Genomic DNA, 227,586 nt, shown 5'->3' with positions numbered 1-227,586 from the left:
TCGGAGGCAGACGGTCCGGCGCCCGACGGGACGAACCAGCCGAACGCCGCATCGGGCGGCGGGCGGCGACGGGGCAGGCGCTCGTCCACCGACGCGTTCCTGGATGGCGCCGGTGGCGACGGGGGCGCGAGCCCGGCAGACGCCACGGGTGCCGGTGCGCCGGAGCCGCCCACGGGGCGCCGCAGGGCGCGTCGTGGGGAAGCCGGTCCCGGTGCGGCTCCTGCGGCTCCTGCGTCTGCTGCGTCTGCACCTGTTCCTGTTCCTGTTCCTGCTCAGTCGTCGGCTCCTGCTCCGGGGGGCGCCGCGGGGACGGCTCAGGGTGCGGCCCGTACGGACGGGACGCACGCGGGCGCTTCCGGTGTGGGTCCTGCGGGAGCGGGCGCCGCGGGCGGACCGGCCGCAGGCCGTCCCGGCCCGGCGATTCCCGCGCAGGAGAACAGCGCCGGTGAGAGCGGGACGGGCCGCAGGCGCGGGCGGACGGAACCGGTGGACGGGGCCGCGGGCGCCGGCGGACTGCCGTCGGAGGGGTCCGTGGTGACCTCCGCCGAGAACGCCCGGGCGAGCGCGCCCGGTACGGGGCACGCACAGCGCGGGGCGACCGTACCGCCGCAGGGCGTACCGGCAGATGCGCCGGCGCCCTCCGGACGGCGTGCGCGGCGCCCCGAGGGCGTGCGCGAGATCGAGAACGCCCGCCCCGCCCTGGGACCCGCACCCGCCGCACCGCAGCCGGGGACCTCGGCACACGGTCAGCCGGGCCAGACACAGACACCGCCCCCCGGCCGCCGGGCACGCCGGGCTCTGGCAACCGCTTCAGCCGCGGCGGCGGAGGCCGAGCGCCCGCGTACGCCGTTCGCGCTTCCTCCCGCGGAAGCCGACCGCGTACAGGAACAGCCGCAAGCGGCGCCCGTGCCGGCCGACGGTTCGATGGGGCCGATCGGTTCGATGGGGCCGGGCGCTTCGGTGCCGGGCCGCCACGACTCCGTACGGACAGCCGGGCATTCCGGGACCGATCCGTTCGCGCCGCAGCACCATCCGGGGGCGAGCGAGGAGGTGGCGAAGGACGGCACGCTGTACGCGTCGCCCGAGGGCTGGCCCTCCGTCACCGAGCGGCCGGTCGCCGACAGGGGCGCGGGCCAGCCGCTGCCCGCCGAGGAGCCGGTCCCCGCCGACGGCACGCAGGGACGTGCCATAAGCGTGCGCACACTCGGCCAGGGCGTGCCGTTCGCCGAACAGATCGTTGCGCAGAACCAGCCGCACTCGCTGGGTTCCGGCCGGCGGCGCAAGCTCGCGGCCCCGCCGGAGGGCGAACGCCCCGAACCGGCCGCCCGGCCGCATCCGCAGACCACCGGGGAGCAGGGCGCACCGCAGCAGGGCGCACCGCAGCCGAATCACTCCCCGCAGGGGCACCAGCCGCAGGCTCGCCTCCCGCAGGGGCACGCGCCTCAGGGGGCGAACCAGCAGGCTCAGGCCCCCCAGCAGGCCCAGCAGGCTCAGGCCCCCCAGCTTCCCCAACAGGCGCAGAAGTCTCCGCAGTCGCTGCCCAAACAGCAGTCTCAGCAGCGTCTTTCGCCCCAGTCGGAGGGCCGTTCGTACGCCATAGGCGCCCCCGACGAGGGATCGGAAGGGCCCGAGCCGCTGGACGGCCCCGGTGGTGCCGTCGAGGTGTCCAACCGGCCTCAGCCGCAGCCCGTCGATGACGAGCTGCCTCCCGAGCCGCTCGACAACCCGCGCCGGCTGCTCGTCTGGCCCGCGCCCGACGTCTCCACCCAGCAGGCACTGAGCGACCGCGGTTACCGCCCGGTGATCGTGCACTCCCGGGAGGAGGTCGACGCCCAGATCGCCGCGTTCCCCGCAGCGCTCTTCGTCGACCCGCTGACCGGACCGATCACCCGTAAGGCGCTGCAGTCCCTGCGCCAGGCCGCGGTGGCGGCCGAGGTGCCCGTCCTCGTGACGGCGGGGCTCGGGCAGGCGACCCGGGAGACGGCCTACGGGGCCGATCCAGCCGTCCTGTTGAAGGCACTGGCCCCGCGCGACACCGAGCAGCACCCGTCGCGCGTCCTGCTGATCGAGCAGCACGAGGAGATCGCGCTCGCCCTGACGGAGACGCTGGAGCGGCGCGGTATGCAGGTGGCCCGGGCCGGTACGGACGCGGAGGCCGTCACCCTGGCCGCCCAGATGCGGCCGAACCTGGTGGTGATGGACCTGATGCAGGTGCGCCGCCGCCGGGCCGGGATCGTCGACTGGCTCCGCGCGAACGGACAGTTGAACCGCACCCCGCTGGTCGTCTACACGTCGGCCGGGATGGACGCGTCCGAACTGCCCGGACTCGCCTCGGGCGAGACCGTGCTGTTCCTGGCAGAACGCTCCACCAGCACCGAGGTCCAGGGCCGGATCGTCGACCTGCTGGCGAAGATCGGCACCAACTGAGACGGACGGAGCCGGTTCAGGCAGGGCCCCCGCCGGCCATGGACCGGGCCGGCCGGGGCAGAGGCAGGGGTCAGAGCTGGGTCGCGTCCAACTCGCCGTCCGCGTACTGCTTCCTGATCACCTTCTTGTCGAACTTCCCGACCGACGTCTTCGGCACGGACGGCACGATCGCCCACCGCTCCGGCAGCTGCCACTTGGCGACGGACTGGGCGAGGAAGGCCCTGAGCTCCTCGTACCCGACGCTCTCGCCCTCCTTCAGCACGACCGTCGCGAGTGGCCGTTCGCCCCACTTCTCGTCCGGTACGGCCACCACCGCGGCCTCGGCGACCGCAGGATGCGCCATGATCGCGTTCTCCAGGTCGACGCTCGAAATCCACTCTCCGCCGGACTTGATGACGTCCTTGGCGCGGTCGGTGAGCGTCAGGAAGCCGTCGGGGCTGATGACGCCGACATCGCCGGTCTTCAGCCAGCCGTCGGCGCTGAACTTGTCGGCGGGCCGGAAGTTCTCGCCGCCCGCGCCGCCGTAGTACGCACCGGCGATCCACGGCCCACGGACCTCCAGCTCGCCGGCCGACTCGCCGTCCCAGGGCAGGATGCCGCCGCCCGGTCCGGCCAGGCGTGCCTCGATGCCGACGGGAAAGCGGCCCTGCGTGACGCGGTAAGGCCACTCCTCCTCCGGGGTCAGCCCGGCGGGCGGGTTGGACGTCGTCCCCAGCGGCGAGGTCTCCGTCATGCCCCAGGCGTGGCAGAGCCGGACCCCCAGCTTGTCGTACGCCTCCATCAGCGCGGGCGGGCAGGCCGCGCCGCCGATGGTGACCCTCTTCATCGAGCTCAGGTCGCGTGGATGGGCGGTCACCTCGGCCAGCAGCCCCTGCCAGATGGTGGGCACGGCCGCGGCGTGCGTCGGCTTCTCCTGCTCGATCATCTCGGCGAGCGGCGCGGGCTGCAGGAAACGGTCGGGCATCAGCATGTTGATGCCCGACATGAAGGTCGCGTGCGGCAGACCCCAGGCGTTGACATGAAACTGCGGCACGACCACGAGCGTCGTGTCCTGGTCGGTGAGCCCCATCGACTGCGCCGAGTTGACCTGCATGGAGTGCAGGTAGATCGAGCGGTGCGAGTAGACGACGCCCTTGGGCTCGCCGGTGGTGCCCGAGGTGTAGCAGAGGGCGGCGGCCTGTCGTTCGTCGATCTCGGGCCAGTCGAATGTCGTGGGGCGGTCCGCGATCAGTTCCTCGTACTCGTGCACGGCCGCTGTGGCCCCGGCGAGCAGCGAGCGGTCGCCCGGGCCGCTCACCACCACGTGCTCGACGGTCGGCAGGTCCGGCAGCAGGGGCGCGAGGAGGGGCAGCAGTGAGCCGTTGACGATGATCACGCGGTCGGCCGCGTGGTTGACGATCCAGATCAGCTGCTCGGCGGGGAGCCGGATGTTGAGGGTGTGCAGAACGGCGCCCATGGACGGGACGGCGAAGTACGCCTCCACGTGCTCGGCGTTGTTCCACATCAACGTCCCCACCACACTTCCCTCGGTTACTCCGAGGTCGTCGCGCAGGGCGTTGGCGAGCTGGACCGCGCGGGTACCCGCCTCGCGGAAGGAACGGCGCTGCGGGTGCTGACTGTCGCCGGTCCAGGTGGTGATGTGAGAGTCCCCGTGCACCAGAGTCCCGTGCACCAGCATGCGGGTCACTGTCAGCGGTACGTCCTGCATCGTGCTCAGCACGGCGTCCTCCTGGTGGGGCAGCGTTGCCTACGCCTGAGTAATGTGCCGCAATTCTGCGCACATACCACTCGGTATGTCACTACCCGTCCTCAGGAAATCCGCTGACATGGGCCGGCTCAGCAGACGGAGTCAGCAGGCGGACTCAGCAGACGGGGGACAGCTCCGGGTCCTCGCGCAGCTTGCCGAGGGCTCGGGAGACCGCGCTCTTGACCGTACCGATCGAGACCCCGAGCACCTCGGCGGTCTGCTGCTCGCTGAGGTCCTCGTAGTAGCGGAGCACCAGCATGGCCCGCTGCCGGTCGGGGAGCTTCATCACCGCGTGCCACATCGCGTCACGCAGCGCCTGCTGCTCGGCGGCATCGGGCGCGGGCGCGGTCCCCGGCTCGGGCAGGTCGTCGCAGGCGAACTCGTCGACCTTGCGCTTGCGCCACTGCGACGTGCGGGTGTTCAGCAGCGCCCGCCGGACATAACCGTCCAGCGCGCGATGGTCCTCGATCCGCTCCCACGCGACATAGGTCTTGGTCAGCGCGGTCTGCAGCAGATCCTCGGCATCACTCGGATTGGCGGTCAGCGAACGGGCGGTACGCAGCAGAACGGGCCCCCGGGCGCGCATGTAGGTGGCGAACGACGAGTACGGCGTCGCCACCTTCGCTGCGCTGGTACAGACTGGCGTGGTCATAGCTCCACGCTAGGAGCCGAACCACCGTGAGCAGATCGCCCAGAGGTGCCGAAGGCGAATCCCCCTCAGGTTGTAGGAGGGGTGGTACCTCCACCTCCTGAAGGTGGAGGACGGGCTCCCCTCGTCGGGGTTCCGGTGCCGGACCGGGGGAGGATTCCGGGGAGGGCACCGGGTGAGGCACCGGGGAAAAGCAGTCCGGTCCGGCAGGTGCGCTAGTCGGCGATGCGGGCCACCGGGGCGTCGACCCGGTTCCGGTCGATGTTGAGTTCCTGGCCGCCGTGCTCCTCCGTCACATCACCCGCGTACTGGTGGATCCGCAGATGCGGCGACCAGTCCTGGCTCCGGAGGGACGACTCCCCGGTCACCGAGGGTTTGCCGTTCCAGCGGGCGAACCACATCACCGATGGCAGGTCCGACGTACCCGCCCTGCGCTCCGCCCCGAGCTGCGCCACCCCGGAGTCCGAGCTGCTGTAGAAGCCGGAGACGTAGCCGAGGCGGGCCACCTCGCGGTCCCAGGAGCGGATGTAGGAGAGGGTCGTGTCGGCGCAGTCGCCGTCGCTCTGGTCGTACGCCTCCATGTCCAGATAGAGCGGCGAGCCCTTCACCATGCCGAGCGCCCCGGCCCGCTCGACCGCGTCGTGTGCCTCGTCCGCTCCCTGGCCGGCCGGGTCGGAGCCGATCGTGACCTTCCGTTTGCCCTCGGCCGCCACACACGGCGACTGCGAGCCGACGTACACCGGAAGGACCTTCCAGCCCATCCCGTACACGCTCGACACCCAGCTCTTGCTGAGCTCGGGCTGGTTCGGACAGCCCCGGCCCCGGCCCCCGTAGTAGACGCCGATGCTCCGGTACGGGGACGACTTCCAGGCACGCATCGTGTCCAGGGACGGGGTGACGCAGGTGTCGAACCCATAGCCGTCGAACCGGTCGGTGTCGGCGGCGACAGCCGACGCCGGGGTCACGGCACCCCTCTCACCGGTCCGGGCACCGCTCTGGGCGCCGGCCCGGGTGCCGGTTGCCCGACCGGCCTGCGTGCCGGGTGGGGGAGCGGTGACGTCCGGTGCGGCGTCCGCGACCGGAGCCGCGAGCAGCAGGAGGGCGGCCGCGCCGAGAAGATGGGACAAGAACATCTTTTGTCGTTGCATAGGGCGCAGTGAACGGCCCGCCGGCCCGGACCGCCCAGGACCCACGCCGCAGTGTCAGCCGTCCGTGCCGAGGATGAGCCCGGATGTGGGTACGCCGGTACCCGCGGTGACGAGGGTCGTGGCCGCACCGGGTATCTGGTTCACCGAGGTGCCGCGCACCTGCCGTACGCCTTCCGCTATGCCGTTCATGCCGTGCAGATACGCCTCCCCCAACTGGCCGCCATGGGTGTTCAGCGGGAGCGCGTCCTCCGCGACGAAGGACGCCGCCTCGCCCGGGGAGCAGAAGCCGAACTCCTCCAGTTGCATCAGCACGAACGGAGTGAAGTGGTCGTAGAGGATGCCCACGTCGATGTCGGACGGCCGCAGACCGGACGTCTGCCAGAGCTGCCGGGCCACCACGTTCATCTCGGGCAGCCCGCTGAGATCGTCCCGGTAGAAACTGGTCATCTGCTCCTGTGCCCGGCCCGCCCCCTGCGCCGCAGCAACGATCACCGCCGGCGGACGGCGCAGATCACGGGCGCGCTCGGCGCTGGTGACGACGATCGCCTGTCCCCCATCGGTCTCCTGGCAGCAGTCGAGCAGCCGCAGCGGCTCCACGATCCACCGCGAGGCGGCGTGATCGGCGAGGGTGATCGGCTTCTCGTAGAAGTACGCCGCAGGGTTGCGCGCCGCATACCGGCGGTCGGTCACCGCGACATGACCGAACGCCTCCGACGAGAGGCCGTACGTGTGCAGATACCGCTGGGCGGCCATCGCCACCCAGGAGGCGGGCGTGAGCAGCCCGAACGGCAGTGCCCAGCCGAGCGCCGCCCCCTCGGCCGACGGCTCCCTGTGCTGGACCCCCGAGCCGAACCTCCGCCCGGAGCGCTCGTTGAATGCCCGGTAGCAGACGACCACGTCCGCCACTCCGGCAGCGACGGCGAGCGCGGCCTGCTGCACCGTGGCACAGGCGGCGCCGCCGCCATAGTGGATGCGGGAGAAGAAGGAGAGTTCCCCGATCCCGGCGGCCTGGGCGACCGTGATCTCGGGGCTGGTGTCCATGGTGAAGGTGACCAGACCGTCCACGTCGGCGGGGGTGAGACCCGCGTCGTCGAGGGCCGCATGGACCGCTTCCACGGCGAGTTTGAGCTCGCTGCGTCCGGAGTCCTTCGAGAACTCGGTCGCACCGATGCCGGCGATGGCGGCCTTCCCGCCGAGCGAGTCGGGCCTGCTCCTGCTCACGCGGCCACCCCGCTCCCGGAATCCGCACCGGAGCCGGTGGTGGGACCGGTGGTGAGGCCGGAGCCGGAGCTGGCGGTGGGGCCGGTACTCACGGCATCGCACCCATCCGCAGCCTCTTCCGCGCTCGTGCTCCCCTCCGCACCCGAAGCTGTGACGGTCACGCTGCCTGTGACATGGCGGCCCTTCCCGTTGGTGCCGACGATCCGAACCTCCGCTTCGTCCCCCTCCACCGCAGTGACCGTGCCCGTCAACACCATGGTGTCTCCCGGATAGTTGGGAGCCCCGAGCCGGATCGCGACCTTGCGCAGCTTGTATCCGGGGCCGAAATGGTCGGTGATGTATCTGCCGACCAGTCCGTTGGTCGTGAGGATGTTCATGAAGATGTCCGGGGAGCCCTTCTCCCTCGCGGCCTCGGCATCGTGGTGGACGTCCTGGTAGTCGCGGGAGGCGACCGCGCCCGCGACGATCAGCGTGCGGGTGATCGGGATCTCCAACGGCGCCAGTTCATCGCCGACTCTCATACCGGCTCCTCCATCTCTGCGGTTCCCGCGTCACCGTCCACCAGCAACGTGCCCAACTCGTCCAGCACTTCGCTGCCGCAGCCCAGATACGCGTCGAGCTGCCGCCCCCATAGGAAGTGCCGGTGCACCGGATGTTCGAGGTCGGATCCCAGCCCACCGTGCAGATGCTGGCCCGCGTGCACGACCCGCTTGCCCGCCTCCGACGCCCACCACGCCGCGTTGAGCGCATGGGTGGCGAACGGCAGTCCCTCGTCGTGCCGCCAGGCCGCCTCGTACGCCGTGACCCGTATCGCCTCGGTGTCCATGTACGCGTCCGCCGCCCGCAGCAGCACCCCCTGGTTGGTGGAGAGCGGCCGCCCGAACTGCTCCCGCTCCGAGGTGTACGAGACGGCCCGCGCGAGCGAACCCGCGCAGACACCAGCCTGGAGCCCCGCGAACGCGATCCGCGCCACGGCCAGCACCTGCTGATACGCGCCCGGACCGCCCAGCGCCTCGGCCGGCGTACCGGACAGGGTCAGCCGTCCTCCCGACCAGGGCGCGGTGCTCTCCACCCGGTCTGTCCGCGCGTCCGCCACCCGTACCAGCCAGAGCCCGAGATCCTGGTCGGCGACCAGGACCAGAGTGGCGTCCCGCAGCCACGGCACGAACGGCACGATCCCGCTCAGCCTGCCGTCCGCATCGGCCCGTACGCCTCCCCGTGCCGGGAACGCACCCGTCGCGACCGCCGTTCCCTCCCGCAGCCCGGGCAGCAGTCTCCCGCGCTGCTCGTCCGTGCCATGGGCGGTGACCGCCAGCAGCCCGTACACACAGGTCGCGGTGAAGGGGACCTGGGCCGTGGACCGGCCCTGCTCCTCCAGGAGCAGCACCAGGCCGAGCAACCCCGTCTCCTCGGCCGCGGCCACCAGCCCCGCCGCGCCCAGCGCCTTCCACAACTCGGCGTCCGTCCCGGTGCCGGCCGCTGTCAGCCGCTCGTGCGTGGCCAGGTCCGAGAAGATCCGTGCGGCCAGGTCCCGTGCGGCTTCCTGCTCCTCCGTCGGTGTGAAGTCCATGTCAGCCCCCGCCTCCCCTGAACACCGGCAGCTCCACGTCCTCCTCCACCCGCAGGAATTCAAGGCTCACGGGCAGACCGACCCGCACCTTGTCGTACGGCACTCCGATCACGTTGCTCACCATGCGCACCCCCTCGGCCAGCTCGATCAGGCCCACCGCATAGGGCGGATCGAAGGCCGGAAAGGCCGGATGGTGCATGACCACGTACGAGTAGACCGTCCCGGCCCCGCTCGCCGCGATCGTGTCCCACTGGGGCGACCCGCACGCGTTGCAGCCCGGCAGCCAGGGAAACCGCAGCGCCGAACAGGACGTGCACCGCTGGATCAGCAGCTGGTGGCGGGCCACTCCGTCCCAGAACCCGGCATTGTCCCGGTTGACCACCGGGCGCGGCCGCCTCGCCCCCGGCCGCCCCGCCCGCGCGCCCTTCGCCCCGCCCGTCGTCCCGCCCGGGGCCGCGCCGTCGGCCGTACGACCAGAATCAGAAGCGACCGTGCTGCGGGACCCGGTGGCAGCCGTGCCGCCGGACTCGGCGCCGACCTCAGCCGGTGTCCTCGCCCCCGCCGCAGGCGCGTACTTGAGGATCCGGAAGCGGTGCGTCCCCGCCAGCTGGCCCTCGCCCCGGACGTCCATCCGTGTGGTGACGAAATACCCGGTCCCCAACGCGGTCTTCTTGCGCTCGGAGACCGACTCGATCACCGCGTCGAAGGTGATCCGGTCGCCGGGCCGCAGATCCCGCAGATACTCCTGTTCGCAGTCGGTCGCCACGACCGCCGTGCAGCCCGCACCGTCCAGCAGGGCGAAGAGCTCGTCGTAGGCGGCGGTCCTGCCCGTATGCCCCGAGAGCCCTCCCATCGTCCACGCCTGGAGCATGGTGGGCGGCGCGACAGCCGGATAGGCCGGGCTCACGTCCCCCATCGCCTCGCACCAGTGCCTGATCATCGCCTCGTTGACCGTGTCCTTGCCCACTCCCGAGGTCGCGGCCGGTCGCCCCTCGTACGCCTTCAGCCGCTCGTACAGCCGATCCCTGCCGCTCGGCTCCGCACGGCTGACCGCCCCACCGCTGACCGCACCGGCGTTCACCACACCGCCGCTGACCGCACCGCCGTTCACCGTCCCGTCCCTCACCACCTCACCGCTCACCTCTTCCGGCTCCTCATCCCGAGTCGCATCGTCGCGACGATCTCCCGCTGCACCTCGCTCACCCCGCCCCCGAATGTGTTGATCTGCGCCGCCCGGTTCATCCGCTCCAGCTCCCCGTCCCCGAAAGCCCCCGGAGCCCCCGCCCGGATCAGCGCCGTCTCCCCCGCAATTTCCTGACACATTCGATACACCTCTACGGCGCTCTCGGTTCCCAGAAACTTGACCCCACTTGCGTCGCCCGGCGCGAGAGTCCCGGCTCCGACGTCCCCGACCAGCCGCCAGTTGAGCAATCTGACGGCCGCGAGCCGGGCGTGCACCTCCGCGAGCCGCGCCCTGATCCACGCGCGGTCGGCCGGTCGTACGCCGGTCTCCGGGTCGGGTGTGCGGGCGTACGCCAGGACCTCCGCATAGCAGTCCTCCGCCTGCATACCGATCGCGGCCAGCGCCACCCGCTCATGGTTGAGCTGGTTGGTGATCAGCTTCCAGCCCGCGTTCTCGGCGCCGACCAGGTTCCCCGCAGGCACCCGGATCCCGTCGTAGTACGTGGCGGTCGTGGTCTGGCCGCCCACCGTCTCGATCGGGGTCCACGAGAAGCCGGGGGCGTCCGTCGGCACCAGCACGATCGAAATACCGCGGTGCTTGGGCGCATCCGGATCAGTCCGGCAGGCGAGCCAGATCCAGTCGGCGTTCTGGGCGTTGGACGTGAAGACCTTCTGCCCGTCGATCACCCACGTGTCGCCGTCCCGCACCGCGCGCGTGCGCAGCGAGGCGAGATCAGTACCGGCCGACGGCTCGCTGTAGCCGATCGCGAAGACGACGTCGCCGGACAGAATGCGCGGCAGGAAGTAGTCCTTCTGCTCCGGCGTCCCGTACTTCATCAGCGTCGGGCCGACGGTGTTCAGCGTGACCATCGAGACGGGCACACCCGCGCGGTACGCCTCGTCGAAGAAGACGAACTGCTCATCGGGGCCGCGCCCCCTGCCTCCGTACTCGACGGGCCAGCCCAGCCCCAGCATCCCGTCGGCTCCGACGCGTCGCAGCAGCGCCCGCTGTTCCGCGGCGTGTGCGCCGGGGCCCGGAGGGGGGTCACCCCCGGCTCCCGGCCCTTGTCGCATCACTTCACTGAAATAGGCACGGAGTTCGGCACGGAGTTCCAACTGCCTCTCCGTCGGGGCGAGGTGCACGTCGGCGGCCTCCCTGGCATCCGGATCAGGGTTTCTGACTGTCCGTCAGATACAGGTCGGGTGTCAAGACCGGAGCCCGGCCCCAACTGCCGCAGCAGCACGCAGAAAACCGCCCGGGCGGCGATGCCTCAGCACCGTCGCCCGGACGTTCACTCACCCTGTGCAGTACGCGTGCGGTTCCCGCACGACCCCCACGATCCCGACCCCCATCGGGCCGGATGTCACCAGAGCCGCGTGAAGTTCACCGTGTAGTGGGCCTGGTCGATCGAGGTGAACGCCGAGCCGTTCACACTCGCCGTGCTGTTCTGGTTCGACGCGCCGGAGCCAGTGGCAACCTGCTGCGTGGTGGTCGAGTTGCCGTTGTTGTTGTGCCCGACGCCACTGCCGACGACCCCGGCAACACTGGCGTTGGATCCGCTGCCCGCGACAGCACCGTTGTCCGCGGTTGCCACACCTGTGAAGAGGGCCGCTGCCAGCGGCAGGGCGGCGACGGCGGCAAGGACGCGAACGGTACGGATGTGTGCCATGTCATTTCCTCCAGGAACCAGAAGTGCGGCTGTTTCCGGGGCAGTTGGCCGACCGCCCCGGCGAAGTGATTCACGACTGTCGCGAGATCAGAGTTGCCCACCAGACCCCCGCCGAACCAGCCTGGAAGCCCTGATTCCCTCGCAAGCGTGACGTTAAGTCGATAAACCCCCATCACGACACGAACCTGCGCAGCGACCGCTGCCCACCCGGAGAACCCGGGCGCCCCAGGAGGTGAAGCGTTCCTGCACTTCTTCCGGGCGGGGCGCGAAAGAGCTTTCCGCCCCACTTTCCCTATTCGAACACATGCACGATAATGAACACATGGCCGCCATCGACAGGCACGACGCCACCCTGGCCCTCGCCCACGCGCTCTCCGCCGCCGAGCTCGGGCTCCCCGTCATCCCCCTGTCCCGCACCAAGCTCCCGGCGATCCCCTCGCCGCATCACGGGGAAGCCGGCCCGGTCCGCTGTCGCGGCGCCTGTGGCCGTACGGGACACGGCGTCCACGACGCCACGGCCGACCCCGCAGCCGTGCGCGCGCTGTTCGCCGCCGCCCCCTGGGCCACCGGTTACGGCATCGCCTGCGGCCGGCCGCCGCACCATCTGATCGGCATCGACCTCGACACCAAGGCGGAGACCGACTCCACGGCCGCTCTGCAACGCCTCGCGCTCAAGCATCTGTTCACGATCCCGGAAACCGTCACCGTGCTCACCCCGAGCGGCGGCAGCCATCTCTGGCTGACCGGACCACCCGACAGGGTCGTCCCCAACTCGGTGAGCCGGCTCGCTCCCGGCATCGACATCCGGGGCGCCGGTGGTTATCTCGTGGGGCCCGGTTCACTCACGGCCCACGGTGTCTACCGCCTCGCTCCCGGCACGGCACATCTGACGCCCGCGCCCTGTCCTCGTGCTCTGCTCCGTCTGCTCACGCCTCCTGAGCGTTCCCCGTACTCCACCGGCCGGCCCGCTCAGGGCCATGGCCTGGTGCACTTCGTACTCGCCGCCCATGAGGGGCAGCGCAACACCCGTCTGTTCTGGGCCGCCTGCCGCGCCTACGAGAACGGTTTCGGCGACCAACTCGCCGACCGGCTCACCCGTGCGGCTGTCCGTACCGGACTCACCGAGCATGAAGCCCGTGCCACCATCGCCTCGGCAGCCCGCCTGACGATGCCCGCACCGCGATCGGTGCGGCCTGCTTGATCGGTGTGGCCTGCGCGACCTGCGTGGCCTGCTTGCTCCGTGCGGTCCTTGCGACCTGTGCGGTGCACGTGGTCTTTGCGGCCTGCATGGCCTGCGTGACTCATGCGGTGCCCGTGGTCCCTGCGGTCTGCATGGCCTGTGCGATCCATGCGGTCCGCGCGATCTGTGCGGCCTTCGAGTCGATCCGTGCGGTCCCGGGAGCCTGTGCGGCTGGTTCGGACCCACAGCATCGGTCGCACGATCAGGCCGGCTGAAGAACCGCTTCGCCGACCGCGGCGTCCGCGACCGCTTCATCCGACGAGGCGTCGGTGTCGAGCGGGAGGTGCCGCGTGCTGGGCGTGGACCCGTGTGCTTCGGCGCGGATGCGCTGCTTGATGGTCGGGGGCAGCGCACGGTCCTTGGGCAGCGCCCACCAGGCGACCTGCGCCGGTTCGACGGTGACCGGAGCCGATACCGGAGTCGATCCCGGGGTCGATGCCGGAGCCGGAGCCGGAGCCGGTGCCGCGGCATCCGGAGCCGTTCGCACGGCGGGAACGCCCGTCGTACGGACAGTGCGGCCCGTCAGGCCGGCGGGAACCGGGGCGGCGGCACCGGCGGGTACGGCAGCGGCGGCGCGAGTAGAAGTGGAGAATCCGAGCATCGCGACGAGCGCGAAGAACGCGGTGGTGAAGGCGGCCCACACCTTCTTGGCCTGGCTGGTCATGACGACCCCTCATTTCTGTGCTCTACCGCAGTTTTTACGGTGGGACGTTCTACGTACTTTTCACATCATGCGGATGGGGTCGGGACAGATAGGGATCAACGCACAGAAAGTGGTGTTCTTCCGATGAACACCACCCGGTTGGCCCCTCCCGGCTGGGCGGATTCCCGTTGACGGGTTCCGATGGGACGTCAGATGAGTGCGCGTCAGGTGAAGGAGCGTCATGTCCCAGGCAACGGATCCCGGCCCCAGGAGGCGCCGCCTGCGCCCCCGCAGGAAGGCCACCCGCGCGGTGCTCGCGGCCCTTCTGGTCTGCGTCGGAGCCCTCGGCTGGTCCGTCGGCGGGGCCCTGACCTACCCGGGCGACGACAGCACGGCTGCACGGCTCGCGGGCTGGGCCCGCGAGCACTCGCTGGGCGTCGTGGTCGACAAACTGGAGAACGTCAGGTACGACCTCGACCCACCGAAGGTCGGCGGCGCCCTGTCGGCCGACGCCCAGGCCCGTATGAACCAGACCGCCGCCGCCCAGGCGCCCCCGCACGGCACCCACCCCGAGGTACCGCTGCGCGCCCCGATGCACCCGCTCGTCTCACCGGCGCTCAAGGGCGAGGGCGTCTACCGCACGCTGGCCAGCGACAGCAAGGGACGGCCGATCGTGCAGGGGACATACGTGCGGCCCGACGCGGAGCACACGTCGTACGAATCGGCCGTGGCCTGGATCAGCACGAAGAACGCCCGCTTCCAGCTCCACCCGGGCGTGCGGGAACCCGGCGGCAGCTTCTCGGTCCCGCCGAACGTCCCCAAGGGGCAGCGCACCGGACTCGTCGCCACCTGGAACGGCGGCTTCAAGGTCTCCGACGGTGGCTCCAACGGCGGCTTCTACCTCAACGGCCGAACCGTGGGATCGCTCCGCGACGGCGCGGCCTCCGAGGTCTTCTACCGCGACGGCTCGATGAAGCTCGGCGTCTGGGGCCGCGACGTGCGGATGACACCGGACGTCGTCGGCGTACGCCAGTGCCTGGAGCTGATGGTCGACGGCGGGAAGGTCGTCCCGGACATCGACAACGACTCCAAGTGGGGCGCCACCGACCAGAGCAAAATGTTCGTGGAACGCTCGGGCGTGGGCGTCACCGCCAAGGGTGACGTGATCATGGTGGTCGGCCAGGCGCTCACGGCCCACACGCTCGCGGACCTGATGCAGCGCGCCGGAGCGGTACGCGCGATGCCGCTGGACATGAACCGGGCCTGGCCGTCCTTCATGAGCTACGACGGCAGGACCGACCCCGCCGACCCGAAGCCGACCAACATCCTGGACTTCGAGAACCCGCCGGACCGTTACTACAACCAGGCGACGCGGGACTTCGTGGCGGTGTACGCGCGCTGAAAGCGGAAGGGGCACTTCCCCATCGGAGGAACGGCGACGCGGAGAAACGGCGACGCGGAGACGCGGAGACGCCGAGATGCCCCTTCCGGTCAGCACCCGCGTGGCGCCCCTGTCCCGGCGTCCGGCCCTCTGCCCCGCGACACCGCTGTGGACTCCGTTCTTGTCCCGCTTGTTCCCCCTCGTGCCGCTACCCCGCCGCTTCCTCGTCCTTTCGCTCAACAGCCTCATCGGCCGCGCCACCGGGGACGGCACGCTGGACGGTGTCGTCCAGTACTTCATCCACCGCTCTCTGGGCGACGACGGATGGGGCGCTCCCCACACTTGCGGCGAAGGCGGCCCCGTCCCTTTCCGCCTTCTGCTCGGAGTTCTGGTTGGGGTCGGTGACGGTGACCCCGGCACTGTTGGTGTCGCCCGTCTCGCGGGTGCCCTTGAGATTCTCGCTGACGTGACCGAGTTCGTGGCCCATGAGCGACATGTTCCCCAGGGCCTCCGGAGGCAGGAAGATGTGAGTGCCGACCGTCATGGCCTGAGCCCCCATCGCCGTAGTGGCACGCTGAGCCACCGGGCCGTCGTGGAGGCGGGCGGAGGAGAGGTCGTTCTGGTAGAACGACTCCGCCTCCTTGCGCAGCGGTGCGGGCAGCGGACGACTCGTGGAGGACATGGCGGCATTGAGCAGGCCCAGTTGTTCAGCCGGCCCGGTGTCCTGCGTGCCTTCGTGACCGCAGCCGGCACCGTGAGCGTGCTGCTCCTCCTGAAGGGAGCGGGCGACGGCATGGCCGCTCGCGGACCGCTGCACCTGGGCCCCCTCCGGCTGATGAGCGCACCCGGGGCCGTGCTGGTGCCGATCCTCTGCCGCCGGGTGACCGGCCTGACGGAGCATCTGGACGACTGCAGCATTTCCGACCCTGCGCTGCAGGCCGAGGATCCCCGGAAGAGCCGGTCGGGCGGAAGCTGCACGCTCACGTTGGGACGTGGGGTTTTTCCCGGCTTTCCGGTCTGCTTCCCGGTTTGAGGCCATGTTCATTCCTTCAGGATCGAGGCAAGCCAACCAGCCTTCACTCTTACTCGGAGAACCGAGAAGATTCCAGGGACACAGGGGCAGACTCGGTGACCGAACGGACACAGAACATGCGGAACGCCTGCCGGGCCCGGTCGACGTCGGTACCGGCGGGCAGCGCCGGACCGGCAGCGCCAACGAGTAAGGCCCCCGACCGAGTTACCGGTCAGGGGCCTTCCGTACACCTGCAAGCGGTGGGTGTGGGATTTGAACCCACGGTGACTCTCGCCACGACGGTTTTCAAGACCGTTCCCTTAGGCCGCTCGGGCAACCCACCCCGCACCACCCCGCCGGGGTGGTGCGGGAACCAGACTAGCGCGTCAGCTGTCGCCCTTGCGCTGGCCCAGGGTGACCTCGACCGAGTGCTCCTTGCCGTCGCGCTTGTAGGTGAGCTGGACCTTGTCGCCCGGCTTGTGCGTCCAGATCGTGCCGATCAGGGTCGGGCCGCTGTCGATCGCCGTGCCGTCCAGCTTGGTGATCACATCGCCGGGCTTGAGGCCGGCCTTGGCCGCGGGGCCGTTGGGCGTGACCGAGTCCGTGCCGCTCGCACCCTGGTCGGAGATCTTGGCGCCGTTGCCCTGCTCGTCCATGGCGACCGTGGCACCGATCACCGGGTAGACCGGCTGGCCGGTCTTGATCAGCTGCTGGGCGACGTTCTTCGCCTGGCTGATCGGGATGGCGAAGCCCAGGCCGATCGAGCCCGCCTGCGAATCGCCGCCGCCGAGGCTGCCGCTGCTGGCCGACTGGATGGCCGAGTTGATGCCGATGACCGCACCGCGGTCGTCGAGCAGGGGGCCGCCCGAGTTGCCCGGGTTGATCGAGGCGTCGGTCTGCAGGGCGCTCATGTACGAGGCCTTGCTGCCCGAACCGTCACCCGAGGCGACCGGGCGGTTCTTCGCGCTGATGATGCCGGTCGTCACCGTGTTGGACAGACCGAACGGCGCACCGATCGCGATCGTCGAGTCGCCGACGGCCACCTGGTCGGAGTTGCCCAGCGCGAGCGGGGTCAGCCCGGAGGGAGCGTTCTTGAGCTTGACCACGGCCACGTCGTAGCCCTGCGCCCGGCCGACCACCTCGGCGTCGTACTTCTTGCCGTTGGAGAACGTCGCCGTCAGGGTGCCCCCGTCGGCCGCCTCCGCCACCACGTGGTTGTTGGTGAGGATGTGGCCCTGGGTGTCATAGATGAAGCCGGTGCCGGTGCCACCGTCGCCGTTGCCGCTCTTCGCCTCTATGGTCACCACACTCGGCAGCGCCTTGGCGGCGATCCCCGCCACGGTGTTCGGCGAGCGCTTGACCTCCTGCGCCTTGCCGGGAGCCGACACGGTCGTCGAGCCCGTGGCGTTGTCGCTGTGCTCGGCGGCGAAGTACCCGATGCCGCCACCGATACCGCCCGCGACCAGCGCCGCGACGACCACCGCGGCGATGAGACCGCCCGCGCGCTTCTTCGGCGCGGCGGGCGGAGCCGGTACGGGCGCACCCCATACGGGGCCGCCGCCGTTCCCGTATCCGCCGTTGCCGCCGCCCCCGTACGCCGGGAGGGACGGCGGCGGGGGCCAGCCGGCGTCCGCGGCCCGGACGGGTTCGGGCGTGCTGGTGGGCACCGGCCCGGGGAGCTGCGCAGTGGCTTCGGTGGCGGAAGCGGGCGTGCCCTCAGGAGCGGCAACCGGCACGGGAGGTGCGGACGGGGCGGGTGGTGCGGTCTCGGCCGCCGTGCCCTCGGTGCCCTCGTTCTCGGTGCTCACAGCTCTTTCTCCTCGGTTCCACGTCGTCTCGGTCAGAGTCCCGCTGTGCAAGTGTCTGCGGACAGCTTTTCCCACAGCACGTCGGGGCACTGTAAGCGGGAGCTGTGCATCTTCGTCTTCTCAGTGGGTTGTCCTACTGGGGTGTCCCCACTGAACTTCTCCCCGCCCCCTTCCCGCACATCCTTTATTTCGGATGAGAAGGATGAGAAGGGGTGAAGGGGTGAGACGCCTGCACCTTCACACACCTGCCCGTACCCTTCTGCGTTCGCCTACCCCGCAGCGGTGGCACCATGACGCGGTGACCCACGTACGACAGCACAGCATCCAGGTCGTCGCTCACCGAGGAGCGTCCGAGGACGCTCCCGAGCACACCCTCGCCGCGTACACGCGTGCCATCGAGGACGGCGCCGACGCCCTCGAATGCGATGTGCGGCTCACCGCGGACGGCCATCTCGTCTGTGTGCACGACCGCCGGGTGAACCGCACGTCCGACGGCCGCGGCGCGGTCTCCGCCCTGGAGCTGTCCGATCTCGCCGCCCTCGACTTCGGGTCCTGGCGGGACTGGAAGGACCCGGAGGAGTCCCCGGACTGGGACCGCGAGAGTACGTCCGTACTCACCCTGGACCGGCTCCTGGAGCTGGTCGCCGACTCGGGCCGCCGGGTGGAGCTGGCCATCGAGACCAAGCACCCCACCCGGTGGGCGGGCCAGGTCGAGGAGAAGCTGCTCGCGTCACTGGCCCGTTTCGGTCTGGACTCGCCGTCGCCGGGTGATTCGTCGCCCGTGCGGATCATGAGCTTCTCGGCCCGTTCGCTGCACCGGGTCGCCGCCGCCGCGCCCGCCATCCCCACCGTCTACCTGCTGCAGTTCCTCTCACCGCGGCTGCGTGACGGCCGGCTGCCCGCCGGCGCCGGGATCGCCGGCCCCGGCATGCGGATCGTGCGCAGCCACCCCGGCTACGTCGAAAGGCTGCACCGGGCCGGACACCAGGTGCATGTGTGGACGGTGAACGAGCCCGAGGACGTCGCGCTCTGCGCCGAACTGGGCGTGGACGCAATCATCACGAACCGTCCGAAACAGGTCCTGTCCCAACTGGGTCGCTCTTAGGGGCGATTAGTCCTCATTAGCCGCCTGTAGCTCATTAGTCGCTTTCAATCCGGTTCAATCCCGATTAATGCGGTCACAGGGAGTGCACCGGCGCGTTCGGTCCGTATTCGAGCACGTCGAGTGCGTCACCGGGCCCCCTTTGGCCGGTTTCCGGTCCAGTGCACCGGGGCATCCAATCGGTGGCGTGGGGGCAAAGGAGGTCTCGGGGGTGGCGTTGGTGGTGGCACAGGAAGTGCCCGCGTCGTCGAGCATGGCCGTACCCCATGGCCCTGCGGGCGTGGGGGAAGCGAGACACCGGATGCGCGATCAGCTGCGCAGGACCGGAGTGTCCGACTCGGTCGTCGACGACGCCGTACTGATCCTTTCCGAACTGCTCAGCAACGCCTGCCGGCACGGCAGGCCGCTGGGCCGGACAGAGATCGGCGACGGTGACGTTCGCGCCGCTTGGCACGTGGACAAGGCAGGCAGACTGACCGTGGAAGTGACGGACGGGGGCGGTCCGACCCGACCGGTTCCGGCCACTCCCTCGGTCACGGCACGGGGCGGCCGCGGACTCAACATCATCAGTGCGCTGGCCCAGGAGTGGGGCGTACGGGACGACGCGTCGGGCGAAGTGACCGTCTGGGTGCTCGTCACCGGGGCCCGTCGCGAGGACTTCACCGCGGGCGGACCCGCCGCCGGGCCGGACTTCCCGGCACCCGCCGTCGCCGCCGTCCCGGCGGTGTCGGCTGCCGCGGGCTTCGCGGAGTTCGCGGACGTCGCCGACTTCCCTGACGTCTCGGTCTCGGACGTCCTCGACTGAGTCGACTGCTCCGGTGCCGGACGGCTTCTGGCACCGGACGGGTGGGGAGCCGGGGGTCCGGTCTGCGTGAGCCCCCGCGCGAACGGGCGGACATCCCATAGGCTCGCGCCAGACACAGGACCAGCGCAGTCGGGAGAGAGCCGCACCATGGCGAAGAAGCGTCCTCAGACGAAGGCCCCTCACGGAACCAACGGGGCCCGCTCCGCAGGCGCCGCTGAGCACGTCCCCGTGGTCGGGGCCCGTGAGCCCTGCCCCTGCGGCTCCGGCCGCCGGTACAAGGCCTGCCACGGCCGGGCCGCCGCGCACGCGGTGGCCGAGCTGGTCCAGCGCCCCTTCGAGGGGCTGCCCGGTGAGGGCGACTGGGTCGCGCTGCGCGAGCTCGTACCGGCGGCGACCGGAGAACTCACCCTCAAGGGCGGGCTGCCCGATGGCGTGCCGTCCGTGACGCTCGCGACCGTACTGCCGATGGCCTGGCCCGCGCTGCGCCGTGATGACGGCTCCGTCCTGCTCGGCCTGCAGAACGACACCCCGTCCGGCGACCTCAGCCGCGACCTGGCCGACACCCTCCAGCGGGCGCTGGCCGCCGAGCCCGGCACCCCGGTCGCCGGCCGGCAGACCGCACCCGACGGGCCCCGGCTGCAGGACCTGTTGGACCCGGGCGCCCCCTTCGAGCCGGTGGTGCACCCCGGGTTCGAGTTCTGGGTGCCCGACTCGGAGAACGCCACCCCGGAGGTCACCGCCTCGCTGGAGCGCGCGAACGAGGCGGCCATCCCCACCGTGAAGCTCACCTCGGTGGACTCCGCGTACTGGTGCGAGACCCCCGACAAGAACCATCTGCGCTGGGTGATGCTCCACCCCGAGGAGCAGCTTCTGGACGCCCTGGCCCGGCTGCACGCCGCGGGCACCTCGTCGCTCGGCGTCGGCACCAGGCTGGTCGGGTCCTTCCGGGCGCACGGCCTCACGGTCCCGGTCTGGGACCTGCCGAGCGCGATGAACGCCGAGGAATGCGAGAAGCCCGCAGCCGAGTTCGCGGAGCGCCTCGCCGGGGCTCTGGCCGCCGGGACCCCGCTCACTCCGGAGGAGCGCCGTGCTCGCGGCGGTCTCACCAACCGCCAGGTGACGCTCAGCTGAGAGTGACGCCCCGGGTGGAACGGTAGGTGACTCCGGTCACAACTGCCCATACGCACGGGTAAGTCGCTGTCCGAATACATGAGATCGAATTTGCGAACCGCCGATCTCTTGTTACCGTTCTAGTAGCCCGGTCGTTGGTGCATCCCCCGTCGCCAACGGCCGGGTCCTTCCATGCCCGGGTTGTCAATGCCCGGCAGGGGGCGCGGAGTTGCTGCCGGAGCACAGCGGCAGCGCAGCGCCCCGGCGCCGTCCGCCCCACACCACGAGCCGCAGCCCCACACTCCGTGTGCGTCCCGCGCGCCGGTTCACGCGGGGCGCGAGCCCCTCCACGGAGCCGACCGCGTGACCCGGCACCACGGTCAGGCCGTCCGGCACCCTCACGGTGCGTACGTATCCGGGTGTACGCGTACGCGGCCCGAGCGCCCGGGTGTACGTGCACAGGGGCGCCCCCGTGCACTCCTCCGGGAGTTGTCCCGGGCGGTCAGTGCGCAGGGCACCCCGTCGTCAGTAGGCGAGCTTGCTGCCGCCGCCGGGAGCACCGGTGCTCGCCTCGACCAGCGCGTCCACCACCGTCTCGACATCCGGCAGCCAGGGCGCCGCCGCACCTCGGACGCCGCCGGAGCCTCCCGCGCCGGGCAGCTGCCGTGCTGCCGGGGAAGGGGCGGGAGCCCGCTCCCACCAGACAGGGCCCTTGCCGGTCTCGGAGGGCGGCAGCACCAGATAGCCGCCCTCGCCGTGGAACCGCAGCGAGCTGGGCACCCAGTCCTTGGCGTGCAGCAGTTCGCCCAGCCGTTCCAGCGAGTACGGGGCGACCAGCAGCGACCAGCGGGTGGGCGTCGCCACGACAGGCCCGATCCGCACACCCATCCGGTCGAGCGCCACCAGGGCGCGTGCGCCCGCGACGGCGGGCAGGCTGAGCGCGCACGGCGCACGGCCTCCCGTCGCCATGACCACCGGGGCTTCGGGGCGGCTCGTCCACCACCAGCGCACCATGCGCGCGTCCGTGGTCGCCGTGAGGAGTCCTGGGTCGAAGGGGTGCGCGCCGGGTACGGCGCACTCGGGGTCGGGGCAGCCGCAGCCGCACTCCCGGCCGGCGGAGGCGGTGTGCCCCACGCCGGGAACGACGGGCCACTGCCAGCCGGTTGCGCAGGTCAGCGCCGCATCGAGCTGGGCGTGCCTCCCGCTGCGCCGGAACCGGAGTCCACGTCGCCTTCCGAGGATCTCGCGCATGAGCGCTCGTTCCTTTCCGTTGAACGCCGAGGTCCGCATCGCGCCATGGATATGCCGCGTCGCTGTACGTACACGAACTCTTGGCCTGCGGTGTGGGTGACCGGCAGGGCGGAGCCTGGTCCGAGTTCATTGCTCAAGCATGGCCAGGAGTGGCGCGTGCGTGGCGCGTACTTGTCCCGTGCTGTCTGTGCTTGCTGTCCGTGCTGTGCGCTGTGCCGGTGAATCGCCGTGCCGCTGAACCGCTGTGCCACTGTGCCGCTTGCGCGAACCCTGCCATCAGGGGATGGGGCGTGACCCACAGCGGTATAGACGCCCAGGTCTGCCGCCAGGTTCCGGGGCCGTACCAACTGCCCCCGGTCATCACCGATTACGTACCCACCGCAGTCGGTGTGACGCTCTGCCGAACGACCTCAGTCGACATCAAATAGCCGCACAGGGGGGCACTTTCCGGCCAAGTTGGTTATCTACTGGAGGGAGACAGATATCCCTCGTGGACACCAGAAGCCCTCAGGGGACAATGCTGGACATCTCATCGCTTCTGCGTGTACATGTGGATTCATTGATAGCTACGCAGAATCACATGGGGGTTTGCGATGCTATTGAGCGAAACACACCAGTCAGAAAGCCGGCTGCCATGAGCGCACCTCACCTGCCGAAAGTGGCTGGAATCGACTCCACCGTTCCGGCCCCCGCGCACACTGCCGCACCACTCCCCGCCCCCGTACCGGCCCCCACCCCCGGCGCCCTGATCCAGGATCGGCTGGCCGGCTGGGTCTTCGACCTCACCACGCTGCACGAACTCACCGAACGGCTGGCGGCCACCAGCACCCTGGACGACGCGCTCCAGGAGTTCCTGCGGGCGGGCGCCTCCCTGGCCGGCGCCCGCCGCGGCCTGGTCGTGCTGGAACCCGCGAGCACTCCGGCGCCCGGTGGAGCGGCATACGGCCCCTGCCCCGCCCGCACCGTCGGACTCGGGCTCACCCACGCCGAACTCGGCCACATCGAAACGGTTCCGCGCAGCCTCACCGCGTACGGACGCATCCTCGAAACAGGCGGTACGGACGCGCCCCCCGGCGCACACTCCGGCGCGGAGAACAGCACGAAGAGCAGCACTGAGAACGGCACTGAGAGCGGCCTGGACGGCGATGGCGGCGCCGCACCCGCCGACGGCATCGCCACCCCCGACATCCTCGGCGACAAGCACCTCGACCCGCGCCACCGCGAGGTCGCCACCCGCGTCGGCTACGCGGCCAGCTACGCCGTCCCGCTCTCGGCCGCCACGGCCGGGCTGCTCGGCGCGGCCGTCTGGCTCTACGACGAACCCGCCGAACCCGTGGACCGCCACCGCCGTCTCATCGGCCTCTACACGCGGTACGCGAGCGAGCACCTGGCCCGTCTGGTCGAACTGACCCGCGCCCGAGCCCGGGTGACCACCCTCACCGACGAGCTGCTGCCCCGCCGGCTGCCCCGGATGCCCGGAGTCCGGCTCGCCGCCTGCCACCGCACCGGGCCGCTCGGCGGCGGCGACTGGTACGACGCACTCCCGCTGGCCGACGGCGCGCTCGGCCTCACCGTCGGATCGGTCACCGGCTCGGGCCCCGGTGCCACCGCCGCGATGGGACGGCTGCGGGCCGGGCTGCGGGCCTACGCCGTCATGGAGGGAGAGGACCCCGTCGCGGTCCTCTCCGACCTCGAACTGCTGCTGCGGCTCACCGAGCCCGCCCGCTCGGCGACCGCGCTCTTCGCCTACTGCGAACCGGCACGGCGCACGATCGTGCTGGCCGGTGCCGGTCACACCCCGCCGCTGATCACCGGCGACCGGCGCACCGAGTTCGTCGAGACCTCGCTGTCGGCCCCGCTGGGGATGCTCACCTGCTGGGAAGCGCCGAGCGTGGAGTTCTCGCCCGCACCAGGAGAGACGGTTCTGCTCTGCACCGACGGGCTGCTGCGCCGTACCGGGGACTCCACGGACCGGGCGTTCGCCCGGCTCCACTCGGCGGCGGCGAGCCTGCCCCGGGCGCTGCGTGACGACCCCGCGGCCATCGCCGACCACGTCCTGCGGACGATGCTGCCCGACGGCCTGGAGCAGCAGGAATGCGACGAGGACGTGGTGATCCTGGCGGCCCGTTTCGACTGAGTTCCGGCCAGGGACGAGGCAGCCCGGGTAAGAGGTCTTTCGGCACTGGGCCCCCTTCCGTACACCCGTACGATGGAGGGGGCCCAGTGTCGTATCAAGGAGACAGAAACGTGTCTGAGGAGCTCACCCCGGAGAACCCGGCGACCCCGGAATCCCTGGAGACCCCGGCGGCGGAGACCGTCAAGCCCCGGAAGAACGGCCTCTACCCGGCCGTGTCCGAAGAGCTCGCCGCGAACATGAAGTCCGGCTGGGCCGACACCGAGCTGCACGGCCTGGAGCCGATCGCCCAGGCCGCCCACACCGCCACCCGCCGCGCCGCGCTCTCCGCGCGCTTCCCCGGTGAGCGTCTGGTGGTCCCGGCGGGCCGCCTCAAGACCCGCTCCAACGACACCGAGTACGCCTTCCGTGCCGCGAGCGAGTACGCGTACCTCACCGGTGACCAGACGCAGGACGGCGTCCTGGTCCTCGAACCGGCCGCGGACGGCGGACACACCGCCACGATCTATCTGCTGCCCCGCTCCGACCGTGAGAACGGCGAGTTCTGGCTGAGCGGCCAGGGTGAGCTGTGGGTCGGCCGCAGGCACTCGCTCGCCGAGGCCGAGCAGCTGCTCGGGATTCCGGCGGAGGACGTCCGCGAGCTGCCCGACGCGCTGACCGCGGCCACCGGGCCGGTCCGCGCCGTCCGCGGGTACGACGCGGGCATCGAGTCCGCGCTGACCGACAAGACCACCGCTGAGCGCGACGAAGAGCTGCGGGTGTACCTCTCCGAGGCGCGCGCGGTGAAGGACGACTTCGAGATCGGTGAGCTGCAGAAGGCCGTCGACGCGACGGTGCACGGTTTCGAGGACGTCGTGAGGATCCTCGACAAGGCCGAGGCCACCTCCGAGCGCTACATCGAGGGCACCTTCTTCCTGCGCGCCCGCGTCGAGGGCAACGACATCGGATACGGCTCGATCTGCGCCGCCGGACCGCACGCGACCACCCTCCACTGGGTGCGCAACGACGGCGACGTCCGCTCCGGTGAGCTCCTGCTGCTCGACGCCGGCGTGGAGACGCACTCCCTCTACACGGCCGACGTGACGCGCACGCTCCCCATCGACGGCCGCTTCAACGCGCTGCAGCGCAAGATCTACGACGCGGTGTACGAGGCCCAGGAAGCCGGTATCGCGGCCGTCAAGCCGGGCGCCGCCTACCGCGACTTCCACGACGCCTCCCAGCGCGTACTCGCCGAGAAGCTCGTCGAGTGGGGCATCGTCGACGGGCCGGTGGAGCGGGTGCTCGAACTGGGCCTCCAGCGCCGCTGGACCCTGCACGGCACCGGTCACATGCTCGGGCTCGACGTCCACGACTGCGCGGCCGCGCGCACCGAGGCGTACGTCAACGGCACGCTGGAGCCCGGCATGTGCCTCACGGTCGAGCCCGGTCTGTACTTCCAGGCGGACGATCTGACGGTGCCCGAGGAGTACCGCGGCATCGGGGTCCGGATCGAGGACGACATCCTCGTCACCGCGGACGGCAACCGGAACCTGTCCGCGGGACTGCCGCGCCGGGCGGACGAGGTCGAGGCGTGGATGGCCTCGGTCAAGCAGGGCTGACTCCAGCAGAAGCGGGCCCGGTCGACTCGCACCGGCGGGGGCGGGGCGCGCCGCTCAGGGCAGGGCGGTCACGCGACGGCGGAATCCCGCGGTCACGACGCCCTGAGCAGCGCGTCCTCGCGCCATTTCAGGACCTTGTCGAAGCGCACCAGTGCGCCCCGGCCGGGCCTGTTGCGGAAATCGGCGTGGTCGGAGAGTTCCGCGATCAGCCCCAGGCCCCGGCCGCTCTCCGCACAGGTCGCGGCCGGCGCCGTCGGGTGCGCCAGTACGTTCTGCGGCGCGGTGCGGCACTTCTGCCGTACGGGAAAGCCCGGACCGGAGTCGGTGACCTCGATCCGGCAGCGTTCGCCGTCCAGGAACGCCGTCACCCGGTACCCCGGGGAAGTGGTGCCCGACCCTCCGGTTCCCCCGTGCTCTACCGCGTTCGCACAGGCTTCGCTGAGCGCGAGGGACAGATCGAAGGAGATGTCGGGGTCGACGCCCGCGGTCTCCATGGCATCGAGCAGGAGCCGACGGGCGAGCGGAACGCTCGCGGCTTCGCGCCGCAAATGCAGAGACCACCAGATGCTCATGCTCCAGCCTCCTGGCTGCGGCCCGACATTACGGTTACGTATTGCCGGGCTACGGGGAGCGTAAGCACGCACTTGACGTGATAACGCTCATTCGGCGGACGCGCGTACCCCGTGCGCAGGTGTATTGCGGGGCCCGGCACAGGCCCGGCGCACGGCGTATCGCAGGCCTGGCGGGCGCGTATCGCCGGTGTTCGCGGGCTTGTCGCAGGCGTTTCACGGAACCCCCTTCGGCGGGAGCCGGGAGCACCGGGACGGATGGTGACCTTCCGGACCTGCCGTATGCGGGCCCCGGGCCCAGTGCGATGATGACTCGGCCATGCTTACCTCTGCCGTACGCGCCGGAGCCGGTCCACGGCTCCTGAGGACCGCGGTCTTCACCGCGGTCTGCGTCGTGCTGGCCGGGGTGGGACACGCGCTGGCCTCCGGTGCGGCCGTCCCGTGGTGGCCGCTGGTCCTCGGATTCGCCGGACTGTTCGTCGTGGCCGCCCCCTTCGCCGGGCGGGAGCGCTCACTTCCCGGCATCGCCGCGGCACTGACCGCTGGTCAGCTCGCGCTGCACACCGTGTTCGGGCTCGGCCAGGACGGTGCCATGGCGATGGGTGCCATGGGCGCCACCGCCGGAACGGGCGGGACGGGCGAGCCCGCGGGCGACACGTCCGCCCTGGTCCTGCTCGCGGGAAAGCTGGTCTGCGGCGCGGGGGCCGCCCCGCTGAGCGCGGCCAGGGCCCACAGCATCGTCACCGCGGCGGGCATCGACCCGTCGGCGGGCGCCGCCCAGGCCGCACCGCACCACATGGCGGGGGCCGCGGCCTCGCAGGGCATGTGCATGCTGCCGAGCCTTCCCATGGTGCTCTGCCATCTGCTGGCGGCCCTGGCGACCGGCTGGGTGCTGCGGCGTGGCGAGGTCGCGCTGTACCGGCTGACCCGGCAGTCGCACGGTGTCGCCGAGGGGGCGCTCGTACGCAATCTGCGCGCCGCGCTCGCGCTGGTGCGCGCCTTGCGTTCCGGACTTCCGGGAGCACCCGCCCAGGGGCCGCGCGCCGGGTACGCCCCTCTCCCCGCGCCGCTCTGGACGGCGGGCGAAGCACTCCAGCACACGGTGATCAGGCGCGGTCCGCCCGCCACGTACGCGTTCGCAGCCTGACGCGGCACCTCCCCACGCGAGAAGCGACGGGAGCGGGTGCCGTGCTGTCCGCGCGCACCGGCGCGCGGGCTGCCACCCTTCCTTTCGCACCGTGGAGTGTGTTCCGTATGAGCATCAACCCGCTGAACGTCAACCCGCTGGGCAACACCCGTCAGACCAGCACCCGTCCGGGCAGCGGCCGTCCGGGGATGACCCGCCGCATCGCCGTGGTCGGTGGCGTCGCCGCCACCTCCGTCCTGCTGCTCGCCGGTACCGCCTTCGCGCACGTCACCGTCCAGCCGCAGGGCGACGCGGCCAAGGGCGGCTACGCGACGATCGCGTTCAAGGTGCCCAACGAGCGGGACGACGCGTCGACCACCAAGGTCGAGGTCAACTTCCCGGCCGACCACCCGCTCGCCTCGGTGATGCCGGAGCCCGTGCCGGGCTGGAAGGTCCACGTCACCACGTCGAAGCTGCCCAAGCCGCTGACCATCGAGGGCAAGCAGATCGACAAGGCCGTCTCCAAGGTCACCTGGACCGGCGGGAAGATCGAGCCCGGACAGTTCGAGCAGTTCCCGCTGTCCGTCGGTCAGCTGCCCACCAACACCGACCAGCTGACCTTCAAGGCCCTCCAGACGTACTCCAACAAGGAGGTCGTGCGCTGGATCGAGGAGCAGAAGCCGGGCGCCGACGAGCCGCAGAACCCGGCGCCCGTACTGAAGCTGACTCCGGCCGCCGACACGGCCGGCGCCACACCGGGCAGCGCGTCCGGCGCCGCATCCGCACCGGGCGACAACGGCACGCCCGCCAAGACCGCCACCGCCTCGTCTTCGGACAGCAGTGACAACACCGCCAGGATCCTCGGGGTCATCGGCATCGTCATCGGCATCGCGGGCGTCGCCTTCGGTGTCCTCGCCGGCCGCCGCCGTACCGCCTGACGGGCCCCTACCACCCACAGCACTTGGGACGTTCCTCCATGCACAGCACGACACGCAGCACGTACAAGAAGTCGCTGACGGCCGCCGCCCTCGCGGTGGCGGCCGCCTTCTCCCTCGCGGCCTGCGGCAGCGACAGCGGCGGCAGCTCCGGCAAGAGTCCGGTGGCCGACGTCTCCGGCCAGAACAAGACGCAGGCGGCGACGGTGCTCGACACCCCGTTCACCAAGCCGGACTTCGTCCTCACGGACACGCACGGCAAGAAGTTCGACTTCCGCAAGGAGACCAAGGGCAAGCCGACGCTGATCTACTTCGGCTACACGCACTGCCCCGACATCTGCCCGCTGACCATGGGCAACATCGCCGTGGCCAAGAAGGCGCTGCCCAAGGACGAGCAGAAGAAGCTCCAGGTCGTCTTCGTCACCACCGACCCGGGCCGCGACACCCCGTCCGAGCTGGGGAAGTGGCTGAAGGCGCAGGACCCGTCGTTCATCGGGCTCACCGGCAACTTCAAGAAGATCCAGGCGGGGGCCCGCCAGATCGGCATCGGGATCTCCCCGACCACCAAGGAGAAGGACGGCACGATCGTCTCGATGCACGGGGCGCAGGTCATCGCCTTCTCCCCGAAGACGGACAAGGGCTACCTCCTGTACGGCGAGGACACCACCGTCAAGGACTACACGAAGGACCTCCCGAAGATCGTCAAGGGTGAGAAGCCGTGAGCCGGGGCACGCGGGCGACCGCCGTCTGCGCCATAGCCGCCGCTGCGGCCCTGGCGCTGGCGGGCTGTTCCTCGTCCGATTCATCCGACAACCGGGCCAAGGGCAAGCCCGAGCTGAAGGTCACCGAGTCCTTCATGCCCGAGCCGGTCGGTGGCAGCGGGATGGCCGCGGGGTTCGTGACCGTGACCAACAGCGGTGCCACCGCGGACCGGCTCACCTCCGTCACCAGCGGACTCTCCGACGACGTCACCATGCACACGACGAAGAACCAGCAGATGCTCTCGGTGAAGTCACTCCCGGTCCCCGCCCACGGCGAACTGGACCTGGAGCGCGGCGGAAACCACCTCATGTTCATGCACCTCAAGAAGCAGCCCAAGCAAGGCCAGAAGGTGACCGTGGAGCTGCACTTCGAGAAGGGCGGCGTGCTCAAGGCCGAACTTCCCGTCAAGCAGCCCACCTACAACCCGCAGCACAGTTGAGGAGCTGACTCCATGACGGCGACCACCGCCCCACCGCGCTCCGGTCTTCCGCTCGCACGGCTGCTGCTCGTCGCGGCGGCGATCCTCGGCGCACTGTTCGCCGCGGCCGCCCCCGCCTCCGCGCACGCCGCCCTGCTCGGAAGTAATCCGAAAGCCGGAACGGTGGTCGCCAAAGCTCCGGCGGACGTCGCACTCACCTTCTCCGAGCAGGTCGCCATGGACAACAAGTCCATCCGCGTCCTCGACCCGAAGGGCAAGCGCTCCGACACCGCCACACTCCGCAACCTCTCCAAGGGCAGCACCGTCACCTACGGTGTCAACCTGCGCCCGGGCCTCGCCAACGGCACGTACACCGTGGCCTGGCAGGCCATCTCCGCCGACAGCCACCCCGTCTCGGGCGCCTTCACCTTCTCGATCGGCACCCCGTCCAAGACCACGGTGTCCGACACCGGCGAGAACGTCGGCGGCGGACTCGTCGGTGTCCTCTACGGCGCCGCGCGCTACGCCGCGTACGCCGGATTCATCGTTCTGGTCGGCGGCGCCGCCTTCGTCGTCGCCTGCTGGCAGCGCGGGGCGAACGAGCGGCCGCTGCAGCGGCTCGTCGTACGCGGCTGGCTGACGCTGACCGCTGCCACCCTCGTCCTGCTGCTGCTCAGGGCCCCTTACACCGGCTCCGGGCATCTCGCGGACGTCTTCGACCTGAGTGCGCTCAAGGGCGTACTCCAGACCAAGCCCGGCGCCGCGCTCGTCTCCAGACTGCTGCTGCTCGGCGCTTCCGCGCTCTTCGTGGCCGTCCTCTTCGGGGCGTACGCCCGGCGCACGGCCTCCACGGAGCCGGAGGCGGCGAAGGAACGGAAGGACCTCACCTTCGGCCTGGGCGTCGGAGGCGCAGTCGTCGCCGCCGGGATCGCCGCCACCTGGGCGCTCACCGAGCACGCGTCGGTCGGCCTCCAGCCCGGCATCGCGATGCCGGTCGACATCGTGCATCTGCTCGCGGTCGCCGTCTGGCTCGGCGGGCTGGCCGCGCTGCTCGTCGCCCTGTTCCGTACACCGTCCATCGAACGCGCCGCCGTGCGGCGGTTCTCCCGTATCGCCTTCATAGCCGTCTGCACCCTGGCGGCGACCGGCCTCTACCAGTCGTGGCGGCAGGTCGGCTCCTGGTCCGCGCTGTTCGGTACGGGGTACGGGCAGCTGCTCATGGTCAAGGTGGGGCTCGTCGCGGTGGTCGTCTGCATCGCGTCCTTCTCCCGGCGCTGGACGGCGCGGCTATCGGAGACGGCTGTGGGTGAGGTTGTTGCCGCTGATGAGGCTGGTGCTGGAGCCCCTGGTGAAGCTGGTGCTGAGGCCGCTGGTGCTGGTGCTGGTGCTGGTGAGATCGGCATCGCGGAGCAGGAGCAGGAGCAGGAGCAGGAGCAGCAGGTCACCGTACCCGCCGATCCGCAGCGCGCCGCCCAGCTCGCCCGGCAGCGGGCCGCCAGGACCGTGGTGCGCGAGAGGCGGGTGCGGGACGCCGACCCGCACCGCACCGGGCTCCGGAAGTCAGTGCTCGCCGAGACCGTGGTCGCCGTGGCCCTGCTGGCCGTGACGACGGTCCTGACGACCACCGAGCCGGGCAGGACCGAGGAGGAGGCCGGGCGGAACACCTCTTCGCCGGCCGCCGCCGCGGTGCCGTCGGGACCGGTCGACATCACCCTCCCGTTCGACACCGGCGGCCCCAAGGGCAAGGGGACGGCGGCGCTCGAACTCACCCCGGGCCGCAGCGGCAGCAACGAACTGCACCTCTTCGTGGACGACCCCGCGGGCAAGCCGTACGACGTCCCCGAGGTGAGGATCGCCCTCACCCTCAAGGCGAAGAAGATCGGGCCGCTGCCCGTCGTGCCCGACCACCTGTTCACCGGACACTGGAGCGCGGACGGCGTCCAGATCCCGATGGCGGGCAACTGGGACATCGCCGTGACCGTGCGGACCTCCGACATCGACGAGACCACCGTGAACAAGACGGTGGAGATCGGCTGACAGGCATGAACGACATCTCCAGGAGGCGGTTGCTCGGGACCGCTGGCGCGGTGGGCGCGGGCGGCCTCGTGGTGGGCGCCGCCGGCGGAGCAGGGGTGCGCGCAGCCACCGAGGCGGATCCGGCGACCGCACTGACGACGGTCGGCTCGACCGAGGTGGCCTTCCGCAGCTCGGGGAAGACCGGTGGAGGCAGCGGCTCCGCCAGGTCCGCGCACTCCTCCGCACACTCCGCGCACCAGGCGGGCATCACCACACCCGCCCAGTCCACCGGGTATCTGATCGCCTTCGACCTGGCAGCGGGCGCCGGCCGGACCCGGGCCGCGGCGCTGCTGCGCCGCTGGTCTGCGAGTACGCAGCGGATGATGGCGGGCGAGCCGGTCGGCGACGACACCGGGATCGCGCTCGACGCGGGTCCGTCGTCCCTGACAGTCACCTTCGGCTTCGGGCGGTCCTTCTTCGGCCGTACGGGACTGACCGCGCAGCGCCCCACCCAGCTCGACCCGCTGCCGGACTTCTCGTCCGACCATCTGGACGCCAGGCGCAGCAACGGCGATCTGTGGGTGCAGATCGGCGCGAACGACCCGCTCGTCGCCTTCCACGCTCTGCGCACGCTCCAGAACGAGGCCGGTTCGGCGGCCCGGGTCCGCTGGCAGATGAACGGTTTCAACCGCTCGCCCGGCGCGACGGCCAAGCCGATGACCACCCGCAATCTGATGGGCCAGATCGACGGGACGGGGAACCCCAAGCCCTCGGAGAGTGACTTCGACCGGCGGATCTTCGTCCCGGTGGGCGCCGGCAAGGGCGCGGGCGCGCAGCCGGAGTGGATGGCGGGCGGCTCGTACGCCGTCGTGCGCCGGATCAGGATGCTCCTCGACGACTGGGAGAAGCTCCCGCTGGGGAAGCAGGAGCAGGTCATCGGGCGGCGGAAGAAGGACGGCGCCCCGCTGACGGGGGGCACCGAGACGACCGCCATGGATCTGGACAAGGTCGGCCCGGACGGCAAGTTCGTCATCCCCGACAACGCCCACGCCCGGATCTCGGCCCCCGAACAGAACGGCGGTGCCGCACTGCTGCGCCGCACCTTCTCGTACCACGACGGGATCGGCCAGGACGGCACACCGGACGCCGGGCTGCTCTTCGTCTGCTGGCAGGCCGATCCGGCACAGGGCTTCGTCCCGGTGCAGCGGAAGCTGGACCGGGGCGACGCACTGTCCGCGTTCATCCGGCACGAGGCCAGCGGACTGTTCGCGGTACCCGGGGCGGCCGGACCCGGCGAGTACGTGGGCCAGCGCCTCATCGAAGGCCACTGAGCGCGGGGCCAACGGCCCGGCACCGGCCGGTGGTCCGTTGCTCCCACCGGGACGCCGGTACCCGGGCCGTTCGGCCCATTAGGGTGACCGTATGTCAGCCACTCGCTTCACCTATCTGGGCCCCGAAGGCACGTTCACCGAGGCGGCTCTGCGCACGCTCCCCGAGGCCGCCACCCGCGAACTCGTCCCGATGGTGTCCGTACCGGCCGCGCTCGACGCGGTACGGACGGGGGAGGCCGCAGCGGCGCTCGTACCGATCGAGAACTCCGTCGAGGGCGGCGTCACGGCGACCCTCGACGAACTGTCGGGCGGCGAGCCGCTGATGATCTACCGCGAGGTGCTGCTGCCGATCGCGTTCGCGCTGCTGGTGCGGCCGGGCACGAAGCTGACCGATGTGAAGACGGTGACGGGGCACCCCGTCGCCCAGCCCCAGGTACGGAACTGGCTGCGGGCGAACCTCCCCGAGGCAGTGTGGGAGTCGTCCGCTTCCAACGCGGACGGCGCACGGCTCGTACAGGAAGGTCGGTACGACGCGGCCTTCGCCGGGGAGTTCGCCGCCGCCACGTACGGGCTCGAACCGCTGATCACCGAGATCCATGACGCACAGAACGCCGAGACGCGCTTCGTCCTGGTGGGGCGCCCCGCCAGGCCCGCGGCACCGACCGGCGCCGACAAGACATCGGTGGTCGTCTGGCAGCGCGAGGACCACCCCGGCGCGCTGCTCGAAATCCTTCAGGAGTTCGCGGTGCGGGGGGTCAACCTGATGCTGCTCCAGTCGCGGCCGACGGGCGAGGGCATCGGCAACTACTGCTTCGCCATCGACGCGGAGGGCCACATCTCGGACCGCCGGGTGGGCGAGGCACTCATGGGGCTCAAGCGGAGCTGCCCGGAGGTGCGGTTCCTCGGTTCGTATCCGCGGGCCGGGGTAACGGCGCAGGACGTGAGGGCACTGCGGTCCGGCACGTCGGACGCTGAGTTCGTGGCGGCGTCGGACTGGCTGGCGCGCAGCGAGGACGGCCGGGTCTGACCGGGACCCGACCGGGCCTGTCGTCGGCTCACGCGGGTCCGTCGGACGTCATCGGCGCACGCGGGTCCGTCCTACGTCATCGGTGCACGTAATCGTCGTACGTCCTGATTTCCGCAATCCGGAAAAGTTATCCACAGGGCTCGTCTCGACCTGGGGACAAGTCGACAGGGCAAGACGACATGGTCGACAAATCGCCCTAGTGACGGCACATCCGTCCACAGTCCTGCAGGTGGGGTGCTGTCACCCCAATTCTGTCGATCAACTCTTTAGAGCGATCAATTCCCCCCTGAATGAGTGCCCTCGGGGTGCCTGAAGGGGAAATTCCAGCAAACAGTCGGTTGCCTGTGAGGCTTTCGGAACCATCCTCTTCGCCATCCACAGATTTCCCACACAGCCTGTGGATAACTAATCCGAGCTGTGGATCCCTGTGGACAAGCAAGCCCAAGTCCCGCCCGGCACACGGGAAATGAGTCAACGGTTTCAGCCGGAATGCTTCGTTCCGGGGAATCGGTCACCTTTATTGACCGTCGGCCACGCGGGGCGGGCGACGCCACCGCCGGGATATCCCCACCACTCGAACCATTCCATAGATAGTGCATCAATCCGGACAAAGCGTCACTGCGGATGCGACGCAGCGAATATCAAGTCGAGTGGGGGAAGCGGGCAACGGTAGCCTGGTGGGGTGATTGACCTTCGCCTGCTCCGTGAGGACCCCGACCGTGTTCGCGCCTCCCAGCGCGCCCGTGGAGAGGACGTCGCCCTCGTCGACGCCCTGCTCTCCGCCGACGAGCGACGAAGGTCGTCCGGACTCCGGTTCGACGAACTCCGCTCCGAGCAGAAGACGCTCGGCAAGCTGATCCCCAAGGCTTCGGGCGACGAGAAGGCCGAGCTGCTCAAGAAGACGGGACAGCTCGCAGCCGCCGTCAAGGCTGCCGACGCCGAGCAGAACGAGGCCGACGAGGAGACCAAGCGCCTGCTGCTCCAGCTCGGCAACCTGGTCCACCCCGACGTCCCGGTCGGCGGCGAGGAGGACTTCACGGTCCTGGAGACGCACGGCACCATCCGCGATTTCGCGGCCGAGGGCTTCGAGCCCAAGGACCACCTGGAACTCGGCGAGGCCCTGCGGGCCATCGACACCGAGCGCGGCGCGAAGGTCTCGGGCTCGCGCTTCTACTACATGACGGGCATCGGCGCGCTGCTCGAACTGGCGCTGGTCAACGCGGCGATCGCGCAGGCCACCGAGGCCGGGTTCATCCCGATGCTGACGCCTGCGCTGGTCCGCCCGCGCGCCATGGAGGGCACAGGGTTCCTCGGCCAGGCCGCCGAGAACGTCTACCACCTGGAGAAGGACGACTACTACCTGGTCGGCACCTCCGAGGTCCCGCTCGCCGCGTACCACATGGACGAGATCATCGACGCCGGCGAACTGCCGCTGCGGTACGCGGGGTTCTCGCCCTCCTACCGCCGCGAGGCCGGTACGTACGGGAAGGACACCCGGGGCATTTTCCGGGTGCACCAGTTCAACAAGGTCGAGATGTTCTCGTACGTCCACCCCGACGACGCGGCCGCCGAGCACCAGCGGCTCCTGGAGTGGGAGAAGCAGTGGCTGACCAGCCTTGAGCTGCCCTTCCAGGTGATCGACGTGGCGACCGGTGACCTGGGGGCATCGGCCTCCAGGAAGTTCGACTGCGAAGCGTGGATCCCGACGCAGGGCAAGTACCGCGAACTGACGTCGGCGTCCAACTGCGACGGCTTCCAGGCGCGGCGCCTGTCGGTCCGGATGCGCGACGGCAAGAAGGTCCAGCCGCTGTCGACGCTCAACGGCACGCTCTGCGCCGTCCCCCGGACGATCGTGGCGATCCTGGAGAACCACCAGCTCGCCGACGGCTCGGTCCGGGTCCCGCCGGTGCTGCGGCCCTACCTCGGCGGCCGAGAGACGCTGGAGCCCGTCTCCAAGTGACGACTCCCGCTCTGCCCTACCGGCTGATCGCGACCGACCTCGACGGCACGCTGCTGCGTGACGACGGTTCGGTCTCCGAGCGCACCCGCGCCGCACTCGCCGCGGCCACCGCGGCGGGGGCGGCGCACATCATCGTCACGGGGCGGGCGGTTCCATGGACCCGGCACATCCTCGACAGCCTCGGTTACGAGGGGCTCGCGGTGTGTGCGCAGGGGGCGCAGGTCTACCACGCGGGTGAGCACCGGCTGCTCACCTCTGTCACCCTGGACCGCCGGCTGGCCGCCCTCGCCCTCGCCAAGATCGAGACGGAGACCGGCCCGCTGGCTCTGGCCGCGAGCCGGGACGGCCTCGACGGCGAGGTGCTGGTGAGCCCGGATTACCGGACGAATGAGGGTCCGCTCCCGGTGTCACGGTTCGAGCACCGGGACGAGCTGTGGTCCGCGCCGATCAACAAGGTCTACATACAGCACCCGGAGCTGAGCGACGACGCGCTGGCCGAGATCGCACGGCAGTCCGTCGGGAACCTGGTGGACGTGGTCGTGGCGGGCGAGGACGTGGTCGAGATCCTCCCGCTGGGGCTGAGCAAGGCGACGGGTCTGTCACTGGCTGCCCGGCGCCTCAAGCTCAAGGCCGCGGACACGATCGCCTTCGGGGACATGCCCAACGACATTCCGATGTTCGGCTGGGCAGCACACGGTGTGGCGATGGCCAACGCCCATGACTCCCTGAAGACCGTGGCGAACGAAGTCACCACGTCCAACGAGGACGACGGTATCGCTGTGGTCCTGGAACAGCTGCTCCAGGGCTGAACCGGCTGGGGGCTGGTGAGGCTGGTGGAGCCGGGGGCTGGTGGAGCCGGGGGCTGGTGGAGCCGGGGGCTGGTGGAGCCGGGGGCTGGTGGAGCCGGGGGCTGGTGGAGCAGGGCTGGCTATACCGCCGGGCCGGCGGGTGGTTGGGCGATCCGGTGGCGGGGTTGTCGGGTGACCGTGCCGTGGGGTGACCGTGGCCATCAGGTCGTCGGATGACCGTGGTTGTCGGGCCCCGTGGTCGTCGGGCGACCGGTTGTCGGGTGACGGGTGACGGGTGACGGGCAGAACACATGGTCGACTGACCGAGGGCCTTCCTCCGCTCGAAGTCAGTTGTAGGATGACTGGGCAACCGGGTGACCCGGATACCGTGCTTGAAGAACATGGGGAGACGAGATGGCACTGCGTGCGGCAGGACGGCACTCCCTCGTGGACACCGTCGTCCAACAACTGCGAGACCAGCTGACCGGCGGGGAGTGGTCCGTGGGTGACCGCATTCCCACCGAGCACGACCTCGCCGAACAGCTGGGCGTAGGGCGTAACACCGTCCGCGAGGCGGTACGCGTCCTGGTGCACGCCGGCCTCCTGGAATCCCGCCAGGGCAACGGCACCTTCGTACGCTCCACCGCCGACCCCTCGGCCGTGCTCCGCACGATGGGCCACGCGGGGGTGCTGGACATCCTGGAGTTGCGGGTCGCCCTGGAGACGGAGGCCGCCAGGCTGGCGGCCGTCCGCAGGGACGCGGCAGACCTCGACTGGCTGCGGGAAGCCCTCGGCGACCTCCACGAGCACGGTGACCGGGCGGCCGATGCCGACCTCGCCTTCCACCTGGGGGTGGTCGAGGCCACGCACAACACCACGTTCGCCGAGGTCTACCGCTTCTTCTCGACCCAGATGCACGAGTCCCTGGTCGCCGCGCTCGGCGACCAGCAGATGCCGCCGATCGACTTCACCGCCCACGAGGCCCTGGTCGACGCGATCGAGAGCGGTGACCCGGCAGCCGCCGAGCAGGCCGCCCGCGCGCTGCTCCAGGTGCCGATGGACGTCGTCCGCCGACTGGTCGCCCGCTGACCAGGCACCTCACGTGACCAGGTGCCTCACGCACACCACCCGCACCACACCACCGACACACGAACAGAAACACTGAGAGGTACCTGACGTGTCCCGCCCGGATCTGGATCACCTGCTTCCCGACGCGGAGGCCGACGTCCGGCCGTCCCGCGAGGGGGCCGCCGCACGGCGCGCGCTGATCGCGCACCCCGTGGTGCTGCTCATCGGCATCGTGCTGGCGTCGCTCAACATGCGGGCGGCGCTGGCGAGCGTGTCACCTCTCATCGGCGAGATCAGCAACACGTTCGGCCTCTCGTCGACGGCATCGAGCCTGGTCACCTCTGTGCCGGTGCTGTTCCTCGGCGTGGGCGCGATGATCGCCCCGTGGCTGGCCCGCCGCTTCGGTACCGAAGTGGTCCTGCTGTGCGCGCTGATCCTGCTCGGCGTCGGCATTCTGGTCCGGGTCCTGCCGTCCGTTTTCGCCCTGTACGGCGGCGGAGTGCTGGCCGGCACCGCGATAGCCCTGCTGAACGTCCTGATGCCGGGACTGATCAAGAGGGACTTCCCGGACCGGGCCGCGTCGATGACCTCCGTCTACACGGGCGCGATGATCGGCGGCGCCACGCTCTGCGCCGCGGCCTCGGTCCCGCTGGAGAAGGCGTTCGGAAACAGTTGGCAGGCGTCGCTGGCCTTCTGGTCGCTGCTGGCCGCGGTCGCCGCCGTGGCGTGGCTGCCGCAGGTGCTGATCGCCCGTGGCCGTACCGGCCACGAGGTCCGCGTCACACCCGCGGGCGCGGGACCCGCCAGGAGTATCTGGCGCTCGGCACTGGCCTGGCAGGTCACCCTGTTCATGGGTCTCCAGTCGCTCTGGTCGTACGTGCTGATCGCCTGGATGCCGACGATCTTCACCGACCACGGGATGAGCAGGTCGACGGCGGGTGTGATCTTCGCGTTCAACAACCTGATCCAGGTCGCCGGGGCCTTCGGCGTACCGCTGCTGGCCGGCCGGATGCGCAGCCAGCGCCCGCTCATCGTGCTGGTCACCTCGATGGTGGCCGTCGGCTACGCGGGCCTGATGATCGCCCCGGTGTCGGGCGCATGGCTGTGGTCGGCGGTGCTGGGTGTCGGGCAGGGCGGCGCTGTGGGCCTGGCCCTGACGCTGATCGTGCTGCGGTCGGGCGACGCACAGACGGCGGCTCGGCTGTCCGGGATGGCGCAGACGGTCGGCTACCTCCTCGCCGCGGTCGGCCCGCTGACGGCGGGCGCCGTGTATCAGGCAACGGGCAGCTGGACCCTCCCGATCGCCCTGGTGCTCGGGGTGTGCGCGGCGGCCCTGGTGGTGGGCCTGTTCGCCGCTCGGGACCGCCGGGTCTAGAGCAGCCGAAGGGCTCGGCGGGCGGCGTGACATGGCGTGACATGGCGTGCGTAACTTGTACGACTGTCGGGTCGCTGTCCCGTGCGCGTGGAGGCAACTGGGGTTCGAGGCGACGAGAGCGCGTGAAGTCGGGGAGTGCCGGTGCCGAGGCGGAAGCCGGGCCGGTCATGGAGTACGTGACGCAGATGAGCGGATCTCCACCCCTGAAGCCCGGGGAGAGGGCCGTCACTGTCATGCCTCAATGACCATGAACGGCAGGCTCATCCATGCCCACCGAAATCGCCCTGCTCGAATCGCGCGCGCTGCGCGCAGACCATCTGGGACGTGTCGATGTCCTGGACAAGGTCAAGGCGCTCGCGCTGCTGCCGGACGGGATTCATCTCCGTACGCAGGATGTCGCGCGGTACTTCGAAGTATCCACAGAGGCCATCAAGAAGGTGGCCAACGGCACCGTGAGGAGCTCGCCTCAAACGGACTGTGCGTCCTGCAGGGCTCTGACCTGGAAGAATTCAAGGGGGACAACCTGTCCCCCTTTCCCCTGCACGGCATGAGTTATCCACAGCCCCGTTCCGGCCTCACGGTTCACACCCGTCGCACCGTCCTCAACATCGCCATGCTGCTGCGCGACAGCGAAGTCGCCCGTCGCGTCAGGAGCTACCTCCTCGACACCGAGGAGCAGCGCCGGACCCCGGTGTCGGGCCCCCGCTTCAACGGCGACGGGCTCGGCCACCGCGTCACGCAGCTGGAATCCGCGATGAGCGAGGTCGGCCCCGCACTGCGGGAGCTGGACCCTCTGCTGGTCCGGATGTCGGACCGGCTGGCGGAGCTGGACCAGCGGCTCGACGCCACGAACCGTGTCGTCGGGGCGATGAGCGTACGGCTCTCGGATCTCAGGGAGGACATGGCTGAGGTCAAGCGCCAACTGCCTCACCTGGCCCATCAGGCAGAACTGGAACGCCGCAGGCGCCGACGTCATCAGCGCTGAGCCGGAGCCCGAATCGGCCGCGAGGCTCTACGGACCGGCAAGGCCAATCCGGAAGGGCCGCCCGAAGAAGACCGCACAAGGCCGGGGCGGGGGTGACGGCTCCCCGTCACTCCCGCCCCGGCCGCGTCTCACTCCTCGCCGGCCAGTGTCAGCCGTCGCAGTTTCTGGCCCGCGTACCAGGTGGCGAGCACGGTGACCCCCGCCAGCAGCACCACGGACAGGGGCAGTCCGACGTCCGAGCTGATGGCACCCGGCGCGCCGATCTTCTCCGCCAGGGCGAGCGACCACTGCTGGATGCTCAGCGTGCGCGCACCCGGTACCAGGCTGCCGAACAGGCCCTCCCAGACAAGGGCGTAGACCAGCCCGGCGACGACCGCGTGCCGGGTGACCGTCCCCAGGAGCAGGAAGACCGAGGCGTACGCGATGGACGCGACCAGGGCGGCGACCGTGTAGGCGATCGCGATCTGCTGGCCGTTGCCGTTGAGGATCAGGCCCGCGATCAGGGTCGGGATCGCGGAGAACGCCATCGTCACGGCGATCGCCACGATGAGCTTGGTGAAAATGATCGTGGGGCGCTTCACCGGTTTGGCCAGCAGATAGACGATCGAACCGTCGTCGATCTCCGGGCCGATCGCACCCGTACCCGCGATGACACCGATCAGCGGCACCATCGTGGCCATGGCGAACCCGCCGAGCACATCGGCGGCGATCTGGTCGTCGGCGCCGCTGAACGTGCGTACCGCGGCGGCGATCACGATCAGCAGCGCGGGCAGCACGAACAGGATCGCGGCCCGGCGGCGGCCGAGCAGGGCCCGGTAGGTGAGCCGGGCGACTGTGGGGTTGTACATGGGCGTCACAGCTCCTTTCAGGCCGCTACGAGGTACGAGAAGACCGATTCCAGAGATTCGTCCGACGGCGAGACGGTGAGGAGCCGGATGCCGTGTTCACGGGCGACGCGCGGCAGCAGCGCTGTGAACCGGCCGAAGTCGACCGCCTGGATGCGCAGCGCGCCCTCCGTGACGTCCACCTCGATACCGGCGGTCGAGGGGTCGGCGATCAGCGCGGCGGCAAGGACCCGGTCGTCACTGGACCGTACGAGATAGCGGTGCGGCCGGTCCGTCATCAGACGGCGGATCCGGCGGAAGTCACCGGACGCGGCATGCCGTCCCGCCACGATCACCTCGATGTGCGAGGCGAGTTGCTCGACCTCCTCCAGGATGTGCGAGGAGAAGAGCACCGTGCGGCCCTCCGCACCCATCCGCCGCAGCAGCTCCATCAGCTGCATGCGCTGGCGCGGGTCCATGCCGTTGAACGGCTCGTCGAGGAGCAGCACGCTGGGGTTGTGCACGAGGGCGGACGCCATCTTCACGCGCTGCCGCATGCCCTTGCTGTACGTCGCGATCTTGCGGTCCTGCGCGGGCTCCATCTCGACGGTGGCGAGCGCCTGTTGCGCGGCGCGCTCGTCCAGGCCGTGCAGTTCGGCGTTGGCGACGACGAATTCGCGCCCGGTGAGGAAGTCGTACATTCCCTCCCGCTCCGGCACGATCCCGATCTGCCGGTAGACGCTCTCGTTCCGCCAGATCGGCGCGCCGTCCAGGGTCACCGTGCCCGTCGACGGGGCGAGAAATCCGGCCATCATGTTGATGAGGGTGGACTTGCCCGCGCCGTTGGGGCCGAGAAGCCCGGTCACGCCGGGGCCGACCGTCATGGTGATGTCGTTGACCGCCACCACGTTGCCGAACCAGCGCGAGGTGTGGTCGATATTGATCGTGGTCACAGCCCGACCTTCCGGTAGCGGCGCATCAGGACGGCGTACGAGCCGGCGATGAGCGCGAGAACGACGAGCACGTAGACCGCGCCGACACCCGCTCCGGGGCCGGTCCCGCCCGGGAAGGCGGAGCCGGCGCCGAGGAACGCGGTCTGGACTCCGTCGATCAGCGTGATCGGGGAGAAGAGCCCGAGCCAGGTGACGGCCCCGGCGGCGTCCTGGTTGAAGGCGATGGCCTGCACCGTGGAGACCGCCCCGTAGGTGATGGTCAGTACGGCGATGACCGCGGCGACGCCGAAGCCGCGGCGCGGGGTGAGCGCGGCGACCACCAGCGCGATGCCGGAGAAGAGCACCGAGAGCAGCGCGACGGAGACCAGCCCCTGGCCGAATCCCTCGGTCTGATCGGCGAAGTCGAGTTTGGCGAGCAGCGAACCGATGTAGAGGATCACCAGCGGCGCCCCGGTCAGGATGAAGAGAGCCGAGGCCATCGCCGCGTACTTGGCGATGACGTAGTCGACGCGCTCGATCGGCCGGGAGAAGTACAGCGGAATGGACTTGAAGCGCAGATCGCGGGAGACGGCCTGCGGGGCCTGCGCGGCGAGATACAGCCCGATGACGGCCTGCGTGAGGATGGCGTAGCGGGTGTAGTCGAGCGGCAGGTCCTTGGCCTTGGTCGCCACAGCCACCGCCACGACGATCGCCGCGGGCACGCACATCACCGCGAAGAGGATCATCGGCAGCACCTTGGACTTGGCCGAGCGGCCCAGACCGTAGGCGCCGCGCAGCGACTGCGTGAAGAGCGAACGGCGGGCGTAGCCGCGGCCCAGACGCTGTCCGTCGTAGTTCCGGTATCCGATGTTGTGGATCTGACTGGTCTCGGTACTCATCGCGCCTGCACCTCCTGCTTCTGCTGGCCGGGCTGCTCCGGCGGCTGGTTCTGCCGCTGCCCCTGTGACTGGTTCTGCTGGTTCTGCTGGTCCGGGTGGAAGACCTCGGCGATGTGGTGGCGGCGCTGTTCCATCCGTACGAGGCCGAGTCCCAGGTCGGTGACCGTGTCGCGGACCAGGTCGTACGTCTCCTCGCCGGCCGCCTCGACCAGCAGGATGCGGCCCGCGCCGGGCAGCCCCTCCTCCACGCCGTCATGCAGGGTCACCCCTGCGGCGGCCAGCGTCTCGCGCAGCGCCCGCGTCCCGTCGGGATGGGTGTCGGAGTCGGTGACCTCGACCGCGAGCGTGGCGGTGTTCTGCGTGAAGTCACTGGTGGAACTGGAACGCAGCAGCGAGCCACCGTCGATGACGACGACGTGGTCACAGGTCCGCTCCAGCTCGCCGAGCAGGTGCGACGTGACCAGCACGGAGATGCCGAAGTCGGTGTGCACCCGCCGGATCAGCCCGAGCATGTCGTCGCGGCCGACCGGGTCCAGGCCGTTCGTCGGCTCGTCGAGCAGCACCAGCTGCGGGTCGTGGACCAGCGCCTGGGCCAGCTTCACGCGCTGTTTCATACCGGTCGAGTAGCCGCCGATGGGGCGGTAGCGCTCTTCGTAGAGGCCGACGTGGCGCAGCGTGTCGGCGGTGCGCTCCCGTGCGGCGGTGGGCGGCAGTCCGGACATGCGCGCCATGTGGACGACGAACTCGGTGGCCGAGACGTCGGGCGGCAGGCAGTCGTGCTCGGGCATGTACCCGACGCGCTCACGGATTTCGGCGCCACTGGTGGCGACGTCGAGCCCGAGCACGGCGGCCCGGCCCTCCGTGGCGGGGGACAGACCCAGCAGGATCTTGATCAACGTGGACTTGCCGGCTCCGTTGGATCCCACCAGTCCGGTCACACCGGGTCCGATGTCCAGGGAGAGCCGGTCAAGCGCGGTCACCCTCGGGAACCGCTTGCTCAGGCTTTCGGTCGCGATCACAGTCACATTCCGAAGGTAGTGGCGCGGCTCACGGCGGGCGTCAGCCCAGACGGCTGGATCCCTGTCCGCCTCCAGAGGTACGGACCCGTAGGGGCCCGGTACGGGAGGGGGAGGGGAAGGGGTGGCGCTCGCCCTGACGGGCCGTCGTTCCCGGCGGAGTCCCGGAGGGGTTGTCCACAGGCGGTTGTCCACAGGCCAGGCGGGGCCCTTGACGTAGCCGCCAGGCATTGTCACATTCATCAGTGTCAAGTTACGAGCACGTACCGCACACGGACGGGACGGACAGGTGGCATGGCCTCAGGGGTGAAAGCAGCAGCACGGTGGGCAGGTGGCCCGGCCGCGCGGCCGGTCGCGCAGGGCGGCGCGGAGGCCGCGCGGCTGCGGGGGTTCAGAGAGGTGCAGACCCTTGCCTACGCCTGCGCGGAGGCTGTCGCCGCCCAGCTCAGGCCGGGTGTGACCGAGCGCGAGGCAGCGCGGATGCAGCGCGAGTGGCTGTACCGGCGGGGTGTCCGGGACTGGTTCCATCTGCCGTTCGCCTGGTTCGGGGTCCGGACCGCCTTCGCGGGGTTCAGGGTGCCGCTCCAGTTCTTCCCGACGAACCGGCGGCTCGAAGCCGGGATGCCGTTCATTCTGGACATGGCCCCCGTCTTCCGCGGCTTCACCGCAGATGTCGGTTACTCCGGCTGCCTCGGACTCAACCCGGTGCACGACAAGCTGCTCGCCGACCTGGAGGCGCACCGCGACCTCATCCTGCGGGAGGTGCGTGAAAGACGCACGCTGCGCACGGTCTACGAGGACGTGGAGCGGCTGATGACCACTCAGGGGTACGCGAACCGGCACCGCGCCTATCCGTTCGGTGTGATCGCGCACAAGGTCGACGAGGTCAAGGAGCGGCGCTGGTCGCCCCATGTGTTCGGCTTCGGTACCCAGTCCCTGAAAGGCCTGGCGAGCGATGCGCTGCACGGCCACCGGGACGGCTGGTCGCCGCTGTGGAGCCCGTACAAGTTCTCCGACCACCCGCCCCGGCCGGGGCTGTGGGCGGTCGAACCGCACCTCGGATTCCGGGGCACGGGCGCGAAGTTCGAGGAGATCCTGGTCGTGACCGACTCGGCCGACCCCGAGCAGAGCGCCTTCTGGCTGGACGAAGATCTGCCGCATGTGCGGCGCTGGGCAGAGGAGAGGGCCGCATGAGCAAGGGAATCGCAGGAGCGCGCGAGCGCTGGGTGCGTACCGGAGGCATCGAGCTGTGCGTCGCCGAGCTGGGCGACCCGGACCGGCCGACCGTCGTGCTGGTGCACGGATACCCGGACAGCAAGGAGGTCTGGACCGAGGTGGCGGCCCAACTGGCCGAGCGCTTCCACGTGGTGCTCTACGACGTGCGGGGGCACGGCAGGTCCTCGGCGCCTGCGCCGCTGCGCGGCGGCTTCACCCTGGAGAAACTGACCGACGACTTCCTGGCCGTGGCGGACGCGGTCAGCCCCGGAAAGCCGGTTCACCTCGTCGGCCACGACTGGGGATCCGTGCAGTCCTGGGAGTTCGTGACCGTGCCGCGCACCGAGGGCCGGATCGCTTCGTTCACCTCGATGTCCGGCCCTTCGCTCGACCACTTCGGGCAGTGGATCAAGAAGCGGATGTCCCGGCCGACCCCGCGCAGGACCGCCCAGCTGCTCGGCCAGGGGGCCAAATCCTGGTACGTGTACCTGCTGCATACGCCGGTGCTGCCGGAGCTCGCCTGGCGTGGACCGCTCGGCAAGCGGTGGCCGGGGATCCTGGAGCGGGTCGAGAAGGTACCGTCCGGCGACTACCCCACGGCTTCGCTGCCCTCGGACGCCGCGCACGGCGCCTGGCTCTACCGTGACAACGTCAGGTCCCGGCTGCGCAGGCCGCGCGCCGACGCTTACGCGCACGCGCCCGTCCAGCTGATCACGCCCACCGGCGACGCCTTTCTCTCGGAGCACCTCTATGACGAACTGGAGCAGTGGGCACCGCAGCTGACGCGCCGGACCCTTCCGGCCAAGCACTGGGTGCCGCGCACCAGGCCGGACCAGCTGGCCGCCTGGATCGGGGATTTCGTGACGGCCAACGAGACTCCGGGGCCCGCCCCGCAGACGGCGGCGACCGGCAAGTACGCCGACCGTTTCAGCGGCCGGCTCGTCCTGGTGACGGGGGCCGCGAGCGGGATCGGCCGGGCCACCGCCTTCGCGTTCGCCGAATCTGGCGCACGCGTCGTGGCCGTCGACCGGGACGCGGAAGGTGCGGCGCGTACGGCGGAGATGGCGCGGCTGATCGGCTCCCCCGATGCCTGGGGGGAAGCAGTGGACGTCAGCGACGAGCAGGCGATGGAGAAGCTCGCCGAGAGGGTCGCCGCCGAGTACGGGACGGTCGACGTCCTGGTCAACAACGCGGGCATCGGCCTCTCCGGCTCCTTCCTGGACACCACGAGCGAGGACTGGAAGCAGGTCCTCGACGTCAATCTGTGGGGTGTCATCCACGGCTGTCGGCTCTTCGGCAGGCAGATGGCGGACCGCGGTCAGGGCGGCCACATCGTCAACACCGCTTCGGCAGCGGCATACCAGCCGTCGAAGGTCCTCCCGGCGTACTCCACGTCCAAGGCCGCGGTGCTCATGCTGAGCGAGTGCCTGCGTGCGGAGCTGGCCGGACAGGACATCGGGATCACCGCGATATGCCCGGGCCTGGTGAACACCAACATCACGTCCACCGCACGCTTCGCGGGTGTCTCGGCGGACGAGGAGAAGCGCCGGCAGAAGAAGTCGTCCCGTCTGTACGGGCTGCGCAACTACCCGCCGGAGAAGGTGGCCGACGCGATCCTCTCCGCCGTGGTGCACAACCGGGCGGTGGTGCCGGTGACACCCGAGGCACGCGGCGCCCGCTTCATGTCCAGGTTCGCGCCGAGGGCGCTGCGCGCCGTAGCCCGGATGGAGCCGCCGCTGTGAGCGACGGACAGGACGCGGCAGGGGGACCGCATTCGGAGATGGAACCCCACACGGGTCCGGGAACACACTCGGAGCCGGGGCCACACGTCATCGCGCCGCGCCGGGTCTCCTTCGACTGGGAAAACACGCCGCTGCACTGGATACCGGGCGAGCCCGTCGCCACCCATGTGATCAATGTGCTGCACCTGCTGCTCCCGGCGGGCGAGCGGTGGTTCGTGAAGGTCTTCAAGGAGGCGCTGCCGCTCGTCGACGACCCCGGACTGCTCAAGGACTTCAAGGGGTTCATGGGCCAGGAGGCCACACACAGCGTGCAGCACTCCCATGTCCTGGACCACCTGGCCGCCCAGCGGCTCGACACCGCGGCGTACACCCGGCACGTCGACTTCCTCTTCGAGAAACTCCTCGGCGAGCGGCCGCCGCTCGGCATACCGGTTCCGGCGCGGGAGTGGCTCCGCTTCCGGCTGTCGCTGGTCGCCGCGATCGAGCAGTTCACCGCGGTCCTCGGGGACTGGGTGCTGAGCGCCGACGCCCTCGATGCGGCCGGGTCCGACGCCGTCATGCTCGACCTGCTGCGCTGGCACGGCGCGGAGGAGGTGGAACACCGGGCCGTGGCCTTCGACATGTACCAGCACTGCGGCGGCGAAGGGCTGCCGCGCTATGCCCGGCGGATCGAGGGCATGGCCGTCGTCACTCCGGTGCTGCTGTGGCTGTGGGTCTGGGGTGCCTCGTACCTCATGCGTCACGACCCCGCTCTCCTGCGCCACGGCCCCGGGACGGAGGGCAGGCCCAGGTACTCACTGCGGGAGCACAACCGGGCGGTCACCAAAAGGCTGCTGCCTTCCTGGGGTGAGCTGGGCTCGGCGATACCCCGCTACTTCAGGCGGTCGTACCATCCCTCCCAGGAGGGCTCGCTGCGCAGGGCGGTCGAGTACCTCGCAGCCTCGCCCGCCGCTCGCGCAGCGGCAGGCGCGATCGGCCGCGCGGCCCTGCCGTAGCCCTGACAGGGTGAGAAGGGAGGCAGCGTGTCCGGGGTGAGAGCGTCGGGAGTTACAGCGTCCGGGGTGGCAGCGTCCAGGGTTACGGCGTCGGGGCCCGGGCCCGAGTACCGGATCGAGGATCTGGCGCACCACAGCGGCGCCACGGTCCGTACGATCCGTGCGTACCAGGACCGCGGCCTGCTGCCCAAACCGCAGCGGCGCGGCCGGTCCAATGTGTACGGGGACAGCCATCTGGCCAGGCTGCGCCAGATCGCCGAACTGCTCGACCGCGGCTACACCCTGGCCTCCATCAAGGAACTGCTGGAGGCGTGGGACGCCGGGCGGGGTCTCGGCGGGGTGCTGGGGCTGGTCGCGGAGGTCAGCGGGCCGTGGACCGATGAGGAAGCGGACCGGATCTCCCGTGCCGAGCTGGACGCCCGGTTCGGCGGGGTGCCCGACGACGAGGCGGTCGCGGACGCGGTGGCACTGGGCGTGCTGGAACGGGTGGCCGGCAGCGACGACGAGTTCATGGTGCCGAGCCCGCAGGAGCTGGCCGTGGCTGTGGAACTGCACGCGGCCGGCGTCCCGCTCAAGGCCATCTCCATCCATCTGCGGGAGCTGCGCGGCCAGGTCGAGCACATCGCCTCGCGCTTCCTGGAGTTCACGACGGAGCACGTCTTCGCACGCTATCTGGGTCCTGCCCAGCCCACCGACGCGCATGTGGCGGAGGCCGCCTCACTGGTACGGCGGCTGCGCCCGCTGGCCCAGCAGAGCGTCGACGCCGAACTGGCCCGGGCCATGAGGCTGTTCGCCACCCGCCATCTCCAGCAGCACCTCGGCCCCGACAGCCCGCCCGCGCCCCCCGGAGGTCCCGCGTCCGTACCGGTTCCGGCAGCCACGCTCGCCGCGGTGGAGAGGCTGGTGGGACGCGAGAACGCACCCGCGTTCATCACCGGCGCCACTGAACGGGAGCTTCAGGCAAGGGCGTTGGACGCGCTGACTCTTCCACAGCAAGAAGTACGGCAAACAGACCAAAAGCCGTAAATCACCATACCTTTGTCCACAGAATCGCCAAATAGCCTGTGGATAACCCACCTTGCCTGTGGATCATGCCTAACTCATGGGGCGCAAAAGGTAATTCGGATGCACACCGGCGCACGCGCCCCCGCACTGGCCCTGATTCAAGCGAGAGCTCTAGTTCTGCCCGAGCTGCGCCAGTGCCTCGGTCGCGATCCGCTCGAAGACCTTCTCGTCCGCGGCGAAGATGGTGCCGGGGATCGGCGCGTGGATCACGATCTCGTCGATGCCCAGGGCGAAGTACTTCCCCGCGAAGTCGACGAAGGCGTCCAGGGACTCCATGGGCCGGCCCGCCTCGGGCGTGAACCCGGTGAGCAGGATCTTCTCCACCTCGGCCACGTCCCTGCCGATCGCGTCGCACGCCGTGCCGAGCCTGCCGATCTGGCCGCGGACCGCTTCCGCCGACTGTTCGGGAGTACCCGACTCGAAGATCTTCGGATCACCCGTCGTCACCCAGCCCTCCCCGTACCTCGCGGCGATACTCATCCCTCGCGGGCCGGTGGCCGCGACAGCGAAGGGGAGCCGGGGCCGCTGCACACAGCCCGGGATGTTGCGGGCCTCCTCGGCCGAGTAGTGCGTGCCCCGGTGAGTGACCGAGTCCTCGGTCAGCAGCCGGTCGATGAGGGGCACGAACTCGCCGAACCGGTCGGCTCGTTCGCGCGGAGTCCACGGCTCCTGGCCGAGCGCCGTGGCATCGAAGCCGGTGCCGCCGGCACCGATGCCCAGGGTGATCCGGCCGTCCGAGATGTCGTCCAGCGAGAGAAGGTCCTTCGCGAGCGTCACGGGGTGCCGGAAGTTCGGCGACGTGACCAGCGTGCCGAGCCGGACACGTGCGGTGGCCGCGGCCGCCGCGGTCAGAGTCGGGACCGCTCCGAACCAGGGGCCGTCGCGGAACGGCACCCGCCAGGAGAGGTGGTCGTAGGTGTACGCGGTGTGGAAGCCCAGCTCCTCGGCGCGCACCCACTGCTCACGGCCACCCTCGCTCCACCGGCGGACGGGAAGAATCACGGTACTCAGTCGCATGGCCACGAGCCTACGTCGTACGGGCACCCGCTCACCGGGCCGCAGCTGTCGTCACCACCGGGCGGGGCAATCACCCGCCGAGCCGGACCGGAGCCCGTCCGCTGCCGGTATCCGGTCGCCTCCCGGAGGCATCGCACAGCCGCGTACGTACTCATCTGTGCGCCTCTTCGCACTCCCGTGCGCTCCAGGCCATCGGTACGGGAGAATGACCGGGTGACCTCAGCTAACGGCCCCGCCGCCGCCCCTCTCCCGCCCCGGCTGATCGCCACCGACCTGGACGGCACCCTGCTGCGCGACGACAAGACCGTCTCGGACCGCACCATCGCGGCGCTCGCAGCCGCCGAGAAGGCCGGTATCGACGTCTTCTTCGTCACCGGCCGGCCGGCCCGGTGGATGGACGTCGTCAGCGACCATGTGCACGGCCACGGCCTGGCCATCTGCGGCAACGGCGCCGCGGTGGTCGACCTCCACGGCGACGAGGGCGGGCACATTTTCGTCAAGGTCCTCCCGCTGGAGCGCACCGACGCCCTCGACGTGGTGTCCATCCTGCGGACCGCCGCCCCGGGCACGTCCTTCGCCGTCGAGCGGACCGGCGGCATCCATCACGAGCCGGCCTACCCGCCGCTGCAGTTCGACGCCGCGTCGAGCGTCGCGCCCGCCGAGAAGCTGCTGGCGGCGGACTGCGGTCTCGCGGACCAGCCCGTGCTGAAGGTGCTGGCCCACCACCCGGAGCTGTCGCCCGACGACTTCCTCGCCCTGGCCCGCGAAGCTGTCGGCGGCCGCGCCTCGATCACCCGTTCCAGCCCGACCGCGCTGCTGGAGATCAGTGGCCCCGGCGTCTCCAAGGCCGGCACGCTGGCCCTGTGCTGCGCGGAGCGCGGTATCTCGCCCGCCGAGGTCGTCGCCTTCGGGGACATGCCGAACGACGTCGAGATGCTGCGGTGGGCGGGCAGTTCGTACGCGATGGGCAACGCACACCCGGAAGCGGTGGCCGCCGCTTCGGGGCGCACGGTCACCAACAACGACGACGGCGTCGCGGTCGTCATCGAGCAGATCCTGAAGGCCCGCCGACCGGGCTCGACCTGACCGGTCCGGACCTGACAGGCCCGGACCGCCCCGCGCGACCCCCCGCCCGCACACCCGCTGCCCACAGCAGTGCCTCCTACAGCGGTGCCTCCCACACCACCGCCGTGCCCCCGCCCTCATCGCCCATCCCCGGCCCGTAGGCGCTCGATCCGCCCAGCGCCTCCGCGCGCCGGCTGAGATTGCGCAGTCCGCTGCGCCGGCCGCCCTCCGGGATGCCGACCCCGTCGTCGGAGACCGTCAGACGTACCGCCGGGCGGCCGTCGTCCAGCTGCGCCGTGGCGTCGACGTCCACATGGATCCGGGAGGCGGCGGCATGCCGGAACGCGTTGGAGAGTGCCTCCCGGAGCGCCGCGATCAGGTTCTTCCCCGTCAGCTCCCCGACCTCCGAGTCGACCGGGCCCACGAAGCGGTGCGTGGGTTTGAACCCCAGCGGTACGGCCGCCATGTTGATCTCCCGCAGGACCCGTCGGCACAGCCCCGACGGAGCCTCGGCAGCCCCCTGCTGCAGCGCGAAGATGGCGGTACGGATCTCCTGGATCGTCACGTCCAGCTCATCGACGGCCTTGCCCACACCGAGGCGCACCGCGGGCGGCGCCGACTGGCGGTGGGCACCCTCCAGCATCATCCCGGTGGCGAACAGGCGCTGGATGACCAGGTCGTGCAGGTCGCGGGCGATCCGGTCGCGGTCCTCGAAGACCGCGAGGCGCTCTCTGTCGCGCTGGGCGTCGGCCATCATCAGCGCCAGCGCGGCCTGCGAGGCGAACTGCGAGGCCAGTGAACGTTCGGCCGCCGTGAACGGCCGGGCACCGCGTTCGCGGGGCGTGGCCAGCACGCCCCGCAGACGGCCGCCGCTGTGCAGGGGCAGCATCATGCTCGGCCCGAACCGCCTGCCCATCTCGGTGATCATCCGCGGATCGGACGCCGAGTCGTCCACGAACACCGGGGCGCCGGAGAGCAGTGTCGCCACGACCCCGCTCTCCGGCGGGACGATCAGCCCGAGGACCTGACTGGGGTGGTCGCTGGAGACGGCGACGACCTCCAGTCCACCCTCTGCGGCAGGCAGCATGACCACTCCGGCGGCCGAGTCCGCCAGATGGCGTGCCTGTTCGGCGACCACCGAGAGCGCCTCATCAGCGTCGCCGCCGGCCAGCAGCGCCGTGGTGACGGCCACTGAACCGTCGATCCACCGCTCGCGCTGCCGGGCCGCCTCGTACAGCCGGGCGTTGTTGATCGCGATGCCGGCCTCGGCGGCGAGGACCTGCACCATGTGCAGATCACCGTCGGTGAAGCGGCTCCCGTCGGTCTTCTCCGCGACGTAGAGATTGCCGAAGGTCTCCCCCTGCACCTGTACCGGGACCCCCAGGAACGTCCGCATCCGCGGATGGTGCGGAGGGAATCCGGCGTAGCGCGGGTCGCTCGTCAGATCCGTGAGCCGCACGACGCGGGCATCCTCGATCAGCGCACCCAGAAGGCCCGTGTGCCCGTCCGGGACGTGGCCGATCCGCGCTGCTTCCTCCTCCGGCACGCCATGGGTGACGAAATCGCTGAGGCCGCCGCGCTCCTGGTCCACGACGCCGATCGCGGCATAGCGCGCACCGGCCAGCCCGCCGGCTGTCTCGCAGATCCTGTTCAGGGTCGCGTGCAGTTCGAGGCCCGTACCGATGGAGCGCATGGCCTCCAGCAGCTGCGGTACGCGCGCGGTGAACTCGGCGGAGAGCCCGTGCCGGCCGAAGTCCTCCGCCGGGGGGTCCTCGGCTGGAGAGTCCTCGGCTGGGAAGTCCTCCGCGGAGGAGTCTTCCGGCGGATCGGTGGGGTCCGGAGCTGCCATACCCCAGAGCCTAGTAAGTCCTATTTGGAGTGGAAAGTCGGGTTCCGTTGGCTGCCGAGCAGATCACCCGCTCGCTCACGCTCCAGCATCCGCCGCAACGGCCCCTCCAGCGCGGCCAGCTCCGCGTAGGGGCCACGCTGCACGACCCGCCCACCGTCCAGTACGAGCACCTCGTCGACGGCGTCGAGCCCGCGGAGCCGGTGGGTGATGAGCAGCGTCGTACGCCCCTCGGTGGCGGTCAGCAGATCCGCCGTGAGCGCGTCAGCGGTCGCCAGGTCGAGGTGTTCCGCCGGCTCGTCCAGGACGAGTACGGGGAAGTCGGCGAGGAGTGCGCGGGCCAGTGCCAGCCGCTGACGCTGGCCGCCGGAGAGCTTCGCGCCGTGCTCCCCCACCGGAGTGTCGAGCCCGTCGGGCAGCCCGTCCACCCAGTCCAGCAGCCGGGCTCCGGCGAGCGCCTCGCACAGTTCGCCGTCCGAGGCACCGGAACGGGCCAGCCTGAGGTTCTCCCGCAGGGAACTGTCGAAGATGTGCGCGTCCTGGGCGCACAACCCGACGAGTCCGCGCACGGTGTCACCGTCCAGCGCGTCGGCAGCCACCCCACCGAGCGTGTACGTCCCCGCCTCCGTGTCCAGGAAGCGCAGCAGCACCTGAGCGAGCGTCGTCTTGCCGGATCCGGAGGGGCCGACGACGGCGACCCGGCGCCCCGCTTCGAGCCGGAGGTCCATCCCGTCGAGCGCGTGTCCCCGCTGCCCCGCGTAGCGCGCGGTCAGCCCCCGCACCTCCAGCGGGAACGGCGCCCGCGGCGCCGCTGCCGGACGCACCGGCTCCTGTACGGGGGCGGGCGCGTCCAGCACCTCGTAGACCCGCTCGGCGCTCCTCCTGACCCGCTGCCGGTACTGCACGGCGAGCGGCAACCCGGTGACCGCCTCGAAAGCCGCCAGCGGAGTCAGCACCACCACGGCCAGTTCCACACCGGCGAGCCGCCCGTCGTGGACGGCCGGTATGCCGACGAACGCGGCGGCGGCGACAGTCAGCCCGCAGACGAGAGCGGTCAGCCCACCGCCGAGCGCAGTGGCGGTGGCACCCCGTGAGGCGATCCGGGTCAGCGCCCGGTCCGCGTCCCTGGTGCTGTGCAGCCGCCCGCGCAGCGCACCGGCGACCGTCAGCTCGGCGGTCCCCATGAGGAGGTCGACGATCCGGGTGGCCAGCACTCCGCGCGCGGGCGCCAGTTGACGCTCGGCACGCCGGGCACAGAGACCGCTCAGCGCGGGCACCGCGACCCCGGCGATCAGGAGCCCCGCCGCGAGCACGGCCCCGGCAGCGGGCAGCAGCCAGGTGGTGAACCCGACGGTGACGGCTCCCACCACCACGGCGACGGCGGCCGGAAGCAGCCAGCGCAGCCAGTAGTCCTGCAGCGCGTCCACGTCGGCGACCAGCCGTGACAGCAGGTCACCGCGCCTGACCCGGCGCAGCCCGGCGGGCGCGATCCGCTCCAGCCTGCGGTAGACGGCCACGCGCAGATCGGCGAGCATCCGCAGCACCGCGTCGTGCGACACCAGCCGCTCGGCATAGCGGAAGACGGCCCGCCCGGTGCCGAAGGCCCGCGTCGCCGTGACCGCGACCATCAGATAGAGCACGGGCGGCTCCTGCGAGGCCCGTGAGATGAGCCAGCCCGAGGTCGCCATGAGCCCGATGGCCGAGCCCAGCGCGAGGCTTCCCAGCAGCAGGGCCAGCAGCAGCCGCCCCCGCAGCGCACCGGCGGTGTCCCGCACCCGCGCCAGCGGGTTACGCCGTGCGGACCGGGCCGCCATAACGCCGCCGGCCGACGCCGTACCCCGGTCCGTCGCCTGCTCCGCCCGCGGTGCGGGCACGGCAGCAGCCTGCGGTGCGAGAGCGTCACCACCGGCCGGTGCAGCCTGCGACGTGCCGGGCGACAGTGCGACCACGCGGTCGGCCACAGCGAGCAGGGCCGGCCGGTGCACCACGAGCACCACAGTGCGGCCCGCCGCCAGCCGTCGCACCGCGTCGACGATCCCGGCCTCCGTCTCACCGTCGAGCGCCGCCGTCGGCTCGTCGAGCAGCAGCAGCGGCCGGTCGGCGAGGAACGCTCTGGCCAGCGCGAGCCGTTGGCGCTGGCCGGCCGAGAGCCCCGCACCGCCCTCACCGAGCACCGTGTCTACCCCGTCCGGCAGCGCGGCCACGAAGTCGTACGCCCCGGCATCGCCCAGAGCTCCGTGTACCGCGGCCGCGTCGGCGTCGGGACGTGCAAGCCGTACGTTCTCCGCGATCGTTCCCGCGAAGAGGTACGGCTGCTGCGGCACCCAGGCGATCTGCTCACGCCAGCGCTCGGGGGAGAGCGAGGCCAGATCGACAGCAGCGTCCCGACCCTCTCCGGCCGGCCCTCCTGGTGCCAGCGGGGCCGGTCCCACGGGCCCGACGAGAACCCGCCCTTCGTCCGGCGCCGCGAAGCCCAGCAGGACATTGAGCAGTGTCGACTTCCCGACCCCGCTCGGCCCGGTGACCGCGACCGTCTCTCCGGCACCGACGACCAGGGAAGCCGACTCCAGCGACGGTTCCGTACGGCCGGGGTGGCGCACCGTCACCCGGTCCAGCTCCAGGCGGAGCGAGCCCGGGACCTCGCGCGTCCCACCCTCCGGCAGCGGTGTCTCCAGCACCGCGAAGATCTCCTCGGCGGCCGAAAGGCCCTCGGCCGCCGCGTGGTACTGCGCCCCCACCTGCCGCAGCGGCAGATAGGCCTCGGGCGCCAGCACCAGGATCACCAGGCCTGTGTACAGGTCCAGTTCGCCCTTGACGAGCCGCAGGCCGATACCGACAGCGACCAGTGCCACCGACAGGGTCGCCAGCAACTCCAGCGCGAACGACGAGAGAAAGGCGATCCGCAGCGTCCGCAGCGTCGCCTTCCGGTACTCGTCCGTGATGGTCCTGATCGACTCGGCCTGCGCCTTGGCCCGTCCGAACACTTTGAGCGTCGGCAGTCCGGCCACCACGTCGAGGAAGTGCCCCGACAGCCGGGAGAGCAGATGCCACTGACGGTCCATACGGGCCTGAGTGGCCCAGCCGATGAGCATCATGAAGACCGGGATCAGCGGCAGGGTCCCGACGATGATGGCCGCCGACACCCAGTCCTCGGTGACGACCCGCACCAGCACCGCCACCGGCACCACCACCGCGAGCCCCAGCTGCGGGAGATAGCGCGAGAAGTAGTCGTCCAGGGCGTCGATGCCCCGGGTAGCGAGAGCGACCAGTGACCCCGTCCGCTGCCCGGTCAGCCACTGCGGCCCCAGCTCCGCGGACCTCTCAAGGAGCCGCCGCCGCAGCTCCGACTTGACCGCGGCGCTGGCCCGGTGCGCGGCCAGCTCGGTCAGCCAGGCCACCAGTCCCCGGCCCAGCGCCACCGCCGCGAGCAGCAGCAGTGCGGTCCGCAGCCCTGATCCGTCCAGGCCGTGCTGGAACGCCCCCACCACCACATCGGCGATCAGCATGGCCTGAGCCACGACCAGACCCGCGCCGGCCAGTCCGAGGACCACCACGGCGCCCAGGAAGAGACGTGTGGCACCGGCGTACCGGAGCAGACGCGGGTCGATCGGTTTCACGTGAAACACTCCCCACTAGTGGGCATCGGCGATGTGCTGGGTACCCAGCCGCTTGCGGAACACCCAGTACGTCCAGCCCTGGTAGAGCAGGACCAGCGGCGTCATGATGCCCGCCACCCAGGTCATGACCTTGAGCGTGTAATGGCCGGACGCCGCGTTGTCGATCGTCAGACTCCAGGCGGTGTTGAGCGAGGACGGCATCACATCCGGCGCCAGCGAGAGGAACAGTGCGGCGACCGTGGCCGCGATGGCCACGCCCGTGAACGCGAAGGCCCAGCCCTCCCTGGTCCGGGCGTTCATCACGAACGCCGCGACGAGCGCCGCCAGCGCCACACACAGCGCCGTCAGGGTGGATCCGTCGCCGCGGTCCGCCTGCAGCCAGATCAGGAAGGCCGCAGCGAGGGCCGCCGTGACAACAGCGGCCTTGGCCGCGAAGGCCCTGGCCCGCACCCGGATGTCTCCGACCGTCTTCAGCGCCGTGAAGACAGCTCCGTGCAGGGTGCACAGCGCGGTGAAGGCGAACCCGCCGAGGATCCCGTAACCGTTCAGCAGGTCCCCGAACGAGCCGGCGTAGTCCTGGTGGCTGTTGACCGGCACCCCGTGGACCATGTTGGCGAAGATCAGCCCCCAGAGGAACGGCAGCAGCAGCGAGCTGGTGAAGAGCACCCACTCCCAGTTGCGCTGCCAGCTCTCCTCGGGCCGCTTGTGGCGGTACTCGAAGGACAGGACCCGCACGATCAGCAGCACCAGGACCAGGACGAGCAGCAGATAGAAGCCACTGAAGAAGGTGGCGTACCAGACCGGGAAGGCCGCGAACATCGCGCCTGCCGCAGTGATCAGCCACACCTCGTTACCGTCCCAGACGGGACCGATGATGTTGATCAGCACCCGGCGCTCGCGCCGGTCCCTGGCCAGCAGCCGGGTGAGGATACCGACCCCGAAGTCGAAGCCTTCGAGGAAGAAGTACCCGGTCCACAGCACGGCGATCAGCAGAAACCAGAAGTCGTTGAGGCCCATGACGTCTCTCCTCTCAGTACGCGAAGGTCAGGGGTTTGTCGGCGTCGGCGTCGTCATCCCGGGTCCCGGATCCGCCGGGCCCGGAGGAGGGGCCGCGCAGCCGCGGGTCCTTGGCGGGCGGCTGCTCGTCGGTGTCCGGTCCCATCACCGCGTACTTCTTCATCAGCCGGACATTGATCCAGCCGAGAATCACGTAGAGCGTGACGAGGACGATCAGTGAGATGAGCATCTCCGTCTGGGAGACACCGGGGGAGACGGAGTCGGCGGTCTTGAAGAGACCGAAGACGGCCCAGGGCTGCCGGCCCATCTCGGTGAACACCCAGCCGATGGAGTTGGCGATCAGCGGGAAGACCAGGGAGGCCATCCCCACGCGCCAGCCCCACTTCGTGAAGAAGGGGTTCAGCTCCCGGCTCGCGGTGAGCATCAGCTTGGGTGCCTCGTCGTCGCCGGTCCGGTGCTCCGGCAGCAGCCACTTCTTCTTCCGGGTCAGCCAGAGTCCGGCAGCCGCGGCCACCGATGCGGTGAGCCCGATCCCGATCATGAGACGGAATCCCCAGAAGGTGACGAAGATGTTCGGCACGTAGTCGTCGGGGCTGCCGCCGTACTTGGCGGCCTCGGCCTTGGCGGTCTGGTGGATGCCGGGTACCGCGGTGTGGAAGTCGTCGTGGGCGAGGAAGGACAGGATTCCCGGTACCGACAGCTCGACGGAGTTGTGACCCGCCGCCACATTGCCCACCGCGAAGACGGAGAACGGCGCCGGGGCCTGGGTCTCCCAGAGTGCCTCGGCCGCGGCCATCTTCATGGGCTGCTGCTCGAACATCACCTTGCCCAGCTGGTCGCCGGAGAGCGCGGTGAGGATTCCGGCGGTCACCGTCATCACCAGGCCCATGCGCAGCGAGGTGCGCATCATGCGGGTGCGCTTGGTGTCGGTGCTGGTGCCCGCGGCCCTGGCCCGCCTGATCTTCCACAGGTGGTAACTGGCGATGCCGACGACGAAGGCGCCGCCGGTGAGGAAGGCCGAGGTCATGGTGTGGGTGAAGACGACCAGCGCCGTCTTCTGGGTGAGCACGCCCCAGATGTCGTTGAGATGCGCGGCACCGGTGGCACGGTCGATGGTGTACCCGACCGGGTGCTGCATCCAGGAGTTGGCCGCCAGGATGAAGTACGCGGAGAAGGTCGTGCCGATGGCCACCATCCAGATGCAGGCACAGTGGATCTTCTTGGGCAGCTTGTCCCAGCCGAAGATCCACAGCCCGATGAAGGTCGACTCGAAGAAGAAGGCGATCAGCGCCTCCATCGCGAGCGGCGCCCCGAAGACGTCACCGACGAACTTCGAGTAGTCCGACCAGTTCATCCCGAACTGGAACTCCTGGACGAGGCCGGTGGCGACCCCGATGGCCAGGTTGATCAGCAGGAGCTTCCCCCAGAACTTCGTGGCGTGGAAGTACTTCTCCGCGCCCTTCCGCACCCAGGCGGTCTCGAAGCCCGCGGTGATCGCGGCGAGGGAGATCGTGAGGGGGACGAACAGGTAGTGGTAGACGGTGGTCAGCCCGAACTGCCAACGCGCCAGGGTATCCGGCGACAGAGCTAGTTCCACGTCGTCACTCTCCTTACGTGGCCGGGGTCACAGCGGCTTTCTGTCCCTTTGGTCCCACACAGCACGGAAGAAAAGGGGCGCGCTTGTGAAAGCGTTCACATTCACAAGCAATACTACGAAAGCACTTCCGGCATGACGAAGGCGGGGTGCCCCAATGACACCCCGCCTTGTGAGAACCCCGTACGGAAGGGGGCTACAGCTCCTTGCGGAAGGCCGCCGCCGCCTGGAGGAAGAGGTCGTTGCCCTCGGTCTCACCGATGGTGACCCGTACGCCCTCACCGGCGAAGGGACGCACCACCACCCCCGCCTTCTCACAGGCCGCGGCGAAGTCGGCGGTGCGCTCGCCCAGCCGCAGCCACACGAAGTTGGCCTGTGTCTCCGGCACCGTCCAGCCCTGGCCGACCAGCCCCTCGTACACCCGGGTCCGCTCGGTGACCAGCGATCCGACCCGGCCCCACAGCTCGTCCTCGGCCCGCAGGGACGCGACCGCCGCGTCCTGCGCCAGCTGGCTCACCCCGAAGGGCACCGCGGTCTTGCGCAGCGCGGCCGCGACCGGCTCATGGGCGATGGCGAAGCCGATCCGCAGCCCGGCCAGCCCGTACGCCTTGGAGAAGGTCCGCAGCACCGCCACGTTGGGCCGGTCCCGGTACACCTCGATGCCGTCGGGCACATCGGTGTCCCGGTTGAACTCCCGGTACGCCTCGTCCAGGACCACCAGGACGTCGGAGGGCACCCGGTCCAGGAAGCGCTCCAGCTGGGCCCTGCGGACCACGGTCCCGGTCGGGTTGTTGGGGTTGCAGACGAAGATCATCCGGGTTCGCTCGGTGATCGCGGCCGCCATGGCGTCCAGGTCATGCACATCGCCCGAGTCAAGCGGCACCTGCACCGCGGTCGCCCCGCTGATCCGCGTGATGATCGGGTACGCCTCGAACGACCTCCAGGCGTAGATCACCTCGTCACCGGGGCCCGAGGTCACCTGGAGCAGCGACTGGGCGACGCCGACCGATCCGGTACCGGTCGCCAGATGGGAGACCGGCACCCCGAAGCGCTCGGCCAGTTCGTTCATCAGGGCGGTGCACGCCATGTCCGGGTACCGGTTGAAGGTCCCGGCCGCGGCGATCGCGGTCTCCATCACCCCAGGCAGCGGCGGATAGGGGTTCTCGTTGGAGGACAGCTTGTAGGCGACCGGGCCGGCCTCGGCGGCCGGCCTGCCCGGAACGTACGCGGGAATGCCGTCCAGTGCGGCGCGCAGCCTGGGGCTCTTCTGGCTCACAGCGGGTCCTCCTCGACTCGGATGAACCCACCCTATGAGGAACACCGCTCCGTGCGAATGGCGGGCGCCGACGGGGGGCGTACTTCCGGACCTGGCGCGCGCCCATGGCTCGCGCCGTGGCGCGCGTCCCCCGAAGAGGTGAGTTGAGACCTCATCGCAACATCAGGCATGGGCCAGGCACACGCCCACCGACACCCGAGACTCTTTTGACATGACCCCCAAATGCCCTGTATTCAAAGGTGATTGATGCTAAATGATCATGCAGAAACGTGCCTGTCAACGCGTGCATATGCGCTCAGCTCAACCGCCCCTCATCGCCCTACTATCGGCTCGCCATGACAGCAGCAGGGAAGCACCAGGTGAGCCGGGCGGAGACTCCCCGCAGGGCCAACCGGCAAGGACGAGCGGGCATCCGGGACGTGGCCGCCGCAGCCGGTGTCTCCATCACGACCGTCTCCGACGCGCTCAACGGCAAGGGCAGGCTCCCGGACGCCACCCGCCGCCATGTCCGCGAGGTCGCCGACCGGCTGGGCTACCGCCCTTCCGCCGCGGCCCGAACCCTCCGTACCGGAAAGTCCGGCCTCATCGGCCTGACGGTCACCACGTACGGGGATGAACCTTTCACCTTCACCGAATTCGCGTACTTCGCCGAGATGGCCAGAGCCGCCACCTCCGCCGCGCTCGCACGCGGCTATGCCCTCGTCATCCTCCCCGCGACGTCGCGCCACAGCGCGGTCGACGTCTGGTCGAACGTCGCGCTGGACGGCACCGTAGTCATCGACCCCTCCGACCACGACCCCGTAGTCATCGAACTCGTACGCCAAGGCCTCCCCGTCGTCTCCGACGGCCGCCCGGCGGGCACCCTGCCCGTCACGGCCTGGGTCGACAACGACCACGAGGCCGCGGTCCTCGATCTGCTCGACCATCTCGCCGCAGCCGGGGCCCGCCGTATCGGGCTGCTCACCGGCACCACGACGGACACGTACACCCGCCTCTCCACCACCGCGTATCTGCGCTGGTGCGAGCGGGTCGGACAGGATCCGGTGTACGAGTCCTACCCCGCGCACGACCCGTGCGCGGGAGCCGTCGCCGCGGACCGCCTGCTCGCCCGTCCGGACCGTCCGGACGCCGTCTACGGACTCTTCGACCCCAACGGCACCGACCTGCTGGCGGCAGCACGGCGGTACGGACTGCGTGTCCCCGAGGATCTGCTGCTGGTCTGCTGCAGCGAATCCACCGTGTACGCGAGCACCGAGCCGCCCATCACGACCCTCTCGCTCAAGCCCCGCCGGATCGGTACGGCCGTCATCCAGTTACTCATCGATGCCATCGAAGGCATCAATGACGATCACCCGGTCGAGCAGGTGATACCGACCGAACTCATCGTCCGGACCTCCTCGCAGCGCCGCCCGCCGCGCACGACGGTCAGCGCACCCCGCTCCCCCGCGCCGGACTGACCACCTCAATAGGTGCGAAACGGGCGGTCGGTCGGCAGACCGTCCGGATTCAGCACCCCTGGTGCGTCACAGAGTGCTGGTCGCATTCCTATGATGGGCGCACGACACCGCGGACCCCCCGACCAGGCAGGTCCGACCGGTGCACGGCGCGCGACGGTGGTGGAGGGGTCGATGACTCAGGGGGCCGGTCTGGAACCCGCGATGCGGACGGCGACAGTGCGGGACTTCCGCGTACCGCCCCTGCCCGCGTCCGAGCACGTCCACGAGGCCGGGAAGGCGCCGCGGTACGCCGCCGGTGAGGAGCCGGACGGGTATACGGCGACCCAGCGGGACCTGCCCGTCATCAGCCGTGGCGGCCCCGGTGACACGGTCGTCGTACCGATCGTGCCCGAACCCCAGCCCCTCCCCGCTCCCTCCGAAGGCGAGGGGGGTCTCGGACCGCTCTACGTCGTCGGCGACGTCCACGGATACCTCGACGAACTCCTGGCCGCCCTGTGCGCCCAGGGGCTCATCGACACCGAGGGCAACTGGGCCGCCGGGAACGCCCGCCTCTGGTTCCTCGGCGACTTCACCGACCGCGGCCCGGACGGCATCGGCGTCATCGACCTGGTGATGCGGCTGTCCGCCGAGGCCGCGGCCGCCGGAGGTTACTGCAAGGCCCTCATGGGCAACCACGAGCTGCTGCTCATCGGCGCCAAACGCTTCGGCGACACCCCGGTCAACTCCGGTGCGGGCACCGCGACCTTCCAGGCGGCCTGGCTGCTCAACGGCGGCCAGAAGGCCGACATGGACCGGCTGCAGGACGTCCACCTCCAGTGGATGTCACGGCTCGACGCCATGGAGCTGGAGGACGACCACCTCCTGGTGCACTCCGACACCACCGCCTATCTCGACTACGGCGATTCGCTCGAAGCGGTCAACGACACCGTCCGCGAGACGCTCACCCGCAACGACGCCGACGAATGCTGGGACCTGTTCCGCAAGTTCACCAAGCGCTTCGCGTTCCGCGACGAGTCGGGACCGCAGGCCGTGCAGGAGCTCCTGGGGGTCTTCGGCGGCCACCGGATCGTCCACGGCCACAGCCCCATCCCGTACCTGCTGGGCGAGGTCGGGGCCGAGGACGGCGAGGACAGCCCGCGTACCGTCATCGAGGGCCCGCACCTGTACGCGGACGGGCTCGCCGTCGCCATGGACGGCGGCGTGACCATGGCCGGAAAGCTACTCGTGGTGCAGCTGCCGCTGCCGAACTGAACAGCGCACGCGAAGGCGATTTCCGGAAACCCTCTGTCACCCCGCGCCATAACAGCTCTACCATCGGATTATCCGTAGCAGGCTCTCCTCCGTTTACGCCCGACTGCCCGTCAGAAGGCGGTCGGTACGGCCCGACGGAGCATCGGGGGATGCACATGAACAGCGCTTCGCACCTGCTGACAGAGGACCGTCCGGAGTTCGAGCGGCTCCTCGACGACGCACTGCGCACCGCGCCCGACCGACCGGATCTGGCCGAGCTGGGGCAGCGGCTCAACAGCGAGCAACTGCGCACCATGGTGCTCGACGCCGACAGCCTGGTCACCTCGACCGCGGCAGCCGAGTACGAGCACTTCGTGAAGGTGCGCGCCGGACTGCGCACGCCCGCCCCGGATTCGGTGCGCGCCTCCGTCCTCGCTCCCGTCAGAGGCGGCGCCCACGCGGGTGCGGGGCTCGCCGCCGTACTCGCGGTACTGGCCCCGGTACTGGCGGGCACCGCCGCCGTGATCTTCCTGCTGGTGGGCTACATACTCAAGGCGCTCGATCCGGCGCCCGCCTTCGGCAACACCATGGTCACCGCGGGCTGGTTCTTCGCGGCCCTCACCGCTGCCGCCATCCTGGCCGCAGCGATCGGGCTCCTCCTGACGGCGCTGCGCAACGGCTCGACCGAAGTGCACCCCGAGACGGAGGAGGGGGACGACGAGCTCTCCGAAGAGGTCGCCCGGGCCCGGGACGCCTGGCGCCACGCCCTGCTGGAACGGGGCATCGTCCCGTTCCTGAGCGCGGCACTGGCCGACCCGAGCGTCGACCCGGCGGCCCCCGCCCCGTACCGCCCGGCGGGCCGCATCCCGAACCTCGGCTACAGCCGTCCCGACTTCGCCAGTCCGGACTCGGGCGGGACGACGGCCCACGAGCGTCCCAGTTTCACCAGCCCGGACTTCACGAGCCCGGACTTCGGAGGCCCCGACCACCAGCCGGAGTGACGCACCGGCCGGTCCGCGGTAGGAACCGGCCGGTGCGAGGCAGGTTGGGCCCGGTACGGGACCGGCCGGTACGGGACCGGCCCCGTACCGGGGGCACATGGCGTCGTCAGTCGGCGATCGGCAGGTACACCCGGTTGCCGCTGGCCGCGAACTCCTTCGACTTCTCCGCCATCCCCGACTCGATCTCCTCCTGGCTTCCGCCGTGCTCGCGGCGGATGTCCTGGGAGATCTTCATCGAGCAGAACTTCGGCCCGCACATGGAACAGAAATGCGCGGTCTTCGCCGGCTCGGCCGGCAGCGTCTCGTCATGGAACTCCCTTGCCGTGTCGGGGTCGAGAGCGAGATTGAACTGGTCCTCCCAGCGGAACTCGAAGCGTGCGTCCGAGAGCGCGTCGTCCCACTTCTGCGCGTCCTGGTGCCCCTTGGCGAGATCCGCCGCATGGGCCGCGATCTTGTACGTGATGACGCCGGTCTTCACGTCGTCCCGGTTGGGCAGCCCCAGGTGCTCCTTGGGCGTGACGTAGCAGAGCATGGCCGTGCCCCACCAGGCGATCATCGCCGCCCCGATGCCGGAGGTGATGTGGTCATACGCCGGGGCCACGTCCGTGGTGAGCGGGCCGAGCGTATAGAAGGGGGCCTCCTCGCAGATCTCCTGCTGGAGGTCGATGTTCTCCTTGATCTTGTGCATCGGGACGTGACCGGGACCCTCGATCATCGTCTGTACACCATGACGTTTGGCGATCGTGTTGAGTTCCCCGAGGGTGCGCAACTCCGCGAACTGCGCCTCGTCGTTGGCGTCCGCGATCGACCCCGGCCGCAGTCCGTCGCCCAGCGAGTAGGTGACGTCGTAGGAGGCCAGAATGGACGAGAGCTCCTCGAAGTTCTCATACAGGAACGACTCCTTGTGGTGCGCCAGGCACCAGGCCGCCATGATCGAGCCGCCCCGCGAGACGATCCCGGTCTTGCGGCGTGCGGTGAGCGGCACGTACCGCAGCAGCACCCCCGCGTGCACCGTCATGTAGTCGACGCCCTGTTCGGCCTGCTCGATGACCGTGTCCTTGTAGATGTCCCAGGTCAGCTCCTCGGCCTGGCCATCGACCTTCTCCAGGGCCTGGTAGAGCGGGACCGTGCCGATCGGCACGGGGGAGTTGCGCAGCACCCACTCGCGGGTGGCGTGGATATTGCGCCCGGTGGACAGGTCCATGACCGTGTCTGCGCCCCATTTGGTGGCCCAGGTCATCTTGTCCACCTCCTCCTCGATGGAGGAAGTGACCGCGGAGTTGCCGATGTTGGCGTTGACCTTCACCAGGAAGCGCTTCCCGATGATCATCGGCTCGATCTCCGGGTGGTTGACGTTGGCCGGCAGGACCGCCCGGCCGGCGGCGATCTCCTCCCGTACGACCTCGGGGGAGACGTTCTCCCGGATCGCGACGTACTCCATCTCCGGGGTGATTTCCCCGCGCACGGCGTACGCGAGCTGGCTCACCGCGCGCCCTTCGCGCCCCCTCCTGGGCTGGCGGGGACGGCCGGGGAAGACCGCGTCGAGGTTACGGAGCCCTCCGCGCGGCGATGTGTGCTTGATCCCGTCGTCCTCGGGGCGGGCCGGGCGGCCCGCGTACTCCTCGGTGTCGCCGCGGCCGATGATCCAGTTCTCCCGGAGCGGGGCGAGCCCGCGCCGGACATCGGTCTCGACGGTGGGATCGGTGTACGGGCCTGACGTGTCGTACAGCGTCACGTCCTGCCCATTGGTGAGGTGCACCTGCCTGACGGGCACCCGGAGATCCGCGCGCGAGCCCTCCGGGCCCGCGACATATCCCTTGTGCCAGCCCGGCTTGCGCTCGTCCTGATCGGTGGCAGGCGTGCGTGCATCCACTGTGGTCATGAGACCTACTCCCTACGCCGGCATTACCCGGTAACAGGTTCGGCGGTCGGCGCAGCTCTCAGCAGACTGCTGATCAGCGCCCTCTCAGCCCGGTGCTCCGAGCTCCCGCGTGTGCAAAGGTGCCCCCCACGCTAGTGCCCAAGAGCGCACGCTGAACAGAGGGCCTCCCCCTTCTTGCGATGATCTGGCGGTGACACCACTCCCTGAACCGTCCCCCGGCGGGCACGGCCACCCGCACGGTCACGGCCCTGCCGCGCCGGTGTCCAGGCACCTGCGCAAGGTCATCGCAGCCGTGCTGATTCCCTTCGCGGCGGCGGTCGTTGCCGGTCTCGCGGTCTTCTGGCCGGACGGGGACCCGCACCATGCCCGCAGCGGTGTCGGGTTCGACCGGCAGACCCGGCAGGGCAAGGTGGTGGAGATCACCGCGGTCAACTGCAAGGACCTGCACGCCGACCAGTCGTCGACGGCCGACGGGGGCGGGAGCGGGAGTGGTACCGACGGCGAGAGCGCGGCGGAGCAGCAGGCCGGTGCCGGTGCGGCCCCGCAGGGCGCCCCGTGCAAGAAGGCGAAGATCGAGGTGACGAGTGGCAAGGACAAGGGCCGCACCTTCGCCGAGATCGTCCGGTCGGACTCCCCGCGCCAGTTGCACCAGGGGCAGGGCGTGATCGTCGCGTACGCCCCCGACGCCCCCCGCGACCTGCAGTACTCGGTGTCCGACGTGGACCGGAAGTTCCCGCTGGCGCTGCTCGCCGGGATCTTCGCGCTGGTGGTGGTCGCCGTGGGCCGGTTGCGCGGGCTGATGGCTCTGGTCGCGCTGGCCGTCAGCTTCGCCGTGCTGACGCTGTTCATCCTGCCCGCCATCCTGCACGGTTCGAATCCGCTGGTCGTGGCGGTCATCGGGGCGAGCGCCATCATGCTGATCGCCCTCTACACCTGCCACGGCCCGACGGCGCGGACCTCGGTCGCCGTCATCGGCACCCTGATCTCGCTGATGCTGATCGGGCTGCTCGGTTCGCTCTTCATCGGCTGGGCCGGCCTGACGGGCAACACCGACGACAGCACCGGACTGATCCACGGCCTCTACCCGCACATCGACATGAGCGGGCTGCTGCTGGCGAGCGTCATCATCGGATCGCTCGGGGTGCTGGACGACGTGACGGTCACACAGACCTCAGCGGTCTGGGAACTGCACCAGGCCGATCCCACGATGGGGGCCCGCGGGCTCTACCGGGCGGGCATCCGGATCGGCCGCGACCACATCGCGTCCGTCGTCAACACCCTCGTTCTGGCCTACGCCGGTGCGGCGCTGCCCCTGCTGCTGCTCTTCTCCATCGCGCAGAGCAGTGTGGGGACGGTGGCCAACTCCGAGCTGGTCGCGGAGGAGATCGTACGGACCCTGGTGGGCTCGATCGGCCTGGTCGCCTCGGTGCCGGTGACCACGGCGCTCGCCGCGCTCGTGGTCTCGGCCGACCGTGCGGGCCATGGGACCGACCGCCCGTCGCGCGGGGTGGGCCGGGCGCTCGCGGGAGGGGGCATCACGCGGGGCGGCGGGGGCCGCCGCCGCAAGCACTGAGCCGCCCCGCTCTGCACCCCGGCTACGCGCCCTCGCCCGGGCCTCGGGCCTCGGGCCTCGGGCCGCAGGCTTCAGCCGGCGTTCTCCTCCGCGAGGATCCGGCCGAGCGCTGCCTCCAGATGTCCGTCGAAGTCGCCCAGACTGCACTCCTCGCCGAGCGGGACGATCTTGTCCGTGCGGTCCAGGAAGGCGATCAGCGGGGCGCTGCCCGCCCGGAACAGCGCGCGGTCGGCCCCGACCTGGAGCCGCAGATGAACGTCGGACAGCCCTGACGGATCGCTGGGCGCGATGTGCACGTCGCCGTCCCCTGTAGGGGCGTTGATCCCGTCGAGCAGCAGCTCGCGACCGAACGTCCAGGTCACCGGCGCGTCTCCGGGAAGGTGGAAGGTCATCCGGACCGCGTACGGATCGCTCACCTCGTAGCACAGCTCCACCGGGATACGGAAGGAGAGCTCCTCGGAGACGAGGAAGCTCATCATGACCTCTGCCTGGACCGATTCGCGCATGTCCCTACCCCGCAGTAGACGCCGTATTGGTTCACAAGATGGCCGGGAATGTACCTCCGGGCCCTCTTGACGTAATCGTGCTGTAAGCGCAAACAGATCACAAGGAGTGATATTTCAGATACTGAGAGCGAACGCAAGCGAATCGGGTAAAGCCCCAACCTCGGACCGTAACGTTTTAGCAGCGGAGAGCAACCGTACTTGCTCATGCGCGAGGCTGGAAACAGCCGTCGCCGCAGCACCTGAGCCGGGCCTGATCGGGATGGCGGCGCCGACCGTTCCGAGCGCGTACTCCTGCTGCCCGGCAACCGGTTGCATCCGTTCCGCGGAAGCCGGCCTCCGCAGCAGGACGCACCGGTCACGTGCCGAATGGCGGGTCGGCGGACGCACCGGACGGCGGTCCGGATGATCTCTGCGGGAGGCTTCGCCGGGGCGGCTCAGCAGGCACTGACCGAGGGCGTGTGCATGACCGGTTTCCCGGCTGTCCGCCCGCTCCTCGACGGCGGGCGCGGCGGGAGTGTCGGCGACCGCGACGAGGTCGATCCCACCCTCGTGATGCGCGGCAAAATTAATCAGCGCCCCGAGCGCGTCCCGCCCGGAGTTCAGCGATCCGATCACTGTCGGCGCAGCGGTGTGTGGTGGTGTGGCCAAAGGGTCACCCCCAGCATGCCGACGGCGGTTCACGTGCCCGTGAGGGCTTTCCCTCATGGGTCCCGCCGCGCACAATCCGCTGGTCAGCGCCTTTTCAGGCCAGTTTCCCGAGGGGGCGGCAGAGATTTCTCACTGTAGCCACAGCCTCCGTGCGGGCGGGGGGATTCGCTGCCCCCGTCCCTCAGCCGGGCTAACGGCCGCACGCGTACACCAGCCCGGGCCCGACGCCGTTCCTTCAGACGTGCCGACCAGCCGCGCGCCAACGAGCCGCGCCGACCGGCCGCACGGTCCTACCAGTCGTTCCGCGAGGACGACGAAGAGGTGAACTTGCGTACGACGTAGATCAGTCCGGCGACGAGTGCCACCAGGACCAGGGCCTTGAAGAGCAGCCCGATCACGAACCCGATGACGGTCGCGATGAGACCGCCGAACACGATCAGCACGAGGACGGGCACCGCTACCCACTTCACCCACCACGGCATTCCCGCGAAAATCTCTCGGACCGCCATCGTCCCTACCTCTTCCTGGATCTTCCTGGACCACGCCGGCCACTCCGGGGGCTCTGCTGTCGATGCTAAAGGCGCCGGAGGGCCCGGCGGAGGCCACGCAGCCCTTGGAATCCCCTGATGCGCCCCCTACGGGACGGCATCGTTCCGGGTCTCGCGAACAGCTGGCCCCCGTGGTCAGCGGGTCCCCGCAGTCAGTCAGCCCTGCGGTCGGTCAGCCCCGCGGTCAGCTCTCGGGCGGCGAGAAGACCACGAGAACCCGGAGGTCCTCGGAGATGTGATGGAACTTGTGCGCCACCCCGGCCGGTACGTACACCACCCCGCCCCGCGCGACCTCGGTCGTCTCCGTACCGACCGTGATCGAAGCCCGGCCGCTCACGACGAAGTACACCTCGTCCTGGCCGTGCGGCTGCTGGCGGTCGGTCGCTCCCGCGTCCAGCGCGTAGAGCCCCACCGACATGTTCCGTTCGCGCAGGAACTGCAGATACGCGCCGTCGTTGGCGGCACGCTCCGCCTCCAGCTCGTCCAGCCGGAATGCTTTCATTGCTCGTCAGCCCCTGCACTCGTCCCGATCGTGTCTGCCACGATCAGACACATGAAGAATTTTGTAGTCAAGACGGTTGCCAACGCGGCAGCACTCTTCGTAGCCATCTGGCTCCTTCAGGACATCACACTCAGCGGCGACTCCACCGGCCGCAAAACGCTCACCCTGATCATCGTCGCGCTGGTCTTCGGCCTGGTGAACTTCGTCGTCAAGCCGATCGTGAAGCTGATCGCCTTCCCGCTGTTCATCCTCACACTGGGGCTGATCACTCTGGTGATCAACGCCCTTATGCTGCTGCTGACTTCCTGGCTGTCCGGAGAGCTCGACCTCTCCTTCCATGTCCACGGCTTCTGGACCGCTGTCCTCGGTGGCCTGATCATCTCGGTCGTCTCGTGGGCGCTGAACGTCGTCCTGCCCGACGAGGACTGAGGCCCGTATGAGCACCCCCGACATGAACACACCCGCCTCGGAAACCGGAGACGGAACACGAGCGGTACGGGCCGGGCTGCCCACGCCCGTGAAGTACGAACCGACCCTGCCGGGACCGGTCTTCGCCGCTCATTACCACCTGCCGGGCGAGCCCACGGGGCCCTATACCTACGGCCGTGACACCAACCCGACCTGGACGCACCTCGAAGCGGCCATCAGCGAGCTGGAGTCACCGGACCAGCCGGCCGAGACCGTCACCTTCGCCTCCGGCATGGCGGCCGTGTCGGCCGTCCTGCTGTCCCAGGCCCGCGCGGGCGACACGGTGGTGCTCCCCGACGACGGATACCAGGCGCTGCCCCTCGTACGGGAACAGCTCGATGCGTACGGCATCGGCGTACGGACCGCGCCGACCGGGGGCGATGCTCAGCTGAACGCCCTGGCCGGCGCCCGGCTGCTGTGGATCGAGACCCCGTCCAATCCCGGTCTTGACGTCTGCGACGTACGGCGGCTCGCGGCGGCCGCGCACGCCGGCGGGACGCTGGTCGCGGTCGACAACACCCTCGCGACCCCGCTCGGGCAGCGGCCCCTCGATCTCGGCGCGGACTTCTCCGTGGCGAGCGGCACCAAGGGGCTCACCGGGCACGGCGATCTCCTGCTCGGCTATGTCACCTGCCGTGACACGGAACTCGCGGCGCGGGTACGGAAGTGGCGCAAGGTGGTCGGAGCCGTGCCCGGGCCGATGGAGGCCTGGCTCGCGCACCGTTCGCTCGCCACCATCCAGCTGCGCGCCGACCGGCAGTCCGCGAACGCCCTGGCGCTCGCCGAGGCGCTGTCCGGGCGCGCGGAGATCGAGGGCTTGCGCCATCCCGGGCTGCCGTCCGACCCCTCGCACACGACGGCGGCGGGCCAGATGCGCCGCTTCGGCTGCGTGGTCTCGTTCGTGCTGCCCGGCCGCGACCATGCGGAACGCTTCCTCGACGCGCTGGAGCTGGTGGACGACGCGACCAGTTTCGGCAGCGTCCGGTCCACCGCCGAGCGGCGTGGACGCTGGGGCGGCGACGCCGTACCGGAGGGGTTCATCCGCTTCTCCGCAGGGGTCGAGGACACCCGGGACCTGGTGGCTGACGTCCTGAGGGCCCTGGACGAGGCGGCACGGCAGCACTGACCGGCGGGCCCAGCAGCGGTACGTGAACCCGCGCGAACAGTGCCGTGGGCGCTGCTGCGGACGGTCCGAGCCTCCCCCCTCATGGCTCGGACCGTCCCGGTTCCCCGGTCGACGCACGAAGAACCTCCTGCACAAGGCTAGTTGACTGTGCGTCAGTGTCCAATCACAGTAGCGACAGAGACCTATCGACTTATTTATAGTTCTGCCGGGGGCCAGGACGACTTCGCACAGCCAGAACGGACGGTACGGACATGGATCTGGCCCTGCTCCGCACCTTCGTCACCGTGCACCGGGCCGGTTCCTTCACCCGCGCCGCCGCACTCCTCGGGCTCTCCCAGCCTGCGGTGACCAGCCAGATACGCACGCTGGAGCGGCAGTTGGGGCGGCCGCTGTTCCTGCGCCGGGCCCGTGGCGTCACCCCGACCGCCATCGGGGACGAACTCGCCCACCGCGCGGCGCCGCATCTGGACGCACTCGCCGAGATCGCCGGGACGGGCATCGACGACGAGACCGGAACCCGCACCCTGCACCTGGCCGGACCGCCCGAGTTCACCGCGGTGCGCGCCCTGCCGGCGCTCACCCCGCTGATACCGCAGGGCGTCGCGCTGCGGGCCTCGTTCGGCAACACCGAGGAGACCCTGGACGGCCTCGGCGCCGGACACCACGACCTCGCCATCACCACGGCACGACCGCGCGGTGAACTCCTGACCGCGACCACCCTCTGCGACGAGGAACACGTCCTGGTCACCTCTCCCCGCTGGGCTGCCCGGATCGGCCCGGGGACACTGCGCCGCCGGGGGCCCTCCGTACTGAAGGACCTGCCCGTGGTGGAGGTCCATGAGTCGCTGCCGTTCGTCTCCCGCTACTGGAACGCTGTCTTCGACGCGCACCCCGCCGACACCGGCGCGGTCGTCGCACCCGATCTGCGGGCCGTCCAGCAGGCGGTGGTCGCGGGCGCCGGACTCGCCGTACTGCCGCGCTATCTGTGCGAGGACGCCCTGGAGCGGGGCGAGGTGGTGGCGCTGCTGGATCCGCCGGTGCCACCGCTGCGCACCTACTTCCTCGCCGTACGTACCGGAACGCTCGCGCTCCCGCACATCGCACGGGCCCAGGAGTGGCTGTTGCGGGCGGCCGCCGACTGGTCCTGAGGGATGGTTCCGGGGCAGGTGATGCGTTTCGGAACCGGTCTCCCGGGCCAACCTCCTTCCATGACCGAACGTCCAGTGGTCAAGCGCACCGCCCGCGCCGTGCTCCTCGACGGCGACCACCTGATCCTCATCAAGCGGACCAAGCCCGGCGTGGAACCGTACTGGGTCACTCCCGGCGGCGGGGTCGAGGCCGAGGACTCCACCGTGGTCGAAGCCCTGCACCGGGAGGTCGACGAGGAGCTCGGCGCCAAGATCACCGATGTGGTGCCCTGCTTCGTCGACACCATCGAGCACATCCCGGAAGGCGGCGGGGTGGCGGGCGTGAAGGTGCAGCACTTCTTCGTCTGCCGACTGGCGTCGATGGATCCCGCCCTGCGCCACGGACCCGAAGTCGAAGAGCCCTGCGGCGACTACGAGATCGTCCGGGTGCCCTTCAGCCGGGTCGGCATCGCGGCCGTCCATCTCGTTCCGCTCTCACTGCGGCACTATCTCGACGGGAACATCGAGGGGGTCCGGGCACTCCAGGCCGCAGACCTGGGATGAGTCCTGGTGGCCGGTGCCGGGTCCGGGGGCCGGCCACGATCGGCAGGCCCGCCCCTCAGCGCCCGGAAGCACCGTCAGTTGTCATCGACCTCGGCAACGAGCCCGTAGGCCTCGCGCAGATCGCCGCCCGCGTAGCTGTGCGTGGCCAGCCCCGCCAGATGGCCGTCCGCGTTCACCGCGACCGACCGGGACACCGCTCCGAAGAGGTCCACGTCCGACATCGAGTCCCCATAGGCGATGCAGTCCGCCCGCCCGACGGCGAACTCGGTGCAGAGCCGGTCCGCGATCCGGACCTTCGCAGCGGGGCTGAGAATGCCCGCCGGATCCACCGGCCGGTTGAACGGCACCTCCGGGAAGCGCGAACCGTACGCCGCATGCGCACCCCAGCCGAGCAGCCGCTCCACGAAGAACGACGGCGAGAGCGAGATGACCGCGCAGAAGTCGCCGCGGTCCCGGATGTCCCGCCAGACCTCCTGGATCCCGGCGAGCCACGGCGCTGCGTCGAAAGCGGCCGTCACATGGTCCGCGGTGAGGCCGGACCAGAGAGCGTGCACCGCGACCGCGTACTCCGGTGGGCCGAGCCGCCCCGAGACCAGATCACGCTCCAGCACGCCGATCTCCTCCAGCAGCCCCAGCTGGCGGGATATCTCCACCGGCGCGGCCGAACCACGGATGAGGGTTCCGTCGAGATCGAAGAGATGCAGGCGCGCCATGTACGCCGAGGCTAGTACAGCCGCTTACTCCCCCTGTCAGACGCCCTGGACCTGGATGCGCGGCAGCGTGTTTCACGTGAAACACCTGACCAGCTCCGCACGCCGGGGTGTCCTCGTGATCCATGTCGCCGTCTCGGTGGGCTGGCTGGGCCTGACCATCGGGCTGCTCGCGCTCGGAATCACCGCGTACACCTGCGCCGACGCTCCCATGACGGAAGCCGCGTACCGGTCGATGAAGGTCTTCGGTGACTGGCTGGTCATCCCGGTCGGCCTGCTCACTCTGCTCAGCGGCGTGGTGCTCTCCCTCGGGACGCACTGGGGTCTGGCCCGCCACCGCTGGGTGTGGATCAAGTTCTGGCTGACCCTCGCCACCCTCGCCGCCTCCGCCCTGGCGCTCCGCCCGCAGATCAACGCGGCAGCCGCGGCAGGGCATCCCGACCTGAGTCCGGTCGCCGCCCCCACCGTCGCCTCCGCCGCGTACTTCTTCATGACGGCCATCTCAGTACTGAAACCCTGGGGCCTGACCGCACGCGGCCGGGAGCACCGGAACAAGCGGCAGACATCCCGGAAAGCGGTGGACGGCGTACGCACCCATCAGCGAGCCTGACCACCATGCCCTCCCCCCTCGACGAGCTGCCCATCCGCCGCCTGACCATCGGCGACCTCACCTCCTGCGCAGATCTCTCGGAGAACCGCGGCTGGCCGCGCGACGAACACAAGTGGGGGCTGCTGCTCGCGGCCGGGACGGGTTACGGAATCGACGCCCCCGGGGGCGAGGGGCTGGCGGCCGCGTGTGTCGTCACCGCGTACGGCTCGGGGCTGGCCACCATCGGCATGCTCCTGGTCGCCGGCGAGTACGCGCAGCAGGGTGCCGGGCAGCGGATGATGCGCCATGTGATCGACGAGTTCGACGGCATCCCGCTCACTCTGCACGCCACCCCACTCGGTCAGCCGCTCTACGAGAAATTCGGCTTCCGGGCCGTGGGCCGGGCCGAGATGGTGTGCGGCCGCTTCCGCCCCCGGAGCCCGGAACCGGACGTGGCGACCCGCCGGGCCACGGCCGGCGATCTGCACGCGATGCTGCGCCTGGACAACGAGGTCTTCGGCGAGGATCGCACCCACATGATCACGCGGCTGCCCGCCTTCGCGGACCAGCTGCGCGTCGCGGAAGACACCGCCGGCATCACCGGCTACGCGGCAGCCTGGCCCGCCACGGACAGCCACGTGGTCGGACCGCTGATCGCCCGCGACACCGCGACCGCGCAAGCCCTGATCGCCTCACTCGCGGCGGGCACCGACCGCCCGCTGCGCGCCGATATCGACGTACGCCATACGGAACTCCTCGGCTGGGTCAAGGACGGTGGGATGAAGCCGGTAAGCATCAACACCGTGATGACTCGGCAGATCCCGGACCTGCCGGGCGACTGGACCCGCCGCTTCACGCCCCTGACGGTCGCGGCAGGCTGACAGCCGCAGCAGCCGCACGATTAGCGGTTCGCGGGTACGTCCGGAGTGCGCCCGGCCTGGCGCGTCGGGTCGGACTGCTGCGCCGGTTCGGCCGGCGCCGTCCCGGCCACGACCCGGCCCGCGGACCCGGCCGTCCCGCTCCGCCGTTCCAGGGTGCTGGAGACAAGCGCGAGGAGCAGCGCCGATGCGGCGAGGACAGCTCCCACCCAGTTGGGGGCGGTGTAACCGAGACCCGCGGCGATGACGATCCCGCCGAGCCACGCGGAGAGTGCGTTACCGAGGTTGAAGGCTCCGATGTTGACGGCGGAGGCCAGCGTCGGCGCTCCCGACGCATGGTCGAGCACCCGCTTCTGCAGGGGCGGCACGGTCGCGAATCCGAGCCCGCCGATCAGGAAGACCGTGACCGCCGAAGCGATCTTGTCGTGAGCGGTGAGCGTGAACAGCGCCAGGACCAGGGCCAGTCCGCCGAGCGACACGTACAGCATCGGCATCAGCGCGCGGTCGGCGAAGCGGCCGCCGAGCAGATTGCCACTGACCATGCCGAGGCCGAAGAGCACCAGCAGCCAGGTGACACCGCCCTCGGAGAATCCGGCGACGGACGTCATCATGGGTGAGATGTAGGTGATCGCGGCGAAAACCCCGCCGAAGCCGAGAACCGTCATCGCCATCGCAAGCAGCACCTGCACATTGCGGAAGGCGGCGAGCTCATGCCGCAGCCGGACGCCCTCCGGCCGGGGCTGCTCCGGTACGAGCTTGGCGACGCCCAGCAGCCCGACGACGCCGAGCCCGGCGACCAGCAGGAACGTCAGCCGCCAGCCGATGTCCTGGCCGATGAGGGTGCCCAGCGGCACACCGATGACATTGGCCAGGGTCAGCCCGGTGAACATCATCGCGATGGCGCCCGCCTTCTTCTGCGGAGCCACCAGACCTGCGGCCACGACCGAGCCGATGCCGAAGAACGCGCCGTGAGCGAACGAGGCGACGATCCGCCCGGCGAGCATCACGCCGAACACCGGAGCGGTCGCGGAGACCACGTTGCCGATGACGAACAGCCCCATCAGCAGCATCAGCATCTTCTTCCGGGGGACCCGGGTGCCGAGAACGGTCATCAGCGGGGCTCCGGCGACCACCCCCAGCGCGTAACCGGTGACCAGGAACCCGGCCGTGGGAATCGAGACCTGGAAGGAGTCCGCGACCTGCGGCAGCAGACCCATGATCACGAACTCGGTGGTTCCGATACCGAACGCCCCAATGGCTAGGGCGAGGAGCGCGAGTGGCATGGGGTTCACCTTCCGGGGCGGGGCACGGGATTTGCTTGCATGAGCGCCTTACATGCAGAGACAATACTTGCGTGCGCTGGTTAATTGCAAGCGCGGACTATCGCGCCTCGTGCCTTATCCTGGTTCTAAACCGCACCGTGGCACCGAACCAGTGCCGCGTCAGGCAGGTCAGCAGCGCGCGGCGGACCGGCTCGACAGCAGTTGACCAACCCGTCCGGCCCGCGGACGACCGGCCGGTCCGGCCTCAGATGGCCGCCCGGCCCGCTCGACAGCAGGCGGCGATGCAGGACGACGGAGGAGATCACCCATGGCAGCGACCGACCCCGCACTCACCGCGCTCGCCCAGGGCTGGTGCGCGCTCTCCCTGCTGCACGGCCACATCGAGGCCCACGTCGAAAAGGCCCTCCAGCGGGGCCACGGCCTCAGCGTGCGCGAGTACTCGCTCCTCGACATCCTCAGCCGTCAGCACGACGGCCCCGGCGGCCATCTCCAGATGAAGCAGGTCGCCGACGCCGTGGTCCTCAGCCAGAGCGCCACCACCCGCCTCGTCACCCGCCAGGAGGACCGCGGCCTGCTCACCCGCTACCTCTGCGACACCGACCGCCGCGGCATCTACACCGATGTCACCGAAGCGGGCCTCGCGCTCCTGGAGGAGGCCCGCCCCACCAACGCCGGAGCGCTGCGCGAGGCCCTCGACAGAGCCGCGGCCAATCCGGAGCTGGCCCCGCTCGCGCGCGCGGTCGAAGACCTCAACCAGCCGCTCTGATCCGGCCGGGATCATGTCGGCATCCGCGCCCGCGTACTCTGCGGACCATGAGCGACCTGGAGATCCGCCCCGCGCACGAGAACGACATCCCTGAGATCGTGGCCATGCTCGCCGACGACCCGCTCGGCGCCCAGCGTGAGTCCCCGGACGACCTCGGCCCGTACACCACGGCGTACCGTCGGATCGCCGCCGACCCGCAACAGCACCTGGTCGTCGCGGTGCGCGAGGGCCGCGTCGTCGGCACCCTCCAGCTCACCGTCATCCCCGGGCTCTCCCGGCGGGGCGCCACACGTTCCATCATCGAAGGCGTACGCATCCACGGCGACGAGCGCGGCAGCGGTCTCGGTACCCGGCTCATCGAGTGGGCCGTCGACACATCCCGCAGCCAGGGCTGCCAGTTGGTCCAGCTGACCTCGGACGCCACCCGGACCGACGCCCACCGCTTCTACGAGAGGCTCGGCTTCACCGCGAGCCACCTCGGCTTCAAGCTCCAGCTCTGAACACCCGGCAGCGCCGGACGGAGCCGCAGAGCGGGAGCGAGTACACGACGCGAGAACCGCCTAGCTGTCGAGAGAAGCCAGCACGCAGCGAGCGGCCCACGGAAACGGGAAGGCTCCCGGATGCACCGGATCAGCAATGAGCAGCGCCGTATCCGCCTGGGCCGGCGCCACCGCCTCGCACCCTCCGTGCGGGCCGCCACCCCCGTCGAGGCGTCCGACGCCGTCGTCGCCCTGCACGCCACCGACGCGGCGACCCTCTATCTCTCCGTCTGCGCGCGACTCGCCGAAGCGAGCACAGCCGCCGTCGAACACGCCCTGTACGACGATGTCTCCCTGGTCAGGCTGCTCTCCCTGCGCAACACGCTCTTCGCGGTGTCGCGGGACGTGGCCCCTTACGTCGACGCGTCCACGGCCCGCGCCATCGCGGTCAAGGAGCGCCGGACGTTCCTCAAACAGCTCGCGGAGGACGGCGGCGGCCTGGACGAACGCTGGCTGGCCGAGGCCGAGGCGGCGACACTGGCCGCGCTCGCCGACCGCGGCGCCGCCACCGGCAGCGAACTCTCCGGCGCGGTTCCCGCACTCCGTACGAAGATCACGGTCTTCCCGGGCAGGAAGTGGGAGGCCGTCCAGGGCGTCACCACCCGGGTCATCCGGCTGCTGGCCGCCGACGGCCGCATCCGCCGCGACCGGCCGCGCGGCTCCTGGACGTCGAGCCAGTTCCGCTGGACGGCCGGAACCTCCTGGCCCGCCCTCCCCGTGCCCGAGGCCAAGGCCGAGCTGGCCCGCCGCTGGCTCCTTTCCTACGGACCCGCGACCGAGGCAGACCTCAAGTGGTGGACCGGATGGACCCTGACGGACACCCGCAGGGCACTCGCGTCGGTCGGCGCGGAGGAAGTACGCCTGGACGACGGGGCACCAGGATTCGTCGCGCCGGGCGACGCAGCACCCGAACCGCCCACGGAACCGTGGGCGGCCCTGCTGCCCGCGCTCGACCCCAGCGCCATGGGCTGGGCCGACCGCACCTTCCACCTCGACGCCGAGCACCGCCCGGCGCTCTTCGACCGTGCGGGCAACGTCGGCCCGACCGTGTGGTGGAACGGACGGATCATCGGTGGCTGGGCGCAGCGCTCGGACGGCGAAGTGGTGTGGCGCCTGCTGGCCGATCCGGGGCAGGAGGCCACCGATGCGGTCGGGTCGGAGGCCGCCCGGTTCGCCGCGTGGGCGGGGGAGGCACGGATCACACCACGGATCAGGACCCCGCTGGAGCGGGAACTGTCGAGCTGACGGGCCGGGCCGAACCGACGGTGGCGGAACCGGAAGAAGAAGCGGGAGAAGGAGCGGGAGACCGGTCGTCCGCACGCTGGTCTGTCCGGTTTTCCGTGCCGTGATCCGGCCGGTCCTGGTGATCGAACCCCGGCCCGCTACGGCAGCCCGTGCCAGCCGCCCTCGTCCACGCCGCCCGGCACCGGCGCCCCCGGATCGTACGGCTGCCGGGTGAAGACGAACGAGCCCAGATCCAGATGGCTCACCTCGCCGTCCCGCCGTACGACCCGCAGCGTCTCCCCCGCGAAATAGCCGTCGAGCCCGGTCCAGCTGCCGTCCCGCTCCGCGCGGAAGCGGGAGCTCCGCCCGCCGCCGGCCAGCGGGCCGAACTCGATCGCGCCGTCAGCCGTCAGCCGCAGACCGCTCACCGACGTTCCCCAGTACCAGGGCCCCGCCAGTTCGAGCAGGCCGGAATCGACCTCCGGCAGCGGGCGCCAGGGCTGCGGAATAGTGGGTTCCGCGTCCGCCACGATCCGCACCAGATCGGCGGCGACCTGCGGCCCGACCCCCGACGTGCTGTTCGAGAGCGCCACCGCAGCCACTCCGTCCGCCACGCTCACCCACAGTCCGGCCACGAATCCCGGCAGCGATCCGGTGTGCCCGGCCAGCGTCCGGCCGTCGCGCTGTGCGAGCTGGACGCCGAGCCCGTACCCGCCGTCCCACTGCCCCGCTTCGGGGGCAGCCGCGGGTGCGCGCATCTCCCGTACGGTCTCCGCACCGAGCACCCGGTCGTCGCCCTCCGCCAGGAAGGCGGCGAAGCGGCACAGATCAGCGGCTGTCGACCACAGTTGTCCCGCGGGCGCCATCAGCCCCAGGTCCTCGGCCGGCTCCGGCAGCAGCGCGTCCGCCCACGGATGAACCGCCCACGCACCGGCATGAGGCGCCTGCGGCTGGGCGCTCGTACGGTCCATCCCGAGCGGTACGCAGATCTCGCGCTTCACCACGTCCGCCCACGCCGCACCCCGCAGCGCCTCCACCACCGCGCCGAGCAGGGCGTATCCCGGGTTGGAGTAGTGATGACGCCGGCCTGCCGGATGGAGCTGCGGCCGTTCTCCGAGCACGTCCGAAAGCCCCGGACGCAGCGCGGCCGAGGACCGCTCCCACCATGCGCCGGGGGTCTCCGCCGCCAGACCGGCTGTGTGGCTGAGCAGTTGAGCGATCGTCACCTCGCCGACCCCGGTGCCCGGAAGGTGCTTCTCCAGCGGGTCCGCCAGATCGAGCAGCCCCTCGTCCCGCAACCGCATCACCGCGACCGCGGTGAAGGGCTTGGTGATCGAACCGATCCGGTACTGCGTGTCCGCGTCCGGCGCATGGCCGTCCACGCAACTGCGCGCCCCGGACCACACCATCCGCCCGTCCCGCATCACCGCCGCCACCAGCGACGGCACTCGCCCCTCGGACTGCGCGACGGCGATGCGGTGCAGCAGCGCCCGCCGGGTGGTGGGAAGGAGTTCCGCGAGGGAATCGGACACGGAATCTGAAGAAGTCATGGCCCGAGACCTACCAGACGGACCCTCACCCGTCGATGGCGCGCCGGAAGCGAGCCGCTCCTGCTCCGCGGGGGCGAACGGGCAGGACGGGAGACGAGGGAGGGGTGAGGGGCTGTGGGGGAGGGCGCGGGGGAAGGGGGGCGAGGGCAGGGGGGCGAGGGCAGGGGGGCGAGGGAGCGGCAAGCCTGTTACAGGACAGTGACACAGCGCCAACAACGCATGCGGTCCACACGTCGTCTTTTCATGTGAGACCCACACCAACGGTATTTGTCTCACCTTTGCGTGAAATCAGAGATCCTCACCGAAAGGGACACTCATGATCGTCACCAAGCGGCGCTCCCTGCGAATCGCTGCCGTCAGTACGCTCGCCGCCGCAACCGTCGCCCTGGCCGGTACCGCAGCCATGGCCGACGCCCCGGCCGCACCCAGCACCCCCGTCGCGCAGGTCGTCGCCGCCAAGGCCGCGATCACGGCGAAGCCGTCGGTCAGCTTCGTCAAGGCATGGCAGCTCTTCCGGGTCACGGGCACCACGACCGGCCTCAAGGCGGGCGCCAAGGTGACCCTCCAGCAGAAGCAGGGCAGCAAGTGGGTCACGCTGCCTGCCTCCGCACCCATCAACCGCAACGGCGCCTACTCGCTGGGCGTCAAGCTCGGCATCAAGGGCAAGAACCAGCTGCGCATGGTCAGCGGGAGCACGGCCTCCCCGGTCTTCAACGTGACCGTGCGCTGATCAGCGGACCTACCTCCGGCAGTGCCCCGGTGCCCCATGGGCTCCGGGGCACTGTCGTGTCTGCCCGCGTTCGCCGGCCGCGGCAGTTCCGCGTCAGTCCTCCTGGTCCGCGTCGCCTGCCGCGTGGGGGAGCAGGGGGAACAGCCGGGTGATGAGGGCCACCGGCAGAGCGCCGTCGGGCCGGGCCAGGGGCCGTTGCTCGCGGTCCTGGTAGGGCGCGAGCGCCCGCCGGATCACGTCCGCGACCCGGCTCATCTCCTCGGGCGTCAGGTAGGCGACCGCGCTGAAGGCATCGTCGTGGCGCCACGCGGACGGCGCCTCGTTCCGCCGGGTCAGCCATCGCTGCCAGCTCTCGTCCTCCAGCCCCCGGGCCAGTTCGGCGAACTGTTCTTCCGCGGGCCCACCGGTTTCGGGGGATTGCTGCCTCAGACGCCAGGGACGTACCCGGCCCCCACTGTGCGGGGCCTCCTCGATGTATCCGTGGCGCGCGAGCTGCCGCAGGTGGAACGAGCAGAGACCGGAGCTGTACCCCAGCCGGGCCGCCGCTTCGGTGGCCGTGACGGCGCCGACTTCGGCAAGCAGGGCCAGCAGGGCTGTGCGGACCTCGTGCGGGCGCAGCTCCGCACCGGTACTGGGCACCCGATCGTGCCGACGGTCCTGCCGGTCCTGCGGATGATGGAGGTGGTGGAGGTCGTCTTCAGTCACTTTGCAAAGTCTGCTAGTTTGCAAAGCAGTTGGCAAACGGCCCGTGCTCCGGATCGCGTCGCGTCCGAGCTTCCTGAGTTGGACGCAGCCGTGCCGTACGCAGACCCGTCGTACGCAACCGTGCCGTACGCAGACCTGTCGTACGCAGAAGGGGAGACAGCGATGACTGATCGTCACGAGCGGCCCGGCCCCGTCGACCGGCGGGTCCGCGTGCAGGGCCGCCCGGTCGACTCGTATCCGGCTGTGCCGACGGAGGCGCAACGGGGTTCCGTGCGCCGGATCACGGTGGTGGGCGAAGAGATCCTGGGCCAACCGTGCCGCGACGTGACCGAGTTCGGCTCCCCGTGGCTGTCCAGCCTGATCGACGACATGTTCCTGACGATGTACGTGGCCGACGGCGCCGGTCTGGCCGCGAACCAGGTGGGTGTCGACCTGCGGCTGTTCGTGTACGACTGCCCGGACGACCACGGGGTGCGGCATGTCGGCCACATCATCAACCCCGTTCTGGACCTGACCGATCCGCGCAGCCGCCGGCTCGTCGACGACTTCGAGGGCTGCCTCTCCGTGCCCGGCGCCGCCATGGTCGTACCCCGGACCGATCGTGCCGTGGCCCGCGGGCTCGACAAGGACGGCCGCCCCCTGGTCATCGAAGGAGCGGGCTACTTCGCGCGGTGTCTGCAACACGAGACCGACCACCTCTTCGGCCATACGTATCTCGACCGGCTCTCCGGCGGGGACCGCAAGGACGCCCTGCGGGAGATGGCGGACGGCCGCGAAGACGTACTCGCCCGACGTGCGCGCAAAGCAGCCGAACTGGGCCGGTGAGGGACAGCACGAGCTGAGCTCGCCGGTCCCAGGCCCAGAGGTACGAGATCATCACAGGGAAGAAGGCCAGGCCAGCGGTGACGGTCACTTCCCGCCGGTCCCATCGCAGCAGGACCGAAGCGGAGAGCTCACCGGCCAGCAGCACGGCCGCCAGCACGACGGTGAATGTCTTGCGCTGCCGGACCGGCCGGATCGCGCAATGGGCGGACGGGAGGCCGACACAGCCTGCGCGTCGCGCACGCGCTGCGCAGTCACCGACACCGTTGTCCCCGTGCGTGAGGTCACCTCGACGGTCACGTCCGAGTGCCACTGCTGGAGCCAGACCGGGACGGACTGGGCCAGCACCGCGACGGCGCCACCACTGCCGAAGGCAATGACGAGCGTGTCGGCCAGAGCCCCCATGTGCTCGGCACCGATGGGCGGTTGGTCGATCCGCACACGCACGCGCAACGCGTCCTCGCGTGCCGGCCACTGGTGCAGTGATGCCAGTTCGACAGCGATGTCACGGCCCTCTGCGATCCGTACACGAGCAGACACCAAGGCGTCCCTCCCCCACTCCCTCAGCCGGATGACGCTGAGTACAGGTGTCGGACCAGTCCGGGACATGCCGCTCAAGGAGCAGCGCTGCACCGGCTTCCGGGCCGATCGGAGCCGGTACGGCGCTTCTGCGCAGCCGCCAGTACGGAGACCAGTTCATCCAGGCCGGTCGACCGCCAGTCGAAGGTGTCCGAGGTCTTCGGAGCATCCCCGCCCGACCTCTGCACGTAGGCCGTTCGCATTCCCACCGCCTGGGCCCCGCGGAGGTCCCAGGCGTGGGCAGCGACCATCAGCACGCGCTTGGACGGGCATCCTGCCGCGTCGACCGCGAGCCGGTAGACCTCCGCTGCGGGCTTGTACGCCCGGGCGTCTTCGGCGGACAGGGCCTGGTGCCAGCGCAGCCCGGCATATGCGTTGAGGCGGAGCAGGGCCGCGCGACTTGCGTGGGAGAGCCCCAGTACGGGAAATCGCCGGGCGAGGTCGGCGAGTCCGGCGAGGGAGTCGTCCCAGGGCTTGAGGCGCTGACTCGCGGTGGCCAATCGCTCGATGGCCACCGGGTCGGTGAGTCCGGCACGTTCGGCCACATGGTGAGCGGCCTCGCGGTCGATGATCTCGGAGTTGGCGTACGCGCGGTCGTGGTTCCCGATGCGTCGCTGCTCGTGCTCGACATGCTGTCGCCATACCGCGAGCAGTTGATCGACGGCCACGTCGTCAGGCGCGGGCACCGCATCGCGAATGGCCGCTCGCAGGCCACCCGGCTCGTCGACCATCGTTCCGAGGACGTCGAAGACGACGACCTCGACGTCCCGTGCCTCAGGCATCCGGTCTCCTCTTTGGGTTCATGTCACGGCGTTCATGTCTTTGCGCTCATGTCCTTGGGTTCATGTCCTTGGGTTCATGGCGGTCGCGTCTTCGAGTGGGTGGTGGCCGGACGCGACGTAGCCCGGGGCATCCGGCGGTGCGGCGGCCTCATCCCCCTCCAGCGCGTCACCGGTTCAACAGGTGACGAGTCTTGCCCAACCCCGCATCACCGGTCAAGATGGTGACGTGAGATTCGCATTCGTGAGTGGCAACCCAGCTCTGGACCTTGTCGGCACCGTCGAGTCCCGCCGGGACACGGCCGTCGACCTCCTGGCCACCCCCGCCGACCTCGAGCAGTGGGTCGTCCAGTGCGACGAGCTCCCCGCCCACGTGACCGTCGACGCCACGGCCTTCACAGCCGCGCTGCACCTCCGCGAGGCGATCTACCACCTGGCGCTCGACCGCATGCGGGATGGTCGCTTCACGCCAGCCGGTTTGAACATCGTCAACGAAGCCGCCGCCGGGCCGGCACTCACGGTCGAACTCAGCGATGCGGGAACACGTCTGTCAGGAGACCTCCGCGCCGCGCTGGCCCACGTCGCACGCAGCGGGATCACCGTGCTCGCCGACCGCCACGCGTGCTTGAAGGAATGCGGCCGTTCGGACTGCACCCGCCTCTATCTCGACCGCTCCCGTGGCGCGCGCCGCACCTGGTGCGGCATGGAAGGCTGCGGCAACCGCGTGAAAGCCGCTGCCTACCGAGCCCGCAGGCAGGCCGCCGAGCAGGGGCACGATCCCAGGTAGAACCAGGCATCGGCGCCTCGGGAGCCGAGGCTCGACCACCAGGATCAGGTCTGCGCCATGTCCACGAACCGCGAGTAGTGGCCCTGGAACGCGACGGTGATCGTCGCCGTCGGACCGTTACGGTGCTTGGCCACGATCAGGTCGGCCTCGCCCGCGCGCGGGGACTCCTTCTCGTACGCGTCCTCCCGGTGGAGCAGGATCACCATGTCGGCATCCTGCTCGATCGAGCCCGATTCACGGAGGTCGGACACCATCGGCTTCTTGTCCGTACGCTGCTCAGGGCCACGGTTCAGCTGCGAGAGCGCGATGACCGGGACTTCCAACTCCTTTGCCAGCAGCTTGAGGTTTCGCGACATGTCGGAGACCTCCTGCTGGCGGCTCTCGGGCCGCCGCGAACCGCCGGACTGCATCAGCTGCAGATAGTCGATCACGACCAGCTTCAGATCCTGACGCTGCTTGAGCCGCCGGCACTTCGCCCGGATCTCCATCATCGACAGGTTGGGCGAGTCATCGATGAAGAGCGGCGCGGCGGTGACGTCCGGCATCCGCCGCGCCAGTCGCGTCCAGTCCTCGTCCGTCATGGAACCCGACCGCATGTGGTGCAGCGCCACCCGCGCCTCCGCCGACAGCAGACGCATCGCGATCTCGTTGCGGCCCATTTCGAGCGAGAAGATCACGCTCGGCAGCGCGGACTTGATGGAACAGGCCCGCGCGAAGTCCAGCGCCAGCGTCGACTTACCCATGGCGGGGCGGGCCGCGATGACGATCATCTGGCCCGGGTGCAGACCGTTAGTCAGCGCGTCCAGGTCCGTGAAACCGGTCGGCACCCCGGACATCTGGCCGCTGCGCGAGCCGATCGCCTCGATCTCGTCGAGGGCGCCCTCCATGATGTCGCCCAGCGGCAGATAGTCCTCGGAAGTGCGCTGCTCGGTGACGGCGTAGATCTCGGCCTGGGCCGAGTTGACGATCTCGTCGACATCACCGTCCGCCGCGTATCCCATCTGCGTGATCTTGGTGCCGGCCTCGACGAGCCTGCGCAGCACCGCGCGCTCGTGGACGATCTCGGCGTAGTACTCGGCGTTGGCAGCCGTCGGAACCGACTGGACGAGCGTGTGCAGGTATGGCGCCCCGCCGACCTTCTTGATCTCGCCGCGCTTGACCAGTTCGGCAGCGACCGTGATCGGGTCGGCGGGCTCGCCCTTCGCATAGAGGTCGAGAATCGCCTGGTAGACGGTCTCGTGTGCGGGGCGGTAGAAGTCCTGGCCCTTGATGACCTCGACGACGTCGGCGATGGCGTCCTTGGAGAGCAGCATGCCGCCCAGGACGGACTGCTCGGCATCGATGTCCTGCGGGGGTACGCGCTCGAACGCGGGAGAGCCTCCGTCCCACGAGCCGTTCTCCCGGCCCCGGTCGTGCTGCTCCCGGCCCCCGGCACCGTCACCGCGGCGCTGGCGGGAGACGGGCAGACGGTCACCCGGACTGCTCTCAGCCCAGGGGTCGTCCAAGGGCTCGGGAATGCTCACCGGGCCACCTCCTCCCGTCCGCTCCGCGGACCTAGCCGTGCGACTCTTTCTTACGGCACGGCACCGACAAACAAGGGGCCCGACTCCGCGAACGGCGCGTCGGGCAACGGTCCACGGTAGGCCCGCAGACACCGTCAGCCAATCCTGTTATCCACAGGCCCTGTGGGTGACGGACCGCAGCCTGTGGGTAACTCACCAAAACCTGTGCACGGGTCGGGGGACAGCGCTGTGGACAAACTCATAGCGCTACCCCAACCACCCATCTGACCTGCACATTCACCATCCACCGGCTGTGGGGGAGAAAAACTTTTCCGACTGGACCAAGATCACGACAAACAGCGCACAGCCCGAGCCGGAACGATAAGCTCCGTAAGGGTCACAAACCTATTGCATCTCTTACCTGTGGAAGATTAGATTGTCCCGCATGACACAGGCCCCCACGGCACCGAACCCCAGCCGCCGACGGCACGACCGGGAGATCATCTCGCTCGCCGTGCCCGCCTTCGGCGCTCTGGTCGCCGAGCCGCTCTTCGTCATGGTCGACAGCGCCATCGTCGGCCACCTCGGAACCCGTCAGCTGGCGGGACTGGGGGTCGCGGCAGCCCTGCTGAGTACAGCCGTAAGCATCTTCGTCTTCCTCGCGTACGCCACGACAGCCGCTGTCGCACGGCGGGTGGGCGCGGGAGATCTGCAGGCCGCCATCCGGCAGGGCATGGACGGCATCTGGCTCGCCCTGCTGCTCGGCGTTCTCGTCATCGCCGTCGTCCTGCCCACCGCTCCCTGGCTGGTCAGCCTCTTCGGAGCCTCGGCTGACGCCTCCCCGTACGCGGTCACGTACTTGCGGATCTCCAGCATCGGCATTCCGGCGATGCTGGTGGTACTGGCGGCCACCGGCGTGCTGCGTGGGCTCCAGGACACCAGAACTCCGCTGTACGTCGCGATCGGCGGCTTCGCGGCCAACGCCGCGCTCAACGCCGCGCTCGTCTACGGAGCCGGACTGGGCATCGCCGGATCCGCCTGGGGCACGGTGATCGCCCAGTTCGCCATGGTCGCCGTCTATCTGGTGGTGGTCGTACGGGGGGCGAGGAAGCACGGCGCCTCCCTGCTCCCGGACACCGCCGGGATACGGGCCTGCGCCCAGGCAGGGGTCCCCCTGCTGGTCCGTACGCTCTCGCTGCGGGCCGTCCTGATGATCGCGACCGCTGTGGCGGCACACCTGGGCGATACCGATGTGGCCGCACATCAGATCGTGCTCTCCCTCTGGAGCCTGCTGGCGTTCGCCCTGGATGCCATCGCCATCGCGGGACAGGCGATCATCGGCCGCTACCTGGGTGCAGGAGACGCGGAAGGGGCGAAGGAGGCCTGCCGCCGCATGGTGCAGTGGGGCATTGCCTCGGGAGTGGTGCTGGGCGCGCTGGTCGTGGCGTCCCGCCCACTGTTCGTCCCGCTGTTCACCGGCGACCAGGCGGTACGAGACGTACTGCTGCCGGCTCTGCTGGTTGTCGCGGTCGCCCAGCCGATCTCCGGCATCGTCTACGTCCTGGACGGCGTACTGATGGGCGCGGGCGACGGCCGTTACCTGGCCTGGGCCATGGTCGTCACACTGGCCGTCTTCGCCCCGGTGGCCCTTCTGGTGCCGACACTGGGCGGCGGACTGACCGCGCTGTGGTGGGCAATGGCTCTGATGATGGCAGTACGGACCGTGACACTCTGGTTCCGGGCCCGCTCGGGCCGCTGGATCGTCACGGGTGCCACGCGCTGAACCGCCAACTGCACGCGGGCCGAATCCAGCGGACTCAGCCGGCGGGCCGAATCGGGGACTGCGCGGACTCTGCGACCTTGGCGAAATTGCTCGACGGACTGGTCGGCAGCAACGGACTGGCCAGCAGGCCGCCCAGCTGAGCGGCCGCCGGGGTGTTTCACGTGAAACGGCGAAAGGGCCGCCTCCCGAGGGAGGCGGCCCTTTCCATGCTCTGCTGAGCGCAGCCGTTACGCGGCGACGACCTCGATGCCGAGCTGAGCGGCAACGTCGGCGTGCAGACGCACGGACACCTGGTGGGCACCCAGGGTCTTGATCGGCGAACCGAGCTCGACGCGACGCTTGTCGACCACGGGGCCACCGGCAGCCTTGATCGCCGAGGCGATGTCGGCCGGGGTGACGGAACCGAAGAGGCGGCCGGCGTCGCCGGAGCGAACGGCCAGACGGACCTTCACGCCTTCGAGCTTGGCCTTGACCTCATTGGCCTGCTCGATGGTCGCGATCTCGTGGATCTTGCGGGCGCGGCGGATCTGCGCCACGTCCTGCTCGCCACCCTTGGTCCAGCGGATCGCGAAACCACGCGGGACCAGGTAGTTGCGGGCGTAACCGTCCTTGACGTCAACGACGTCGCCGGCGGAGCCGAGGCCAGCGACCTCGTGGGTGAGGATGATCTTCATTTTTCGGTCACCCTTCCCTTATCGCGCAGTGGACGTGTAGGGCAGCAGCGCCATCTCACGGCTGTTCTTGACAGCCGTGGCGACGTCACGCTGGTGCTGCGTGCAGTTGCCGGTAACGCGGCGGGCACGGATCTTGCCACGGTCGGAAATGAACTTCCGCAGCATGTTCGTGTCCTTGTAGTCCACGTACTGGGTCTTGTCCTTGCAGAAAGCGCAGACCTTCTTCTTAGGCTTGCGCACAGGCGGCTTCGCCATGGTGTTTCTCCTGTGTGATCAAGAAGTGGGGGTACGAGCTGCCCTAGAAGGGCGGCTCGTCCGAGTAGCCACCGCCGGAGCCGGAACCGCCGGAGCTTCCGCCCCAGCCGCCCCCGCCCTGCTGCTGGCCACCGCCGGCCGGCGCGTTGGAGGCCCACGGGTCGTCGGCGGGTGCACCGCCACCGCCCTGCTGGCCTCCGCTGGGGGCTCCGCCCCAGTTGCCGCCGCCCTGCTGCTGGCCGCCACCGCCGCCGTAGCCACCCTGGCCGCCCTGACCGCCTCGACCGGTGGTCTTGGTGACCTTGGCCGTGGCCGTCTTGAGGCTGGGGCCGACTTCCTCGACGTCCAGCTCGTAGACCGTGCGCTTGACGCCCTCACGGTCCTCGTAGGACCGCTGCTTCAGCCGGCCCTGCACGACGACGCGCATGCCTCGCTGAAGCGACTCCGCGACGTTCTCCGCCGCCTGACGCCAGACCGAGCAGGTGAGGAACAGGCCTTCGCCGTCCTTCCACTCATTGGTCTGCTTGTCGAAGATGCGGGGAGTGGACGCGACACGGAACTTCGCGACTGCCGCACCGGACGGGGTGAAGCGCAGCTCGGGGTCGTCGACGAGATTGCCGACGACCGTGATGACGGTCTCGCCTGCCATGGGTGAACCTCTCGGCGGGGATTGCTTGGCTGCTTGGTGCTACTCGGACCCGATGACTGCTGAGCTAGACGCTCAGTGGGTCTCGGGGCGGAGGACCTTGGTCCGGAGGACCGACTCGTTCAGGTTCATCTGGCGGTCGAGCTCCTTGACGACCGCAGGCTCGGCCTGCAGGTCGATGACCGAGTAGATGCCCTCGGGCTTCTTCTTGATCTCGTAGGCGAGACGACGACGGCCCCAGGTGTCGACCTTCTCAACCTTTCCTTCGCCCTCACGGACGACGGAGAGGAAAGTCTCGATCAGCGGGGAGACAGCGCGCTCCTCGAGTTCGGGGTCGAGGATGACCATCACTTCGTAGTGACGCATGTGGAACCCACCTCCTTTGGACTCAGCGGCCACGGTCGTTCCGTGGCAGGAGGGTCGTGATGCGTACGCAACGGTATCGGCAGCCACTGACAATCCGCTTTCGCGGAGAAAGGGATTGTTCACTGGACTGGGCAGACACCGGTGCAGACCGTACAGACTACCTGCACACCCGCTTCCGGTTGAAATCCGGCGGTCACAGGGCAGACTCTCTAGGTGTGGGATGTGAGCGGCGTTACAGTACGCCGCCTTATGTCAGGAGGTGCCTGATGGCTCAGGCAGCGCGACACAACCCTGCGGATCGGCACAACCCCATCGCCTCTCTCTTCGCCTCGGACGGCAAGCCTCACCCGCTGGAAGACAGCCTGGGCGCGGCGGCGCTCGTACTGGGTGTGCTGGCCCTCGTCGCGGCGGGATTCAACAATCTGCATCTGCTGAGCTCCTGGGCAGGGCTGGTGGGGATCCTGATCGGCGCCTACGGGATGTTCATCTCGATCACGACCCGCGAACGGTTCATCGTGATCCTCGGGATCGGTGCCTCCGCGGTGGGCTTCTACATCGGCATGGCGCACGGCGGCCTCTTCGGTGGAGTGGTGGGCTGAGGGCCGCTGTGCCACTTGTCCGATACGGCCAGTCGGGGCGTTCCACGGCAGCAGTAGGCTTCGGCGGGAGAGCCGACGCCCCTGTACCCATGGGGACACGCCTGCCGAGGAGCGCCCCGCATGAGCCTGACCCTGAGGACCATCAGCCGCGAGCAACATCTGGCGTACATCCAGAGCCTGCCGGCGGCGAGTCACTGCCAGGTCCCCGCATGGGCGGAAGTGAAGACGGAGTGGCGCTCGGAGAGCCTCGGCTGGTTCGACAAGGACGGCCAGATGGTCGGCGCGGGCCTGGTGCTCTACCGGCAGCTCCCCAAGATCAAGCGCTATCTCGCCTACCTCCCTGAGGGGCCGGTCCTCAACTGGTACGCCCCCAATCTCAACGAGTGGCTCCAGCCGATGCTGGCCCACCTCAAGGAGCAGGGCGCGTTCTCGGTGAAGATGGGGCCGCCGGTGGTCATCCGCCGGTGGAACGCGGCGGCGATCAAGTCGGGTATCCAGGACCCGGACGTGAAGCGCCTGCGTGACGTCGAGGCCACACACATCGAGCCCCGCGCGTTCGAGGTGTCCGACCGGCTGCGGAAGATGGGCTGGCAGCAGGGCGAGGACGGCGGCGCCGGCTTCGGTGACGTGCAGCCCCGCTACGTCTTCCAGGTTCCGCTGGCCAACCGCTCGCTCGATGATGTCCTCAAGGGCTTCAACCAGCTGTGGCGGCGCAACATCAAGAAGGCCGAGAAGGCCGGTGTCGAGGTCGTCCAGGGCAGCTACGAGGACTTGGCGGAGTGGCAACGGCTGTACGAGATCACCGCTGAGCGTGACCACTTCCGGCCGCGCCCGCTCTCGTACTTCCAGCGCATGTGGTCGGTCCTCAACACCGAGGATCCGAACCGGATGCGGCTGTACTTCGCCCGGCACGACGGTGAGAACGTCGCCGCGGCCACCATGCTGATCGTCGGCGGACACGTCTGGTACTCCTACGGTGCCTCCGCCAACCACAAGCGGGAAGTGCGACCGTCGAACGCCATGCAGTGGCGGATGCTGCGGGATGCCTACGCCATGGGCGCTACGGTCTACGACCTGCGAGGCATCTCCGACTCGCTGGACGAGACAGACCACCTCTTCGGTCTGATCCAGTTCAAGGTGGGCACCGGCGGCGAGGCCGTGGAGTACATCGGTGAGTGGGACTTCCCGCTCAACAAGCTGCTGCACAAGGCGCTCGACATCTATATGTCGCGCCGTTAAGGGTGATGATGGTTCCGTCATCCCACTCGGGGCCGTACTGTTCGGCGCCGTACTGTTCGGCATCAGCCCGTCCGGTGGCATTCCATCCGGTGGCATTCCATCCGGCGGGACAGCAGGGCCGCGTACAGACCCGCTGCCCGGCAAGCCAGCCTCGTTGTTGGTCCCGCTCGTTCCGTTCGTTCCACTCGTTCCGTTCATACCTCTGATACACCGCAGCTCCGAGAAAGGTTCCGGTCCGGCCATGGCGCTGACCCTCTATGTCGACACCGCGCGCTGGCGGGCGCACCAGAAGTCCGTGCTCGACCAGTTCCCGGGGATCGTTCCGGTCTGCAAGGGCAACGGCTACGGCTTCGGCCACGGCCGGCTCGCGGACGAGGTGACGCGCTTCGGTTCCGAGATCATCGCGGTCGGCACCACCTATGAAGCCGCCCGGATGAAGGACTCCTTCGGCGGTGATCTGCTCGTCCTCACACCGTTCCGCCGTGGCGAGGAGCCCGTACCACTGCCGGACCGGGTGATCCGCTCCGTCTCGTCGGTCGACGGCGTTCACGCCCTGGTGGGCGCACGTGTGGTGATCGAGTGCATGAGCTCGATGAAGCGCCACGGCGTCTCCGAGGCAGACCTCGGCCGGCTCCACGCGGCCATAGACGACGTACGCCTGGAAGGGTTCGCGCTCCACCTCCCGCTGGACCGCATGGACGGCTCCGACGGGGTTGAGGAAGTCATCGCCTGGATGGACAGGCTGCGCAACGCGCGTCTGCCTCTCCACACGATGTTCGTGAGCCATCTGAAGGCCGAGGAACTGGCGCGGCTGCAGCAGCAGTTCCCGCAGACACGCTTCCGCGCCAGGATCGGTACGCGGCTGTGGCTGGGCGACCACGACGCGACGCAGTACCGCGGCTCCGTGCTGGATGTCACCCAGGTCGTGAAGGGTGACCGTTTCGGCTACCGGCAGCAGAAGACCGCTTCGGACGGCTGGCTGGTCGTGGTCGCCGGCGGAACGTCGCACGGGGTGGGCCTGGAAGCGCCGAAGGCGCTGCACGGGATGATGCCGCGCGCGAAGGGCGTCGCGCGTGCGGGCCTGGCCACGGTGAACCGGAACCTGTCGCCCTTCGTGTGGGCGGGCAAGCAGCGCTGGTTCGCCGAGCCGCCGCACATGCAGGTGTCGATCCTGTTCGTCCCCTCGGACGCACAGGAGCCGAAGGTGGGAGATGAGCTGGTGGCCCATCTGCGGCATACGACGACACAGTTCGACCGTCTCGTCGATCACTGAGTCACACCGTCACTGAGCCACACCGTCCGGACTACCACCGGACCACCACCGGGCAGCGGGAGCAGGTCCTGGAGGAGCGCGGCAGAACGGCGGGGGCGGGTACCGGTGCACCGGTACCCGCCCCCGCCGTTCGCCCGCCCGCCGTTCGCCCGCCCGCCGTTCGCCCGCCCGCCGTTCGCCCGCCCGGCGGTCGGCCGTCCGGCTATTCGCGCACCGTTCCGCTGCCCCACTCGACCTGCGGCCCCTCGTAGAGATGGGCGGCGTGCCGCGCCGGATGGGCGGCCGCCCCGAGCACGAACACGTCCTCCGCGCCGTCCAGCACACCTCCCGACGGATCGTCCGAACCGTCCCGGCGTACGCCGTCGCGCTCCGGCATCAGGATGTCCCGCACGATCACCGCGCAGATGTACAGCGTCCCGATCAAGTGCAGGGCGATGGCGAACTGGTAGCCCTCGGGCGGCAGCCCCTTGGGTTTGTCGCCGCTCATCGTGTACGCGAGGTACAGCCAGATACCCAGGAAGTACATGACTTCGCAGGCCTGCCAGATGAGGAAGTCCCGCCAGCGGGGCCGGGCCAGGGCCGCGAGCGGGATCAGCCACAGGACGTACTGCGGCGAGTAGACCTTGTTCGTGAGGATGAACGCGGCGATGACCAGGAAGGCGAGCTGCGCGAACCGCGGACGGCGCGGGGCGGTCAGGGTGAGGGCCGCGATCCCCCCGCACGCCAAGATCATCAGCAGCATCGCCCAGGTGTTGACGTTGCCCACGTCGAGAGGCTTGCCGGTCCGCTGGGTGATGATCAGCCAGAACGAACCGAAGTCGACGTTCCGTTCCTGGCTGAACGTGTAGAACTTCTTCCACCCCTCGGGGGCGAGGAGCATGACAGGCAGGTTCACGACGAGCCAGGACGCCGCCGCACCGAACACGGCCCACCCGTACTCACGCCACTTTCCGGCGCGCCAGCACAGGACGAGCAGCGGGCCGAGGATCAGCACCGGATAGAGCTTGGCGGCGGTCGCGAGGCCGATCAGGACCCCGAAGGCGAGCGCGCGGCCTCTCGACCACATCAGCATCGCCGCAGCGGTGAGAGCGACCGCGAACAGATCCCAGTTGATGGTGGCGGTGAGCGCGAAGGCAGGGGCGAGGGCGACCAGCAGGCCGTCCCAGGGGCGGCGCCGATGGGTGCGGGTGACACAGACCGCGATCACGGCCGTGCAGATCATCAGCATGCCCGCGTTGACCATCCAGTAGATCTGCTCGCGGTGCTGGATGGCGCCCCCGTGCGGGGTGAGCCAGGAGGCGACCTCCATGAACAATCCGGTGAGCACCGGGTATTCGAGGTACGACATGTCGCCGTTGATGCGGTCGAAGTACGGGACGAGGTCGTCGGCGAAGCCGCGTCCGACGTAGAGGTGGGGGATGTCCGAGTAGCAGGCGTGGTTGTACTGGGATGTTGCCCCCTGGAACCACGCCCAGTCGTAGCAGGGCATCTTCTGCACCATGCCGAGAGCGAACATGCCGATCGCGACCAGGGCGATGACGCGGACGGGGGTGAGCCTGCCGGCGCCGCCGCGCGCCCAGCGCCCGGCAGGCCCCCCGATCAGTTCGCTGCCCGCCGCGGCGGTCTCGTCCTGCTGAGTGGGCCGCACCACGGGCTCTGCGGTCTTCAGTGCGGGCCGGTCCTCGTGCGCGCTCGTCATGGCGCACATCCTGCCGTACGCGGCTGTGCCCGCGTGGAGGGCTGCCGCTGCCGGGCGGCCGCACAGCCCGAGGGCCGCCACAGCAGGTGCGCTGTGGCGGCCCTCGGGTGCGGTCGGACGCCGGATCAGCTGACCCGGCTCATGGAGCGGTCATCAGCCCGGCCCGCCGATGAACCCGCCGCCACCGTCTCCTCCACCACCCGGCCCTCCGGTGCCGGAGGTGTCGGTAGGACTGGGAGTCGGACCGCCGTCGGTGCCGCCGTTCGCCGTGCCGGCGTCGCTCCCGCCGTCATCCCCGCAGGTCCAGTCCTTCCACTTGTTGCAGGACTCGGTCGGGGACGGTGTCGGGGAAGGTGTGTCGGACGGACTGGGCGACGGGCTGGACGGGGTCGGAGTCGGCGTCGGGGTCGGCGTCGGGGTCGGCTTCGGGCTTGCCACCCCACTGCCGTAGACGACCTTCCCGATCGGCTCGGGCGCCGGGAAGTCCGCGGACGGCGTGTTGCTGAGCGCCTCAGTCATGTAGCTGTGCCAGATCTGCGCCGGGAACGAAGCACCGTGGATCTGCTTCTCGTTACCCGTGCCGTACATCTCCTCGAACTGGCGGTTCTTGCCCTTCGCGTTGTCGTCGAAGCGGTACATGTCGATGGCGGTGGAGAGCTGCGGGGTGTAGCCGACGAACCAGGCCGACTTGTTGCCGTCCGTGGTTCCCGTCTTGCCCGCGATCTGCCGGCCGGGGATCCGGGCGGCGGTTCCGGTGCCCTTGTCGACCACGGTCTTCAGCACATCGGTGACGTTGCTGGCGATGGCCGACGAGAACGCCGCCTTCTCCACCTGCTTGTGCTCGTAGGCCGTCCGGCCCTCTCTGGTGACCTTGGTGACCGAGAACGGCTCGTTCTGGCGCCCGTTGTTGGCGAACGTGGCGTACGCGCCGGCCATCCGGATGGCGCTGGGGCTGGAGGTACCGATGGAGAAGGAGGGGTAATCGGAGCTGGCCATGCTCTGCTTGTCGTCGCGCAGACCGGCATCGATGGCCGCCTGGCGCACCTTGTCGGTGCCGACGTCCATACCGAGCTGGACGTATGCGGAGTTCACGGACTGCCGCATCGCCTCACGCAGATCGATGCGGTAGTCAGGAGCCTGACCGACGGAGTCCTTGCCGTCGTTCTCCTGAAGCCACTCCTTGCCCTCCTTGTTCGTCCACACGCTGCCGTCGTAGTTCCGGATCTTCAGGTCGTTCTGGCCGCTGTAGAGGCTCTTGGGCGAGACGAGCGTGCGGTCCGAGTCCGACTGGTCCTTGCCGAGGCCCGGATTGCGCTTCCCGTACTCCAGGGCGGCCGCCAGCACGAAGGGCTTGAAGGTCGACCCGACCTGCGCACCCGTGTAGTCGGCGTTGTTCGTGTAGTGCTTCGTCGCGTCCTCGCCACCGTAAATAGCGGCGATGGCGCCGGTCTGCGCGTTCACCGACGCTCCGCCGAACTGGACGTGGGTGTCCGTCTTCGGCCGCAGGCTGGGCTTGATCCTCCTCTTGCGGACCTTGTCCACGGATGCCATCAGCTCCTTGACCTTCTTCTTGTCGAAGGTCGTGTGGATCTGGTAGCCGCCCTTGGCAAGGTCCTCGGACGTGATGCCCTGCTTGTTGTTGTTGACGAAATACGACTTAGCGAGGTCGACGAGGTAGCCGGTCTGGCCCCCCAGCTGGGCGTTCTTCTTCGGCGGGTCGACCTTCGGGAACGACTTGTACTTGGCCCGCTCCGCGGCGGGAAGGCGGCCGTCCTTGACCATCTCGCCCAGGATCCACCTCCAGCGGTCGGTGGCCCGCTGGAGGTTGGCCTTCGGCGTCGCCGCGGGGTCGATCTCGACGGCACCCGCGGGGTCGAAGTAGCTGGCGCCCTTGAGCAGCGTGGCCAGGAAGGCGCACTGGCTCGGGTTGAGCTTGTCGGAGTCCACCCCGAAGTACGTACGGGCCGCGGCCTGGATCCCGTAGGCGCCCCGCCCGTAGTACGACGTGTTGAGGTAGTCGCTCATGATGTCGTTCTTGTGCATCTTGGCGCCGACCTTGATGGAGATGAACAGCTCCTTGAACTTACGGCTGAACGTCTGCTCCTGGCCGAGCCGCGAGTTCTTCACGTACTGCTGGGTGATCGTCGAGCCACCCTGCGTCTGACCGCCCTTGGCCATGTTGAACACGGCGCGCCCGATGCCCATCGGGTCGATGCCCTTGTCCTTGTAGAAGGACTTGTTCTCGGCCGAGACCACCGCGTTCTGCATCGCGCTGGGGATCTGCGAGAGCGGCACGATCTGCCGGTTGATCTCACCGCCCGTCGCGACCATCTGGCTGCCGTCGGACCAGTAGTAGACGTTGTTCTGCGCCTGCGAGGTCTTGGTGGCGTCCGGGATGCCGACCATGGCGTACGCGATGGAGCCCGCGGCCAGAATGCTGCCGACGAAGCCGACGAAGAGCCCGGTCACGAGCCGCCAGGACGGTACCCAGTGGCGCCAGCCGTGCAGGTTCGCCCGCGGATAGTCGATGAACCTCTTCTTCTTCGGACCCCGGTCACGGCCGCCTTCCGGGCCGTTGCCGTGGCCGCCGCGCCCGCCCCGGCCGCCGCCGCGCCGCCCGCCGCGGCCACCGGCACCTGCCTCGGCAGCCCGACGGCGTCCACCTCCGCTGCGCTGGGCGGCCCGTCTTGCTTCGGCGCGACCGCCGTAGGGGCGCTCCTCCTCGTCGTGGGAACCGGAAGGTGACCCGGCGGTGGTTCGCGGGGGAGCTGCGCGGCGGCCGGAAGGCTGCTGGGCGTCTCGCCTGGCCGCGGCACGTCCACCACTCTGCTGCTGTGGCGGTTTGCGACGGTGCTCGCTCATCGAACGACTACTCCTCGGGCAGGCACTAACGCCTGGAAACGGCAGTTGAGTTCCGGTCCCCCCGATCCGCGGACAGCCCCTCGGGAGGGCGCATCCGCAGTACGCACAGGCCCTCGGCCGGGCCCGTACGCGCTGCATTCCGTGGACCGAGACGGCTGACGTCCCCTGGTGTCACTCGGTCCCCGGCAGTCTGCATGCCGCACAGACTACGCACGCGCAAAACCTTCCCAGTGCCGAGGTTCGGCTCAAATCAGGCAAGTTGCTGCCTGTGAATCGATGATGTGACGCCGCTCACGATGGCTCCCCTTGTCGCAAACGCAAGGTCGTTCTATCGTGCTGATGTATCGAGTCGATACATCAGCACGGCATAAGTGACCCGGACGACAGAGGAGGCGAAGGTTGAGCAGGCGCTCCGGCATCCTCGAATTCGCCGTACTCGGTCTACTCCGAGAGTCTCCAATGCACGGCTATGAGCTGCGCAAACGTCTGAATACCTCGCTGGGGATCTTCAGGGCCTTCAGTTACGGGACCCTCTACCCCTGCCTCAAGACGCTGGTCGCCAGCGGCTGGTTGATCGAGGAGCCGGGCAGCGCCCCGGAGGACGCAGTGGCGGCTTCACTCGCAGGACGCCGCGCCAAGATCGTCTACAGGTTGACCGCGGACGGTAAGGAGCACTTCGAAGAGCTCCTTTCGCACACCGGACCGGACACCTGGGAGGACGAGCACTTCGCTGCACGTTTTGCCTTCTTCGGGCAGACGGAGCGCGAGGTGCGGATGCGGGTGCTGGAAGGTCGCCGCAGCCGACTGGAGGAGCGCCTCGAGAAGATGCGCGCTTCTCTGGTCCGGACGCGCGAGCGGCTGGACGACTACACACTTGAGCTGCAGCGGCACGGCATGGAGTCCGTGGAGCGCGAAGTGCGCTGGCTGAACGAGCTCATCGAGAGCGAGCGTGCGGGCCGGGATCAGCGACGATCCCCCGACGCCGACGCCGCTCAGCAGGACATATCAGGAGATACGGGCGGCCTGCCCCGGCATCGGGGTACCGCCCCGCCGGATCCGTCCGAGGACATCGCCAAGTGAAGCTCTGCGTCCGCAGGGCTTTGTCGAGAACACACAGGGAGCAACCGGAATGGGTTCGGTTCGCGTAGCCATCGTCGGCGTGGGCAACTGCGCCGCCTCGTTGGTGCAGGGCGTCGAGTACTACAAGGACGCAGATCCGGCCGGCAAGGTGCCCGGTCTGATGCACGTCCAGTTCGGCGACTACCACGTAGGTGACGTCGAGTTCGTCGCCGCCTTCGATGTCGACGCGAAGAAGGTCGGCCTCGACCTCGCGGATGCCATCGGCGCCAGTGAGAACAACACCATCAAGATCGCCGACGTGCCGAACACCGGCGTGACGGTCCAGCGCGGCCACACCCACGACGGTCTCGGCAAGTACTACCGCCAGACCATCGAGGAGTCGGACGAGGCTCCGGTCGACATCGTCCAGATCCTGAAGGACAAGCAGGTGGACGTCCTCGTCTGCTACCTGCCCGTCGGTTCCGAGGTCGCCGCGAAGTTCTACGCGCAGTGCGCCATCGACGCCAAGGTCGCGTTCGTCAACGCTCTGCCCGTCTTCATCGCGGGTACCAAGGAGTGGGCGGACAAGTTCACCGAGGCGGGCGTGCCGATCGTCGGCGACGACATCAAGTCGCAGGTGGGCGCCACCATCACGCACCGCGTCATGGCCAAGCTCTTCGAAGACCGCGGTGTGCGCCTCGAGCGCACCATGCAGCTGAACGTCGGCGGCAACATGGACTTCAAGAACATGCTGGAGCGGGACCGCCTGGAGTCCAAGAAGATCTCCAAGACGCAGTCGGTCACCTCGCAGATCCGCGACCGCGACCTGGGCGCCGACAACGTCCACATCGGCCCCTCGGACTACGTGGCCTGGCTGGACGACCGCAAGTGGGCGTATGTGCGCCTCGAGGGCCGCGCCTTCGGTGACGTTCCGCTGAACCTTGAGTACAAGCTCGAGGTGTGGGACTCCCCGAACTCCGCCGGTGTCATCATCGACGCCGTCCGCGCCGCGAAGATCGCCAAGGACCGCGGTATCGGCGGCCCGATCCTCTCCGCGTCCTCGTACTTCATGAAGTCGCCGCCGGTGCAGTACTTCGACGACGAGGCTTACGAGAACGTCGAGAAGTTCATCAAGGGCGAGGTCGAGCGCTGAAGCTCCATCTGAGAACGGTCGACCGCTGACCGTTGAGAGCCCCGGACAGCCTGTCCGGGGCTCTTTCCGTGTCCGCGCGCGTCTCTCCAGTCCGTCCGTCCGCTCTCTGTCTGTCTGTCCGTCACAGGGTCGGAATCGCTCTGCGGGCTTGCCCAACAAAGTCAGCCTTTGTCGGCCCTTGTGGCAGTCACTTCAGCTGTGCAGCGTTTGCTGCGTTTATGGCCCGTCTTCAACGCACTTATGTGTCACATCAGAGCCACAGAGTCCTTCTCGGTGACAGGAATGTCGGAGCGGCCCGCTATTTTACGGGCGTTGACAGCTGCGCAGATGCGCACCGTTCCAAGGGGGATCCCAACCATGTCCACTCCGCCGCCCCAGGGCCAGAACCCATACGCCCAGCAGCCCAATGCCCCCTATGGACAGCCCCAGGGCGGCAATCCGTACGGACAGCAGCCTCAGCAGCCCGGCCCGTACGGGCAGCAGCCCGGCCCGTACGGACAGCCGGGACAGCCCGGCGTCCCGCAGCAACCGTCGCCGTATTTCAACCAGGGCGGTGGGCAGATACCGATGGCCCCGGTGGCGCCGCGTCCCGGCAACGGCAAGAAGATCCTGAGGATCGTCATCGCCGTGGTCGTTATCGGTGTGGCGGCCTTCAGCTGGTACTCCAGCCGGGACGATGCCGACACGGCCAAGGTAGGAGACTGCATGCACCGCGGCAGCTCCAGCGACACCGACCCGCAGCTTGAGGTCGTGGACTGCAGCGACGCGAAGGCCCAGTACAAGGTCGCCGAGAAGAAGGATGGCGACGAGACCTGCGACCCCACCAAATACAACTCGTACACCGAGACCGGCGGCAGTAAGGACTTCACCCTCTGCCTGACGGACTACAAGAAGTAGCCCGCAGCAGGTGGGTCGCGAAGGGGCGGTGTTTCACGTGAAACACCGCCCCTTCGCCGTACCGTCCATCATGTTTCACGTGAAACATGACCTCAGTTCTGCGCGGCCCACCACTCCTTGAGCGCTGTCACCGCTTCGCTGTACTCCATCGGCCCGTTCTCCAGCCGCAGCTCAAGCAGGAACTTGTAGGCGTTGCCGATGACCGGCCCCGGCCCGACACCCAGAACCTCCATGATCTGGTTGCCGTCCAGGTCAGGACGGATCGAGTTCAGCTCTTCTTGCTCCTGCAGATGTGCGATGCGCTCCTCCAGGCCGTCGTATGCCCGCGAGAGTGCGTTGGCCTTGCGCTTGTTACGTGTGGTGCAGTCAGACCGCGTCAGCTTGTGCAGCCGCTCCAGCAGTGGCCCGGCATCACGTACGTAGCGCCGCACAGCCGAGTCGGTCCATTCCCCTGTCCCGTAGCCATGGAAACGCAGGTGGAGCTCCACCAGCTTCGTGACGTCCTTGACCATGTCATTGGAGTACTTGAGCGCGGTCAGACGCTTCTTGGTCAGCTTCGCGCCCACCACCTCATGGTGATGGAAGGAGACGCCACCGTCCTTCTCGAAGCGGCGCGTCTTCGGCTTCCCGATGTCGTGGAGAAGGGCTGCCAGCCGGAGTACCAGATCAGGACCGTCCTGCTCCAGGTCGATGGCCTGCTCCAGCACGGTCAGTGAGTGCTCGTAGACATCCTTGTGCCGGTGGTGCTCATCACTCTCCAGACGCAGCGCGGGAAGTTCAGGAAGCACCCATGCGGCAAGGCCCGTGTCGACAAGCAGAGCGAGGCCCTTACGCGGGCTCGCGGAGAGCAGCAGTTTGTTGAGCTCGTCACGTACGCGCTCCGCCGAGACGATCCCGATGCGCTCGGACATCGCGGTCATCGCGGCGACAACCTCAGGTGCGACCTCGAAGTCCAGCTGAGCCGCGAACCGGGCTGCCCGCATCATGCGCAGCGGGTCATCGGAGAACGAATCCTCAGGCGTACCCGGGGTACGCAGCATCCGGCCGGCAAGGTCCTCCAGGCCGCCGTGCGGATCGATGAATGTCTTCCCGGGAAGAGCGACTGCCATCGCATTGACCGTGAAGTCACGGCGAAGAAGATCTTCCTCGATGGAGTCTCCGTATGACACCTCGGGCTTGCGCGAAGTCCTGTCGTAGGCCTCCGAGCGGTACGTCGTGACCTCGATCAGATAGCCGTCCTTCTGGCAGCCGACCGTCCCGAAGGCAATTCCGACTTCCCACACCGCATCAGCCCAGGGCCGGACAATCTTCAGTACGTCGTCGGGTCGAGCATCGGTGGTGAAGTCCAGATCATTGCCGAGCCGGCCGAGCAGTGCGTCCCTGACCGATCCTCCGACCAGTGCCAGGCTGTGCCCGGCTTCCTGAAAACGGCGGGCAAGGTCGTCTGCGACCGGGGACACCCGTAGCAGTTCGGTGACCGCGCGGTGCTGCACCTGACTCAGTGCACTGGGATTGTCATCATTGGCGTTCGGCACAACAGAAAAGGGTACGTGCCCGTGCCGACCGGAGCGTCCCGATTTCCCGGCAGCTGCGCCCACTCTTCTGATCATGTGGAGCAGTCCGCGGCACTGAGGCCCAGGGCACATCGTTACCATGCGTGGACGCAGAAACCGAGAACCACCGAATCAGCTGACGAAGACGAGGGACGGGCAAGCGCGTGGCCGAGGCGGCACACTTCCAGGAGATGACTCCCTCTCCTGCCCGCCGGTGGCTGCGGCGCACAGCGTCGCTGCTCGCCGGTGGAACGCTCATGGCGGGCCTTTTCTACGGTCCGGCAGCGGCCCCTGCGCAGGCCGCCGTCACCGCACAGAGCGGCGGCGCCGTAGCCGTCAGTCTCGATGCGCTGTCACCCAGCGCGCCTGTGAAGGGCGACACCGTCACCATCACGGGCACGGTGACGAACAAGAGCAAGGAGACCGTCACCGATGCCCACGTCGGTGTCCGCGTGGGACCGCGTCTGGCCGGCAGATCCGCCATCGATGACGCGGCGAAGCACTCCTCGGAGCTGACGGGCGCGGACCCACGGGAAGTGGGCGGCAAGTACACGGCGAAGTTCGCGAAGCTGCCGGCGGGGATCAGCGAGGACTTCTCGATCTCGGTCCCCGTGAGCAAACTGAACCTCGGTGCGGACGGGGTCTACCAGCTCGGTGTCTCCCTGACCGGCCGGACGCCCAGCGCCCCGTACGAGCAGGTGCTCGGCATCCAGCGGACCTTCCTGCCCTGGCAGCCCGCGCCACAGAGCAAGAAGACACAGATCACCTCGATGTGGCCGCTCATCTCGAAGATCCATCTGCGAGCCGAGACCAGCGCCGACGCTCAGCAGACCCCCGTCTTCGAGAACGACGACCTGGCGGAAGAGCTCGCGCCCGGTGGCCGACTGGAGCAGATGGTCTCGCTGGGCCGTTCCCTGCCGGTCACCTGGGTCATCGACCCGGATCTGCTGGCGAGCGTCGACGCGATGACCCGGAACTATCAGATCCAGGTCGGAGACACTCAGATCGCCGGCAAGAACCAGGCGGTCGCCAAGAAATGGCTGAGCGACCTGGAGGACGCGGTAAAGGGCCAGAAGGTGGTCGCGCTGCCGTTCGCGGACCCCGATCTCGCCTCCCTGGCACACCACGGCAAGAACGTTCCCGGCGCGCTCAGCCACCTCCAGTCGGCCACCGAGATCGCCGGTAAAACCGTGCAGACGATCCTGCATGTAAAGGCCTCCACCGATTTCGCGTGGCCTGCCAGTGGCGCGATCGACCCTTCGATCGTTGATGTGGCCACCTCTGCTGGTGCTCACAATGTGATCACCAGCAGCGACAGCCTGGGAGAGACGGCCGGACTGCCGTACACCCCCACAGCGGCCCGCCCCATCGGCGGTGGCACCACGGCAGTGGTTTCCGACGCCCGGCTGTCTCATGCCTTCCAGGGCGACATGGCCGAGGCGGGCGCCTCCACCCTCGCGGTGCAGAGTTACCTCGCCCAGTCCCTGGCCCTGACCCTGCAGGAGCCGTCCAAGCAGCGCAGCATCGTCGTCGCCCCACAGCGGATGCCCTCTGTCAGCCAGGCACAGTCGATGGCAAGCGCACTGCGCACAGTGGACGAGAACCGCTGGACCCAGCCCCTCAATCTCATCGATGCGGCCAAGGCCAAGGCCGACCCCGACGCGACCACGACAGTGCCGAGCTCATCGGCGTACCCAGCATCCCTGCGCCGCCAGGAACTGCCGGTAAAGGCGTTCCAGGACGTCAGGACCACGCAGTCCACCCTCGACAACTTCAAGATCATCCTCAGCCAGCCGGACCGGGTGGTGACACCGTTCAGCAACGCGATGGACCGGTCCATGGCGACCTCGTGGCGCGGTGATGCCAAGGGAGCAAGCGCATACCGATCCGGGGTCCAGTCCTATCTGCTGAGCCTCACCGGCGAAGTGCAGATCGTCCAGAAGTCGGACATGACACTGTCCGGACGCAGTGCGACGATTCCGGTGACCGTGCAGAACAAGTTGCTTCAGCCCGTGAAACACCTGGTGCTGAAGCTGCGCTCGACCAGTCCCAACCGTCTGCAGCTGGGCGACGACAAAGCAGCCGTCGCCGAGCAGCCTCTGGAGATCGCGGGCGGTCACAGCCAGACGGTGAAGTTCACGACGTCGATCAACGCCAACGGACCCGTCAGGGTGTACGCCCAGCTCTTCACCGAGGACGGCACGCCGTACGGCACTGCGAAGGCAATGCCCTTCACAGTGACAGTCTCGGAGATGACACTGACGGTCATGCTGGTGATCGCCGGCGGTCTGCTGCTTCTGGTACTCGCCGGAATCAGGATGTACACGCATCGCAAGCGGACCGCCGCTCGTGCGGCCGCTGCCGGAGACGGTGACCCGGAGCAGCCGAGTGACCCGGAGGCGGACACCGGAGCGGAAAACGGCAACGGGTCGGGCACGGGTGAGAAAGTGGACCGTTGAGCGATGTCGTGGCCGGCCGGCCGGGGACGATGAGGTGGGGTAACCAATGAACGCGCCGTACGACGGTGACCGTGACCAGGATGCTGGGGGCGGGGCTGCGTATTCCGGTGGGACGCCCCCCGAGCCCCCCGCGTCGGGCCACCATCAGCCTGCCCAGGATCCGTATGTCCAGGACGCCTACAGCTACGACCCGTACGGGGCGCACGATCTCGGTGCCCAGGACCCGGTGGCGGAGGCGCTCTACGACCGTGCGTCCCACCCTCCGCCTCCTCCTGGTACCTACACCGAGCCCCAGCCGATGTACCAGCAGCCGCCCACCGTGCAGTACCCACCGGACCCCCGGGTATGGGCACAGACCCCCGCACCAGAGCCGGGGGGCCCGTCCCGCTACCTCCCGTACGGGGATGACGCGACGACCCAGTTCGTCGGAGTCGACGACCTGGTAACCCAGGCCGCCGACGAACCGGAACAGCCGGACGCGTTCGCCCATCTCTTCCGGGACCAGCAGGGGGCCGCCCCGGTTCCGCCGCCCGGAGGGCCGCAGGAGCCCGCACCCACCCCTCCGGAGAAGTCGGGCGGAGCATCCGGTCTGCTGAAGTCGAGCGCGGTGATGGCTGCGGGAACCCTGGTCTCCCGCCTCACCGGCTTTGTACGCACCATGGTGATCACTGCCGCACTCGGTGCGGCAACGCTCGGCGACTCCTTCACCGTGGCCTACACGCTGCCCACGATGATCTACATCCTGACCGTGGGCGGCGGCCTCAACTCCGTGTTCGTACCGCAGCTGGTGCGTTCGATGAAGGAGGACGACGACGGCGGCGAGGCCTACGCCAACCGTCTGCTCACCGTCGTCATGGTGGCCCTCGGCGTCATCGTCGGTATTGCCGTCTTCGCGGCCCCACTGCTGATCCGGCTGATGTCCTTGCCGATCGCCGACGACCCGGCAGCCAACAACGTCGCCGTCACCTTCGCGCGCTACTGCCTGCCCACCATCTTCTTCATGGGTGTGCACGTCGTGATGGGGCAGATCCTGAACGCCCGCGGAAAGTTCGGCGCGATGATGTGGACCCCGGTCCTCAACAACATCGTCATGATCTTCACCTTCGGACTGTTCATCTGGGTCTACGGCACCGCTGCCGACTCCCACATGAAGGTGACAACGATCCCCGCGGACGGGGTACGGCTGCTCGGAATCGGCACCCTGCTGGGCCTGACGGTGCAGGCACTGTCGATGATCCCGTACCTGCGTGAGGCCGGTTTCCGCTTCCGCCCGCGCTTCGACTGGCGCGGACACGGTCTCGGCAAGGCCATGAAGCTCGCCAAGTGGACGGTGTTGTTCGTCCTCGCCAACCAGGCGGGGGTCCTGGTGGTCACCCAGCTCGCCACCGCCGCGGGCAAGGACTCCGGACGGTCCGGCGCGGGCATCATGGCCTACTCGAACGCCCAGCTCATCTGGGGCATGCCCCAGGCCATCATCACCGTCTCGGTCATGGCCGCACTGCTGCCGCGGATCTCCCGTGCCGCCAATGACGGAGATGTCGGCGCGGTCCGCGACGACATCTCACAGGGGTTGCGGAACTCCGCCGTGGCGATCGTTCCGGTCTCCTTCGCCTTCTTGGCCCTGGGAGTACCGGTCTGTACCCTGCTCTTCGCCTCCAGCGGCGTACAGGCCTCCGAGTCCATGGGCTACGTCCTGATGGCCTTCGCCCTCGGCCTGATCCCCTACTCGGTCCAGTACGTCGTCCTGCGTGGCTTCTACGCGTACGAGGACACCCGCACCCCCTTCTACAACACCGTCATCGTCGCCGCAGTCAATGCTGCGGCTTCCGCGCTCTGCTACGTCGTTCTCCCCTCCCAGTGGGCAGTGGTCGGCATGGCCGCCTCCTACGGCCTGGCCTACGCGGTCGGTGTCGGAATCGCCTGGCGAAGGCTGCGCAACCGTCTGGGCGGAGACCTGGACGGGACGCACATCCTTCGTACGTACGCCCGCCTGGCTCTGGCTTCCCTCCCGGGGGCCGTCATCGGCGGAGCTGTCGGATTCGGCATTGTCCGGGTGCTCGGGGTGGGCGTGCTGGGCTCGCTGGCAGCACTGATCGTCGGTGGCGCCGTGCTTCTCGGCGTGTTCTTCATCGCTGCGAAGCGCATGCGGATCGCCGAGCTCAACTCAATGGTTGCCATGGTGCGCGGGCGCCTGGGCCGCTAGGCACCGAACGGATCGCACAACCATCGTCCGACGCCGCGTGTCGTGCATAGCGCCGGACTGTGGGCACAATTGGCATGGCTTTGCAGACTGGCCGACAGCGCGCAACGGATGGGGAGGCAGGAACGACGGTGGCGGAACGTAGCACGGCTGCCGTCGACGTGGCTGACAACAGTGGCGAGAAGCCGCTGGCCGCCAAGGCGGACAAGGCCACGGCCGACGGCAGGGTGGAACCTCAGGAAACGGCTGACACCACGGCCGGTGAAGGCCCCCAGGACGAAGAGAGCGAGAAGAAGCCGACAGAGCCCGCAGCAGCGCCCGAGCTCCATAGCGGGCACAAGCTCGCCAGACGCTACCGGCTCGAGGAGTGCGTCACCCGTCTGGACGGGTTCAGCAGCTGGCGCGCGGTCGACGAGAAGCTCCGGCGCGCGGTCGGTGTGCATCTGCTCCCTGCTGATCACCCCCGAGCCCGCGCCGTGCTCGCGGCCGCCCGGTCCTCGGCCCTCCTCGGCGACCCTCGCTTCGTGCAGGTCCTGGACGCCGTCGAGGAGAACGATCTCGTCTATGTCGTGCACGAATGGCTGCCCGACGCGACGGAAATTACCGCGCTGCTCGCTTCCGGCCCACTGGAGGCGCACGACGCCTACCAGCTCGTCAGCCAGGTCTCGCAGGCCATGGCGGCCGCGCACCGCGAGGGCCTGTCCCACCTCAGGCTCACGCCCAGCGCTGTCCTGCGTACGTCTTCCGGCCAGTACCGCATCCGTGGCCTCGCGGTGAACGCAGCCCTGCGCGGCATCACCTCCGACACCCCGCAGCGGACCGACACAGAAGCCATCGGCGCCTTGCTGTACGCCACACTGACGCAGCGCTGGCCCTACGAAACCGACGCCTACGGTCTCTCCGGACTACCCAAGGGCGTCGGCCTCATCCCCCCGGACCAGGTACGGGCCGGCGTCAACCGCGATCTCGCGGAGATCGCGATGCGCGCCCTGGCCAACGACGGCGCCACCGCGTCCCGCCAGGAGCCCCCCTGCACCACCCCCGACGAGCTCGCCAAGGCCGTCTCCGCCATGCCGCGGATCCGGCCGCCGGAACCTGCCTACACCCCGCCACCCGAGTACCAGCGGACGAACTACCAGCAGGGCACTTACGGCCGTCCAGCGACGGGCGCCAGGGTGGCGCCGGTCCAGCCGGTGGCTGCTCCTCCGCCGCCGCTCCAGGGCCGCACCGGCAAGGTGCTCAAGTGGGCAGTCTCAGCGCTACTCATCGCCGCACTGGGTCTGGGCAGCTGGCAGCTCGCCGACACTCTCCTGCACCGGGACAAGGGCTCCAGCGATACTGGCACCAACCAGACCAACAACGGCAACAACAACGGCACGGCCGAGCAGAAGGCCCTCCAGCCGCTCTCGGTGAAGGACGCAGCAGAGTATTACCCGGACGGAAAGGCCCAGCATCCCGCCGATGTCGGGAACACCTACGACGGTGACAGCTCGACCTACTGGCGCACCTACTCCTTCAGGGACGGCCCCCAGCTGGCCCCCTTCAAGCAGGGTGTGGGAATCGTCTACGACCTGGGTTCCGCGAAGGACGTATCGGCTGCCTCCATAGGGCTGCGCTACTCGGGGAACGAGACCGCGATTTCCCTGTACGCAGCGGGTTCGATGTCGTCCTCCGCGTCACTGAGCTCGATGAAGAAGATCACTTCTACGTCCACCGACGGCACCACAGCGCGTTTCAAGGCAGACAAACCGGTGAACACGCGTTATGTGCTGGTCTGGATCACGGCTATGCCGGACTCGCCCGGCGACCAGTACAGCGACGCGGGTTACAAGCAGGCCATAACGGATGTGAAGTTCTCCGGCTGACCAGGGACAGGGGAGGGCTCACCGTTGGACGACACCGCGCTCGGTACCGCCGACGACCAGGAGTTGCTGGCTGCCCACGTCGCTGGCGACACCGACGCCTTCAGTGAGCTCGTACGCCGCCACCGAGACCGTCTCTGGGCCGTTGCCCTGCGCACGCTCGGCGACCGCGAAGAGGCTGCTGACGCCGTTCAGGATGCCTTGGTCTCCGCCTACCGCGCCGCCCACACCTTTCGTGGCCAGTCCGCCGTCACCACCTGGCTGCACCGCATCACGGTCAATGCCTGTCTCGACCGAGTCCGTAAGGCTGCGACACGGAAGACTTCACCCGTCGACGATACGGAACGCCTGGATCAGCTCCTCGAGCCCCATGAATCCGCTGAGGCACCAGCAGAACGCAAGGATCTGCGCCGCGAACTCATCAAAGCCATGGGCACCCTCTCCGCGGAACAGCGCGCCGCCCTTGTTCTCGTCGACATGCAGGGCTATCCCGTGGCGGAAGCCGCCCAGATCCTCGATGTACCTAGCGGCACCGTGAAGAGTCGCTGTGCGCGAGGCCGGGCGAGACTCCTGCCACTCCTCGCCCATCTGCGCCCCCGGTCGGCGGGGGCAGGCGAGGACAACATGGCCGACGCAGGAAGGAACCGGATGCCGGGAGCATCCGTCCCACCTGCGTCAAGACCGAAGGACGCGGGACCACAGAATCCTGCTGCAGTGAAGGGCGGAGGTGGACGCGCATGACATCGGCGGCCGACACGTCTCAGCATCCCGATGTCTCGGAGATCGCCGATCTCACTGAAGGCCTCGTTGTGCCGTCCCGCGCAGCGGAAATTCAGCAGCACATCGATACCTGTTCACCCTGTTCCGATGTCCGGAGCTCTCTCCAGGAGATTCAGGAGCTACTCACTACAGAGGCCGGGCCGGTTCTCATGCCGACCGACATCGCGGAGCGTATCGATGCGGCTCTGGCCGCGGAGTCTCCGGTCGAGGCCACACCGCAGGAAGCCGTACATGTTTCACGTGAAACATCGCTCCCATCCCGGAGCACGGAACCCGTTTACGGTAAACGCCCATCAGGGCATCCGCGGGCCACTACAGGCCCCGGCCGAACTCGTACGGCGCGTCGACGTCACGTCGCTGCCCTCAGCGCGGCCTTCGGTGCAGCAGTCATCGGTATCGGTGTGTTCTTCCTGCAGTCGGCGCCCACCACGTCGAGCGGTGACAGCAGTGCTGCGGAAAAGACATCGAAGCGAGGGGGGACACCTGTCTTCGTCGATGCCGCTCTGCGGAGCCAGGTGCACTCCCTGCTTGCCTCGGACGCCACGGCGTCCACGGTCTCCCCACAGGAGAAGAGGGCACCATCGGTCCACATGGACTCCGGCCCGACAACGCTCAAGAACGGGCTCGACGTCGCCGTGCCGTCCTGTGTCGAGAAAGGCATAGGACGTGCCGAGGGTGCGATCGCCGCACAGAAGGGCACCTACAAGGGCTCCGATGCCTTCCTCGTCGTGCTGCCGCACCCCACCGACAGCACCCGGGTCCAGGCGTATGTCGTAGACGCGGCATGCGTCCATTCCACGCCTTCCACGCGCGGCAAGGTGCTCCTGACCCACGTCTATCCCCGCGGCTGACCCTCACGGGAATGCATCCCCCGTAGGATCCGTTGGGTGGGGTGAGAGTCCGCTGGACTTGGCCCCAGTAGGCACCAAGCAGTCCGCAGAGACGAGGAAGAAACCCGTGAGCGACGTCCGTAACGTGATCATTATCGGCTCCGGGCCCGCCGGTTACACCGCCGCGCTCTATACCGCGCGCGCGTCACTGCAGCCGCTGGTCTTCGAAGGTGCAGTCACCGCAGGTGGTGCACTCATGAACACCACTGAGGTGGAGAACTTCCCCGGATTCCAGGACGGCATCATGGGACCGGACCTGATGGACAGCATGCGCGCCCAGGCGGAGCGCTTCGGTGCCGAATTGGTTCCTGACGACATCGTGGCCGTCGATCTGGCCGGTGAGATCAAGACCGTCACCGACACGGCCGGCACTGTGCACCGGGCCAAGGCTGTCATCGTCACGACCGGCTCTCAGCACCGCAAGCTGGGCCTGCCGAACGAGGACGCCCTCTCCGGACGCGGCGTCTCCTGGTGTGCCACCTGCGACGGCTTCTTCTTCAAGGACCAGGACATCGCCGTCGTCGGCGGCGGCGACACCGCGATGGAGGAGGCCACCTTCCTCTCCCGGTTCGCCAAGTCCGTCACCATCGTCCACCGGCGGGACACCCTGCGCGCCTCCAAGGCCATGCAGGAGCGTGCCATCGCCGACCCGAAGATCAAGTTCGCCTGGGACAGTGAGGTGGCTGTGATCCACGGCGAGCAGAAGCTCACCAGCCTGACGCTGCGCGACACCAAGACTGGAGCGTCCTCCGAGTTGCCGGTGACGGGCCTGTTCATCGCTGTCGGCCACGATCCGCGCACCGAACTGTTCAAGGGCCAGCTCGACCTGGACGACGAGGGCTACCTGAAGGTCGATGCACCTTCGACCCGGACCAATCTCAATGGTGTCTTCGGCGCTGGTGACGTCGTTGACCACACCTACCGGCAAGCCATCACAGCTGCTGGGACGGGCTGCTCCGCTGCGCTCGACGCCGAGCGCTTCCTTTCGGCCCTGGCCGACAGCGAGAAGGCCGCAGAGCCCGAGAAGATCGCCAGCATCTGATCACCGTATTCCCCATCCCGAACACCCGTGAAGAAAGAGGAGCCCGCCGTGGCCGGCACCCTGAAGAACGTGACTGACGACTCCTTCGAGCAGGATGTCCTCAAGAGCGACAAGCCCGTACTGGTCGACTTCTGGGCCGCCTGGTGTGGTCCGTGCCGCCAGATCGCTCCGTCTCTCGAGGCAATCGCAGCCGAGTACGGTGACCACATCGAGGTCGTCAAGCTCAATATCGACGAGAACCCTGGCACCGCCGCAAAGTACGGCGTGATGTCCATTCCGACGCTCAACGTCTACCAGGGCGGCGAGGTGGCCAAGACCATCGTCGGCGCGAAGCCGAAGGCAGCGATCGTCCGCGACCTTGAGGGCTTCATCGGTGACGAGGCCATCAAGGCTTGACGTCACCTATGTTTCACGTGAAACAGGGGCCGCCCGTGAGGGCGGCCCCTGTTTTCGTGCTGCGGTGGCCTCTGTGAGAGCGATCCTCACAACGGACGCAGCACGGGGTCCTTCTTCACTGCACCCAAGAGGCGGTCCAGGGCAAGCTCCACGTCTTCTTTCCAAGAGAGAGTTGTACGCAACTCAAGACGTAGCCTGGGGTAGTTCGGATGCGGTCGAACCGTCTTGAACCCGACCGCCAACAGATGATCGGCGGGGAGTAGACACGCGGGCTCCTTCCACCGAGCGTCGCCGAATACCTCGATTGCCTTGAAGTTCCTCCGCAGCAGGTCCTTGGCTACTGTCTGGACCAGCACCCGCCCCAGACCCTGCCCCTGGTACCCAGGCGTGACCCACCCGGTTATCAGCTGCACGGCGTCGGGAGAGACCGGGCTCGTCGGAAAGGCCAGTGAGCGCGGCACATAGGCGGGCGGAGCGTAGAGAACGAAGCCCACCGGCATGTCATCGACATAGACGACCCTGCCGCAGGAACCCCACTCCAGCAGCACGGCAGAGATCCAGGCTTCCTTCTCCAGCTCCGGCGTGCCAGCCTTTATCGCGGCTTCCCCACTGACTGGATCGAGCTCCCAGAAGACACATGAACGGCAACGCTTGGGAAGGTCCGGAAGGTTGTCCAGCGTGAGCGGTACAAGCCGACGCCCCATGAACGGTGTTCCTCACTTCTCTCACCCGCCGCTTCGTAAGCGGCACTCAGCACGCACCACTCCCTGAGCAGGCTGCCGACGAACCCGCCGAGCACTCCCAGCCCCAGCCCAGCAGTCACCAGTTGGCTGCGGTTCACCGTTCGCATGGGCCCCTGCTTTCCCTCCGCGATGGATCAAGGTGGATGCGCCATACCAAAACGCATCGTATCCATCCCGGCGATCGGACGGATACCGTGAGAAAGCAAAGGCGGGGCGTGTTCCGGCCTACCGGACACGCCCCGTCCTATTGAACAGATCCCAACCGCAGACTCAGCTCTCATCCTCCTCGACGGCTTCGGCTGCGTCTGCGAGCCGCTTCTCAAGAACTCGTCCTTCACCGGGAGCAAGCGATCCGAGAATTCGGTCCAGATCATCCATCGAAGCGAACTCGACGACGATCTTCCCCTTCTTCTGACCAAGATCGACCTTCACCCGCGTCTCGAAACGGTCCGAGAGCCGTGAGGCGAGATCTGAGAGTGCCGGCGACAACCGCGCCCCGGCCCGCGGCCCCTTGGCCTTCGGAGCGTTCTGCGGACGGGACTGCATCAACGTGACGATCTCCTCGACCGCACGTACCGAGAGACCCTCCGCAACAATGCGGTGCGCCAATCGGTCCTGCTCCTCGGAGTCGTCCACCGACAGCAGTGCCCGGGCATGTCCTGCGGACAGAACTCCAGCAGCGACCCTGCGCTGCACCGGGGGTGACAGTCTCAACAGCCTCAGCGTGTTGGACACCTGAGGCCGCGAGCGACCGATCCGGTCAGCGAGCTGATCGTGTGTGCAGCTGAAGTCCTTGAGCAACTGATCGTAAGCCGCGGCCTCTTCAAGCGGGTTCAGCTGTGACCGGTGGAGGTTCTCCAGCAGCGCGTCCAGAAGGAGCTTCTCGTCGTCCGTGGCGCGGACGATCGCCGGGATGCGCTCCAGACCAGCCTCGCGGCAGGCCCGCCAGCGCCGCTCACCCATGATGAGCTCGAAGCGTTCAGTACCGGCCTGACGTACGACGACAGGCTGCAGGAGGCCCACCTCCCTGATGGAGGAGACCAGCTCAGCAAGAGCGTCGTCGTCGAACACCTCACGCGGCTGACGCGGGTTGGGAGTGATCGCATCCAGCGGCAACTCGGCGAAGTAGGCGCCCGCAGGCTCCACATGCTCGGCTACGGGCACCGACTCCTGCGCAGGAACAATGGACTCCCGTGAAGCAGCTCCGGCGGGCAAGGCCGCCAGCTTCGCTGCCGCCACACCTCGTTCGGCTGTCATCACTGGTGCAGTCCCGGCAGAGGAAGATGCCTCGGCACCTGCGAGCCCCACCTTCTCCTGCGGTGCGGCGGGAATCAGCGCACCGAGCCCACGTCCCAACCCCCTGCGTCGCTCACTCACTGGATCCCCTCCGACATGCTCTGCTGACTGTTGTGACTGCCCGTTTGCGCGTGCCGGCCGTCGTAGTGCACATCGACGCCCCGCAGCGCGATCTCACGAGCTGCTTCAAGGTATGACAGCGAACCGCTGGACCCCGGGTCATAGGTGAGCACTGTCTGCCCGTAGCTCGGGGCCTCCGAGATACGAACCGACCGTGGAATGCTGGTCTTCAGAACCTCGCGAGCGAAGTGGCTGCGCACCTCATCTGCGACCTGCGAGGCAAGACGAGTTCTGCCGTCGTACATGGTGAGCAGAATCGTCGATACATGAAGCTCGGGGTTGAGATGTCCGCGGACCAGGTCGACATTCCGCAGCAGTTGTCCCAGCCCCTCAAGTGCGTAGTACTCACACTGGATCGGGATCAGCACCTCCGCGCCCGCCACCATCGCGTTGACGGTCAGCAGGCCCAGGGACGGCGGACAGTCGATGAGGATGTAGTCCAGTGGCTGTTCATACGCCTGGAGCGCCCGCTGTAGGCGACTTTCCCGGGCCACGAGGGACACCAACTCGATCTCAGCACCCGCGAGATCGATGGTGGCCGGGGCACAGAAAAGACCCTCGACATCGGGAACGGGCTGGACCACCTCGGAGAGCGGCCGGCTCTCCACCAGAACGTCGTAGATCGATGGAACTTCGGAGTGATGGTCAATCCCCAGTGCCGTGGAGGCGTTTCCCTGAGGATCCAGGTCAATCACCAGCACACGAGCGCCATGCAGCGCGAGCGAGGCGGCAAGGTTGACCGTTGTTGTGGTCTTACCGACGCCGCCCTTCTGGTTGGCGACCACCATGACGCGCGTCTGCTCCGGCCGCGGCAGGCCTTCTCCGGCACGACCGAGAGCTTCTACAGCCAGTTGGGCAGCGCGACCAATAGGGGTGTCGTCCATCGGCGGCGGTGTTTCACGTGAAACATCTTCTACCGCCGACTCGGTACGGGGACCGGGGACCGGATCGGTCATCGGTCCCGCGATGTTGGCGTCGGACCGCAAGGATTCACTCTCCTCGACTTCAGGCTCGCAATGCACAGAGCCTGTCATGCTTTCGGGGTTGTGAACCAGCGAGGCATGTTCTTCTGTGGATGAATCCACCTTTGTGGACAACTCTGTGGCCCCAAAGGGCCTACGATCACGCGGCGTGGAGGCCGCGCGACTGCGACTGATGATCCCATGCAGCAGAGAGCGACGTTTCACGTGAAACAAGATGCCCCCGCTGCTGCGTCACAACGTCACGACACTCCGAATTCGGCCTATTTAGCAGCTTTAGCGGCATTAGGGGCTTCTCGATCTCCTACCGACGCCGCCGCGTGCGACTCACCCGAGCCGCCTTGGCCCGCTTCGCAGCAAAACGTACGCCTCCAGGACTTTCCCCCACCTCGACCCGCACCACTGTGGACAGCGGATCGACGATCCCCTCGCCGACCTGAAGCACCGAGGTCTCGACGACACCCAGCTTGCTCAGCGCTGCCCGTGCGCCCTGGATTTCCTCTTCAGCGGTATCGCCCTTGAGAGCCAGCATCTCCCCGTAGGGACGCAGTAGCGGTACACCCCACCCGGCAAGCCGGTCCAGCGGGGCCACCGCACGAGCTGTCACCACATGAACCGGCGGCAGCTTCCCCAGGACCTCTTCTGCGCGGCCACGGACAACCGTCACATGGTCGAGCCCCAGCAGCTCCACCACCTCTTGCAGGAAATTGGTCCGCCGCAGCAGGGGCTCCAGCAAAGTGATCTTCAGATCCCTCCGCACCAGGGCCAGCGGGATCCCCGGCAGTCCGGCACCGGAGCCCACATCGCACACAGTCACGCCCTGAGGGACCACCTCAGACAGCACCGCGCAATTCAGCAGATGGCGTTCCCAGAGCCTGGGAACCTCACGCGGGCCGATCAGCCCGCGCTTGACCCCCGCGTCTGCCAGCAGCTCGGCGTACCGAACGACTTCCGGGAAGAACTCACCGAAAACCGCATGCGCCACTTCCGGCGCCTGGGGGAGCTCCGCTGACTCCGTCACGGGGACCGTCCTTCCTTACCGCGATACCGCATGGATGGCTGACAACAGGCTGACAAAGATCGGCCCCGCCTGCGAACAGACGGGGCCGACAGAACGATGCACCGGTCAGGCCGGAAGCACGACGACGAAGCGCTGTGGCTCCTCGCCCTCGGACTCACTGCGCAGCCCGGCGGCGGCGATCGCGTCGTGCACTACCTTGCGCTCGAACGGGGTCATCGGGTCGAGCTTCACCGGCTCGCCAGAACCCTTGACCTCGTCGGCGGCCTTGGCACCCAGCGCGGCGAGCTCCTCACGCTTCTTGGCCCGGAAACCAGCGATGTCCAGCATCAGCCGACTGCGGTCCCCGGTCTCCCGGTGCACCGCGAGCCTGGTGAGCTCCTGGAGAGCCTCCAGCACCTCACCGTCGCGTCCCACGAGCTTCTGAAGATCCCGACTGCTCGCATCACTGATGATCGAGACCGCAGCACGGTCGGCCTCGACGTCCATATCGATGTCACCGTCGAGGTCCGCGATGTCGAGCAGGCCCTCAAGGTAGTCAGCCGCGATCTCGCCTTCCTGCTCCAGCCGGCTCAGTGTGTCGCCCTCAGCGGCGGCGGAGGTGGTGGTGCCTTCCGTCACGGGATGGACTCCTTCTTACTTCTTGGACGGGTGCTTGGGGCGCTGCTGGCCCTTGCGCTGCCCGGACTTGGCTTGGCGTGCATTACGGGAAGCGGGCTTGGAGTCCGGCTCCGAGCCGGCCTGCGGCTCGCCCTTGTCCAACGAGGTCTTCTCCTCGGAAGAAGCACCGGCCGCCTCGGTGTCGGCAGGCTTCTCCGCGGCCCTCGCCCCACCGGTCTGCGCCTGGCCTGCCTGAGCGGCACCCGTCTGGCGCTTCGCCTTGGTCTGGCGCTTGGGTTGCTGACGCTTCGGCGCGGCATCCGCCAGGCTGATGCCTTCGGCCTCGGCAGCCACGGCCGCGTCGCTCTTCTCCACGGAGCCGTCGGCCTGGGCCACGAGACCGGCCTTGCTCAGCGTGGTGATGAACTTACGCTCGGCGTCATTGCGGTCCTTCGTCTCCTTGGACGCAATGCCCTTGATGATGTTCCGCTGGTGCCGCGTCCGCGTCGAACCGTGCGCAATGAGGTGCTTCTGCATCCGCTCCAGCAGGCCGGACTGCGCCTGGCTGCCCGGTGTCGGGTTGCGGTGGATCACGAACATCTGCTGACCCATGGTCCACACGTTGGTGGTGAGCCAGTACACGAGGACACCGACGGGGAAGTTGACACCCATCACGGCGAACATCAGCGGGAAGACGTACATCAGCATCTTCTGCTGCTGCATGAACGGCGTCTTGACGGACATGTCGACGTTCTTCGTCATCAGCTGGCGCTGCGTGTAGAACTGCGACGCCGACATCATGATGATCATGACCGCGGTGACGATCCGGACGTCGGTCAGCGTGGCGCCGAGCGCCGCGACCTTGTCCGAGCTGTCCATGAACTTCGCCGCCAGCGGGGCACCGAAGATGTGCGCCTTCTGCGCGCTCTCAAGCAGCGGCTTGTCGATGTACCCCTTGGTCTGCCCGTTGGCGATGGCAGAGAGCACGTGGTATAGCGCGAAGAAGAACGGCGACTGCGCGATGATAGGCAGGCACGAGGAGAGCGGATTGGTACCGGTCTCCTTGTACAGCTTCATCATCTCTTCGGACTGACGCTGCTTGTCGCTCTTGTAGCGCTCCTGGATCGCCTTCATCTTCGGCTGGAGCGCCTGCATGCCACGCGTCGACTTGATCTGCTTCACGAAGAGCGGGATCAGGCAGATCCGGATCAGGACCACCAGGGACACGATGGACAGACCCCAGGCCCAGCCCGTGTCGGGACCGAAGATGGCTCCGTACAGCGAGTGGAACTGAACGATGACCCAGGAAACTGGGGTGGTGATAAAGCTGAACAGACTGGCAATCGTGTCCACTAATCAGGCTCCTTGAGCATTGGGCGAGGTCTCTGCGGCCGGGCCGGTCTCCTGACCGGAGTGCCCGCCCTTGCTTTTCCGCCACGCATTGCGCAGCAGTTCGTGCCAACGCGGACGTTTGCGCGGCGGAACGTGGTCCACGCCACCCGGCGACCAGGGGTTGCATCGCAGGATGCGCCAGGCCGTCAGTGCCGTTCCCTTCACCGCACCGTGCCGGTCGATAGCCGTATATCCGTAGTGGGAACACGACGGGTAATACCTGCAGACAGGCCCGAGGAGTGGGCTGATCGTCCACTGGTACAACTTGATGAGAGCCAGCAGCGGGTACTTCATCGCGCGCCCCCTCCCAGTAGCCGCGACAGGGCGGCATCCAGGTCTCGGGCCAGCTGTGCATGGTCGGCGGTGCCCGCGCCGGGCAGCGCCCGTACGACAACCAGGCTACCGGGGGGCAGCTGAGGGAGCCGGTCACGCACCAGATGGCGAAGCTTCCGCTTCACGGCGGTGCGGACGACCGCTCCGCCCACTGCTTTGCTTACGACGAAACCCGCACGTGTCGGGGGAGTGCTCTCCCCAGGCACATGCGGGTCCGTTGTACCGCTGCGTAGATGGACGACGAGCAACGGGCGACCGGCCCGGCGCCCTCGTCGTACTGCGGCTGCGAAGTCCTCGCGCCGCCTCAGCCGATTCTCGGTAGGCAGCACGTCATGACCTGTACGAGATCAGGCGGACAGGCGGGAGCGACCCTTGCCACGGCGGGTCGCCAGAATGGCACGACCGGCGCGCGTGCGCATACGGAGACGGAAACCGTGGGTCTTCGCGCGACGACGGTTGTTCGGCTGGAAGGTGCGCTTGCTCACTCGGGGGCTCCAGAAATGAATCGGGTGATGGCGGGACATCGCCTGGCTGTCACCGTGCGCCCACGAGTAGCTCGCGAATACGCCCGTGTGCACCGCTTCACGACCACAGATCGTGATCATTGCCCATCGGAGGCAGGCGGCAGCAGCCATCGACAACTCGACCTGGTCACGGTACGCGCGACTACGCCATCCGGTCAAACCGGCCCTTACAGCGGCCCCCACTGTGCACAGGCTGTGGACAACAACTTGAACCGCGCGGGTCGCCCTGACTACCTTGGCGGAACTCCCAAGTCTTTTTCCTGCCTGTCTTCACCCCCCGTCCCGAGAACCACACATTCGTGGGACCTGCGAGAGAGCGTGCCCCGTGGCTGACGTACCTGCCGATCTTGCCGCAGTGTGGCCACGAGTCCTCGAACGTCTCCTCGGCGAGGGCCAGCAGAATATCGAGCCGAAGGACAAGCAGTGGATCGAACGCTGCCAGCCTCTGGCCCTCGTGGCGGACACCGCCCTCCTCGCCGTCCCCAATGAATGGGGCAAGCGGGTCCTCGAAGGACGCCTCGCGCCCCTCATCAGCGAGACGCTGAGTCACGAATGCGGCCGCCCGATCCGGATCGCCATCACGGTGGACGACAGCATCGGTGATCCCTCCCCGCCGGCCCCGCCGATGCAGCACTCCCAACAGCAACAGCAGCCCCGATATCAGCACCCGCAGCACGACGAGCCCCGGCACGGCGACACCTACGACGGATACAGCCACCGCCCGTCGGACGACGGAATGCCGACGGCCCGGCCCGCCTACCCGGACTATCAGCAGCAGCGGCCCGACCCTGGCGCCTGGCCGCGCACGCAGGAGGACCTCTCCTGGCAGCAGCCCCGGCTCGGCGGCTTCCAGGAGCGCGACCCCTATACCGGTCCGCGCTCCCAGTCGCAGCACGACTACCGGCAGCAGCCGGACCGCCAGCAGTACGAACAGCAGCGGCCCGAGCGCCACGACCTCCGCGACCCCCAGTCCTCGCAGCGCCATCTGCCCGCTCCGAGCGGGGCTCCTGGGCCACTGGCCGCACAGCCCGCTCCGGCCCCCGGCCCGGGTGAGCCGCAGGCGCGGCTGAACCCCAAGTACCTCTTCGACACGTTCGTCATCGGCGCGTCCAACCGCTTCGCGCACGCGGCCGCCGTCGCTGTCGCCGAGGCGCCGGCCAAGGCGTACAACCCGCTGTTCATCTACGGGGAGTCCGGGCTCGGCAAGACGCACCTGCTGCACGCCATCGGCCACTACGCCCGCAGCCTCTATCCGGGGACCCGGGTTCGCTACGTGAGCTCCGAGGAGTTCACCAACGAGTTCATCAACTCGATCCGCGACGGCAAGGGCGACACCTTCCGCAAGCGCTACCGCGATGTCGACATCCTCCTCGTCGACGACATCCAGTTCCTGGCGAGCAAGGAGTCGACGCAGGAGGAGTTCTTCCACACCTTCAACACACTGCACAACGCCAACAAGCAGATCGTGCTCTCCTCCGACCGGCCGCCCAAGCAGCTGGTGACCCTGGAGGACCGGCTTCGCAACCGGTTCGAGTGGGGCCTCACCACAGACGTGCAGCCGCCGGAACTGGAGACGCGGATCGCGATCCTCCGCAAGAAGGCGGTCCAGGAGCAGCTCAACGCCCCCCCGGAGGTGCTCGAGTTCATCGCCTCCCGCATCTCGCGCAACATCCGCGAGCTGGAGGGGGCGCTGATCCGGGTGACGGCCTTCGCCTCGCTCAACCGCCAGCCGGTGGATCTCGGGCTCACCGAGATCGTTCTGAAGGATCTGATCCCCGGCGGTGAGGACGCGGCCCCGGAGATCACCGCGAGCGCCATCATGGCCGCGACGGCCGACTACTTCGGGCTGACCATCGAGGATCTCTGCGGATCCTCGCGCAGCCGCGTGCTGGTGACGGCCCGGCAGATCGCCATGTACCTCTGCCGTGAGCTCACGGACCTCTCACTGCCCAAGATCGGGGCGCAGTTCGGCGGCCGTGACCACACGACCGTCATGCACGCGGACCGGAAGATCCGTGCGCTGATGGCCGAGCGGCGTTCCATCTACAACCAGGTCACGGAGCTCACCAACCGCATCAAGAACGGCTGAGCGAGCGGCTTCCAGAACCTCCGAAGGGTGCTCCGGGACTCGAGTCCCGGAGCACCCTTCGCTGTTCCCCGCGGTTCTCCGCATGTTCCTCGCGCCGTCGGTGTTCGAATACGGGGCTCGACGCGTATGTTCTCCACAGCATTGAGGGAGATGAGCCGTCCACACCCTGGGGACCGATCAGTTGTCCAGATTGTGTCCACAGGGCGAGCGCCTGAGACTCCATCAGGGCAGGTCAGGCAGTTGTGGATTTGTGGCCAACCGCTGTCCACAGCCTGTGGACAGATTTTTTCTCCACAAGCCTGGGGATTCGTTGTCCACCGTCGGCCCACAGGCAGGGCCATGTTGTCCCCAGCTTCTCCACACCCTTGTCCACTGTTCGGCAACGAAACACCCGCCGTCACCGGGTCGAGTGAAAGCCGTCACACCAAGGTGGTCGGTTGGGCTGTGGGAAAGGTGGGTAAAGCTGGGGACGGAGCTGGGGAGAAGTCCCCCTCCCCTGTGCACCGGGTGTGCAGAACTTTTCGCCGTCCACAGAGCCGGGCACTTTTCCACCGGCTCCACCCACAGGCACGGTGGACAAAAAACCGCCGCTGAGCTGCACAAACGGGGTTATCCACGGTTTCCACAGCCCCTACTACTACTACCCCCTGGAGTTACCGGGGAATTGGCTTCGAAGTGGGCGCTGTGCACAACTCACGGCCGGTGCCCCCGACGCCGCTCGGCACGACTTGACCCCGACGCGCACCGACTGTCGGCGGCGTACGTCAGACTGGTCCCCGGCGAGAAGCCGACGACGAAGGCCAGCAGGGCGAGCGAGCAACAGCAGGAGGCGGTTCCGGTGAAGATCCGGGTGGAGCGCGATGTACTCGCGGAGGCGGTGGCCTGGGCGGCCCGCAGCCTTCCGGCCCGTCCGCCGGTGCCCGTTCTTGCGGGCCTGCTCCTGAAGGCCGAGGACGGCGCACTGAGCCTCTCCGGCTTCGACTACGAGGTCTCGGCGAGGGTCTCGGTCGACGCGGAGATCGAGGAACACGGCACCGTTCTCGTCTCGGGTCGGCTGCTCGCCGACATCTGCCGCGCCCTCCCCAACCGCCCGGTGGAGATCTCCACGGACGGGGTCCGGGCCACCGTTGTCTGCGGCTCGTCCCGGTTCACCCTCCACACCCTTCCTGTGGAGGAGTACCCGGCGCTGCCGCAGATGCCGACCGCGACGGGCACCGTCCCCGGTGAGGTTTTCGCCTCGGCCGCGGCCCAGGTGGCCATCGCCGCGGGCCGGGACGACACGCTGCCCGTGCTCACCGGCGTACGGATCGAGATCGAGGGTGACCGGGTCACCCTGGCGTCCACCGACCGCTACCGCTTCGCGGTCCGTGAGTTCCTGTGGAAGCCGGAGGACCCGGAGGCATCCGCGGTCGCGCTGGTCCCCGCGAAGACGCTCCTGGACACCGCCAAGTCACTGACCAGCGGTGACACCGTGACGCTCGCACTGTCCGGGTCCGGCGCAGGTGAGGGCCTGATCGGTTTCGAGGGCGCGGGCCGGCGTACGACCACACGCCTCCTCGAAGGCGATCTGCCGAAGTACCGGACGCTCTTCCCGACCGAGTTCAACTCGATCGCCGTGATCGAGACGCCCGCGTTCGTCGAGGCCGTCAAGCGTGTCTCGCTCGTCGCCGAGCGGAACACTCCGGTACGGCTCAGCTTCGAGCAGGGTGTGCTGATCCTGGAGGCCGGATCGAGCGACGACGCACAGGCTGTGGAGCGGGTGGACGCCAAGCTCGACGGTGACGACATCTCGATCGCCTTCAACCCGACCTTCCTGCTGGACGGGCTCAGCGCGATCGACTCCCCCGTCGCCCAGCTCTCCTTCACGACGTCGACCAAACCCGCGCTGCTCAGTGGCCGGCCCGCTCTCGATGCCGAGGCGGACGACGCCTACAAGTACCTGATCATGCCCGTGCGGCTGTCGGGCTGAGCCGGTTCGCCGCCGTACGTCTGAGCGGCTCACCCCACAGGTGTGTACCCCTGTCCCGGCGTACGCTCGGACGCGGGTACGAAACGCCACCACGTCACTAAGGATCTTCTGATGGAGCTCGGTCTCGTCGGCCTCGGCAAGATGGGCGGGAACATGCGCGAGCGCATCCGCCGCGCTGGTCACACCGTCATCGGTTACGACCGCAACCCGGACGTAGCCGATGTCCACAGCCTGGAAGAGCTTGTGGGCAAGCTCAAGGGTCCCCGCGTCGTGTGGATCATGGTCCCGGCAGGCGCCGCGACCCAGTCCACCGTCGACGAGCTGGCCGGCCTCCTCTCCCCGGGTGACGTCGTCGTGGACGGCGGAAACTCGCGCTGGACCGATGACGAGAAGCACGCGGTCGAGCTGGGCATCAAGGGCATCGGCTTCGTCGACTGCGGCGTCTCCGGTGGCGTCTGGGGCCTGGAGAACGGCTATGCGCTGATGTACGGCGGCGACGCCGAGAACGTCGCAAAGGTGCAGCCGGTCTTCGACGCGCTGAAGCCCGACGGAGAGTTCGGCTCGGTCCATGCGGGCAAGGTCGGCGCCGGCCACTTCGCCAAGATGGTCCACAACGGCATCGAGTACGCCATGATGCAGGCGTACGCCGAGGGCTGGGAGCTCCTGGAGAAGGTCGACTCCGTCACCGACGTGCGCGAGGTCTTCCGCTCCTGGCAGGAGGGGACGGTCATCCGTTCCTGGCTGCTCGACCTCGCGGTCAACGCACTGGACGACGACGAGCACCTCGACCAGCTCCGTGGTTTCGCCGCCGATTCGGGCGAAGGACGCTGGACGGTCGAGGCCGCCATCGACAACGCGGTTCCGCTGCCCGCGATCACCGCGTCGCTCTTCGCCCGCTTCGCCTCGCGCCAGGACGACTCCCCGCAGATGAAGATGATCGCCGCACTTCGCAACCAGTTCGGTGGCCACGCGGTCGAGAACAAGAAGTAACCCAGCAGCAGGGAAGGTCGGCGCACGGTCATGCACGTCACGCATCTGTCGCTGGCCGACTTCCGCTCGTACGCCCGGGTCGAGGTGCCTCTCGACCCGGGCGTCACTGCGTTCGTGGGAGCCAATGGCCAGGGCAAGACCAACCTCGTCGAGGCGGTCGGCTATCTGGCGACACTCGGCAGCCACCGGGTCTCGTCCGACGCGCCGCTGGTGCGGATGGGGGCCGACCGGGCCGTGATCCGCGCCGCGGTCACCCAGGGCGAGCGGTCTCAGCTCGTCGAGCTGGAACTCACCCCGGGCCGGGCCAACAGGGCCCGGATCAACCGGTCTTCACAGGTCAGGCCGCGGGATGTACTGGGAATCGTCCGGACCGTGCTCTTCGCGCCCGAGGATCTGGCCCTGATCAAGGGCGATCCGGGTGAGCGCCGCCGGTTTCTGGATGAGCTGATCACAGCACGTTCGCCGCGAATGGCCGGAGTGCGCTCCGACTACGAGCGGGTGCTGAAGCAGCGCAACACGCTGCTGAAGTCCGCGGCAATGGCCCGCAGGCACGGTGGCAGATCCATGGACATGTCCACACTGGACGTCTGGGACCAGCATCTGGGGCGTGTGGGCGCCGAGTTGCTGGCGCAGCGGCTGGATCTGATCGCGACGCTGCAGCCGTTGGCCGACAAGGCGTACGAGCAGGTCGCGCCGGGTGGCGGGCCGGTTGTACTCGAGTACCGCAGTTCGCTGGGTGAGGGAATCGAGGCCGCTCAGTCGAAGGACGAGCTGTACGAGCAAGTGATGGCCGCGCTGGTGGGGGCCCGCAAACAGGAGATCGAGCGCGGTGTGACTCTGGTCGGTCCGCACCGTGACGACCTGGTGCTGAAGCTCGGTCGGCTGCCGGCCAAGGGGTACGCGAGCCACGGCGAATCCTGGTCGTATGCGCTGGCGCTGAGGCTGGCCTCGTACGACTTGCTGCGGACCGAGGGCAATGAGCCCGTGCTGGTGCTCGATGATGTCTTCGCGGAGCTGGACGTGCGGCGCAGGGAGCGGCTTGCCGAGCTGGTGGCGCCTGGGGAACAGGTACTGGTGACGGCGGCGGTGGACGACGATGTGCCGGGTGTCCTGGAGGGCGTGCGGTTCGCGGTCTCGGACGGTGCGGTGGACCGAGTATGAGCGGCTCTTCCCTTCCGGGTGAGGACAGCGCCGGGGCTCCGCGTGGTTCCGAGGTACCCCCTGGTTCCGGGCTTCCACCGGGGCCTGAGGCGGCGAAGGTTCCGGAGTCCTCAGGGATCGACCTGGCACGGGTCGCGTTGCGGGCGGCCAAGGAGCAGGCGAAAGCCCGGGGGGCTGCCGCACAGCAGAAGAAGCAGGCCAAGCGCGGTGGACTTCGCTCGGGTGCGCGGGCTGACGGGCGCGATCCTCTGCCGCTGGGCGCCGCGATCAACCGTCTGATCACTGAGCGTGGCTGGGAGACCCCTGCCGCGGTGGGCGGGGTGATGGGGCGCTGGCCGCAGATCGTGGGCGAGGATCTCGCGAACCACTGTGTCCCCCAGCGTTACGACGAGGATGCCCGGGTGCTGACCGTGCAGTGCGATTCGACGGCATGGGCGACGCAGCTGAGGCTGCTGGCGCCCCAACTGGTGGCCCGGCTGAACGCGGATCTGGGTCACGGCACGGTGAAGTTGCTGAAGGTACTTGGTCCGGGCGGGCCGCCACGGCGGTTCGGTCCGCTGCGGGCACCTGGGAGCAAGGGCCCCGGTGACACGTACGGCTGATGCCGGCGAGGCCTGCCCCTTGCCTCGTTCTGGTGCGATCGCCCTCTGCGATTTCGACCGTAATGTGTGCTGTTTCACGTGAAACAGCACACATTGGGATTGGGCAGGATGGAGTGCCGCCCGGAAGGTGTCCCTCACCGTAGTGGGAGGTTGACAGCCCGAGGCGCTGAAAGCCCGTGTGAGCCTCTTGGAGCCCCTTCCTGGATATGGGGAGTCGTTCGGCGCCGGTTCAGGGCGGCACATGTGGACTCAGGTACCGGCAAACCCCCATTGATGTCTGCGCTACCGGTAGACTGAGCGACAATCCCGCCACTCGCGGAACATGTCGAACGACGCAGCCGCTCCTGCCTGCCCTGGAGAGGCCTGTGCTGTGCCAGAAAGGGCGCTTCGTGGCCGATTCCGGCAACCCCCATGAGATCCCCCCGTCCACTCTCGGTGAGCACGGCGAGGTAACCGCCTCGTACGACGCCAGCGCGATCACTGTCCTTGAGGGGCTGGACGCGGTCCGCAAGCGGCCCGGCATGTACATCGGCTCGACCGGTGAGCGCGGACTCCATCATCTGGTGTACGAGGTCGTCGACAACTCCGTCGATGAGGCCCTGGCCGGGCACGCGGACACCATCGATGTCACGATCCTCGCCGATGGCGGGGTGCGTGTGGTCGACAACGGCCGCGGTATCCCGGTCGATATCGTGCCCTCGGAGAACAAGCCGGCCGTCGAGGTCGTTCTGACCGTGCTGCACGCCGGTGGCAAGTTCGGCGGCGGCGGTTACGCCGTCTCCGGTGGTCTGCACGGTGTGGGTGTGTCCGTCGTCAACGCCCTCTCTGCCAAGGTCTCGGTGGACGTCAAGCGTGACGGCTACCGCTGGACGCAGGACTACAAGCTCGGTGTCCCGACGGCGCCGCTCGCCCGCAACGGGGCAACGGACGAGAGCGGCACCACCGTCACCTTCTGGGCCGACGGCGACATCTTCGAGACGACCGACTACTCCTTCGAGACGCTGTCGCGGCGTTTCCAGGAGATGGCGTTCCTCAACAAGGGCCTCACCCTGACGCTGACCGACGAGCGTGAGTCGGCGAAGGCCACCGCGGGCGCGGACACCGTGGGGGAGGTCGCGGAGGACGAGCAGGTCCGTACCGTCACGTACCACTACGAGGGCGGCATCGTCGACTTCGTGAAATACCTCAACTCGCGCAAGGGTGAGCTCATCCACCCGACCGTGATCGATGTCGAGGCCGAGGACAAGGAGCGCCTCCTCTCGGCCGAGATCGCGATGCAGTGGAACTCGCAGTACAGCGAGGGTGTGTACTCCTTCGCGAACACGATCCACACGCATGAGGGCGGCACCCACGAGGAGGGCTTCCGGGCCGCTCTGACGGGCCTGGTCAACCGGTACGCGCGCGAGAAGAAGCTGCTGCGCGAAAAGGACGACAACCTCTCCGGCGAGGACATCCGCGAGGGTCTGACGGCGATCATCTCGGTGAAGCTGGGCGAGCCGCAGTTCGAGGGCCAGACGAAGACCAAGCTCGGCAACACGGAGGCGAAGACCTTCGTGCAGAAGGTCGTCTACGAGCACCTCACGGACTGGTTCGACCGGAACCCGAACGAGGCCGTCGACATCATCCGCAAGGCCATCCAGGCGCAGACGGCACGGGTCGCGGCGCGCAAGGCACGCGACCTGACCCGGCGGAAGGGCCTGCTGGAGAGCGCCTCGCTCCCCGGCAAGCTGAGCGACTGCCAGTCGAACGACCCGACGAAGTGCGAGATCTTCATCGTCGAGGGTGACTCCGCCGGTGGTTCGGCGAAGTCCGGGCGCAACCCGATGTACCAGGCGATCCTGCCGATCCGAGGCAAGATCCTGAACGTCGAGAAGGCGCGGATCGACAAGATCCTCCAGAACACCGAGGTCCAGGCGCTGATCTCAGCGTTCGGCACCGGGGTCCACGAGGACTTCGACATCGCGAAGCTGCGCTACCACAAGATCATCCTCATGGCGGACGCCGACGTCGACGGTCAGCACATCAACACGCTGCTTCTGACGTTCCTCTTCCGGTTCATGCGGCCGCTGGTCGAGGCCGGGCACGTGTATCTGTCGCGCCCGCCGCTGTTCAAGATCAAGTGGGGCCGGGACGACTTCGAGTACGCGTACTCGGACACGGAGCGGGACGCTCTGGTCGCGCTCGGTAAGCAGAGCGGCAAGCGGGTCAGGGACGACTCGATCCAGCGCTTCAAGGGTCTCGGTGAGATGAACGCCGAGGAACTGCGCATCACCACGATGGACGTGGACCACCGGGTGCTCGGCCAGGTGACTCTGGACGACGCGGCACAGGCCGACGATCTGTTCTCGGTGCTGATGGGCGAGGACGTCGAGGCACGGCGCTCGTTCATCCAGCGCAACGCCAAGGACGTTCGGTTCCTCGACATCTGAGTCGGTCTCGGCTGACCGCACTGAAAGGACTTTGACCAGCAATGGCCGACGAGAATTCCCCTGTGATGCCCGAACAGCCGCCCGCTGTCCCCGGCATCGGCATGCGTGTCGAGCCGGTGGGGCTCGAAACGGAGATGCAGCGCTCGTATCTCGACTACGCGATGTCCGTCATCGTGTCGCGTGCACTGCCTGACGTGCGGGACGGTCTGAAGCCCGTCCACCGCCGGGTGCTGTACGCGATGTACGACGGCGGCTACCGGCCCGAGAAGGGCTTCTACAAGTGTGCCCGTGTCGTCGGTGACGTCATGGGCACCTACCACCCGCACGGCGACTCCTCGATCTACGACGCCCTGGTCCGGCTGGCCCAGCACTGGTCGATGCGTATGCCACTGGTGGACTCGAACGGGAACTTCGGGTCTCCGGGTAACGACCCGGCCGCCGCGATGCGGTACACCGAGTGCAAGATGATGCCCCTGTCCATGGAGATGGTCAGGGACATCGACGAGGAGACCGTCGACCTCCAGGACAACTACGACGGCCGTAACCAGGAGCCGGTGGTTCTCCCCGCCAGGTTCCCGAACTTGCTGGTCAACGGCTCCGCAGGTATCGCGGTCGGCATGGCTACCAACATTCCTCCGCACAACCTGCGCGAGGTGGCGGCCGGCGCCCAGTGGTACCTGGAGAACCCGGAGGCCTCGCACGAGGAGCTCCTGGACGCCCTTCTGGAACGCATCAAGGGCCCCGACTTCCCGACCGGCGCGCTGGTCGTGGGGCGCAAGGGCATCGAGGAGGCGTACCGGACCGGGCGCGGCTCCATCACGATGCGCGCGGTGGTCGCGGTCGAGGAGATCCAGAACCGCCAGTGCCTGGTGGTCACGGAGCTTCCGTATCAGACCAACCCGGACAACCTCGCGCAGAAGATCGCCGACCTGGTGAAGGACGGCAAGGTCGGCGGGATCGCCGACGTGCGGGACGAGACGTCCTCGCGTACCGGTCAGCGCCTGGTCGTCGTGCTGAAGCGTGACGCGGTCGCCAAGGTCGTGCTGAACAACCTCTACAAGCACACCGATCTTCAGTCGAACTTCAGCGCCAACATGCTGGCGCTCGTCGACGGTGTGCCACGAACCCTGTCGATCGACGCGTTCATCCGGCACTGGGTGACGCACCAGATCGAGGTCATCGTCCGGCGCACCAGGTTCCGGTTGCGCAAGGCTGAGGAGCGCGCACACATCCTGCGTGGTCTGCTCAAGGCGCTGGACGCGATCGACGAGGTCATCGCGCTGATCCGGCGCAGCCAGACGGTCGACGTCGCGCGCGAGGGCCTGATGGGCCTGCTGGAGATCGACGAGATCCAGGCGAACGCGATCCTGGAGATGCAGCTGCGCCGGCTGGCCGCGCTGGAGCACCAGAAGATCACGGCCGAGCACAACGAGCTCCAGGCGAAGATCAACGAGTACAACGCGATCCTGGTGTCGCCCGAGCGTCAGCGGCAGATCGTCAGCGAGGAGCTTGCCGTCATCGTCGACAAGTTCGGCGACGACCGGCGCTCCAAGCTGGTGCCCTTCGACGGCGACATGTCCATTGAGGACCTGATCGCCGAGGAGGACATTGTCGTCACCATCACGAACGGTGGTTACGTCAAGCGCACCAAGACCGAGGATTACCGCTCGCAGAAGCGCGGCGGCAAGGGCGTGCGGGGCACCAAGCTGAAGCAGGACGACATCGTTGCTCACTTCTTCGTCTCGACGACCCACCACTGGCTGCTGTTCTTCACGAACAAGGGCCGGGTGTACCGGGCGAAGGCCTACGAACTCCCGGACGCGGGACGTGACGCGCGCGGCCAGCACGTAGCCAACCTCCTGGCGTTCCAGCCGGACGAGCAGATCGCGCAGATCCTGGCGATCCGTGACTACGATGCGACGCCGTATCTGATCCTCGCCACCAAGGGCGGCCTGGTGAAGAAGACGCCGCTCAAGGACTACGACTCGCCCCGTTCCGGTGGCGTCATCGCGATCAACCTGCGGGAGACCCCGGACGGCAGTGATGACGAGCTGATCGGCGCCGAACTGGTGTCGGCCGAAGACGATCTGCTGCTGGTCAGCAGGAAGGCTCAGTCGATCCGCTTCACGGCCACCGACGACGCGCTGCGTCCCATGGGGCGTGCGACATCCGGTGTGAAGGGCATGAGTTTCCGCGAGGGCGACGAACTGCTCTCGATGAATGTCGTCAGGCCGGGTACTTTCGTGTTCACTGCCACTGACGGCGGGTACGCCAAGCGGACCCCCGTCGACGAGTACCGGGTCCAGGGCCGCGGCGGTCTGGGTATCAAGGCTGCCAAGATCGTGGAGGACCGGGGCTCGCTGGTCGGCGCGCTGGTGGTCGAGAGCACGGACGAAATCCTCGCCATCACGCTCGGCGGCGGGGTGATTCGTACGCGAGTCAATGAAGTCAGGGAGACGGGCCGTGACACCATGGGCGTCCAACTGATCAACCTGGGCAAGCGGGATGCCGTGGTCGGCATCGCTCGCAACGCCGAGGCCGGCCGAGAGGCCGAAGAGATTGACGCGGTCGACGGCGATGCGGATGCGGTCGACGGTGGTTCGGTCGAAGCGGTAGTCGAAGGCACCGAGCCTTCGGCAGGGGAGCACGAGGAGTAGAACGTGAGTGGAGCCACGGGCGACGGAGCGGCCGCTTCCGGAGCTGGAGCACGCGGTGCCCGTGGCCCTGCCGCGGACTCTCAAGGGGGAACGGTGACTGATACGCGTGGGGCGCAGCCGCAGTACGAGTCGCAGCCGTACCAGCCTCCTCAGGCATACCCGTCCCCGTCGGCCGGCGGTACGCAGGCTGGTCAGCGTACGGTCGGCGGCGGTACGCAGCCAGGGGTGCGCCGACCACGTACGGGGGCTCGTACGACTCCCCGTACGCGGAAGGCACGGCTGCGGGTGTCCAAGGCCGATCCTTGGTCGGTGATGAAGGTCAGCTTCCTGCTCTCCATCGCGCTGGGCGTCTGCACCATCGTGGCGGCGGCCGTGCTGTGGATGGTCATGGACGCCATGGGTGTCTTCTCGACCGTGGGCGGCACGATCAGCGAGGCCACAGGCTCGAGTGACGGCAGCGGCTTCGATCTTCAGTCGTTCCTCTCGCTGCCGCGGGTGCTGCTGTTCACCTCGGTCATCGCGGTGATCGATGTGGTGCTGGCCACAGCGCTGGCGACGCTGGGCGCCTTCATCTACAACCTGTCGGCCGGGTTTGTGGGCGGTGTCGAGCTGACCCTCGCCGAGGACGAGTAGAGGCTCAGCTATCGATTTTGGGACTGGCCCTGGAGTGCGCTAATCTTCAGGGGCAGCGCGGGGCTATAGCTCAGTTGGTTAGAGCGCATCCCTGATAAGGATGAGGCCACAGGTTCAAATCCTGTTAGCCCCACCGCGAATGTCGGCCCGGACAGTTTTCTGTCCGGGCCGACTGCATTACCGGGCCCGATAGTTGGATGGGAACTAGGTCACCGATCGGTATCGGCCGGTGTGTATAGTCGGGCGCCAGAAGTCCCTTACGTCAAGGAAAGACGAGGTAGCGCGGTGAAGAAGCTTCTCCTGGTCGCACTGGCCGCCATCGGCGGGCTCCTCGTGTACCGCCAGATCCAGGCGGATCGCGCCGAGCAGGATCTGTGGACGGAGGCGACTGACTCCGTGCCCGCAGGTTCGGGTGTGTGAGACACAGCGTCTTGTAGACAGGGCCCCGGCCGCTTTTTGCGGCCGGGGCCCTGTCGCGTTCGCGCTGTGGCACCGGATCCTTGGCTCACCGTCGCAAACAGGGGCGCTGTGTGGGCCATAAGGGCCGAGGGGGCCCCTTCGGGCCTTCGGCTCGGCCCTTCGCTTCGCAAGGCGGCCAGAGCCTTTCTCCGGGCTTCGGTGAGATGTTGCCCCTAGCTCGGGTGCGGCTCCTGACGCTGATGTTTCACGTGGAACAACCGACTGGCGGACGACGGGCGGCGGCGCGGGAGCTGCGAGGGCGATCCAGCCGGGCCCGCAGACAATGTGATGACGGGCGGGGCAGGATGGGCCGGGACCTCGCTCGTGGCGGCGGTGGCTGGTGCCCACGTGGGTGCTTGGTGATTGCGAGGCTGGTCTTTGGGCGGGGCGGCGCCGGGCTGCCGGAGGACAACGGGGGAAAACAGGTGAAGAGGCAGCGCAGCAGGGGCCGGGTCGCGCTGGCCACAGTGGCGGCGGTGTGCTCGGTGGGGGCGTTGCCGGGCCAGGCAGCGGCCGTGGGTGAGCCCGATCCCTATGTCTTCGACCAGCATGCGACAACGGTGGCGGGGGCCGTGGCCAGCACCGATGCGGGGCAGCTCAAGGCGGGTTCGATCTACCGTTCCTCGATCAAGCCGGGTGGCCAGCTCTACTACCAGGTCGAGCTGGATGCCACATCCGACACCTACGTCTCCGCCGTGGCTGTGCCCAGACTCGGACCGCAGGAGAAGGTCGACTACGGCGACGGCATCAAGGTGTCCCTCCAGGACCTCAGAGGGAACTCCTGCGGGAATGACAACGCCGCTGTGTTCGGCTCTGCCGGGTACCCCAGGCCGATCGCTGCCCATGCCACGCGCGCAGTCAGGAAGGGCGGTATCTCCTGCCAGTCGGCGGGGCCGTACTACGTGCTGATCGAGCGGACGACCAAGGCCACTTCCACCCAGGAGGAGTGGCAGCTGGAGATCCGCGTCGATTCGGAGCCCGGCCTGAAGTCCGGCTCGGCGAGCCCGACGGTGGCGCCGACCAGTTGGCCGTCAGTATCGCCCGTTCCGCCGGCGGGCACGGCACAGCGGACCGAGGGGGGTACGGGGTTCAATGATGCTGCCGCACTGGAGCCCGGTGTGTGGGAAGACCGGATCAAGCCCGGTCAGACCCGTTTCTACCGCGTGCCGGTCGGTTGGGGGCAGCAGCTCTTCGCCAGCGCCGATCTCGGTAGCTCAACGGGCAGCGGCTTCGTCGCCAGCGCCCTCAACGTGCAGCTGTACAACCCGGTCCGTTCCGAGGTCACCAGGGGGTACACGGTGTACGACGGGAAACCCAAGTCGGCCGCTTCTGACCCGCTGCCATCAGTGGCGTACCGGAACCGATACAGCGTGCGCGACGAGGTCAGCGGGATGCGGATGGCGGGCGACTACTATTTTGCGGTCACTCTCAGCCCGGACGTCGCGAAGAGCTTCGGGATCAAGGAGTACGGGCTGACGTTGAGGATGAGCGTCAAGGGCACGGAGGGGTCTGCGCCGGCGTACGCGGGCGCAGTGCCCCACTACGGAACGTCGGCCGGTGGGGACGCGGGGCAGAGCGTCATGAAGCTTGTGGGGATCGCAGGGATCAGCGCGGGCACCGTGCTGATGCTGGGGCTCGGCGCGTGGACGCTGATCGCGAGGCGGCGCGCGGAAACGCTGCCGACCCGGGAACCGGGGCGGCAGCCCCCGTCGCAGTACGGGCCGCCTCCGGCTTGGTAGCTCTCGGCTGCGCGGGGGGCCGGTCACACGGCGCTGTGGTTATGCGGCGCCGTGAGGTTGCGGGCCTTTGGGCCTGTGGGGTCCGGGTCGCACCGGCTCCGAGTTCAGCTCTGCGTCAGCGCCCAGATGCCCACCGCGAAGCAGATCAGCGCGAGCACCAGGACCGGGACCGCGACCTTCGGGGGCGGTCCCGGACGTGTACGCGGGACCGGCACCGACTGGGTGGGAACCTGCGAGGGATGAGCGGTGTACCTATCAGTGTGGGGTTGTTCGGTCAGGGCCTGACCAGAGAGGGGGGAGGTCGGATGCGGGAGTGGAGGGGTTGCTGCGGGCGTCGCTTCCGATGCTGGGGCGGTGGCCGACTCGGGAGGAGGGGCAAGATGGAAGCTGCCTGTCTCCGACATCGCAGGGTGCTGTTGCTGTTGGTTGGGTGCGGGCTGCTGTTCGGTCTGGGGGTGGGCCAGTACGCCCTGTTGTGCCGTCGCCTGTCGTGCCGGGGGCTGGGGCGCGGTTCCGTGCCGAGGCCCGGATCCGTGCTGAGACCCAGTCCGGTGGGAAGTGCCGTTCTGCTCCCGGACTGGTCCCTCGGGGCCGAATCCGATGGGCAACGGGCCGATCTGGTCGAAGACTTCGACGGGCTCCTCGCCGGGGCTTGGTTCGGCCAGCAGTTCCGCTGCCGTGGCCAGCGCCTTGCGGGCACCGTTCGCCGTACGGAACCGTGCCTGGGGATCTGGCTGGAGCAGTCCTGCGAGTACCTGCCACAGCGGCTCGGGGATCCCCTGGGGCGCGCCGGGCGTGCCATGGGCCGCGAAGTACTCCACCAGGGCCCTGGAGTCGGGCCGGGCGGCCTGGAGCAGATAGAGCGCGACCAGGCCGACCGCGAACAGGTCGGCTGTGAAGTCCGGTTCGGCACCCAGCATCTGCTCCGGTGCGAAGTAGCCGGGCGTCCCCACCACGTAGTCGGTCTGAGTGAGACGGGGCTCGCCCTTGCGCATCGAGATGCCGAAGTCGGACAGCCGCAGGTGAGGCCGCCCGGCCCCGGTGGCTTCCATCAGGATGTTCGCCAGCTTGATGTCGCGGTGTACGACGCCCTCCGCATGGACGGCAGCAAGCCCGGCCAGCAATTGGTCGAGCAATGTGCAGACGAACCGTGGCGGCAGCGAGCCGTAGTCACGGATGACTTGGACGAGCGAACCTCCGCTCACCAGTTCCATGGTGAACAGCACCTGGTCGTCGTCCGCGGCCCAGCTGGCGGGGGCGAGCACATGTGGGTGGTCGATCCGCAGTGCCTGCTCGCGCACGAAGCGCAGCAGGGTGTGCGCATCACTCTGCTGGAGAACCTTGGCCGCCACATAGCGGCGCCTGCGGTGATCCCATGCACGCCAGACGGCCCCGACGCCGCCGCGTCCGATCGGGTCGACCAGTTCGTACCGTCCGGCGAAGACCTCACCCATGTGCTGTAACCATGTTCTGTGCCCGCCCCCCTGTCAGCTGAGCCTCAGCCAGCTGAGCTTCGGCTTCAGCTCTGGTGCGCCTCGTAGTGCGAGACCGCTTCCGCGGTGCGCCCGGCGCCGTACACCCGCAGGAACTCTGCCAGTTCGGGGTGGGTCGGGGCGAGAGCGTTCGCCGCGTCGATGATGTCGCCCGCAGCCGATACGGAGCGCAGCAGCGACTGGATCTCGCGCACCACCCGGCGCACGGTCGGCGCGCCCGTGGTGGATGTGGCCTGACCCGTGGTGGAGAGGACTGAGCCTCCCTGGGACTTCTTGATCTCTTCCATCCGATCCGTTGCCTCGCCCGCGCTGACGCTCCCGTCGGCGACCAGGCCCGAAAGTTCCTGAAGCGCCTGGACGCGTTGGACCACGGCCGGGTTTCCGATCTTGGCGCGCTGGCCGCTCATCAACTGGGAAAGCATCGGCGCGGACAGCCCGAGCACTGCAGCGAGACGGGCCTGGTTGAGGCCCAGATCATCGATGAGGCGACGGAAGAGCGCCCCCAGCGGCTCCCCGTACCAACTGCGCTGAAGGTCTCTCGCTCTCGCGGTTGCCTCTTGTTGTGCTGCGTCCATTGCGTCTCCCCATCGCTTCCCCAGGCGGCGGCTTCGCTGCCGCGAACCTCCTCGTGCATCCTACGGAGAGTGGTCACTGACCGGGAGTCCCAATCCTTTTGTGAGATCACCCCTGTGACCCGCTACTCTTGTTCTCGCACCAACCCGTTTCGGGGCCTTAGCTCAGTTGGTAGAGCGCTGTCTTTGCATGGCAGATGTCAGGGGTTCGACTCCCCTAGGCTCCACTTGAGAACCCCTCCTGACCTGCGGTAATGCTGGTCAGGAGGGGTCTTTGCTTGGTCGGCGCCCGAACTTACGGGGTCAGCGCTTCGTCCGGCCCGATCGGGCCGGACGAAGATCCACCGGGCTTCCCCTCGCCCGTGCCGCTAGGACTACGTCCGCGGTGCTGCTGTCGTTGCCGCTTGGGGGCGCCGTTCTGAACTGCCACGAGGCGGTCGAAGAGGGGCATGCCCGGGGCGTACTGTCCCGCCGGTACCCCTGGGGGAATGGGGGTGGTCAGGACGGCCACGGCGAACGGCGAGTCGGAACCCTCCGCGATGCAGGAGACCCTGATGAGTGAGTGGGCCGCGGCCTAGGAATGGAGAGCAGTTCCTTCGACGTGGTACGGATCAGGGGGCTCGGTGTCCTCGGGCAGGTCCATTCGCCCGGTCACCGGCGATTGCCCTTACCGCCACAACCGCGCTCCCGTATTCGACAGCAGGCGGCAGATCCTATTCACGGCACGGCACGGCACGGCACGGCACGGCACGGCACGGCACGGCACGGCACGGCACGGCTCAGGCCGGTCAGTTGCCCGTTCGGTCGACCAGCGCGTAGGTCTTCAGGGAGGTGAAGGGCGGCAGCCTCGCCTGCCGGGCCCCGGCTAACTCGTACTTCGCCGTGTCTTGCTCGAGGTTCCGCCCGAGATCTTCGGAGATCGGCAGGGACACGATGCAGGTGAAATCAACTCCGCTGGCCCACTGGCTGGCGGGCTATGTTGGTCCGCGCACGTCCCTGGGGCGGGGTAGGGGCTGGGAGGTCCGGTGGGGGTTCGGCTCAATTTCCAGATTCTCGGGCCGTTGTCAGTGACAGCAGGACTCCGAAAAGTACCTGTGGGCGGGGCTCGACAGCGTACGATCCTGGCGCTTTTGCTCTTGAACCCCGGACGTATCGTTCCAGTGGACACGCTGGTGGACGCCGTCTGGGACGGTCGGCCTCCGGCCACCGCGCGGACACAGGTCGCCATCGTCATCGCCGCGTTGCGCAAGACGTTCAAGACCGAGGGTGTCACCGAGGACATCATCGTGACTGCGCACCCCGGATACCTGCTCAACGCCGGAGGGCACTCCGTCGACGCGGCGGAGTTCGGCGCGCTGGCGGCGGAGGCCGAAGCTGCGGTGCGGCAGCGGCGCTCGGAGGACGCCGCGAAGAGTTACGCGCGGGCACTCGGGCTCTGGCGTGGACCGGCGCTGGCGGGGGTGGGTGGTCGGGCGGTCGAGGAGGAAGCCGCGCGATTGGAGGAGATGCGACTCAACGCCTTCGACGACTCGACCGCAGTCCGGCTGGGACTCGGCCGGCACCAGGAGATCATCCCGGAGCTCTCCCTGGTGGTGCGGGAGAATCCGTTGCGGGAGCGGACCCTGCACCATTTGATGCTGGCCCAGTACCGATCGGGCCGGCGGGCAGCCGCCACCGAGTCGTTCCGTTACGCCAGGCGTCTGTTCATCGATGAGCTGGGTCTGGAGCCGGGCCCTGATCTGCAGGAGTTGCACGACGCGATTCTGCGCGACGATCCCTCGTTGGCGCCCACCGTGCCGCAGCATGTCGAAGTGGCGTCGTTCCTGGCCGGGCCGGGGCCCGGGCCGGTCCCGTCCGAACTCCCACCGGCAGTGGCGGGGTTCACCGGTCGGAGCCGCGAGTTGGAGGCGCTGGACCTTCTGGAGGCGGGGGCGGAGGGCCGGCGGGCCCCGTCCATCGGACTGATCACCGGTGCCGCAGGTGTCGGCAAGACCGGGCTTGCCCTGTGCTGGGCGCATGAGGTCGCCGAACGGTTTCCCGGTGGACGGCTCTTCGCCGATCTGCGCGGCTACGACGAACACCACGAACCCGCCGCCGCCGGTGAAGTGCTCAGCAGGCTGCTGCGCTCGCTGGGTGTGTCCGGCGAGCAGATTCCCGCGGAACTGGAAGAGCGGACGAGGCTCTACCGGACGGTGCTGGCCGACCGGAAAGTGCTGCTGATCCTCGACAACGTACACGCGTTCTCACAGGTCAAGCCGCTTATTCCGGGCAGTGGGGCGTGCTGTGTGCTGATCACCAGTCGGGAGCAGCTGGAGGAGTTGGTCACCTGGCCCTCGGAGGCCAGGGTGCATCTTGGGCTACTGCCTGGCGAGGAGGCAATGCGGTTGCTGGGCCGGATCGTGGGCGATGACCGCATCGCGTCGGCACGTGCCGACGCGATGCGGCTGGTGGAGCTGTGCGACCGGCTGCCGCTGGCCCTCCGGATCGCCGCCGCGCGGCTGGCGTCCAAGCCGCACTGGTCGGTGAGACACCTGACCGACCGGCTGAGTGACGAGTGGCGTCGGCTGGATGAGCTGAGCCAGGGCGAGTCCCAGGTCCGGGCCAGTTTCGCGCTCAGCTACCGCTGTCTGCCCACCGAGGCTGCCTGCCTCTACCGGCGGCTCGGTCTGCTGGAGGTGCCCGACTTCGCGGTGTGGGTGGCAGCGGCGCTGCTCGATGTCGACGTGCTGGAGGGCGAGCGCCTCGTCGAACTCCTCGTCGATGCGCAGTTCCTGGAGGTCGTCGGGCTGGACGCGACAGGCCGGTTGCGGTTCCGCTTCCAGAACCTGCTGCGGCTGTACGCACGGGAGTGCGCCCAGGATGAGGAGGGCGTCACCGACCAGTGGGCGGCCCGCGACCGGGTCTTCCGTACCTGTCTGGCCCTCGCCGAGCAGGCCCACCGGCGGGAGTACGGCGGTGACTTCACGCTGTTGCACAGCGGGGTGGTGCGCCGTCATCTCGAACCGGCGGTCACGTCCGAACTGCTGGCGGTGCCACTGGAGTGGTTCGAGGCCGAGCGGTCGGCACTGCTCACCGTGATCGAGCAGGCGGCGGCGCTCGGGATGGACGAGCTCGCCTGGGACCTGACCATGTCGATGGTCGCGCTCTTCGAGACCCGCAACTACGTGGACGACTGGCGGGTGAGCTGCGGGCATGCCCTGAGCGCGGCGCGGGCGGCGGGCAACAGGCGTGGTCAGGCGGCCATGCTGCACGACCTGGGCGCGGTCGCGCTGCGGCTGCGCAGGCTGGAGGAGGCCGAAACGTATTTCGCGGCAGCGCTGGAACTGCACCGGGCCGCAGAAGAGGAGCACGGCGCGGCGCTGACGTTGCGCAACATGGCGATCATCGACCGGATGCGCGGTGACCTGGAGGCGGCGATGGCCCGCCTCCAGGTTGCTCAAGCGGTGTTCCGGCGGGTCGGCGACCGTTCGTCGGAGGCGCATTCACTGAACAACATGGCGCAGATCGAATTGGACCGAGGCTGCCCCGACATCGCCATCCGGCTCGGACTTGAGGCAGTGAGCATCTCGGAGAGCATCGGCCAGGGCGGGGCACGCGGTATCGCCCAGGGGACCCACCGACTGGCCCGTGCCTACCTGGCGCAGGGCCGCTTCGACCTCGCCGAGGAAGCGCTTCTGCGGGTGCTCCGGATCGTCAAGGAGAAGTCGGACCTGGTCGGCCTTGCGTACGCGCTGCTGGGCCTGGGCGAGTCACGGCTCGGTGCGGGCGCCTGGCAGAAGGCGGAGCACACGCTGGTGGACGCCCTGGAGATCGCGACCCGTATCAACAGCCCGCTGGTGGAAGGGCAAATTCATCTCGTGCTCGCGGATCTGTACGGGAGAACGGAGCGGATACCCGATGCCCGCCAGCATCTGCGGGACGCCCAGCAGATCTTTGAGGTGGTCGGCGCCCGGCCGTGGCTGGAGCGCGTAATGCGGGCCCAGGAGCAACTGGCCCTGCTGGAGGTTTCTCCGGTCCGGCACCGATCGATGTTTCACGTGGAACATGGATGACATACAGATGGCCCATGAGGGGATCGTCGAAGCCGCTCGGCCCCCAGCCGTTCAGCGGCTCAGCAGCTCAGTAGCTCAGCGGCTCAGCCGCCCAGCCGCTCACCCGGTCCCGGGCCCCCGGTCCCCGCTGCCGATGATGCTGCGTGCCACCCGTACCTGCCAGTTGGTGACGGCGACGAGGAGCCAGGGGCCGAAGAAGAGGGCCACCACACCGGCCGCGAAGTGCAGTGCCACCGCACCGGCCGGGAAGGGGCCGCCCCACGCGGGGTCGGGGTAGGGCGCCCAGCCCCAGATCGGGTACGTCAGATTGCGTGCGGACACGATGAACCAGCCCGCGACGAGGCCGAACGAGACTGAGCTGACCAGCAAGTTGATCAGCATGAACAAGAGGCCACGCCCGATCCGGCCGGCCCCCGGGCGGTGCCCGATGTCCTCGCCGAGCAGCAGCCGCGTACGCAGCCGCTCGATGACGGGTCCGATGAATGCGACCACCACCAGCATGACCAGCAGGACCAGCACGCCCATCTGCTGATTTCCATGTCGCTGGGTGGATTTCATGGCGTACGGGAGTACGAACAGCAGCAGCGGGCCGACCGCCACCAGGGCGTACAGCACATGCCGCCACGTCCGCGCCCGGAACGGCCCGGTCAGCAGCCGGATGCGGGCGGAGCCCGAAACAGAGGTGGACATGATGAAACTTCCTCTCGCCAGGACGGTGAGAGGAAGCTACCCGGGCGGGTTTTCCTTTCGTTATCGAAAGGGGAAGCGGCCTGACCGGGGCGGCCCGCCCGCGCCACGCCCGCGCCGTGTCCGCTCACTGTCTTGCCCGCGCACGCGTGCGGGGCGTCAGGAGATGAGCCTCCTGACGCCCCGCACGTTCATGTCCGCCGACGCGATGGGCGGCGCCCGCCGGTTCAGTTCCGGGGGTCGTCACGCTCCTGGTCTGCCTCCTCGGCCTTGGCCTGCTTGGCCTTGACCTCGGGGTCCAGCGCGTCGGAGCTGCCGTCGACCGCACTGAGCGGCGGCCGCCGGTCCGCGACCTCGGTGGGCGCGGGCGGCTCGACCAGCCAGTCCGGGTTCGCCTGCTTGTCCCACCACTTCCAGGCAGCGAAAGCGCCTCCGGCGACCACGCCGAGCACGGCGACGCCCTTGGCCAGCCGGCCCGCCTTCGCGCGCCGCTGCTGCTTTCTGACCAGCTTCTGGATCTGCTTCGCGGTGACCTGACCGCGCAGCGCCGCCACGGCGGCCGCACTGCGGGCCGCGGCCTCCTCACGGACGGGCTGGGCCGCTGCCACGGCCTGTTCCACCCGCGGTGCGAGCTGGCTCTGCGCCTGCCGGGCCGCCTTGGCCGCGCGCTGCGCCGCCGCGTCGACCTTCGGCGGTACATGAGTGAGGGCCTGGTCGACGTGGGGTGCGAGTCGTGCGTCGTACTGGGTACGGGCCTGCTGCGCTGCCAGCGAGACCTTGGGGGCCAGTCGTACACGAGCTTCGTTGGCGTAATGCGTGGCCTGTTCCTTGGCCGTTCCGGCGTAGGGCGCCACCACTTCCGCGGCGTGCAGCACGTTCTCCTTCGCCGTACCGGTCGCGGCGCGCACGCTGTCCATGCGGGTCACGGGTTCCTCCTCATCGGTGGCGTTCTGTCATTCGCCTGTCCACCCTTTTCGAAATCATGCCTGTCCGGCACCTTCGCGGCACGTGAGATCAGGCATCCGGGTCAGGAAAGACGTAATCCGTCATTGTGGTGCAAGGGGGAGTCTGCGGCCGACAATGCCATGGTTCGGCCCGGTGCGCGCCGGTTCGGCGGTCACCCGAGTGCTTTTCCCCTGCGTGGCCGCTCGGTGCTCCGGGTCCGTGCGAGGATCGGTGGACGTCAGAGAAGACTTACGGAAGGCACATCGTGGCCGAGCAGCTTTACGCCACCCTGAAGACCAACCACGGCGACATCGAGATCCGGCTGCTGCCGAACCACGCGCCGAAGACGGTCAGGAACTTTGTCGAACTCGCTCGGGGAGAGCGGGAGTGGACCCACCCGGCCACCGGCAAGAAATCCACGGACCGGCTCTACGACGGCACCGTCTTCCACCGCGTGATCAGTGGCTTCATGATCCAGGGCGGCGACCCGCTGGGTAACGGCACAGGCGGTCCCGGCTACGAGTTCGGCGACGAGTTCCACCCGGACCTGTCCTTCGACAAGCCGTACCTGCTCGCCATGGCCAACGCGGGACCGGGCACCAACGGCTCGCAGTTCTTCATCACGGTGCAGCCGACGACCTGGCTGACGCGCAAGCACAGCATCTTCGGTGAGGTCACCGATGCCGCGAGCCAGAAGGTCATCGACGAGATCATCGCCGCCCCGACCAACCCGCGCACCGACCGGCCGGTCCAGGACATCGTCATCGAGACGGTGGTCGTCGAGACCCGCGACGGTGTTGCGACCCGCAAGAGCTGAACCGCGCGGCGGCCGGTGCCGGCCGCCGGATCCCGCGGGCGCGGGAGTGGTGGGAGCAGAGAGCCCGTTGCCTTGTCCGGTACGGGAACCACCCGCCCCGTTCGTCCGTATGACGAGCGGGGCGGGTGCAGTGCGTACGCGACCCGTACGAGACGAGGGAACCCGATGGAAGAGTTGCCAGGAGGCCCGGAGCGGCAGCCCGGGGCGGGTGGTCTGCCCCACTGCTACCGCCACCCGGGCGTGGAGACGGGCATCAGCTGCGTCCGCTGTGAGCGGCCGATCTGCCCGCAGTGCATGATCAGTGCCTCTGTCGGCTTCCAGTGCCCGGAGTGCGTGCGCGGCTCCGGTACGGGGAGCACCCCGGCTCCGGCGAGCAGGCCGCGGACCGTGGCGGGCGGTGCGGTCACTGCCGACCCGCGCCTGCTCACCAAGATCCTCATCGGGATCAACGTCCTGGTGTTCATCATGCAGGTGGCGAACAACAACAGTTTCGACTCCAGTTACGAGCTGGTCGGCCAGGCGCAGACCACGCCGTTCGGGCCACTGGTGGGCGTCGCCCAGGGGCAGTGGTACCGCCTGTTCACCGCGATGTTCATGCACGCCAACTATCCGCACATCGGGTTCAACATGCTCAGCCTCTGGTGGATCGGCGGACCCCTGGAGGCTGCGCTCGGCCGGGCCCGCTACATCGCGCTGTATCTGATCTCCGGACTGGCCGGCAGCGCGCTCACCTATCTCATCGCCTCGCCGACCGAGCCGTCGCTCGGTGCGTCCGGCGCCATCTTCGGGCTGCTGGGTGCCACTGGTGTCCTGATGAAGCGCATGAACTACGACATGCGGCCGCTCCTGGGCCTGCTCGTGGTCAACGTGATTTTCACCTTCACCGGCGGAATCGCCTGGCAGGCGCATCTCGGCGGCTTCGTCGCCGGGATCGTCATCGCGATCGGTATGGTGCACGCCCCACGCGAGCGGCGGACGCTGCTGCAGTTCGGGACCTGCGCGCTGGTGCTCGTGGCGACCATCGGCATGGTGCTGGCCAGAACCGCCATGCTGACCTGAGCGGTTTCGCCCCCTCCGGTGCTGACCTGAGCGGGCCCTCCCGGAGGGCGGCCCCTGAGCCACCGAGGGAGCTGCGGCAGACGTCTGGCAGGCCTGTGGCCGAACGTGCGACAGGCCCGCCGCAGCCCTGTTCAGGTCCAGTTGTCCACAGCGAGTGGCGGATCTTGTGCATCCTGTGGGGAACGGCAGCGCCCCTTGCCGCTGACCTGGGTTTCCCCAGGAAGGGCAAGGGGCGGGCCACTGTTGTGGTATGGCGCCGAGTAGTCACACCGGCGTCAACGCCCGAAAGTTATCCACAGATCTTCTGAGTTTTCCCCGGCTGTGGATAGCGCTGTGGATAACTCAGGGCAGGGCTTGACGGTCACGCGGGCATGTGGGAGTCGGGCGAGCTACTTCCACTGGGTCGAGACGCCGAAGCCGCCCGCGATGAAGCCGAAGCCGACCACGATGTTCCAGTTCCCGAACGCCTTGATGGGCATATCGCCGTCCGTTACGTAAAAGACGACAATCCAGGCGAGACCGATCAAGAAGAACGCCAGCATCACCGGCGCCACCCAGCTGCGGTTCGTCAGTTTTATGGCGGTCGCCTGCTTCGTCGCGGGCGGCGGCGTGAAATCGGCCTTCTTGCGGATACGTGACTTCGGCACGAGGGGCTCTCCTGTCGATGCGCTGCGTGACCGCGCAGGGGGAACTGTGTAGGAAGTGCCGGGAGCGGGATGCGACGGGGCGCATTGCCTCCCCCGGGCGTCCGTTAGCGTAGTGCTTCCGGGGTGTGGAAGGAGATAAGGGTACGTTGAGTAATTCTGACGACTCTCCCACAGGCGCCGCCCGTCATCGCGTCTGGCGGCCGGTCCGGGTCCTCACCGCCGCGGTTTTCGCGCTCGCCGGACTCATCTTCGTGACCAGTTTCAATACCGCCAAGGGCACCGATATCCGCACCGATGCGTCGATGCTGAAACTCTCGGACCTCATCCAGGAGCGCAACGGCAAGAACAAGGAGCTCGGCGACTCCACCGCTGCCGTCCGCCGCGACGTCGACGCGCTCGCGCAGCGTGACGGAGGCGCCACGAAGAAGGAGGACGCCGGCCTCAACGCCCTGGAGAAGTCCGCCGGTACGCAGAAGCTCAGCGGGGCCGCGGTCTCGGTCACGCTCGACGACGCCCCGCCGAACACCACCGCCAACCCCGGCTACCCCGAACCGCAGCCCAACGACCTGGTCATCCACCAGCAGGACCTCCAGGCGGTGGTGAACGCCCTGTGGCAGGGCGGTGCCAAGGGCATCAAGGTGATGGACCAGCGGCTGATCTCCACCAGCGCGGTGCGCTGCGTCGGCAACACCCTGCTCCTTCAGGGCCGCGTGTACTCCCCTCCGTACAAGGTGACGGCCGTCGGCAACCCCGGCAAGCTGAAAAAGGCGCTCACGGCCTCCCCGGCGATCCAGAACTACCTGCAGTACGTGAAGGCGTACGGGCTCGGCTGGAAAGTCGATGACTACCGGGCGGTGACTCTTCCCGGCTACTCGGGCACAGTGGATCTCCATTACGCAGGACCTGTGGGGTAGTCCCGGGGAGGCGGACAGCTGTGACGGTGCGACTGATCGTCAGGAGCTTCAGCGAACTCTGCATCACCGTCGGTGCGTTGATCGTGCTGTTCGTCGCGTACCTGCTGTTCTGGACGGGCGTCAAAGCGGACAACGCGGCCGACCACCAGATCGACGACCTCCACCACCAGTGGGCGCGCAGCGCGGCCGCCACCCCTGGCCCCGCACCCGGATCCGGTGCCACGGCGCCGTCGAAACCGAAGCCCGCCGCGCCCCCCGCCCCCGTCGCGTACCACGCGGGCAAGCCCTTCGCCGTGATGTACATCCCGCGCCTCGGCGGGAGCTGGAGCAGGCCTGTGCTGCAGAACACGGCCGTCGGGACGCTCCAGCGGGGGCTCGGCCACTACGCGGGCACCGCGCGGCTCGGCGCCACGGGAAACTTCGCGGTCGCCGGACACCGGCGTACGTACGGCGACCCGTTCAAGGACTTCCCGAAACTCCGGCCCGGCGACGCGGTGGTGCTCACGGACGGGACGACCTGGTTCACGTACCGCATCGACAAGAAGCCCTATCTGACCGTGCCGTCCGACACCGGGGTCATCGCCCCGGTGCCGGTGAAGTCGGGTTTTCAGGGGGCCGGCCGCTATCTGACACTCACCACGTGCGACCCGGAATGGGGCAGCAGCCACCGGCTCATCGCCTGGGGACATCTCGACTCCACGCAGCCCGTGACGCAGGGCAAGCCGGCCGCTTTGCGCGGGTGACCCACAAGCGCCTGCCACAGCCCTCTACTCTGGTGCCGTACCACGAACGGAAGGGACAGCATGTACGGCTGGATCTGGCGGCATCTGCCGGGCAACGTATGGCTCCGGGCGGTCATCTCGCTCGTGCTCGTGCTCGCTCTCGTCTACCTGCTCTTCCAGTACGTCTTCCCGTGGGCGGAGCCGCTGCTTCCGTTCAACGACGTGACGGTCGACCAGGGAATGGGGGCCGTGCGATGAGCGCCCGCATCCTCGTCGTCGACAACTACGACAGCTTTGTCTTCAACCTGGTCCAGTACCTGTACCAGCTGGGCGCCGAGTGCGAAGTCGTGCGGAACGACGAGGTCACCCTCGCGCACGCGCAGGACGGCTTCGACGGCGTGCTGCTCTCCCCCGGACCCGGAACGCCCGAACACGCGGGTGTCTGCGTGGACATGGTGCGGCACTGCGCCGACACCGGGGTCCCCGTCTTCGGAGTCTGCCTGGGCATGCAGTCGATGGCCGTGGCGTACGGCGGTGTGGTGGACCGGGCGCCCGAGCTGCTGCACGGCAAGACCTCGCCGGTGACGCACGAGGGGGCCGGTGTCTTCGCCGGTCTGCCTTCGCCCTTCACCGCGACGCGCTACCACTCACTGGCCGCCGAGCCCCGGACAGTACCGGCCGAGCTGGCCGTCACCGCGTGGACCGCCGACGGCATCATCATGGGGCTGCGCCACCGGGAACTCCCGGTCGAGGGCGTGCAGTTCCACCCCGAGTCGGTACTCACCGAGCACGGCCACCTGATGCTCGCCAACTGGCTGGTCCAGTGCGGCGACGTGGGCGCGGTCGGACGGTCGGCGGGACTCGCGCCGGTGGTGGGCAAGGCCGCGGCGTGACGGCACTGCGCCCCGAACAGGACGGCTCGGGGCCGGCGGGGGCGTCGGAACCAACGGGGGCGTCGGAATCAGCGGGAGGGGACGGGCCCGCCGCACGGCGTGACGGGGCCGCCGGTCCCGGTCACCCCGGCCGGGAGTACGACCCGCTGACGGACCCCCTGCCGACCGGCAGGCACGGTTCGCCGTGGTTCCGGGCGGAGAACATGGCCCCGGAGCCGGCCGTGCGGAATCCGCCGCAGGACTGGTACGGGCGCGAGGCGGTGTACGAGCCGATAGCCACGCCCGCGCGCCCGTCCGCGCCTGCGCCCACGCCCACGCCCGCGGCCCCGGCCCACACGCCCGCGTCCACGCCCGCGTCCGCAGCCAATGAGCCCACGCCCGCCTCAGTACCGGCACCCGTACAGCCGCCTGCGCCGGAACCGTTCCCGAAGTCGGGTCCGGCCGCGGGGACGGATGAGCGGAGCACGGCCGTTTTCCCCGTCGTGCGGGACGACGAGACCGTGGGCCTCCGGGTCACCGGAGCCACACCCACGCGGTCCGCGGCCGCGGACCAGCCCCCCGTGCCGACCGGCGGACGCGCCGAGCGCCGCAAGGCCGCCAAGGGCCGGGGCCGGAAGAGCGCCGCGCCCGCCGAACCGGTCATCCCGGCCATCCCCCGCACCCGGATGGAGGCGCGCCTCGCGGCGCGCGCCCTCAAGGACAGCCCCGCGGTCATCGCCAGCCGGGCGATCGGTGAGATCTTCATCAGCCTCGGTGTGCTGATGCTGCTGTTCGTCACGTACCAGCTCTGGTGGACGAACGTACGCGCCCACCAGGAGGCCAACGGCACGGCCCACAGCCTCCAGGACAACTGGGCCAAGGGCGGCGACAAGAACGACCCCGGTGCCTTCGAGCCCGGACAGGGTTTCGCGATCATCCACATCCCCAAGCTGGACGTGGTCGTGCCGATCGCGGAGGGCGTCAGCAAGACCAAGGTGCTCGACCGCGGGATGGTCGGCCACTACAGCGAGGGCAAGCTCAAGACGGCGATGCCGTCGGCGAAGACGGGCAACTTCGCGCTGGCGGGCCACCGCAACACCCACGGCGAGCCGTTCCGCTACATCAACAAGCTCAAGGACGGCGACAAGGTCGTCGTCGAGACACAGGACGACTACTACACCTACGAGGTGACGAGTCACCTGGCTCAGACGTCCCCGTCGAACGTATCGGTGATCCAGCCGGTGCCGGTGGGATCCGGCTTCACCCGGCCGGGCCGCTACATCACGCTGACGACGTGCACCCCCGAGTTCACCAGTACGTACCGAATGGTCGTGTGGGGCAAGATGGTTGATGAACGGCCACGGAGCAAGGGGATGCCCGAAGCCCTGACCGCAGGCTGAACGGTACGGACTACAGGGGACAGGTGCGGTGGCATCGACGACCGAGCAGGACGAGCAGACAACCACGCCCCGTGCGCGCCGCGGCGGCCGGGGACCGATCGCGACCGCGGTCAGCGTCTTCGGTGAACTGCTCATCACAGCGGGGCTGGTGCTCGGACTCTTCGTCGTCTACTCGCTGTGGTGGACGAACGTCGTGGCCGACCGGCACGCGGCGGCGCAGGGACACAAGATCCGTGACAACTGGTCGCACGGCAGCACCGGCCCCGGCGCCCTCGACACCAAGGACGGCATCGGATTCCTCCATGTGCCGTCGATGAAGAACGGCGAGGTGCTGGTCAGGCGGGGCACCAGCACCGGCATTCTCAACGAGGGTGTCGCCGGGTACTACGTGAAGCCGGTCAAGGCGGGGCTCCCGTCCGACAAGACGGGCAACTTCGCGCTGGCCGCGCACCGCGACGGGCACGGCGCGAAGTTCCACAACATCGACAAGGTCAAGACCGGTGATCCGGTCGTCTTCGAGACCAAGGACACCTGGTACATCTACAAGGTGTTCAAGGAGCTCCGGCAGACGTCGAAGTACAACGTCCACGTCCTCCAGCCGGTGCCCAAGGAGTCGGGCAAGAAGAAGCCGGGCCGCTACATCACGCTGACGACCTGTACCCCGGTCTACACATCCCGGTACCGGTACGTCGTGTGGGGCGAGCTGGAGCGCACGGAGAAGGTCGACGCCAAGCGCACCCCGCCGGCCGAACTGCGCTGATACGGGCTTGTACTGCGACGGGCCTGTACTACGGGCGAAGCCCCGGTCCCCAGTGGCCGGACTCCTCAGGAGTCCGGCCGGGGGCCGGGGCTTCGCCCGTGCGCGGTGCTGCGGTGTTCTGCGGCCAGGGCCGGTGACCCGTGGGTCAGTTCCAGCCGTCGAAGATGCCGCCGCCGTCGTCGTTTCCGCCGTGGTGATTCCCGCCGCCGTTGTTCCCGTTGCCGCCGCCGCCCATCGTGGTGAGCGTGACCGTGGTGCTGCCCGGGTCATCCTCCTGGGTGCCGACCGCGGGGTCCGCGCCGGTGACGATCGCGTTGTCGTCGCCGCTGCTGCCGCCCGCGATCTGGATGTTGGTGAAGCCGGCCTGGTTGAGGATCTGCTTCGCCTCGGACAGCTTCTTGGCTCTGATCTCGGGGATGGCCGTCTGCGTCGGCGACGCCTTGGCCTTGGCCACCGTCAGCGTGATCGTGGCGCCCTTCGCGGCCTCGCCGCCGGCCGGGTCCTGGCTGATCACCGAGCCGGCCGGCTGGTCCGACTCCTGGTCGGCGGCCCGGGACACCTGGAAGCCCGCGTCGGTCAGCTGCTTGGACGCGTCCTCGAAGGTGCGGCCCTTGACGTCCGGAACCGGGATCTTGGTCGACTTCGCGATCTTGATCGTGATTTCGGAGCCCTTCTGGGCCGTGGTGTTGCCCTTCGGGGACTGGTCGAAGACCTTGCCCTCTTCCGAGTCGGACTCGACCTGCTGCGGGTTCACCTTGAACCCCTTGCCCTCAAGGTCCCGGGTGGCGTCGTCCTCGGTCTCACCGTTGACGTTGGGCACCTCGACCTTGGGGGCGCCGGTGGACACGACCACCGAGACGGTCTCGCCCTGCTTGAGCTTGGTACTGCCGAACTTCGGGTCCTGGCTGCAGACCTGCCCCTTGGCCGCGTTGTCGCAGGGCTTCCGCTCGGAGACGGTCAGCTTCAGCCCCGAGTTGGCGACCGAGCCCTTCGCGCGGTTCAGGGACTGGCCGACGAGCTGCGGCACGGTGACCTCGCCCGAGTCGCTGCCCTTGTTGCTGAACAGCGACTTCCCGATGAGGATCGCACCGACCAGCACCAGGACACCTGCCACGATGAGCAGGATCGTCGACGTGTTCGACTTCTTCTGGGGGCGGCCCCGCCGGCGGTCGGGGCGGTCGTCGTAGCCGTAACCGTCGTCCGGGTTGACCGGGGGCAGCATGGACGTCTGTCCTGCGGCCTGGTCCTGCTGCCGTATGGCGGTCGTGGGCTGCTCCGCGTCGTACCCGCCGTAGCCGGCCGCGCCCATCGCCGCGGTCGCGGCGACCGGCTGGCCGTCGAGGCACGCCTCGATGTCGGCGCGCATCTCGTCGGCCGACTGGTAGCGGTAGTCCGGGTCCTTGACCAGGGCCTTGAGGACGATGGCGTCCATCTCGGGCGTGATCTCGGCGTCGAAGTTGCTGGGGGTCTGCGGCTCTTCGCGTACATGCTGATAGGCGACCGCGACCGGCGAGTCACCGATGAACGGCGGCCGGACCGTCAGCAGCTCGTAGAGCAGGCAGCCCGTCGAGTACAGGTCCGAGCGGGCGTCGACCTGCTCCCCCTTGGCCTGCTCGGGGGAGAGGTACTGGGCCGTGCCGATCACCGCGGACGTCTGCGTCATGGTCATCCCGGAGTCGCCCATGGCGCGCGCGATGCCGAAGTCCATGACCTTCACCTGGCCGGTGCGCGTCAGCATGACGTTGGCCGGTTTGATGTCACGGTGGACGATGCCGTTGCGGTGCGAGTACTCCAGCGCCTGCAGGATGCCGATGGTCATTTCCAGGGTGCGCTCGGGCAGCAGCTTGCGGCCGGAGTGCAGGAGCTCCCTGAGGGTGGACCCGTCGACGTACTCCATCACGATGTACGGGATGGAGATGTTGTCCACATAGTCCTCGCCGGTGTCGTAGACAGCGACGATCGCGGGGTGGTTGAGCGAGGCGGCCGACTGGGCCTCACGGCGGAACCGGGCCTGGAAGGACGGGTCGCGGGCGAGGTCCGCCCGCAGCGTCTTCACGGCGACGGTGCGGCCGAGCCGGGTGTCATGCGCGAGGTAGACCTCGGCCATGCCACCACGGCCGAGCACCGAGCCCAGCTCGTACCGGCCGCCGAGGCGACGCGGCTCTTCCATAGCTAATCCAGCCCTCTCCGTATGTCCCGACCGCACCCTGGGGTGGTCCGGCGGTGTGCTGTTCGCGGATACGCTACCGGCCACGGATGGATGATCGGCCCGTGACCATCAGCTGATATCGGACCGGTACCGGGCAGGTCCTGTGCGTCCCTGGCCATGGTCGTCACTTCTTGCTGTTGATGACGGCGGACATGACGTCCTTGGCGATCGGACCGGCGAGACCGCCACCGGAGATGTCCTGGCGGGAGGCGTTGGAGTCCTCGACGACGACGGCCACGGCGACCGGCGAACCCTGGTCGGTCTTGGCGTACGAGATGAACCAGGCGTACGGGTTGCCGCTGTTGTTGACGCCGTTCTGCGCGGTACCGGTCTTGCCGCCGACAGTGACGCCGGGGATCTGCGCCTTCCCGCCGGTACCCCTCGTGACGACCGCTTCCATCATCTTCTGGACCATCTGCGCGTGCTCCTTCGTCAGGGGCTCGCTCTGCTTCTCCGGGTCGGTCTTGGCGACGGTGTCCAGGTTCGGCGCGGTGAGGCGGTCGACCATGTAGGGCTTCATCAGCGTGCCGTCGTTGGCGACCGCGGAAGCGACCATGGCCATCTGGAGCGGGGTGGCCGCGGTGTTGAACTGGCCGATCGAGGAGAGCGCGGTCTGCGCCTTGTCCATGCCCTTGGAGAAGACACTGGCGTTGGAGCGGACGGGCGTGAACTGCTCGCTGTTGAAGCCGAACTTCTCGGCCTCCGCGCGCATCTTGTCGTTCCCGAGGTCGGCTCCGATCTTGCCGAAGACGGTGTTGCAGGACACCCGCAGGGCCTCAACCAGTGTCGCGTTCTTGCAGGGCAGATTGCCCTCGTTGGGCAGGTCCTTGCTCGAAAGCGGCAGCCGCCAGGGCAGCGGGGACCTGGTCGGGGTGTCGACGCTGTCGTACAGGCCGTTCTCCAGGGCGGCCGACGCGGTGACCACCTTGAAGGCGGAGCCGGGCGGGTACGTCTGGCGCAGCGCCCGGTTGAGCAGCGGCTCGTTCTTGTCGTCCTTGAGCTTCGTGTAGTTCTTCGTGTCGCTGCCCGTGGAGTTGCCCGCGAACGTCGAGGGGTCGTACGAGGGCGTCGAGGCCATGGCGAGGATCGCGCCGGTCTTCGGGTCGAGGGCGGCCACGGCGCCCTTCTTGTCGCCGAGTCCCTTGAAAGCGGCCTTCTGGGCGTCGGCGTTCAGCGTGGTGACGACGTTGCCGCCCTGCTTCTTCTCACCCGTGAACATGGAGGCTGTCCGGTCGAAGAAGAGCCGGTCGTCGTTGCCGGTGAGGATGGAGTCGTTCAGATTCTCCAGCTGCGTCGCGCCGAACGCCTGCGAGGCGTACCCGGTGACGGGCGCCCACATGGGGCCGTCCTTCCAGGTGCGCTTGTACTTGTACATGCTGCCCTTGGTCACGGTCGAGCCGGTGACCGCTTTGCCGTCGACGATGATGTCACCGCGCTGGTGGGCGTAGCGCTCGATCTCGACGCGGCGGTTCTCCTTGCGGGAGTTGAGGCTGTCGGCCGTGACGTACTGGATCCAGTTGTCGCGCAGCAGCAGGGCGACGACGAGGAGACCGCAGAAGATCGCGATTCGGCGCAGGGGCTTGTTCACGGTCGGACCACCTGGGTCATCTCGGCGTCGGGGGACGGGGCGGGGGACGGGGCCGGGCGTCGCGCGGTGTCGCTGATCCGGATCAGGATGCCGATCAGGGCCCAGTTGGCGATCACGGATGAGCCACCCTGCGCCATGAAGGGCATGGTCATACCGGTCAGCGGGATGAGACCCATGACACCACCGGCTACGACGAAGACCTGGATGGCGAAGGCACCGGAGAGCCCGATGGCGAGCAGCTTCCCGAAGGGGTCGCGGGCGGCCAGCGCGGTCCGCACGCCGCGCTCTACGATCAGTCCGTAGATCACCAGGATGGCCATGGTGCCGGCCAGGCCGAGCTCCTCGCCGACGGTGGCGAGGATGAAGTCGGAGTTGGCGGCGAAGCCGATGAGGTCCGAGTGTCCCTGGCCGAGTCCGGTGCCCATGGTCCCGCCGGCACCGAAGGACATCAGGGACTTCGCGACCTGGTCGCTCTGCGCCAGGGTGGCCTTGGAGAAGGGGGCGAGCCAGGCGTCCACACGCTGCTGGACGTGGGGTTCGAACGTGGCCACGCCGACGGCGCCGGCCGCGGACATGATCAGACCGAAGACGATCCAGCTGGTGCGCTCCGTCGCCACGTACAGCATGACGACGAAGAGGCCGAAGAAGAGCAGCGAGGTCCCGAGGTCCGTCTCGAAGACCAGGATGAGGATCGACATCAACCAGATGACGAGGATCGGTCCGAGGTCACGGCCGCGCGGCAGATACAGCCCCATGAAGCGGCGGCTGGCCAGGGCCAGGGCGTCGCGCTTCACCATGAGGTAGCCGGAGAAGAAGACCGCGATAGCGATCTTGGCGAACTCACCGGGCTGGATGGAGAAACCGGCGATGTTGATCCAGATCCGGGCGCCGAACTTGGCGGGGAAGAACATCGGCGCGACCAGCAGCAGCATGGCCACCACCATGGAGATGTAGGTGTACCGCTGGAGGATCCGGTGGTCCTTGAGCAGCAGGAGGACACCGACGAAGAGGGCGACGCCCACTGCGGAGTACATCAGCTGGTTGGGAGCGGCGGGCGCATAGTGGTCGGCCTGCTGGAGCAGCGGCGACTGGTCGAGCCGCCAGATGATGGCCAGCCCGATGCCGTTCAGCAGGGTGGCCAGCGGCAGCAGCAGCGGATCCGCGTACGGTGCGAACTTACGGACCACGATGTGGCCGACGGCCGCGAGCAGCGTGAGGCCCGTTCCGTAGCCGAGGATGCCCGAAGGCAGCGAACCGTTGATCGCGAGGCCGACGTTGGCGTACCCGAACACCGAGATGGCGACGGCGAATACGAGCAGCATCAGCTCGGTGTTGCGGCGGCTCGGTGCTTCGATCGCGCCGATGGTGGTCGTGTTGGTGACAACGCTCATGGTGGTGAAAGGCCCCCTACGGCTCTACTGCTTACCGCACAGCGGGACCAGCTTCTGCTCATCCTCCGAGAGGCTGGGGCCGGGCGTGGGTGTGGCACTGGGCTTGGGCTTTGCGGTGGTACCGCTCTTGGAGGAAGAGAGAGGGCTATCGGTGCCGGGGGTCTTGCCCGCGTCCGGCTTCGGCTTGATCTCGTCCTCGACCTTGCGGCGCTCCGCGTCCTTCTTGCAGGCGTTTGCCTGTTCGGCGAGTTCGCTGACCTTGCGCTTCGCCTCGCTGAGGCTGCCTTCGGTGATCGTCGCGTCGACCTGCTTGCGCTGGTACGGCGGGAGGTACTTGAGTTCGATCTCGGGGTGGTCCGTGTCGACCTTCGAGAGCGAGACCCAGGCGAGGTTCTGGCTGATGCCCTGGTACAGCGCGACGTTCTGGTCGTTGGATCCGACGTAGTACTGCGTCTGGGTCCAGCGGTAGCCGCCGTACAGGCCGCCGCCGATGACGGCGAGGACGAGCACGGTGAACAGCGACCGCTTGATCCACCTGCGCCCGCCGGACGGCTTGACGAAGTCCTCGTCGCTGTACGCGCCGAACGAGCCGTCGGGGGCCGCGCCGTATCCGTCCCCGCTTCCGGGCGGGCCGAAGCCGCCCGGCGTGGGTGGCGGGACCTGGCGGCCGAGGCCGGACGCCCGGCCCGCCGGGGTCTGCATGGCCCCGCCGTCGTGCTGAGCGGCCTGGTTCTCGGCGACCGCGCCGACGACGACCGGGGTGTCGTTGAGCTGCTCGGCCAGGGTGTCGTTGGAGTCGACGTCGACGACATCGGCCACGATGCAGGTGATGTTGTCGGGGCCGCCGCCGCGCAGGGCGAGCTGGATCAGATCCTGGATCGTCTCCTGGGGGCCCTGGTAGCTGGCGAGTGTCTCCTCCATCGTCTGGTGGGAGACGACGCCGGAGAGCCCGTCGGAACAGATCATGTAGCGGTCGCCGGCCCGCACCTCGCGGATGGAGAGGTCGGGTTCGACGTGTTCGCCACTGCCCAGCGCGCGCATCAGCAGGGAGCGCTGCGGGTGGGTGGTGGCTTCCTCCTCGGTGATGCGGCCCTCGTCGACCAGGCGCTGCACCCAGGTGTGGTCCTGGGTGATCTGCGTCAGGACACCGTCCCGCAGCAGATAGGCGCGCGAGTCGCCGACATGCACGAGGCCGAGGCGCTGACCGGTCCAGAGGAGGGCGGTGAGCGTGGTGCCCATGCCTTCGAGCTGGGGGTCCTCCTCGACCATCATGCGGAGCTGGTCGTTGGCCCGCTGTACGGCCGTGCCGAGCGAGGTCAGGATGTCGGAACCGGGGACGTCGTCGTCAAGGGTGACGAGCGTGGAGATGACCTCGGAGCTGGCTACCTCGCCGGCGGCCTGGCCGCCCATTCCGTCGGCGATGGCGAGGAGCCGGGGCCCGGCGTAGCCGGAGTCCTCGTTCCCCTCGCGGATCATGCCCTTGTGCGATCCGGCGGCGAAGCGCAGGGACAGACTCATGCGCACCTCGCCTGTCGGCTCCGGGTACAACCGGTCTCGAGCCACACTGCCCACCCTCCGGTCGGGAGCGCGCCCCGGTCCGTTGCCGGAACCGCTGCGGCTCGCTCGCTCCGCTCGCTCATTGTCGTGACTACTTCCGCAGCTCGATGACGGTCTTGCCGATGCGGATCGGTGCGCCCAGCGGGATCGGTGTCGGGGTGGTCAGCCGGGTCCGGTCGAGATACGTGCCGTTGGTGGACCCGAGATCCTCGACGATCCACTGGCCGTCTCGGTCGGGGTAGATCCTGGCATGCCTGCTCGACGCGTAGTCGTCGTCCAGCACGATTGTTGAATCATGTGCCCGGCCGAGCGTGACGGTCTGGCCCTGGAGGGCGACCGTGGTGCCGGTGAGGGTGCCCTCGGACACGACGAGTTTGGTGGGTGCGCCCCGGCGCTGGCGGCCGGCGGCCGGCTGCTGGCGCTGTTGCGGCGGCGCGGCGGCCTGGCGCGCGGTCTGCTGAGGACGGGAGTCCGCGTTGCGGCGTGAGCCGCGCTGCGTGACGCGCGTTCCGAACAGATCGCTGCGGATGACCTGGACGGCCACGATCACGAACAGCCACAGAACAGCTAGGAAACCTAGCCGCATGACCGTCAGGGTCAGCTCTGACATTGCCCCCGCTTCACCCTTCGGCTTGCCGGTAAACGATGGTGGAATTGCCCACGACGATCCGCGAGCCGTCGCGGAGCGTAGCGCGGGTGGTGTGCTGTCCGTCTACCACGATGCCGTTGGTGGAACCGAGATCCTGGATCGTCGAGGGGGAACCGGCGCGGATCTCACAGTGCCGGCGGGATACGCCGGGGTCGTCGATACGCACGTCGGCTTCGGTGCTGCGGCCGAGGACCAGGGTGGCGCGCGAGATCTGATGGCGGGTGCCGTTGACCTCGATCCAGCGCCGGATCTGGGTGCTCGGCATGGGTCCCGGAGCGGGCGCGCGGCCGGGTGCCGGGCGGTTGCCTCCGGGCGGAGGTGATGCGGGCATGGGCGGGGCCGCGGCCGGTGGATACCCGTAACCGCCGGCGTCCCGCTGGGGGGCCGGTGCGGCGGGGCCGTGGTCGGCGCCCTGCTGGCTGGTGCTCGATGCGAGGGTGCGGCTGCGGACGCGGTAGAGACCGGTGTCCAGGTCCTCCGCCTTCTCCAGGTGGACCTTGATCGGGCCCATGAAGGCGTACCGCTGCTGCTTGGCGTAGTCACGGACCAGCCCGGAGAGTTCGTCGCCGAGCTGTCCCGAGTACGGGCTGAGGCGCTCGTAGTCCGGTGTGCTCAGTTCGACGATGAAGTCGTTGGGGACGACCGTCCGCTCGCGGTTCCAGATCGTTGCGTTGTTGTCGCACTCGCGCTGGAGCGCACCGGCGATCTCGACGGGCTGGACCTCGGACTTGAACACCTTCGCGAAGGTGCCGTTGACCAGACCTTCGAGACGCTGCTCGAACTTCTTCATGACTCCCATGAGGCACCTCCTCCGACGTTGTCGTCCTCGTACTGCTTACTGATCGTATCCACGCACGGGGAAAACGGCTGGTTCCCCTTGTCTCCCCTGTGGATAAGTGTCACCTCTCACACGGATCGTAGAGGTGGCTCCCGAACAGTGTCCCGCACTCGGCGCGCACTGAGGAGGAGTGGGGGGACGGGGAGCCCGTTCCGTGGAGGAAGGGGCTCGTTCCACGGGGCGGGGCACCGGTCGTCTCCCCCGGAGAACGGATGTGAATCCACCCTGTCCAGCGTGCTAATCTTCCGGATGTCGCCAGGCGCTCGCACAAACCAGTGAGAGAGTCTCGGATACACCACTTGCGCGAGTGGCGGAACGGCAGACGCGCTGGCTTCAGGTGCCAGTGTCCTTAGGGACGTGGGGGTTCAAATCCCCCCTCGCGCACCATCATCGGACACCGGTGAAGGTGTTCAGTATCACCAGAGAAACGGCCCGCACCATGATCATGGTGCGGGCCGTTTCTCTGTCTCATGTCACATGTCTCGGGACGGTTGGCCGGGGCGGCGGCACGGGGGCCGTGCCGCCGCCCCGGATCCGGTTCAGTCCGAGTGCCCCAGCAGCACGTCGAAGCCGTTCTGGGCGTCCGAGGGAACGGTGAGCTGGGACGCGGCGGGCGGGTAGCCCGCGGCGATCAGTGTGTAGTCGAGGCCGGTGAGGCCCGTGAACGTGTACACGCCGTCCGGACCCGTGGTGTGCCGGGCGACGACGTTGCCCGCCGCGTCGAGCAGGGTGACCAGGGCGTCGTTCACCGGGGCACCCTGCGGTCCGTGCACCGTGCCCCGCACCGTCGCCGCGGCCGTGAGGGCCGCGTCGTGGCGGGTGGGCGCGGAGCCGGTCACCGTGACCAGGGCGGCGTAGGGCTGGTGGCCCTCCGCACCGGCGGTGAGGGTGTACGCGGCCGGCGGCAGCGAGGGCAGCCGATAGCCGCCGTCCGCGGCCGACACGGTCGAGTCGACCACACTGCCTTCCGCGTCCGTCACGACGAGCAGCGCACCTTCGAGGGGCCCGGCCGTCCCGCTGACGGTGCCGAAGAGTCCGCCGGTCCCGGCGAGCTGGACGTTGTGGTCGACGGGCTCCGTGCCCAGGACGAGTTCGCTGATCCTGGGCCGGCAGTCCGGCGCCGATGCGACCAGGACGTACCTGCCGTGCGGCGCTGACAGCGCGTACGAGCCGTCCGGCGCGGGTACGGCCCGTGCGACCTGGCGGCCGCCCTGGTCGATGAGCGTCACGGCCGATGCCACCGGAGCGCCGTGCTCACCGAGCACCCGTCCCCGCACGCTCGCCTGCGGCGGGCCCGCGGGCACCCCGGTGGCCGGCAGTTCCGCGGTGGGCCGGTCCTGCGGGGTCACGGCGGCCGCGCCCTCGGTGGCCCCGTTGGCCTGCGCACCGGCCGGTGCCGGGGCGGCCGCCAGCGGACGGCCCGTGCGGTAGAGGAAGATCGCGATGACGAAGCCGACCGCGAACAGGCCGGCGGCCCACCAGTAGACGGTGGCGTAGCTGTGCACGGCGGCCTCGGCGAGGGCCGGCTTGGAGGTGCCGTGGTCCTTCACGTAGTCGCCCGCCGCGGTGGTCGCCATGGTGGAGAACAGCGCGGTGCCGATGGAACCGCCCACCTGCTGCATGGTGTTGACGGTCGCGGACGCGACCCCCTGGTCGGCGGGTGCGATGCCGAGCGTCGCCAGTGACATCGCCGGGGGCATCACCATGCCGATACCGGCGCCGATGAGCAGCAGGGGCGGCAGGATGTCCGCCGAGTAGCTGCTGGACAGGTCGAGCTTGGTCAGCCAGACCAGGCCGCCCGCGGCGAGCAGGGTGCCGATCGGCACCATGATCTTGGGGCCGATCCTCGGCATGAGCACGTTGATGGACAGCTGGGCCAGCACCATCAGCATCAGGATCATCGGCAGGAAGGCGAGCCCGGTCTTCACCGGTGTGTAGCCGAGGATCTGCTGGAGGTAGTAGGTCAGGAAGAGGAAGATCCCGAACATTCCGGCGCCGGTGGCGAACACCATCAGGTACGAGGCGCTGCGGTTGCGGTCGGCGAAGACCCGCAGCGGCAGCAGCGGGTGCACGGCCCTGGTCTGCCAGCCGGTGAAGGCGAGCAGCAGTGCGACACCGCCGGCCAGGAAGCCCCAGCACATCGGGTCGCTCCAGGCGTACGTCTCCGCGTTGGAGAAGCCGAAGACGATGCAGAAGAGCCCGCTGGAGACCAGCAGGGTGCCCAGCAGGTCCAGCTTGGGGCGCTGGGCGGGTGCCGGCCGGCGGATGAACAGCAGTGCCCCGGCCACCGCGAGTACGGCGATGACGAGGTTGACGTACAGCGTCCAGCGCCAGTTCAGGTGCTCGGTGAGCACCCCGCCGAGGAGCAGTCCGACCGCGCCACCGGAACCGGCGATCGCCCCGAACACCCCGAAGGCACGGCCGCGTTCCTTCGGGTCGGTGAAGGTCGTCGTCAGCAGCGAGAGGGCCGACGGCGCGAGCATCGCGCCGAACGCGCCCTGGAGCGCACGCCCCACCACCAGCAAGTCGAAACCGCCCGCGGCTCCGGCCAGCGCGGAGGAGGCGGCGAAACCGATCAGCCCGATCAGCAGGGTGGTCTTGCGGCCGAAGAGGTCGGCCAGCCGCCCGCCGAGCAGCAGCAGACTGCCGAAGGCCAGTGAGTAGGCGGTGACGACCCACTGCCGGTCGTCGTTCGAGAATCCCAGGTCCTGCTGGGCCGAGGGCAGTGCGATGTTCACGATGGTGGCGTCCAGCACCACCATCAGCTGCGCGAGGCCGATGACCACGAGGGCCCACCAGCGGTGTGACGGGGGTGGTGATGCCGATGGAGTCGGTGGCGCGGCGGCCGGGGATATGGTGCCGACGGCCGCGTCGGCGGGTGCGGAACTCATCATGTACTCCTCAGGTGGTATCCGTGGCGCTGCCGTCGATCTCCCGGAGCAGCACGGGCAGGGCGACGGCGTCGACGTAGCGGCGCAGGTAGTCGGCGTCGGGCTCGCGCTGATCGAAGACCAGCCGGGCGAAGCCCGCGCCCTGGATGAGGTGGGGGAAGAAGGCGAGGGCCGGGTTCGCCGGATCGACCTCTCCGCGTGCGATGGCGCGGTCCACGATCCCGCGGGCCGCCTCCAGGTCGGGCCGCACCAGCGTCTCGTGCATCGCCTCCGCCAGCGCGGAGTCCTGCCGGACGGCCAGGGCGATGCCGCGCATCAGGGCGTGGTCCTTTCTGGCCTTCCCGATGCGGGAGGTCATCTCGTACAGATCCCCTCGCAGGGAGCCGGTGTCCAGCCCGGACAGGGTGAACGGCTTGCCGTGCCGCAGCGCCTCCGACACCAGCCGGGGCTTGCCCTGCCAGCGCCGGTACAGCGTGGCCTTGCTGCACTGGGAGCGCTGCGCGACGGTGTCGAGGCGGGCGGCTTCGTAGCCGACCTCGCGGATCAGGTCGAGGGTGACGGTGAAGATCTCCGCCTCCCGCTCGGTCGACAGCCGTGTTCTTCGGGACTCGGGCTGCGGCATACCCACTCCAGTAAAACGAAACAGTTTCGTACCGATAAGCTAGGTGCTCCCGGCATCCGAACGCAAACGGGCCGCGCCCGCGCGTCCTAGACTGGTGCCGTCCGGAGGATGGTCCAGCGGTGGGGGAAGGCGAAGTGGCGGCAGGCGTCGAGAGATTCCCGGATCCTTCCGCCGAGGTGCTCGCGGAAGCGGCGGCCGCGTTCGGTCTGCTCGCCTCGTCGGCCCGGCTGCACATCGTGTGGGCGCTGGCACAGGGCGAGAGCGACGTGAGCGGTCTGGCCGAGCGGGTGGGCGGAGCGCTCCCCGCGGTGAGCCAGCACCTGACGAAACTGAAACTGGCCGGTCTGGTGCGCTCCCGGCGGGAGGGGCGGCGGCAGGTGTACTTCGTCGACGATCCCGATGTCGTGACTGTCGTACGGCTCGTGGTCGGCCAGCTGGCCGACCGGGCCGATGCCGGGGCTCCCCGGCTGGGTCACCTCCGTGGGACAGGCACCTGAGGCCGCCGCGGCCCCGGAGCCCGGTTCCGGGGCCTCCGTCCGGGCCGTGCGGGTGGCGGAGGGTGTTCCGGCGGCCGACGGCGCCGTGCCGGACCTGGGTGCGCTGACCTCGCTCCAGGTGCTGCGCGCCCTGGACAGCGGCCCGCGCGGGCTGACGGACGTGGTGGCCGACGCACGGCTGCGGCGGTTCGGCGAGAACACGCTGCCCGCCCGGCGGCCCGTTCCGTGGCTCGTACGGTTCCTGCGCAGCGTCCGGGACCCCTTCACCGCCGTGCTGCTCTGTCTCGGTGTGGTGTCGTCGCTGGTGGCGGCATGGGGCACCGCCTGTGTGATCACCGCGCTCGTGGTGGTGAGCTGTGCGCTGCGCTCCGCGGGGGAGCACCGCGCCGACCGCTCGATGGGCGCGCTGCGGGAGCTGGTGGCCAGTACGGCGACGGTGCTCCGGCGGTCCGCGGACGACGCGGTTCCGGTGGCCCGTGAGGTGCCGGTCGACCAGCTGGTGCCCGGCGACGTGGTCCGGCTCGGCCCGGGCGATCTGGTGCCCGCCGATGTGCGGCTGCTGCGGGCCGTCGGACTGAGCGTGAACCAGGCGGTGCTCACCGGGGAGTCGGCGGCGGTCACCAAGTCGGCTGCCGATGTTCCCGTACCGGCGTCCGGTGACGCCGGGTTCGACCGCGCACACCTCTGCTTCCAGGGCAGCAGTGTCGCCTCGGGCAGCGGCAGCGCCGTCGTGCTGGCGACGGGGGCGCGGACGAGGTTCGCCGCCGGACAGGGGGCGGCCGGGCCGCGCGGGCCGAGCGCCTTCGACCGGTCGGTGCACGGTATTTCGTGGATCCTCATCCGGTTCATGCTGCTCACTCCGCCACTGGTGCTGATGGCGAACGCGGCGCTCCGCGGGCGGGGTCTGGAGACGCTGCCGTTCGCCGTCGCGGTGGCGGTCGGACTGACGCCCGAGATGCTCCCGGTGATCGTCACCAGCTGTCTGGCGCGGGGCGCCTCCCTCCTCGCCCGCCACCACGGGGTGATCGTCAAGCGGCTGCCCGCGCTGCACGATCTGGGCGCGGTGGACGTGCTGTGCCTGGACAAGACGGGGACGCTCACCCAGGATCTGCCCGTTGTCGACCGGGCGCTGGACGCGGACGGCGCGGACGACCGCGACGTGCTGCACTGGGCCGCGGTCAATGCCTGGTGGACCCTCCAGCTGGCCGACCTGCCCGCCCCCGACCCGCTCGATGAAGCGCTGCTCGACGCGTCGGACGGCGAGGAGTTCCTGCCGTACGAGGGGATCGCGGCGCTGCCCTTCGATCCGGTGCGCCGCATGGCGACCGCCGTCGTACGCCGTCCCGGCCGGCTGGGCGTCGACACCCTCGTGGTGAAGGGCGCCGTCGAGAACGTGCTGGAGCGGTGCGCGCTCGACGGTGCGGAGCGGGAGCGGCTCCTCGCGGCGGCCGGGGACCACGTACGGAACGGGGCCCGGCTGCTGGCCGTCGCGACCGCCGAGCGCCCGGCGCGCAAGCGGGCGTACACCGCTGCCGACGAGCGCGGCCTCAGTTTCCGCGGCTTCGTGACCCTGCGCGACGCGCTGGTGCCGAGCGCAGCCGAGGCGCTGCCCGCACTCGCCGGGATGGGCGTCGCGGTGAAGGTCGTCACGGGTGACCACCCCGGTACGGCCGCCCGCGCCTGCCAGGAGCTGGGGCTCGAACCGGGAGACGTGCTGACCGCGCGGGACGTGGACGCCCTCACGGACGGCCAACTGGCCGCGGCGGTACGCGACACGGTCGTCTTCGCCCGCTGCACCCCCGAGCACAAGGCGCGGATCGTCCGGGCGCTGCGGGCCGACGGCCGCGTCTGCGGGTTCCTCGGGGACGGGGTCAACGACCTGCCCGCCCTGTACGCGGCGGATGTCGGGATCTGCCCGCGCGATGCGGTGGACGTGGCGCGGGAGGGCGCGGATGTGGTGCTCGCTGAGCACGCGAAGGACCTCTCGGCCGTCGAACACGCGCTGACGGCCGGACGCCACAGCAGCGGCAACATCGCGACGTACCTGCGCATCACGCTCTCGTCCAACCTCGGCAACGTCATCGCGATGCTCGCCGCCGGTCTGCTGCTGCCGTTCCTGCCGATGCTTCCGGCCCAGGTGCTGGTGCAGAACCTCTGCTTCGACGCGGCGCAGCTCGCGTTCGCCTACGACCGACCGGCCCCCGGTGCGCTGAGCCGCCCCGCCACCCTGCGGTCACGCCACTTCCTCCGTTTCATCACCGGTTTCGGCGCGCTCAACGCGGTCGCCGACCTCGCGACGTTCGGGGTGCTGGCGCTCGCCGTGCACGGCCCCGGAGGCCCGGACAGCGAGACGGTGTTCCACTCCGGCTGGTTCGTGGAGAACCTGCTGACCCAGTCGCTGGTGATGCTCCTGCTGCGCACGGGACGGCGGGCTGCGGAAGGGACCAGTCCGGTCCGCTGGTCCGCGGCCGCCCTCGCCACCGTGGGACTGCTGCTCCCGCTCTCCCCGCTGGGGCCGCTGCTGGGGATGGCGGCGCTTCCAGGGCTCTACTATCCGCTGCTCCTGGTGGTGCTCGGCCTGTACGCGGTGGGGCTCGCGGCGGCCCGGCGCCGGTACGACAGCCGCCGTACGCAAGCGGGTTGACGGCTGTCGGGACTGGACTGTCCACGTCGGCGGCCGGGTCTGCTCATCCGTAGGGCACGTCGCTCCGCTCATCCATAAGACACCTCGCTCCGTTCATCCGTAAGACACGTCGCTGCACGGTCCGTCGTCCCCGGAGCGGGCGCCGGATGCCACGGAGGCGGGCAGCGAGGAGGACGGGGAGGCCGCCGGTGCGGGGTTGCTGTCCGGTGTCGCCGAGGGGTTGTCGGCGTAGACCTGGCCCAGGGTCACGGTGATGCCGGTGGTCTGCGTACCGGCAGAGGCGCCCGCCTCCTGGAGGGTCGCTCCCACGAAGAGCCGCGCCACGGTCTCCGCCCTGCTCTGCTGGCCCGGCCCGTAGGTGATCACGGTGGACGTGTGGTCCTGGGTGGGGGCCGTCGCCGTGCCGTTGACGGTGAAGCCATGGTCCCTGAGGGTCTGTGCGGCGCGGGCCGCGAGACCGGTGACGGTGGTGCCGTTCTGGACGCTGACGGCGATCCCGGCACCGGATACGGGCCCTGCGGGGGCCGGTTTCGAGGAGGGGGCCGGGGGTGCGGACGTGCCGTTCTTGCGGTCCTTGCCGCTGGCGTCCTTGCCGTCGATCGTCCGGTCACCCCGCAGATCGGACCAGAGGGCGCTCGCGGCCGGCTCGACCATGGCGACGCGGGCACCCTCGTACCGCCAGGGGACGGTGACGAACTTGGTGTTGTGCAGATCGATGCTCTTCAGCGACATCACGAAGGAGAGCAGCTTGTCGGCGGTCGAGAGCCCCGGATCGACGGTCAGCGAGTGAGTGGCCGCGTCGGCGAGCGGCAGCAGCTTGGTGGGGGTGAATCCGTCGTCCTTCACCTTCTTGATCAAGGAGGAGACGAAGGCCTGCTGGCGTTTGATCCGTCCGATGTCCGAGCCGTCACCGATTCCGTGCCTGATCCGTACGTAGTCGAGCGCCTTCTGCCCGGACACGCTCTGCTTGCCCTTGGTGAAGAGGAGCTTGCCGCGGGTGGTGCGGTTCGGATCGAGATCCCGCTGGTAGATGTTCTGCGGCAGGCATACCTGTACGCCGCCGACGACGCCGGTCAGCTTCGAGAAGCCCTCGAAGTCGACGACGACCGTGTGGTCGATGCGCAGACCGGTGAGCTTCTCCACCGTGTTCTGGGTACAGGCGGGATTGCCCTTTGCGGTCTGGCCGACGGAGTAGGCCGCGTTGAACATCGTGTGGGGCTGCGGCTTGGTCCAGCTGCCGTCGGGCAGTTTGCAGGACGGGATGGTGACGAGGGTGTCGCGGGGGATGGAGACGGCGATCGCGTGTTTGTGGTCGGCGTAGATGTGCAGGACGAATGCCGTGTCGGAGCGGCCCACGTCGTTCTTGTCGCCGCCGCCCAGGGCGCTGTTGCCGCCGGTCCGCGTGTCCGAGCCGATGACCAGCACGTTCTGGCCCTTGGCCGAGGCCGTGGGGCGGTCCGCCGAGATGCCGTCCGAGCTGAAGGAGTTGATGTTTCCGTTCAGCCGGAGGTAGACCCATCCGGCGCCCGCTGTGGCCAGCACCAGAAGGGCCACGGCTATGGCGAGCACGAGCCGTGCGCGACTGCGCTTCTGGCGTTTCCGGCGCTTGGGGCCCCGGGCCGTGCCGTGGGTGCTGTGGGTGTCGTGCGGTCCCTGCTGGGGCGGGCCGTGGCCCGCTGTCCCGTATCCCGCTGTCCCGTGGTTCGCGCTGTTCTGCTCGCCGTTCCTCTTCCCTCTGCTCGTGGGCCGGGGGACCCGCTCGTTGCCGCGTGTCGTCCGATCGCTCGTTTTCATCTGCGCGCTTTCATTCGTCCGTCCGTACAGAGGGGACGAACGGCCCCATCCCATGGTTGTACAGTTGCGCAATGTAGCAAGCTTTTCTGGAGACGCTTCCGGCGGTACTGACCGTCGGCCGACGAGAAGAAGGGTGGGGTGGACATGCTCCGCAACGGCCTGGAGCCCTGGCACCTGCTCATCGTGGCGATCGTGGTCATGGTGATGTTCGGATCGAAAAAGCTGCCCGACACCGCCCGCGCGCTGGGCAAGTCGATGCGCATTCTCAAGAGCGAGGCGAAGGCGATGAAGGAGGACGGGCCGGCCGGCCCTGCTTCCCCAGCCGCTCAGGCCGCTCCGGCCTCCGAGCCCGAAGCGGCTGCGGGCGCGGCGCATTCGGTGGGGTTGATGGAGCAGTCGGATGTGACTCCGGCGTCGGAGCCGATGCCTTCCGGCGTTCAGCAGGCGCCAAAGGCGGTCTGATCGACGCGTGGACCGGCGTCGGTGGACGGCGCAGGGCGTCCAGGTGTACTGATCCGCAGGGTTGTTGACTCGGCTGCGAGGGTGGCCGGCCCGCCTGATCGGCATCGGCCTTGCTCGGGATCGTGCCCTTGATCCGCGGTACGTCGCGTTGCGGGATCACCCTGACCTGGTCCGACCTAAGGACTCCGGGCTTCGGGCTACGGCTTCGGGGCCGGGTACCGGGTCCGGCTTCCGGCTACGAGGCGCGGCTTTCGCCTGGGAGGTCTTGATTCCGGCTACGAGGTCCGGATTCGGGTTTCACGTGAAACCCCCGCGCGGGCCGATGGGAGCTGCGCGGGGGGTTCTGCGTCTGGGTTGGCTGTGTCTGGGTTTCTGCGTCTGGGTTTCTGCGTCTGGCGGTTCAGGCCGCGAGACGCGCGGCAAGTGCCTTGGCCTTTGACGCCGCCTCTTCCAGCGCCTTGGCGCGGGAGGTCTCGGCGAGCGGGATGAGCTCGGCCATGGCGGGCTGGGAGGCTGCCAGGGTCAGTTCGGGGACGATGAAGTCGACCTTGGCGCCGAACATCCCGGTCAGCAGCTTCTCCAGGTAGTTCTGGACGAATTCGAAGCTCTCCCGGGGAGTTCCGGGAGCGTAGGAGCCGCCGCGGCTGGCTACGACCGTGAACGGGGTACCGGCCAGCGGGCTCTCCGCGCCGCCGGCGTTGTAGCCGACGATGATCGCGTGATCGAGCCAGGCCTTGAGGGTCGAGGGAATCGAGAAGTTGTACATCGGGGCGCCGATCAGTACCGCGTCCGCCTCGGCGAGCTCGTTGGCAAGCTCCGCGCGGAGCGGTGACTCGGTGCCCGCGACCGCGGCAGCGGCGTCCAGGTGCGGCAGGGGATGAGCGGCAAGGTCGCGGTAGACGACCACGCCCTCGGGGTGCTGATCCCGCCAGGCGTTCACAAAAGCGGCGGTGACGTCACGGGACGCGGAACCCTGCGGGAAGACAGCGGAGTCGATGTGCAGAAGTGTGGCCATGTCGTTCTCCATGAAGCGTGAGTGGGGGCGTGATCCGGAAAACTATGCGTACCTATGTTAAGCATAGTCACTTACTTTTCCGCAGCTACTCACGAAGGGTCCGTACTCAGTACCCTGAGGGCATGGCGGAACACGGCGAGCGGGCGTGCAAACAGGTCGGCGGGGCGATCACGCGCGTCTTCGAGCTGCTGGGCAAGCGCTGGACGGGTCTGATCGTGGCTGTTCTGATGCAGCAGCCGGTGTACTTCGCCGATCTCCGGCGGGCCATTCCCGGTATCAGCGAGCGGATGCTCTCCGACCGGCTGACCGAGCTCGCGGCAGCAGGCCTGCTCGTGCGCGAGGTGGATGAAGGGCCTCCGCTGCGGGTCTCCTACCGGCTGACCGAGGCGGGCAGGGCGCTGGAGCCCGCCCTCAAGGAGCTCGGGCAGTGGGCGGAGGTGTACCTCCCGGACGCCGGCGGACCCTGCTGACCAGGCGTGACCAGGTGCACCGGGTTCTGGGCCGGGGCTGCTCGAAGGCCCCGGTGCAGAAGGTGCGAGTGGCGCGCGGAAGGTGCAGGGGTGCGGGGTGGCCTGCGGGAGGCGGGACGGCTCTCAGCTCAACTCCGCCGAGTTGCACCGCAGTAGGTCAGCTCAACTCCGCCGAGTTGTACCGCAGCAGGTAGGTCGCGAAGCGGTCGAGGTCCTCTTCGCTCCAGTCCGCCAGCCGGTTGCGAACGGCCGCGCGCCGGCTGCCCTGGGACGCGGCGAGTTTCCTCGTGCCGGCTTCGGTGGGGTGGAGCACCTGCACCCGCTGGTCGTCGGCGGCGGGGCGCCGCTCGACCAGGCCGAGTTTCTCCAGTACCGCGAGCTGACGGCTGACCGTGGATTTGTCCAGCATGTAGTGCGCCGCGAGATCGGTCGCGCGGCAGCCCTGGCTGTCGTCGATGTGCGCGAGCAGGGTGTACGAGACCAGGGGCAGCTCGGGGTGGAGGCGGGCGGCCGTAGCGCGGGCGCGCCGGGCGAACGCCGTCAGCTCGCGCTGGATGGTGTCGACGGACGCGTCGTGGCCCCGGGGGTCTGTGCCGGTCATGTTTTGCCCTCCTAGTTATTAGTTGTATAGTACAACTCAAATGGAAGTTGTAAAAGCCAACTAGCATTGACCAGCAGGAGAGGTGTCCGATGTCCGCAGGTTCCACGAACGGTGCCGTCAGTACGGGGGCTGCTCTGCGCCATGTCCTCGGCCATCTCGTCACGCCCCTGCTGATGTGCGTCGGGATGGGGCTCGCGTATCTGGGGGCATTCCATTCTCCGCAGCCGCATGAACTGCGGGTCGCGGTGGTCGGCTCCGGGCCGAGCGCCCAGGTGCTGGCGCAGACGCTGCACGACAAGGGGGACGGTGCGCTGGACGTCCGTACGGTCCCGGACCGCGGCACCGCGGTCGAGCAGCTGAAGGACCAGGACGTGTACGGCGCCTTCGTGCCGAACGGCAAGAGCCCCGAACTGGTCGTGGCGTCCGCGTCGTCCGACACCACGGCCACCGCGGTGGAGAAGGTGTTCACGCAGGTCGCGGCCCAGCAGGGCGAACCGCTCGAGGTGACCGACGTGGCGCCGACAGCGAGCGGCGACCCGACCGGGCAGGGCATTTTCTTCCTCCTGGTCGCCCTGAGCATCGGCTCGTACGCCTCGGTCGCGGTGATCGGCGGAGCCGGCGGAGTGCTTCCGCTGCGGATCAGGGCGCTGCTGGCGCTCGGGACTTCACTGGTGGTCAGCGCGATCGGTGCCGCTTTCGCCGGGCCGGTGTTCCATCTGGTCGACCATGGACTCCTCGGGGTCTGGGCCATGGCGTGGATCTACTCGGCAGGCATTCTGCTCGTCGGCGTGGGGCTGCACACCTTCCTGAAGCGGTGGACGACGCTCGGCGTGATGGTGCTGTTCGTGATGCTCAACTTCACGAGTTCCGGCGGGATCTTCCGGCCCGAACTGCAGCCCGGATTCTTCGGCGCCCTGCACGCCTTCTGGAACGGCGCGGGCTTTGTGGAGGGTGTGCGCAGCCATGTGTACTTCGGTGGCCACGCCCTCGGCGGCAATGTGCTGGTCCTGGCCTTCTGGCTGCTGGCGGGGCTGGTCGTGATGGGCGTTGCGGGGCTGGTCGAGGCGGGCCGCCGGAAGTCGGCCGCGCGGGAGGTCACGCGGACGGCAGCCGTAGCGGAGACCCGGCAGCCCGCCGAAAAGCGGGCAACAGACGAGACCGAAGAAGCGACAGCAGAAGCGATGGCAGAACGGGCCGAAGAGGAGGCCGAGGAAGAGGAGCTGGCGGTGGGTGTGTGAGTGGGCTCCGGGCAGGGGCCTCGACGCCGGGGCTTCCGGGCATGGCCGAGCCGGGGACCTCCGGCCGTGCCTGAACGGCTCTGCTGTACAGCGGAGTTGTCCACAACCGGGTAGTTGTCCACAGGCTCGAACGGGTTCCGGCAGGCGGCGGTACGGTCGTCCGCAGTCGGTGCTGAACGAGGGATCGGTCGAGGGGCTGATCAAGGGATCGGTCGAGCGTCGGTCGAGGGATCGGTCGAGGTTGGAGGGGGCTCCATGGACGAGCAGGTACGTATCCCGGCGGTGGTCGGATTCGCGCGACGCGAGGCCGGTGCTCCGCCTGGTCCGCATCAGCCGCCGCAGTCGCGTTCGCCGAAGGGCGCGGGCAAGGAGTTACGGGCCCGCGTCCCCCGGTCCTCCCACGGTGCACTCGCCCCGGACGGGAGACGCCCGGACGCGGTGCAGGCGGTTGAGGCGTCCAACCGGGGCAGGGTGCCCGGCCTGGTACCGATACGGGTGGGCCGGATGTCCGCCACCCCTTTCGCCTTCCTGCGCGGTGCCGCCGGGTTGATGGCGCACGACCTCGCGGATACGCCGGTCACGGGCGTGGCCGCGCAGATATGCGGTGATGCGCACGCGGCCAACTTCGGTCTTTACGGCGACGCGCGGGGCCGCCTCGTCATGGACCTGAACGATTTCGACGAGACCGAGAGGGGCCCGTGGGAGTGGGACCTCAAGAGGCTGACGACCTCCTTGGTGCTGGCCGGACGGCAGGCCGGAGCCGACGAGGACACCTGCCGGGCCGCGGCTTTCGACACGGTGGGGGCCTACCGGCGCACCATGCGGCTGCTGGCGAAGCTGCCGGTGCTCGACGCGTGGAACGCGATAGCCGACGAGGAGCTGGTCTCGCACGCGGACGCGCACGATCTCGCGGGGACGCTCGAGCGGGTCTCCGGGAAGGCCCGCAGCAACACGAGTGCGCGCTTCGCCGCCAAGGCGACGGAGGAGTGCGGCGACGGCCGTCGGCGCTTCGTGGACGCTTCCCCGGTGCTGCGCCGGGTGCCGGACGCGGAGGCGGCAGCGGTGGCCGGCTCGCTCGCGGAGTATCTCGGTTCCCTGCCGCACGACCGGCTTCCGCTGCTGGCGCGGTACGCGATCCACGACGTGGCGTTCCGGGTGGTGGGCACGGGCAGCGTGGGCACTCGCTCGTATGTGGTGCTGCTGCTCGATCACCGGGGTGAGCCACTGGTGCTTCAGGTGAAGGAGGCGCGGGCCTCGGCACTGCTGCCGTATCTGCCCGCGGCCGGTTTCCCGTCCGGGCGGGCGGAGCACCACGGGCGCCGGGTTGTGCTCGGGCAGCAGCGAATGCAGGTGGTCAGCGACAGCCTGCTGGGCTGGACGACGGTTGAGGGGAGGCCGTACCAGGTGCGGCAGTTCAGGAACCGCAAGGGCAGCGTGGACCCGGCGGCACTGGCGGCCGACCAGATCGACGACTACGGCCGGATGACCGGCGCGCTGCTGGCCCGGGCCCATGCGCACAGCGCGGACCCACGGCTGATAGCCGGGTACTGCGGGAAGAGCGAGGAGCTGGACGAGTCGGTGGCCGCGTTCGCTGTGGCCTACGCCGACCGTACGGAGGCGGATCACGCGGATCTGGTGGCAGCGGTGCGGTGCGGGCGGATGGCCGCCGAGCCGGGAGTGTGACCGGTGAGGTCCGGGGCGCCCGTAGGCTGGACGGGTGACGGAGGATGCCACCGGGGGCACGACCACCCGGAACGACGACGACCAGAGCGGGCAGCCCATGGGCGAGCAGCGGCCGGAGGCGCGGCTGGAGAAGGCTGTACGCGCCGCCGAGCAGGCACTGATCGAGTTCGAGATCGCGGTGGAGACGTTCCGGGTGGAGGTGGAGAACTTCTCCCGGCTGCACCACCAGAGACTCGGCCCGATGTACGCGCGCCTGGATGAGCTCGACGCGCAGCTCGCCGAGGCCAGAGCCGCACGCAGCGGTGACCCGGAGGACCTGGTCAAGGCTCAGGAGGCACGGGCCATGGTGATGCCCATGCCCGGTGTCGACGAGCTGTTCCACGACTGGATCGACTCGGAGGGGCTGCCGCCCGAGGCGCAGGCCATGCTGAACGAGCAGCCGGTGCAGCCGCCGAAGCGGGTACGGCCCAGCGAGGAGGCCCGCAAGCTCTACCGCGAGCTGGTCCGGGAGGCGCACCCCGACCTGGCGCAGGACGATGCGGAACGGGATCGGCGTGACGAGTTCATCACGCGCGTCAACGCCGCCTATGCGCGGGGGGACGAGGCCGGGCTGCGGGAGCTGGGCGAGGAGTGGGCCGCCGGTCCGGTCCAGGAGGCTGCCGAGCCGAGTGAGAGCGACGAGCTCTACGCCAGGCTGGAGTGGCTCTCCCAGCGCAAGGAACTGCTGTCCCTGGTCGCTCACGAGCTGGAGGAGAGCGCGATCGGCGCGATGCTCCGGATGGCGCCCGACGACCCCGACCGGCTGCTGGAGGAGATCGCCGAGCAGCTGCTCGCCCAGGTCTCCGAGCGGGAGGCCGAGCTGGCGGAGATGGTGCAGTAGCGTTCCCCGGTGACCCCTGCCGTGTGTCTACGAGAGAAGGCATGATCCATGAATTTCGCCCCGCTGCCCCAGGTGGATATCGCGGCAGTACCGGCCGACGGTCTGCTGCTCGATGTCCGGGAGGACAACGAATGGGCGGCCGGGCATGCGGAGGGGGCGCTGCACATTCCGATGAGCGAGTTCGTTGCGCGCTTCGGTGAGGTGACCGAGGCGGTGGCCGAGGGCGGGCAGGCGTTCGTGATCTGCCGGGTCGGCGGCCGTTCCGCCCAGGTCACCCAGTACTTGGTGCAGCAGGGCATCGACGCGGTGAACGTCGACGGTGGCATGCTCGCCTGGGAAGGCGCGGGGCGGCCGATGGTGACGGACGGCGGGGACCCGGCGTACGTCCTCTGACTGACATCCCGCCGGGCTCTACGCCCGGCAACCCCGCCCTGAATTTCCGCTGAATTCCCCCGAATTCCACTGGATTTCGCCGCCGGTGACCACGCCATCGTGCCGGCTGGCCTGCTCAGCCCAGTGGGTGGGTGGCCAGCAGGTCGCCGAGTGCTTCCTCGTGGGCCGCGGCCGGGCCGAGTGAGAGTTCCAACTGCTTGGCCCAGGCGTGGTACCGGTGCAGCGGGTAGTCGGTGTCCGCCCCGAAGCCGCCGTGCAGATGCTGTGCGGTCTGGACGACACGGCGTACGCCCTCGGAAGCCCAGATCTTGGCCACGGCGATGTCCCCGGCCGCGGGAAGCGGGCCGCCCGCACTGGTGGAGAGGCGCCAGGCCGCCTGCCAGAGCGTCACTTCCATGGCGCGCAGGTCGATGTAGCGGTCAGCGGCCTGGACGGCGACCGACTGGAAGGTGGCGACCGGGAAGCCGAACTGTTCCCGCTTGCTCGTATAGGAACTGGTCATCGTCAGCACCCCCTCGCCCAGGCCCAGAGCGAGCGCGCAGGTCCCGGTGGTCAGCAGGTCCCGCAGGAACTCCCAAGCACCGTCGGCCTCGATGACATCGCGGTCCGCGAGGCGTACCGAGTCGAGTCGCACTTCCGCGAAGCGCTCTCCATTCGTGGAGATCTGCTCGGCCAGAGCGAGCCCAGCCGTACCGGCGGTTGCGGCCGCAGTTCCAGCAGCATCAGCAGCTCCACCGTTATCAGCAGTACCAGCAGTCTCATTGGTGCTGCTGCCACTTGGCCCAGTGGCTTCCTGCTGCTCGCGGGAGATCAGTGCGAGCACGCAGCTTCCCGTGGGCGTGTGGGCCGGTACCGCGATCCGGTCCGACGTCTGCGCCCAGGGCACACCGGTCTGCATCCCGTCGAGAACCCAGCCGTCCCCGTCGCGCCGTGCGCTGACAGCGAGTTCGGCGGGATCGTGGCCCGTGCGACCGTTGGCGCCGACGGTGAGGACCAGCTCGCCGCGTCCCACAGCCGGCAGAATCGTGTCACTCAACTCCGCGCTGCCGTAACGCTGTACGGCCATCGCGACCGCGCTGGTCTCCAGTAGCGGTACCCGGGCCAGCACCCGAGCCGACTCGCGCAGGACCAGACAGAGTGCGATCGGCCCCAGCCCGGCCCCGCCGTGCTCGGGCGCCACGACCAGGCTCAGCAGATCCGCCTCCGCCAGCTTCCCCCACAGGGCCCGGTCGAAGTCATCGGCCACGGCGCCCGCGGTAAGTGCGGGGCTGGGTACCCCGTCGGGCGCGACGCCCGAGAAGACTGCCTTTGCCGCCTCTACGGCCGCCTGCTGCTCCTCGGTGAAGGTGAAGTCCACAGCCATGTCCTCCCGCGCCGACCTGCTTCGCCTGTCCAGCATTTCTGATGCGGCGTCAGATTAGGGCAACGGGCCGTGATGGGGAACACCGGTGACGCAGGGATCCGGATTGACCTCAGCGGTCGAAATCCAGCTCCACTTCCGGCGTCAGCGGGTGCGACTGACAGGCCAGCACATAACCCGCTTCGGTCTCGTCCGGCTCCAGCGCGTAGTTGCGGTCCATCCGTACCTCACCCGAGACCAGGAACGCCCTGCATGTCCCGCAGACGCCTCCCTTGCAGGCATACGGTGCGTCGGAACGGCTCCGCAGAACCGTCTCGAGAAGCGAATCCCCTTCCCGTACCGGCCAGTTGCCCGAGCGTCCGTCGAGCGTGGCGGTCAGCGTGCTGTGTGCCGGAGCGGCAGTCGACGCCGGACCGGCGGATGCCGCGGCGGGGGACGTCCCGTCGTCGACATGGAAGATCTCCTGATGGATACGGGTCCTGTCCACTCCGAGGCCGTGCAGCGCCCGTTCGGCACCCTGCACCAGTCCGAACGGGCCACAGAGGAACCACCCGTCCACATCCGCGACCGGCAGAAGCTCCGGCAGCAGTCCCGTCAGCCGCTCGTGGTCGAGCCGACCGGAGGGCAGGCCGGACTGCTGCTCCTCCCGGGAGAGCGCGGTCACCAGCTGAAAGCGGTCCGGCCAGCGGTCCTTCAGATCGGCGACCTCGTCGAGGAACATCGTGGAGGCAGCGGTGCGGTCGCTGCGGATCAGACAGAACCGCGCATCCGGCTCGCGGGCCAGCAGCGTCGCAGCAATGGAGAGCACCGGTGTGATGCCGCTGCCTCCCACGATCGCCGCGAACCGGCCCGGACGAGGCTGGAAGGCGAAGCGGCCCATCGGAGCCATGACCTCGACGGTGTCCCCGACGCTCAGCTCCTTGAGCGCGTACGTGGAGAACTCGCCGCCCTCCACCAGCCGCACCCCGACCTGTACGACCGGCTCGTCGGGGGCTTCGGCTGCCGGGGTGCAGATCGAGTACGTACGGCGGATCTCCGCTCCGCCCACGATGCGGCGCAGGGCCACATGCTGGCCGGGCGTGTGGCGGAACGCGTCACGGAGCTCCGCGGGGATGGCGAAGGTGATGGCCACGGCGTCGTCCGTGAGCTGTTCGACCGCGCTGACCCGGAGCGGATGGAACATCTACAACTCCTTGAAGTGGTCGAAGGGTTCGTGGCAGGAGGTGCAGCGGCGCAGCGCCTTGCAGGCCGTGGAGGAGAACCGGCTCAGCAGCTCGGTGTCGGTCGATCCGCAGTGGGGGCAGCGGATGGACAGGGCAAGTGCGACAGGACCGGTCGGGCGCGGGGGAGCTATCCCGAACTCGGCCAGCTTGCGCCGGCCCTCCGCGCTGATGTCGTCCGTCGACCAGGCCGGTGACAGCACCGTGCGCACCGAGACGTCCGGTATTCCGTGTTCGTGGAGGACCCGTTCTATGTCGGACGACATCGACTCGATGGCCGGGCAACCCGTGTAGGTCGGGGTGAGCTCGACCGCGACCCGTCCGGGTCCGAGGATCTCCACGCCGCGCAGCACTCCCAGCTCCTCCAGTGTCACGACCGGGAGTTCGGGGTCGGGGACCGCTCCCGCGAGGCGGCGCAGTTCGGCTTCGAGAGGTGTGGTGGTCACCATGTCGCCCCCGGATGACTGCGGTGCAGATGCTGCATCTCGGCGAGCATCCGTCCGAACGGTTCGGTGTGCAGTCCCTGCCTGCCCGCCCCCGCGGACCAGGCCCCGGCCCGCGCTCCGTCCGGCACGGACAGCGTGGCCCGCGACAGCAGCACCGTCACCGATTCGGACCAGTTGTCCTCCAGGCCGGCCCAGTCCACGTCCACCCCTTCGACCGGCTGGAACATCTCGCCGGTGAAGCGCCACAGCGCGTTCAGCCCCCGCTGTATCCGCTCATGGCTCTCGGCCGTCCCGTCGCCCAGCCGCAGCGTCCACTGCTCGGCGTGGTCCTGGTGGTAGGCGACCTCCTTGACCGCCTTCGCGGCGAGCGGCGCGAGCGGGCCGTTCCCGCCGGCCAGCCCGTCGTACAGCAGGTGCTGGTAGGTGGAGAAGAAGAGCTGCCGGGCGATGGTGTGCGCGAAGTCGCCGTTCTCCTGCTCGACCAGCTGGAGGTTGTGGAAGGCGCGCTCCTCACGAAGGTACGCGAGCTCGTCCTCGTCCCCCACCAGGGACAGCAGGACCCGCGCCTGGCCCAGCAGGTCGAGAGCGATGTTGGCGAGTGCCACCTCCTCCTCCAGGACCGGCGCGTGACCTGCCCACTCGCCCAGCCGGTGCGAGAGGACCAGTGCGTCGTCGCCGAGGGCGAGAGCCGCCGTCATAGGTGCTGCACCCCTTCCGGGATCTCGTAGAACGTGGGGTGCCGGTAGGGCTTGTCACCGGCCGGTTCGAAAAACGAGTCCTTCTCGTCGGGCGAAGACGCGGTCACAGCGGTGGAGGGGACCACCCAGATCGAGACGCCCTCGTTCCGGCGGGTGTAGAGATCGCGGGCGTGATGCAGAGCCATCTCCGCGTCCGGCGCGTGCAGGCTGCCGCAGTGCGTGTGGGCCAGCCCGCGCCGCGAACGCACGAACACTTCCCACAGCGGCCAGTCCCCGGCGGCCGGGCTGTTCTCGGATGTGGCGGTCATGCGCGCGCCTTCCCTTGCTCTGCTGCGCCGGCGCTCTTCGCCGCGCCGGCTGCTGTCTTCGCGGCGTACACGGTCGCCGCCTCCCTGACCCAGGCGCCCTCCTCGTGGGCCCGGCGGCGCTGGCTGATCCGCTGTTCGTTGCAGGGGCCGTTGCCCTTGAGGATTTCCTTGAACTCGGCCCAGTCGATGCTGCCGAAGTCGTGCTGGCCCCGCTCCTCGTTCCACCGGAGATCGGGGTCGGGAAGGGTGAGCCCCAAGGCCTCGGCCTGGGGGACGCAGATATCCACGAAGCGCTGGCGCAGGTCGTCGTTCGAATGCCGCTTGATCTTCCAGGTCATGGACTGCGCGGAGTGGGCGGACTCGTCGTCAGGGGGGCCGAACATCATCAGCGACGGCCACCACCAGCGGTCCACGGCGTCCTGGGCCATCGCGTGCTGCTCCGGCGTGCCGCGGCTGAGGGTGAGCAGCAGCTCGAAGCCCTGGCGCTGGTGGAAGGACTCCTCCTTGCAGACCCGGACCATGGCCCGGGCGTACGGGCCGTAGGAGCAGCGGCAGAGCGGCACCTGGTTGGTGATCGCCGCGCCGTCCACCAACCAGCCGACCGCGCCGACATCGGCCCAGGTCAGCGTGGGGTAGTTGAAGATCGACGAGTATTTCTGGCGCCCGGAGTGGAGCTTGTCGAGCAGCTCTTCGCGGCTCGTGCCCAGGGTCTCGGCCGCGCTGTACAGATACAGGCCGTGTCCTGCCTCGTCCTGGACCTTCGCCATCAGGATCGCTTTACGGCGCAGTGAGGGGGCTCGAGTGATCCAGTTGGCCTCGGGCTGCATCCCGATGATTTCGGAGTGGGCGTGCTGGGCCATCTGGCGGACGAGCGAGGCGCGGTAGGCGTCCGGCATCCAGTCCCGTGGCTCGATCCGCTCGTCCGCGGCCACCGCGGCGTCGAAGGCGGCCTGCCTCGCCTGTTCGGGTCCTGCCACGGCCCCCGCCGAGGGGCCTGAGGCCGCCGAGGGCCGTGGTGCCCCGTCCGTCCCGTACGCCACTGTCGCCATCGCGTGCCCCCTACCGACCGATCGTTCGGTTCATGGACTTCAATGGTGGGGCGAGGGCCCTTAGGGTGTCAACCCTGTGGATAACTGGCCTGAAGACCGGCGGGCACCAAAGGGGATCGGGGCGGGATGGATTCGTACGACAGTGGGGAGCCCGGAGCGAGCGGGCCAGGAGCTCCATCTGTGCCACGAGAGCCCCTGAAGGTTCCGGGGCCGCGTGAGACGGCCGGGTCCCATGGCGCCCCCGAGCCCGACGGCGCCCCCGGGCCCCGGGAGGCTGTCCGCGACCGCGAGTCCCCTGGCGCCGCTACTGGGGCGTCCCGTGGGATCCTCGCCCTCTCCTTCCCGTACCAGGTGGCCGCGGCCATCGCGCTCGGGCTGATCGGGGTGCTGACCGCCGTGCACCTCTCGATGGTCTTTCTGCATGTCGCGCCGTCGAACACCGTGAGCAAGCAGTACGGCAAGGCGGTGGACGACTGGATCTATCCCGAGTTCGAGCAGAACTGGAAGCTCTTCGCGCCCAATCCGCTTCAGCAGAACATCGACGTTCAGGCCCGTGCCGAGATACGGACGAAGGGCGGAGGGATCACCACCACCGGCTGGACCGATCTGTCGGCCGAGGACGGGGCAGCCCTCCACCACAACCCTCTCCCCAGCCACGTCGACCAGAACGAGCTCCGCCGGGCCTGGGATTTCTTCACCGGCTCGCACAACAACGACAACCAGCCGATCGGGCTGCGGGGTGACCTGTCCGAGCGCTACATCCGCCGCATCGTCGTCATGCGGATGAGCGACGGACAGCAGAGCGGTTCCACGGTTGAGCGGATACAGGTGCGCTCGGCGACGTCTTCGGTGAAGGCGCCCCCGTGGAGTCGCGAGAAGATCGACACACGGGCCTCCTACCGGGTCCTGCCCTGGTGGGCGGTTGTCCCTGCGGACCGTACGGAGGGCGACCGGTGAGCTCAGCCAGCAGCACCAACAACAACACCGGCACCGGCACCGGTAACAGCGCCGGCACCAGCAACAACACCGATACCGGTTACAGCAACAAGAACGGCACCCTCAGCAACGTCAGCACCATGATCGCCCGCGGTATCCAGCGCATCACCGAAGCCCCGTTGGGCCGCTATCAAAGCGCCGTGGTCCGGATCGGGTTCTCCGTCACCTGGCTGCTCTTCCTCCTGCGGGAGCTGCCGCACCGCCGCGAGCTGTACGGGCCGCATTCCCCGTGGGACTGGGGCATGGCGAAGCAGCTCATCGACGGCAATCACGCGTTCACCGTGCTGATGTGGTCGGACTCCACGGTGTGGTTCGAGGTGGTCTACGCCCTCGCCGTGCTGTCCAGCGTGCTGCTGCTGCTCGGCTGGCACACGCGCTTCGCCTCCGCGCTGTTCATGGTCGGCGTTCTGTCCCTGCAGAATCGGTCCATCTTCGTGGGCGACGGCGGCGACAACGTCATCCACATCATGGCGATCTACCTGCTGGTGACGCGCTGTTCACAGGTCTGGTCGCTGGATGCACGCCGAGCGGCCCGCACCGCGAAGGCTGCCGATGCCGCGAAGGGCACCGGCGCCGCGAAGGCCGGCGACGGCAGTGGCGCCGCCGGCACCGGCCCCTCCCGGGACCGGGTCGGGCCCCTTCTCTGGTCCCTGCTCGGCATCGCACTCGCCGTCATCACGCTGCTCGGAAAGACGAGCGGCGGCTGGGAACTGATCTTCTGGGCGATGTGGCTGGTCCAGGGCGTGTGGTGGGTCGTGTGCCGTATCGCGCCGGGTGAGCCCCGCACCTTCCTCGACGTGGTCGCCAACCTCGCGCACAACGCCGGCCTCGTCGTGATCATGGCCGAGGTCTGTCTGATCTACTCGACGGCCGGCTGGTACAAGATCCAGGGCTCCCGCTGGGAGGACGGGACGGCCCTCTACTACCCGCTCAATCTGCATTACTTCTCGCCCTGGCCCGGACTGTCCTCGCTGCTTGCCACCAGTGGCGTGCTGGTGATGCTGCTGACGTACGGCACGGTCATCGTTCAGGTGGCCTTCCCCTTCACCCTCTTCAACCGGCGCGTCAAGAACGTGCTGCTGGTTGCGATGATCCTTGAGCACGGCGGCATCGCGGTGCTGCTGGGGCTGCCGTTCTTCTCGATGGCGATGATCGCGGCCGACGCGGTCTTCCTGCCGACCGGTTTTCTGCTCTGGCTGGGCGGCCGCGCCGCGATGGTCACCGCACGCACGCGAGCAGGCGCGCGGAAGAGGGCGCCGGGTGATCACCCCACGGCCGAGGGCGAGCAGGGCGAACAGCCCCGTACGCTCGTGGGGTGACCAGCGAGCCTTCCCCCGAAGCACCCGAAGCACCCGAAGCACCCGAAGCACCTGTAGAGCCCGGAGCGACCGCAAGGCCGGACACGGCCGCGCAGCAGGTGCTTTCCGGCGAGCCGACTCAGTACGACGATGCCTTCGTATCCGAAATCGGTGTCGGACCGCACCCGCTGCCGTGGCCCGAGGGTGCGCAGTACGACCAGGAACTGCTGGCCGCAGGGGACCGCCGCAATGTGGTCGACGCCTATCGGTACTGGACGCGGGAGGCGATCGTCGCCGACCTGGACACCAGGCGGCACGACTTCCATGTCGCCGTCGAGAACTGGAGCCACGACTTCAACATCGGGTCGGTCGTCCGCACCGCCAATGCCTTTCTCGCCAAGGAGATCCATATCGTGGGGCGGCGGCGCTGGAACAGGCGTGGGGCCATGGTCACCGACCGCTACCAGCATGTGCGTCACCACCCGGACACGGAGTCGCTCACGGCGTGGGCTGCGGCCGAGGGCTTGCCGATCATCGGGATCGACAACCTGCCGGGAGCGGTTCCACTGGAGCGGACCGAGCTGCCGCGGCGGTGTGTGCTGCTGTTCGGGCAGGAGGGCCCCGGACTGACGGAGGATGCGAGGAACCACGCGGAGCGGGTCTGCTCGATCGCTCAGTTCGGCTCGACGCGGTCGATCAACGCGGGTGCGGCCGCCGCGATCGCCATGCATGCCTGGGTGCAGCGGTACGCAGAGATCGACTGACCGGCCCCACCCCCGTACTGTCGCAAGCGGTGGGCCCCGGCCCGCGGCAAGCTGCCCCGCCCGGGGGCCAACGGCCCTGCGGCCAGGGGCTCAAGGCCGGACAACCGCCCACGGCCGACCCGGCCCGAGGCCCCTTGTGGGCGACCCCGGGCCGCAGGGCTGCTGCCCCGGCGTCTCACGCCTGGCGGCGGACCTCCACCGTCCGGAACCTGTTGGCCACGAACGCCCCGTCGCACAGCGCCGCGTTCGCCGCGGGGTTGCCGCCCGAGCCGTGGAAGTCCGAGAAGGCGGCGGTCTGGTTGACGTAGACGCCGCCCGTCAGATTCAGGGAGAGCTGGGCGCACTCCTCCAGACAGACCTCCTCCACGGCCTGCTCCACCTCGGTCGATGTGGTGTACGCGCCCACCGTCATCGCTCCCTTGTCGTGGATCGTGCGGCGGAGCAGGTCGAGTGCGGACCCGGTCGATTCGACGGCCACCGCGAACGAGACAGGGCCGAAGCACTCGGACAGATAGGCCGCGTCGGCGTCCGCCGTGTCCCAGTGCTTCCGCGCGCCGTCCAGCTTGACGATCGCGGGCGTACGGACCACGGCGTCCGGGAAGTCGGGGTGGATGATCTCCCGTGACGCGAGGGCCACTTCGCCGAGTCCCGCAGCTGCTTCGAGGCGGGCCCGTACATCAGGGTTGACCAGCGCGCCCAGCAACGCGTTCGCCCGGGCGTCGTCGCCCAGGAGCCCCGACACCGCCGCTGCGAGGTCGGTGACCACCTCGTCGTACGTCTTGTGGCCTGCGTCCGTGCTGATGCCGTCGGACGGGATCAGCAGATTCTGCGGAGTGGTGCACATCTGGCCGCTGTACAGGGAGAGCGAGAAGGCCAGATTGGAGAGCATGCCCTTGTAGTCGTCCGTGGAGTCGATGACGACCGTGTTGACCCCGGCCTTCTCCGTGTAGACCTGCGCCTGGCGGGCGTTGGCCTCCAGCCAGTCGCCGAAGGCGGTCGAACCGGTGTAGTCGATGATCCTGACCTCCGGGCGGACGGCGAGGGACTTGGCGATTCCCTCGCCGGGCCGCTCGGCGGCCAGCGCGACCAGATTCGCGTCGAACCCGGCCTCGGAGAGGACGTCGCGGGCCACCTGGACGGTGAGGGCGAGCGGCAGCACCGCGCGCGGGTGCGGCTTGACCAGGACCGGGTTTCCGGTGGCCAGGGAGGCGAACAGGCCCGGATAGCCGTTCCAGGTGGGGAAGGTGTTGCAGCCGATCAGCAGGGAGATGCCGCGGCCGACCGCGGTGAAGGACTTCCGCAGTTCCAGTGGGTCGCGCTTGCCCTGCGGCTTGGACCAGTCAGCCGACGACGGCGTCCTGACCTGCTCGGCATAGGCGTACGCGACGGCCTCCAGGCCGCGGTCCTGGGCGTGCGGGCCGCCCGCCTGGAAGGCCATCATGAACGCCTGGCCACTGGTGTGCATGACCGCGTGGGCGAATTCCGGTGTGCGGGCGCTGATCCGCGCCAGGATCTCCAGGCAGACCACGGCCCGGGTCTCGGGGCCGGCGGCGCGCCACGCCGCCGTTCCCGCGCTCATCGCCGGCAGCAGGACGTCCAGGTCGGGGTGCGGATAGGTGATGCCCAACTCGACTCCGTACGGCGATACTTCGCCGCCCGTCCAGTCGTCGGTGCCTGGCTGGCCCAGATCGATGCGCCCGCCCAGCAGGGCGTCGAAGGCCGCTTTTCCGTCACCGCTGTATGCCTTGGGGTGCTCGGGGTGGGGCGTCCAGTACGCACGCGTACGGATCGCTTCGAGGGCCTGGTCGAGCGTGGGCCGATGGGTCTGGGACAGCTCGGTCAGCTGCATCGCGGGACAACTCCTCGTCGAGCTGCGCAGGACAGGTGGACAGAGTTAGAGTAACCGAACGATCGGTCGGGACAAGGGGGTCCGCTCAGACTGTGGATAACTCAGTACGGGAAGATCGGCCCATGACCGCCACCGCACACCTGTCCGCCCTCGCGCCGAGCCGCACCGTCGCAGTAGTCGGCACCGGCACCATGGGCCAGGGGATAGCCCAGGTCGCCCTGGTCGCCGGACACCCGGTGCGCCTCTACGACGCGCTGCCGGGCCGCGCGGAGAAGGCCGCCGAAGCCATCACCGCCCGGCTGGACCGGCTGGTCGAGAAGGGGCGCATGGACGCGCCGCAGCGCGACGCCGCCCGGGACCGGCTGCTGCCCGCCGCGGATCCGTCCGAGCTCGCCGACGCCGCGCTCGTGATCGAGGCGATCCTCGAACAACTCCCGGTCAAACAGGAACTCTTCACCACTCTTGAGGAGATCGTCGCCGAGGACTGTCTGCTCGCGACCAACACCTCGTCCCTCTCCGTGACCGCCATCGCGGGCGCGCTGACGCACCCCGGCCGTTTCGTCGGGATGCACTTCTTCAACCCGGCGCCGCTGCTCCCGCTCGTCGAGGTCGTCAGCGGCTTCGCGACCGACGAATCGAGCGCCGCGTGCGCGTCGGCGACGGCGAAGGCCTGGGGCAAGACCCCGGTCCGCTGTACCGACACCCCCGGCTTCATCGTCAACCGCATCGCCCGCCCCTTCTACGCCGAGGCCTTCGCGGTGCACGAGGAGAGGGGCGCCGACCCGGCCACCATCGACGCGGTGCTGAGGGAGTCCGGCGGCTTCCGGATGGGTCCCTTCGAGCTGACCGACCTGATCGGCCAGGACGTCAACGAAGCGGTCACCCGCTCGGTCTGGGAGTCCTTCTTCCAGGACCCCAAATTCCGTCCTTCGCTGGCCCAGCAGCGGCTCGTCGAGTCCGGGCGGCTGGGCCGGAAGAGCGGCCGCGGCTGGTACGCGTACGGGGAGGACGCTGTCCGGCCCGAGCCGCACACCGCCCCGGCCACCGAGGCCCCGTCCGGAATCACCGTGGAGGGCGATCTCGGGCCCGCGGCCGAGCTGGTCGCGATGGCCCGCGAGGCCGGGATCGCGGTGCGCGAGGACGAGGAGGACCAGGGGTGCAGGATCGTGCTGCCCAGCGGGGGCCAGCTGGTGCTCGCCGACGGGCAGACGTCCGCCGAGTTCCGTGATGTCGTCTACTTCGACCTGGCGCTCGACTACCGGTCCGCCACCCGCATCGCGCTGTCGGCATCCGAGGTCACCGGCTGGGAGACCCTGCGCCAGTCGATCGGGCTCTTCCAGTCCCTCGGCAAGAAGGTCAGCGTCATCGGGGACGTCCCCGGCATGATCGTCGCCCGTACGGTCGCGATGATGGTGGACCTCGCGGCGGACGCCCTGGCCAGGGGCGTCGCGTCCGCGCAGGACATCGACACGGCGATGCGGCTCGGCGTGAACTACCCGCTGGGACCGGTCGAATGGGGGCGCAGGCTCGGCCGCGCCTGGGCGCACGAACTGCTGGACGAGCTCCACGCGCGCGTGCCCGGCGGCCGCTATGCGCCCTCGCTGGCGCTGTACCGGCAGTCGTACGTCCATCCGGAGAAGGGCGGGACGGTCTGATGAGCACCCCCAAGCGGGACACGTACACACCGGAGACCCTGCTGACGGTCGCCGTGCGGGTCTTCAACGAGCGTGGCTACGACGGCACGTCCATGGAGCACCTCTCCAGGGCCGCGGGTATCTCCAAGTCGTCGATCTACCACCATGTCGCGGGCAAGGAGGAGCTGTTGCGACGAGCGGTCAGCCGCGCCATCGACGGGCTCTTCGGTGTCCTGGACGAGCCGGGGGCGGCGCGGGGGCGCGCGATCCAGCAGGTCGAGTACGTCACGCGCCGTACGGTCGACGTGCTGATGGCGGAACTCCCTTACGTGACCCTCCTGCTGCGGGTGCGCGGCAACACGAAGACCGAGCGCTGGGCGATGGAACGGCGCCGGGAATTCGACCAGCGGGTGGCCGATCTGCTGAAGGCGGCGGTGGCCGAGGGCGATCTCCGCTCCGACGTGGACATCCGGCTGGCGACCCGGCTGCTCTTCGGGATGATCAACTCGCTGGTCGAGTGGATCCGCCCGGCGCAGGGCGCAGGTCCTGACGCGGATCAGCTGGCCGAGACCGTCGTACAGCTGGCGTTCGAAGGGCTGCGCACGGCTCCGGCCCGCTGACGGGACGGCCGCGACCAGCCCCCTCGAAGCTGACGGACGGCCGCGCCCGGCCCCTCGAAGCTGACGGGACGGCCGCGCCCAGCCCCTTCTCATCTGGCTGGTCCAAGCCCCTGCGAACCTGCATCCGGCACGGGCGCCGGACCTCGGTCTCACCCGTCGGACGGCTTGGCCGGGTCCAGGTCCGTTTCCTCGAAGACCAGCAGAGTCCGGGTCGAGAGCACTTCGGGGATCGCCTGGATCTTCGTCAGGACCAGCTCACGCAGCGCCCTGTTGTCGGCGCTGTGCACCAGCAGGAGTACATCGAAATCACCGCTGACCAGCGCGATGTGCGCGGTGCCCGGCAGCTCGGTGAGCTGCTGGCGGACCGTGCGCCAGGAGTTCTGGACGATCTTGAGAGTGATGTACGCGGAAGATCCCTGGCCGGCGCGCTCATGGTCGACCCGGGCGCTGAACCCGCGGATCACGCCGTCCTCGATCAGCCTGTTGATACGGGCGTACGCATTGGCGCGCGACACATGGACGCGATCGGAGACGGACCGTATCGACGCGCGGCCGTCCTGCTGGAGGATCCGCAGGATGTCGCGGTCGATGGCGTCCAGCGGGCGGGCGGGAGGGCGCCCGCCCTCGTCGGCCAATTGTTCAGCTGCCACCTGCCCCCGCCTCTCCGCCATGGACGACCTGCTCCTATCCCAGGCTGTGGAGAACCGTTTGTCCACAGGCTGAAGGGGTCAGTAGCCAAAATGCGCTTTCGACCGAACAATCGGTAGGTGAGGCGCATCACACGACGGTGCGCCCTCCCGCTCCCACGAGGAGGTGTCTGGCATGACGGTCCAAGAGCTGCCCGGTGCTACTGCCTACCCGGCATGGAAGCTCCGCACCGATCCCGCACCGCTGCTCCCCGACCCGGAGCCGTACCGGGTGCTCGGTACGGAGGCCGCTGCCGGGCTCGACAGGGAGCTGCTGCTCCGGCTGTACGACGCCCTGGTGCACGGCCGCCGTTTCAACACGCAGGCGACGGCCCTCACCAAGCAGGGCAGGCTCGCCGTCTATCCGTCGTCCACCGGCCAGGAGGCGTCCGAGGTGGCCGCCGCGCTGGTCCTGGAGGAGCGGGACTGGCTCTTCCCCAGCTACCGCGACACCCTCGCGGCCGTGGCCCGCGGGCTGGACCCGGTCGAGGCCCTGACGCTCCTGCGCGGCGACTGGCACACCGGGTACGACCCGCGTGAGAGCCGGATCGCCCCGCTCTCCACACCACTGGCCACCCAGCTTCCGCACGCGGTCGGCCTGGCGCACGCCGCCCGTCTGGCCGGGGACGACGTGGTCGCGCTGGCGATGGTCGGCGACGGCGGGACGAGCGAGGGCGACTTCCACGAGGCGCTGAACTTCGCCGCCGTGTGGCGCGCTCCTGTCGTCTTCCTCGTGCAGAACAACGGCTTCGCGATCTCCGTGCCCCTCGCCAAGCAGACCGCCGCCCCCTCCTTGGCCCACAAGGCCGTGGGATACGGCATGCCGGGCCGGCTCGTCGACGGGAACGACGCGGCGGCGATGCACCAGGTGCTCTCCGAAGCGGTCCGACGGGCGCGGACCGGCGGCGGTCCGACGCTGATCGAAGCGGTGACCTACCGGATGGACGCGCATACGAACGCCGACGACGCCACGCGGTACCGCGCGGACGCCGAGGTGGAGGCCTGGCGGGCGCACGACCCGGTCCGGCTCCTGGAGGGCGAGCTGACCGGGCGCGGGCTTCTCGACGAAGAGCGCAGAGGCGCGGCTGCCGAGGCCGCCGAGGCGATGGCGGCGGATCTCCGAGGACGGATGAACGCCGATCCGCTGCTCGATCCCATGGACCTCTTCGCGCAGATCTACGACGTACCGACGCCGCAGCTGCGCGAGCAGTCGGAGCAGCTGCGCGCCGAGCTGGAAGCGGAGGCCGGCCGGTGACCACGACGGTGACCACAGCCGCGGTGAAGCCGGCCACCATGGCGCAGGCACTGCAGAGGGCTATGCGCGATGCGATGGCCGAGGACCCCGCCGTGCATGTCATGGGGGAGGACGTCGGGACACTCGGCGGGGTGTTCCGGGTCACCGACGGCCTCGCGAAGGAGTTCGGCGAGGACCGCTGTACGGACACGCCGCTCGCTGAGGCGGGTATCCTCGGGGCGGCGGTCGGTATGGCGATGTACGGGCTGCGGCCTGTGGTGGAGATGCAGTTCGACGCCTTCGCCTACCCGGCGTTCGAGCAGCTCGTCAGCCACGTGTCGCGGATGCGCAACCGCACCCGGGGGGCGCTGCCGATGCCGATCGTGGTGCGGGTGCCGTACGGCGGCGGGATCGGCGGGGTCGAGCACCACAGTGACTCGTCGGAGGCGTACTACATGGCCACTCCGGGGCTCCATGTCGTCACGCCGTCCACGGTCCCCGACGCGTACGGGCTGCTGCGCGCCGCCATCGCCTCCGACGACCCGGTCATCTTCCTGGAGCCGAAGCGGCTCTACTGGTCGAAGGCCGAGTGGTCGCCCGACGCGCCTGCCGCCGTGGAGCCGATAGGCCGGGCCGTGGTCCGGCGCGCGGGCAGCAGTGCCACTCTCCTGACGTACGGGCCGTCGGTGCCGGTCTGCCTGGAGGCGGCGGAGGCTGCCCGTGACGAGGGCTGGGACCTGGAGGTCGTGGATCTGCGCTCGCTGGTGCCGTTCGACGACGCCACGGTGTGTGCTTCGGTCCGGCGTACGGGCCGGGCGGTCGTTGTGCATGAGTCGGCCGGATTCGGCGGGCCCGGCGGGGAGATCGCCGCCCGGGTGACGGAGCGCTGCTTCCACCATCTGGAGGCGCCGGTGCTGCGGGTCGCCGGGTTCGACATCCCGTATCCGCCGCCCATGCTGGAACGGCATCATCTGCCGGGTGTGGACCGGGTGCTGGACGCGGTCGCACGATTGCAGTGGGAGGCACAGAGCTGATGGCCATTGTTTCTGATGCTTCTGACGCGTCTGATGTGAACTGCCTGGAATTCAAGCTGCCGGACCTTGGGGAAGGGCTGACCGAGGCCGAGATCGTGCGGTGGCTGGTGGAGATCGGCGATGTCGTCGCGGTCGACCAGCCGGTCGTCGAGGTCGAGACGGCGAAGGCGCTGGTGGAGGTGCCCTGTCCGTACGCGGGCATGGTGACCGCCCGGTTCGGTGAGGAGGGCGCCGAACTGCCGGTCGGGTCCCCGCTGCTGACGGTGACGGTGGGGCCGGAGGTCGGCGCGGGGGCCGGTGGCAGCTCCAGTGATGCCGACCGTGGAAGCGGTGGGAGCGCTGCCGGGGCTGCTGGCGCTGCCGGTTCCGTGGGGGCTCCGGCGGGTGATGACGATTCGTCGGGGAACGTGCTTGTGGGGTACGGGACGAGCGGTGCGGTGGCCGCGCGGCGGCGGCGTGTACGGGTGACGGGTGGCACCCGGCTGGATCCCGTCCCGTCCTCCACGCTCCGGCCCGGCCCTGTTCCGGTGATTTCTCCGCTGGTACGGCGGCTGGCCCGCGAACACGGCCTGGACCTGAGAGGGCTGGCGGGCAGCGGCCCGGACGGACTGATTCTGCGCTCGGATGTGGAGCAGGCGATACGTACACCTGCCGCCGATGTGACCGACCGGCCCGCGCGAGTGGAGGCGGGCCGGGCCCCGGAACCGGCCGAGGCTGCGCCGGTCGCTGCGGTGGCGGGGAGCCGGGTTCCGCTGCGGGGGATGCGTGGTGCCGTCGCGGACAAGCTCGCCCGCAGCCGTCGCGAGATACCCGACGCGACGTGCTGGGTCGACGCGGACGCCACCGCGTTCATGGCCGCGCGGACGGCCATGAACGCGGCGGCCGGCCCGACAGTTCCGAAGATCTCGGTGCTGGCGTTGCTGGCCCGGGTCTGCACGGCGGCCCTGGCGCGTTTTCCCGAGCTGAACTCGACGGTGGACACGGAGGCACGGGAGATCGTGCGCCTGCCGTCCGTACACCTCGGCTTCGCCGCACAGACGGAGCGCGGGCTGGTGGTGCCGGTGGTGCGCGAGGCCGACGGGCGCACGACGGAGTCACTCAACGACGAGTTCATACGGCTGACGGAGGCGGCCAGGAGCGGGGCACTGACCCCGGCGGAGCTGACGGGCGGCACGTTCACGCTGAACAACTACGGGGTGTTCGGGGTCGACGGCTCCACACCGATCATCAACCACCCCGAGGCGGCGATGCTGGGCGTCGGCAGGATCGTGCCCAAGCCCTGGGTGCACGAGGGGGAGCTCGCTGTGCGGCAGGTGGTGCAGCTGTCCCTCACGTTCGACCACAGGGTGTGCGACGGCGGGACGGCGGGAGGCTTCTTGCGCTACGTGGCGGACTGCGTGGAGCAGCCGGCGGTGCTGCTGCGGGGGGTCTAGGGCCGCGCAGCGGTGGAAGGGCGGGCCGGCCCTGGGTGCTGTCATTGCTGCACGGCGGCATCCCCCCGGGCCGACCTGCCGGGCTGACCTCCCGGGCTGACCTCCCGGGCCCATCTGCCGGGCCGACCTCCCGGGCCCATCTGCCGGGGCCCCGACTTGGCCGACCTCCCCGGGCCCCGACCTCCCGGGCTGACCCCCCGGGCCCATCTGCCGGGCCGACTTGCCGGGCCGACCTGCCGGGCCCCGACTTGGCCGACCTCCCCGGGCCCCGACGTCCCGGGCCAGCCTCCCTGGGCCCGGGGCCACCCCTCCCGGGCCCACCTCCCGAGCCGACCCGCCGGGCCCACCCCCCGGTGCCATATCGCGGAGCGCTGTCGCGGCCCATACTCGCGGGATGACCTTGTATGACGCCGTGGTGCTCGCCGGAGGGGCCGCCAAGCGGCTCGGCGGTGCCGACAAACCCGGCCTCACCGTGGGAGGGCTGACACTGCTCGACCGGGTGCTCGGAGCCTGTCGAGGTGCCGGGACCACCGTTGTCGTCGGGGGGCGGCGGGAGACCGTGCGGCCCGTGGCCTGGGCCCGCGAGGAGCCGCCCGGCGGTGGGCCGCTGGCGGCGCTCGGAGCCGGGGTACGCGGAGTGTCGGCCGGAACCGTGCTCGTACTCTCCGCGGACCTGCCCTTTCTGGGGGAGGCCACCGTGCCGGCGCTGCTCGCCGCCCTTGGAACGGGGCCCCGCGAAGGGGTGTTGCTCACCGATCCGGGCGGCCGGGACCAGCCTCTCGTCGCCGCCTACCGCACCGACGCACTGCGCCGCGGACTCGCGCTGCTCGCCACCGAGCACGGCTCGCTCACCGGGCTGCCCCTGCGGCTGCTGACCGCCGGACTCGACCTCGTCCGGATCGCCGCGGACCCCCTGGCCTCGTTCGACTGCGACACCTGGCAGGACGTGGCGTCGGCGCGCGCCCGTATCAGGGAGCATGGGTACGTGCTTGATGAATGGATCACCGCAGTCAAGGCCGAGCTGGGCATCGAGCTCGATGTCGACACCGGCGTCCTCCTCGACCTGGCCCGCGATGCCGCACACGGCGTGGCCAGGCCGGCCGCACCGCTGACGACCTTTCTCGTCGGTTATGCCGCGGCGAAAGCGGAACAGGACGGGCCCGAGGCTGTTGCCACGGCCTCGCGCAAGGCCGCCGCGCTCGCCAACCGGTGGGCGGACGAAGCCGGAGAGGCCAAGGGGACCGACGCCGGATGACCGGACAGCAGGACCGCGACCTGGACGAAGCGCTCGCGCTCGTCGGCAGGGAGCCACCGGCCGTGCCGCAGCCCGCCGCATCGGAGAACCGTCACGGCCACCACGGCCACCACGCTGCATCCGGGAAGCAGCCTCCCGCACCGGAGGAGCACCGCGCCGCGGCGGAGAAGCACCGCGCCGCGCCCTGGGCCGATGCCCGCGACCGTGCCGCGAGGGCGGGACGTGCGGTGCCCGTATCCGCGCGGCGGGCACCGCTGGACCGGGCACTGGGCCTGATCCTCGCCGGGCCGCTGACCGCGCTCACCGATCTGCCGTCCTTCGACACCTCGGCCATGGACGGCTGGGCGGTCTCCGGGCCGGGGCCCTGGCGGGTCAGCGACGGGGACGGCATCCTCGCCGGTCACGCCGAGCCCGAGCCGCTCGCCGACGGCGATGCCGTACGGATCGCCACCGGTGCCCGGATCCCGCGTGACGCGACCGCCGTCGTCCGCACCGAACACGCCCGGACGGACGGCCGTACCGGGCAGCTGCACGCGCAGCGTCACGTCGTCACCGGACAGGACATCAGGCCCCGGGGGCAGGAATGCCGCACAGGCGACCAGCTTCTGCCCACCGGAGGTCTGGTGACCCCCGCGGTGCTCGGTCTGGCAGCCGCGGCAGGTTACGACGAGCTGCCGGTCCTCCCCCGCCCCCGGGTGGAAGTGCTGGTCCTGGGCGATGAGTTGCTGGCCGATGGGCTCCCGCACGACGGACTGATCCGGGACGCTCTGGGGCCGATGATCGGGCCCTGGCTGCGGACCCTCGGCGCCGAGGTCCTGGCAACGCGGTGGCTCGGTGACGATGCCGACGTGCTCCGGCAGGCCATCGCGGGCTCCGGGGCCGATCTGGTCATCACCACCGGGGGCACCGCCGCCGGGCCCGTCGACCATGTCCATCCGATCCTGCACAAGCTCGGTGCCGAGCTGCTGGTCGACAGCGTCGCCGTGCGCCCCGGACACCCGATGCTGCTGGCCCGGCTGGCTGACGGACGCCATCTCGTCGGGCTCCCCGGGAACCCACTGGCCGCCGTATCCGGGCTGCTGACGCTCGCCGATCCACTGCTGCGCGGGCTCGCCGGGCGCGCTGTCGTGGAGGCTTACGCCATGCCCGTAACCGAAGAGGTGCACGGCCACCCGTACGACACCCGACTCGTGCCAGTGGTGCACCGGACAGATGAGGTGGTTCCGCTGCATTTCCATGGACCGGCGATGCTCCGCGGTATCGCTGCCGCGGATGGGCTCGCCGTCGTACCGTCCGGAGGTGCGCGGGCCGGGCAGCTGCTGGAGATCCTCGATCTGCCGTGGGCGGGGGAGTGTTTCACGTGAAACTGCCCGGTCACGATGCCCTCGACCGGCAGGTGGGGGAGAAGCTGGTCACCCGGCGGGTGAAACTGCCCCGCCGGGTGGTCGAGCGGCCGCTCCGGCAGGTCGGCAGGCGGGTCCTGATCGCGCTGCTGGTGCTGGCCGTGACGGCGCTCATCGTCTGGTTCGACCGCGACGGGTACCACGACAACGCGGACAGCAAGGTCGACCTGCTCGACTCCTTCTACTACGCCACGGTCACCCTCTCCACCACGGGTTACGGCGACATCGTCCCGTACAGCGACGGTGCCAGACTCACCAACATCCTCGTTGTCACGCCGCTGCGCGTGCTGTTCCTGATCATCCTGGTCGGCACCACTCTCGAAGTGCTCACCGAGCGCACCCGGGAGGAGTGGCGGCTGAACCGCTGGAGGCTCCGCTTGCGTGACCACACCGTCGTCATCGGATTCGGTACGAAGGGCCGCTCCGCGATGCAGACGCTGTGTGCGACCGGTCTGAAGCGGGAGCAGATCGTCGTCGTCGACCCCAACAGCAAAGTCATCGAGGCCGCCAACGCGGAGGGCTTCGCGGGCGTCATCGGGGACGCGACCCGCAGTGACGTACTGCTTCGCGCCGAGTTGCAGCGTGCCCGGCAGATCGTCATCGCCACCCAGCGCGACGACACCGCCGTGCTGGTCACGCTGACCGCGCGGCAGCTCAACCGCGGCGCGAAGATCGTCGCCGCGGTGCGAGAGGAGGAGAACGCTCCGCTGCTGCGCCAGTCCGGTGCGGACGCGGTGATCACGAGCGCCAGTGCGGCGGGACGGCTCCTCGGCCTCTCCGTGCTCAGCCCGAGCGCGGGAACCGTGATGGAGGACCTGATCCAGCAGGGCAGTGGCCTCGACCTGGTCGAACGGCCGGTCATAAAGGCAGAGGTGGGACGGAGCGTCCGGGACGCGAACGATCTGGTCGTCACCGTGAAGCGCGGGCACCGGCTGATCGGGTACGACGACCCCGATGCCAGCCCGCTTCAGCTCACCGACCGGGTGATCGCGATCGTCCGGGTTTCCCCCAAGGCGGCCGGAGCCGGCGCGGAGTAGCCTCGCGATCATGCATGCGATCACGATCCCCGAATCCGGCGGTCCCGAGGCGCTTGTCTGGGCCGAAGTACCCGACCCCGTCCCCGGCGAGGGCGAAGTCCTCGTCGAGGTCGTGGCGTCCGCCGTCAACCGCGCCGATGTCCTGCAGCGCCAGGGCTTCTACAACCCGCCTCCCGGGGCGTCGCCGTACCCCGGCCTGGAATGCTCCGGGCGGATCACGGCCCTCGGGCCGGGGGTGTCCGGGTGGGCCGTCGGCGACGAGGTGTGCGCACTGCTGGGCGGCGGGGGGTACGCGGAGAAGGTCGCCGTACCGGTGGGGCAGCTGCTGCCCGTACCGGACGGGATCGATCTCGTCACGGCAGCGGGGCTGCCGGAAGTGACCTGCACCGTCTGGTCGAATGTCTTCATGGTCGCCCATCTGCGGCCCGGCGAGATGCTTCTGGTGCATGGCGGGTCGAGCGGGATCGGCACGATGGCGATCCAGCTGGGCAAGGCGGTGGGCGCACGGGTTGCCGTGACCGCGGGCAGCCCCGAGAAACTGGCCCGCTGTGCGGAGCTGGGCGCCGACGTACTGATCAACTACCGCGAGCAGGACTTCGTCGAGGAGATCCGGAAGGCGACCGGCGGGGCCGGTGCCGACGTCATTCTCGACATCGTCGGTGCGAAGTACCTGGACCGGAACGTGGAGGCGCTGGCGACCAGTGGGCGGCTGGCGGTGATCGGCATGCAGGGCGGTGCGAAGGGCGAGCTGAACCTCGCGACACTGCTGGGCAAGCGGGGTGCCGTTACGGCCACGTCGTTGCGTGCGCGGCCGCTGGGTGAGAAGGCGGCGATCGTCGCAGCGGTCCGTGAGCATGTCTGGCCGCTGATTTCAGGCGGCCGGGTGCGGCCGGTGGTGGACCAGGAGCTGCCGATGGCTCTCGCAGCCGAGGGTCACCGGGTCCTGGACTCCGGGGTGCACGTGGGGAAGGTCCTGCTGCGGGCGTAGGCCCCGGGACGGTCGGTTCTCCTGCGAGGACGCTGCTGGTTGATTCGGCCCTGACTGCTCGGCCCTGATTGCGTGGCCCGATCGCTCGGCCCGATCGCTCGGCCTGAGCGCTTTGCCCCGCCGCTGTGCGGCGGGGCAAAGCGCTGCCGGGGGACGGGTGCGGGTAGGCGCCCGGGGTGGGTCGGTGCATCGGGCGGCGATGCGGGTGGGGCTCACGGCGGTGCCGGGCGCCGGTGAGCCGGTACGCCGGTGCCGGAAACGGACGGTCCTACGGGTGGTAGATCTCCTGCATGGCGGTGATCTGGTTCTGGCCGTTGACGCGGTAGTAGAAGTACGGGCTGTTGGCGAGCTTGTGGTTCACCAGCCACTTCGGGGTGACCTTCACGGTCGTGGTGTCGCTGAGGACCTTGACGGAGGCGCCCGAGGCGACGACGAGTGACTTGGCCGCTCCGCTCGCGGTGTAGATGACGTCCTCGTCGTTCACCGTGTTGACCTTGCACGTCTCCGGGGTGACGCGCACGACGGTTTTGCCCCGGACGTTCTTGGCGGAGTCCAGCTTGAAGAAGTGCTTGTATCCGGCGGGCAGGTGGCACGGCTTCCAGGCCGTGGCGCCCGTGGCCCCCGTGGTCCTGGCCTGCGCGTCGGCGACGGTGGCCGTAGCCGGACCGCCGGTGGCCGAATCGGCCTTGATGGACACGATCGGGGCGCTCGCCGCTGTGCGCGGGCTGGCGCCGGAAGACCCACACGCGGTGGCGACGAGCGCGGCGGCGGAGGCGAGGACGACTGCGGCGGAGACGTAACGGTGGTTCATGGACATCCTCTGCGACGAAGATCTGCTGGCACCAAGGGAGACAGCGGACGGCAGACAAGGGTTTCACCGGCCGTCGGCTGTGACCGGACGGTGACAACCGTCACACCGCGGAGACGATCGGCCGGTCCGGCGCGTCTGGCCCAGAGCCCGGATCCGCACCTCCGCCCGACAGCACTTCGCCCCGCCGAGCATCAACTCGACGGGGCGAACGGACCAACGGCGCCCCGCTCGCCGCAGGACGCCGGCCCCTGGGCTCCGGGCTGGGGCCGGTGAAGCGGTGCGAGAGGGGCCGAAGGCAGAAATCAGAGGCAGAAATCAGAGGCAGGGATCGGAGGCAGGGATCAGAGGTACGGGCCGGAACGGATCGCTCCGTGGCCGCCTTCCCCGTCTTCCTCCTCCGGGCCGGCCGCGCCGGGAGGAAGCGCCCGGCGCATCTGCTCCAGCTGGGCCCTCGCCGCCATCTGCTGGGCGAACAGCGCAGTCTGGATGCCGTGGAACAGACCCTCCAGCCAGCCCACCAACTGCGCCTGCGCGATGCGCAGTTCCGCCTCCGACGGGATGGCCTCGTTGGTGAACGGGAGCGAGAGGCGTTCCAGCTCCTCCACCAGCTCGGGGGCCAGGCCGTCCTCCAGCTCCTTCACGGACGAGGCGTGGATGTCCTTGAGACGGACCCGGCTCGCCTCGTCGAGAGGGGCTGCCCTGACCTCCTCCAGGAGCTGTTTGATCATGCTGCCGATGCGCATGACCTTGGCGGGCTGTTCCACCATTTCTGTCACTGGGACCTCGCGCGACTCGTCGTCACCGCCGGCCCCGCCGCCGAGCGCCATCCCGTCCTGTCCCACGATGAGGACCTTGGGGTGCTCCTCCGGCTGTTCCGACCGTTCACTCCTCGGCATCTCCATGCCGCCATTGTCTCGCACACGTACTCCATGAGGGGTTGTGCCCCCGATCCGGGCTGATCCACCGCATCCGCGGCGTTTGCCGCGTACACGGAGGCCACCGCGTCCACGGCGTCTACCGCGTCCACGGAGCACGCCACGTCCACCGGAGCACGCCGCGTCCACCGCGACGGGTCGCGACAGTCGGCCCGCATCAGTCGGCACGCCTGGCCAGGACCAGGCGGGACCGGGTGAAGCCTGCGGCCAGCAGACCGGCCAGGACCGGTACGGCCACGGCGAGGATGCCGATGGTCTCCCACGGCAGCACGATCGGCGTGTACGCGGAGTCCATCGGATGCAGCTTCATCTGGTCCAGCGCCCTCTTGAGGTCCGTGAGCCGCACCGCGACAGCGGGCACCGCACCCGCCGCGGTACCGAGCAGCACGCCCGTTCCCGCGACCACCGCGCACTGGAAGCCGCTGAGCGTGCGCCGTACGCCGGGCGGGGCGCCGATCGCGCTCAGGGTCGTCAGGTCGGCCTCCGCGTCCGCCTTCGCCAGGCCGGTGGTGATGGCGGCCGCGCCCAGCGTCACCACGCCCGAGAACAGCGCGAGGATCAGCAGGGTGGCGTCGCTGTTGTCCGGCTTCTGGTCCTGCCAGAGAGAGGCACCGCCGTTGGCCAGCGACATCCCGTCGTCGAAGCGCTGTTCCTCCGCGTCGGTCGGCTGGCGCGTGACGCGGTAGACGACGGCGACCGGACTCGTGTGCAGTCCGATGCGCTCGGCGGTGGCCTGCGGCATGATCATGCGGATCCCGGGGGTGGCCGCGTACCGGTCGGCCGCGCGGTAGACCGAGAGGTGACTGACGGTCGTCCTGGCCTTCCCGGGGTGCCGTTCGCGGTTCGCCTTGTCCTCGGCGACATAGCGGTGGACGGCTTTCAGGGTGATCTTGCCGTCCGCCCCGGCGTACGCGTTGTTGAGGAGTACGGGCGTGCCCGCGGCCAGCGCCCTGGCGGCGGCCGGGTCCTTCAGGCCGGCATAGACGCGCAGAGCCGCGCTGTCACCGACGACGATCTCCGAGTCACCGCCGAAGTTGGCGTCGGCGTACTCCGCGTCCCTGCACTTCGGCGAGTTCATCAGCTGCTTGTGCCCGTCCGCGGAGAGCCTGGCCGCCAGGTCCTTGCCACCGGCCGCCTGCAGCGGGCAGATGTTGGCCTTCGGCTTGGGCATGGTGAGCGAACCGCACGCATCGGTGTCCGCGTCGTCGAACCGGTCGCAGTCGCTGCCCGCCCACACCCGGCTGACGGTGGCGGGCGAGCCCTCCACCGGCAGGTCGCGCCGGGCGAGCCCCCGGGCCAGTCCCAGCGCCCTCGCCGGGTCGGCGTGCTCCCCATAGGTGTCGGCGTGGATCGAGAGAACGCCGGGCGGCAGGGTGCGATGGATGTCGTACGCCTGTTCCGCCTGGGTGCTCGCGGTGTACGTCGAGATGGCCACCGTGCCCGCGACCGCGGCCATCACCGCGGCGACGGCCGGTGCTGTACGCCCCCGATTGCGGGCCGCGTCGCGCAGGGCGAGCCGCGGGGCGAGCGGGAAGAAGCGTCCCAGCCGCCCGAGCGACCCGACGATCACCGGGATGCAGGCGAGCACGCCGAGCTCCGCGAGGACCGAGCCGGCGGCGACCGGCATCGCGCGGCCCTTGAGCCCGCCCAGGACGGCGGCAGCGCCTCCGAGCACGATGGCGACGGTCCCGAGCACCGGCATCACCCGCGACGAGCGGCGCACCCCGCGCCGGCCCGTGAGCGATTCGACGACCGGTTGCCGGCCCGCCACGAGGGCCGGCACCAGCGCCGCCAGCACCCCGGTGACCAGGCCGATCGCCGTGATACCCAGCAGCTCCCAGGGATGGATCTCGATGCCGCCGAACCGCGTGCCCGTCCACCCCTCGATCACGGGGCGCAGCGCGACCGTCAGGACGAGCCCGGCGGCGGTACCGGCCACCGCGCCCGCACCGCCCAGCACCGCTCCCCCGGCGAGCACCGCGGCGCGGATGTGCCGCCGGTCGCCGCCGCAGGTGCCGACCAGGCCGAGCTGGCGGCGCGAGCGGCGCGCACCGACCGCGAAGGCCGGGCCGGCCAGCAGCACGATCTCCAGCACCGCCATGGTGACGACGGTCGCCAGTGCCGCGGTCAGCCTGAGCCCCGGACCCGAGCCGGTGTCACTGCCGCTGAACTGGGAGGCCATCGGCACCTCGGAGTCCGGCGGCGGGTCGAGGACGACGCTGCGGGACTCGACGAGCACGCCGTGCTTGTTGGCCGCGAGGACGTCCTGCCAGCTCACCCCCGACCCTCCGGCGGCCTTGACGAAGAGGGACCGGCCGCCGGGAGTGGGCTGCGCGAGAGTGTGGTCGGCGGCGGCCGCCCGCTGCCAGGGCTTGATGAGGGCGCCCGGCCGCACGTACAGGAACCCGGTCTTGAGATCGGTGGGTACTTCGACGGCGCCGGTGATCGTGAAGGTCTTGTCGATGCCCCGGACCGTGGTGTGCGAACCGACGTGCAGCCCGGCCGACTTCAGGAAGGTGTCGTTGGCGACGATGTCGCGGTCGGTCTTCGGGTACGCACCGCGCACCAGCTTGACCATTCCACGGACCAGCGGGTCGGCGGTGTCCAGTTCGGTGATGGTTTTGGCCGTGATGCCGTACGCGGTGGTGACGGTCGCCAGCACGTCCTGCCGGGTGATGGCCCGTGCGCCCCTGGGGAGCGCGGCTTTCAGATCCGGCGGGCCGGTGTGCGGTCCGGCCTTACCGCCGGACGCTGAGTCGGACGCGGAGTTGGAGGCTGAGCCGGACGCGGAGCCGGTCGCCGTGCCGGACTCGCCCTCGTCCTCCGCGCCGGCCTGCTGGTACGAGTCGCCCTGCGGCATCTGTGCGATCGGGCCGCCGCCGAGGCCCGGATCGCTGAACAGCGCATCCGCCGTGCCCATCGAGGCGGTCAGCTCCTCGGCCTGCGTCGAGACCGAACTGCGGTACGTGACGTCCGCCGCCGTGACGCCCAGCACCGGCAGCGCGATCATGGCAACGACCAGGGCGCTGCGGCCCTTGGCCCGCAGCGCGTCCCTGCGGGCGATGCGGAGGGCGGCGCGCCAGCCCGTGAACACGCTCACTTGGCGCCCTCGGCTGCGAGCAGCGAATGGGGGCCCGTGCTGATCGTCTGGTCGACGACCGAACCGTCCCGCAGGAACACCACCCGGTCCGCCCAGGCCGCGTGCCGGGGTTCGTGGGTGACCATGACAGCCGCCGCGCCCGCGTCGCAGCGGGTGCGCAGCAGGGCCAGCACCGCTTCGCCGGTCTCGGAGTCCAGGGCGCCGGTCGGTTCGTCGGCGAGTACGAGCCGCCGGTCGCCCACGAGGGCGCGGGCGATGGCCACGCGCTGCTGCTGACCGCCGGACATCTCGTCCGGGAAGCGGTCCGCGACCTCGGCCAGCTTCATCCCGTCGAGCGCTTCCCTGGCCTCCTTGCGGGCCTTGCGTACGGATACGCCGTCCAGTTCGCGGGGCAGGGCGATGTTCTCGGCCGCGGTGAGCGCGGGGATGAGGTTGTAGTCCTGGAAGACGTACCCGACGCTGCGGCGGCGCAGGGCGGCGAGCCGTTTGCGGCTGAGGACGGCGATGTCCTGGCCCTCGATGATCACCTGCCCGGTGCTCGCGGTGTCCAGGCCGCCGGCCAGCGTGAGCAGGGTGGACTTGCCGGAGCCCGACGGGCCCATGATGGCGACGAGTTCACCCGCCCGGACGGTGAGGTCCACACTGCGGAGTGCGTGCACCTCGGCTATGCCGCTGCCGTGGGTACGGGTGAGGCTCCTGAGCTCCAGTACGGGTGGTGCGGTGGTCTGCGCGGGCATGGGTCCCCCTGGGAACGGGTGGTCGGTCGGCTGGGTGTTCGGCGTCGGCCCGGCCCGGACGCTGCCCTCAAGCCCCAGTCCTCAGGCCCCTGTTCTCAGGTGGCGGACGGGCCGAGCGGGGGGCCGGGCGGGCATGGTGGGCCGGGGTTTCCGTCCTCAGGTGCCGGACGGGCTCGGTGGGTGGCCGGATGGGCCGGGCACGTGGTGGTACGGGTCCGGCACCTGCCCGAGCGGGCCCGGGCAGGTGCCCGAACGGACCCGCTCGGATGGCTGGACGAGTCGGGTCGGTGCCTGGGCGGGCCGAAAAGGGGGCCGTTCGGGCCGGACACGTGCCCAGTCGGTGCCGGACGGGTGCCCGAACGGGCCTGTCCGATGCCCGAACGGCCCGTCAGTTCCCGCTCAGCGGCGGGTCTTTGTGCGAGTTTTCCGCGCTGTTGCGGGGGCGGGGGCGGGGGCGGGGTCCGTCCGCGCTGCCGCTGCCAGGCGGACCAGGCGGGACTCGCAGTGGTCGAGCCAGCGGGCCTCCGCCTCCGCCTGGAAGATCAGCTGTTCCAGTACGAGCAGCCAGGCCACCTCGTCGCGGTTGGCCGGGGTGGTGTCCAGGGCCTGTGCCTTGAGCCGCGTGTAGTCCTGCATCGCCTTCACCGTGTGGCGGCGCTGCGACTGGATCACCGCGCGGATGTCCACGTCGGGTGCCCCGACGGCCATCGCCAGCTTGATGGCCAGCTCGTCGCGGGCCGGGCTGGTGCGGTCGACCGGGGCCCCGTACCAGCTGTGCAGCTCCTCCCGGCCCTCGTCGGTGATGGCGTACAGCGCGTGGCCCGCGCCGTCCTCGGAGTCCTGCACCACCATGCCGTCGCGCTCCAGGCGGGAGAGCGTCGTATAGACCTGCCCGACGTTGAGCGGCCAGGTGGAGCCGGTCCGGGACTCGAACTCGGTGCGGAGCTGGGAGCCGTAGCGGGGGCCGTGCTCCAGAAGGGCCAGGAGCCCGTGGCGGATCGACATACTCAGTATGTATACCGAGTATGTCGCCGAACGCAAGTTCCTACGGTCGGCGCAGGCGCAGTCCCAGGAAGCCCAGACCGAGACCGACCAGGGCAAGTCCGGCGCCCAGTGCGCCCACTTGGAGCGGAAGGGACGAGGTGCGCGCAAGGGGCTGCCGCGTGGTGCGCCTGCCCGCCGCTTCCATGCCCTTGGCGCTGGGGGCGGGGCTGTGCGGTGCGGACTGCGTTGCCCGCCCGGTGTCCTCGTCGTTCCCCGGCGCCCACGACGGCTGGTGCCGGGGGGCCGGCCGGTGGGGGGACCGTACGGGCAGGGAGGGGTGGGCCGCGTGCGCGGTGGCGCGCGGGTGGGCGGGGAGGCTCGGTACGCCGGAGGGGGAGAGGGAGGCTCCGGGGGGCCTGCCCGGCCGTTGGCGCCCCTGTCCGGCGGGACCGCCCGCCAGTGAGGCGTGCGTCGAGGGGTGCGCGGCCGTACTGCCGGAGGCGGTGCCGGACGGTTTCGGCCCGCCCGCGCCGAATCCCGTACCGAAGCCCGCACCGAGGCCGGTGCCGAGGTCCGTGTCCGGGGCGTCGGCGCTCCCCCCGGCGCCGCTCCCGTCGCCGGTCGCCGCGTCGCCGGTCGTTCCGGCCGCACCCGGCCCGACGCCCGCCCCGGGGGTCTCCGTGGCCGCGCTGTCCGCCGCGCCCGTGGTGTCCGTGGTTCCGGCCGGGGCCTCGTCGGCGGCCCCCGCGTCCGCACCCGGTCCACCGGCCGGGGTGCCACCCGGGGACACGCCCTGTGTGACCGCGACCCCGGCTGCCGGTGGCGACGCCTCCGCGTCCACCGACACCGGGGACAGCATCACCGCAACCGCCACCAGACCGATCACTGAATGCCCCCCTCATTCCTGCCGGACCCGCCCGGCGGCAGAAAGCAGAAGTAACGAAGAACGAAAGCAGAAAGAAAGCAGAACGAAAGAAAAAAGAATGAAAGAGCGAAGAAGTGCGCATCTAGCGTCACATCTCATCACAATTTCGGCATCTCGGACATGGCAAAAGGCCCCGCACACGCCGTACGTGTACGAGGCCTGCCGCCCGATGGGCCTACGCCCGGGGGATCAAGCCCGCTGGGCCTACGCCCGGGGGACCTGTGTCCGAGCGACCCGCGCCAGAGGGCGGGACATCAGCTCGCGTCGCCCGTCGAGATCCCCAGCGTGATGGTGAGGTCCTTGGGGCTCACGTCCGTGTTCGCCAGCGGGTACTGGTCGAGCACCACGTCCTGGCCCCACTGCCCGCTGGGCTCCTTCTTCGTCGTGATGTGCCAGCCTGCCGCCTGGGCGCACGCCTTCACCGACCGGATGTCCTTGTAGGTGAAGTCCGGCAGCTCGATCTTGTCCGGGTCCGTGGTGCCCGGCTGCGCGTCCGAGCAGTCCGAGGCGTCCATCGTCCGGTCCCGCTCGGGCCCCTTGTGGCCGGCCTTCGCGGGTCCGGCGGAGTCCGTCCTGCTGCCCGCCCTGCTGTCCGCACCGGTCTTGTCGTCCGGGCCGCCCATGTTCATCGCCGCGATCACCCCGCCGATCGCCAGCAGTGCCACCACGGCCGCCCCCGCGATCAGCGGCATGTTCCGCCGGCCGCCGCCGGGTCCGCCCTGCCGGGCCGGGGAGGACGGCGCTGCGGGCGGGACACCGTACGACGGCGGGGTCTGCACCCCGTACTGCTGCGAGGCGTACGGCTGCGCGGCGGGCGTCTGGTAGCCGTTCTGCGGCGGCGGGGTCTGGTAGCCGCCCTGCTGCGGGTAGCCGTACGAAGGCGCCTGTGCCGGTGTGCCGTACGGGCCCGGCTGGTAGGGCGTCTGGACCTGGCCGCTCTGCGGCAGCGAGGAGTCCACCGGCGGGAAGACCGCCGACCCGACGCCCGAGCCGCTGTTCGGTGCGGGAGCGCCGCCGACCACCATCGGGGCGGCGCCGGTGTGGCCCGACGTCATGACCCGCAGGCACTCGTCGCGCATGGACTCGGCCGACGGGAACCGCTCGTTCGGGTTCTTCTTCAGCGCGCGGGCGACCAGCGCGTCGACGGCCGGGGTGACGGAGCGGTTGATCGAGGAGGGCGCGACCGGCTCCTCCTGTACATGCGCGTACGCGATGGCCAGCGGCGAGTCCGCGTCGAACGGCAGCCGGCCCGTCAACAGCTGGAACAGCATGATGCCGACCGAGTAGAGGTCGGAGCGCGCGTCCACCCCGCGGCCGAGCGCCTGCTCGGGCGAGAGGTACTGCGGAGTGCCCACGACCATGCCGGTCTGTGTCATCGACGTGACGCCCGACTGCATGGCGCGGGCGATGCCGAAGTCCATGACCTTCACGACGTTGCGCTTGGTCATCATCACGTTGCCGGGCTTGATGTCGCGGTGGACCAGGCCCATCTCGTGGCTGGTGTCCAGCGCGGCCAGCACATCGGCGGTGATCTTCAGCGCCTTGTCGGCCGGCATCGCGCCGTACTGGGCGATGTCCGCCTGGAGCACGGAGCCGAGCGGCTGCCCCTCCACGTACTCCATGACGATGTACGGCATCAGCGCGTCGCCGAGGGTGTCCTCGCCGGTGTCGAAGACCGAGACGATGTTGGTGTGCGACAGCTTGGCGACCGCCTGCGCCTCACGCCGGAACCGCTCGCGGAACGACTGCTCGCGCCCCAGTTCCGTGTGGAGCGTCTTGATGGCGACCTGCCGGTCCAGCGCCTGGTCGTACGCCAGGTACACCGACGCCATACCGCCTTCGCCGAGCAGGTCACGGAGCTGATAGCGCCCTCCGGCAACCGAATCTCCCGCATAGCGGCCCTGCGCGCCGTCCTGGCTCATGGCGTGGCTCCCCCTGTGGCGCACTGATATGGCGCTCTGCTTACTGATGTGGTGCTCGCGGTACTGGTCGGCGCTCGTGCGTACCGGTCCGTGCGGACCCGAGCTCCATGACCTCTCAGCTGCGGACTGCTCAGCCGTGGACTGCCTGCGGGCCCCGGCCCACGGGCCCCGGCCTACGGGGGAAAGTCTGCCCGAGGGCACCGACACGTCAAGCCGGGGGCCCGTTCCGTGACCGTACGCGTACCAAGCGTCTCGCAAGCGTTACAGGAAGGACGCAGGATTTGCATGGGTGACGCGATTCCGGGTTTGATAGCCGGTCATTGCCGGACCGGGCCCTCTCCTGGAGCCTGTAGCGTGGCGTGGCACTGGGCCGCGAGGACCACCGAGCCCACCGAGCACCACCCGCGTACCACCGCTGACGCGGACCGACACGACGGCGAGGACTGATGGCACCCGAATCCGAGGCAGGCGGCGGCGGGGTGTCGGACGTGCCGGAGTCGTGGGGCGTCGGCGGACTCGTCGGCGACGGCCGTTACCGGCTGACCCACCGTCTCGGCCGCGGCGGCATGGCCGAGGTGTTCGCCGCCGAGGACGTGCGGCTCGGCCGCACCGTCGCCGTGAAGCTGCTCAGGTCCGACCTCGCCGAGGACCCGGTCTCCAAGGCCCGGTTCACCCGCGAGGCACAGTCGGTCGCGGGCCTCAACCACCACGCCGTGGTCGCCGTGTACGACTCCGGCGAGGACTACTGGGGCGGCAACACCGTCCCGTACATCGTGATGGAGCTGGTCGAGGGCCGCACCATCCGCGATCTGCTGATCAACGCCGAGGCCCCGCCGCCCGAGCAGGCGCTGATCATCGTCTCCGGTGTGCTGGAGGCGCTCGCCTACTCGCACCAGCACGGCATCGTGCACCGGGACATCAAGCCCGCCAACGTGATCATCACGGACGGCGGCGCGGTCAAGGTGATGGACTTCGGCATCGCCCGTGCCCTGCACGGCGCGCAGTCGACGATGACCCAGACCGGCATGGTCATGGGGACGCCCCAGTACCTCTCCCCTGAACAGGCCCTCGGCAAGGCCGTCGACCACCGTTCCGACCTGTACGCGACCGGCTGCCTGCTGTACGAACTGCTCGCCATGCGGCCCCCGTTCACCGGGGAGACCCCGCTCTCCGTGGTCTACCAGCACGTCCAGGACATGCCGATCCCGCCGTCGCAGGTGTCGGAAGCGGTGCCTCCGGAGCTCGACGGGCTCGTGATGCGCTCCCTCGCGAAGGACCCGGACGACCGGTTCCAGAGCGCCGAGGAGATGCGGGCGCTGGTCGCGTACTCGCTCCAGATGCTTCAGCAGCAGGGCGGCCACACGGGTACGTGGAACACCGGCCCGGTCACGATGCACGAGGGCGGCTCCACCCCGGCGATGGGCACGGCGGCCACCACGGCGTTCAGCCACCCGCAGCACGGTGACACCTCGCAGGGCCCGATCCTGCCGCCGATGAACCCGGACGACGGTTCGTACGACGGCGAGGGCAGGGGCAGGAGCCGGGGCGGCCGCGGCTGGATCTGGGTGGTCGCCGTGCTCGCGGTGGTCGCCATCGGCGCGGGCATCGTCTTCGCGAACGGTGGTCTGAACAGTGGCAGCGGATCGGGCGGGACGACCTCCGACAAGTCGCCGTCGACCAGCCACTCCAAGACCGACAAGCCGAGCGACACCCCGACGGACGACTCGTCGCCGGACACCAGCACCGACCCCGGCACGTCCAGCGGCGGCCAGTACACGAACCGGCCCTCGTACACCCCGTCGGACAGCCCGACCAACCACCCGCCCTCGACGCCCCCGCCGACCCCGTCCACCTCCGGCGGTACGTCGTCGGACGGCGGTTCCTCGTCCACGGGCGGCAAGACGAACGGCGGCAGTGACAGCGGCGGTACGTCGTCGGACGGCGGTTCCTCGTCCACCGGAGGCAAGACGAACGGCGGCAACCAGGACAACGGCGGGACGACGGACGGTTCGACGACGGCGGGCGGCGGCCCCGCCGGCGGCGCCACCACGGACGGGTCGAGCACGGCGGGCACCGCGGCGGGCACGACCGCGGGCGACGCGGCGGCGGGCGCGACCGGGGGCTGACGGCCTGACGGCCGGGAGGCGGAATCACCACCGGGACTTCCTCCCGGAAATTCACCCCGAGAAGGCCTCGCAGACCGCCTCGTACTCGCGGGTCCACCACACCACCAGGGCCGATGCCGCCGGGAACAGCGGGTCGGCCCTGCGGTCGTGCAGCTGGTAGCGCCAGCGCAGCGTCCAGAAGTCGTTGAGCCGCTCCCACCACACCCGGTGGACGGCGGCGGCGAGTTCGGCGGGCGCCGCCGACGCGGCCCGCCGGTACGCGCGGGCGTAGGCCCGTACCTTCGCCAGCTCCAGCTCGCCGGTGGGCTGCACGAAGAAGATCACCGCCGCTCTGACCGCCTCCTCGGCGCGCGGCTTCACACCCAGCCGGTCCCAGTCGATGATCGCGGCCGGTTCGGCGCCCCGGTAGAGCAGGTTGAGCGGGTGGAAGTCGCCGTGCACCCAGCCGCCCGCGGCGCCCGCCGGCGGGCGCCGGTGCGCATGGCGTTCCAGGAGGCGGCGGCGCTCGCGCAGCCGGTGTTCGGCGAGTTCGTCGAAGGCGTCGCGGCCGGACTGCCGGCAGGCCAGCCTGCCGAGCAGTTCCTCGATGACCGCGAAGGTGTCGGCGGGGTCGGCGCTCTCGTGCTCGGGCGGCGCCGACTCGGCCTCCATCACCCGTTCCAGACCCGTGTGGACCAGCCCGAGGAGTGCGCCGAGCCGCCGGGAGCACGCCGTGCTGAGCTGGGCGCCTTCCCGGTGGCGCCCGTCGATCCAGGGGTGCAGCGCGTAGCAGCGGCCGCCGATCACGGCGACGGTGTCGCCGTCGGTGTCGGCCAGCGGCGGCGCGACGGGGACCCCGAGCGCCTGGAGGCGCTGGGTGGCGCGGTGCTGGCGGCTGATCGCGGCCGGGTCGCCGTCGAGGTGGTGCTTGAGGAAGTAGTCGCCACGGGTGGTGGCGAGCCGGTAGCCGCGGTTGAGCAGCCCCTGGGCGACGGGCTCGCAGGAGAGCGCATCACCGGTGGACCGATAGCGGCGCAGCAGCTCCCCTACAGGCGGTGTTGCATATGAGCGCGGCACTCGCCAGATGTTAGATCACCGGGAGGCGGCGGCTGTTTCGGGAGCGGTGTACTCCATCCGGTCCAGCGTGGCGAACTGCGGCCTGATGCGGAGATAGACCGCGTCGTACGGTTCGCCGTTCACCTCGTCCGGGGCCGTCTCGAACTGTGCCAGCTCCTCGGGGGCCGGGACGGTCAGCTCGGCGGTGCCGGTGAACTGGACCGACCACAGATGTGCGTCCTCGGAGGCCAGATTGTCGGCCGCGTAGGCGACGACGCTGCCCGCGCAGGCCTCGTGGTGCCCATGGCCCGCGTGCATCCGCAGAATCACGCATCCGTCCGAGACGATGTGCCGGGCGATGGCCAGGAAGGGGAGCGCGCGCATGCTGGCGGCGACTCGCCCGTACGACACTCGGCTGAGCAGGGCGATGGCGCGCTGTTCCTCGATGGGCATGGCTTCCACTGTCCGCCCCGGGCACCGTGCCGGTAAGGGGACAGCTGCCCCATGATTGAGGACGTAGGTCCCGAATAAGGCCGAACAAGCCATTCAGCTGGATTTCAAACCATTCCGGGCCGGGCAATGTCCGCCCCGGTGCGACCGCCCGGGTGCGACTCCGGGCGGACGCGGGGGCGCCCGGTCAGCTCTCGCCCCGGTCCTGTCCGGCCTGGATCCGGGCCACGTACGCGGCCGCCTGCGAGCGCCTCTCCATGCCCAGTTTGGCGAGCAGGCTGGAGACGTAATTCTTGATCGTCTTTTCGGCGAGATGCAGTCGTTCACCGATGACGCGGTTGGTCAGGCCCTCGCCGATCAGGTCGAGAATCTTCCGTTCCTGATCGGTGAGACTCGCCAGGCGGGCATCACGTTTGCTGGTGCCACCGTCGCGCAGCCGCTCCAGGACGCGTGCCGTGGCCACCGGGTCGAGCAGCGACTTTCCGGCCGCGACATCCCGTACGGCCGACAGCAGCTCGCTGCCGCGGATCGCCTTCAGCACATAGCCGGAGGCGCCCGCCATGATCGCGTCGAAGAGCGCCTCGTCGTCGGAGAACGAGGTGAGCATGAGGCATTTGATGTTCTCGTCGGCCGAACGGATCTCCCGGCAGACCTCGACCCCGCTGCCGTCCGGCAGCCGGACGTCCAGGACCGCGACATCGGGCCGGGTGGCCGGGATCCTGGCGAGGGCGTCGGCGGCGGTACCCGCCTCACCGACGATCTCGATGTCGTCCTCCATGGCCAGAAGCTCATGAACTCCGCGCCGTACTACTTCATGGTCGTCAAGGAGAAAAACGCTGATTTTTCCATCTTCGGGCACGGAATCAGTTTCCCATACGAACTCTTCCCGTGCCCGGGGTGCCCGGTATAACGTGCCCCTGTTCCGGCGGCCTGCAAGGCTGTGACCAGTGATTGTTCGCCCATTTCTCGATTTACTTGGAAATCCAAGCAAAATCGCAGGTCAAATGGGGTTTCGCAGTTCTGCGAAGCACTGGGTAACGTGCCTTTGAGAGGGTGCTCGCCGGGGCACCTGTCACGCCTGTTCCCGGTTCGTCGCACCCACCCCGTGCGGGGGACCCGGATTCGGGCGAGCCGCACTGGCCTTACCGGCAACCCCGGGGGCCGGACCGACGGAGGAGCACGCACGTGACCGTGGAGAGCACTGCCGCGACGCGCAAGCCGCGACGCAGCAGCAAGCGAGCCGGCGCCGCAAAGACGCCGCAGGCGTCCGAGCCCCAGCTCGTACAGCTGCTGACGCCCGAGGGCGAGCGCATCGAGCACCCCGAGTACGAAGTGGATCTCACGCCCGAAGAGCTGCGCGGTCTGTACCGGGACATGGTCCTGACCCGCCGTTTCGACGCGGAGGCCACCGCACTCCAGCGCCAGGGCGAGCTGGGCCTGTGGGCCTCGCTGCTCGGCCAGGAGGCCGCCCAGATCGGATCGGGCCGGGCCCTGCGGGACGACGACTACGTCTTCCCGACCTACCGGGAGCACGGCGTGGCCTGGTGCCGCGGCGTCGACCCGACCAATCTGCTGGGCATGTTCCGCGGCGTGAACCACGGCGGCTGGGACCCCAACAGCAACAACTTCCACCTGTACACCATCGTCATCGGCTCGCAGACGCTGCACGCGACCGGTTACGCGATGGGCATCGTCAAGGACGGCGCGGACTCCGCGGTCGTCGCCTACTTCGGCGACGGCGCGTCCAGCCAGGGCGACGTGGCCGAGGCGTTCACCTTCTCGGCGGTCTACAACGCCCCGGTGGTCTTCTTCTGCCAGAACAACCAGTGGGCGATCTCCGAGCCCACCGAGAAGCAGATGCGGGTGCCGCTCTACCAGCGCGCCCAGGGCTTCGGCTTCCCGGGCGTCCGGGTCGACGGCAACGACGTACTCGCCTGTCTGGCCGTCACCAAGTCGGCCCTGGAGCGGGCCCGCCGGGGCGAGGGCCCCACGCTGGTCGAGGCGTACACCTACCGGATGGGCGCCCACACCACGTCCGACGACCCCACGAAGTACCGCACGGACGACGAGCGGCAGGCGTGGGAGGCCAAGGACCCGATCCAGCGGCTGAAGACGTACCTGGAGAAGCAGAAGTTCGCCGACGAGGCGTTCTTCACCGGGCTGGAGAGCGAGAGCGAGGCGCTCGGCAAGCGGGTGCGGGAGGTCGTACGCGCGATGCCCGATCCGGACTCGATGGCCATGTTCGAGAACACCCATGCCGACGGCCACGCGCTCGTCGACGAGGAGCGCGCGCAGTTCGCCGCCTACCAGGCGTCCTTCGCGGACTCCGCCGAGGAGGGCAACTGATCATGGCCGCGAAAAGCATGACCATCGCGAAGGCGCTCAACGAGTCGCTGCGCAAGGCGCTCGACACCGACCCCAAGGTCCTCATCATGGGTGAGGACGTCGGCAAGCTCGGCGGCGTCTTCCGCATCACCGACGGGCTGCACAAGGACTTCGGCGAGGGCCGGGTCATCGACACCCCGCTCGCCGAGTCCGGCATCGTCGGCACCGCGATCGGACTGGCCCTGCGCGGCTACCGGCCGGTCGTGGAGATCCAGTTCGACGGCTTCGTCTTCCCGGCGTACGACCAGATCGTCACGCAGCTGGCGAAGATGTTCGCGCGCTCGCTCGGCAAGATCAAGCTGCCGGTCGTCGTCCGGATCCCGTACGGCGGCGGCATCGGCGCGGTCGAGCACCACAGCGAGTCCCCCGAGGCGCTCTTCGCCCACGTGGCGGGGCTGAAGGTCGTATCGCCGTCCAACGCGTCCGACGCGTACTGGATGATGCAGCAGGCCATCCAGAGCGACGACCCCGTGATCTTCTTCGAGCCGAAGCGGCGGTACTGGGACAAGGGCGACGTCGACACCGACGCGATCCCGCACCCGCTGCACAAGGCGAAGGTGGCCCGTGAGGGCTCCGACCTGACGCTCGCCGCGTACGGCCCGATGGTGAAGGTCTGCCTGGAGGCGGCGGCAGCGGCGGCCGAGGAGGGCAAGTCCGTGGAGGTCGTGGACCTGCGGTCGATGTCCCCGATCGACTTCGACAGCGTGCAGGCCTCGGTGGAGAAGACGCGCAGGCTGGTCGTGGTGCACGAGGCGCCGGTCTTCCTCGGCACGGGCGCGGAGATCGCCGCCCGGATCACCGAGCGGAGCTTCTACCACCTGGAGGCGCCGGTGCTGCGGGTCGGCGGATACCACGTGCCGTACCCGCCGGCGCGCCTGGAGGACGAGTACCTGCCGGGCCTGGACCGGGTGCTCGACGCCGTCGACCGCTCGCTTGCGTACTGAGGAGCGCCGTGACCATGACTGATATCGCGACCCCGGTCCGAGAGTTCAAGATGCCCGACGTGGGCGAGGGGCTCACCGAGGCGGAGATCCTCAAGTGGTACGTCGCCCCCGGCGACACCGTCACCGACGGCCAGGTGGTGTGCGAGGTCGAGACCGCGAAGGCCGCCGTCGAGCTGCCCATCCCGTTCGACGGTGTGGTGCGTGAGCTGCGCTTCCCGGAGGGCACCACGGTCGACGTCGGCCAGGTGATCATCACGATCGGCGGAGCGCCGGGTTCCGAGCCGGAACAGGCCGCCGCCCCGCAGCAGATCGAGCAGCCCGCCGAGCAGGAGTCGACGCGGGAGTCCGGGCAGGAGACCGCTCAGGGTTCCGCGCAGGAGGCGAAGCCCGCCGCCCGCCAGCCGGTGCTGGTCGGGTACGGGGTCTCCGAGGCGTCGACCAAGCGCCGGGCGCGCAAGAGCGCGGCGCCGGAGCCGGATGCCGCGCCGGAGGGCACGTACTACGCGCCGCCCACCGCGCCGCCGGCCGCCGCGCCGGTCAACGGCCACACCGTGGCCCGTCCGCTCGCCAAGCCGCCGGTCCGCAAGCTCGCCAGGGACCTCGGTATCGACCTGACCGCGGTCACGCCGTCGGGCCCGGACGGGATCATCACCCGCGAGGACGTCCACGCGGCCGTGGCCCCGGCCCCGCAGGAGCCCACGGCGGCCGCGGGGGAGCCGGCCGCCGAGGCCGTGCCCGTCATCGCGCCGGACGCGCGGGAGACCCGTATCCCCGTCAAGGGCGTACGGAAGGCCACCGCGCAGGCGATGGTCGGCAGCGCCTTCACGGCGCCGCACGTCACCGAGTTCGTCACGGTGGACGTCACCCGCACCATGAAGCTCGTCGCCGAGCTGAAGACGGACAAGGAGTTCGAAGGGCTGCGGGCCAACCCGCTGCTCCTGATCGCCAAGGCCCTGCTGGTCGCGATCAAGCGGAACCCGGAGGTCAACTCCGCCTGGGACGAGGCCAACCAGGAGATCGTGCAGAAGCACTACGTCAACCTGGGCATCGCCGCGGCCACCCCGCGCGGTCTGCTCGTCCCGAACATCAAGGACGCGCACGCCAGGACGCTGCCCGAACTGGCCCGTGCGCTGGGCGAACTGGTCACCACGGCCCGTGAGGGCAAGACGTCCCCGGCGGCGATGCAGGGCGGGACGGTGACCATCACCAACGTCGGCGTCTTCGGCATCGACACCGGTACGCCGATCCTCAACCCGGGCGAGTCCGCGATCCTCGCGGTCGGCGCGATCAAGCTCCAGCCGTGGGTCCACAAGGGCAAGGTGAAGCCCCGCCAGGTCACCACGCTGGCGCTCTCCTTCGATCACCGCCTGGTCGACGGCGAACTCGGCTCGAAGGTGCTCGCGGATGTCGCGGCGATCCTGGAGCAGCCGAAGCGGCTGATCACCTGGGCGTAGCAGCCGGGCACTGCCGCCTGAACGGCCCCTGGACGCGATGTGCGTCCGGGGGCCGTTCGCTGACCGCCCCGACTACGCTGACGGGCAACCCAGTTGAGAGAGGTTGAGCGATGCGTCTTGCCGACGGTCCCCATGTGGAGTGTGCGATAGAGATCGCCGTGGCACCGGATCGGGTGTGGGAGCTGGTCTCGGACATCACCACCTCCGCCCGTTACAGCCCTGAACTCCAGTCAGTGGAGTGGCTCGACGGAGCCGAGGGGCCGGTCGTCGGCGCGTGCTTCGCCGGGCACAACCGCAATGACGGTCTGGGCGAGTGGAGCACCGTCAGCCGGATCGCGGAGCTGGACCAGCACCGCACCTTCCGGTGGGAGGTCGTCTACGACAAGGAGCGGAGCAGCGGAAACCCCCTGGCCACCTGGACATACACCCTGGAGCCGCTCGCGGACGGCACCCGCACCCGCCTCCAGCACGGCATGCGGCTCGGCAACGCCGAAGGCCCGCTCCAGGCGTTCATCGCCCAGCACCCGGACCGGGAGGAGCAGATCATCGACGGGCGGCTGGCCCTGCTGCGTACCGGCATCGAGACGACACTGGCGGGCGTGAAGGCCGACGCGGAGGGCGCGACGGCCTGAGCGTTCGTACGGAACGGGCCCCGGACACGGTGTGCGTCCGGGGCCGCGCTATGTCCGTACGAGGGCGGGGGCCACGTCGAGTTCGGCCCAGACGGCTTTGCCCACGGTCAGGGTCTGTACGTCCCAGCGGGCCGCGACCGTGTCCACGATGAGCAGCCCGCGCCCGAACTGGTCGTCCGGATCGGCCTTGCGCGGCACGGGCAGCCGCTCCCCGCGCGGGTCGGTCACCGTGATCCGTACGGCCCTGCCGTCCAGGCTGACCTCGACCCGGAACAGCCGGTCCCGCAGACATCCGTGCAGCACGGCGTTGCCGCACAGCTCCCCCGCCACGAGTGCGGCGTCGCCCGCGAGTTCGGGGTGCCCCCACTCGGCGACGAGCGAGGCGACACGTCTGCGGGCCAGGGGCACGCTGCGCGGGTACGGGGGGTAGTTGACCTTGTCGTGCCGTACGGCCATGACACGTGCCTCCTCGTGCGAGTGCGGCGGTGGCAGTACCGCGCCGGGCAGGCCGGAGCGGTGCACTTCCGCCAACTGGCGCCGCTGTGCGAGCGGTTGCGTACTGACCGTAGCGGTGTGAATCGCTGGGCAGCAAGTTATTCGGACAGAAAATTCTCTGCCCTTGTTGTGTTGCGCCTGGGACGACAGCAGACTGAAGCGAATTGCGGGGAAGGGACGGCACATGGCCGGTACGAGTCCGGACCGGGGCAGGACGGTCTCCACCGTCCTCGGGCGGCGCCTGGGGAGCGAGCTGCTACGTATGCGTGAGGTGAGGGACCTTCGCCAGTCGCACGCGGCTGAAGCGCTGACGGCGTCCGTCGCCAAGGTCGCAAAGATAGAGCGCGGACTTGTGCCGGTTCGCGATCCGGACGTCCGGGCGTTGTGCCATCTGTACGGCAATGATGACCCTGAGGCCGTCAACCGGCTGCTGGCCCTTGCCAGGGCGGACCGGGAGAGGCGCAAGGCGCATGGGTGGTGGAACCAGTACCCGCAGCTCCAGGCGATGGGCGAGTACGTGGCGCTGGAAGACATCGCGACCCTTGTGCGCACCTGGCAGCTTGCTGTCATCCCGGGCCTGCTCCAGACCGCCGACTACGCCCGCGCCCTGGCAGTGGGCAACGGTTCGTGGTCCGACCTCGACGAGATCGACCCGTTCGTCGAGTCCCGCATGGCGCGCAAGGCGCGGCTGGTGGGAGAACATCCACTGGAGCTGTGGGCCGTCGTCGGTGAGGGCTGTCTGCGGCAACTTGTCGGAGGCCGGGAGGTAATGCGCGAACAGCTCGGTCATTTGCTGGAAATGACACGGCAGCCCCACGTGAAGTTGCAGGTGGTGCCTTACCTCGCCGGTGCTCATCCGGGGATGACCAGCGCGTTCACGATCGTTTCGTTCGCCGAACCGGGGGCGCTCGACGTGGTGCACATGGATACCACGTCGACCACGCTGTGGTTGGAGGGCGATACTGATTCCGCGCATCACGGCCAACTGTTCGAGCGAATTACTCGGTTGGGCCTTGCTCAGCGCAATTCGATCAGGCTGGTAGAGAGCATCCTCAAGGAGCTGTAGCGCGTGACCCCGTTCGAGTTCGCCAAGTCCAGCTTCAGCGGGGGCAATGCAGGACAGGAGTGCGTGGAGGTCGCTGTGAACGTGCCCGGCACGGTGGCCGTGCGGGACTCGAAGGACACGGCGGGGCCCGTCATTCTGCTCAACTCCGCCGCCTGGGACGCCTTCAGGTCCGGCCTGACCGGATCGGGACGACGGTACTGAAAGAACCTCCCTGACCTGCCGGCGCAGCAGGTCATGGAGGTTCTGCCCTCGTTCTCGGCCATGCGAGGGGTCAGCCGACGGCACCGAGGATCGGTGCCCAGGCGGAACCGGTGAGTGCGGTCACCGCCTGCTTCTGGGAGAGCGGGGGAGTGTCACGGGTCGGCTTCGGCCGGTTTCCACCGGACTCGCCGGTGGTGTTCCACTGCACCAGCTGGAGCTGGGCGCCGGTCGACTTCAGGGTCACCGTCGTCGTCCAGCGGTGAGCGACCTCGGAGGCGGGGACGGGGTCGGCACCGATCGGCTGCCTTTCCGCGATCTTCTCCGACATCACCAGGGCTCCGCCCGGAAGCGCGGCGCTGCTCGGCAGCTCGCTCACCTTGCAGGTGTCACCGGCCTTGCGGCGCCCGGCCGTCTGGTCGCAGTTCAGCCCTTCGCCGTCCTTGAGCGGCAGCTTGAGCCGCATGGCCGAGACACCGACCCCGGCGGCGCCGTGCCCGTCGTTGACGTCCACTTCGCCGTTGGCGACCCACCCGCCGGACGGATCCGACGGGTTGTTGCTCTGTCCGTGCTCCTGGGCGAACCGGCTCCCGGGGAACGTCTTCTTCACCGCGTTGATCATCTGGGTGCCGGTGATCGCGGAACGGGGCATCGCCAGCGCCACCGCTTGCATGTCGGAACCTTCGGAAGCCCCGGCGAGCGCGCCGGGGAGCACCAGTCCGGCTGCCGCGATCGCGGCGCAGGCGCCGACCCCGGCGATGAGTCCGGCGTTGCGCCGGCGCCGGCTGCGGCTCCGTCCGCGCTCGACGGCCCCGCTCGTGAGCGCGGTGAGATCGGGTTCGAGGGAGTCGGCCGTGCGGTTCAGGGCGTGTGCGAGGTCTGCTTCGAAGGGCATGCTGGCGCCACCTTTTCTGTCACTGATGGGGGTCTCGCGATGGTTTCGGCCTGTGTGCACCGGTGCTCAGTGCGGAACGAGGTCGGACAGGCTGTCGCCGAGCAGCGCGCGCACCCTGTTGAGTGCCCGGGTGCCCTGGGAGCGGACCGCCCCGCTGCTGAGCTTGAGCATCTTGGCGGTCTCCTCGATGCTGCGGTCCTCCCAGTAGCGCAGCAGCAGCACCGCACGGTCCCGGGGCGGTAGTTGGCCGAGCGCGTCCAGCAGGGTGAGCCGCAGTGCGGCGTCCGGGCCGGCCGCCGCGCTGTCGGGCAGGTGTCCGGTGGGGCGCTCGCCCGAGCTTCGCCGACGCCGCAGGGTGAGGGAGGTGCGGACCAGAATCGTCTGGGCGTAGGCCGCGGGGCTGTCCGCTCTGGCCACCCGTTTCCAGTGCACGTACACCCGGCTGAGGGTCTCCTGGACGAGGTCCTCGGCGAGATGTGTGTCACCGGCCGCGAGGACGTACGCCGAGCGGTACAGCGCCTTCGCTCTCTCGGCCACGAACTCCAGGTACTGATCCTCCTGTGCTGATTTCACTCGGCCCCCGTCGGTTCTCTTGTGCCGTGATCCCCGTGCATACCCCCTTGACTACGTGAGACGGCGGGATGTCGCGGGGCAGGAGCATCCTCTTTTCCACCGCTGCCGCGGCAGCGGTGTGACGCGGGAGCACCCGCGATGTCCCCGCCCCGTCTCGATTCGATGTCGCTCCGAGTGGAGCTGGGCGAATCGTCTCCGGGCAGCGTCTTACCAGTGAGGCCGTCCGGTCCTGAGATGGCTGGAGCGGGGTCCGCGCCGCAGAGGCCGCGAGCCCCGCAGGAGAAGGGAGTTGCTTCGGATGGTGCACCGTATTCGTGTTCTTCTGCTGACCGTCTCGCTGCTGGTGGCGGGCGGTCTGATGTCGGCCGCACCGGCTTCCGCCGTCATCGGAGGGTCGGTGAGCACCTATGCACCGTGGGCGGTGCGCATGGTGGTCGACGGTAAGCAGGAGTGCACCGGCACGGCGATCTCGTCGCAGTGGATCATCAGCGCTTCGCACTGCTTCTTCGAGCAGGCGGAGCCCGTCGCCGACTCCCGGATCTCGTTCCGGGTCGGCAACCTCGACGAGCGGAAGGGCACCACGGTGCACCCGGTGAAGGGCAGCCGGGTGGGCAGTGCGAAGGCCGACATGATGCTGATCAAAGTGCCGCCGATGAAGGTCCGGGTGGCGCGGCTCGCCACGGTCGCGGCTCGCCCCGGTCAGCTCGTGCAGCAGTACGGGTGGGGTGCGACCTGCACGGGGGACGAGAACACCTGCCAGTCGCCTGTGGTCAAGCAGTCGAAGCTGCGTGTTCTGCGGTCGGACGCACCCGGGTGCGACGGACTTGCCGTGCCGGGCGGGACGGACTTCTGCGCGCAGAAGGTCTCCGGGATTCCCGCCGGCGGTGACTCCGGTGGCCCGGTGATGACCATCGGCCCGCGCGGCAGCGAGACGCTCATCGGGGTCTTCTTCGGCTCCGACCGGGAGAAGTTCGCGGGGGCCGGCCAGGTCTCCCAGCAGCTCAAGTGGATCCGCTCGGTCATCGACCGGCACTGAGCCCCGCGGGGCGGCTTCACGGCGCGCTGAAGCCGCTCTCGCCGTTCCCCGCAGAGACGGGTCATGGGCGGTTGAGCACGTACACCGGCGCTCCGTCCGCCGCCGCCCCCACGGGGTGGATGCACGCGTGCTTGCGCATGAACCGCAGGCACTCGTTGACGCGGTGCGCCGGGAGACCGGTCCTGGTCGCGATGGACTCCAGCGGCAGTCGCAGCTCGCCGGTGTCCGCCAGCGGCGGGGCGATGGTGAGGGCTACCGCCCAGACGTCCTCGGTCACCGACATGCGCGTCTTCCAGTCGGCCAGTACGGCCTCTGTGGTCGGGCGGGAGGGGCGCCCGTCCGGGATCTCTGGACTGGCGGGCACGGTGCCGAACCGGTCCGCGATCCGCTCGGCGGATCGGGCAGTGGTCTGTTGTGCGGCGAGCATCTCCCGCTGTATCGAAAGGGATTCGCGTTGGAGTGCGAGATGTTCCCGCTCCATGGCGAGGCGTTCGCGCTGCGCGGACGCGAACTCTTCGTCGAGCCGTATGTTGCGCTCCTCAAGGCGGATGATTGCTTCCACCATCTGTTCCGGCATGGTGTACGCCACTGGGGCCGTCGGTTCGGGTGGCTGAATCTCTGCTGTCGGGAGACTGTAGGAACCGGTGCGCTGGATGGTCTGGACAACCTCCGAGACCCATTCCTTGAAGGGCCGGCACGACGGCTTCGTACTCCCGTTGACGAGCAGGACGAGTCCCTGTAGGTCGATGACATTCAGGTCTCGACGCCACTCTCTACCTGCGGGAATCTTGAGACCGTAGGCTCCAGCTACGGTCTCAAGAATGTCTCGGTGCCCCCCTGGGACGTGATCGCGCACCGCAGTCCTGGAGTTGCTGTAACCGAGCTCCCGGCAGACATCCACCGCCGGGAACCAGTGGGATCCGTCCGGCATGGTCAGCCTTCGCAGGCGCGTTCCCGTCGCCCCGTAGACGAAGTCGCTGATGTCCAATGCCTCGGTTCGCCTGCACACGTCGGGCTGTGTGCTCTGTTCGTCCATGTGGACCACCTCCACGCGGAAGGTAAAGGGGTGCAAATGACATATGCCAGTCGAATGCGGGAGGTTCACGATTGCGAGTGAATGACATCGGAAAAGCTGCGGATCGGTCATGTTCTGAGAGCCGTTGACAAGGGGTGCGCCCGTACCGGCGGCGTCTCGGGTTGGCGCCGCCGGTACGGGGCGGTGTCCGGCCCCCGGCCGATTGGTCCGCATTATCCGAGCATGCCGACCTCGTAGCCGCCGCCGGGCTGCTTGATCATGACGTTGCCGCGGTTGAAGGCGTTGATGATGGCGATCTGGGACACCAGGGCGGCGAGCTGGTCCTCGTCGTAGTGCTTGGCGGCGTCGGCCCAGGCCTCGTCCGTGACGCCGCCGGCCGCGTCGGCGAGGCGGGTGCCCTGCTCCGCCAGCTCCAGAGCCGCGCGCTCGGCCTCGGTGAAGACCGTGGTCTCCCGCCAGGCGGCGATCAGATTGAGCCGGTCCGCGGTCTCACCGGCCGCGGTGGCCTCCTTGGTGTGCATGTCGAGACAGGCGCCGCACCCGTTGATCTGGCTCGCGCGGATCTTCACCAGCTCCTGCGTCGCGACGGGCAGCGCCGACGATGCGACGATCGCCTTGTTCGCCGCGATGATGTGCTTCCAGACCTTGCCCGCGACCGCGTTCTCGAACATGTTGATACGGGGACCCATGATGGACTCCTCTGTCGTGATCGATGCCTACACGGATACGACGGAACAGCTCGGCTCGATGTGACATCCGCGCAGACACGCCGTGCACGTCCACGCCGTACACGCCGTGGACAGACCGGGCAGGCGTAGGTCGAAAGTCCGGTGTGTCAGCGGCTGCGGGCCGATGCGGGGCGATGGACGCATGGACTGGAATGGGCGGATGAGTACCGCCGAGCCGCCGATTGACCCCGCCGTCCTGCACCGTCTGGCCGCCGAGCGCACCGTCTGGCTGTGCGGGGTCCGTCCCGACGGGTCACCCCACGTGACGCCGGTGTGGTTCGTCTTTCTCCGGGGCAGCTGGTGGATCGGCGTGGACAGCGGCTCGGTCAAGGTGCGCAACCTCCGGGAGAATCCGCGGGTCTCCCTGGCGCTGGAGGACGGCCGGTCCCCCGTCGTGGCGGAGGGAGAGGTTCATCTCCGCCACGACGGGTTTCCCGACGAGGTGAAGGCCGCGTTCGCGGCGAAGTACGCATGGGACGTCACGGTCCCCCACCGCCCGGGCGGAGGACGTGTACTGCTCGAAGTCCCCGTGCGGCGATGGCTGTTGACGGGTGTCGCGCAGTGACGGCGGGGACGGCGGCCCCACTCCGTTGCGCAGGTGGCCGCGCTCAACTTACGGAAGGTGGACACTGGTTGCACCCTTGGTGGTGTTTGGCGTTGCACTGCGGTAGACACGTCCGAAGCCGTCCGGGTTCCCGGCGCCTCGGGGCGTCTGCCCGTCACGGGCCGGGGAGTGTCTCGGCCTACTGGGCGCCGAATACCGCACGCAGCCGTTCCCCGAACTGGGCCGGATGTGTGGTCAGGCCGATGTGACCGCCGGGGAAGTGCCGGAGTTCCAGGCCGAGATGGCCGGCCAGGAAGGCGGCCGGGCGGTAGGTGAGTTCGCCACGGGACTCCTGGCCGGCGGCGAGCACGAGCTGATCCGCCAGAGCCGTGAGCCGGTTGAGGTCCGGGGTGTAGGACATGAAGCCGGGCACGATGCGCCCGACGAAGTACGGCAGGTCGGCCATCGTCCGTTCGGCCCGCGCAGCCGCCTGCGGAGGAAGCTCGGCCCCGGTCTTCGGTTCGCCGGCGTCGTCGTCCTTCTTCAGGCCCGCGGCGAACACGGCCATGGCCGGCATGAGCCCTTGCGTGCGGAACGTCTCCCGCACCCGCGCGATGAGCTCGCGATGGTCGGCGGCGTCCGGCAGGACCATGACCGCCGGGGGCTCGTGCGCCACGACGCGCTCGACGCGTTCGGGATGGGTGGTGAGCAGGTGCAGGGCAACGATCGCGCCCGAGCTGGCGCCGAACACCCGGGCGGGCTCGCCGGGCGACAGCAGTTCCAGTATCCGGAGTGCGTCGTCGGCGTGTTCGGCCACGTGCTGCTCGGCCTCGGGATCGTCCAGTGCGCTCCGGGACATGCCGCGCGGGTCGTAGGTGGCCACCGTGTACGCGGCGGCGAGGCCGTCAGCGATGTCGTCGAAGGCGGCTGCGCCGCCCGTCCCTCCGGGGATCAGCAGCAGGAGCGGGCCGTGGCCGCGTACTTCGTAGTGCAGGGTCGCGCCGTTCACGCGCACGCTGCCAGTGGTAGGAGCGGTCATGAGGAGTCTCCTTCTCGGGACGGCGGCCAGTGCTCCAGGAGGGTGTGCAGGGCGTCGAGGGCGCGGAGCCAGGACTGCTGCGGCGAGCGCTGGTGTGCGAAACCACCCGCTGCCTCCAGGGCGACGAACCCGTGGAACGTGCTGCGCAGCAACCGGACCGCGTCGGTCAGGTCCGGCTCGGCCAGTCCGTAACCGCGCAGCATTCCGTAGGTCAGCTCGACCGCGCGCCGCGGTCCGGGTGCCTTGGCGGCCAGCTCCGGGTCGATCTCGATCGGGGTCTGCGTCGCCAGGTAGCGGCCCGGATGCCGGTGGGCGTACTCCCGCCAGGCGTTGGCGAACGCGACCAGCGCGTCCTTGCCCGCCCGTCCGGCGGTCGCCTCCGCGATACGGATGGTCTTCTCGTCCGCCGCCAGCAACGCGATCCGTCCGCGCAGGTCCTCCAGGCCGCGGACGTGCGTGTAGAGACTCGCGTCCTTCACTCCGAGCCGCCGCGCCACCTGCGACATGGTCACCTGGCCGAGCCCCGCCTCGTCCGCCAGTTCGGCGCCCGCGACCGTCACCCGCTCCGCCGTCAGCCCTGCCCGCACCATGCGCCCCACCCTTCACGCCATTCCCCGGGATCCGTTCCTAGGGACCCTAGTTTTAGCCTAGGAGCCCTAGGAGCGGCAAGCGGGAGAGGCGTGCCCGGCGCGCGGGAGCCGTGGACGATCCGCTCGCCGGCCCCTGCCGCCATCCGCTCGCCGCCATCCGCTCGCCGGCCTCTGCCGCCGCCCGCTCGCGTCCCGGCATGCGGACGCCTCTCCCCGACGCATCCCTGTTGTATCTATGCTGTGCGCATGCCCGTCGCCCCGCTGAAACAGCCCCCCGCCGCCGACCGCGTCTACGCCCACGTCAAACAGGCCGTACTCGACCGCCGTTACGAGGGCGGGACGCTCCTCACCGAGGGCGAGCTCGCCGATGCCGTGGGGGTCTCCCGGACTCCCGTACGGGAGGCGCTGCTCAAGCTGGAGGTCGAAGGGCTCATCAAGCTCTACCCGAAGAAGGGCGCCCTGGTCCTCGCCGTCTCCGCGCAGGAGATCCACGACGTGGTGGAAACCCGGCTGCTGGTCGAGGAGTTCGCCGCGCGGAAGGCCGTGCCCGCCTCCCCCCAGCTCATCGAGCGGCTCGCCGAGCTGCTGGCCGAGCAGACCGCACAGGTGGAGTCCGGCGATCTCGCCGGAGCCGCCGTCAGCGACCGCTGCTTCCACGCGGAGATCGTCCGCAGCGCCGGGAACGAGATCCTCTCCCGCCTCTACGACCAGCTGCGCGACCGGCAGTTGCGGATGGGCGTCGCCGTGCTCCAGGCGCACCCCGACCGCACCGCCCTCACTCTCGCCGAGCACGGCGAGATCCTGGAAGCGCTGCGCGGTGCGAACGCCGACGACGCCGTCGCCGTCGTCCGCCGGCATGTCACCCGGATCCGGAACCTGGCCCGCGGGGAGGACCGATGAGCGCCGTGCTGCCCGGCGATCCGCCGGGAGGGCGGCGTGCGGTCACCGTGTGGTCGATCGGCGTCGCCGTCTACTTCGTGGCGATCGTCTTCCGTACCAGCCTGGGCGTGGCCGGTCTGGACGCCGCCGACCGCTTCCACGTCAACGCCTCCGCCCTCTCCACGTTCTCCATACTCCAGCTGCTCGTCTACGCCGGGATGCAGATACCCGTCGGCCTGCTCGTGGACCGGCTCGGCACCAAGAAGGTGCTGACCCTCGGGGTGGTGCTGTTCACGCTGGGACAGCTCGGCTTCGCGTTCTCCCCCACGTACGGCACGGCCCTCGCCTCCCGTGCGCTGCTCGGCTGCGGTGACGCCATGACCTTCATCAGCGTGCTGCGGCTCGGCAGCCGCTGGTTCCCCGCCCGGCGCGGGCCGATGGTCGCCCAGCTCGCGGGTCTGGTCGGGATGGCCGGCAACCTCGTCTCGACCATCGTCATCTCCCGTACGCTGCACGGCCTCGGCTGGACCGCCACCTTCGCGGGCAGCTCGCTCGCCGGGGTGCTGGTGCTGGTGGTGATGCTGCTCTTCCTGAAGGACCACCCCGAGGGGTTCGAGCCGCCGCCCGCCCCGCACCCGGGGGCCGCGTCCGTGCGCCGGCAGATCGCCGCGGCCTGGAGCGAACCCGGTACCCGGCTCGGGATGTGGGTGCACTTCACCACGCAGTTCCCCGCGATGTTCTTCCTGCTGCTGTGGGGGATGCCGTTCCTCGTGGAGGCGCAGGGCCTGTCCCGGGCCACGGCGGGCGAACTGCTCACCCTGATCGTGCTCTCGAACATGGTCGTCGGCCTGGTCTACGGGCAGATCATCGCCCGGCACCAGGGCGCCCGGGCCCCGATCGCCCTGTCCACGGTGGGTGCGACCGCACTGCTCTGGGCGTGCACCCTCGCCTGCCCGGGCGGCCACGCGCCGATGTGGCTGCTGCTGACGCTGTGCACGGTGCTCGGCGCCTGCGGTCCGGCCTCGATGATCGGCTTCGACTTCGCGCGGCCCGCCAACCCTCCGGAGCGCCAGGGCACCGCGTCCGGCATCGTCAACATGGGCGGCTTCATCGCGTCGATGGTGACCCTGCTCGCGGTCGGAGTCCTGCTGGACGCGACGGGCGACAACTACCGGATCGCCTTCTGCTCCATCTTCGTCCTGGAGGCGCTGGGCGTCACCCAGATCCTCCGGCTGCGCCGGCGCAGCGCGCGCCGCGAGAACGAGCGGCTGGTGACCAGCCGGGTGGAGGCCGTGCACGTCCCGGTGTGATCCGTCCCGACGTGATCCGTCCCGCGCGATCCCGGGAGGCCCGCCGCTACGGCGTCATGGCGCTACGGCGTCATGACGTCACGGCGTCACGGCGAACGACTGGAGGATCGCCGCGGCCAGTTCCTGGTCGCCCTCGGCCTTGATCTCGTCCGAGACCGACGCCAGCCTGACCCGCCCGCAGGCCAGCCGGAAGTACGTCTCCCAGTCCATCGCGATCGTCACGGCGGGACCCAGCGAGGGCGAGCCGTCGACCGTGCCGCGCCCCTCGGAGTCCACCCGGACCGTCCGCATGAACTCGACGGTGCCGGTGATGTCGAAGACGACCGCGGTGTTCGGCGGTGCGCCCGCCTCCTTGGCGACGACCTTCGGCAGCGCCTCCACCAGGACGTCGCGGGCCACATAGGCACCCTGCGAGTCCAGATTGCCCGGCCTGCCCAGGGTGGTGCGCAGATCCTGCTCATGCACCCAGACGTCGAACGCGCGCATCCGCAGCGCCACTTCGAGCGTCTGTTCCGCGCTGAGCGGCGCGCGCACCAGGGTGTCCGGCTGCCGGGTCTCGTTCCGCAGCTGCCGCGAGCGCCGGATGATCGTGTACTCCAGGTCGGCGGTCATCTCCGGCGAGGTGTGGTGGCGCCGGACGTCGACCTGCATCTCCATGTACCGCTGGTGTTCCGTCTTCACGTGGAAGAGGTCGCGCGGCAGGGTGTGGATCGGCCGGGGGTCCCCGAGCTGTTCGTTCTCCATGCCGATGATGTGGGAGATGATGTCGCGCACCGACCAGTTGGGGCAGGGCGTCCCGCGGTTCCACTCGCCTTCGACGAGCGGCTTCACCAGCTCGGATATGGCTTCTGCGGAGTGGGTCCAGGCGTCGGCATAGGTCTGAAGGCTTGGATGGACTGTCACGGGACCCCTCGGAGCGGTGTTCTGCGGTACGGCGGGCGTAGACCTGCTGGTGTTCGAGGCACTGCTGGGGGTCTGGGGGCATCCCCCCGGAAGGCACAGTACGCTGCCCAGTGGCACCCCGGCAGTGCTTTCGTGTGACGATCGTAGGCCCGCGTTGACGGCCCGAATGCCAGGACGGTGGTACTGTGCGCGCCTCTCTCCTCCAGATCGCAGTGAATCCTGCGGAATCGCCCGCTTCACGCCGTTTGCGCGTGGCGGATCTCGTACGGGACCAGTCCGGTGCGGATCTCGTCGTCCTGCCCGAACTGTGGCCCGTGGGCGCCTTCGCGTACGAGTCCTTCGCGGCCGAGGCCGAACCGCTGGACGGCCCCACGCACGAGGCGATGGCGAAGGCGGCCCGCGACGCCGGGGTCTGGCTGCACGCCGGCTCGATCGTGGAGCAGGACCCCGAAGGGCCGCTCTACAACACCTCCCTGGTCTTCTCCCCCGAGGGCGAACGGGCCGCCGTCTACCGCAAGATCCACCGCTTCGGCTTCGACAAGGGCGAGGCGGTCCTGATGGGCGCGGGCGACGCACTGGTGACGGTGGACCTGCCGGAGACCACGCTCGGCCTGGCCACCTGCTACGACCTGCGCTTCCCCGAACTGTTCCGCGGCCTGACCGACGCGGGCGCCCACCTCCTGGTCGTCCCCGCGGGCTGGCCGGAGCGCCGCCGCTCGCACTGGACGCTGCTCGCGCAGGCGCGCGCGGTGGAGAACCAGGCGTACGTGCTGGCCTGCGGGTCCGCCGGTACGCACGCGGACGTGCCACAGGCGGGTCACAGCATCGTGGTCGACCCCTGGGGTGAGGTGCTCGCCGAGGCGGGCCCGGACGAAGAGGTCCTGACGGTCGAACTCGACCCGGCGCTCGTCGCCAGGACCCGCGAGCAGTTCCCCGCGCTGAAGGACCGGCGTCTCGGGCTGGCCCCGCCGCGCTGAAGGACCGGCGTCTCGGGCTGGCCCCGCCGCGCTGAAGGACCGGCGTCTCGGGCTGGCCCCGCCGCGCTGAACCGCGGCCGCCCCGCACCACCGACCGCGAACCACGGAGCACGGAGAGCACCGCCATGACCGAACCCGGCTGCCTGAGCACCATCCGCGCGTCCTACGACACCGTCGCGGTCGCCTACGAGGAACGCGTCCGTGACGACCTCGCGAACAGCCCCTACGACCGGGCGATGCTCGCCGCGTTCGCCGACCAGGTGCGGACGGACGGCGGCGGACCGGTGGCCGACGTCGGCTGCGGTCCGGGCCGGGTGACGGCGCATCTGGACGGGCTGGGGGCGGAGGCGTTCGGGATCGACCTCTCGCCGGGGATGGTCGACGTGGCCCGCCGGACGTATCCGGGCCTGCGGTTCGAGGTGGGGTCGATGACCGCCCTCGACCTGGCGGACGGCTCGCTCGGCGGCCTGGTCGCCTGGTACTCGATCATCCACCTCCCGCCGGAGCTGCTGCCCTCGGTCTTCGCTGGGTTCCACCGGGTGCTCGCGCCGGGCGGGCGGCTGCTGCTCGCCTTCAAGGCCGGTGACGAACTCCGCCACCTCGACCACGGCTACGGCCATGACCTCTCGCTCGACGTCCACTGGCTGCCGCCGGGCCGGGTCGCCGGGTGGCTGGCCGACGCCGGGTTCGACGTGCGGGCCCAACTGGTGCGCGAGCCGGACCCGCAGGAGAAGCAGCCGCAGGCTTACCTCCAGGCGACCAGGGGGCGCTGAGCCGGACCGCGGGGGCTCCTGCGGGGGCGCGGGACGGCGGGGCACCGGGCCGCTGCGGGAGAGCGCGGGGGCTCCTGAGGGGCGCCGGACCGGGTCGCGGGGTCGTCCGGGGTCAACACGGACTTGACGCCTCCCGCGCCGCCGGGGCAGACTTTCACTAGTCAATTAGTGAAAGAGGGGGTGCTGGTGGCCGATCACCATGTCGAGTACCGCATCGACCGGCACAGCGGCATCCCGACGTATCTCCAGATCGTTCAGCAGACCCAGCAGGCGCTGCGGATGGGCCTTCTCGAACCGGGGGACAAGCTCCCCACGGCACGTGAGGTCGTCGAGGCCACGGCCATCAATCCGAACACCGTGCTCAAGGCCTACCGGGAGCTGGAGCGCGCGGGCCTGGTCGAGGCGCGGCGGGGCGTGGGGACGTTCATCCTCAGGACGCTCGACGGCACCGGCACCGGCTCCCCCCTGCGGGCGGAGCTGGACGGCTGGGCGCTGCGGGCCCGGGCCGCGGGCATCGGCCGGGAGAGCGCCGCCGCGCTTCTGACCTCGGTACTGGACGAGCACTTCCCGAAGGGGGATCAGTGAGCATCATCAGCAGCGCCCCGGCCGCGATGGAGACGACCGGACTCACCCACCGCCACGGGCGTGGCCGCCGCGCGGCCCTCGCCCTGGAGGACTGCTCTTTCCGGGTCCCGGCGGGCAGTGTCTGCGCGCTGGTCGGCCCCAACGGCGCGGGCAAGTCCACGCTCCTGCGGATCGTCGCCGGGCTGATCCGGCCGGACGGCGGCGCCGTCGACGTCCTGGGTGCCGCGCCCGGCACCCACCGCGACCGGGTCGGCTACCTGGACCAGGCCCAGCCGCTCTACGGGCATCTCTCCATCGCCGACACGCTGGATCTGGGGGCCCGCCTCAACACGGGCCGCTGGGACGCCGCTTACGCCGCCCGGATCGTCGAAGAGGGCAGCCTCGACCCCGGGCGCAGGATCCGCGGACTCTCCGGCGGCCAGCGCACCCGCGTGGCACTCGCCCTCACCCTGGGCAAGCGGCCCGACCTGCTGCTGCTGGACGAACCGATGGCCGAACTCGACCCCCTGGCCCGTCAGCAGCTGATGGGCCTGCTGCTGGCCGACGCCGCCGAGAACGGCACCAGCATCCTGCTCTCCTCCCACATCGTCTCCGAACTCGCCTACTCCTGCGACCGCTTGCTGCTCCTCGACGACGGCCGTATGCGACTGGGCGGCTCCGTCGAAGAACTGCTCGCCGCGCACACCGTGGTCACCGGCCGGGGCACCGACCTGTCCCCGCACACGGTCATCGAGTCCCACCCCACCGGCCGCGGCCTCACCGCTCTGATCCGCCCCCGGGGCCCGCTCGCCGACACCTGGCAGACGCAGGAACCCACCCTGGAGGAGCTGCTGCTGGCCCACCTCCGCGCATCCGGCTCCCCGGCGTTCCTCACCCCGGAGATGAGCGGGGGCTCCGCGGCGGCGGCCTGACCGCCCCGCCCACGCGCCGGAGCCCGCCCGGCCCCGGCCGTACCACTCCCGTTTCCCGTTCCCCCCACGCACACACCACGATCTCACCGCCGCTCACAAGGACGTCTCATGACCGCCACCTCCGTGGACCAGCCCACCCCCACACCTCCGCTCCGCCCCTCGGGGCTGGACCTGCTCCGGACCGAACTGCGCCTGCACCGGGCAGCGCTGTGGTCCTGGATCGCCTTCGTGGTCGTCACCGCCGGGCTGCTGCTCTGGCTGGACGGTCCGGGCGCGAACGCCACACAGAAGCTGTTCGACAAGTTCGGTTACGCCGGGGTGCAGCAGGACGCCTGGCGGGGCCCGGTGTTCAACACCTTCTGGTCCGCCTACAACAACCTCTTCTACGACCCGGCCACCCTGATCAGCATCGCCACCTTCTGCGTGGCCCTCTTCGCGGCCGGCCCGCTGACCGCCCGCGAGCTGGAGAGCGGCACCACCAGGCTCGCCTGGTCCCAGTCCGTCTCGCCGGCCCGCTGGCTCGCCGCCAAACTCGCCGTCCCGGCTCTGGTCGTCACTGTCGGCACCGGTCTGCTCATCCTGCTCTACCGGCTGGTGTGGACCTCCCGCAGCGACCTGCTGCTCGCCGGCTACCTGCCCCGCGAGCTGTACTTCTCGATCGGCCCCGCCGCTGTCGTCGCTCCGCTGCTCGCGCTCGCCCTCGGCGCGCTCTGCGGCCTGCTGCTGCGCCGCACCCTGCCCGCCATGGCCGTCGCCGCCGTGCTCCAGTACGTGGTCACCGCCATCCGCAGCGGTCTGTGGCCGTTCCAGCGCGCCTACCAGGTGCCCGACGTCTCCGTACACAGCCGGGCGATCACGTCCACCGGCGCCCGGATCACCGACCCCGAGTGCTACGACAAGGTGCGGTGCCTCGCCCAGCACGACGTGACCGGCTTCACCCGCACCTATCTCCCGTCCCCGGACTTCTGGCCCCGCCAGCTCACGGAGTGCGGTGTCCTGCTCGCCCTGACCGCGCTCGCGGTCGGCGTGGCCTTCTGGGCACTGAAGCGCCGGACGGTCTGACCGACGGCCGGGACCGTGCGGTCCGACCGCCGGCCGGGGCCCGCGACAAGGGGGCCCCGGCCCGGTGCCCGGTCCTGACGGTCCGGCCGGGTGCTCCGGCCCGGTGGTCCGGACAAGCGCGCCCAGGGGAGCCGGGGTCTAGCCCTCGTGCTCCTTCTCGTGCTCCTTCTCGTGCATGTGGATCACGGAGACCGCGAT

At 69.4% G+C, this 227,586-nt stretch carries 204 protein-coding genes, 4 tRNA genes, 2 pseudogenes and 1 riboswitch (2 of these 211 only partly in view); of the genes and pseudogenes, 114 read left to right on the top strand and 96 right to left on the bottom strand.

The genetic code is table 11. The features are described 5' to 3' along the window. Positions 1-2,427, top strand: the 3' portion of a protein-coding gene (locus OG285_RS17625) for a PAS domain-containing protein (protein WP_371791497.1). It extends 1,641 nt beyond the left edge of the window; the window shows 2,427 of its 4,068 coding nt (coding positions 1,642-4,068); the start codon falls outside the window, past its left edge; its stop codon occupies positions 2,425-2,427. A 70-nt stretch (positions 2,428-2,497) separates the two neighbouring features. On the opposite strand, the gene OG285_RS17620 is transcribed toward OG285_RS17625, so the two are convergent. The 9 genes and pseudogenes from OG285_RS17620 to OG285_RS17580 form a co-directional block, all read right to left on the bottom strand. Continuing rightward, positions 2,498-4,147, bottom strand: coding sequence for a long-chain fatty acid--CoA ligase (locus tag OG285_RS17620; protein ID WP_356826867.1), 1,650 nt, complete (start codon positions 4,145-4,147; stop codon positions 2,498-2,500). Positions 4,148-4,289: 142 nt separating this feature from the next. Continuing rightward, entirely contained in the window at positions 4,290-4,826 is a 537-nt protein-coding gene (locus tag OG285_RS17615; protein WP_356826866.1) for a SigE family RNA polymerase sigma factor, read from the bottom strand. Between the two features lie 212 nt (positions 4,827-5,038). Next, positions 5,039-5,971 (bottom strand): DUF1906 domain-containing protein, encoded by a 933-nt coding sequence (locus OG285_RS17610; protein ID WP_371791496.1) that lies wholly within the window; start codon positions 5,969-5,971, stop codon positions 5,039-5,041. Between the two features lie 54 nt (positions 5,972-6,025). Then, a complete protein-coding gene (locus tag OG285_RS17605) occupies positions 6,026-7,192 on the bottom strand; it encodes a lipid-transfer protein (RefSeq protein WP_356826864.1) in 1,167 nt (388 codons plus the stop codon). A gap of 140 nt (positions 7,193-7,332) precedes the next feature. Next, a pseudogene (locus tag OG285_RS17600) lies at positions 7,333-7,713 on the bottom strand (MaoC family dehydratase); the annotation flags it as partial. Beyond that, positions 7,710-8,762 (bottom strand): acyl-CoA dehydrogenase family protein, encoded by a 1,053-nt coding sequence (locus tag OG285_RS17595; protein WP_371791495.1) that lies wholly within the window; start codon positions 8,760-8,762, stop codon positions 7,710-7,712. The gene OG285_RS17595 and the pseudogene OG285_RS17600, both read right to left, overlap by 4 nt. Before the next feature lies 1 nt (position 8,763). After that, the gene (locus OG285_RS17590) at positions 8,764-9,780 is read right to left on the bottom strand and encodes a bifunctional MaoC family dehydratase N-terminal/OB-fold nucleic acid binding domain-containing protein (RefSeq protein ID WP_371793560.1); all 1,017 of its coding nucleotides are present in this window, start codon (positions 9,778-9,780) and stop codon (positions 8,764-8,766) included. A gap of 119 nt (positions 9,781-9,899) precedes the next feature. Next, on the bottom strand, positions 9,900-11,087 hold the full coding sequence (locus tag OG285_RS17585; protein ID WP_371791494.1) for an acyl-CoA dehydrogenase family protein: 1,188 nt from the start codon (positions 11,085-11,087) through the stop codon (positions 9,900-9,902). Positions 11,088-11,308: 221 nt separating this feature from the next. After that, on the bottom strand, positions 11,309-11,614 hold the full coding sequence (locus OG285_RS17580) for a hypothetical protein (RefSeq protein WP_327296549.1): 306 nt from the start codon (positions 11,612-11,614) through the stop codon (positions 11,309-11,311). A gap of 322 nt (positions 11,615-11,936) precedes the next feature. Between OG285_RS17580 and OG285_RS17575 the strand changes: the two genes are divergently transcribed. Beyond that, on the top strand, positions 11,937-12,815 hold the full coding sequence (locus tag OG285_RS17575; RefSeq protein ID WP_371791493.1) for a bifunctional DNA primase/polymerase: 879 nt from the start codon (positions 11,937-11,939) through the stop codon (positions 12,813-12,815). A 241-nt stretch (positions 12,816-13,056) separates the two neighbouring features. On the opposite strand, the gene OG285_RS17570 is transcribed toward OG285_RS17575, so the two are convergent. Next, complete coding sequence (locus tag OG285_RS17570; RefSeq protein WP_356826860.1) at positions 13,057-13,518, bottom strand: DUF6344 domain-containing protein; 462 nt, start codon at positions 13,516-13,518, stop codon at positions 13,057-13,059. Between the two features lie 220 nt (positions 13,519-13,738). Between OG285_RS17570 and OG285_RS17565 the strand changes: the two genes are divergently transcribed. Further along, complete coding sequence (locus OG285_RS17565; RefSeq protein ID WP_356826859.1) at positions 13,739-14,899, top strand: phosphodiester glycosidase family protein; 1,161 nt, start codon at positions 13,739-13,741, stop codon at positions 14,897-14,899. Between the two features lie 187 nt (positions 14,900-15,086). Here OG285_RS17565 and OG285_RS17560 read toward each other — a convergent pair whose 3' ends face one another. Next, positions 15,087-15,560, bottom strand: coding sequence for a DUF4157 domain-containing protein (locus OG285_RS17560; RefSeq protein ID WP_356826858.1), 474 nt, complete (start codon positions 15,558-15,560; stop codon positions 15,087-15,089). Positions 15,561-15,614: 54 nt separating this feature from the next. Here OG285_RS17560 and OG285_RS17555 point away from each other — a divergent pair, with 54 nt between their 5' ends. Next, positions 15,615-15,911, top strand: a complete 297-nt coding sequence (locus OG285_RS17555) for a hypothetical protein (protein WP_371791492.1) — start codon at positions 15,615-15,617, stop codon at positions 15,909-15,911. Between the two features lie 237 nt (positions 15,912-16,148). On the opposite strand, the gene OG285_RS17550 is transcribed toward OG285_RS17555, so the two are convergent. Both OG285_RS17550 and OG285_RS17545 read right to left on the bottom strand, forming a co-directional pair. Further along, a tRNA-Ser gene (locus tag OG285_RS17550) sits at positions 16,149-16,233 on the bottom strand. Between the two features lie 43 nt (positions 16,234-16,276). Then, positions 16,277-17,698, bottom strand: a complete 1,422-nt coding sequence (locus OG285_RS17545; protein ID WP_371791491.1) for a S1C family serine protease — start codon at positions 17,696-17,698, stop codon at positions 16,277-16,279. A 298-nt stretch (positions 17,699-17,996) separates the two neighbouring features. Here OG285_RS17545 and OG285_RS17540 point away from each other — a divergent pair, with 298 nt between their 5' ends. The 3 genes from OG285_RS17540 to OG285_RS17530 all read left to right on the top strand — a co-directional run bounded on the left by OG285_RS17540 (position 17,997) and on the right by OG285_RS17530 (position 20,736). Beyond that, the gene (locus OG285_RS17540) at positions 17,997-18,803 is read left to right on the top strand and encodes a glycerophosphodiester phosphodiesterase (protein ID WP_356826855.1); all 807 of its coding nucleotides are present in this window, start codon (positions 17,997-17,999) and stop codon (positions 18,801-18,803) included. A 208-nt stretch (positions 18,804-19,011) separates the two neighbouring features. Next, positions 19,012-19,605, top strand: coding sequence for an ATP-binding protein (locus tag OG285_RS17535; protein ID WP_356826927.1), 594 nt, complete (start codon positions 19,012-19,014; stop codon positions 19,603-19,605). Positions 19,606-19,752: 147 nt separating this feature from the next. Beyond that, a complete protein-coding gene (locus tag OG285_RS17530; protein ID WP_356826854.1) occupies positions 19,753-20,736 on the top strand; it encodes a DUF5926 family protein in 984 nt (327 codons plus the stop codon). Positions 20,737-21,240: 504 nt separating this feature from the next. On the opposite strand, the gene OG285_RS17525 is transcribed toward OG285_RS17530, so the two are convergent. Continuing rightward, positions 21,241-21,966 carry a bifunctional DNA primase/polymerase gene (locus OG285_RS17525; RefSeq protein ID WP_371791490.1) on the bottom strand — a complete coding sequence of 242 codons (726 nt, stop codon included), beginning with the start codon at positions 21,964-21,966 and terminating at the stop codon, positions 21,241-21,243. A 517-nt stretch (positions 21,967-22,483) separates the two neighbouring features. Between OG285_RS17525 and OG285_RS17520 the strand changes: the two genes are divergently transcribed. Both OG285_RS17520 and OG285_RS17515 read left to right on the top strand, forming a co-directional pair. Beyond that, on the top strand, positions 22,484-24,103 hold the full coding sequence (locus OG285_RS17520) for a PP2C family protein-serine/threonine phosphatase (RefSeq protein WP_371791489.1): 1,620 nt from the start codon (positions 22,484-22,486) through the stop codon (positions 24,101-24,103). A gap of 110 nt (positions 24,104-24,213) precedes the next feature. Then, a complete protein-coding gene (locus tag OG285_RS17515; protein WP_371791488.1) occupies positions 24,214-25,698 on the top strand; it encodes an aminopeptidase P family protein in 1,485 nt (494 codons plus the stop codon). Positions 25,699-25,790: 92 nt separating this feature from the next. Here the strand turns inward: OG285_RS17515 and OG285_RS17510 are convergent, their stop codons facing one another. Beyond that, positions 25,791-26,270: an ATP-binding protein gene (locus tag OG285_RS17510; protein ID WP_356826850.1), complete on the bottom strand. Its 480-nt coding sequence runs from the start codon at positions 26,268-26,270 to the stop codon at positions 25,791-25,793. Between the two features lie 316 nt (positions 26,271-26,586). On the opposite strand from OG285_RS17510, the gene OG285_RS17505 reads away from it, so the two are divergent. From OG285_RS17505 to OG285_RS17450, 12 genes and pseudogenes are all read left to right on the top strand, one after another. Then, positions 26,587-27,414 carry a hypothetical protein gene (locus OG285_RS17505; protein WP_356826849.1) on the top strand — a complete coding sequence of 276 codons (828 nt, stop codon included), beginning with the start codon at positions 26,587-26,589 and terminating at the stop codon, positions 27,412-27,414. A gap of 188 nt (positions 27,415-27,602) precedes the next feature. After that, entirely contained in the window at positions 27,603-28,331 is a 729-nt protein-coding gene (locus OG285_RS17500) for a YcnI family protein (RefSeq protein WP_371793559.1), read from the top strand. A 38-nt stretch (positions 28,332-28,369) separates the two neighbouring features. Next, positions 28,370-29,050: an SCO family protein gene (locus tag OG285_RS17495; protein ID WP_356826848.1), complete on the top strand. Its 681-nt coding sequence runs from the start codon at positions 28,370-28,372 to the stop codon at positions 29,048-29,050. Continuing rightward, positions 29,047-29,529, top strand: a complete 483-nt coding sequence (locus tag OG285_RS17490; protein WP_356826847.1) for a copper chaperone PCu(A)C — start codon at positions 29,047-29,049, stop codon at positions 29,527-29,529. The genes OG285_RS17495 and OG285_RS17490 overlap by 4 nt, the downstream gene beginning before the upstream one ends. Before the next feature lie 12 nt (positions 29,530-29,541). Beyond that, entirely contained in the window at positions 29,542-31,545 is a 2,004-nt protein-coding gene (locus tag OG285_RS17485; RefSeq protein WP_371791487.1) for a copper resistance protein CopC, read from the top strand. Between the two features lie 5 nt (positions 31,546-31,550). Continuing rightward, on the top strand, positions 31,551-32,855 hold the full coding sequence (gene efeB / locus OG285_RS17480) for an iron uptake transporter deferrochelatase/peroxidase subunit (RefSeq protein WP_371791486.1): 1,305 nt from the start codon (positions 31,551-31,553) through the stop codon (positions 32,853-32,855). Between the two features lie 91 nt (positions 32,856-32,946). Next, the gene (gene pheA, locus OG285_RS17475; protein WP_356826844.1) at positions 32,947-33,882 is read left to right on the top strand and encodes a prephenate dehydratase; all 936 of its coding nucleotides are present in this window, start codon (positions 32,947-32,949) and stop codon (positions 33,880-33,882) included. A gap of 682 nt (positions 33,883-34,564) precedes the next feature. Continuing rightward, positions 34,565-35,842: a serine--tRNA ligase gene (gene serS / locus OG285_RS17470; RefSeq protein WP_356826843.1), complete on the top strand. Its 1,278-nt coding sequence runs from the start codon at positions 34,565-34,567 to the stop codon at positions 35,840-35,842. After that, the gene (locus tag OG285_RS17465; RefSeq protein ID WP_371791485.1) at positions 35,839-36,651 is read left to right on the top strand and encodes a Cof-type HAD-IIB family hydrolase; all 813 of its coding nucleotides are present in this window, start codon (positions 35,839-35,841) and stop codon (positions 36,649-36,651) included. Before serS ends, OG285_RS17465 begins: the two co-directional genes overlap by 4 nt. A gap of 393 nt (positions 36,652-37,044) precedes the next feature. Then, positions 37,045-37,719 (top strand): FadR/GntR family transcriptional regulator, encoded by a 675-nt coding sequence (locus OG285_RS17460; protein WP_356826841.1) that lies wholly within the window; start codon positions 37,045-37,047, stop codon positions 37,717-37,719. Between the two features lie 88 nt (positions 37,720-37,807). Next, positions 37,808-39,073, top strand: coding sequence for an MFS transporter (locus OG285_RS17455; RefSeq protein WP_356826840.1), 1,266 nt, complete (start codon positions 37,808-37,810; stop codon positions 39,071-39,073). 266 nt (positions 39,074-39,339) lie between these two features. Beyond that, positions 39,340-40,058, top strand: a pseudogene (locus OG285_RS17450) (hypothetical protein). 128 nt (positions 40,059-40,186) lie between these two features. Here the strand turns inward: OG285_RS17450 and OG285_RS17445 are convergent. From OG285_RS17445 to OG285_RS17430, 4 genes are read right to left on the bottom strand one after another with little or no spacing between them, the layout of a single operon-like run. Then, entirely contained in the window at positions 40,187-40,906 is a 720-nt protein-coding gene (locus OG285_RS17445; protein WP_371791484.1) for an ABC transporter permease, read from the bottom strand. 17 nt (positions 40,907-40,923) lie between these two features. Then, positions 40,924-41,835, bottom strand: coding sequence for an ABC transporter ATP-binding protein (locus tag OG285_RS17440; RefSeq protein WP_356826838.1), 912 nt, complete (start codon positions 41,833-41,835; stop codon positions 40,924-40,926). After that, on the bottom strand, positions 41,832-42,713 hold the full coding sequence (locus OG285_RS17435; RefSeq protein WP_356826837.1) for an ABC transporter permease: 882 nt from the start codon (positions 42,711-42,713) through the stop codon (positions 41,832-41,834). The genes OG285_RS17440 and OG285_RS17435 overlap by 4 nt, the downstream gene beginning before the upstream one ends. Further along, the gene (locus tag OG285_RS17430; protein ID WP_371791483.1) at positions 42,710-43,738 is read right to left on the bottom strand and encodes an ABC transporter ATP-binding protein; all 1,029 of its coding nucleotides are present in this window, start codon (positions 43,736-43,738) and stop codon (positions 42,710-42,712) included. The genes OG285_RS17435 and OG285_RS17430 overlap by 4 nt, the downstream gene beginning before the upstream one ends. 285 nt (positions 43,739-44,023) lie before the next feature. Here OG285_RS17430 and OG285_RS17425 point away from each other — a divergent pair, with 285 nt between their 5' ends. From OG285_RS17425 to OG285_RS17410, 4 genes are all read left to right on the top strand, one after another. Beyond that, complete coding sequence (locus OG285_RS17425; protein WP_371791482.1) at positions 44,024-44,923, top strand: M24 family metallopeptidase; 900 nt, start codon at positions 44,024-44,026, stop codon at positions 44,921-44,923. Then, on the top strand, positions 44,920-46,686 hold the full coding sequence (locus tag OG285_RS17420; protein ID WP_371791481.1) for an SDR family oxidoreductase: 1,767 nt from the start codon (positions 44,920-44,922) through the stop codon (positions 46,684-46,686). The genes OG285_RS17425 and OG285_RS17420 overlap by 4 nt, the downstream gene beginning before the upstream one ends. Before the next feature lie 38 nt (positions 46,687-46,724). After that, positions 46,725-47,681 (top strand): metal-dependent hydrolase, encoded by a 957-nt coding sequence (locus OG285_RS17415; RefSeq protein WP_371793558.1) that lies wholly within the window; start codon positions 46,725-46,727, stop codon positions 47,679-47,681. Positions 47,682-47,747: 66 nt separating this feature from the next. Then, positions 47,748-48,707 carry a MerR family transcriptional regulator gene (locus OG285_RS17410; protein WP_356826834.1) on the top strand — a complete coding sequence of 320 codons (960 nt, stop codon included), beginning with the start codon at positions 47,748-47,750 and terminating at the stop codon, positions 48,705-48,707. 150 nt (positions 48,708-48,857) lie between these two features. On the opposite strand, the gene OG285_RS17405 is transcribed toward OG285_RS17410, so the two are convergent. After that, a complete protein-coding gene (locus OG285_RS17405; protein WP_356826833.1) occupies positions 48,858-49,769 on the bottom strand; it encodes an LLM class flavin-dependent oxidoreductase in 912 nt (303 codons plus the stop codon). Between the two features lie 207 nt (positions 49,770-49,976). On the opposite strand from OG285_RS17405, the gene OG285_RS17400 reads away from it, so the two are divergent. Then, the gene (locus OG285_RS17400) at positions 49,977-50,849 is read left to right on the top strand and encodes a Cof-type HAD-IIB family hydrolase (RefSeq protein ID WP_371791480.1); all 873 of its coding nucleotides are present in this window, start codon (positions 49,977-49,979) and stop codon (positions 50,847-50,849) included. Positions 50,850-50,925: 76 nt separating this feature from the next. Here OG285_RS17400 and OG285_RS17395 read toward each other — a convergent pair whose 3' ends face one another. From OG285_RS17395 to hisC, 5 genes are all read right to left on the bottom strand, one after another. Next, a complete protein-coding gene (locus tag OG285_RS17395) occupies positions 50,926-52,677 on the bottom strand; it encodes a GAF domain-containing protein (protein ID WP_371791479.1) in 1,752 nt (583 codons plus the stop codon). Between the two features lie 20 nt (positions 52,678-52,697). Beyond that, the gene (gene cydD, locus OG285_RS17390) at positions 52,698-56,291 is read right to left on the bottom strand and encodes a thiol reductant ABC exporter subunit CydD (protein WP_371791478.1); all 3,594 of its coding nucleotides are present in this window, start codon (positions 56,289-56,291) and stop codon (positions 52,698-52,700) included. A 15-nt stretch (positions 56,292-56,306) separates the two neighbouring features. Next, positions 56,307-57,308 carry a cytochrome d ubiquinol oxidase subunit II gene (cydB, locus tag OG285_RS17385; protein WP_371791477.1) on the bottom strand — a complete coding sequence of 334 codons (1,002 nt, stop codon included), beginning with the start codon at positions 57,306-57,308 and terminating at the stop codon, positions 56,307-56,309. A gap of 13 nt (positions 57,309-57,321) precedes the next feature. Further along, positions 57,322-58,905 carry a cytochrome ubiquinol oxidase subunit I gene (locus tag OG285_RS17380; protein WP_356826828.1) on the bottom strand — a complete coding sequence of 528 codons (1,584 nt, stop codon included), beginning with the start codon at positions 58,903-58,905 and terminating at the stop codon, positions 57,322-57,324. 193 nt (positions 58,906-59,098) lie between these two features. After that, a complete protein-coding gene (gene hisC, locus OG285_RS17375) occupies positions 59,099-60,178 on the bottom strand; it encodes a histidinol-phosphate transaminase (RefSeq protein WP_371791476.1) in 1,080 nt (359 codons plus the stop codon). 335 nt (positions 60,179-60,513) lie between these two features. Here hisC and OG285_RS17370 point away from each other — a divergent pair, with 335 nt between their 5' ends. The 3 genes from OG285_RS17370 to OG285_RS17360 all read left to right on the top strand — a co-directional run bounded on the left by OG285_RS17370 (position 60,514) and on the right by OG285_RS17360 (position 63,866). After that, positions 60,514-61,635, top strand: a complete 1,122-nt coding sequence (locus tag OG285_RS17370; RefSeq protein ID WP_356826826.1) for a LacI family DNA-binding transcriptional regulator — start codon at positions 60,514-60,516, stop codon at positions 61,633-61,635. A gap of 171 nt (positions 61,636-61,806) precedes the next feature. After that, positions 61,807-62,886, top strand: a complete 1,080-nt coding sequence (locus tag OG285_RS17365; RefSeq protein ID WP_356826825.1) for a metallophosphoesterase — start codon at positions 61,807-61,809, stop codon at positions 62,884-62,886. A gap of 149 nt (positions 62,887-63,035) precedes the next feature. Continuing rightward, positions 63,036-63,866, top strand: coding sequence for a hypothetical protein (locus OG285_RS17360; RefSeq protein WP_371791475.1), 831 nt, complete (start codon positions 63,036-63,038; stop codon positions 63,864-63,866). Positions 63,867-63,972: 106 nt separating this feature from the next. Here the strand turns inward: OG285_RS17360 and thiC are convergent, their stop codons facing one another. Then, positions 63,973-65,748: a phosphomethylpyrimidine synthase ThiC gene (gene thiC / locus OG285_RS17355; RefSeq protein WP_356826823.1), complete on the bottom strand. Its 1,776-nt coding sequence runs from the start codon at positions 65,746-65,748 to the stop codon at positions 63,973-63,975. Continuing rightward, a riboswitch (TPP riboswitch) is annotated at positions 65,741-65,867 on the bottom strand. Its footprint overlaps the gene before it by 8 nt. 71 nt (positions 65,868-65,938) lie before the next feature. On the opposite strand from thiC, the gene OG285_RS17350 reads away from it, so the two are divergent. Further along, positions 65,939-67,321 carry a YibE/F family protein gene (locus OG285_RS17350; protein ID WP_371791474.1) on the top strand — a complete coding sequence of 461 codons (1,383 nt, stop codon included), beginning with the start codon at positions 65,939-65,941 and terminating at the stop codon, positions 67,319-67,321. A gap of 71 nt (positions 67,322-67,392) precedes the next feature. On the opposite strand, the gene OG285_RS17345 is transcribed toward OG285_RS17350, so the two are convergent. From OG285_RS17345 to OG285_RS17330, 4 genes are all read right to left on the bottom strand, one after another. Next, positions 67,393-67,827: an SsgA family sporulation/cell division regulator gene (locus OG285_RS17345; RefSeq protein WP_356826821.1), complete on the bottom strand. Its 435-nt coding sequence runs from the start codon at positions 67,825-67,827 to the stop codon at positions 67,393-67,395. A gap of 114 nt (positions 67,828-67,941) precedes the next feature. Next, complete coding sequence (locus tag OG285_RS17340) at positions 67,942-68,442, bottom strand: hypothetical protein (protein WP_371791473.1); 501 nt, start codon at positions 68,440-68,442, stop codon at positions 67,942-67,944. A gap of 323 nt (positions 68,443-68,765) precedes the next feature. Continuing rightward, positions 68,766-68,984, bottom strand: a complete 219-nt coding sequence (locus OG285_RS17335; protein ID WP_164258033.1) for a DUF5326 family protein — start codon at positions 68,982-68,984, stop codon at positions 68,766-68,768. 223 nt (positions 68,985-69,207) lie between these two features. Then, positions 69,208-69,525 (bottom strand): cupin domain-containing protein, encoded by a 318-nt coding sequence (locus OG285_RS17330; RefSeq protein ID WP_164258035.1) that lies wholly within the window; start codon positions 69,523-69,525, stop codon positions 69,208-69,210. 51 nt (positions 69,526-69,576) lie between these two features. On the opposite strand from OG285_RS17330, the gene OG285_RS17325 reads away from it, so the two are divergent. The 4 genes from OG285_RS17325 to OG285_RS17310 all read left to right on the top strand — a co-directional run bounded on the left by OG285_RS17325 (position 69,577) and on the right by OG285_RS17310 (position 72,810). Further along, positions 69,577-69,954, top strand: coding sequence for a phage holin family protein (locus OG285_RS17325; RefSeq protein WP_371791472.1), 378 nt, complete (start codon positions 69,577-69,579; stop codon positions 69,952-69,954). A 7-nt stretch (positions 69,955-69,961) separates the two neighbouring features. Further along, entirely contained in the window at positions 69,962-71,119 is a 1,158-nt protein-coding gene (locus OG285_RS17320) for a cystathionine gamma-lyase (protein ID WP_371791471.1), read from the top strand. Positions 71,120-71,370: 251 nt separating this feature from the next. Then, positions 71,371-72,267, top strand: a complete 897-nt coding sequence (locus OG285_RS17315) for a LysR family transcriptional regulator (protein WP_371791470.1) — start codon at positions 71,371-71,373, stop codon at positions 72,265-72,267. 60 nt (positions 72,268-72,327) lie between these two features. Then, positions 72,328-72,810 carry an NUDIX hydrolase gene (locus OG285_RS17310; RefSeq protein WP_356826817.1) on the top strand — a complete coding sequence of 161 codons (483 nt, stop codon included), beginning with the start codon at positions 72,328-72,330 and terminating at the stop codon, positions 72,808-72,810. A gap of 74 nt (positions 72,811-72,884) precedes the next feature. Here OG285_RS17310 and OG285_RS17305 read toward each other — a convergent pair whose 3' ends face one another. After that, complete coding sequence (locus OG285_RS17305; RefSeq protein ID WP_371791469.1) at positions 72,885-73,523, bottom strand: HAD family hydrolase; 639 nt, start codon at positions 73,521-73,523, stop codon at positions 72,885-72,887. 76 nt (positions 73,524-73,599) lie between these two features. On the opposite strand from OG285_RS17305, the gene OG285_RS17300 reads away from it, so the two are divergent. Continuing rightward, positions 73,600-74,130, top strand: coding sequence for a DUF2269 domain-containing protein (locus tag OG285_RS17300; protein WP_371791468.1), 531 nt, complete (start codon positions 73,600-73,602; stop codon positions 74,128-74,130). Positions 74,131-74,135: 5 nt separating this feature from the next. After that, entirely contained in the window at positions 74,136-74,990 is an 855-nt protein-coding gene (locus tag OG285_RS17295) for a GNAT family N-acetyltransferase (protein ID WP_356826815.1), read from the top strand. Between the two features lie 20 nt (positions 74,991-75,010). Here OG285_RS17295 and OG285_RS17290 read toward each other — a convergent pair whose 3' ends face one another. Beyond that, the gene (locus OG285_RS17290) at positions 75,011-76,270 is read right to left on the bottom strand and encodes an MFS transporter (RefSeq protein ID WP_356826814.1); all 1,260 of its coding nucleotides are present in this window, start codon (positions 76,268-76,270) and stop codon (positions 75,011-75,013) included. Positions 76,271-76,577: 307 nt separating this feature from the next. Here OG285_RS17290 and OG285_RS17285 point away from each other — a divergent pair, with 307 nt between their 5' ends. From OG285_RS17285 to OG285_RS17275, 3 genes are all read left to right on the top strand, one after another. After that, a complete protein-coding gene (locus tag OG285_RS17285) occupies positions 76,578-77,036 on the top strand; it encodes a MarR family transcriptional regulator (protein ID WP_356826813.1) in 459 nt (152 codons plus the stop codon). A gap of 47 nt (positions 77,037-77,083) precedes the next feature. Beyond that, positions 77,084-77,536, top strand: a complete 453-nt coding sequence (locus OG285_RS17280) for a GNAT family N-acetyltransferase (protein WP_356826812.1) — start codon at positions 77,084-77,086, stop codon at positions 77,534-77,536. A gap of 120 nt (positions 77,537-77,656) precedes the next feature. Next, positions 77,657-78,820: a winged helix DNA-binding domain-containing protein gene (locus tag OG285_RS17275; protein ID WP_356826811.1), complete on the top strand. Its 1,164-nt coding sequence runs from the start codon at positions 77,657-77,659 to the stop codon at positions 78,818-78,820. 137 nt (positions 78,821-78,957) lie between these two features. Here OG285_RS17275 and OG285_RS17270 read toward each other — a convergent pair whose 3' ends face one another. Then, complete coding sequence (locus tag OG285_RS17270; protein WP_371791467.1) at positions 78,958-80,349, bottom strand: serine hydrolase domain-containing protein; 1,392 nt, start codon at positions 80,347-80,349, stop codon at positions 78,958-78,960. A 316-nt stretch (positions 80,350-80,665) separates the two neighbouring features. Here OG285_RS17270 and OG285_RS17265 point away from each other — a divergent pair, with 316 nt between their 5' ends. After that, complete coding sequence (locus OG285_RS17265) at positions 80,666-81,079, top strand: hypothetical protein (RefSeq protein ID WP_371791466.1); 414 nt, start codon at positions 80,666-80,668, stop codon at positions 81,077-81,079. 93 nt (positions 81,080-81,172) lie between these two features. On the opposite strand, the gene OG285_RS17260 is transcribed toward OG285_RS17265, so the two are convergent. Beyond that, complete coding sequence (locus OG285_RS17260; protein WP_371793557.1) at positions 81,173-81,697, bottom strand: winged helix-turn-helix domain-containing protein; 525 nt, start codon at positions 81,695-81,697, stop codon at positions 81,173-81,175. 249 nt (positions 81,698-81,946) lie between these two features. Between OG285_RS17260 and def the strand changes: the two genes are divergently transcribed. Beyond that, on the top strand, positions 81,947-82,609 hold the full coding sequence (def, locus tag OG285_RS17255) for a peptide deformylase (RefSeq protein WP_371791465.1): 663 nt from the start codon (positions 81,947-81,949) through the stop codon (positions 82,607-82,609). Between the two features lie 84 nt (positions 82,610-82,693). Here def and OG285_RS17250 read toward each other — a convergent pair whose 3' ends face one another. Together OG285_RS17250 and OG285_RS17245 are read right to left on the bottom strand one after the other, a co-directional pair. Next, on the bottom strand, positions 82,694-83,215 hold the full coding sequence (locus tag OG285_RS17250; RefSeq protein WP_371793556.1) for a hypothetical protein: 522 nt from the start codon (positions 83,213-83,215) through the stop codon (positions 82,694-82,696). A 5-nt stretch (positions 83,216-83,220) separates the two neighbouring features. Next, entirely contained in the window at positions 83,221-83,967 is a 747-nt protein-coding gene (locus tag OG285_RS17245; protein WP_371791464.1) for a haloacid dehalogenase type II, read from the bottom strand. A gap of 226 nt (positions 83,968-84,193) precedes the next feature. Here OG285_RS17245 and OG285_RS17240 point away from each other — a divergent pair, with 226 nt between their 5' ends. Continuing rightward, positions 84,194-84,751, top strand: a complete 558-nt coding sequence (locus OG285_RS17240; protein ID WP_371791463.1) for an ABATE domain-containing protein — start codon at positions 84,194-84,196, stop codon at positions 84,749-84,751. A 44-nt stretch (positions 84,752-84,795) separates the two neighbouring features. On the opposite strand, the gene dnaB is transcribed toward OG285_RS17240, so the two are convergent. Then, positions 84,796-86,256 carry a replicative DNA helicase gene (gene dnaB / locus OG285_RS17235; RefSeq protein WP_356826918.1) on the bottom strand — a complete coding sequence of 487 codons (1,461 nt, stop codon included), beginning with the start codon at positions 86,254-86,256 and terminating at the stop codon, positions 84,796-84,798. 442 nt (positions 86,257-86,698) lie between these two features. Between dnaB and OG285_RS17230 the strand changes: the two genes are divergently transcribed. After that, positions 86,699-88,036 carry an MATE family efflux transporter gene (locus OG285_RS17230; RefSeq protein ID WP_371791462.1) on the top strand — a complete coding sequence of 446 codons (1,338 nt, stop codon included), beginning with the start codon at positions 86,699-86,701 and terminating at the stop codon, positions 88,034-88,036. Between the two features lie 227 nt (positions 88,037-88,263). Here the strand turns inward: OG285_RS17230 and rplI are convergent, their stop codons facing one another. The 4 genes from rplI to rpsF all read right to left on the bottom strand — a co-directional run bounded on the left by rplI (position 88,264) and on the right by rpsF (position 89,977). Beyond that, a complete protein-coding gene (gene rplI / locus OG285_RS17225) occupies positions 88,264-88,710 on the bottom strand; it encodes a 50S ribosomal protein L9 (RefSeq protein WP_328328919.1) in 447 nt (148 codons plus the stop codon). A gap of 18 nt (positions 88,711-88,728) precedes the next feature. Then, entirely contained in the window at positions 88,729-88,965 is a 237-nt protein-coding gene (gene rpsR / locus OG285_RS17220; protein WP_003967857.1) for a 30S ribosomal protein S18, read from the bottom strand. Between the two features lie 43 nt (positions 88,966-89,008). Continuing rightward, positions 89,009-89,614 (bottom strand): single-stranded DNA-binding protein, encoded by a 606-nt coding sequence (locus tag OG285_RS17215; protein ID WP_328328921.1) that lies wholly within the window; start codon positions 89,612-89,614, stop codon positions 89,009-89,011. Positions 89,615-89,686: 72 nt separating this feature from the next. Next, the gene (gene rpsF / locus OG285_RS17210; protein WP_164258274.1) at positions 89,687-89,977 is read right to left on the bottom strand and encodes a 30S ribosomal protein S6; all 291 of its coding nucleotides are present in this window, start codon (positions 89,975-89,977) and stop codon (positions 89,687-89,689) included. Between the two features lie 266 nt (positions 89,978-90,243). On the opposite strand from rpsF, the gene OG285_RS17205 reads away from it, so the two are divergent. From OG285_RS17205 to OG285_RS17195, 3 genes are all read left to right on the top strand, one after another. Beyond that, positions 90,244-90,576 carry a hypothetical protein gene (locus OG285_RS17205; protein ID WP_371791461.1) on the top strand — a complete coding sequence of 111 codons (333 nt, stop codon included), beginning with the start codon at positions 90,244-90,246 and terminating at the stop codon, positions 90,574-90,576. A 120-nt stretch (positions 90,577-90,696) separates the two neighbouring features. After that, positions 90,697-91,815 carry a peptidoglycan bridge formation glycyltransferase FemA/FemB family protein gene (locus tag OG285_RS17200; RefSeq protein ID WP_266855242.1) on the top strand — a complete coding sequence of 373 codons (1,119 nt, stop codon included), beginning with the start codon at positions 90,697-90,699 and terminating at the stop codon, positions 91,813-91,815. A 241-nt stretch (positions 91,816-92,056) separates the two neighbouring features. After that, positions 92,057-93,088, top strand: a complete 1,032-nt coding sequence (locus tag OG285_RS17195; RefSeq protein WP_356826793.1) for an alanine racemase — start codon at positions 92,057-92,059, stop codon at positions 93,086-93,088. 202 nt (positions 93,089-93,290) lie between these two features. Here the strand turns inward: OG285_RS17195 and OG285_RS17190 are convergent, their stop codons facing one another. Both OG285_RS17190 and OG285_RS17185 read right to left on the bottom strand, forming a co-directional pair. Beyond that, complete coding sequence (locus OG285_RS17190) at positions 93,291-94,796, bottom strand: glycosyltransferase 87 family protein (protein WP_356826917.1); 1,506 nt, start codon at positions 94,794-94,796, stop codon at positions 93,291-93,293. Between the two features lie 144 nt (positions 94,797-94,940). Next, positions 94,941-97,649 (bottom strand): transglycosylase domain-containing protein, encoded by a 2,709-nt coding sequence (locus OG285_RS17185; RefSeq protein ID WP_371791460.1) that lies wholly within the window; start codon positions 97,647-97,649, stop codon positions 94,941-94,943. A gap of 399 nt (positions 97,650-98,048) precedes the next feature. Here OG285_RS17185 and OG285_RS17180 point away from each other — a divergent pair, with 399 nt between their 5' ends. From OG285_RS17180 to OG285_RS17170, 3 genes are all read left to right on the top strand, one after another. Then, positions 98,049-98,729 (top strand): PadR family transcriptional regulator, encoded by a 681-nt coding sequence (locus tag OG285_RS17180; RefSeq protein WP_356826791.1) that lies wholly within the window; start codon positions 98,049-98,051, stop codon positions 98,727-98,729. Positions 98,730-98,778: 49 nt separating this feature from the next. Then, positions 98,779-99,861: an inositol-3-phosphate synthase gene (locus tag OG285_RS17175; protein WP_371791459.1), complete on the top strand. Its 1,083-nt coding sequence runs from the start codon at positions 98,779-98,781 to the stop codon at positions 99,859-99,861. A 357-nt stretch (positions 99,862-100,218) separates the two neighbouring features. Continuing rightward, positions 100,219-100,758 carry a hypothetical protein gene (locus tag OG285_RS17170; RefSeq protein ID WP_371791458.1) on the top strand — a complete coding sequence of 180 codons (540 nt, stop codon included), beginning with the start codon at positions 100,219-100,221 and terminating at the stop codon, positions 100,756-100,758. A 92-nt stretch (positions 100,759-100,850) separates the two neighbouring features. Here OG285_RS17170 and OG285_RS17165 read toward each other — a convergent pair whose 3' ends face one another. After that, the gene (locus OG285_RS17165) at positions 100,851-102,293 is read right to left on the bottom strand and encodes a CCA tRNA nucleotidyltransferase (RefSeq protein WP_371793555.1); all 1,443 of its coding nucleotides are present in this window, start codon (positions 102,291-102,293) and stop codon (positions 100,851-100,853) included. Between the two features lie 182 nt (positions 102,294-102,475). On the opposite strand from OG285_RS17165, the gene OG285_RS17160 reads away from it, so the two are divergent. The 7 genes from OG285_RS17160 to trxA all read left to right on the top strand — a co-directional run bounded on the left by OG285_RS17160 (position 102,476) and on the right by trxA (position 111,940). Then, entirely contained in the window at positions 102,476-104,770 is a 2,295-nt protein-coding gene (locus tag OG285_RS17160; protein ID WP_371791457.1) for a DUF6049 family protein, read from the top strand. A 46-nt stretch (positions 104,771-104,816) separates the two neighbouring features. Continuing rightward, positions 104,817-106,973 (top strand): murein biosynthesis integral membrane protein MurJ, encoded by a 2,157-nt coding sequence (gene murJ, locus OG285_RS17155; protein WP_356826787.1) that lies wholly within the window; start codon positions 104,817-104,819, stop codon positions 106,971-106,973. A 128-nt stretch (positions 106,974-107,101) separates the two neighbouring features. Further along, on the top strand, positions 107,102-108,835 hold the full coding sequence (locus OG285_RS17150) for a protein kinase family protein (protein ID WP_356826786.1): 1,734 nt from the start codon (positions 107,102-107,104) through the stop codon (positions 108,833-108,835). A 24-nt stretch (positions 108,836-108,859) separates the two neighbouring features. Beyond that, the gene (sigM, locus tag OG285_RS17145; protein ID WP_371791456.1) at positions 108,860-109,573 is read left to right on the top strand and encodes an RNA polymerase sigma factor SigM; all 714 of its coding nucleotides are present in this window, start codon (positions 108,860-108,862) and stop codon (positions 109,571-109,573) included. Continuing rightward, a complete protein-coding gene (locus tag OG285_RS17140) occupies positions 109,570-110,463 on the top strand; it encodes a hypothetical protein (RefSeq protein ID WP_371791455.1) in 894 nt (297 codons plus the stop codon). The genes sigM and OG285_RS17140 overlap by 4 nt, the downstream gene beginning before the upstream one ends. Positions 110,464-110,569: 106 nt before the next feature. Further along, entirely contained in the window at positions 110,570-111,544 is a 975-nt protein-coding gene (gene trxB, locus OG285_RS17135) for a thioredoxin-disulfide reductase (RefSeq protein ID WP_356826783.1), read from the top strand. 48 nt (positions 111,545-111,592) lie between these two features. Beyond that, complete coding sequence (trxA, locus tag OG285_RS17130; protein ID WP_356826782.1) at positions 111,593-111,940, top strand: thioredoxin; 348 nt, start codon at positions 111,593-111,595, stop codon at positions 111,938-111,940. Positions 111,941-112,026: 86 nt separating this feature from the next. Here trxA and OG285_RS17125 read toward each other — a convergent pair whose 3' ends face one another. The 9 genes from OG285_RS17125 to rpmH all read right to left on the bottom strand — a co-directional run bounded on the left by OG285_RS17125 (position 112,027) and on the right by rpmH (position 118,907). After that, positions 112,027-112,644, bottom strand: a complete 618-nt coding sequence (locus OG285_RS17125; protein ID WP_356826781.1) for a GNAT family N-acetyltransferase — start codon at positions 112,642-112,644, stop codon at positions 112,027-112,029. A 309-nt stretch (positions 112,645-112,953) separates the two neighbouring features. Then, positions 112,954-114,060 carry a ParB/RepB/Spo0J family partition protein gene (locus tag OG285_RS17120; RefSeq protein WP_371791454.1) on the bottom strand — a complete coding sequence of 369 codons (1,107 nt, stop codon included), beginning with the start codon at positions 114,058-114,060 and terminating at the stop codon, positions 112,954-112,956. Next, positions 114,057-115,133 carry an AAA family ATPase gene (locus OG285_RS17115; protein ID WP_356826915.1) on the bottom strand — a complete coding sequence of 359 codons (1,077 nt, stop codon included), beginning with the start codon at positions 115,131-115,133 and terminating at the stop codon, positions 114,057-114,059. The genes OG285_RS17120 and OG285_RS17115 overlap by 4 nt, the downstream gene beginning before the upstream one ends. A gap of 250 nt (positions 115,134-115,383) precedes the next feature. Further along, a complete protein-coding gene (gene rsmG / locus OG285_RS17110) occupies positions 115,384-116,100 on the bottom strand; it encodes a 16S rRNA (guanine(527)-N(7))-methyltransferase RsmG (RefSeq protein ID WP_371791453.1) in 717 nt (238 codons plus the stop codon). Between the two features lie 105 nt (positions 116,101-116,205). Further along, the gene (locus OG285_RS17105) at positions 116,206-116,718 is read right to left on the bottom strand and encodes a R3H domain-containing nucleic acid-binding protein (RefSeq protein WP_328328957.1); all 513 of its coding nucleotides are present in this window, start codon (positions 116,716-116,718) and stop codon (positions 116,206-116,208) included. A gap of 15 nt (positions 116,719-116,733) precedes the next feature. Next, entirely contained in the window at positions 116,734-118,050 is a 1,317-nt protein-coding gene (gene yidC, locus OG285_RS17100; protein ID WP_371791452.1) for a membrane protein insertase YidC, read from the bottom strand. A 3-nt stretch (positions 118,051-118,053) separates the two neighbouring features. Beyond that, the gene (gene yidD / locus OG285_RS17095) at positions 118,054-118,383 is read right to left on the bottom strand and encodes a membrane protein insertion efficiency factor YidD (RefSeq protein WP_164258231.1); all 330 of its coding nucleotides are present in this window, start codon (positions 118,381-118,383) and stop codon (positions 118,054-118,056) included. Continuing rightward, positions 118,380-118,751: a ribonuclease P protein component gene (gene rnpA, locus OG285_RS17090; RefSeq protein WP_356826777.1), complete on the bottom strand. Its 372-nt coding sequence runs from the start codon at positions 118,749-118,751 to the stop codon at positions 118,380-118,382. Before rnpA ends, yidD begins: the two co-directional genes overlap by 4 nt. 18 nt (positions 118,752-118,769) lie before the next feature. Further along, a complete protein-coding gene (gene rpmH, locus OG285_RS17085; protein WP_030990579.1) occupies positions 118,770-118,907 on the bottom strand; it encodes a 50S ribosomal protein L34 in 138 nt (45 codons plus the stop codon). 364 nt (positions 118,908-119,271) lie between these two features. Between rpmH and dnaA the strand changes: the two genes are divergently transcribed. The 11 genes from dnaA (at position 119,272) to OG285_RS17030 (ending at position 133,674) form a co-directional block, all read left to right on the top strand. Further along, positions 119,272-121,035: a chromosomal replication initiator protein DnaA gene (dnaA, locus tag OG285_RS17080; protein ID WP_371791451.1), complete on the top strand. Its 1,764-nt coding sequence runs from the start codon at positions 119,272-119,274 to the stop codon at positions 121,033-121,035. Positions 121,036-121,873: 838 nt separating this feature from the next. Continuing rightward, a complete protein-coding gene (gene dnaN, locus OG285_RS17075; protein WP_356826775.1) occupies positions 121,874-123,004 on the top strand; it encodes a DNA polymerase III subunit beta in 1,131 nt (376 codons plus the stop codon). Positions 123,005-123,115: 111 nt separating this feature from the next. Further along, positions 123,116-123,994 carry a phosphogluconate dehydrogenase (NAD(+)-dependent, decarboxylating) gene (gene gnd / locus OG285_RS17070; RefSeq protein ID WP_356826774.1) on the top strand — a complete coding sequence of 293 codons (879 nt, stop codon included), beginning with the start codon at positions 123,116-123,118 and terminating at the stop codon, positions 123,992-123,994. 30 nt (positions 123,995-124,024) lie between these two features. Then, positions 124,025-125,155, top strand: a complete 1,131-nt coding sequence (gene recF, locus OG285_RS17065; protein ID WP_356826773.1) for a DNA replication/repair protein RecF — start codon at positions 124,025-124,027, stop codon at positions 125,153-125,155. Then, positions 125,152-125,757: a DciA family protein gene (locus tag OG285_RS17060; protein ID WP_356826772.1), complete on the top strand. Its 606-nt coding sequence runs from the start codon at positions 125,152-125,154 to the stop codon at positions 125,755-125,757. Before recF ends, OG285_RS17060 begins: the two co-directional genes overlap by 4 nt. 365 nt (positions 125,758-126,122) lie before the next feature. Continuing rightward, positions 126,123-128,186 (top strand): DNA topoisomerase (ATP-hydrolyzing) subunit B, encoded by a 2,064-nt coding sequence (gene gyrB, locus OG285_RS17055; protein ID WP_356826771.1) that lies wholly within the window; start codon positions 126,123-126,125, stop codon positions 128,184-128,186. Positions 128,187-128,227: 41 nt separating this feature from the next. Continuing rightward, the gene (gene gyrA, locus OG285_RS17050) at positions 128,228-130,843 is read left to right on the top strand and encodes a DNA gyrase subunit A (RefSeq protein ID WP_356826770.1); all 2,616 of its coding nucleotides are present in this window, start codon (positions 128,228-128,230) and stop codon (positions 130,841-130,843) included. Positions 130,844-130,936: 93 nt separating this feature from the next. Further along, the gene (locus OG285_RS17045; protein ID WP_371791450.1) at positions 130,937-131,476 is read left to right on the top strand and encodes a DUF3566 domain-containing protein; all 540 of its coding nucleotides are present in this window, start codon (positions 130,937-130,939) and stop codon (positions 131,474-131,476) included. A gap of 59 nt (positions 131,477-131,535) precedes the next feature. Beyond that, a tRNA-Ile gene (locus OG285_RS17040) sits at positions 131,536-131,609 on the top strand. A 152-nt stretch (positions 131,610-131,761) separates the two neighbouring features. Then, positions 131,762-131,896 (top strand): DLW-39 family protein, encoded by a 135-nt coding sequence (locus OG285_RS17035; RefSeq protein ID WP_003958712.1) that lies wholly within the window; start codon positions 131,762-131,764, stop codon positions 131,894-131,896. Positions 131,897-132,360: 464 nt separating this feature from the next. After that, the gene (locus OG285_RS17030) at positions 132,361-133,674 is read left to right on the top strand and encodes a hypothetical protein (protein ID WP_371791449.1); all 1,314 of its coding nucleotides are present in this window, start codon (positions 132,361-132,363) and stop codon (positions 133,672-133,674) included. A gap of 104 nt (positions 133,675-133,778) precedes the next feature. Here OG285_RS17030 and OG285_RS17025 read toward each other — a convergent pair whose 3' ends face one another. Next, positions 133,779-135,128: a protein kinase gene (locus OG285_RS17025; protein ID WP_371791448.1), complete on the bottom strand. Its 1,350-nt coding sequence runs from the start codon at positions 135,126-135,128 to the stop codon at positions 133,779-133,781. A gap of 65 nt (positions 135,129-135,193) precedes the next feature. After that, positions 135,194-135,742, bottom strand: coding sequence for a DNA-binding protein (locus tag OG285_RS17020; protein ID WP_356826766.1), 549 nt, complete (start codon positions 135,740-135,742; stop codon positions 135,194-135,196). 151 nt (positions 135,743-135,893) lie between these two features. Here OG285_RS17020 and OG285_RS17015 point away from each other — a divergent pair. Beyond that, a tRNA-Ala gene (locus tag OG285_RS17015) sits at positions 135,894-135,966 on the top strand. A 909-nt stretch (positions 135,967-136,875) separates the two neighbouring features. Then, positions 136,876-139,791, top strand: coding sequence for a BTAD domain-containing putative transcriptional regulator (locus tag OG285_RS17010; protein WP_371791447.1), 2,916 nt, complete (start codon positions 136,876-136,878; stop codon positions 139,789-139,791). 99 nt (positions 139,792-139,890) lie between these two features. Here the strand turns inward: OG285_RS17010 and OG285_RS17005 are convergent, their stop codons facing one another. Further along, complete coding sequence (locus OG285_RS17005) at positions 139,891-140,481, bottom strand: hypothetical protein (protein WP_371791446.1); 591 nt, start codon at positions 140,479-140,481, stop codon at positions 139,891-139,893. A 224-nt stretch (positions 140,482-140,705) separates the two neighbouring features. Continuing rightward, positions 140,706-141,404: a DUF5324 family protein gene (locus OG285_RS17000; RefSeq protein WP_356826763.1), complete on the bottom strand. Its 699-nt coding sequence runs from the start codon at positions 141,402-141,404 to the stop codon at positions 140,706-140,708. 284 nt (positions 141,405-141,688) lie between these two features. Between OG285_RS17000 and OG285_RS16995 the strand changes: the two genes are divergently transcribed. Both OG285_RS16995 and OG285_RS16990 read left to right on the top strand, forming a co-directional pair. Then, entirely contained in the window at positions 141,689-142,240 is a 552-nt protein-coding gene (locus tag OG285_RS16995; RefSeq protein ID WP_371791445.1) for a peptidylprolyl isomerase, read from the top strand. A gap of 165 nt (positions 142,241-142,405) precedes the next feature. Further along, positions 142,406-143,299 carry a rhomboid family intramembrane serine protease gene (locus tag OG285_RS16990; RefSeq protein WP_356826761.1) on the top strand — a complete coding sequence of 298 codons (894 nt, stop codon included), beginning with the start codon at positions 142,406-142,408 and terminating at the stop codon, positions 143,297-143,299. A 389-nt stretch (positions 143,300-143,688) separates the two neighbouring features. Here the strand turns inward: OG285_RS16990 and crgA are convergent, their stop codons facing one another. Beyond that, the gene (gene crgA, locus OG285_RS16985) at positions 143,689-143,946 is read right to left on the bottom strand and encodes a cell division protein CrgA (protein WP_356826760.1); all 258 of its coding nucleotides are present in this window, start codon (positions 143,944-143,946) and stop codon (positions 143,689-143,691) included. A 146-nt stretch (positions 143,947-144,092) separates the two neighbouring features. Between crgA and OG285_RS16980 the strand changes: the two genes are divergently transcribed. From OG285_RS16980 to OG285_RS16955, 6 genes are read left to right on the top strand one after another with little or no spacing between them, the layout of a single operon-like run. Beyond that, on the top strand, positions 144,093-144,860 hold the full coding sequence (locus OG285_RS16980; RefSeq protein WP_371791444.1) for a DUF881 domain-containing protein: 768 nt from the start codon (positions 144,093-144,095) through the stop codon (positions 144,858-144,860). A 20-nt stretch (positions 144,861-144,880) separates the two neighbouring features. After that, the gene (locus OG285_RS16975) at positions 144,881-145,603 is read left to right on the top strand and encodes a class E sortase (protein WP_371791443.1); all 723 of its coding nucleotides are present in this window, start codon (positions 144,881-144,883) and stop codon (positions 145,601-145,603) included. Between the two features lie 60 nt (positions 145,604-145,663). After that, positions 145,664-145,840 (top strand): hypothetical protein, encoded by a 177-nt coding sequence (locus OG285_RS16970; protein WP_203598953.1) that lies wholly within the window; start codon positions 145,664-145,666, stop codon positions 145,838-145,840. Beyond that, on the top strand, positions 145,837-146,475 hold the full coding sequence (locus tag OG285_RS16965; RefSeq protein ID WP_371791442.1) for an aminodeoxychorismate/anthranilate synthase component II: 639 nt from the start codon (positions 145,837-145,839) through the stop codon (positions 146,473-146,475). The genes OG285_RS16970 and OG285_RS16965 overlap by 4 nt, the downstream gene beginning before the upstream one ends. Next, positions 146,472-147,854 carry a class E sortase gene (locus tag OG285_RS16960; protein WP_371791441.1) on the top strand — a complete coding sequence of 461 codons (1,383 nt, stop codon included), beginning with the start codon at positions 146,472-146,474 and terminating at the stop codon, positions 147,852-147,854. Before OG285_RS16965 ends, OG285_RS16960 begins: the two co-directional genes overlap by 4 nt. A 28-nt stretch (positions 147,855-147,882) precedes the next feature. Then, complete coding sequence (locus OG285_RS16955) at positions 147,883-148,614, top strand: class E sortase (protein WP_371791440.1); 732 nt, start codon at positions 147,883-147,885, stop codon at positions 148,612-148,614. 145 nt (positions 148,615-148,759) lie between these two features. Here OG285_RS16955 and pknB read toward each other — a convergent pair whose 3' ends face one another. From pknB to OG285_RS16925, 6 genes are all read right to left on the bottom strand, one after another. Beyond that, the gene (gene pknB / locus OG285_RS16950) at positions 148,760-150,784 is read right to left on the bottom strand and encodes a Stk1 family PASTA domain-containing Ser/Thr kinase (RefSeq protein ID WP_356826755.1); all 2,025 of its coding nucleotides are present in this window, start codon (positions 150,782-150,784) and stop codon (positions 148,760-148,762) included. Positions 150,785-150,947: 163 nt separating this feature from the next. Next, entirely contained in the window at positions 150,948-152,411 is a 1,464-nt protein-coding gene (locus OG285_RS16945; protein WP_356826754.1) for a penicillin-binding protein 2, read from the bottom strand. Continuing rightward, positions 152,408-153,802 (bottom strand): FtsW/RodA/SpoVE family cell cycle protein, encoded by a 1,395-nt coding sequence (locus OG285_RS16940; RefSeq protein ID WP_356826753.1) that lies wholly within the window; start codon positions 153,800-153,802, stop codon positions 152,408-152,410. Before OG285_RS16940 ends, OG285_RS16945 begins: the two co-directional genes overlap by 4 nt. Positions 153,803-153,826: 24 nt before the next feature. Beyond that, on the bottom strand, positions 153,827-155,320 hold the full coding sequence (locus tag OG285_RS16935) for a Stp1/IreP family PP2C-type Ser/Thr phosphatase (protein WP_356826752.1): 1,494 nt from the start codon (positions 155,318-155,320) through the stop codon (positions 153,827-153,829). Between the two features lie 130 nt (positions 155,321-155,450). Next, complete coding sequence (locus OG285_RS16930; RefSeq protein ID WP_356826751.1) at positions 155,451-155,969, bottom strand: FHA domain-containing protein; 519 nt, start codon at positions 155,967-155,969, stop codon at positions 155,451-155,453. A 10-nt stretch (positions 155,970-155,979) separates the two neighbouring features. Then, the gene (locus OG285_RS16925; RefSeq protein ID WP_371791439.1) at positions 155,980-156,807 is read right to left on the bottom strand and encodes an FhaA domain-containing protein; all 828 of its coding nucleotides are present in this window, start codon (positions 156,805-156,807) and stop codon (positions 155,980-155,982) included. Positions 156,808-157,147: 340 nt separating this feature from the next. On the opposite strand from OG285_RS16925, the gene OG285_RS16920 reads away from it, so the two are divergent. Beyond that, a tRNA-Leu gene (locus tag OG285_RS16920) sits at positions 157,148-157,233 on the top strand. A 152-nt stretch (positions 157,234-157,385) separates the two neighbouring features. Here the strand turns inward: OG285_RS16920 and OG285_RS16915 are convergent. Then, positions 157,386-159,737 (bottom strand): DHA2 family efflux MFS transporter permease subunit, encoded by a 2,352-nt coding sequence (locus OG285_RS16915; RefSeq protein ID WP_371791438.1) that lies wholly within the window; start codon positions 159,735-159,737, stop codon positions 157,386-157,388. A gap of 10 nt (positions 159,738-159,747) precedes the next feature. Continuing rightward, positions 159,748-160,359 carry a TetR/AcrR family transcriptional regulator C-terminal ligand-binding domain-containing protein gene (locus OG285_RS16910; protein WP_356826748.1) on the bottom strand — a complete coding sequence of 204 codons (612 nt, stop codon included), beginning with the start codon at positions 160,357-160,359 and terminating at the stop codon, positions 159,748-159,750. Positions 160,360-160,493: 134 nt separating this feature from the next. Between OG285_RS16910 and OG285_RS16905 the strand changes: the two genes are divergently transcribed. Both OG285_RS16905 and mgtA read left to right on the top strand, forming a co-directional pair. Then, positions 160,494-160,856: a metalloregulator ArsR/SmtB family transcription factor gene (locus OG285_RS16905; protein WP_356826913.1), complete on the top strand. Its 363-nt coding sequence runs from the start codon at positions 160,494-160,496 to the stop codon at positions 160,854-160,856. After that, positions 160,810-163,500 (top strand): magnesium-translocating P-type ATPase, encoded by a 2,691-nt coding sequence (gene mgtA / locus OG285_RS16900; RefSeq protein ID WP_371791437.1) that lies wholly within the window; start codon positions 160,810-160,812, stop codon positions 163,498-163,500. The genes OG285_RS16905 and mgtA overlap by 47 nt, the downstream gene beginning before the upstream one ends. 93 nt (positions 163,501-163,593) lie before the next feature. On the opposite strand, the gene OG285_RS16895 is transcribed toward mgtA, so the two are convergent. Then, positions 163,594-165,294, bottom strand: a complete 1,701-nt coding sequence (locus tag OG285_RS16895; protein ID WP_371791436.1) for an LCP family protein — start codon at positions 165,292-165,294, stop codon at positions 163,594-163,596. A gap of 144 nt (positions 165,295-165,438) precedes the next feature. Here OG285_RS16895 and tatA point away from each other — a divergent pair, with 144 nt between their 5' ends. Further along, positions 165,439-165,756 (top strand): Sec-independent protein translocase subunit TatA, encoded by a 318-nt coding sequence (gene tatA, locus OG285_RS16890; RefSeq protein WP_356826912.1) that lies wholly within the window; start codon positions 165,439-165,441, stop codon positions 165,754-165,756. Positions 165,757-166,156: 400 nt separating this feature from the next. Here the strand turns inward: tatA and OG285_RS16885 are convergent, their stop codons facing one another. Continuing rightward, positions 166,157-166,771, bottom strand: coding sequence for an NAD(P)H-dependent oxidoreductase (locus tag OG285_RS16885; RefSeq protein WP_356826745.1), 615 nt, complete (start codon positions 166,769-166,771; stop codon positions 166,157-166,159). Between the two features lie 122 nt (positions 166,772-166,893). On the opposite strand from OG285_RS16885, the gene OG285_RS16880 reads away from it, so the two are divergent. Then, the gene (locus tag OG285_RS16880) at positions 166,894-167,241 is read left to right on the top strand and encodes a winged helix-turn-helix transcriptional regulator (protein ID WP_371791435.1); all 348 of its coding nucleotides are present in this window, start codon (positions 166,894-166,896) and stop codon (positions 167,239-167,241) included. Between the two features lie 157 nt (positions 167,242-167,398). On the opposite strand, the gene OG285_RS16875 is transcribed toward OG285_RS16880, so the two are convergent. Beyond that, positions 167,399-167,842 carry a MarR family winged helix-turn-helix transcriptional regulator gene (locus OG285_RS16875; protein WP_371791434.1) on the bottom strand — a complete coding sequence of 148 codons (444 nt, stop codon included), beginning with the start codon at positions 167,840-167,842 and terminating at the stop codon, positions 167,399-167,401. A gap of 89 nt (positions 167,843-167,931) precedes the next feature. On the opposite strand from OG285_RS16875, the gene OG285_RS16870 reads away from it, so the two are divergent. From OG285_RS16870 to OG285_RS16855, 4 genes are all read left to right on the top strand, one after another. Continuing rightward, positions 167,932-169,080, top strand: a complete 1,149-nt coding sequence (locus tag OG285_RS16870) for a hypothetical protein (protein WP_371791433.1) — start codon at positions 167,932-167,934, stop codon at positions 169,078-169,080. A gap of 255 nt (positions 169,081-169,335) precedes the next feature. Next, on the top strand, positions 169,336-170,763 hold the full coding sequence (locus tag OG285_RS16865; protein WP_371791432.1) for a DUF2252 domain-containing protein: 1,428 nt from the start codon (positions 169,336-169,338) through the stop codon (positions 170,761-170,763). 34 nt (positions 170,764-170,797) lie between these two features. Beyond that, on the top strand, positions 170,798-171,643 hold the full coding sequence (locus OG285_RS16860; RefSeq protein ID WP_371791431.1) for a hypothetical protein: 846 nt from the start codon (positions 170,798-170,800) through the stop codon (positions 171,641-171,643). Positions 171,644-171,691: 48 nt separating this feature from the next. Then, positions 171,692-172,036, top strand: coding sequence for a rhodanese-like domain-containing protein (locus OG285_RS16855; protein ID WP_328329035.1), 345 nt, complete (start codon positions 171,692-171,694; stop codon positions 172,034-172,036). Positions 172,037-172,151: 115 nt separating this feature from the next. Here the strand turns inward: OG285_RS16855 and OG285_RS16850 are convergent, their stop codons facing one another. The 6 genes from OG285_RS16850 to paaA form a co-directional block, all read right to left on the bottom strand. Beyond that, positions 172,152-173,393, bottom strand: coding sequence for an acyl-CoA dehydrogenase family protein (locus OG285_RS16850; protein WP_356826910.1), 1,242 nt, complete (start codon positions 173,391-173,393; stop codon positions 172,152-172,154). Between the two features lie 115 nt (positions 173,394-173,508). After that, positions 173,509-174,579, bottom strand: coding sequence for a 2Fe-2S iron-sulfur cluster-binding protein (locus tag OG285_RS16845; RefSeq protein ID WP_371791430.1), 1,071 nt, complete (start codon positions 174,577-174,579; stop codon positions 173,509-173,511). After that, a complete protein-coding gene (paaD, locus tag OG285_RS16840; RefSeq protein ID WP_356826738.1) occupies positions 174,580-175,065 on the bottom strand; it encodes a 1,2-phenylacetyl-CoA epoxidase subunit PaaD in 486 nt (161 codons plus the stop codon). Then, positions 175,059-175,760, bottom strand: a complete 702-nt coding sequence (gene paaC, locus OG285_RS16835; RefSeq protein ID WP_371791429.1) for a 1,2-phenylacetyl-CoA epoxidase subunit PaaC — start codon at positions 175,758-175,760, stop codon at positions 175,059-175,061. The genes paaD and paaC overlap by 7 nt, the downstream gene beginning before the upstream one ends. Continuing rightward, positions 175,757-176,068 (bottom strand): 1,2-phenylacetyl-CoA epoxidase subunit PaaB, encoded by a 312-nt coding sequence (gene paaB / locus OG285_RS16830; RefSeq protein ID WP_328329045.1) that lies wholly within the window; start codon positions 176,066-176,068, stop codon positions 175,757-175,759. The genes paaC and paaB overlap by 4 nt, the downstream gene beginning before the upstream one ends. Next, the gene (gene paaA / locus OG285_RS16825) at positions 176,065-177,117 is read right to left on the bottom strand and encodes a 1,2-phenylacetyl-CoA epoxidase subunit PaaA (RefSeq protein WP_371791428.1); all 1,053 of its coding nucleotides are present in this window, start codon (positions 177,115-177,117) and stop codon (positions 176,065-176,067) included. The genes paaB and paaA overlap by 4 nt, the downstream gene beginning before the upstream one ends. Positions 177,118-177,297: 180 nt before the next feature. Here paaA and OG285_RS16820 point away from each other — a divergent pair, with 180 nt between their 5' ends. The 3 genes from OG285_RS16820 (at position 177,298) to OG285_RS16810 (ending at position 180,175) form a co-directional block, all read left to right on the top strand. Next, positions 177,298-178,074: a DUF5819 family protein gene (locus OG285_RS16820; RefSeq protein WP_371791427.1), complete on the top strand. Its 777-nt coding sequence runs from the start codon at positions 177,298-177,300 to the stop codon at positions 178,072-178,074. A 119-nt stretch (positions 178,075-178,193) separates the two neighbouring features. Beyond that, on the top strand, positions 178,194-179,432 hold the full coding sequence (locus tag OG285_RS16815; protein WP_371793554.1) for an HTTM domain-containing protein: 1,239 nt from the start codon (positions 178,194-178,196) through the stop codon (positions 179,430-179,432). Positions 179,433-179,530: 98 nt separating this feature from the next. Further along, the gene (locus OG285_RS16810; RefSeq protein ID WP_356826907.1) at positions 179,531-180,175 is read left to right on the top strand and encodes a TrmH family RNA methyltransferase; all 645 of its coding nucleotides are present in this window, start codon (positions 179,531-179,533) and stop codon (positions 180,173-180,175) included. Positions 180,176-180,350: 175 nt separating this feature from the next. Here OG285_RS16810 and paaN read toward each other — a convergent pair whose 3' ends face one another. Beyond that, positions 180,351-182,024 carry a phenylacetic acid degradation protein PaaN gene (gene paaN / locus OG285_RS16805; protein ID WP_356826735.1) on the bottom strand — a complete coding sequence of 558 codons (1,674 nt, stop codon included), beginning with the start codon at positions 182,022-182,024 and terminating at the stop codon, positions 180,351-180,353. A 122-nt stretch (positions 182,025-182,146) separates the two neighbouring features. Between paaN and OG285_RS16800 the strand changes: the two genes are divergently transcribed. Continuing rightward, complete coding sequence (locus tag OG285_RS16800) at positions 182,147-183,679, top strand: 3-hydroxyacyl-CoA dehydrogenase (RefSeq protein ID WP_356826734.1); 1,533 nt, start codon at positions 182,147-182,149, stop codon at positions 183,677-183,679. Continuing rightward, positions 183,679-184,278, top strand: coding sequence for a TetR/AcrR family transcriptional regulator (locus OG285_RS16795; RefSeq protein WP_371791426.1), 600 nt, complete (start codon positions 183,679-183,681; stop codon positions 184,276-184,278). The genes OG285_RS16800 and OG285_RS16795 overlap by 1 nt, the downstream gene beginning before the upstream one ends. A gap of 149 nt (positions 184,279-184,427) precedes the next feature. On the opposite strand, the gene OG285_RS16790 is transcribed toward OG285_RS16795, so the two are convergent. Next, entirely contained in the window at positions 184,428-184,949 is a 522-nt protein-coding gene (locus OG285_RS16790; protein WP_356826732.1) for an Lrp/AsnC family transcriptional regulator, read from the bottom strand. A 151-nt stretch (positions 184,950-185,100) separates the two neighbouring features. On the opposite strand from OG285_RS16790, the gene pdhA (OG285_RS16785) reads away from it, so the two are divergent. The 7 genes from pdhA (OG285_RS16785) to OG285_RS16755 all read left to right on the top strand — a co-directional run bounded on the left by pdhA (OG285_RS16785) (position 185,101) and on the right by OG285_RS16755 (position 193,348). Next, a complete protein-coding gene (gene pdhA, locus OG285_RS16785; protein WP_356826731.1) occupies positions 185,101-186,219 on the top strand; it encodes a pyruvate dehydrogenase (acetyl-transferring) E1 component subunit alpha in 1,119 nt (372 codons plus the stop codon). A 38-nt stretch (positions 186,220-186,257) separates the two neighbouring features. Next, complete coding sequence (locus OG285_RS16780) at positions 186,258-187,232, top strand: alpha-ketoacid dehydrogenase subunit beta (RefSeq protein WP_356826906.1); 975 nt, start codon at positions 186,258-186,260, stop codon at positions 187,230-187,232. Then, positions 187,232-188,665, top strand: coding sequence for a dihydrolipoamide acetyltransferase family protein (locus tag OG285_RS16775; RefSeq protein WP_371791425.1), 1,434 nt, complete (start codon positions 187,232-187,234; stop codon positions 188,663-188,665). The genes OG285_RS16780 and OG285_RS16775 overlap by 1 nt, the downstream gene beginning before the upstream one ends. Positions 188,666-189,059: 394 nt before the next feature. Beyond that, positions 189,060-189,920, top strand: coding sequence for a DUF6457 domain-containing protein (locus OG285_RS16770; protein WP_371791424.1), 861 nt, complete (start codon positions 189,060-189,062; stop codon positions 189,918-189,920). Continuing rightward, the gene (locus OG285_RS16765) at positions 189,917-191,284 is read left to right on the top strand and encodes a molybdopterin molybdotransferase MoeA (protein ID WP_356826728.1); all 1,368 of its coding nucleotides are present in this window, start codon (positions 189,917-189,919) and stop codon (positions 191,282-191,284) included. Before OG285_RS16770 ends, OG285_RS16765 begins: the two co-directional genes overlap by 4 nt. After that, entirely contained in the window at positions 191,281-192,360 is a 1,080-nt protein-coding gene (locus tag OG285_RS16760) for a potassium channel family protein (RefSeq protein ID WP_356826727.1), read from the top strand. Before OG285_RS16765 ends, OG285_RS16760 begins: the two co-directional genes overlap by 4 nt. 10 nt (positions 192,361-192,370) lie before the next feature. Beyond that, positions 192,371-193,348, top strand: a complete 978-nt coding sequence (locus OG285_RS16755; RefSeq protein WP_356826726.1) for an NAD(P)H-quinone oxidoreductase — start codon at positions 192,371-192,373, stop codon at positions 193,346-193,348. A gap of 268 nt (positions 193,349-193,616) precedes the next feature. Here the strand turns inward: OG285_RS16755 and OG285_RS16750 are convergent, their stop codons facing one another. From OG285_RS16750 to OG285_RS16720, 7 genes are all read right to left on the bottom strand, one after another. After that, positions 193,617-194,159 carry a hypothetical protein gene (locus OG285_RS16750; RefSeq protein WP_356826725.1) on the bottom strand — a complete coding sequence of 181 codons (543 nt, stop codon included), beginning with the start codon at positions 194,157-194,159 and terminating at the stop codon, positions 193,617-193,619. 341 nt (positions 194,160-194,500) lie between these two features. Next, complete coding sequence (locus OG285_RS16745) at positions 194,501-195,061, bottom strand: bacterial proteasome activator family protein (RefSeq protein WP_356826724.1); 561 nt, start codon at positions 195,059-195,061, stop codon at positions 194,501-194,503. 190 nt (positions 195,062-195,251) lie between these two features. Next, complete coding sequence (locus OG285_RS16740; RefSeq protein ID WP_371791423.1) at positions 195,252-198,194, bottom strand: FtsX-like permease family protein; 2,943 nt, start codon at positions 198,192-198,194, stop codon at positions 195,252-195,254. After that, a complete protein-coding gene (locus tag OG285_RS16735) occupies positions 198,191-198,931 on the bottom strand; it encodes an ABC transporter ATP-binding protein (protein ID WP_371791422.1) in 741 nt (246 codons plus the stop codon). Before OG285_RS16735 ends, OG285_RS16740 begins: the two co-directional genes overlap by 4 nt. A gap of 399 nt (positions 198,932-199,330) precedes the next feature. After that, entirely contained in the window at positions 199,331-199,936 is a 606-nt protein-coding gene (locus OG285_RS16730) for a PadR family transcriptional regulator (protein WP_371791421.1), read from the bottom strand. Positions 199,937-199,976: 40 nt separating this feature from the next. Next, the gene (locus tag OG285_RS16725; RefSeq protein ID WP_371791420.1) at positions 199,977-200,801 is read right to left on the bottom strand and encodes a hypothetical protein; all 825 of its coding nucleotides are present in this window, start codon (positions 200,799-200,801) and stop codon (positions 199,977-199,979) included. 293 nt (positions 200,802-201,094) lie between these two features. Beyond that, positions 201,095-202,762 carry a protein kinase gene (locus OG285_RS16720; protein ID WP_371791419.1) on the bottom strand — a complete coding sequence of 556 codons (1,668 nt, stop codon included), beginning with the start codon at positions 202,760-202,762 and terminating at the stop codon, positions 201,095-201,097. 446 nt (positions 202,763-203,208) lie between these two features. Between OG285_RS16720 and OG285_RS16715 the strand changes: the two genes are divergently transcribed. Next, on the top strand, positions 203,209-204,888 hold the full coding sequence (locus tag OG285_RS16715) for a protein kinase (RefSeq protein ID WP_371791418.1): 1,680 nt from the start codon (positions 203,209-203,211) through the stop codon (positions 204,886-204,888). Positions 204,889-204,939: 51 nt separating this feature from the next. On the opposite strand, the gene OG285_RS16710 is transcribed toward OG285_RS16715, so the two are convergent. The 3 genes from OG285_RS16710 to OG285_RS16700 all read right to left on the bottom strand — a co-directional run bounded on the left by OG285_RS16710 (position 204,940) and on the right by OG285_RS16700 (position 207,232). Further along, a complete protein-coding gene (locus OG285_RS16710; RefSeq protein WP_356826717.1) occupies positions 204,940-205,944 on the bottom strand; it encodes a phosphotransferase in 1,005 nt (334 codons plus the stop codon). 15 nt (positions 205,945-205,959) lie between these two features. Beyond that, positions 205,960-206,376: a pyridoxamine 5'-phosphate oxidase family protein gene (locus tag OG285_RS16705; protein WP_371791417.1), complete on the bottom strand. Its 417-nt coding sequence runs from the start codon at positions 206,374-206,376 to the stop codon at positions 205,960-205,962. A gap of 184 nt (positions 206,377-206,560) precedes the next feature. Then, positions 206,561-207,232 carry a response regulator transcription factor gene (locus tag OG285_RS16700; protein WP_356826715.1) on the bottom strand — a complete coding sequence of 224 codons (672 nt, stop codon included), beginning with the start codon at positions 207,230-207,232 and terminating at the stop codon, positions 206,561-206,563. Positions 207,233-207,558: 326 nt separating this feature from the next. Between OG285_RS16700 and pdhA (OG285_RS16695) the strand changes: the two genes are divergently transcribed. The 4 genes from pdhA (OG285_RS16695) to OG285_RS16680 all read left to right on the top strand — a co-directional run bounded on the left by pdhA (OG285_RS16695) (position 207,559) and on the right by OG285_RS16680 (position 211,788). Continuing rightward, complete coding sequence (pdhA, locus tag OG285_RS16695; RefSeq protein ID WP_356826714.1) at positions 207,559-208,719, top strand: pyruvate dehydrogenase (acetyl-transferring) E1 component subunit alpha; 1,161 nt, start codon at positions 207,559-207,561, stop codon at positions 208,717-208,719. A 2-nt stretch (positions 208,720-208,721) separates the two neighbouring features. Further along, a complete protein-coding gene (locus OG285_RS16690) occupies positions 208,722-209,702 on the top strand; it encodes an alpha-ketoacid dehydrogenase subunit beta (RefSeq protein ID WP_371791416.1) in 981 nt (326 codons plus the stop codon). 14 nt (positions 209,703-209,716) lie between these two features. Then, on the top strand, positions 209,717-211,156 hold the full coding sequence (locus OG285_RS16685) for a dihydrolipoamide acetyltransferase family protein (RefSeq protein WP_371791415.1): 1,440 nt from the start codon (positions 209,717-209,719) through the stop codon (positions 211,154-211,156). 110 nt (positions 211,157-211,266) lie between these two features. Continuing rightward, positions 211,267-211,788 carry an SRPBCC family protein gene (locus OG285_RS16680; RefSeq protein WP_371791414.1) on the top strand — a complete coding sequence of 174 codons (522 nt, stop codon included), beginning with the start codon at positions 211,267-211,269 and terminating at the stop codon, positions 211,786-211,788. A gap of 48 nt (positions 211,789-211,836) precedes the next feature. Here OG285_RS16680 and OG285_RS16675 read toward each other — a convergent pair whose 3' ends face one another. After that, on the bottom strand, positions 211,837-212,244 hold the full coding sequence (locus tag OG285_RS16675; RefSeq protein WP_371791413.1) for an ATP-binding protein: 408 nt from the start codon (positions 212,242-212,244) through the stop codon (positions 211,837-211,839). Between the two features lie 223 nt (positions 212,245-212,467). Here OG285_RS16675 and OG285_RS16670 point away from each other — a divergent pair, with 223 nt between their 5' ends. Continuing rightward, entirely contained in the window at positions 212,468-213,349 is an 882-nt protein-coding gene (locus OG285_RS16670; RefSeq protein WP_356826709.1) for a helix-turn-helix transcriptional regulator, read from the top strand. 3 nt (positions 213,350-213,352) lie between these two features. Beyond that, the gene (locus tag OG285_RS16665; RefSeq protein ID WP_356826708.1) at positions 213,353-213,550 is read left to right on the top strand and encodes a DUF397 domain-containing protein; all 198 of its coding nucleotides are present in this window, start codon (positions 213,353-213,355) and stop codon (positions 213,548-213,550) included. A 70-nt stretch (positions 213,551-213,620) separates the two neighbouring features. Here the strand turns inward: OG285_RS16665 and OG285_RS16660 are convergent, their stop codons facing one another. After that, positions 213,621-214,442, bottom strand: coding sequence for a hypothetical protein (locus OG285_RS16660; RefSeq protein ID WP_371791412.1), 822 nt, complete (start codon positions 214,440-214,442; stop codon positions 213,621-213,623). 66 nt (positions 214,443-214,508) lie between these two features. Further along, entirely contained in the window at positions 214,509-215,015 is a 507-nt protein-coding gene (locus tag OG285_RS16655) for a SigE family RNA polymerase sigma factor (RefSeq protein WP_371791411.1), read from the bottom strand. A 298-nt stretch (positions 215,016-215,313) separates the two neighbouring features. Between OG285_RS16655 and OG285_RS16650 the strand changes: the two genes are divergently transcribed. After that, positions 215,314-216,051, top strand: a complete 738-nt coding sequence (locus tag OG285_RS16650; RefSeq protein ID WP_356826705.1) for a trypsin-like serine protease — start codon at positions 215,314-215,316, stop codon at positions 216,049-216,051. A gap of 61 nt (positions 216,052-216,112) precedes the next feature. Here the strand turns inward: OG285_RS16650 and OG285_RS16645 are convergent, their stop codons facing one another. Next, on the bottom strand, positions 216,113-217,087 hold the full coding sequence (locus OG285_RS16645) for a BRO family protein (RefSeq protein WP_371793553.1): 975 nt from the start codon (positions 217,085-217,087) through the stop codon (positions 216,113-216,115). A 212-nt stretch (positions 217,088-217,299) separates the two neighbouring features. Continuing rightward, positions 217,300-217,776, bottom strand: a complete 477-nt coding sequence (locus OG285_RS16640) for a carboxymuconolactone decarboxylase family protein (protein WP_371791410.1) — start codon at positions 217,774-217,776, stop codon at positions 217,300-217,302. Positions 217,777-217,975: 199 nt separating this feature from the next. Between OG285_RS16640 and OG285_RS16635 the strand changes: the two genes are divergently transcribed. Further along, positions 217,976-218,380: a pyridoxamine 5'-phosphate oxidase family protein gene (locus OG285_RS16635; RefSeq protein WP_356826699.1), complete on the top strand. Its 405-nt coding sequence runs from the start codon at positions 217,976-217,978 to the stop codon at positions 218,378-218,380. A 178-nt stretch (positions 218,381-218,558) separates the two neighbouring features. Here OG285_RS16635 and OG285_RS16630 read toward each other — a convergent pair whose 3' ends face one another. Then, positions 218,559-219,398 (bottom strand): alpha/beta fold hydrolase, encoded by an 840-nt coding sequence (locus OG285_RS16630; RefSeq protein WP_371791409.1) that lies wholly within the window; start codon positions 219,396-219,398, stop codon positions 218,559-218,561. Then, positions 219,395-219,988, bottom strand: coding sequence for a TetR/AcrR family transcriptional regulator (locus tag OG285_RS16625; RefSeq protein WP_371791408.1), 594 nt, complete (start codon positions 219,986-219,988; stop codon positions 219,395-219,397). The genes OG285_RS16630 and OG285_RS16625 overlap by 4 nt, the downstream gene beginning before the upstream one ends. A gap of 246 nt (positions 219,989-220,234) precedes the next feature. Between OG285_RS16625 and OG285_RS16620 the strand changes: the two genes are divergently transcribed. Both OG285_RS16620 and OG285_RS16615 read left to right on the top strand, forming a co-directional pair. Continuing rightward, positions 220,235-220,888 (top strand): GntR family transcriptional regulator, encoded by a 654-nt coding sequence (locus OG285_RS16620; protein ID WP_356826693.1) that lies wholly within the window; start codon positions 220,235-220,237, stop codon positions 220,886-220,888. Next, positions 220,885-222,177: an MFS transporter gene (locus OG285_RS16615; protein ID WP_356826691.1), complete on the top strand. Its 1,293-nt coding sequence runs from the start codon at positions 220,885-220,887 to the stop codon at positions 222,175-222,177. Before OG285_RS16620 ends, OG285_RS16615 begins: the two co-directional genes overlap by 4 nt. Before the next feature lie 78 nt (positions 222,178-222,255). Here OG285_RS16615 and OG285_RS16610 read toward each other — a convergent pair whose 3' ends face one another. After that, positions 222,256-223,080, bottom strand: a complete 825-nt coding sequence (locus OG285_RS16610; RefSeq protein ID WP_356826689.1) for a maleylpyruvate isomerase family mycothiol-dependent enzyme — start codon at positions 223,078-223,080, stop codon at positions 222,256-222,258. Between the two features lie 185 nt (positions 223,081-223,265). Between OG285_RS16610 and OG285_RS16605 the strand changes: the two genes are divergently transcribed. The 5 genes from OG285_RS16605 to OG285_RS16585 all read left to right on the top strand — a co-directional run bounded on the left by OG285_RS16605 (position 223,266) and on the right by OG285_RS16585 (position 227,388). Further along, a complete protein-coding gene (locus OG285_RS16605; RefSeq protein ID WP_371791407.1) occupies positions 223,266-224,057 on the top strand; it encodes a carbon-nitrogen family hydrolase in 792 nt (263 codons plus the stop codon). 125 nt (positions 224,058-224,182) lie between these two features. Beyond that, positions 224,183-224,830 carry a class I SAM-dependent methyltransferase gene (locus tag OG285_RS16600; protein WP_356826685.1) on the top strand — a complete coding sequence of 216 codons (648 nt, stop codon included), beginning with the start codon at positions 224,183-224,185 and terminating at the stop codon, positions 224,828-224,830. 186 nt (positions 224,831-225,016) lie between these two features. Next, positions 225,017-225,415 (top strand): GntR family transcriptional regulator, encoded by a 399-nt coding sequence (locus OG285_RS16595; RefSeq protein ID WP_356826683.1) that lies wholly within the window; start codon positions 225,017-225,019, stop codon positions 225,413-225,415. Then, positions 225,412-226,326 (top strand): ABC transporter ATP-binding protein, encoded by a 915-nt coding sequence (locus OG285_RS16590; RefSeq protein WP_371791406.1) that lies wholly within the window; start codon positions 225,412-225,414, stop codon positions 226,324-226,326. Before OG285_RS16595 ends, OG285_RS16590 begins: the two co-directional genes overlap by 4 nt. A 108-nt stretch (positions 226,327-226,434) precedes the next feature. Next, entirely contained in the window at positions 226,435-227,388 is a 954-nt protein-coding gene (locus OG285_RS16585; RefSeq protein WP_356826679.1) for a hypothetical protein, read from the top strand. Positions 227,389-227,526: 138 nt separating this feature from the next. Here the strand turns inward: OG285_RS16585 and OG285_RS16580 are convergent, their stop codons facing one another. Then, positions 227,527-227,586: the 3' portion of an LURP-one-related family protein gene (locus OG285_RS16580; RefSeq protein WP_356826677.1), read on the bottom strand. It continues 444 nt past the right edge of the window; only the last 60 of its 504 coding nucleotides appear in the window; its start codon lies off the right edge, out of view — the gene reads right to left on this strand; it ends in the stop codon at positions 227,527-227,529.

Source organism: Streptomyces sp. NBC_01471 (assembly GCF_041438865.1).
Classification (GTDB): Bacteria; Actinomycetota; Actinomycetes; order Streptomycetales; family Streptomycetaceae; genus Streptomyces.
Note: the sequence above shows the minus strand (reverse complement) of the source record. Positions and strands in the feature narration are given on the sequence as shown.

What these genes read in the sequence shown, in the direction of transcription:
- OG285_RS16600 (WP_356826685.1), top strand. Translation starts at nt 224,183, where the DNA reads ATGACCGAACCCGGCTGCCTGAGCACCATCCGCGCGTCCTACGACACC.
- OG285_RS16965 (WP_371791442.1), top strand. Translation starts at nt 145,837, where the DNA reads ATGAGCGCCCGCATCCTCGTCGTCGACAACTACGACAGCTTTGTCTTC.
- OG285_RS17320 (WP_371791471.1), top strand. Translation starts at nt 69,962, where the DNA reads ATGAGCACCCCCGACATGAACACACCCGCCTCGGAAACCGGAGACGGA.
- OG285_RS17370 (WP_356826826.1), top strand. Translation starts at nt 60,514, where the DNA reads ATGACAGCAGCAGGGAAGCACCAGGTGAGCCGGGCGGAGACTCCCCGC.
- OG285_RS17200 (WP_266855242.1), top strand. Translation starts at nt 90,697, where the DNA reads ATGAGCCTGACCCTGAGGACCATCAGCCGCGAGCAACATCTGGCGTAC.
- OG285_RS16670 (WP_356826709.1), top strand. Translation starts at nt 212,468, where the DNA reads ATGGCCGGTACGAGTCCGGACCGGGGCAGGACGGTCTCCACCGTCCTC.
- OG285_RS16865 (WP_371791432.1), top strand. Translation starts at nt 169,336, where the DNA reads ATGGACGAGCAGGTACGTATCCCGGCGGTGGTCGGATTCGCGCGACGC.
- OG285_RS17365 (WP_356826825.1), top strand. Translation starts at nt 61,807, where the DNA reads ATGACTCAGGGGGCCGGTCTGGAACCCGCGATGCGGACGGCGACAGTG.
- rpsF (WP_164258274.1), bottom strand. Translation starts at nt 89,977, where the DNA reads ATGCGTCACTACGAAGTGATGGTCATCCTCGACCCCGAACTCGAGGAG.
- OG285_RS17170 (WP_371791458.1), top strand. Translation starts at nt 100,219, where the DNA reads ATGTCCACTCCGCCGCCCCAGGGCCAGAACCCATACGCCCAGCAGCCC.
- OG285_RS16790 (WP_356826732.1), bottom strand. Translation starts at nt 184,949, where the DNA reads ATGGCGGAGAGGCGGGGGCAGGTGGCAGCTGAACAATTGGCCGACGAG.
- OG285_RS17020 (WP_356826766.1), bottom strand. Translation starts at nt 135,742, where the DNA reads ATGGACGCAGCACAACAAGAGGCAACCGCGAGAGCGAGAGACCTTCAG.
- OG285_RS16795 (WP_371791426.1), top strand. Translation starts at nt 183,679, where the DNA reads ATGAGCACCCCCAAGCGGGACACGTACACACCGGAGACCCTGCTGACG.
- OG285_RS16775 (WP_371791425.1), top strand. Translation starts at nt 187,232, where the DNA reads ATGGCCATTGTTTCTGATGCTTCTGACGCGTCTGATGTGAACTGCCTG.
- OG285_RS17445 (WP_371791484.1), bottom strand. Translation starts at nt 40,906, where the DNA reads ATGTACAACCCCACAGTCGCCCGGCTCACCTACCGGGCCCTGCTCGGC.
- OG285_RS17175 (WP_371791459.1), top strand. Translation starts at nt 98,779, where the DNA reads ATGGGTTCGGTTCGCGTAGCCATCGTCGGCGTGGGCAACTGCGCCGCC.
- OG285_RS17270 (WP_371791467.1), bottom strand. Translation starts at nt 80,349, where the DNA reads ATGACTTCTTCAGATTCCGTGTCCGATTCCCTCGCGGAACTCCTTCCC.
- paaB (WP_328329045.1), bottom strand. Translation starts at nt 176,068, where the DNA reads ATGACCGCCACATCCGAGAACAGCCCGGCCGCCGGGGACTGGCCGCTG.
- OG285_RS17435 (WP_356826837.1), bottom strand. Translation starts at nt 42,713, where the DNA reads ATGAGTACCGAGACCAGTCAGATCCACAACATCGGATACCGGAACTAC.
- OG285_RS17230 (WP_371791462.1), top strand. Translation starts at nt 86,699, where the DNA reads ATGACACAGGCCCCCACGGCACCGAACCCCAGCCGCCGACGGCACGAC.
- OG285_RS17575 (WP_371791493.1), top strand. Translation starts at nt 11,937, where the DNA reads ATGGCCGCCATCGACAGGCACGACGCCACCCTGGCCCTCGCCCACGCG.
- rpsR (WP_003967857.1), bottom strand. Translation starts at nt 88,965, where the DNA reads ATGGCGAAGCCGCCTGTGCGCAAGCCTAAGAAGAAGGTCTGCGCTTTC.
- OG285_RS16885 (WP_356826745.1), bottom strand. Translation starts at nt 166,771, where the DNA reads ATGGCCACACTTCTGCACATCGACTCCGCTGTCTTCCCGCAGGGTTCC.
- OG285_RS17460 (WP_356826841.1), top strand. Translation starts at nt 37,045, where the DNA reads ATGGCACTGCGTGCGGCAGGACGGCACTCCCTCGTGGACACCGTCGTC.
- OG285_RS16625 (WP_371791408.1), bottom strand. Translation starts at nt 219,988, where the DNA reads ATGGTGCGGGCAGGGCTGACGGCGGAGCGGGTGACGGTCGCGGGCGCC.
- pdhA (WP_356826731.1), top strand. Translation starts at nt 185,101, where the DNA reads ATGACGGTCCAAGAGCTGCCCGGTGCTACTGCCTACCCGGCATGGAAG.
- OG285_RS16765 (WP_356826728.1), top strand. Translation starts at nt 189,917, where the DNA reads ATGACCGGACAGCAGGACCGCGACCTGGACGAAGCGCTCGCGCTCGTC.
- murJ (WP_356826787.1), top strand. Translation starts at nt 104,817, where the DNA reads ATGAACGCGCCGTACGACGGTGACCGTGACCAGGATGCTGGGGGCGGG.
- OG285_RS17510 (WP_356826850.1), bottom strand. Translation starts at nt 26,270, where the DNA reads ATGAGCATCTGGTGGTCTCTGCATTTGCGGCGCGAAGCCGCGAGCGTT.
- OG285_RS17195 (WP_356826793.1), top strand. Translation starts at nt 92,057, where the DNA reads ATGGCGCTGACCCTCTATGTCGACACCGCGCGCTGGCGGGCGCACCAG.
- OG285_RS16620 (WP_356826693.1), top strand. Translation starts at nt 220,235, where the DNA reads ATGCCCGTCGCCCCGCTGAAACAGCCCCCCGCCGCCGACCGCGTCTAC.
- OG285_RS17505 (WP_356826849.1), top strand. Translation starts at nt 26,587, where the DNA reads ATGCTTACCTCTGCCGTACGCGCCGGAGCCGGTCCACGGCTCCTGAGG.
- OG285_RS17325 (WP_371791472.1), top strand. Translation starts at nt 69,577, where the DNA reads ATGAAGAATTTTGTAGTCAAGACGGTTGCCAACGCGGCAGCACTCTTC.
- OG285_RS16895 (WP_371791436.1), bottom strand. Translation starts at nt 165,294, where the DNA reads ATGAAAACGAGCGATCGGACGACACGCGGCAACGAGCGGGTCCCCCGG.
- OG285_RS16880 (WP_371791435.1), top strand. Translation starts at nt 166,894, where the DNA reads ATGGCGGAACACGGCGAGCGGGCGTGCAAACAGGTCGGCGGGGCGATC.
- OG285_RS17420 (WP_371791481.1), top strand. Translation starts at nt 44,920, where the DNA reads ATGAGCAAGGGAATCGCAGGAGCGCGCGAGCGCTGGGTGCGTACCGGA.
- OG285_RS16735 (WP_371791422.1), bottom strand. Translation starts at nt 198,931, where the DNA reads ATGCCCGCGCAGACCACCGCACCACCCGTACTGGAGCTCAGGAGCCTC.
- OG285_RS16815 (WP_371793554.1), top strand. Translation starts at nt 178,194, where the DNA reads ATGATCGCCCGCGGTATCCAGCGCATCACCGAAGCCCCGTTGGGCCGC.
- recF (WP_356826773.1), top strand. Translation starts at nt 124,025, where the DNA reads ATGCACGTCACGCATCTGTCGCTGGCCGACTTCCGCTCGTACGCCCGG.
- OG285_RS16930 (WP_356826751.1), bottom strand. Translation starts at nt 155,969, where the DNA reads ATGTCAGAGCTGACCCTGACGGTCATGCGGCTAGGTTTCCTAGCTGTT.
- OG285_RS17310 (WP_356826817.1), top strand. Translation starts at nt 72,328, where the DNA reads ATGACCGAACGTCCAGTGGTCAAGCGCACCGCCCGCGCCGTGCTCCTC.
- OG285_RS16870 (WP_371791433.1), top strand. Translation starts at nt 167,932, where the DNA reads ATGTCCGCAGGTTCCACGAACGGTGCCGTCAGTACGGGGGCTGCTCTG.
- OG285_RS17485 (WP_371791487.1), top strand. Translation starts at nt 29,542, where the DNA reads ATGACGGCGACCACCGCCCCACCGCGCTCCGGTCTTCCGCTCGCACGG.
- OG285_RS17495 (WP_356826848.1), top strand. Translation starts at nt 28,370, where the DNA reads ATGCACAGCACGACACGCAGCACGTACAAGAAGTCGCTGACGGCCGCC.
- OG285_RS16635 (WP_356826699.1), top strand. Translation starts at nt 217,976, where the DNA reads ATGAGTACCGCCGAGCCGCCGATTGACCCCGCCGTCCTGCACCGTCTG.
- OG285_RS16640 (WP_371791410.1), bottom strand. Translation starts at nt 217,776, where the DNA reads ATGGGTCCCCGTATCAACATGTTCGAGAACGCGGTCGCGGGCAAGGTC.
- OG285_RS16630 (WP_371791409.1), bottom strand. Translation starts at nt 219,398, where the DNA reads ATGACCGCTCCTACCACTGGCAGCGTGCGCGTGAACGGCGCGACCCTG.
- tatA (WP_356826912.1), top strand. Translation starts at nt 165,439, where the DNA reads ATGCTCCGCAACGGCCTGGAGCCCTGGCACCTGCTCATCGTGGCGATC.
- OG285_RS17360 (WP_371791475.1), top strand. Translation starts at nt 63,036, where the DNA reads ATGCACATGAACAGCGCTTCGCACCTGCTGACAGAGGACCGTCCGGAG.
- thiC (WP_356826823.1), bottom strand. Translation starts at nt 65,748, where the DNA reads ATGACCACAGTGGATGCACGCACGCCTGCCACCGATCAGGACGAGCGC.
- OG285_RS17530 (WP_356826854.1), top strand. Translation starts at nt 19,753, where the DNA reads ATGGCGAAGAAGCGTCCTCAGACGAAGGCCCCTCACGGAACCAACGGG.
- OG285_RS17190 (WP_356826917.1), bottom strand. Translation starts at nt 94,796, where the DNA reads ATGTGCGCCATGACGAGCGCGCACGAGGACCGGCCCGCACTGAAGACC.
- mgtA (WP_371791437.1), top strand. Translation starts at nt 160,810, where the DNA reads ATGCCGGGGCTCCCCGGCTGGGTCACCTCCGTGGGACAGGCACCTGAG.
- def (WP_371791465.1), top strand. Translation starts at nt 81,947, where the DNA reads ATGACTGATCGTCACGAGCGGCCCGGCCCCGTCGACCGGCGGGTCCGC.
- rplI (WP_328328919.1), bottom strand. Translation starts at nt 88,710, where the DNA reads ATGAAGATCATCCTCACCCACGAGGTCGCTGGCCTCGGCTCCGCCGGC.
- OG285_RS17335 (WP_164258033.1), bottom strand. Translation starts at nt 68,984, where the DNA reads ATGGCGGTCCGAGAGATTTTCGCGGGAATGCCGTGGTGGGTGAAGTGG.
- OG285_RS17560 (WP_356826858.1), bottom strand. Translation starts at nt 15,560, where the DNA reads ATGTCCTCCACGAGTCGTCCGCTGCCCGCACCGCTGCGCAAGGAGGCG.
- OG285_RS16645 (WP_371793553.1), bottom strand. Translation starts at nt 217,087, where the DNA reads ATGGACGAACAGAGCACACAGCCCGACGTGTGCAGGCGAACCGAGGCA.
- OG285_RS16650 (WP_356826705.1), top strand. Translation starts at nt 215,314, where the DNA reads ATGGTGCACCGTATTCGTGTTCTTCTGCTGACCGTCTCGCTGCTGGTG.
- yidD (WP_164258231.1), bottom strand. Translation starts at nt 118,383, where the DNA reads ATGAAGTACCCGCTGCTGGCTCTCATCAAGTTGTACCAGTGGACGATC.
- OG285_RS17520 (WP_371791489.1), top strand. Translation starts at nt 22,484, where the DNA reads ATGCTGGACATCTCATCGCTTCTGCGTGTACATGTGGATTCATTGATA.
- OG285_RS17395 (WP_371791479.1), bottom strand. Translation starts at nt 52,677, where the DNA reads ATGGCAGCTCCGGACCCCACCGATCCGCCGGAAGACTCCTCCGCGGAG.
- pheA (WP_356826844.1), top strand. Translation starts at nt 32,947, where the DNA reads ATGTCAGCCACTCGCTTCACCTATCTGGGCCCCGAAGGCACGTTCACC.
- OG285_RS17265 (WP_371791466.1), top strand. Translation starts at nt 80,666, where the DNA reads ATGATCGTCACCAAGCGGCGCTCCCTGCGAATCGCTGCCGTCAGTACG.
- OG285_RS16935 (WP_356826752.1), bottom strand. Translation starts at nt 155,320, where the DNA reads ATGAGTCTGTCCCTGCGCTTCGCCGCCGGATCGCACAAGGGCATGATC.
- pknB (WP_356826755.1), bottom strand. Translation starts at nt 150,784, where the DNA reads ATGGAAGAGCCGCGTCGCCTCGGCGGCCGGTACGAGCTGGGCTCGGTG.
- OG285_RS17595 (WP_371791495.1), bottom strand. Translation starts at nt 8,762, where the DNA reads ATGGACTTCACACCGACGGAGGAGCAGGAAGCCGCACGGGACCTGGCC.
- OG285_RS17280 (WP_356826812.1), top strand. Translation starts at nt 77,084, where the DNA reads ATGAGCGACCTGGAGATCCGCCCCGCGCACGAGAACGACATCCCTGAG.
- OG285_RS17115 (WP_356826915.1), bottom strand. Translation starts at nt 115,133, where the DNA reads ATGACAGGCTCTGTGCATTGCGAGCCTGAAGTCGAGGAGAGTGAATCC.
- efeB (WP_371791486.1), top strand. Translation starts at nt 31,551, where the DNA reads ATGAACGACATCTCCAGGAGGCGGTTGCTCGGGACCGCTGGCGCGGTG.
- OG285_RS17250 (WP_371793556.1), bottom strand. Translation starts at nt 83,215, where the DNA reads ATGTCCCGGACTGGTCCGACACCTGTACTCAGCGTCATCCGGCTGAGG.
- OG285_RS17500 (WP_371793559.1), top strand. Translation starts at nt 27,603, where the DNA reads ATGACCCGCCGCATCGCCGTGGTCGGTGGCGTCGCCGCCACCTCCGTC.
- OG285_RS17285 (WP_356826813.1), top strand. Translation starts at nt 76,578, where the DNA reads ATGGCAGCGACCGACCCCGCACTCACCGCGCTCGCCCAGGGCTGGTGC.
- OG285_RS17580 (WP_327296549.1), bottom strand. Translation starts at nt 11,614, where the DNA reads ATGGCACACATCCGTACCGTTCGCGTCCTTGCCGCCGTCGCCGCCCTG.
- OG285_RS17295 (WP_356826815.1), top strand. Translation starts at nt 74,136, where the DNA reads ATGCCCTCCCCCCTCGACGAGCTGCCCATCCGCCGCCTGACCATCGGC.
- OG285_RS17290 (WP_356826814.1), bottom strand. Translation starts at nt 76,270, where the DNA reads ATGCCACTCGCGCTCCTCGCCCTAGCCATTGGGGCGTTCGGTATCGGA.
- OG285_RS17140 (WP_371791455.1), top strand. Translation starts at nt 109,570, where the DNA reads ATGACATCGGCGGCCGACACGTCTCAGCATCCCGATGTCTCGGAGATC.
- OG285_RS17415 (WP_371793558.1), top strand. Translation starts at nt 46,725, where the DNA reads ATGGAACCCCACACGGGTCCGGGAACACACTCGGAGCCGGGGCCACAC.
- OG285_RS17570 (WP_356826860.1), bottom strand. Translation starts at nt 13,518, where the DNA reads ATGACCAGCCAGGCCAAGAAGGTGTGGGCCGCCTTCACCACCGCGTTC.
- OG285_RS16715 (WP_371791418.1), top strand. Translation starts at nt 203,209, where the DNA reads ATGGCACCCGAATCCGAGGCAGGCGGCGGCGGGGTGTCGGACGTGCCG.
- OG285_RS16970 (WP_203598953.1), top strand. Translation starts at nt 145,664, where the DNA reads ATGTACGGCTGGATCTGGCGGCATCTGCCGGGCAACGTATGGCTCCGG.
- OG285_RS17330 (WP_164258035.1), bottom strand. Translation starts at nt 69,525, where the DNA reads ATGAAAGCATTCCGGCTGGACGAGCTGGAGGCGGAGCGTGCCGCCAAC.
- paaC (WP_371791429.1), bottom strand. Translation starts at nt 175,760, where the DNA reads ATGACGGCGGCTCTCGCCCTCGGCGACGACGCACTGGTCCTCTCGCAC.
- OG285_RS16680 (WP_371791414.1), top strand. Translation starts at nt 211,267, where the DNA reads ATGCGTCTTGCCGACGGTCCCCATGTGGAGTGTGCGATAGAGATCGCC.
- OG285_RS16780 (WP_356826906.1), top strand. Translation starts at nt 186,258, where the DNA reads ATGGCGCAGGCACTGCAGAGGGCTATGCGCGATGCGATGGCCGAGGAC.
- OG285_RS16940 (WP_356826753.1), bottom strand. Translation starts at nt 153,802, where the DNA reads ATGAGCGTTGTCACCAACACGACCACCATCGGCGCGATCGAAGCACCG.
- gnd (WP_356826774.1), top strand. Translation starts at nt 123,116, where the DNA reads ATGGAGCTCGGTCTCGTCGGCCTCGGCAAGATGGGCGGGAACATGCGC.
- OG285_RS16915 (WP_371791438.1), bottom strand. Translation starts at nt 159,737, where the DNA reads ATGAGTTCCGCACCCGCCGACGCGGCCGTCGGCACCATATCCCCGGCC.
- OG285_RS16800 (WP_356826734.1), top strand. Translation starts at nt 182,147, where the DNA reads ATGACCGCCACCGCACACCTGTCCGCCCTCGCGCCGAGCCGCACCGTC.
- OG285_RS17005 (WP_371791446.1), bottom strand. Translation starts at nt 140,481, where the DNA reads ATGTCCACCTCTGTTTCGGGCTCCGCCCGCATCCGGCTGCTGACCGGG.
- OG285_RS16855 (WP_328329035.1), top strand. Translation starts at nt 171,692, where the DNA reads ATGAATTTCGCCCCGCTGCCCCAGGTGGATATCGCGGCAGTACCGGCC.
- OG285_RS17610 (WP_371791496.1), bottom strand. Translation starts at nt 5,971, where the DNA reads ATGCAACGACAAAAGATGTTCTTGTCCCATCTTCTCGGCGCGGCCGCC.
- OG285_RS16585 (WP_356826679.1), top strand. Translation starts at nt 226,435, where the DNA reads ATGACCGCCACCTCCGTGGACCAGCCCACCCCCACACCTCCGCTCCGC.
- OG285_RS16615 (WP_356826691.1), top strand. Translation starts at nt 220,885, where the DNA reads ATGAGCGCCGTGCTGCCCGGCGATCCGCCGGGAGGGCGGCGTGCGGTC.
- OG285_RS16845 (WP_371791430.1), bottom strand. Translation starts at nt 174,579, where the DNA reads ATGTTCCATCCGCTCCGGGTCAGCGCGGTCGAACAGCTCACGGACGAC.
- OG285_RS17315 (WP_371791470.1), top strand. Translation starts at nt 71,371, where the DNA reads ATGGATCTGGCCCTGCTCCGCACCTTCGTCACCGTGCACCGGGCCGGT.
- OG285_RS17185 (WP_371791460.1), bottom strand. Translation starts at nt 97,649, where the DNA reads ATGAGCGAGCACCGTCGCAAACCGCCACAGCAGCAGAGTGGTGGACGT.
- OG285_RS17025 (WP_371791448.1), bottom strand. Translation starts at nt 135,128, where the DNA reads ATGGGTGAGGTCTTCGCCGGACGGTACGAACTGGTCGACCCGATCGGA.
- OG285_RS16705 (WP_371791417.1), bottom strand. Translation starts at nt 206,376, where the DNA reads ATGCCCATCGAGGAACAGCGCGCCATCGCCCTGCTCAGCCGAGTGTCG.
- paaA (WP_371791428.1), bottom strand. Translation starts at nt 177,117, where the DNA reads ATGGCGACAGTGGCGTACGGGACGGACGGGGCACCACGGCCCTCGGCG.
- OG285_RS17345 (WP_356826821.1), bottom strand. Translation starts at nt 67,827, where the DNA reads ATGCGCGAATCGGTCCAGGCAGAGGTCATGATGAGCTTCCTCGTCTCC.
- OG285_RS16690 (WP_371791416.1), top strand. Translation starts at nt 208,722, where the DNA reads ATGGCCGCGAAAAGCATGACCATCGCGAAGGCGCTCAACGAGTCGCTG.
- OG285_RS17245 (WP_371791464.1), bottom strand. Translation starts at nt 83,967, where the DNA reads ATGCCTGAGGCACGGGACGTCGAGGTCGTCGTCTTCGACGTCCTCGGA.
- paaN (WP_356826735.1), bottom strand. Translation starts at nt 182,024, where the DNA reads ATGCAGCTGACCGAGCTGTCCCAGACCCATCGGCCCACGCTCGACCAG.
- OG285_RS16925 (WP_371791439.1), bottom strand. Translation starts at nt 156,807, where the DNA reads ATGGGAGTCATGAAGAAGTTCGAGCAGCGTCTCGAAGGTCTGGTCAAC.
- OG285_RS16720 (WP_371791419.1), bottom strand. Translation starts at nt 202,762, where the DNA reads ATGAGCCAGGACGGCGCGCAGGGCCGCTATGCGGGAGATTCGGTTGCC.
- OG285_RS16990 (WP_356826761.1), top strand. Translation starts at nt 142,406, where the DNA reads ATGGAAGAGTTGCCAGGAGGCCCGGAGCGGCAGCCCGGGGCGGGTGGT.
- gyrA (WP_356826770.1), top strand. Translation starts at nt 128,228, where the DNA reads ATGGCCGACGAGAATTCCCCTGTGATGCCCGAACAGCCGCCCGCTGTC.
- OG285_RS17205 (WP_371791461.1), top strand. Translation starts at nt 90,244, where the DNA reads ATGGCTCAGGCAGCGCGACACAACCCTGCGGATCGGCACAACCCCATC.
- paaD (WP_356826738.1), bottom strand. Translation starts at nt 175,065, where the DNA reads ATGGTGACCACCACACCTCTCGAAGCCGAACTGCGCCGCCTCGCGGGA.
- OG285_RS17525 (WP_371791490.1), bottom strand. Translation starts at nt 21,966, where the DNA reads ATGCGCGAGATCCTCGGAAGGCGACGTGGACTCCGGTTCCGGCGCAGC.
- OG285_RS16770 (WP_371791424.1), top strand. Translation starts at nt 189,060, where the DNA reads ATGACCTTGTATGACGCCGTGGTGCTCGCCGGAGGGGCCGCCAAGCGG.
- cydB (WP_371791477.1), bottom strand. Translation starts at nt 57,308, where the DNA reads ATGGGCCTCAACGACTTCTGGTTTCTGCTGATCGCCGTGCTGTGGACC.
- OG285_RS16910 (WP_356826748.1), bottom strand. Translation starts at nt 160,359, where the DNA reads ATGCCGCAGCCCGAGTCCCGAAGAACACGGCTGTCGACCGAGCGGGAG.
- OG285_RS16875 (WP_371791434.1), bottom strand. Translation starts at nt 167,842, where the DNA reads ATGACCGGCACAGACCCCCGGGGCCACGACGCGTCCGTCGACACCATC.
- OG285_RS16660 (WP_371791412.1), bottom strand. Translation starts at nt 214,442, where the DNA reads ATGCCCTTCGAAGCAGACCTCGCACACGCCCTGAACCGCACGGCCGAC.
- OG285_RS17125 (WP_356826781.1), bottom strand. Translation starts at nt 112,644, where the DNA reads ATGGGGCGTCGGCTTGTACCGCTCACGCTGGACAACCTTCCGGACCTT.
- OG285_RS17305 (WP_371791469.1), bottom strand. Translation starts at nt 73,523, where the DNA reads ATGGCGCGCCTGCATCTCTTCGATCTCGACGGAACCCTCATCCGTGGT.
- OG285_RS17425 (WP_371791482.1), top strand. Translation starts at nt 44,024, where the DNA reads ATGGCCTCAGGGGTGAAAGCAGCAGCACGGTGGGCAGGTGGCCCGGCC.
- OG285_RS17565 (WP_356826859.1), top strand. Translation starts at nt 13,739, where the DNA reads ATGTCCCAGGCAACGGATCCCGGCCCCAGGAGGCGCCGCCTGCGCCCC.
- OG285_RS16675 (WP_371791413.1), bottom strand. Translation starts at nt 212,244, where the DNA reads ATGGCCGTACGGCACGACAAGGTCAACTACCCCCCGTACCCGCGCAGC.
- OG285_RS16685 (WP_371791415.1), top strand. Translation starts at nt 209,717, where the DNA reads ATGACTGATATCGCGACCCCGGTCCGAGAGTTCAAGATGCCCGACGTG.
- OG285_RS17060 (WP_356826772.1), top strand. Translation starts at nt 125,152, where the DNA reads ATGAGCGGCTCTTCCCTTCCGGGTGAGGACAGCGCCGGGGCTCCGCGT.
- OG285_RS17215 (WP_328328921.1), bottom strand. Translation starts at nt 89,614, where the DNA reads ATGGCAGGCGAGACCGTCATCACGGTCGTCGGCAATCTCGTCGACGAC.
- OG285_RS16755 (WP_356826726.1), top strand. Translation starts at nt 192,371, where the DNA reads ATGCATGCGATCACGATCCCCGAATCCGGCGGTCCCGAGGCGCTTGTC.
- OG285_RS16730 (WP_371791421.1), bottom strand. Translation starts at nt 199,936, where the DNA reads ATGTCGATCCGCCACGGGCTCCTGGCCCTTCTGGAGCACGGCCCCCGC.
- OG285_RS17615 (WP_356826866.1), bottom strand. Translation starts at nt 4,826, where the DNA reads ATGACCACGCCAGTCTGTACCAGCGCAGCGAAGGTGGCGACGCCGTAC.
- OG285_RS17275 (WP_356826811.1), top strand. Translation starts at nt 77,657, where the DNA reads ATGCACCGGATCAGCAATGAGCAGCGCCGTATCCGCCTGGGCCGGCGC.
- OG285_RS16750 (WP_356826725.1), bottom strand. Translation starts at nt 194,159, where the DNA reads ATGAACCACCGTTACGTCTCCGCCGCAGTCGTCCTCGCCTCCGCCGCC.
- OG285_RS16745 (WP_356826724.1), bottom strand. Translation starts at nt 195,061, where the DNA reads ATGGAGATGCCGAGGAGTGAACGGTCGGAACAGCCGGAGGAGCACCCC.